Below are 228,276 nucleotides of genomic sequence, written 5' to 3'. Positions count from 1 at the left end.
ATGCACGAGGCACCATCTACCCTGATCCGTTAAGAGCGGCAACGTTGGCTGAGGAGGCGGGTGCAGATCTCATTACGTTACATCTGCGCGAAGATCGTCGCCATATTAAAGATGCCGATTTATTGGCACTTCGCCCACTCATCAAAACCCGTATGAATTTAGAGTGTGCGGTAACGCCTGAGATGATTGATATTGCGTGCCAAGTAAAGCCGCACGACGTCTGTTTAGTCCCAGAGAAACGTGAAGAAGTTACTACTGAAGGTGGTTTGGATGTCTTAGGGCATTTTGAGGCGGTGAGGGCTGCCACAAAAAAATTAGTTGATGCTGGTATTCGGGTATCTCTATTCATTGATCCAGAAGAAAAACAAATTCAAGCGGCCAAAGAAGTTGGTGCAACTGTAGTGGAATTACATACCGGTCGTTACGCGGATTTATCTGGAGCTGATCAGGCGGTAGAGCTTGAGCGTATTCGTAAGGCGGCGATATTTGGAAAAAGTATTGGCCTGAGAGTCAATGCGGGCCATGGTTTGCATGAGGGTAATGTCAAACCAGTAGCAGCCATTGTTGAATTATCCGAGCTCAATATTGGCCATGCCATTGTTGCTGAGGCTTTATTCAAAGGGTGGCAAAAAGCAATCATCGATATGAAAGCCTTGATGGATCAGGGCAGAGCCAGTGCTTAAGTATTAATAACGGCAAATAACAAAAAGCCATTACAGTAAATATGATCATCGGCATAGGCACAGACATTCTGCAGATTGAGCGCTTACAAGCGGCTTACGATCGCACTAATGGCCGCTTAGCTGAAAAAATTCTGGGGCCAGACGAGATGCTGGTATTTCAGCATCGCCTTGCCAGAAACCATAAGCGGGGCATTGCGTTCTTGGCCACACGCTTTGCAGCCAAGGAGGCCTTCTCAAAAGCGATTGGCTTGGGAATGAGAATGCCTATGACTTGGCGTTCACTCCAAACCCTAAATGAGCCTAGTGGCAAACCAATTACTTCTTACTTAGGAGCTTTGGCGCTATTTATGATAGAAAAAAATTGGGAAGCTCACGTTACTGTGAGTGATGAACAGGATATGGCAATTGCGCATGTCATCGTTACTCAAAAGTAAATAAAAAATACAGTTGAAATAGAGGAAGAAATGAGTAAGTCAACCATGGCCCCCGGCCCAGTCACTCTGGATGTAGTTGGTCTGGAATTAAATGCCGAGGATCGTCGACGCATCTTGCATCCCCTGACTGGTGGCGTTATTTTATTCGGTAGAAACTTTGCTAATCGTCAGCAGCTCATTAAATTAACTGCTGCCATTAAGAAGCTGCGCCCTGATGTGCTTATATCCATTGATCATGAGGGTGGTCGAGTGCAGCGTGCAAGAACAGACGGCTTTACCCACTTACCAGCTATGCGTAAATTGGGTGAATTGTGGAGTGCTAAAAATAAATCAACTCATGCTGCAGAATCTGCTGCTATCGCAATGGCTGCAGCAACAGCTTGTGGATATGTGCTTGCTACTGAACTGCGTGCTTGTGGAGTTGACTTCAGTTTTACTCCGGTGCTGGATTTAGATTTTGGCAGAAGCGGCGTGATTGGCGATCGATCTTTTAGTCGTGATCCACAAATAGTCTTTGCTTTGTCGAAAAGTTTGAACGAAGGTTTGCGTCTTGCTGGCATGGCCAACTGCGGCAAGCATTTCCCTGGGCATGGCTGGGCTGAGGCTGATTCACACGTGGCCATCCCAGTGGATGAGCGTCCTTTAAAAGAAATCTTGAATGATGATGCCAAGCCTTACGAGTGGTTAGATCTAAGTCTGGCATCAGTAATGCCTGCACATGTAATTTATCCAAAGGTAGATAAGAACCCAGCAGGATTTTCTAAGATTTGGCTTCACTCCATTCTGCGTCAAGAGTTGGGTTTTGAAGGCGTGATCTTCAGCGACGACCTATCCATGGAAGGTGCAAGCGTTGCAGGATCGGTAGTGAAGGGTGCAGAAATGGCGCTAGAGGCTGGTTGCGATGCGGTATTAATCTGCAATCGCCCAGACCTTGCAGATCAGCTATTAAGTAAGCTAAAGGTATCAAAAGCTAAGCAGGAAGAGTCAAAAGCGCGTTTAAATAAGTTAATGCCGACAGCGCTTGCATTGGGTTGGGATGAATTGCAGAACGAGGCTCAGTACCAGCACGCTAAAGGCCTGCTTGTGCAGTTAGGTTTGATTGCTGAGTAAGTTAAATTCATTTGTAGAAATAAAAAAGCCCGGCATGCCGGGCTTTTTAACATCTGTAGCCAGCTAATTAGTTAGCGCGGCTACGATATTCGCCGGTGCGAGTATCGATCTCGATCTTGTCACCAGTGTTGCAGAACAAAGGAACTTGCAATTCATAGCCAGTTGCTAATTTTGCGTTCTTCAATACCTTACCTGAGCTGGTATCACCTTTAACTGCTGGCTCTGTGTAAATGATTTCACGAACCAATGAGTTAGGCATTGCTACTGAGAGTGCTTTACCTTCGTAGAACACCACTTCGCATGGCATGCTTTCTTCAAGGTAGTTCAATGCATCACCCATGAACTCAGCTTCAACCTCGTACTGGTTGTATTCAGTATCCATAAACACATACATCGGATCTGCGAAATAAGAGTAAGTACATTCTTTCTTATCAAGAATCACAACATCAAACTTGTCATCCGCTTTGTAAACGCCTTCGTTCGGTGCACCAGTTAACAAATTCTTAAATTTCATTTTCACAACAGAGGAGTTGCGGCCAGAGCGGCTATATTCGGCCTTTAAAACGACCTGGGCATCGGTGCCGATCATCACTACGTTACCAACGCGGAGTTCTTGTGCTGTTTTCATCTTGCTATTCCTGGGGGCAGAGCTAATTTTCTGCGGTTTTTATCAAAAACAAGATTGTAACCGCCCGCAAGTCTTTATTGCTTGGGATTAGGCGACAAAGCGGATTAAACGCGCTGGCAAGCCGCCATCTGCTTGTTTTTCAAGTAAATGGGTGCGCCAGTGCTTGGCATGCGCATTCCAGCGGTTTAAGTCCCTAAACCATTCGCTGGGCATAGCCCAAGTCATGGCGGCAATCGTAGCTAGCCTCAATTCTTGGTTGGCCTCTCCCAGATAGAGATCCAGAAAAGCTGCTAATTTCACTTCATGGGCGCGGTCTTCTTGAGGGTAGATATGCCAAATAAATGGTTTGCCAGCAAGTTGAGCGCGTACAAAAGAGTCTTCCCCTCGAACAATGTTGATGTCGCATTGCGATAGCGCCCAGTCATATTCATCCTGAGATACAAATGGCATTGAGAGCAGTTGGAGATTGTTGGGTAGAGAGATGGGGTTCTCTCCATAAAGACTGAGTTGCTCAGCATGACCATGGGCAAGCAAGACATCAACATCTTCACCAAGACGGCCTAAGTCAGCTAGCCATTTTTTAAGTGGCGCACCTGGGTAGCAAAAGATGCTGATCCGTTTTGCACCAGGACGTAACTTGGACCATGTAGCCTTCAGATCGTCAGGAATATTTTTTGCCACAAGATGGCCTTCTGCTGGAATGGGGTCCAGCAATAGCCCACCCACCTCATCCTGAAAGCCGGGAAAGAAAAAATATTTCGGAATGCCGTGTGACTGAGGTGACGCTTTACCATGAAAATCAATTACCCAGGGCTCTGCGCTCAAGTATTCCAAGTTAATGATGATAGGTTTGACCGGGGCGATAAATAGGCCTGCCAAGTAACGTTCTGGTAATTCACAGCCAAAGGCCTCAATCACAACATCGGGTATTTGTACTGGGTGACGAGCATTAGCATGGCTAGCCTCCCATGGCTGCATATCAATTTTTTGCTTAATGGATGGGTCTACTCCAGATGCGAGTAAATTAAGGGTTGGCAGATCATCGCAAAAAATACGAACCTCTTGCCCATGAATGCTTGATAAGCTTCGGGCTAGACGCCAGCAAACACCGGCATCACCATAGTTATCGACGATTTGGCAGAAAATATCCCAACGCATGAGTAATTCGCTTTTTGAAACCCTTCAGCAGGATGTTAAACGGCTACCCGGATTACCGGGGGTATATCGCTTTTTTGATGAAGCGGGACATATTCTGTATGTAGGCAAAGCGCGCAACCTCAAAAAGCGTGTCTCTAGTTATTTCCAGCGCACCCAGTTATCACCGCGTATCGAGCTGATGGTGGGCAAAATTGCCCGCTATGAGACAACGGTAACACGGACTGAAACGGAAGCCCTCATTCTAGAGAATAATCTTATTAAAGAGTTGGCTCCCCCATTCAATATTCTCTTTCGTGATGACAAGTCTTACCCCTATGTGATGTTAACTGGGCATCAGTTCCCAAGGCTAGCCTCGTACCGAGGAAAAGTGGATAAGCGCAATCATTACTTTGGACCATTTCCGAATAGCTGGGCAGTGCGAAATAGCGTGCAGATTCTTCAAAAAGTATTCCGCTTAAGAACTTGCGAGGATTCTGTTTTCAAGAATCGCAGCCGTCCTTGCCTCTTGCATCAGATTCATCGCTGCAGTGCCCCATGCGTCGGTCGCCTTAGTGTTGAGCAGTATGGGCAAGATGTTGCTCAAGCTACCCGCTTTTTAGAGGGTGATCACAGCCGAGTGTTATCCGAGCTTGAAAAAGAAATGCACAAGCATAGCCAAGCAATGGAGTTTGAGATGGCTGCGGTGTTGCGAGATCGCATTGCTGACTTATCTAGTGTCTTGCAGCAACAGTCGATGGATACCGTTGCCGAAGGTGAGGGTGATGTGGATGTGATCGCTGTAGCACAAATGGAGGGTATGGTTTGTGTGAACTTAGCTATGATTCGTGGCGGCCGTCACTTGGGTGATAGAGCCTATTTCCCTAAAGGTTTGCGCTCCACTTCCGGCGAGTTGCCATCCCCAGCAGAAATACTAGAAGCCTTTATTACTCAGCATTATTTAGAAGAGCATGCCGATGAGACTGCTGCGAATTTAATTCCACCGGTTCTCGTTCTAAATCATGCCCTGCAATCAGCAAGTGATGATTTGACTCAACTCAATGAATCTCCCCCGGAAGATTTACACGAGTTATTAAATGCACAAGCTGGCAGAAAAATTACTTTCTTGCACCAACCTCAAGGTCAAAGACGTCACTGGCTTGGAATGGCAGAGGGAAACGCGAAGATTGCACTTACTAAACGCTTAGTTGAGACGGGTGGGCAGTTGGCTAGGGCACGTGCATTGGCTGATATCTTGAGCCTCGAATTGGAAAGTCTTGAGCAGCTGCGCATCGAATGTTTTGATATTAGCCACACCTCTGGTGAGGCAACCCAAGCATCTTGTGTGGTGTATGCCAAAAACGCAATGCAGTCGAGTGAGTATCGACGGTTCAATATTAATGACATCACACCAGGTGATGATTACGCAGCTATGCGCCAGGTCTTGCAGAGACGCTACGCTAATTTTCAAGAACTGCCTGTTGAAAAGATTCCTCAAGTGATTTTGATTGACGGCGGTAAAGGCCAGGTAGAAACGGCAAGACAAGTTCTTTCTGAATTTGGCATGGATGTTGGTTTGATTGTGGGCGTTGCTAAGGGTGAAGGCCGTAAGGTTGGACTGGAAACACTCATTTTTGTAGATGGACGTAAGGCGTTGGAGTTGGGTATAGATAGTGCGGCATTGCTATTAGTAGCTCAGATACGGGATGAGGCGCACCGCTTTGCGATTACTGGCATGCGAGCTAAACGCGCTAAGGCTAGGACAATCTCCCGTCTAGAGGAGATTGAGGGCATTGGTGCCAAGCGACGTCAAAAGTTGTTGGCTCGTTTTGGCGGCTTAAAGGGCGTCTCTAATGCCAGTATCGAAGAGATTGCCAGTGTTGAGGGTGTCTCCTTAACGCTCGCTGAACAGATATATCGTCAGCTTCACTAGGAGCATTGACCGTTCTTGGTTTATGCTTATCCAATGCCTTTTAATCTTCCGATCGCTCTAACCTGGTTGCGTGTTGCAGCGATTCCGCTGTTGGTAGCTATTTTTTATCTTCCCAATTCTTGGCTTACTCCGTTTGATAAGAATCTGATTGCAGCAATCATCTTTATCTCTGCTGCCATTACTGATTGGTTGGATGGTTTCTTGGCCCGCTGTTTAAAACAAGAGTCTGCATTTGGCCAATTTTTAGATCCGGTTGCAGACAAGCTGATTGTTGCAGCTGCACTATTGGTTTTATTGAATATGGATCGCGTTCAAGTTTGGGTTGCACTCATCATCATTGGTCGTGAAATCACGATCTCCGCCCTGAGAGAGTGGATGGCTTTATTGGGAGCCGGAAAAAGTGTGGCAGTTCATATGGTTGGTAAGCTCAAAACGACTGCTCAACTCGTAGCCATTCCCTTTTTATTGCTCAATGACACCTTATTTGGTTGGTTAAATTGTGCGCAAGTAGGTACCTGGTTAATTTGGATTGCCTCCTTTTTAACGCTTTGGTCGATGTTCTATTACATGAAAAAGGCCTTGCCTCAGCTCGCCGGAAAAATAGACTAAGTGTTGTAAAGCCCAGCCAGTTAAGCTTTTCAGGGGGATTGAATTCCCTTGGCTTTTAGGTTTTGCTGGGAATAATGCTTTCTTGCAGATTGTTTGTTAAACTACTGCCCTGTTATGCGGGAATAGCTCAGCTGGTAGAGCGATACCTTGCCAAGGTATAGGTCGGGAGTTCGAACCTCCTTTCCCGCTCCAAGTTCGATGGGAAGCCCTCAAAAGCTTCCCATTTTTGATTCAAGAGTATGGCGCGTTGGCCGAGTGGTTAGGCAGGAGCCTGCAAAGCTTCGTACGGGGGTTCGATTCCCTCACGCGCCTCCAGTAATTTGTCTTGACGAATTAGGCGCATCACCTAAAATACTTTTAACTATCGTAAGTAAAAAGTGTCAACCACCTTAATCAAGCACAACCCACATGATCACAATTCAAACTTTGAAAATCAGTGCCCTCGCATTATTTTTATCAGCACTCTTGGGTGCATGCGCTAGTTCGGGAGATTCTCCCACTGGTACAGCAGAAGAGATTCAAGAGGTGCAGTCCCAACTTTTGGGTGACATGCCTTTACCGCAAGGCGCACGACTGTCTGGTGGTGATTCCATCATTATTGGCCGTGGCAACGAATGGGTTGGTAGAGCGGTAGTCAATGCACTTCAAGGTGCAACTGATGTCTACGCATTTTTCCAATCAGAATATCCAAAGGGTGGCTGGACAATAGTGACTGCTGTGAAAGCAAAAACGAGTATTTTGGTTTTCACTAAAGGCGATAGAACTGCTACTGTTGAAATCGTGGATGGATCTCTTGGCGGTCCTAAGTCAGTCATCATCGTGACCTCTTCACCAAAGAACGCAAACGTAGTTGCTCCAACTCGTAAATGATTTGACTGAGTAACGTAGTAAATAAAAAAGGCCTCTAACCAAGAGGCCTTTTGCTTTAGGGGCTTGAGCTTAAAGCCCTTCAGCCCTTATCAAGCCAACTGCCTGGCCTTCAATGGCAAAGTTGGGCTGACGATCGTCAACCAAAATGTTTTTGAAGTCTGGGTTCTCTGCTTGCAATTCGATGACCATGCCGCTCGCAGTTTTCTTTTGTTGCCAACGCTTCACAGTCACTTCATCATCAAGGCGAGCAACAACAATGTCACCGTTGCGAACTTCGGTTGTCTTTCTTACGGCTAAATAATCGCCATCCAGAATGCCGGCATCGCGCATACTCATGCCTTTTACTTTTAATAAGTAATCAGCACCTTTGCTAAATAAATTTGGATCAACCGGAACATGCTTTTCAATATGTTCCACAGCCATGATTGGGGATCCAGCGGCAACACGACCAATTAATGGCAACGTGAGTTGTTGTAATGCGCCTGACGGTAAAGAAAGCTGGCGGTATTTATTGCTATTGTGCGATTGATTAAATCGTTGCGGAATCCGAATGCCGCGTGAAGTGCCGGGCGTTAATTCGATATAACCTTTTTTGGCAAGTGCGCGCAGATGTTCTTCGGCAGCATTGGCAGAGGCAAATCCGAGTTGGGTGGCTATCTCTGCACGGGTTGGCGGCAGACCACTTTCATCGATGGCCTTAGTAATCAACTCCAAAATCTCATTCTGACGTGGAGTGAGCTTGGGGAGGGCAGTCAGCCCCTCCGGAAAATCGACTGTGTTTATGTCCATACTGGGATTGTATACAGCAGTATTTGATAGATCAAGCTATTTAAGGGGGATAATGGGGTATGAGCTCTCAACAAAATACTCCTGAAACCTCACCCCACATTTTAGTGTTGGGTATGGGTGGCACGATCGCCGGCTTGGCACCGAGCCCGGCAGATAAACCTCTGCAATATGAAGCTGGCCAGGTCGAGGTTTCCTCTTTGCTTGCCCATATTCAATCTGCCGTTCCAGAAGGCATTAGCTTAGTTTCAAGGCAGGTTGCCAACATCAATAGTCGCAATCTGACAGAGCCCTTATTAACAATTTTGGGTGAAACTGTGATAGAGGCCCTTGCTAATACCTTGGTTAAAGGCATAGTGGTCACTCACGGAACTGACACGATTGAGGAGACGGGTGTCTTTTTGCAGCTGACTTGCGGTAAATATGCTCAAAATTTAGGCAAAAGAGTCATCTTGACTGGCGCCATGTTGCCGTCCAATGCACCTAAGGCGGATGGCCCATCCAACTTGCTAGACGCTATTCGTTGGGCATCTAGCCCATTAGATGATTGCCCAGGCGGCATATATGCCGTAATGGATGGCAGAGGTTGTTTGGCCATGGACCTAGCAAAACGCCACGGTAGCGCCCTCAATGCGCCCATCCAAGCTTCTCCTAGCAGCTCAGTTGGGTTGATTAATCCATCCTGGTTGTCGGGCGTGAAGGCAGTTCAGGCGCTTTGGAGTGAGGATTTGCCTATTCCTAAGGAGGGTGAATGGCCTTGGGTAGAGATATTGACGAGCCATGCAGGCGCTCGCTCAGAAACGATTACCCATTGGCTAAACTCCAAAGTAAAGGGCTTGGTCCTTGCGGGTTCGGGTATGGGGGGCTTTCATGATGCGTGGAGAGATCCCCTGGGGGCAGCAGTAAAGCATGGAATTGCCTTGGTGAGAACTACTAGAACGGGCGCGGGTGAAACCCTGTCCGATTTGCCTGAAAAGGACATTGGCGGGTGTTTGGCATCAGGCAGTCTTACTGCTCCTAGGGCCAGAATTGCACTCCAGCTAGCGTTGAATGCCGAAAAACAGGCTCAAATAGCTGGTAAATCCCTGACTTGGCAGGATTTTTTTGCTAGAATAGCGATCTTGCCTGTAATACGGTAAGTGCTGAAAAGCAGTTGTAAAAGTGTTGTTAGCAGTACCTACAATTTGTTACTACCTTGTCACACTGGCGCTGAGTTCACAACCATCAGAACTTAGCAAGACGCCCAGGTGACTCTATCCTTAAGGAGTGTTAGATGCGTCATTATGAAATCGTCTTTATCGTCCATCCGGACCAAAGCGAGCAAGTGCCAGCGATGATCGATCGTTACAAAGCTACATTAGCAGCTGCGGGCGGCAAAATTCATCGTATGGAAGATTGGGGTCGTCGTCAGATGGCTTACATGATCGACAAGCTTGCTAAAGCCCATTACGTTTGCATGAACATTGAGTGCGACCAGAAAACTCTGGAAGAGCTCGAGCATGCGTTCAAATTTAACGATGCTGTTTTGCGTCACCTCATCATCAAGACTAAGAAAGCTGAAACAGAGCCTTCCATCATGATGAAAGAAGTGCAACGTGAAGAAGCACGTAAATCTGCTCAAGCCGACGCTCCTGTAGCGACAGCCTAAGTTAGAAATTTGAAGAGGAATACACAGACTAGAAAACGTATCAGAGAAGCGGAGCGGCGTTGAATCATTTCACCCTCACTGCAATCTTGGTATCTAAAGACGCGATTCGATTTACACCAGCAGGAATACCGGTGATGCATTGCCAGCTAGAACATAGCGGCCAAGCAAACGAGGTAGGAGTGGCAAGGAAAATTCAGATGAACGTTGAAGCCATCACAATCGGTCCGATACAAAAGGACTTAGAGCGAATGGATTTAGGAACTGAGGCAGTGTTTGAGGGATTCTTAGCACCCAAGACTCTACGTAATCAAAGACTTGTTTTCCATATTACCCATATTCAATTGAAAAATTAAAGAGGAAATCATCATGGCGTTTGGAAAGAAACCCGATTTCAAAAAGAAACCAGCTCAGAACCCATTGTTCAAGCGTAAGCGTTATTGCCGTTTCACTGTTGCTGGCGTAGAACAGATTGACTACAAAGATGTAGATACATTGAAGGACTTCATTGGCGAAAACGCCAAGATCACTCCTGCTCGTTTGACAGGCACAAAAGCAAAGTATCAGCGTCAGTTAGACACTGCTATCAAGCGTGCTCGTTACTTGGCTTTATTGCCATTCTCCGATCAACATAAGAAATAATTGGGAGCCCTCAATGCAAATCATTCTTTTAGAAAAAGTAACTAACCTGGGCAACCTTGGCGACGTAGTTCGCGTTAAAGACGGTTTCGCTCGTAACTTTTTAATCCCACAACGTAAAGCCCGTCGTGCAACTGAAGCAGCAATTGCTGATTTTGCAGTTCGTCGTGCTGAGTTGGAAAAATTGGCTGCTGAGAAATTGGCTGCTGCTGAAGTAGTTGGCGCAAAGCTTAAGGACTTGGTTCTCGAAATTGGTCAAAAAGCGGGTGTTGACGGTCGTTTGTTTGGTTCTGTAACCAATCATGACATCGCTGATGCTTTGAAAGCTAAAGGCTTCACAATTGAGAAGTCTTCAGTACGCATGCCTACTGGCCCATTGAAAATGGTTGGTGATCACCCTGTAGCGGTTGCTGTTCATACCGACGTAGTTGCAGACATCACCATTCGTGTAGTTGGCGAGCAAGCTTAAGTCTTAGATCTGTAAACTAGCCACATGGCTGAATCCCGTTCACGTTCCGTTACGCTGAATCCCGGCATGATGGGTTCTGGGGATGCAGTCGTGCAGGCTTTAAAAGTTCCGCCGCATTCTGTAGAAGCCGAGCAATCACTGCTCGGCGGTCTACTGATCGATAACTCTTCTTGGGATAACCTGGGTGGAGTATTAAACGATAAAGATTTCTATCGCCCCGAACATGCTTTGATCTACAAGGCAATTGCTCGTTTGGTTGGCGACAATCATCCCGCTGACGTCATTACTGTTCATGATGCAATTAAATCTGAACAGGGTGGTGATTTGGTTGGTATTGATTACCTAAATTCATTGGCGCAAAACACTCCCAGTGCAGCGAACATTAAAGGCTATGCCGATATTGTTCGTGACCGCAGTATTTTGCGTCGCCTGATCGAAGTTTCTGACAGCATTGTTAATTCAGCATTTGTTCCTGAGGGACGTACTGTTAGAACGCTGTTGGATGAAGCTGAGTCACGCATTCTTCAGATTGGCGAAGAAGGTAGTCGCAAAGCCGACTATCTTGAGATTGAGCCTTTACTGAAAGCTGTTGTTGCCCGCATTGATGAGCTCTATAACCGCCAAGGTGGAAGCGACATCACCGGTATTGCAACTGGCTTCATAGATTTAGATAAGCAAACTAGCGGCCTGCAAAAAGGTGACTTAGTGATTGTTGCGGGTCGTCCTTCTATGGGTAAAGCTCAGCCTCTAGATGCAAAAGTGAAAACGGTTGATGGCTGGAAGTTGATGGGTGATTTGCGTTTTGGCGATCGCCTGGCTTCCGTTGATGGCCAGCATTCAATGGTTACCGGTATTTATCCGCAAGGTCTTAAGCAGATATACAAAGTTACATTTTCTGATGGTCGTCAAGCTGAGTGTTGTGATGAGCATCTCTGGCGGGTGATGTATCGCGATTGGTCCGAGCCACGCGTTGTCAATACCACCCGATTAATGGAAATGCTGCAATGTGTTCGATATAAAAATAGATTGTGGATTGATCCTGTTTCGGGTGACTTTGGCCACTCGAATGCATTGCCAATTCATCCATGGGTTTTAGGTGCGTTGCTAGGTGATGGCACTCTAGCCCTTTCTCATGGATCAGTTATGTTTTCAACTAAGTCACCTGAGCTTGTAGAACGCATGAATTTGCTTGCGAACTATGAGATGGAGTTGGTGCATGCTAATGCATATGACTGGAGAATAGTCTCTAAAGCTAGAATTGCAGCCAATGGTGCACGTCAAGCAGTTCCAACAAATTATTTCAGATCTGCATTGCAGGATATAGGTGTTCTTGGCTGCAGAAGTTTTGATAAATATATTCCTGCTACTTATCTAGAGGCGAACAAGACTTCTCGTCTCGCATTATTCCAGGGATTGATGGATACCGATGGGTGGATTGAGAAGTGGGGTTCTATTCGTTTCTGTACGGCGAGTAAGCAATTGTCTGAAGACGTTGCGGCTTTAGCCAGGTCTTTGGGTGGCTTTTGCTCAACAGCACAGAAAAAATCAAGCTACACCTACAAGGGTGAAAAGAAGCAAGGCCGCTTATATTATGTTTTAAATATGAGTTTTGGTCCCGGTTTTCAAGCTTTTACTCTGCCCGAAAAGACTGAAAGATTAAGAGCAAGCTGGGATCGCCAACGTAGACTTTCATTTCAAAGTATTGAGCCTTCCAGGATGTCTGAGGCGCAATGTATTTCAGTTAGTCACCCCCAAAGAACTTACGTAACGAATGATTATGTCGTTACTCACAACACTGCATTTGCATTAAATATCGCCGAGAACGTTGCGCTTGCTGAAGGCTTGCCTGTTGTGGTGTTTTCTATGGAGATGTCGGGTGAGCAATTGGCTGCCCGTTTGCTTGGATCAGTAGGGCGCGTAGACCAAGGTCGTATGCGTACTGGTAAGCTGCAAGACGATGAGTGGCCACGCGTCACAGATGCAATTGCTCGCTTAAGTAATACCCAAATTCTGATTGATGAGACTGGTTCTTTATCAAGCTTAGAGTTGCGTGCACGCGCACGTCGCATTGCCAGAAACTTTGGTGGCACCCTTGGTCTAGTAGTAATTGACTACTTGCAGTTGATGAGTGGCTCTGGTTCTGAAAACCGCGCAACCGAGATTTCAGAAATCTCCCGCTCACTCAAGTCACTCGCAAAAGAATTGCAGTGTCCTGTAGTGGCGCTCTCCCAGTTAAATCGTGGTCTTGAGCAACGTCCTAATAAGCGTCCAATCATGTCTGACTTACGTGAGTCAGGTGCTATCGAGCAAGATGCCGACTTAATTATGTTCATCTATCGTGATGAGGTTTATCACCCGGACACTACCACCGATAAAGGTATGGCTGAGATTATCATTGGTAAACAACGTAACGGTCCGATTGGAACTGTGCGCTTAAGCTGGCAAGGTCCGTATACCAAGTTTGATAACTTAGCGATGGGCTCTGTTGGTTACTCTTCTGGTGGATACGAGCCTTTTTAAATCCAAATAAGAAAACAAATTGCCCAAAGAAAAAGCCTCACACTGTGAGGCTTTTTTTATTCGGCAATTAAGCTGAATTGATAAAGCTTATTTACCGCCTTCACATTTCTTGATTGAAGCAGCTTTAGCTGCGCCATAAAGTGGTTTGCCATCTTTGCTAATTGCTTTAGCTTCACATTCATTTGCTTGAGCTCCGCCCATGCATTTTTTAATGGAAGCATCTTTAGCTGCGCCATAGAGGGGCTTACCTTCTTTGCTTACTGCTTTAGCTTCGCAAGCCGCTTGGTCAGCGAAAGCAGAAGTAGAGAGTGCAAAACTAAATGCAATACTTAAAGCGATGATGATTTTTTTCATGACATCTCCAATTGTGAGTATTTCAGTTCGTGGACTACTTAATAAAATACTGTAATCTAAATTAAGATATTAGGAAACATGGGGAAAGTGCTATTAACCCTAAAGAATGTCAATATCAGGGCACCATACGACGTGCTTCAGTAAATTTAGTTGCCCAATAGGGTGATGTGATGTAGTCTAATCGCACAGTGCCACCGGTACTAGGGGCATGAACAAACCTGCCTTGCCCAACATAGATTCCGGCATGGGAATATTTTTCACCGGTAGTGTTAAAGAACACTAAATCACCTGGTGCGGGAGGCTGCCCTTCAATGCTTCTACCTTTGGTGCTCATCAATTGAATCGTGCGCGGTAGTTTTACCCCAGCCGCTTTGTTATAGACATACACAATCAGACCGCTGCAATCAAAACCACCCTTTGGGGTATTGCCACCATAGCGATAGGGCACATCCACCAAGCCTACGGCTGCAATGGAGATATCTTCAGTGCCAACACTAGTATCTTGCTTAAATTGAGAAACTTTCGAAGAGGATCCCGATTTACTGCCGAATGTGCTGCATCCGCTTAGGATGAGTAAGCTGCAAATAAAAATGCCGCACCCTAAAAGAGTGCGGCATGAGAGGGATTGCTTAGAGTGCGTCAGCAGCATGATCCGCAAGACGTGAGCGCTCACCGCGAGCCAATGTCACATGACCACCGTGACGCCAGCCTTTGAAGCGGTCCACCACATAAGTTAAACCGGAAGAACCTTCTGTTAAGTAAGGCGTATCAATCTGGGCGATATTACCTAAGCAAATGATTTTGGTTCCAGGGCCTGCACGGGTTACCAAAGTCTTCATTTGTTTTGGGGTTAAGTTTTGCGCTTCATCGATGATCACAAATTTGCTCACAAAAGTTCTACCGCGCATAAAGTTCATGCTCTTTACTTTGATGCGGGAGCGAATTAACTCTTGAGTTGCAGCACGACCCCATTCACCAGCGCCGCCATCTTCGTTGCGCTGTAATACCTCGAGGTTATCGTCAAATGCACCCATCCAAGGTTGCATCTTTTCTTCTTCGGTACCTGGGAGGAAGCCGATATCTTCACCTACAGGGACAGTGGCACGTGTAATGATGATCTCGTTATAGCGTTTGCTGTCGAGGACCTGCTCGAGGCCGGCAGCCAGTGCTAGCAAGGTTTTACCAGTTCCCGCTTGACCCAATAAAGTCACAAAATCCACATCTGGGTTCATCAGTAGATTCATGGCAAAGTTTTGTTCGCGGTTACGCGCAGTCACACTCCAAACATTATTTTTCTGATGAGAGAAGTCTCTGAGTGTTTGCAAGAGAGCAGTCTTGCCATTAATTTCTCTAACCTGAGCATAGAAAGGCGTGGAACCATCAGGATTTTCTTGATAGACGAACTGATTGACCAACATGCTTTGTACGGAAGGTCCAGTCACTCGATAGAACATCGTGCCGGATTTAGAGTCAGCCCAGCTTTCCATATCCTTGCCATGTTTGGGCCAAAAGTCGGCATTTAGTTGCATGACTCCGGCATACATCAAGTCGCGATCTTCTAAAACTTGGTCATTGAAATAATCTTCAGCCGGTAAGCCAAGTGCGCGGGCTTTGATGCGCATATTGATATCTTTGGATACCAATACTACTTCTTGACCTTTGCGAGTTTTTTGCAGCTCACTCACTACCGCCAAAATCATATTGTCACCCTTACCTTCAGGTAAGCCTTCAGGTAATGCTTGTGTAGAGAATTTGGTTTGGAAGAAGAGGCGCCCAGTCACATCTTGGTTGCCCAGCTTATTTAGGGGGATGCCTTCATCCAGAGTGCCGCTAGTACCAGCAATCAGTTGATCCAGGGATCTGCTAACAGTACGAGCATTGCGGGCTACCTCAGTCATACCTTTCTTGTGATTGTCCAACTCTTCTAGAGTGGTCATCGGCAGGTATAGGTCGTGCTCAGAGAAGCGGAACAAGGAACTTGGATCATGCATCAATACGTTGGTATCGAGAACAAATAAGCTCGGCGGTCCAGTACGAATTACACGTTTAGGTTTTGCTGGTGTAGGCGCCTTGCTTTCGTTTCGCACATTAGAAGTGGGGCGATGATCTGCTTTGATCTTCTCGAGAGCTACTTCTGCAGCGGATAAATCTTCCTCTGCGTCGTTGGTCCAGTCAACGGCTTCCACTACCATCGGTTTTGCTTGAGCAGGGCGTTTCTTTAAGTCGGGAGTATCTTTGCGACTGAGTTTGACTTGATCAGCAATTTGAGTGGGGATTGGGGGCAGTGGCATGGACTCTCCTAAAAGAAAAAACCGCCAAGCGGATTGCAATGACGGTTTATTACGAAACTGGTTGTATTAAGGTCTGAAAAACGGAGGGGGTTGCTCCCCGTACCTGATCTGAGATATTCAGGTTTCTGATTCAAACGGATTGTCAGACTTTCCCGTCGTTTACGGTGCATATGAATCACTTTACCCCAAATTTGGGGGTTTGCAAGCACCTCAGATCAAATTATTGTAAAAATTATTTAGTGGCTTGAGCGGCTTGTAATACCTCTGTCACATGACCCGGAACCTTGAGGCCGCGCCACTCTTTTGCTAGCTTGCCGGATGAGTCAAATAGGAAGGTGCTGCGCTCGACGCCACGAACTTGCTTGCCGTACATATTCTTCATCTTCATAACGCCAAAGATCTGACAAAGCGTTTCTTCGGTATCGGCAACCAACTCAAATGGGAGTTCTAGTTTGCCGCGGAAATTGTCATGTGACTTGAGGCTATCTCGTGAAACGCCTACCACCAGAGTATTGGCTTTGGTGAATGCTTCAATATTGTCTCTAAATTCTCCGGACTCAGCTGTGCAGCCTGGAGTCATGTCTTTAGGGTAGAAGTAGAGGACCAGTTTTTTCCCTTTCGCGGAATCAGGCGAAAATGTTAATCCAGAGGTTGCTGGAATCGCACACTGCGGCATAGGTTGACCGATGGCTACTGTCATGATGATCCTTCGTTGGTTGTTATCTCTGAGTTCTAGTTATTTTGAATGATTAAATCACCGCTGCGATTGGGTATTTCTCCCCAGGTCAGCGGTAGTACAGCTATTTTATCGAGTTGCTTGGTGGCTTCCCAGGATTTGTGAAGCTCGCCCATGGTAACGAGCTCATGACCTTGATTTAGCCATCCAGCTAGCAGCTGCTCGAACGCAGGCAATAGCTTTTGCCCCTCTAGTTCAGCGTGCAGTGTGAAGACTTGGTCATTTGGATTGCTTTGGGTGATCTCTAATAACTTTTTGACTGCGCCAAATTCATCTGCGCCATCGATGCCAATAAGTTCATCAAAGGTCGGGAGTGTTGTTGGGTACTGAACATGCTTCGCTTTTCCTGAAGGCAGTGCAAGGCGATAAGGCATGAGATTGGGTTCAGCTCTACCATCAGAGGAGTAAGCAATGCCCCATTGATCGAGTTGCTCAAAGGCGGCATCGTTCATTTGCCAACCAGCAGCACCATAGGTTAACGGTGCATGACCGAAGATTTCTACAAAGCGATCCCAGCTTTTCTGCATCATCGCTTTTGTCCAAGACGCATCTTGGTCACGCACTGCATCTTGCCAAGCAACATGATCCCAAGTATGAATACCTGTCTCATGACCTGCTTTATCAATGGCACGCATTTCTGCAGCAGCTTTCTTGCCGATATCGGGGCCGGGAAGAAGTACACCGTATAAGAGCGTCTTAATACCGTAGTGCTCTACAACAGAAGTGCGGCTAACTTTTTTTAGAAAGCCAGGGCGGAAGACGCGCTTTAAGGCCCACCCTGTATGGTCAGGGCCAAGGCTAAATAGAAAGGTGGCTTTAAGGCCAAAACGCTCTAGAGTGCGAGCTAGATTGGGAACACCTTCTTTGGTTCCGCGTAAGGTATCAACATCAACCTTGAGAGCAATCTTAGCCATGTACCTTTGAATTTACTTTCGCTTATTCTTTATCAACTAAAGTGCGGGCTTTTTCTACGTCTTCACGATAGGCTTCAAAGATGTTCTTGAGCGCATCAGACATCGTAGTAGTTGGTTTCCAGCCTAGTTCACTCATCGTGTTATCTATTGCTGGAACACGATTTTGAACGTCTTGATAGCCTTCGCCGTAGTAAGCGCCAGAGGTAGTTTCTACAATCTTTACTTCATTCGCATTCTTTGCATACTCAGGAATACTGCGAGCAATTTCCAGCATCTGATTAGCGAGTTCGCGAATGGAGTGATTGTTCTTTGGATTGCCGATGTTGTAGATCTTGCCGTTAGCAACACCATCTTTGTTATCGATAATGCGCATCAAAGCATCGATACCATCATCAATATAAGTAAAGGCACGTTTCTGGGCACCACCGTCCACAACATTGATGGATTCGCCGCGAACGATGTGACCCAAGAACTGAGTCACAACACGGGAAGAGCCTTCCTTAGGTGTATAGATGCTATCTAAGCCAGGGCCAATCCAGTTAAATGGGCGGAAGAGAGTAAAGCGCAACCCTTCCATGCCATAACCCCAGATCACACGGTCCATTAATTGCTTAGAGCAAGCATAGATCCAGCGTGGCTTGTTAATTGGGCCATAAACCATATTGGATTTAGTAGGATCAAATTCACCATCCTCACACATTCCATACACTTCCGAAGTTGATGGGAATACCAAATGCTTTTTGTACTTAACAGCAGAGCGCACGATTGGGAGATTGGCTTCGAAGTCGAGCTCAAATACCTTGAGTGGTTGCTGAACATACGTAGCTGGCGTTGCAATCGCCACTAAAGGCAAGATGACATCGCATTTGCGAATGTGATATTCAACCCATTCTTTATTAATTGTGATGTCGCCTTCAAAGAAGTGCATGCGAGGATGATTAACTAAATCACCAAGACGATCGTTTTGCATATCCATGCCGTAGACATCCCAATCGGTTGTCTCAAGAATGCGCTTCGAAAGGTGGTGACCAATAAAACCATTAACACCAAGAATGAGTACTTTTTTCATCTCTACTGCCTCGTTTTAATCTAATTTGCTATTGCTGAATTTTCTGCTTATTTGCTTGCTGGAAACCATTCCAAAACTTCAACTGCTTGATGGTCGCCACAAATACCGAATACCCGATTATCAACCACTTGGATGCCGCAAACCCCAAGATTGAGCTTGTCTGGAAATGGCCCATTTAGGCTGGTGCGGGCCACAATCATGGTTTTCCCATCATGGTCGCAAAAGGCGCCTGGATAAGGGGGTGCGACAGCCCTAACCAAGTCGTGGACCTGTTTAGCAGTCTGATTCCAGTGAATTTGCCCGTCTGCAGGCTTTCTACCGCCAAAATAACTGCCTTTTTGGAGCTCATTTGCCTTGCGGGGAACAATTCCATTTAGAAGGCTAGGCAAGACCTGATCGATCACGCTCACGGCAGCCTGACTGACCTTAGCAAATACATCAGTAGCAGTTTCATCTGGGCCGATGCTGACGGCTGCTTGCCCAACAATATCTCCTGCATCCGGTTTCGCTTCCATGACGTGTAAAGTTGCGCCGGTCTCTGTTTCGCCATGCAGAATAGCCCAATTCACTGGCGCACGCCCACGATATTTTGGGAGTAGCGAGCCATGCATATTAAGTGCGGCAATTTTGGCGCAAGCCAAGATCTGCTCTGGAATCATGAAGCGATAGTAGAAAGAAAAAATATAGTCTGGCGCTAGCGCTTGAAACTTCGGAATTAAAGTTGCTAATTCATTCGCGTTCGGAGTGATGTAAGAAATATTTTTTTCTTCGCAGAGTTTTGCAACGCTTCCAAACCAAATATTCTCATTGGGATCATCTTGATGGGTAACGACTAGATCAACTTGCATACCCGCATTGAGAAGTGCCTTGAGGCAGTTGACGCCAACATCGTGATAAGCAAAGACGACTGCGTGCAATTATTTTTTCTCTAAAACGGTTTGCACTACATAACGAGGGCGCTTGCGGATTTGCTGATAGATGCGACCAATGTATTCACCTAAAAGTCCGAGCCCAAAGAGCATCACACCAATCAGGAAGAAGGTCAGGGCGAAGAGGGTGAATACCCCCTCAACCTCAGCACCTAGAAGGAAGCGGCGAACCAGTAGGTAGGCGAACAAGCTACCAGCAGCAAGGGATAGCAGCATGCCGAGTATTGAGAAAATCTGCAACGGCATGACAGAGAAGCCAGTGACTAAGTCAAAGTTCAGGCGAATCAATTGGTACAAGCTGTATTTGGATTCACCGGCAAAACGCTCTTCGTGTTTGATAGTAATTTCAACTGGATTTGCAGAGAATGTATATGCCAGTGCCGGGATAAAAGTATTGCTTTCATCGCATTGACGGACTAAGTCAACAATGCGACGGCTATATCCACGCAACATACAACCTTGATCAGTCATCGTGATGCGGGTAATGTTTTCGCGCAAGCGATTCATGGCGCGTGAAGCGAATTTTCTGAAGAAGCTATCCCGACGATCGGCGCGAATAGTGCCCACGTAGTCATGACCTTTTAATAACTGCTCAGTCAATGCATCAATTTCTTCGGGAGGATTTTGTAGGTCTGCATCCAAAGTAATGATGTGTTCGCCTTTGGCGTATTCAAAGCCAGCCATGATGGCCATATGTTGGCCAAAGTTGCTGTGAAATAAAACTGCACGGGTTACATCAGGGCGTAACTCCACTTGCCTGGAAAGGATGCCGGCGGAACGATCTTTACTACCGTCGTTAACAAATACGATCTCATAGGTGATCTTGCGTTTGGCAGCCAGGGTATCCAATGCTGGATAAAGGCGATCAAATAGAGCCTTTAATCCGTCCTCCTCGTTGTAAACGGGAATAACAATGCTGAGTGTTGGGTTGGCAACTAAATTTGCAGTCATGCTGCAATTTTGCCTGATTCTTTGGGTTTAACCCAAGAACGCTAGTTTTTGCGGTATTTCAGCAAAATTCCGACCAATCCACTGGCTATACGGTCAATATCTTCATCTGCCATTGCCGGAAATAAGGGGAGGGTGAGAATGGATCGACCAATGCGCTCAGCAATCGGAGTGTCTGAAATTTTGTAACCCTGGTTTTTATAAAGAGTGAACCCGGTAATGGCGGGGTAATGAACGCCAGTGCCAATGCCCATATCTTTTAATTCCGTCATCACTTGAGCGCGATCCGTATTGAGCTGCTCGAGTGGCAAAACAACTTGAAACATGTGCCAGTTACTATCCGTGAAATTTTCTACTGGAAGCTCTAAATGTAAGTCTTCCAATCCAGCCGATTTTAATTTGGCACGAAGCACATCAAAGTATTGGTGCGCGAGTTCAGCACGACGTGTTTGATAAGAGGGAAGTTGCTTAAGTTGTTCAAGACCGATAGCTGCATTCACATCGGTCAAGTTATCTTTGCCGCCCAATACATCCACATCCATACCATCCATGCCTTGACGAGTTAATCCTTGTAGACGGAATTTCTCAGCCAGTTTTGCTTCATCTAGATTATTGAGAACAAGGCAGCCTCCCTCAACAGTGGTGAGGTTCTTATTGGCCTGGAAGCTAAAGCTCACCAGGTCACCAAAGCTACCAATCTTCTTGCCTTGCCACTGTGAGCCAAAGGCCTGCGCTGCATCTTCAATTACACGAAGCTTGTGCTGTTTGGCTAGCGCATAGAGTTGATCCATATCAACAGGTAATCCAGCTAAATAGACCGGCATGATCGCACGTGTCTTTGGCGTGATTGCAGCAGCCACTTTATTTAGATCAATATTGCGTGTAATGGGATCGATATCCACAAATACTGGTTTGGCGCCAACACCCAAAATCACATTAGAAGTTGCCACCCAAGAAATTGGAGTGGTAATTACTTCATCGCCATCACCAATGCCGGCAACTTGCAGAGCGATCTTCATGGTTGCGGTGCCATTGGCAAAACAGCGTACCGGACGACCGCCAAAGTATTGGCTTAAAGCAGCTTCAAACTCGGCCAATTTCGGTCCAGATGTCACCCATCCTGAGCGCAATACCTCTGAAACAGCGTCAATGGTTTCTTGATTGAAGCTAGGGCGCGTGAAGGGGATGAAGTTTGACATGGTGTCCTATATTACTGCGAGATATCTGGATGCTTGACAATGACCCTGCGTGAATCACGATCGACTTCCTGCATTGGGAAGCCCTGAGTATTAAGCGCATCAAATTGCTCTGGAACCATCATGGCATAAGCTGTTTGATCTTCTTGCCAGCGGGTAATAAAGGCGTCTAATGTTGGCATCCAAAGTTCTGGCTCTTGATTAACCCCAAACTCAAGCTCATCGGGTGATTCAACCATGATCATCGTTCTGCCTAAATAGAAAGGCACGGTGTGATCCAAAAGACGCACTGAATAGAAGTTCACTTTTTCTGGAATAGAGGCTTTGACTCGCTCGACTAGGTCGATACCAGAAACTGCGCGGCCCAATGTCTCGTGACCTGTTCCTGTGATGATCGCGCAGAGAAGGAACCCACAAGCAAAGCTGACGATGCTTTGAATGCCATTGCGCTTGCTTTGCCATGCAGCGTAAGCGCTAAAACTGACAAGCGCTACTAATGCAGCAATCACCCAATAGGTATATTGTGCATAAGCTTCAATCTCATCAGGTCTTGCTTGTTTACCAATGGCATCTAAAAAGAAAAATCCAACACACCCCAAAATTGCAAAGCAAAGTGTCTGTAATTTCCATGGTAATGCCATGGTTTTGGTGTGACCAAGTAAGCGATCTAAACGATTGCCAATAATTAAAGCGAGCGCTGGGAAAACGGGGATGATGTAACCCGGAAGCTTAGAGTGCGATACGCTAAAGAATGCAAAGATCACAGCAAACCAGCAGACTAATAACCAGCCCGCTGAGAATTCGCGACGGCGCTCGCTCCATGCTTGTGCAAACGCCCCAGGGACCTGCAGAATCCAGGGGAGTAGGCCAATGAGGAGGAGTGGTACAAAGTAGTAAATCGGGCCAGTTCTACTGTGATCATCTTGTGTGAAGCGTTGTAGATGTTCATGAATAAAGAAGAACTCTAGAAACTCGGGATTGCGTTGCGCTACCAATACAAACCAAGGGGCAGTGATAGCTAAGAACAAAATAGTTCCACTAAATAAACGCAAGCGAGCCCAGATTTTCCAGTCCCATGTACTAATGGAGTAAGCAATAAACACCATTGCAGGAATCGCTACGCCAATAACACCTTTGGATAGTGTTGCTAGCGCCATAAAAATCCAGCAAGCCCACATCCAGTTGCGACAGTTATTTTTGTTATGCGAAGTTTGTGCAAGCAAGAGGCTACAAAGAGCCGCCACTAAAAATGAGGACAAGCCCATGTCGAGCGAATTGAAGTGACCACTGATAATCCACATCGGACTCGATGCCAATACAACAGCAGCCAACCATCCTGCTCTCGCGTTGAAGATGCGCGCACCAGTAAAGCCGACCAAAAGAATAGTTAGGAAACCCGTTAGCGCTGTCCAAAGGCGCGCTTGCCAATCGCCAATACCAAATGCCTGAAATGCGGCGGCAGTTGCCCAAGCTTGAAGAGGGGGTTTTTCAAAATACTTATAACCGTTGTAACGCGGAGTAATCCAATCACCGGTAACCAGCATTTCTCGTGCTATTTCTGCATAGCGGCCTTCGTCGGATGGGATAAGGTGGCGGTAATTGAGGGTGCCAAACCAAAGCAGGCCGTAAATAATGACCAGCAGCAAAATCTTGCCTGGGTGCAGGGCTGATGACTGCCGAATCTGGCCAAATTGCATTAAGTGGGTTCCACAATCAGGGCAAGCACGACCTGACGACCCTCACCGACTAGGATGTTGTAAGTGCGGCAGGCGGCTTGAGAATCCATGATTTCAAAGCCAATTTTGGCTTCAATCAAGGATTTAAGGAGTTCTGGCTTAGGAAAGCGCTGGCGGCTACCGGTCCCGATGAGGATTAATTCTGGTTTTAAATCAACCATTTGCGCGAAATGACTAGCTTCTAAGCTATCAAATGTTTGCGCAGACCAGTTAGAGATGGCGCCGTCCGAGCTGAGTAGGACCGCATGGTCGTAAGGGATCTTATTGATCTCTACGTAGCCATCGCCATAGCCAGTGATCGTATTCGCTCCGGAATGGGGGTCAGATTGAAGCTTCAAGTGGACTCTCTGTCATAATTATGTGGATTATAGCTAGCTGTTTTTTCTCATATTTCAAGAACTTACCCTTAAATTTATTGTGAAACCGATCCTAAAGTCCCAAAAGCTCGATAACGTCTGTTATGACATACGTGGGCCGGTGCTTGAGCTTGCTCAGCGCATGGAGGAAGAGGGCCACAAAATCATCAAATTAAACATCGGAAACGTAGGGGTTTTCGGTTTTGATCCGCCTGAAGAGATTCAGTTGGACATGATTCGCAATTTAAGCAATGCATCAGCTTATTCTGATTCCAAGGGAATCTTTGCTGCTCGCAAAGCCATCATGCAGTATTGCCAAGAAAAAGGCATTCAAGGCGTGACCTTGGATGATGTCTATACCGGCAATGGTGTTTCTGAGCTCATCGTTCTGTCGATGAATGCACTCTTAAATGATGGTGATGAGGTATTGGTCCCAACACCAGATTACCCGCTTTGGACTGCTGCAGTCAGTTTGTCGAGTGGCACACCAGTGCACTATCTTTGTGATGAATCCAAAGAGTGGGCGCCAGACTTAAACGATCTCCGTAAAAAAATTACACCGCGTACCAAAGCGATTGTGGTGATTAATCCAAACAATCCTACTGGTGCAATTTACTCCAAAGAAGTGCTGCTGGAGTTAACTCAAATTGCTCGTGAACATGGTTTGATTTTGTTTGCGGACGAGATTTACGACAAGATGTTGTACGACGGTGAGAGGCATCTCTCGTTAGCTTCTTTATCTACTGATGTAGTCATCATTACTTTCAATGGTCTTTCTAAGAATTACCGTTCCTGCGGCTACCGTGCCGGCTGGATGGTGGTTTCAGGCGATAAAGAGATGGTCCGAGACTATATCGAGGGGCTCAATATGTTGGCCTCAATGCGCTTGTGTGCGAACGTGCCAGGTCAATATGCGATTCAAACAGCATTGGGTGGTTATCAAAGCATTAATGATTTAGTGGGTGAGGGTGGCCGCCTTGCAAAGCAACGTGATCTTGCATGGAAGCTCATAACTGATATTCCAGGCGTGACTTGCGTGAAGCCAAAATCTGCTTTGTATTTATTTCCAAAGCTAGATCCTGAGGTTTATCCAATTGAAGATGATCAGCAATTTGTAGCTGATCTTTTAAAAGAAGAAAAAGTATTGTTAGTGCAGGGCTCTGGTTTCAACTGGGGCAAACCTGATCACTTCCGTGTAGTGTTCTTGCCTCACGAAGATGTTCTCAAGGAAGCTATAGGCCGCCTTGCTCGTTTTCTGGAGCGTTATCGTAATAAGCACAGCCGCAAGGCTTCTTCAACTGCAGCAAAGGCATCATGAAACCGATTCAAGTAGGTCTGTTAGGTATTGGCACTGTTGGTGGTGGCGTATTCACTGTTCTCGAGCGTAACCAAGATGAAATTACTCGTCGTGCTGGGCGCGGCATTCGTATTAATACGGTTGCTGATTTAAATGTAGAGCGTGCCAAAGAGTTGGTTAAAGACCGCGCGCAGGTGGTGAGTGATGCTCGTGCCGTGATCAATAACCCAGAGATCGACATCGTTGTTGAGCTTATTGGTGGTTATGGCATAGCTAAAGACTTGGTTCTTGAGGCAATTGCGGCAGGTAAGCACGTAGTTACAGCTAATAAAGCATTGATTGCTGTTCATGGTAACGAAATCTTTAAGGCTGCGCATGCTAAGGGCGTGATGGTTGCCTTTGAAGCTGCTGTTGCTGGTGGTATCCCCATTATTAAAGCGTTGCGTGAAGGCTTAACAGCGAACCGTATCGAATGGATTGCAGGCATCATTAATGGCACTACGAATTTCATCCTGTCAGAGATGCGCGACAAAGGTTTGGATTTCGCAACAGTGCTTAAAGAAGCGCAACGCCTAGGCTATGCAGAAGCAGATCCGACTTTTGACATCGAAGGTGTTGATGCTGCTCATAAAGCGACCATCATGAGTGCGATTGCATTTGGTATTCCAATGCAGTTTGAAAAAGCACACATCGAAGGCATCACTAAATTAGATGCAATTGATATTAAGTATGCAGAGCAATTAGGCTATCGCATTAAGTTGCTTGGCATTGCCAAGAAAACGTCAACTGGTGTCGAGTTGCGTGTCCATCCAACTCTCATTCCTTCCAAGCGTTTGATTGCAAACGTTGAGGGCGCCATGAATGCCGTGCAAGTATTTGGCGATGCCGTTGGAACAACTTTGTATTACGGCAAAGGTGCAGGCTCTGAGCCAACTGCTTCCGCAGTGATTGCTGACTTAGTAGATATCACTCGTTTGCTAAGCGCTGACGCTGAGCATCGTGTGCCTTACTTGGCCTTCCAGCCAGATGCTGTCCATGACACACCAGTGCTCCCTATTGGCGAAATCACTACTAGTTACTATCTGCGCTTGCGTGTAGCTGATCAAGCTGGCGTATTAGCTGACATCACTAAAATTTTGGCATCGCATGGTGTTTCTATTGACGCACTTTTGCAAAAAGAAGCTGATGAGGGTGAAAGTCAAACTGATTTGGTGGCTTTAACTCACGAGACTAAAGAAAAGAACATGCTTGCCGCGATTAAAGAGATTCAGAATCTCAAGACAGTTACTGGCGAAGTGGTGAAGATCCGTTTAGAAAATCTGTCTTAAGTAAAACTCAGCAAAATATATGCGTTACCAATCTACTCGTGGCAATAGTCCACAACAATCCTTCTTAGAAATTTTGTTGGGTGGATTGGCGCCTGATGGCGGGTTGTATTTACCTACTCAATACCCACAAGTCACTGCAGCGCAATTGGATTCTTGGCGCGGCTTGTCATACGCAGACCTCGCTTATGAAGTATTGAGTCTGTATTGCGACGATATTCCTGAGGCGGATTTGCGTGCAATCTTGCGTAAAACGTATACCGAGCAGGTCTATTGCAATGGCCGTGCACAAGATAACGCTAAAGACATCACGCCTTTGCATTGGTTGGGCGAAGAGCAGGGAACACGCATTGGGCTATTGAGTCTTTCAAATGGCCCAACCTTGGCTTTTAAAGACATGGCCATGCAATTGCTGGGCAATCTTTTTGAGTACACTCTCAAGAAAAAAGGTCAGCAGCTCAATATTTTGGGCGCTACATCTGGTGATACGGGTAGCGCAGCTGAATATGCGATGCGCGGTAAAGAGGGTGTGAAGGTATTTATGCTTTCTCCCCGCGGCAAGATGAGTGCCTTTCAGTCTGCACAGATGTATTCCTTGCAAGATCCTAATATTTTTAACTTAGCAGTAGCTGGTGTCTTCGATGACTGCCAGGATATTGTTAAGGCAGTCAGCAATGACCATGCTTTTAAAGCGAAGAACCAAATTGGTACCGTGAACTCCATTAATTGGGGTCGTGTAGTGGCTCAGGTGGTGTACTACTTTCAAGGTTATCTACTGGCCACTAAGTCCAGCTCCGAAAAAGTCTCATTCACCGTACCATCCGGTAACTTCGGTAATGTCTGCGCTGGTCATATCGCCCGCATGATGGGTTTGCCTATCGAGCATCTCATCGTTGCTACCAATGAAAACAATGTATTGGATGAATTCTTTTCCACAGGCATCTATCGTGCACGTAAGTCTGCTGAGACCTTGCATACTTCCAGCCCTTCGATGGACATCTCTAAAGCTAGTAATTTTGAGCGCTTCGTATTTGATTTTATGGGTCAAGATGGCAAAGCAACTGCAGCTATGTTCAAGCAGGTTGATGAAGTTGGTGGTTTTGATATCTCGAAAGATATAGTCTTTAAAGAGCTTGGTAAATATGGCTTTCAGTCTGGCCGCAGCACCCATGAGAATCGCCTAGAAACTATTCGTGACATTGATAAACGCTACGGCGTCATGATTGATACGCATACTGCTGATGGCATTAAGGTAGCTCGCGATCATCTGCAGGCCGGTATTCCGATGATTGTACTTGAGACAGCGCTCCCAATTAAGTTTGAAGAAACTATTGAAGTTGCTTTAGGTCGCCCTGCAGAATGTCCGCCTGCTTTCAAAGACATTAAGTCCAAGCCGCAGCGTGTAGAGAATATCGATGCAGATGTAAATCAAGTAAAAGATTTCATCACAACCCATCTCAATTAATACTCACCGAGCAATACAAACTGCTATGACTAAGCCACCGATGTTGACTGCGCAGCAGGCTTTAAATCATTTGCTTTCTCATGCTCAAGCAGTCATTGAGAATGAGAAGGTTGCTATGCAGGCCGCCCTAGGTCGTGTGCTCTCTGAAAACGTAAATAGCCTCGTTGATGTGCCGCCATTGGATAACACCTCGATGGATGGTTATGCCGTGCGCACTGCGGATACTCAAAATGCTGGAAGTATTCTCAAGATTGCTCAACGTATTCCAGCTGGCTCTATGGGCATGCAACTGGAGCCCGGTACTGTTGCCAGAATTTTTACTGGTGCTCCCGTTCCTCCTGGTTCTGATGCAGTGGTAATGCAAGAGGATTGCGCGACAGACAGTGAGACTAATCAAGTAACCATCAATATTGCGCCAACATCAGGTCAGTGGATTCGTCGCAGAGGCGAAGATTTAACAGCTGGCAAAACTTGTTTGACTGCTGGCACATTCTTGCGCCCACAGGAGTTAGGTGTTGCTGCTTCAGCCGGATTGACTCATTTAAACGTTAAGCGTCGGGTAAGGGTGGCAGCATTTTTCACTGGTGATGAGTTGGCACTTCCAGGTGAGCCCTTAAAACCAGGCGGCATATATAACTCTAATCGCGATACTTTATTGGCTTGTCTCAAGTCTTTAGGTTGTGACGCGACCGATTTAGGCATTGTTCCAGACCGCCTAGATGCAACACGCGCAGCATTGCGTAAGGCCAGTAAAGATCATGATTTGATCATCACTTCCGGCGGTGTTTCAGTTGGTGAAGAAGATCATATTAAGCCGGCAGTTACTGCTGAGGGTAGATTGGATCTGTGGCAGATCGCCATTAAGCCTGGTAAGCCGCTGGCCTTTGGTGCAGTTCGCAAATCAGATGAGCCCAAAGATGGTGAGGCCTGGTTTATTGGTTTGCCAGGTAATCCAGTTTCTAGCTTCGTTACCTTCCTATTGTTCGTGCGTCCTTTCATTTTGAAGTTGCAGGGGCGCGAAGCCAAGCTTCCGCAATCCTATTTCATGCGCGCTGATTTTGATTGGTTAAAAGCTGATCGTCGCAATGAGTTTTTACGTGTCAAGATTAATGATCAAGGCGGCTTAGATTTATTCCCCAATCAAAGCTCTGGCGTCCTCACAAGCGCCTCTTGGGGTGATGGTTTGTTAGATTGCCCACCAAACCAGCCAATTAAAACTGGTGATCTAGTGAAGTACATCCCTTTTGATGCGCTTCTCAAATAATCGGTTTACGATAAGCTCATGAAACTCGAATTACGATTCTTTGCCTCATTGCGTGAAGCCCTTGGTGTCTCGCAAGAGAGTATCACTATTCCCGCAACAATCAAAACCATTGCCGATCTTAGGTCGTATCTTATCGAGCGCGGTAGCCCTTGGGCTGAGGTCTTAGCAGAAGGTAAAGTATTGCGTTGCGCTTTGCATCAGCATATGGTTGATGCAAGCACCCCATTGCAAGATGGTGCTGAAGTGGCTTTCTTTCCTCCGGTAACTGGAGGCTGATATGCCGATCAAAATCCAAGAAAGTGATTTTGATGTCAGTGAAGAAATAGCCTCACTACGCAAAGGTGATCCACGTGTTGGTGCGGTAGTGACTTTCTTGGGTACCGTCCGCGATATGAATGACGGTAGACAAGTAAAAGGCATGACGCTTGAGCACTACCCCGGCATGACTGAGAAGGCTTTACAGGAAATTCTGGATCAAGCCAAGGCCCGCTGGGATATTTATCAAACCCTAGTAATTCATCGTGTTGGTCCTTTGTTGCCCGAAGATCAAATCGTGCTGGTAGCGGTCGCTAGTGCACATAGAGGTGAAGCTTTTGCTGCTTGTGAGTTCATTATGGATTACCTCAAAACAGCAGCGCCATTCTGGAAAAAAGAAGACACCCCTGATGGTGCTCGCTGGGTTGATGCCCGTGTAACTGACAATGTTGCAATGGCTCGTTGGAAGTTAAGCTGACTTCACTTTCCTTGATGTATTAAATCCTCATTCGAGGTTTTTATTGGTGCATCAAGCTGCATCAAAATGTGTGCTTCTGCACCATTTCAGGGAATATATTGGTGATTACCCGCAAATTTAGATCAAAATACAACAACAAAAGCAATTAAGAAATTTTGATTCAACAAAACCCTGGAGATTCTCATGACAGCAGCAGCATTGAGCACGGAAAGTGCTAGTAGTAACCCCTTAAAGTCGAAATGGGTGCAATTGGCTTTGGGTGTCATTTGTATGATGTCCATTTCTAGCCCGCAATATGTATGGGCTTTATTCACGAAGCCGATCATGGGTCAGCTTGGCGTTACTTTGACCGAATTACAAATAACATTTTCGATCTTGATTGTGTTGCAGACTTTTTTCTCACCATTCCAAGGTTATTTAGTAGATAAGTTTGGCCCCCGCCTTTTGTTATCTATTGGCACCATTCTGACGGGCGCAAGCTGGGTTCTTTCAGCTAACCTCACCACCGTATCTAATCTTTACCTCACCTACGGTGTATTAGGTGGCCTGGGCACCGGTATTGTTTATATCGGCGTTGTTGGCTTAATGGTTCGTTGGTTTCCAAATAATCGTGGCTTTGCAGTAGGTATGGTTGCTGCTGGTTACGGCATCGGTGCATTGCTGACGACTTTCCCAATCTCGACTAGTTTGACTGAGACAGGCATTCAGGGCACGTTGACATTCTTTGGATACATTATTGGTGCTGTTGGCTTATTGGCTGCACAAGGTATTCGCGTTCCTCACGCTGATCGCGTGCAAACAGCCGATCAAATGGCGGCTGCTGCATCTGGAGTTGCGCCAAAGGTAATGTTAAAGACACCAGTTTTTTGGCTCATGTTTTTGATGATGTCCATGATGTCTACATCCGGATTGATGGTGATCTCACAGATGGGCGCATTTGCAAAAGATTTTGGTATTACATCAGCCATGGTTTTTGGTATGGCCGCCTTGCCTCTGGCATTAACTATTGATCGTGTTACCAATGGTTTAACTCGACCAATATTTGGCTGGGTATCTGACCGCATTGGACGTGAATATACGATGACCATCGCTTTTGGTTTGGAAGCTGTTGCCATGTCTGCTTGGGTGATGACGCGCTCTGATCCTGTGATGTTCGTATTGCTCTCAGGTATTGTGTTCTTTGGTTGGGGTGAGATTTTCTCCTTGTTCCCATCTACTTTGACTGATACCTTTGGTCAAAAGCATGCCACCACAAACTACGGATTCTTATACATGGCTCAAGGCGTTGGTTCCATTATCGGCGCTCCAGTTGCAGCTTATATTCATGGTGTGACTGATAGTTGGCTACCAGTATTTGCCATCATGATCGTGTTGGATGCTACTGCAGCTCTCCTTGCGTTCTTCGTACTACGCCCAATGCGTGCTAAGTACATGAAGACACTGACTGCATAAGTTAAAAAATATTGCATAGAAAAAAGGCTACCAATTAGGTAGCCTTTTTTAATGTCACAAAATAATTGTTCAATACTAAAATGAGCTCACTGCGCCATCGCTTCTAGGGTCCCATCCGCCTTGCAATATTCCGGATGGGTTGCGAATAATGCAACCTGCATGACCAACGGTTTCATCAAAGGCGTCTAACATTTCAATTTCATGGCCTAAGGCATGAAGTTCTTTTGCGACTTCTGGACCAAAGCGTGATTCTAGTTTTAAGCTATCACTCGTTTGTCCCCAGGTGCGACCCAGTAACCAGCGTGGGCGACTAATAGCATCCTGTGGGTCAAGGCCATAAGTTGCTGTACGAGTAAATACTGCGCACTGGGTTTGTGGTTGACCATCACCACCCATCGTTCCATAAACCATTGAGCGACCATCTTTAAATAAAGCCATCGCTGGGTTAAGGGTGTGAAAAGGCTTGCGATACGGCTCAAGGTGATTGAGTGTGTTTGGATCGAGAGAAAAGCTGCAACCCCGGTTTTGCCAGTTGACACCTGAGGTAGGAAGCACAATGCCCGCCCCAAACTCATGATAGATGCTTTGAATGAAGGAAACGCAATTACCATCACCGTCAATAACACCCATCCAAATAGTATCTGCAGGACCTTTGCCTTGGCCCCACGGAAGCGCTTTATTGGGGTCAATATTCTTGGCTAACTTTTTTAGGAACGCAGGCGATAAGAAAGATTGCGCATTCTCTGTCATATACGCAGGATCTGTTACAAACTGATCGCGTATCTTAAATGCTTGCTTGGTGGCTTCAACGCAGTGGTGAACGTATTCTGGGCTATCCACCTTGAAGCGTTTTAAGTTCAGTTGATCCAAGATGCCGATGATCATCAATGAGACAACGCCTTGTGTAGGCGGCGTCATGTTGTAGACATTACCCATACTATGTTTTAGCTCAAGAGGATCTATGAGTTTTGCCTTGTGACGGTGCAAGTCATCTAATCTCAGTGGACTTCCTAACTCTGCGAGTTCTTTCGCTAATGATTCAGCCAGTTCACCGCGGTAATAGTCATCAGTTCCTTTTTTGGCAATCTGGTGCAAGGTTTTTGCGAGACGTTCTTGCTTAAAGATGCTGCCAACAGTCGGCGCTTTGCCATCCACCAAAAAAGTCTCTGCAAAGCCAGGAATAGGGCTGAGTTCCTTACGCTTCTTTTCGGTGAGGCTTGATTGGCTGAAGGTAACCGGTGTGCCAGCTTCTGCATAGTGAATCGCATCTGCCAGCAGACGGGACAGCGGTAGTTTGCCTCCTAACCCCTGTTTTGATAACTTGTGTGCTGCGCCCCAACCGGATATGGTTCCAGCAACCGTATTGGCCGCTACTGCACCACGAAAAGGGATTGCTTTTGTAATGCCGCGTTCTGCGTACCATTGCTTTGTCGCTAAACCAGCAGCTGCGCCACAGGCATCAATTCCACCCATTGCTTTGCCAGGAGAATGAATAACCCAGAAGGAGTCTCCGCCTATGGAGTTCATATGGGGGTAGACCACAGCAATAGTTGCTGCTGCAGCAATCATTGCTTCTAAGGCGTTCCCGCCTTCTCGTAAAACAGCTAAGGCTGATTCTGATGCCAGGGAGTGTGGCGCGACCGCCATTCCTCGAGTTCCCCATTTTGGTTGCATGATTAGTCTCCAGTTCAATAATTGGTTTTTTATGCCTATATTGTAGGGCTCATGCATACAGTTAACTTACTTGTCATGCACAAATTTGGTTAACCTCATATGGCCAATGAGTACTTCTAATTCTGAAAGAAAGTCAGCTTTTGGGATCGCGGCAAGCTCTTTAGGCGAAGCTCGGCTTTCGATGCCTCAGATCGATTAGGGTGCTCTTGAGTGGCTAAGAGTACAACTGGTCTGCGCGCTCTCGTATAGCGAGCGCCTTGCCCTGAGTTATGGGCTTCTAAGCGATGCTCCATACGATTGGTGATGCCGGCATAGTAGGTGCCGTCAGCGCATTCAAGAAGGTAAACAAGCCAGGTCAAAATAGGAAAAATTAGGGTTAAAAGTGGGGTAGATGCTTGAAATTATTAATATTGCCCTTATATTCTATAGATAGATATAGATGGAGTTGATTGGGTACAAAAAATGAGAATAGATAAATTAACAACCAAATTTCAAGAGGCCTTAAGTGAGGCCCAAAGTATTGCTTTAGCTAAAGACAATCAATACATCGAGCCAGCCCATCTGCTGTTGGCGATGTTGCGTGATTCTGATGGTAGCGCCAAGAGTCTATTAACTCGAGCAGGAGTTAATGTTCCCGGCCTAGAAAAAGGCGTTGAGAAGATTATTGGCAATTTCCCTGAGGTGCAGGGTACTGGTGGAGAAGTGCAGGTTGGCCGTGATTTAAGTAACTGGCTAAATCTTTGTGAAAAAGAAGCCAATAAGCGTAATGATCAATTTATTGCTGGCGAGTTGTTCTTGCTGGTAGTGGCCGATGACAAGGGTGAGCTCGGTAAAGTTGCCCGAGATAATGGATTAAATCGTAAATCGTTAGAAGCGGCTATTGATTTAGTGCGCGGAGGAGAATCAGTGAATAGTGCAGATGCTGAAGGCCAACGTGAAGCCTTAAAGAAATACACAGTAGATTTGACTGAGCGGGCTCGTATGGGCAAACTCGATCCAGTCATTGGTCGTGATGATGAGATTCGTCGCACCATTCAGATTTTGCAACGTCGCGGTAAGAATAACCCTGTACTCATTGGTGAGCCTGGTGTGGGTAAGACCGCGATCGTTGAAGGTTTAGCGCAGCGCATCGTTAATGGCGAAGTGCCTGAGACTCTGAAAAATAAGCGCGTCCTAGTCTTGGATATGGCCTTACTTCTAGCTGGCGCTAAGTACCGCGGTGAATTCGAAGAGCGCTTGAAAGCAGTTCTCAGTGATGTCGCTAAAGATGAAGGTCAAACCATTATCTTTATTGATGAGATTCATACGATGGTTGGTGCTGGTAAAGGTGATGGCGCAATGGATGCCGGCAATATGCTCAAACCCGCCTTGGCCCGTGGTGAATTGCATTGCATCGGGGCAACGACTTTGGATGAGTACCGCAAGTACATCGAAAAAGATCCTGCTTTGGAGCGTCGTTTTCAAAAAGTGATGGTGGAAGAGCCTACCGTTGAGGCAACTATTGCCATCTTACGTGGTCTTAAAGAGCGATATGAACTGCATCATGGTATCGAAATTACTGATCCAGCGATTGTTGCGGCTGCTGAGTTATCGCATCGCTACATTACGGATCGTTTCTTGCCAGATAAGGCGATTGATCTGATTGATGAAGCGGGTTCGCGCATTCGAATGGAGATCGACTCTAAGCCTGAAGTGATGGATAGGCTGGAGCGTCGCATGATTCAATTGAAGATTGAGCGTGAAGCGGTTAAGAAGGAAAAAGATGATGCTTCGCAAAAACGTCTAGGCCTCATTGAAGATGAAATTAAACGTCTGGGCGCTGAGTATGCTGATTTAGAGGAGGTTTGGAAGGCTGAGAAAGGGGCCGTGTTGGGCGCAGCTCAGCTGAAAGAGGAGATTGAAAAAGTAAGAGTAGATATTGCAAAGTTACAACGTGATGGCAAATTAGAGCAGGTTGCTGAGTTGCAATATGGCAAGTTACCTGAGCTCGAGGCTAAGTTAAAGTCTGCTGCTGCAGCAGAAGCCAAGGGCGATAAAGATGGCCTTGTGAAAAACAAATTACTACGCACTCAAGTTGGCGCAGAAGAAATTGCCGAAGTAGTTTCTCGTGCGACGGGTATTCCGGTATCCAAGATGATGCAGGGCGAACGCGATAAATTGCTCAAGATGGAAGAGTTATTGCATAAGCGCGTGGTTGGTCAAGAAGAGGCGATTCGTGCAGTATCTGATGCAATTCGTCGCTCCCGCGCTGGTTTGGCAGAAGAGAATCGTCCTTACGGCTCATTCTTATTCCTTGGGCCAACTGGTGTTGGTAAGACTGAGCTCTGCAAAGCATTGGCTGGCTTCTTGTTTGATAGCGAAGATCATTTGATTCGGATTGATATGAGTGAATTCATGGAGAAGCATAGCGTTGCGCGTTTAATCGGCGCGCCTCCTGGCTACGTAGGTTATGAAGAGGGCGGTTATTTAACTGAGCAAGTTCGTCGTCATCCTTATAGCGTGATTTTGTTCGATGAGATTGAGAAAGCGCATCCAGATGTATTTAACGTACTCTTGCAAGTGCTTGATGATGGCCGCTTAACCGATGGTCAAGGCCGTACTGTGGACTTTAAGAACACCGTCATTGTGATGACCAGTAATATTGGTTCGCATTTGATTCAGTCAATGGTAGATAAGAAGCAAGCAGAAATTAAAGAAGCGGTATTTGAAGAATTAAAAAATCACTTCCGTCCTGAGTTCTTGAACCGTATTGATGAAATCGTTGTATTCCATGGCTTGGACAAAGGCAACATTGCCAATATTGCAAAGATCCTGCTTAAAAACTTGTCAGATCGTTTGGCTAAGGTCGATATGCAGCTTGAGGTCAGTGACGCCGCTCTGAATAAGATTGCCGAGGTGGGCTTTGATCCAGTCTTTGGAGCAAGACCGCTTAAGCGGGCGATTCAGCAGCATATTGAAAACCCAGTCTCCAAGATGATTTTGGAGGGCAAGTTTGGGCCCATGGATGTAGTGCCTGTCGATGTCGATAAGGCAGGTGAGTTTAGCTTTAGCCGTCAGGTTCATTAAGTAGTCCTAAGTAGCAAATACGTAGTTCAGCAGGAATATTCCTGCCCTAGTAAACTCGGTACATGACTGTTGCGCTTAGTAGGCGTGCCAGTGATGTCCGGGTTATTGGTCTCATTAGCCTAGCTCACGGCAGCTCTCATTTCTTTCATTTAGTGCTACCTCCCATGTTCCCATGGTTGAAGGATGCTTTTGCATTGAGTTATGCCGAACTCGGTTTACTCATGTCAGTCTTTTTTGTCGTGTCTTGTATAGCTCAAGCTACATCTGGTTTTTTAGTGGACCGTATTGGGGCTAGACCAGTTCTCTTCGGTGGTGTTGGTTTGCTTGTACTTGCAGCGCTGGTATATTCACAAAGCAATGGTTACGCCATGCTGTTACTGGGCGCGGTCATTGCTGGTTGCGGTAATGGTATTTTTCATCCTGTTGATTACACGCTTATCAATCACAAAGTATCACCACCCAATCTTCCATACGCCTATTCAATGCATGGTGTCACCGGCTACTTGGGTTGGGCAGCTGCGCCAGCCTTCATGGTGGCGATTGCTCAATTAGCTGATTGGCGGATTGCATTCTTGTCTGCAGCCCTGCTAGAGGCTTGTGTCTTGGCGATTCTTTGGGTTAATAAAAATGACCTCTTAGATAATGTCAAAGAGCGTCATGAGAATACGCATGCGAGTGCACAGGCTGCCAATCCCGGCGTTACTCAGGAAAGTCCATTTGCGTTCTTGCGGTTGCCAGCAGTTTGGTTATGTTGGGTCTTCTTTTTCTTTAGCATGGCATCTACATCCAGCCTGCAATCTTTTGCACCAAGCGCGCTCTTTAGTATTTATGAGATTCCTTTGAATGTAGGCAGTTACTACATCACGCTTCTGGCCTTAGGGAGTGCTGGAGGGGTTTTATTTGGGGGTTACTTAGCGGCGAAGTTGCAGGCACCAGAAAGAATTGTCTCCACCTGTCTCTCAATTACGGTAGTAATGTGCTTATTGCTATCTACGGGATTTATTTCAATTGATCTCATTCCCCTCATTTTCTTTGCCCTGGGATTCGGATATGGAGTGGTGGCACCTTCCCGAGATCTATTGGTGAAAAAAGCAACCCCACAAGGGGTAGCTGGACGTGTTTACGGAATCGTCTATTCGGGGATTGATTTAGGCGCGGCAGTTGGCCCATTTATTTTTGGCTTCTTTATGGATGCTGGTTTACCCAAAGCCTTGTTCCTTGGAATCGTTGTATTCCAGCTCATGATTATTCCAACCGTTTTTCAGGTGAAATCAAAAAGCCGGCGAGCAGCCTAAAGCAATGCGTCTTTAATCTTTTTCGCAAATTCAACCGCATGCGGATTGTCGCCATGAATACACAGGGTATCGGCCTGGATTTTGATTTCACTGCCATCAATTGCAATCACTTTCCCATTCCTTGACATATCGATCGCTTGATTAAGCGCTTCGGATTCATCCTCAATGACAGCACCCGCCTGACTTCGCGGAACCAGAAAACCTTCTTCAGTGTATTTGCGATCTGCGAATACCTCTTGCCATACCGGCACATTCAATTCTTTTGCAGCATCGATCATGCAGCTTCCTGCTAAACCATACAAAATGACTTCGGGGCCTAAATCTTTTACGGCCCGTGCTATTCCTCTGGCAAGCTTCATATCCTTAGCCGCTTGGTTGTATAGGGCACCATGAGGTTTGACATGATGCAATGTAGTTCCGGCGGCCTTAACAAAAGCTTTTAAGGCGCCAGCCTGGTAGAGGACATAGTTGTATGCATCTTGCTCAGATATAGCCATCTCTCGCCTTCCAAATCCCTCGAGATCCGGAAAGCCAGGGTGCGCCCCAATATGCACACTCTTTTGGGTTGCCATTTCAACCAATTTCTTCATGCGGGCTGGATCACCAGCATGCCATCCACAGGCGATATTGGTGGATGTAATGTAGTTAAGTAATAAGGCATCGTTACCCATTTCCCAGGCACCAAAGCCTTCGCCCATATCGCTATTAATGTCCATCATGTATTTCCACTGGTTTGAATCATTGCTTGAATCGAGTTAATGGTTGATTGTTGTAACTTTAACGCTTCCGTATTCAAAAGATCTGCCTCCTGAATATCTATAGGAATAAATTGTATTTTTTCGCCTGGCCTTAATTGCGCTAGCTTCACCATATCGGAGCGAATAATTTCAGCTAAGCGTGGATATCCACCAGTGGTTTGGTGCTCTGCAAGCATCACAATAGGTTCATGTGACGGTGGGAACTGTAAAGTTCCAAACGTAATTGCTTGCGATGGGATGTTGGGTAAATCCTTTTTTACCTTGAACTCACCTTGAAGACGCAGGCCCATGCGGTTACTTTGATTGCTCACAGTCCAAATAGTGGACCAAAATAATTCTCGCTCTTTAATCGGGAGGAGGGATAAATGCGGGCCTGCTAAACAATGGACAGGGGTAACCGCTTTTAGAGGCACAAAAGGTGATCTCACATGCCATTTTGCATAGCATGGCAATTGATCTTCTTTGAATAGAGATTTTAATAAGGTGGATTTGAGTGGCGCATGAGGATTCGTGAGCGATAAAATTTGACCTTTTTCTATACGCTTTGGTCCGATATCTGCACTGATGTGTGATCCTGAGCGACCTAAAATCTCTGGTAACTGTAGCCCACCGCCGATCGCTAATACCGCACGGAATCCGGAGTTAAACGGCAAGAATTTAAGCGTACTTCCCTTTGCCAACCAAACGGGTCGATTCCCAGGGATGCGTTGACCATTCACAATGCCATCGCAATCTGCTCCAACCCAGGCGATACAAGTTGCTTGATGAAATAGAAGGGTTGGACCGCTAGACGTCATTTCTATAGCAGCCATTCCTATTGGATTGCCCACTAAAGCATTGGCAAGATGTAATGAGGATAAATCGCAAGCACCTCCAGGGCCCACTGCCCAATGTGAAAATCCCAATCTTGGCTCATCTTGAATGCTCGTAAAAGTTCCCGACTGTAATACTTCAATAGATCCTTCAGCATTGTTTTTATCTAGTGCGCGGATAACTTCCTGATGTGAATTTTTCTGATCTAATTTTTGAAACTCATCCAATGTAATTTCTTCAATCTGCATTTGGTCGCCCGCCATGAATAATCCTGGGGGATGATTTTGAATATCAAACATTTGATTAGGAGATCTACCAATCAGATTCCATCCCCCAGGTGTAGTTCGTGGATAAATTGCGGTTTGTAGCTCTGCAATTGCCACGCTACCTTTCGGGACTACTGGCCGGGGAGAGGGCAGGCGAGGTAAAAGCAACTTAGGGTTAAGGCCACTGAAGTACGCAAACCCAGGCATAAAACCTAGAATATCTGCCGTATAAAGATTGTTCTTATGAAGATTGACCGCCTCTTCAATGGATAGTTTGCAGGCCTTGGCGATGTCATGTAGATCTAATGCAACATCTGGGTGATAGCAAACTTGAATACGGTGAATTTTGGCCGGATAAGCTGAATACTTCTTTTGCTTTTCTCCTTGCTTGCTCATTTTTTCTAGGTCTGCGAAAGCTTGCTGGCGCGTTAAGCTCGGCTCCTTAATTCCACTCTGCAATTGAATAACCAATGAATCCAATCCGGGCACGATTTCAGCAGCCCATAAGGGTTTTTCGGCTAAGAGCAATTTGCTAAGCTCATGAATATCTTTTAAAGCTTGCTTTGATTTTGAGAAATCAATCGATATGCTGTGGTCGCCAATTAGTGTGCAGTGCATCATGATGGAGTGTTAAGGGTTTTCTCTAGTTTGCCCTGCAGCAGGAGTAATTGAGTTATAAAGATGGTACTCATTCATTAATTTAAAGCCTAAAAAATAAAGGAGACAAAATGAGTCAACAACCGGATACCAGTCTGACTGGTTTTTACAAAGTCATGAATCCCAAGGAGAAGAAAACCTTTTGGGGTTGCTTCTTAGGCTGGGCATTAGACGGCATGGACTTCATGATTTACCCTTTAGTAATTGGAACCATTATTGCAGTATGGCAGGTTGATCGGGGTATGGCCGGTCTTGCAGTAACCGGAACTCTTTTGGCCTCTGCTTTTGGTGGATGGTTTGCGGGTTATTTGGCCGATCGAATCGGTCGTGTTCGCACTCTTCAGTTCACGATTCTTTGGTTCTCTAGTTTTAGTTTGATTTGTGCATTCACACAAGACTTTAATCAGCTCATGATTGCTCGCGCACTCTTAGGTTTTGGTTTTGGTGGCGAGTGGGCGGCTGGTGCAGTATTGATGGGCGAGACTATTCGTGCTGAATATCGTGGTCGTGCTGTAGGTACTGTGCAATCTGCGTGGGCAGTAGGTTGGGGCGCTGCAGTTCTCTTGCAAGCCATTATGTTTAGTTTATTGCCGGCAGATATGGCCTGGCGCGCAATGTTTGTTGTGGGCTTCTTCCCAGCATTACTTTTGCTCTATATCCGTCGTAATGTAGAGGAGCCTGAGATTGCGAAGATTGCTCGTGAAAAAGTAGAGGCAGCCGGGAAATCACCATCTATTTTTGAAATCTTCAAGCCTGGTATTTTAAAAACAACTATTCTTGCTTCTTTGTTAACCATGGGTGCACAAGGTGGTTACTACGCCATTACTACTTGGGTGCCAACCTTCCTAAAGGCTGAGCGTAAATTGACAGTGGTTGGTTCCACTGGTTACTTGGCATTCTTAATTGTTGGTAGTTTTGTTGGTTATTTAGTTGGCGCTTGGATGGCTGATCGCTTTGGCCGCCGGAAACTCTTTATGACTTTCTCATTGGGTGCAATTGTTTTGGTGTTGGCTTATACCCAGTTAGAAATCACGAATGAAATGATGATGTGGCTTGGCTTTCCTTTAGGATTTTTTGCCAGCGGTTATTTCTCAGGTATGGGTGCATTTTTAACTGAGTTATTCCCAACACGTTTGCGTGGATCTGGTCAGGGCTTTTGCTACAACTTTGGTCGCGGTATCGGCGCCTTATTCCCTGCTTTAGTTGGTTACTTCTCAGCTCAATATGGATTGGCCATGGCGATTGCGATCTTTGCAGTCATTGCTTACGGCGTTTTCTTTATAGCCGCAGTAATTCTTCCCGAAACTAAAGGACGCGAATTGCAGGCTAACTAACGGTTTTTTGTGACAAAAAAAGATATTCCGTTTTGCCCAGGACCGCCCGATCATCAGGGCGGTCCTTTTCCTTTCAAGATGCCTGTAGGTGCCGTAGACACTCATGCACACGTCATTAGCGCTGCTAGTTTTGTGCCTGATCGTTCTTATACCTCTCCTGAGGCAACAGAGGAGCAATACATCCGAATGCTTGATGAGGTTGGGATGACCTATGGCGTGCTAATTCAAGTCAGTGTAAATGGTCAAGATAACGAGCCAATGCTGAAGGTGTTGAAAAATTATCCGCATCGCTTGCGTGGAGTCGCGGTACCGTTGCTTGGTCAAGCGGATTCTTATTACCAGCGAATGAAAGATGCCGGCGTAGTGGGTATTCGTATGAATCTGATGTTTTCCGGTGGCGGTTTAGATATCTCTAGGCTTGAAGAATGTGATGCGCTAGCAAGGGATTGGGGATGGCATATTCAATTTCTGCTAGATGCAAATGATCTTCCAGTGTTAATGCCGCGCATGCAAAAGTTAAAGTCCACGCTAGTGGTTGATCACATGGGCTACTTAAGAACTTCTGTTGGTCTGGATTCACCTGGTTTTAAAGCACTCGTTGATTTGGTGCGAGAGAGGGCATGGGTCAAGGTGTCAGGTGCATATCGATTAACTGATCAATCGCCCCCTTATCCAGATGTCGTCCCTTATGCAAAGGCATTAATTGATGCCGCGCCTGATCGTTGCGTCTGGGGTTCTGATTGGCCGCACGTGGCCAATTGGGGTGTTATGCCAACGGTGGCGCAGATGCTTGAAAGCCTCGCTTTGTATGCGCCAGATGAGTCCATGCGCAATCGTATCCTCTGCACCAATCCGCAGACGCTTTACTTTTCATAATGTGAAATTGCATTACGCTGCGTAAAATGCACTGCAGTAAGCTATCCCTTGTTTTATTCCAAGCAATGGATATGCATTCCGCATTGTAAAAATAAGAACATAAGTTATTGAATTTAAATAACTAAATATTTTCAAAAATATCTCAAATTTCTCTTGCGTGCTTTATCGAACTGTCTAAACTCTTATATAAGACATAAGACATAAGACTTGAATGGGTCTTAAAGATTTTCAAATTTTGAAGTACTTGTTTAACTTAGGGAGAAAAACATGGCAGATCGCAAAGCAGAAATCGCAGCACTACAAAAAGACTGGGATACCAATCCACGCTGGAAAGGTATTACTCGTGGCTATACGGCTGAGGACGTAGTGCGTCTTCGCGGTTCATTGAAAATTGAGCACACTTTAGCTAAGCATGGCGCTGAGCGTCTTTGGGAATTAGTAAATAACGAAGCTTACGTTAACTGTTTAGGTGCTTTGACTGGTGGTCAAGCAATGCAACAAGTTAAAGCTGGCGTACAAGCAATTTACTTATCTGGTTGGCAGGTTGCTGCTGACGGTAACTCATACGCAGCGATGTATCCAGACCAATCTTTGTATCCAGTAGATTCAGTTCCTAAAATGGTTGAGCGTATTAATAACTCATTCCAACGTGCTGATGAAATCCAAACAGCCAAAGGTATCAACAAAGGTGACGCTGGCTATATTGAATATTTTGCCCCTATCGTAGCTGACGCTGAAGCTGGTTTTGGTGGTGTGTTGAATGCATTTGAATTAAGCAAAGCATTGATCAAGCAAGGTGCTGCTGGCGTTCACTTCGAAGACCAATTGTCTTCTGTTAAGAAGTGTGGCCACTTGGGCGGCAAAGTATTGTTGCCTACTGCTGAGTCTGTTCAGAAATTGATCTCTGCACGTTTAGCTGCTGACGTTATGGGCGTTTCCACCATCATTTTGGCTCGTACTGATGCAGAAGCCGCCGATTTATTGACATCTGATTACGATGCAAACGATAAGCCATTCTTGACAGGTGAGCGCACACCAGAGGGCTTCTACAAAACACGTAAGGGCTTGGATCAAGCGATCTCACGTGGTTTAGCTTACGCTGCTTACGCTGATATGGTTTGGTGTGAAACTGGTACACCTGACCTTGAGTTTGCTCGTCAGTTTGCTGAGGCAATTCGCGCGAAGTTCCCAGGCAAGATGTTGGCTTACAACTGCTCACCATCTTTCAACTGGAAGAAAAACTTGGACGATGCAACGATTGCTAAATTCCAACGTGAATTAGGTGCAATGGGCTACAAGTATCAGTTCATCACATTGGCTGGTATCCACTCTATGTGGTACAACATGTTCGACTTGGCTCAAGACTACATGCAGCGCGGAATGACTGCATACATCGAGAAAGTACAAGAACCTGAATTCGCTGCTCGTGACCGTGGTTATACATTCGTTTCACATCAGCAAGAAGTAGGTACTGGTTACTTCGACGATGTAACTACCGTGATTCAAGGCGGTAAGTCTTCTGTAACAGCATTGACTGGTTCTACTGAAGAAGAGCAGTTCCATTAAGCCTTAATAGATCCCTAAGTGGTCAGTAGTAAGCAGTAATACACCAATACTGCCTCGGCACCTAAATGACCCCACAAGGGTGACTTAGGTGCCGTTTTCGTTTACATTCTTCTCATGACCAATTGCGTACTCTGTAAAGACGAGCTCAAACCCGAAGAAGGGCAGCTTATTTGGCGTGGAGATGACTGCCGTGTCATTCTGGTGAACGACCCTGATCTACCTGGTTTCTGTAGAGTGATTTGGAATCGACATGTAGCCGAAATGACCGATCTTGGCCATGGAGAGCGAGATCATCTGATGGCTTTGGTGTTTGCTGTGGAAGAAGCTATTCGCCACGTCATGCATCCGGATAAGGTCAATATCGCCGCTCTAGGCAATATGGTTCCTCATATTCATTGGCATATCATCCCTAGATTTAAAGATGATGCATTCTTCCCGGGTTCTGCTTGGTCTCAGAAAACCCAAGAAACACAACCGACTGTATTGGATGCTAGAAGAAGTAAAGCCCAAGAACTGCCTATAGCCATTAAGGCTGCAATTGCTAATCTATCTTAAAGATTTAATGCGTAAGTTATTTTTTGTTTCTTTAATACTTGTAACCAATGTATTGTCGGTTGGTTTTGTCCATGCAGATGAGATTCGGGTTATTACTTCAGGCGCATTTGCGGAAGCGTTGAAAGACTTGGTCCCTGAGTATGAAAAGCAATCGCCAAACAAGGTAATTATTTCGTATGGCTCATCCATGGGGGCTGCACCAGATTCCATTCCCTCTAGATTGGCCAAGGGTGAGCAATTTGATGTGCTTATTTTGGCTGCACCTGCCTTAGATGGGTTTATTAAAAACGGCGTAGTTCAATCAGGGACTAGGGTAGATCTGGTGGAATCGGTCATGGGTGCAGTAGTAAAGGCTGGCGCACCAAAGCCAGATATCAGCACTATGAGCGGGCTTAAAGCTGCCCTGTTAAACGCTAAATCAGTTGCCTATTCAGCAAGCGCTAGCGGCGTTTATTTATCGACAGAGCTTTTCCCAAAAATGGGTATTTCTGAGCAGATGGATAAAACTGCAAGAAAAATATATAGCGAAAGAGTTGCTTCAGTTGTAGCTAGAGGAGATGCAGACTTGGGCTTTCAGCAAGTAAGTGAGCTGCTTCCGATTCCTGGCGTAACCTTTATTGGTGAGCTGCCGCAAGAAGCGCAAAAGACAGTATTATTTTCTGCAGGCATTACGAGTAACACCCAAAATGTACATGCGTCAAAAGATTTAATTATGTTCTTAGCATCAACAAAGGCAGCGCCAACCATTCAAAAGGCAGGATTGAAGCCGGTATTGCCGACATTACCTTGGTAGGATAAATAGGAAAATAAAATGAAGTTTTTTTCGAGTGTTGTTCTGGTTGCCCTTCCCTTTTTAGGTCTTAACTCGGCATTTGCTGCTGATCCTTGGTCTAATCACCCAATTAAATTTGTTGTTGGGTTTGGTCCTGGTGGTGCTAACGATACGGTTGCAAGAGTGGTTGCTGAAGCGGCCTCAAAGCAATTGGGTCAACCCATCATTGTTGAGAATAAGCCAGGTGCTGGCTCTGTATTGGGTGCAGACTTTGTAGCAAAGAGCGCGCCAGATGGTTACACCTTCTTTGTTAGTGCCGGTGGAATCGTGACCAACCCAATGATTAAGTCATCCATGCCATACAAGGAAGGGGATTTAGTGCCCGTTGGAATGCTTGCTATAAGCCCATCCATTATTGTTGTCTCGGCAGATTCAAAAATTAATAATATGAAAGATCTGCTGGTGTTGGCAAAAGATCCAAAAGGCTTAAACTTTTCTACTGCCGGTACTGGAAGTACTCCACACTTTGTCGCCGAAATGTTGAAGGTGAAGGGCGGTGGCAAGTATGAAATCATTCCCTACAAGAGTGGTTCCGAAGGAATGGTAGCTGTTATCTCTAATCAAGTTGATGCAACCTCAGAGGCCAGCGTTGTAGTAATTCCGCAGATTCAGGGCGGCAAATTAAAAGCAATTGCCTCCACCTGGAATAAAAGAATTACTGCTCTACCTGATGTTCCAACAACGAAGGAGCAGGGATATCCTGAAGTTTTCATAGGCCACTGGGCCGGTGTTTTTGCCCCTAAAGGTACGCCAGATGCCATATTGGAGAAAATGAATCATGCAATCAATGCAGGGCTAAAAACTGCTGCAGTACAAAGTCGTTTGACTCCGCAGGGCATTGAGCCATCACCAGGAACAAGGGCTTCGTTTACTAAATTTTTGGCGGATGAAAAGACAAGGCTGGAGCCTATAGTGAAGCGCGCCAATATGAAAGAGGATTAAACCAATTTCTTGAGGGCTTCGAGATACTTCTCTGGATTGAGTGGTTGTCCCTCACGCTGTGCTTCCCACATAACTTGACCTAAGCATTCCATGATGACATGTTGTGCTTCATGCATTGAACCTAGTTTTTGTGACAGCTTGTCTGCAATCTCTTTAATGCCAGGAGGTTGATTAATAGAGATCTGCTCGCTGATCGACAAATGCATTGATAAATGTAGGAATGGATTAGTCTCGCCGCGCTCTGGTGTGTAGTCCTGTCCTAGAGCACCCTCTGGGTCCGCTAGTAGGTCGTGATATTCAGGATGCTCAACCATCCAATCGCTTGCGAGTGTCTCCATCTGATCAAGAATGTGATTCTCGGTCTTCTTTTTCCAGGTATCACAGAAAAAACGCCGCACTTCTTCACGAGTTGGATTAAATATCGCCACGAACTTTTCCTTTGCCAGTTTTTTGTTTAAATCCGCATAGTGGCTCTACTATGCATTGTGCGCAATCTGGATTACGTGCCTTGCAGGTATATCGACCATGCAGAATAAGCCAGTGATGAGCATCTAATAGATATTCTTTAGGTACACGCTTAAGTAATTGCTGCTCCACCTTGAGAACATCCTTGCCTGGCGCTAGGCCAGTTCGGTTAGAGACTCTAAAAATGTGAGTATCAACAGCCATGGCGATTTGTCCAAAGGCAGTATTCAGTATGACATTGGCTGTTTTCCTGCCAACACCTGGTAGAGCTTCTAATTCTTCGCGAGTCTGCGGTACTTCTCCACCATGTTTCTCAAGGAGTAGTCGACAGGTTTCCTGAATATGCTTACCTTTAGAGTTGAATAATCCAATATGCTGAATAAAAGGTCTAACACCTTCTTCACCAAGATCTAAAAGGGCTTGCGGGGTATTGGCAACCTCGTAGAGTTTGCGCGTTCCCTTATTGACTGAAATATCGGTTGCTTGTGCCGATAGTAATACTGCAATTAATAACTCAAATGGCGAGCTATATTCCAGCTCAGTTTCTGGTTTGGGATTATTGGCTTTAAGCTGCTCAAAAAAAGCACGACGCTTTTCTGGATTCATCATTTCTTTAGTTGGGCTCTTGCGATGGCTGCAGCAATAATGGCGCGTTTGCGTTCTTGCTCTTTTAATTCATCGGCAGAGGAAGAAATTTCTGCATTAACCATGGATAATTTTGCCGCAGCCTTTTTTGCCAAGCGATCATCATTATCTTTTTGCTCTCTATCAAGACGTTGTTCGCGATCGTGATAACGCTGACGAGAAGCATTAGCTAACTCCTGAGACCAAGCTTCCCAGCCGGTTTTACTTTCAGTGACATCAATCATGCTGATGCAATCTACTGGGCATGGCGGAATGCAGAGATCACAACCAGTACACCACTCAGTCAGCACCACGTGCATTTGTTTAGAGGCGCCAACAATCGCATCGACGGGACATGCCTGAATGCATAAGGTGCAGCCAATACACTTTTGTGGGTCGATAAAAGCAACTGGCCTGGGGCGTTCAACTCCACACTCTGGATCAATGGTGGGGTGAAGCTCAAAAGCATCTTGTGGGTAGATAGGCATTAGCACCTTGCTCAGACGCTCAATACCTTCAACCCCACCAGGTGGGCAGCGATTCGGCAAGACATCCCCACTAGCCATTGCTTCTGCATACCCCCTGCAGTCTGGGTATCCGCATTTAGTGCATTGCGTTTGTGGAAGAAGATCTTCTAGGCGATTAGTGAGTTCATTCGCCTGATTGATTTTCATTGAATTGCTAGTTCCTAAGTAAATGAGAGACGCTGTGGTCTCTCATTTTGTCGGGTTTATTTTGCGTTTAGTTTGGGTAAACGCGCTTTAGTCTTTCTTTGCGCGGGTTGGTGGTCGCGAATAAAGGATTTGATCTTTGGGTACACTTTCTCACGCCAACGACGACCAGCGAAGATGCCGTAGTGACCTGCGCCCATTACTTCGTAGTGATCTTTATCTTGCTTTGGAATGCCTGCGCATAAAGCATGTGCAGAGCGTGTTTGACCACTTCCAGAGATGTCATCTAACTCACCTTCAATAGTGAGGAGAGCGGTCTTTTTAATGTCTTGTGGTTTAACAAGTTCACCAGACACTTCCCAAGTGCCGTTTGGCAATGAATAGTCTTGGAAAACAGTCTTAATGGTATCTAAGTAGAACTTGGAATCCAAGTCTAGAACAGCGTTGTACTCATCGTAGAAGCGGATATGTGATTCGGCATCTTGTTCATCGCCGCGCACTAAGTTTTGGAAGTAATCCCAATGAGATTGCAAATGGTTTTGCGGGTTCATGGCAATAAAGCCAGTGTGCTGCAAGAAGCCTGGATATACACGACGACCTGCGCCTGGATAGTTAGGCGGCACGTTATAAATCACGTGACTCTCAAACCACTCAAAAGACTTTTGATCGGCTAGGTTATTTACTGCAGTCGGTGATTTGCGTGCATCAATGGGGCCACCCATCATGATCATGGAGGCTGGAGTGGCTTCACCAGCTGATGCCATCAATGAGATTGCACCTAATGTTGGAACGGTGGGTTGGCAAACTGAAATCACATGTAAATCTTTTGCGCCAATGGTGCGAATGAATTCTTGAACGTAATGAACATAGTCATCAAGACCAAATTCACCATCTTCTACCGGTACCAAACGCGCATCGATCCAATCGGTGATGTAAACCTTATGGTCTTGCAAGAGGGTGCGTACTGTGTCGCGAAGCAAAGTGGAGTGGTGTCCAGATAATGGAGCTACCACCAATACTGTTGGATCTTCTTTGAGTTTCTTGATAACTTCTACATCATCAGAGAAGCGCTTGAAGCGTACCAAGTTACAGAATGGCTTTGCAACTGCAGTTCTTTCATGAATGGCAACTTCTTTGCCATGGGCTTGTACTGAGCGAATACCAAACTCTGGCTTCTTGTAGTTTTTGCCTAAGCGATAGAGGAGTTCATAGCTAGCAGCCAATCGATCTGATCCCGGGACCTTAGAGGCTGGATTAGAAGCATTAATAAAAGCTTCTGAAGCAGCGCGTGCCCAAGAACTAACGGGTTGAAGTAAGGCTTTTTGAAACTCATGTAACTGATATAGCATGGTACCTCCGGTAATTCAGTGTATCCGCTTATTACGCCAATACGCGGGCGATTGCTTTAGCCACTTTATCAATATTTTTTGTATTAAGGGCTGCAACACAAATGCGTCCAGTAGAAAGGGCATAAATGCCGTCCTCTTTCTGTAAGCGATCAACTTGCTCAGCTGTTAAGCCTGAGTAAGAAAACATTCCACGTTGCTTCTCGATAAAAGCAAAGTCTTGCTTTACACCAGCAGCAGCGAGTTTTTCAACCAGACCATGACGCATTGCTTTAATGCGGTCACGCATTTCTGCCAACTCATCTTCCCAGAGCTTGCGTAATTCTGGTGAATTCAAAACAGCAGCAGCAATTGCAGCGCCGTGAGTTGGAGGGTTGGAATAGTTTGTACGAATAACACGCTTCAATTGTGAAAGGACGCGCGTGGATTCATCTTTGCTTTGTGTCACGATAGACAGGGCGCCAACACGCTCACCATAGAGCGAGAATGATTTTGAGAAAGAGCTTGATACAAAGAAAGACATGCCTGAGTCAGCAAAGAGGCGAACTGCAATACCGTCTTTCTCAATCCCATCAGCAAAGCCTTGGTAGGCCATATCCAAGAAGGGGATGAGACCTTTGTTCTTGCAGATATCAATCACTTGGCGCCATTGCGCTTCTGTAATATCTGCACCAGTAGGGTTGTGGCAGCAAGCGTGCAACAACACGGTCGTGTTCTTTGGGAAAGACTCTAAGGACTTCACCATACCGTCAAAATCTACGCCACGAGTTTTGCCGTCAAAGTAGGTGTACTCGACAACATCAAAACCAGCAGATTCAAAAATGCCGCGATGGTTTTCCCAAGTCGGGTTGCTAATCGCGCAAGGTGCATTGAGGTTCAGGCGCTTAATGAAATCCGCACCAACGCGCAATGCACCGGTTCCACCAAGGCATTCGGCTGTGACAACGCGACCGTCTTTAATGAGTGCGGAGTCAGCGCCAAACAATAAATTTTGCACTGCACTGTTATATGGGTTTGGTCCTTCGATTGGAATGTAGCTACGTGGCGAGTGCTTTGCAACAATCGCCTCTTCAGCTTTAATCACCGCCTTAAGAAGTGGAACTTTGCCTTCGTCGGTGTAATACACACCAACACCTAAATTCACCTTGTCAGCGCGTTGGTCTGCAACGTAGGCTTCTGTGAGGCCAAAAATAGGATCTTTAGGGGCTAGCTGGACTGAGGCAAACAGGGTCATTTGAGGTCGAAAGTGATGGTTAGAGGGTAATTGGGGGTGGTTTTATGTGTTGTTGACGTTAAATTCAGTTTAATTGTCGGTTTTTGAAGCCAGAATCAACTATTTCCTAAGAAAAACGGCAAAATCATTGTTTGTACAAAATTCGCTGTGAATAACTCTCACAGGTGAAATGATAGCCGAGATGCCCCCTAAGTTGCCCAAAACTGGTCTAAATGTTGAAGTAAAAGAAGTGCAAAAAACCCCTGTGGCAGATCCCTTGGGTGAGGCGGGTCACGACCTCGATCCGGCCAAGTTTGTAAGCTTCCCAGACTCCCCCTATCAGCTCTATCAGCCATTTCCGCCTGCTGGAGACCAGCCCCAGGCCATTGACGCCCTGGTTGAGGGTATTGAAGATGGTCTGACGTTTCAGACACTCTTGGGCGTTACAGGGTCCGGAAAGACCTTCACGATGGCGAATGTCATCGCCAGAACCGGCCGTCCTGCCATCATTTTTGCCCCGAATAAGACCCTAGCTGCCCAGCTTTACAGTGAATTTAGGGAGTTTTTCCCGAGAAACGCCGTTGAGTACTTCGTCAGCTATTACGACTACTACCAGCCAGAGGCTTATGTACCTCAACGCGACCTCTTTATTGAAAAAGATTCCTCTATTAACGAGCACATCGAACAGATGCGTTTGTCTGCAACCAAGAGTTTATTAGAGCGTCGAGACGTCATTATTGTTGCGACCGTATCTGCAATTTACGGCATTGGTAATCCTGGTGACTATCACAGTATGGTGATGACATTGCGTCCTGGCGACAAGATGAGTCAGCGTGATATTTTGATGCGCCTCATTGCGATGCAATACGACCGCAACGAAACGGATTTCAAGCGCGGTGTATTTCGAGTGCGTGGCGACACAATTGATATTTTCCCGGCTGAACATAATGAGTTAGCAGTAAGGGTGGAGTTGTTTGATGATGTCGTGGAGAGTTTGCAATTCTTTGATCCCCTCACTGGCAAGATTCGTCAAAAGATTCCACGCTTCACTGTTTACCCAAGTTCTCATTACGTTACACCTCGCGATACTGTTTTGAAAGCAATTGAAACTATCAAAACAGAGTTGCGCACGCGCTTAGATGAGTTTGTGAAGGATGGCAAACTGGTCGAGGCACAACGTCTCGAGCAACGTACTCGTTTTGATTTAGAGATGCTCAATGAGTTGGGTTTCTGTAAAGGTATTGAGAACTATTCTCGCCACCTGTCTGGTGCCGCTCCGGGCGATGCCCCGCCGACGCTAGTCGACTATTTGCCGAATGATGCCTTGATGTTCTTGGATGAAAGCCATGTCTTAATTGGGCAGCTTAATGCAATGTATAACGGAGATAAATCTCGTAAACATACTTTGGTGGAATTTGGTTTCCGTTTGCCTTCGGCGATGGATAACCGCCCACTCAAATTTACTGAGTTTGAAACCAAAATGCGTCAAACTATTTTCGTTTCTGCAACACCGGCTGATTATGAGAAAACGCATCAAGGACAAGTTGTCGAGCAAGTGGCTAGACCAACTGGTTTAGTCGATCCAGAAATTGAAGTGTTGCCAGCAAGTACACAGGTTGATGATTTGTTAGATCAAATTCATGCACGCGTCAAAGTGCATGAGCGAGTTCTAGTTACTGTATTGACTAAACGTATGGCTGAGCAATTAACGGACTATCTTTCTGATAATGGTGTAAAGGTGAGGTATGTTCACTCAGACATCGATACAGTTGAGCGAGTAGAAATTTTGCGTGACTTACGTTTGGGCGTCTTCGACGTACTGGTCGGTATTAATTTATTACGCGAAGGCTTGGATATTCCTGAGGTATCTCTTGTAGCCATTTTGGATGCCGATAAAGAAGGCTTCTTACGTTCAGAACGCAGCCTGATACAGACCATAGGCCGTGCTGCTCGTAACGTTCGTGGCAAAGCCATTTTGTACGCCGATCGGATTACCGACTCCATGAAACGCGCAATGGGCGAGACCGAAAGACGGCGAACCAAGCAAATTGCCTTCAATAAGCTTCATGGGATTGAGCCTAAGGGCGTCAAAAAGCGCATTAAGGACATTATTGATGGCGTCTATGACGTCAAAGAGAAGCGTCAGGAGATGCAGGTTGAGCAGGAGCGGGCTCATTATGAAGATATGGGTGAGAAGGACTTGGCGGCTGAAATTAAGCGCCTAGAGAAGCAAATGAACGCTGAAGCCAAGAATTTGGAGTTTGAAAAGGCTGCCAGCACCAGGGATAGACTCACTAAGGTTAAAGAAATGGCTTTTGGGGCCAGATCTAGGGACTCTGTCTAAAGATTCGGCGGCCAATTCCTGGCTTCCATTGAGGTTTTTTGGGATAATTCCCGAGCAATTTGATGGGGAATATGATAAAGTTGAGTGGAATGGTCGGGTATTACCCGCCCGACTGTTAGCTGTCCATAACAATCCATTACCAAGGTGACATATGAGACTTACAACCAAAGGTCGTTTTGCAGTAACCGCAATGATTGATTTAGCCCTGCGTGAAACGCATGGCCCCGTAACTTTGGCCGGAATTAGCCAAAGACAAAAGATATCCCTTTCTTACCTAGAGCAATTGTTCGGCAAATTACGCCGTTTCAATATCGTGGAGAGTACTCGTGGACCTGGCGGTGGATACACGCTGGCGCGACCATCCTCTGAGGTGAGTGTTGCCGACATCATTGTTGCAGTCGATGAGCCTCTCGATGCAACCCAATGTGGTGGCAAAGGCAATTGTCACACCGACGAAGAAAATCATGGCCGTTGTATGACCCATGATCTCTGGAGCAATCTCAATTCTAAAATGGTTGAGTACCTCAGTTCAGTGAGCTTGAAAGATTTGGTTCAGCAACAAGAAGGGCGCGGCATTGTGATTCAAGACATGCGCCAAAAGAAAATCAAAGTTAAAAGTACTAAGGCGGACAAACCTGCTCCAGCGCTTGCAGCTAAAAAAGAAGTAGTCCCGAAAGCGCCATTAATTAATTCAGTATTCAATTTAGCGCGACAAACTTAATAACCACATTACCTATAAATAAGTAAATCATGAACGCACCACAAGCATTACCGCAACAACCGGTTCCAATGTTTAGTCCTGAACACTTCCCGGTGTATATGGACTACTCATCTACTACGCCGATTGATCCTCGCGTGGTTGACAAAATGTTGCCTTACTTGCGTGAGCAGTTTGGTAATGCCGCTTCACGTAGCCATGCGTATGGCTGGGCCGCAGAAGAGGCGGTTGAGTGGGCGCGTTCTGAGGTTGCTCAATTAGTACATGCTGATCCAAGAGAGATCGTATTTACTAGTGGCGCTACTGAAAGTATTAACTTGGCCTTGAAAGGCGCGGCGCATTTTTACAAAGATCGCGGTAATCACATCATTACTGTTAAGACCGAGCACAAGGCAACTCTAGATACTTGTCGCGAGCTTGAGCGCGAAGGTTTTGAAGTGACTTATTTAGATGTATTGCCTAATGGCCTGATTGATTTTGCGCAGCTTGAAGCTGCCATGAAGCCGGGCACGATTTTAGCTTCAGTGATGTATGTCAATAATGAAATCGGTGTTGTGCAAGATATTCCTGCAATTGGTGAGTTGTGCCGTTCACGTGGAGTGATTTTTCATGTGGATGCAGCGCAAGCGACTGGCAAAGTAGATATTGATCTAGAAAAGATCAAAGTGGATTTGATGAGCTTTTCTGCGCACAAGACCTATGGCCCTAAAGGTATTGGCGCTTTGTTTGTGCGTCGTAAGCCCCGTATTCGTATTGAGGCGCAGATTCATGGCGGTGGTCATGAGCGCGGTATGCGTTCTGGAACTCTTGCAGTTCACCAGATCGTAGGCATGGGTGAGGCTTTCCGCATTGCTCGTGTTGAGATGATTGAAGAGAACAAGCGTATTCGTGGACTGCGTGACCGCTTACTCAATGGTTTGAAAGATATTGAAGAAGTCTATGTCAACGGCGACATGGATGATCGTGTTCCACATAACCTCAACATTAGCTTTAACTATGTTGAAGGCGAGTCTATGTTGATGGCGCTAAAAGATTTAGCGATCTCCTCTGGTTCAGCCTGTACCTCAGCATCTCTAGAGCCTTCTTATGTATTGCGTGCACTGGGTCGCAACGATGAGTTGGCGCATAGTTCGATTCGTTTTACCTTGGGTCGCTTTACGACTGAAGAAGAAGTGGACTTCACTATCAAGTTGGTAAAAGAAAAGATTGCCAAGTTGCGTGAGTTATCTCCGCTCTGGGAAATGTATAAAGACGGAATCGATATCAGCACGATTCAATGGGCTGCACACTAAAAGATATTTAAAGATAAAGAAATTAAAGAGGAAATACCATGGCATATAGCGAAAAGGTCATCGACCACTACGAAAATCCCCGCAACGTTGGCTCATTTGAAAAGGGCGACGAGAGTGTAGGTACTGGTATGGTTGGGGCTCCAGCCTGTGGCGACGTAATGAAATTACAGATTCGTGTGAACGATCAAGGCGTGATTGAAGATGCCAAGTTCAAGACTTATGGTTGCGGTTCAGCGATTGCTTCTTCTTCCCTAGTAACCGAATGGGTTAAGGGTAAGACTTTGGATCAAGCGCTAGAGATCAAGAATTCACTCATCGCTGAAGAGTTGGCTTTGCCCCCTGTAAAGATTCACTGCTCTATCTTGGCTGAAGATGCCATCAAGGCAGCAGTAGCGGATTACAAAGAGAAGCATCCAGCGAAATAAGAGCTTCAATAAGAACGAAAAATACGAAGTCAAAACTATGGCAATTACCTTAACCGACAAAGCAGCTGCACACGTAAACCGCAACCTAGAAAAGCGCGGTAAAGGTTGTGGTTTGCGCTTGGGTGTACGTACAACAGGTTGTTCTGGTTTAGCTTATCAGCTGGAGTATGTTGATGAGCCTGCAGCCGAAGACCAAGTCTTTGAGTCCAATGGCGTTAAGGTATTCATAGATCCAAAAAGTTTGGCCTACTTAGATGGTACGGAGCTAGACTTTGTGCGCGAGGGTTTGAACGAAGGGTTTAAGTTCCAAAATCCAAACGTAAAAGATGAGTGTGGTTGTGGCGAATCCTTCCGCGTCTGACGATTACTTTCGCTTCTTTGGATTAAATCAGCAATTCAATATCGATTTGCCTGCTCTAGAGCAGGCCTACCTTGCCATTCAAAAGGAAGTACACCCTGACCGCCATGCGCGCGGGAGCGACACTGAGCAACGCCTTGCTATGCAAATGGCAACCCTAGCTAATACTGCTTTGCAGACCTTGAAGAGCCCGATTCAGCGCGGTCTTTATATTTGCCAGCTACATGGCGTTGATGCCAAGCTAGAAACCAACACGGCGATGCCTGCTGCTTTTCTGATGAGGCAAATGGACTGGCGTGAAAGCTTGGATGAGCAAGCGGAAAATTTACCTGCATTAGATGCTTTGATGACTGAAGTGGAAGAATCCAAGCAGGAAACACTTGCAGAAATTGCTCAAGCCATTGATGGTGCCAAGAACTATGCGCGTGCTGCAGAGCTACTTCGCGGTTTACTGTTTATCGATAAGTTTGCCGTTGAGCTTGATGACACTATTGCAGCCTTAATCTAGCCCTCACTCAAGCTAAACTCATTACCTATGGCCTTATTACAAATCTCCGAACCCGGCAAATCACTTGCGCCCCATCAACGCCGCATTGCTGTTGGTATTGACCTGGGAACCACCAATTCTTTAGTAGCGATTGTGCGTGATGCGTTGCCAAAGGTCCTAGCAGATGCGCAAGGGCGCGAATTGCTTCCTTCAGTCATTCGCTATTTGCCAAATGGCAGAACGCAAGCCGGCTTTGAGGCACTTGGGAGTGCCGTGATTGACCCTAAGAACACCATTGTTTCCGTTAAGCGTTTCATGGGCCGCGGCTTGCTTGATGTTGAGAATATTGAAAGTGCCCCATACGACTTTGTTGACCAGCCTGGGATGTTGAAGCTAAGAACGGTTGCAGGCGATAAGAGTCCAATCGAAGTTTCAGCAGAAATCTTGGCGCGTTTACGTCAACTGGCTGAAGATTCTGTGTCTGAAGACATTGTTGGCGCTGTAATTACTGTCCCCGCATACTTTGATGACGCACAGCGTCAGGCAACGAAAGATGCTGCTAAGTTGGCCGGTATTGAAGTTTTACGTTTATTGAATGAGCCCACTGCTGCTGCAATTGCTTACGGATTGGATAACGCTACTGAAGGTATCTATGCAGTCTATGACTTAGGCGGCGGTACTTTTGATATCTCCATACTTCGTATGAGTCGCGGTGTCTTTGAAGTACTGTCTACTGGCGGTGATTCTGCGCTGGGCGGTGATGACTTTGACCATCGTTTGTATTGCTGGGTGATTGAGCAAGCTAAGCTTCCGCCGCTATCGATTCATGATCATCGAACACTCTTGCAGGCTTGTAAGCATGCCAAGGAGTTGTTAAGTCATAACCCTCTAGCACGAGTACATGAGACTCTTGCAGACGGTACGGTAGTGAATGTGGGAGTTAGTCAGGCGCAGCTCTTTGAGATTACTCAAAATCTAGTAACTAAGACCCTGCTGGCTTGTAAAAAAGCTTTGCGTGATGCCGGCCTAAAGGCTGAGGACGTTAAAGGCGTAGTGATGGTTGGTGGTTCAACTCGTATGCCGAATGTGCAACGTGCTGTAGGTGAATTATTTGGTACGCAACCATTGAATAATCTCAACCCCGATCAAGTAGTTGCATTGGGCGCAGCAATGCAGGCTGACTTATTAGCAGGCAATCAAAGTAAAGATGATGAGTGGCTCTTGCTGGACGTCATTCCTCTGTCGCTTGGTATTGAAATGATGGGTGGTTTGGTGGAAAAAATCATTCCGCGTAATACGCCGATTCCAGTGGCTAGAGCACAAGACTTCACAACCTTTAAGGATGGTCAGACTGCTCTGGCTATTCGGGTGGTACAGGGCGAGCGTGAGCTTGCACAAGACTGTCGCTCATTAGGTAAGTTTGAGTTACGTGGCATCCCAGCAATGGCTGCAGGTGCAGCGCGTATTCGGGTAACTTTCCAGGTGGATGCGGATGGCTTATTGTCTGTAAGTGCCGTAGAGCAAGGCTCTGGCGTAAAAGCATCTATTGATATCAAGCCTTCTTATGGCCTAACTGATGCGGAGATTACTCGCATGCTGCAAGACGGTTTTGCATCTGCTAAAGAGGATTTGCTCTCGAGGTCATTGCGTGAAGAGCAGGTGAATGCGCAGCGCTTACTAGATGCTGTGCAAACTGCCCTTGCAAGTGATCGCTCGTTGTTAAGCCTAGAAGAACAGAAAGAGGTTGATCAAGAAATGGCAACCCTGCAAAAAATCTTAAATGAAGAAACTGATAGTGCCATTGTTCGCAAGGCCGTTGATCATGCCGCCAAAGCGACTGATGACTTTGCGCAAAAACGCATGAACGCTAGTATTCAGAAAGCATTATCTGGCAAGAATGTTGCTGAAATTTAAGTAAATGAAATACAAACCGAATACCAATAGAAAAGAATCATGACTCAAATCGTTGTACTACCGCATAGTGAATACTGTCCTGAAGGTGCAGTTGTTGAGGTTGCCCCAGGCACTTCGATTTGTGAAGCCTTGTTAGAGAATGACATCCCCATTGAGCATGCTTGCGATATGGTGTGCGCGTGCACTACCTGCCATGTGGTTGTGAAGGAGGGTTTCAATAGCCTTAATCCTCCGGATGAGAATGAGGAAGACATGCTTGACCGTGCGTGGGGGTTAAACCCACAGTCCCGTTTATCTTGCCAGGCTATTGTTGCCAAACAGGATTTAGTCATTGAAATCCCTAAATATTCAATCAATCACGCCAAAGAGAACCATTAATGCACCAAATTAATGCATTAATGCCTACAATCATGCATCCCTAATACAGAGAGATTTCTGGCCGGACTAATATGAAGTTGTAGTTCATTCTTTAGGTAGTACCTCCAAAAAAATCTTTCAAGCTATCCTTCGGGGTGGCTTTTTCTTTTAGGGCTTAATTTTTTTTGTACCCAATAAAAATTGCTGCTTAATTAGTTGAGTAACATTTTGACGACTGTGTTTCTTCCGCTCAAGTAAGCCCACTTTTCTGTAGATAGCCTTGCCGGATAAATCTCTAATTGATAGTTGTCGATCATTTTCCCAGGCAATATTTGCAAGCTTTGGGACTATTGAGTAGCCAAGCCCTTGTCGCACTAATTCAATAATCGCTTCAACAGAGTTAAGCTCCATTCCCTCTTGAATGGATAGCTTATTGGCTTTAATGGTTTGATCTACAAGGTGGCCTGTCCAAGTATTTCTTTCGAAACGAATGAAGGGAAGCTTAGGCTCAAATTGCGCTAAGCTTGCATTGCGTTTTGATAGAGATGCTGGCGTAATCAAGATCATCGGCTCTTTGTATAGCTCGGTCCATTGGACGTTTTGCGGTAATGCATATGGAGACTCTGTGACAATTGCTGCATCCAAGCTGCCATCTAAAACCTGATCTAGGAAGTTGCTCGATAAACCAGCAATTAATTTCACTTCAAGGCTGGGGAAGCTCTGTTTTAGTTCATTTAAAGTTTTACCGAATGCGCCCATCAGGGTGGATACGAGTGCTCCCAAAACAATAGTGCCGCTAAGATCTGATTTTAGATCCGAGCCAAGAGTCTCGTAACGAGCCACAATTTCTTGGATAGGCTCAATTAAAGATCTGCCGTGCGCATTTAGTGTAAGAGACCGCTTAGTCCGATCAAATAGCTCAAGGCCAATTTCTTTTTCTAGTTGTTGTAATTGCTGGCCAGCGGCAGCAGCAGTAAGACCAATTTCCCTGGCTGCTGCAGCAACACTCTTATGACGAGTGATTGAAAGGAAGTTTTTGAGGGTTTTGATGCTAGACATAGTTTTTATTATAAATAAATACTTTATCTCAAAGAAAAATTAATTCGATTTATTTTTTACTATTCGTCAATATAATAGATTCATGTCAAATACTGATCTCAAAGTAAGGGTGTGGCGCGGCTCCCAGGAGGGCGAGTTTGTTGAATACCTCGTGCCTCGCAACCCAAATCAAACGGTTTTGGATGTGGTTACCTATATTCAGAGGAAGCTTGATTCCACCTTGAGTTATCGCTTTGCTTGTCGGGTAGGTATGTGCGGCTCCTGCGCTATGACTGTTAATGGTGTGGCTCGCTGGACTTGTCGTACGCACGTCTCTCAAATTCTTCAGGGTGATTCATTAGAGATCGCCCCCTTGAATAACTTGCCCGTCATTAAAGATCTTGCAACTGATATGCGAGAGTTTTTTAATAAGTGGAATGGTGCAGTTGGATTCTTTAAAGGCAATCAAACCCGCCATGATGATTTTGCTAAGGTCGAACCAAATTCTGTAGAGCGTCAGTTAGCTAATGCAGGAATTGAATGTATTGGTTGTGGTGTTTGTTATGCCTCTTGTGAGGTTATAGAGTCTAGGCCAAATTATCTGGGTCCGGCTGCATTAAATCGCGCCTGGACACTAACGAATGATGTAAGGGATGTTCAGCAAGTTGAGCGTATGCGTGCCGTAGCAGGCGATGCTGGCTGCCATGCATGCCATACACAAGGCTCTTGCACTGAGCGTTGTCCGAAGGCTATTGAGCCGACAGCAAGTATTGCCGGCCTGAAAAAGTTGGTGGCAAGGGCTGCTGTCCGCGGAAGTAGATGGGGCAAGTTATGAGTACGGGCATCCTGCAGGCAAAGCTTTGGTATGCACAAAGAATTAGTGCTATGGTGCTTGGACTTTGTGTAGCGATTCACTTACTGATCATTTTTTACGCCATTAGAGGTGGCTTAAGTGCTCAAGAGATATTAGGCCGCACTCAAGGCAACATCCTATTTGCCATTTTTTATGAAGTGTTTGTTATTGCCTGTTTTGTACATGCGCCAATCGGCGTTGCGAATATTCTGCAGGAAACTTTCCCTAAGAGTGGGTTAGCTAGGCCTCTATCTTGGATTCTGGCTTTGCTGATTTTGGTACTTGGTACTACAGCAGTTATTGGGGTATTTACAGGCGGTCAGTTATGAGCTCCAGACCAAAGTTAGATTACCGCGCTAAAAGTCACTTGTCTTATTTCGCATATATATGCCATCGCTTTTCTGGTCTGTTATTGGCATGCTTTATTCCACTACACTTTTTAATGCTCTCCCAATCCTTGCGAGGTGCACAGGGCTTTGAAAAATCTTTAGCTTTAACGGATTTCTGGGTATTTAAGTTTGGAGAGTGGGTTCTTGTGATTTTACTGGCTGTTCATTTAGCCGGTGGAATACGCCTGTTAATGATTGAGTTTGGGCCATGGAAGGGCTTGCGTAAGAGCTGGATACAGCTCTCCATCCTGTTCGCCATCGCTTGCGGACTCTTATTTTTATATTTTGCTAGTTGATTAGGCTGATATGCAATTACAAATGAATTTAGTGGAAGAGGCTTGTAAAGAGCTCTACATTCGCGCTCTGAAGATTTTGCCTGATGATATTAAGGCGGGTATTAATAGATTAGACAAGGCTGAGACAGATTCACGCGCTCAGGTAGTCTTGAAGACCATGATTACTAATATCACCGTAGCAGAGCGTGAGGATAATCTGCTTTGCCAAGATACCGGTCTACCGATCTATAACGTGAAGATTGGTAGCAATGTGCAATTTGATGGCATGGCATTAAAGGCGGCTATTCGCAAGGGTTGTGAGCGTGCCACTAAAGAGTATCCACTGAGATCCTCGGTGGTACATCCGATTACTCGTAAAAATAATCACACCTCTTGTGGCATTGATATGCCGGCCATTCATATTGATTTTTTTGATGAAGTAGAGTCAGTCGAAATTGAAATGGTGCCAAAGGGAAGCGGTTCAGAGAATAATTCCTTTTTAAAAATGGCGATCCCTGCAGATGGCATTAAGGGCGTCAAAGCATTTGTGATTGAGAGCGTTGTCTCTGCTGGCGGTAAGACTTGCCCGCCAACGATTGTGGGTGTTGGTATTGGCGGTACATCAGATCAATGTGTTGCGATGGCAAAACGAGCGGCAACCCGTGAGTTAGGTAGTGTATGTAGTGATGAAGAGGGTGCCAAGCTGGAGAAAGAGCTTAGTGCTGCTGTTAACCAACTTGGAATTGGTCCACAAGGGCTCGGCGGCGATGGAACTGCGTTTGCAGTGCAAGTTGAGCTAGCTCATACTCACATTACTTTGAATCCTGTTGCAGTCAATATGCAATGTCACTCAGCTCGTAGAGCACGCGCAACTTTTACGCCTGCTGGTGTAACCTACGGATTCTAGGAAGACGACGGATGCCACATTACAACCTATCAACACCCGTAAGTGAAGAAGATATTCGCAAACTTCGCATTAACGATACCGTGACTTTGCAAACTACTTTATTTGGCATTCGCGATGCGACTCAAATTCATATGTTTGATCATGATCGTAAAACACGTTTTGATTTGAATGGCCATGCAGTTATTCATACGGCGCCAAATGTTCGTAAAGTGCCTATCAGTGACGAGTTTCCTGCGGGTTATGAACCTATTTGTATTGGCACGACTACATCGGATCGTATGGAGCGCTTTACTCGACCCTTGATGACTCAAAACGGTGTACGCATGATTGTTGGTAAAGGCGGTATGCGAGAGGGTTCGGCAGAGGCTTTCAAGGAAATCGGTGGTGTTTACTTGGCTATTATTGGTGGTACTGCGGCTCTGGAAACAACTTGGATTGAACAGATTGAAGATGTGGATATGGATGATCTCAATCCAGAGTCTTTATGGCGCTTTAAGATTAAGGATTTTGGCCCATTGCTAGTTGCGATGGATAGTCATGGCGGGAGCATTTATCAAGAAGTGAAAGGTGATGTGGCCAGCAAAAAAGAAGCGGTGCTGAAAAGTCTGGGGATTACATCATGAATACGATCCCAATAATAGATACCGATATTTTGATTTTGGGGTCAGGAGGCGCAGGCCTCTTTGCAGCTCTACACGCACATCAGGCGGACCCTAACTTAAATATCACGATTGCAGTTAAAGGATTGTTAGGTAAGTGCGGCTGTACGCGGATGGTGCAGGGTGGTTACAACGTGGCCTTAGCGGAAGGAGATTCTGTTGAGCGCCATTTTATGGATACGATTGAAGGCGGTAAATGGCTCTCCGATCAAGATCTAGCTTGGACGCTAGTTATTAAAGCGGTTGAGCGGATACATGAGCTTGAAAATGAATTAGGTTGCTTTTTTGACCGCAATCCAGATGGCACAGTTCATCAAAAAGCATTTGCTGGTCAAACGTTTGACCGCACAGTTCACAAAGGCGACTTAACGGGTATTGAGATTATTAATCGTCTCGCCGAACAAGTTTGGTCTCGCGGAATTAATCGTCTTGAAGAGCATCGCGCGATTGAGTTGATTCATAGTCAAGATGGAAAATCACTTGCAGGTGTATTGATGCTTGATATGCAGACGGGTAAGTTTGTATTGGTGCGCGCTAAGGCTGTACTGCTTGCAACTGGGGGTGGTCCAACCATGTATAAGTACCACACACCGTCTGGCGATAAGAGTTGCGATGGTTTAGCCATGGCATTACGTGCCGGCCTAACATTGCGTGACATGGAGATGGTCCAGTTTCATCCTACCGGTTTATTGGCGGGGCCTGGCACCCGTATGACGGGTACTGTGCTAGAAGAAGGCTTGCGTGGCGCTGGTGGATACTTGTTGAACGGTAATCAAGAGCGCTTTATGGGTAATTACGATCCGCGTAATGAGCGCGCTACCAGAGATATTGTTTCTCGATCGATTAATTCAGAAATTCGTGCAGGGCGTGCTACGCCGAATGGTGGTGTTTACATTCAAATGAGCCATTTAGGCCCAGATAATGTACGCAAACAATTTAAAGGCATGGTTGAGCGTTGCGCTGATAGTGGATTTGATCTTGCCAATGATTTGGTAGAGGTTGTCCCAACTGCGCATTACATGATGGGCGGCTTAGTTTTCAAGAAAGATTGCAGCACCGATCTTCCGGGTTTATTTGCGGCGGGTGAAGATACGGGTGGCGTACATGGCGCCAATCGCTTGGGTGGTAATGGCGTTGCTAATTCAACAGTATTTGGCGGAATTGCAGGAGAGGCGATGGCCCACTGGGTTTCTTCACAGAAGCTAAGCGTGTGCAATATGGATGAGGTCGCGGCAAGCATTGAGGCGCATGAAGCGCCATTGAAAAAAGCGGCAGGTGATATTGAAGCAATCCGCGACGCACTTGCCGAATGCATGTGGGATGACGTTGGCATCTCGAGAACAAAAGATTGCCTCTTGCGCGCACGTCAAACCCTAAAGCAATTGGCTGACCAATTAAATCAAATAGGTGTGGGTGATATTCAGCGGGAATATAGCAATACTTGGCAAGATTGGATGAATTTACAAAATCTGATATTGGTGAGTCAGGCTGTCACTGAGGCAGCTATTGCTAGGGAGAATTCTAGAGGCGCTCATTATCGGGATGACTTCCCAGAGCCAGGATCGCTAGAAGATTCTTATTTCACTGCAGTCAATTTCAGCCGCCAAGAATTAAAGATTGAAAATCGTCCGGTTCAATTTACGATGATTAAGCCGGGTCGAACTATCTTAGTCGAGGCTTAATATTTTTGATCTGATTGACCCCATCCAGTTTGGAATAGCGATGCTAGTTATTTTTGTCGCATATTTCATTTTTGGCATCTCAGGATTCGGGTCATCAATCATTTCCGTACCACTGCTGGTTCAGATGTTTCCATTAAAAACAGTGGTACCAATGATGGTCATTATTGATATCTGCGCCTCTTTATATGTCGGCAAAAAATCATCTCAAGATGCTAATCTCAAGGAGCTTAAATGGCTGTTCCCATTTAGCCTAATTGGCATGCTTCTAGGAATTTATTTATTGGTCAAAGCGCCAAGTGAGCCACTATTAATCACATTAGGTTGCTTTGCTGCGATTAATGGTGCTCGGGTCCTGTGGCAGAGAAATTCAGAAATGCATGAGCCAATTAATAAATGGTGGGCGGCACCATTTGGATTTTTTGGGGGCACCTTTACAGCATTATTTGCCACGGGTGGACCGATTTATGTGTCTTATCTAGGATTGCGGATTAATGATCCTAAGGCATTACGCGCTACCATGGCGTTTGCAATTTTCATGTTGACATTTTTGCGCCTAACTTTAATGTTGGTGACCGGTCTAATTTTGAGTCTGCCTGTTATTGGGTTAGCAATTTGCCTCATGCCTGCTACATTTCTTGGTATTTGGTTGGGCACCCACGTCCATACCAAATTGAGTAATGCTGCTATGAGGGTGGCTTATGGATCAATTCTAATTTTTGCTGGAACGATGCTGTTGATTCGTCAGCTTTAAAAAAGCGAAGCTCTTAACTTCACTTTTTTGGGATGGGGAATATCTTATTGGGCGCTAATATTTCTACCCTTAATCACTTTCTCCCATGCCGCCGACTCTGCTTTCACTTGGGATTCAAATTCTTTCTGATTGTTAACTACTGCAGTGAGTCCGTTTAAATCTAAGCTAGTTCGTAATGCTTCAGAATTTATGGCTTTAACAGTGGCTGCATAAATCTTATCGGTGATTGCTTTCGGGGTGTTTGCTGGGGCAACCAATCCAAACCAGCCGGTAGATTCAAATCCGGGTATGGCTGACTCAGCAACAGTAGGAACATCAGGCAATTGTTTGGAGCGCTTTAAGCTGGTAACTGCTAAGGGCTTAATTTGACCCGCCTTCGCAAAACCTGCCGCTGCTGTTAGGTTGCCCACCATAAAGTCAATCTGACCAGCGACCAGATCATTCAGCGCTGCTGATTCCCCCTTATAAGGTACGTGCGTAGCAGGAATTCCTGCTGTGTAGGAAAAGTTTTCCTCTGCCATATGAACCTGGCTGCCAATACCTGCTGAGCCGAAGTTCAGATCCTTGGTTTTGGCATAAGCAATAAATTCAGCAACATTCTTTACTGGAATCTTATTGCTAACGGACAAGAGCATCGGTCCACTTGCTACATTGGTAATGTAGACAAAGTCCTTGGCATAGTTAACTGGCAATTTCTTGTAGAGCGATGGGTTTACGGTGAGCATACTCCCAGAAGCCAGCATGATCGTATAGCCATCTGCAGATGATTGCGCCACATACTCAGCCGCTATATTTCCGCCAGCGCCAGGCTTATTTTCAACAATCACATTTTGACCGAGATCTTTTGTCAGTTGCTGAGCTAGAAGGCGGCCGAGTATATCGGTGGTGCCTCCGGCAGCAAAAGGAATAATAAGTTTGATAGGTTTTGTTGGCCAGTTTTGTGCGCTGGCCAAAGGAGAGGTTAGGAGCGCTAATGAGCCTGCAATCAATAGAAATTTTCTTCCCAGCTTGCTGATATGTTGCTTAAACATGCTTACTATCTCCGATGGTAATTTGATCGAAATATCTTATCTGCATATGCATCTAAAAAATCATGCGATCTCTATTTGTTAGTTATAAGCTTATGTATTTCTAGTGTCTCCTCCAGCCATTGTCTGATGCAATCAAATTCATAATCACACTACACAATAATTGGGGTCTTGCAAGATATCTAAATCATCTATATGATTTAGATATGTCATCTATTTTGATCTCCGAGTTCATTACAAGTCAAGCCCTAGAAACCCTGCGTTCTAAACATGCAGTGGTTTACGAGCCAGAGCTTTATAAAGACCGTCCAGCCCTTATTGCTGCGCTGCAAAATATTGAGGGCTTGATTGTTCGCAACCTCACCCAAGTGAATGAAGAGATTTTGGCTGGCGCGCCATACTTGAAGGTAGTGGGTCGACTCGGTGTCGGTCTTGAAAATATTGAGTTACCCGCTTGCGCCAAGCGCAATATCAAAGTTATTCCCGCAACAGGTGCCAATGCTGAGTCTGTTGCTGAGTATGTCGTGGGTGCTGCAGTTGCATTAACCAGGGGATTCATTCCTGCAACGGTTTCAACCTTGAGGGGTGAGTGGCCTCGTCCACGTTTCTCTGGTTACCATGAGTTTTTAGGCAAGACCATTGGCATCGTTGGTTTTGGAAGTATTGGCAAGGTGGTGGCCAAAAAAGCACATGCATTTGGCTTGCAGTGCCTTGCTTATGACCCAATACTGTCAGGCGAATCTGTTGAGCTTGATGGGTTCACGGTACCTTTGCTCTCTTTAAAAGAGCTGCTTACAAAAAGTGATGCGGTCACTTTGCATCTTCCATTTCTGCCCGAAACAAAGAACTTATTTAATGCTTCCGTTCTCGATCAAATGAAGTCCGGTGCATGCCTTGTTAATACTGCGCGTGGCGGGATTGTTGATGAGAAGGCGCTGGCAGAGCGTTTACGCTCTGGGCATCTAGGTGGCGCAGCGATTGATGTGTTTGAGAGCGAGCCAGCTAAAGATTTAAGTCACTTTTCTGGAATTGAGAATCTCATTCTCACTCCGCACATTGCCGGCGTAACCCATGAAAGTAATGAGCGCGTTAGTCAAATGATTGCTGATGAAGTTAATCAGTTTTTAGGAGCATAAGATGAATTTATCCTATCAAGAGATGGTTGAGTTGGCTTCATCTGGATTACAGGCAGCAGGTATTGGAGAGAAGGCGGCCTACGAGACTGCGCAATTTTTAGCGCTGGCTGAGCTTGACGGATTAGCCTCTCATGGACTGGCGCGTGTCTCTCAATATGCTGGACACGCTAGAAATGGCCGAATTGAGTTATCGCCAAAATTGAAGGTACGACCATTTAAAGCATCTGCTGCATTGGTGGATGCATGTGATGGACTTGCATTTCCGGCGCTACGATTTGCTACTGACTTATCTGTGAATTTAGCCTCTAAGACTGGAGTGGGTCTTGTTGCAGTTACCAACAGCCATCACTTTGGGGTTGCTGGGCACTTTGCTGAAGCAGCAGCGCGGGCTGGTTATATCTCTTTACTGTTTGGCAATACGCCAGCGGCTATGCCAATGGTTGGTGGGAGCAAAGCGCTATTTGGCACGAATCCATTAGCCGCAGCATTTCCGGTTGCTAAGCGTGACCCATTAGTAATTGATATGTCGCTCTCGGCAGTGGCTCGGGGCAAATTGTTGGTTGCCGCTAAAAAAGGTGAATCTATTCCAGAGGGCTGGGCTTTAACTGCTGAAGGCAAACCAACGACCGATCCAAATGAGGGGCTCAAGGGATTGATGGTTCCTTTGGGCGGTGATAAAGGGGCCTTGCTCGCGTTAATTATTGAGTTGCTAGTGGTTGGTTTATCCGGAAGCCGTTTCTCCTATGAGGCAGATTCCTTTTTTGATGCCAAAGGTAATCGTCCACGCATCGGTCAACTATTGCTAACAATTGATCCAGGCTTGGCAGGCACTCAGGTATTTGCAAAGAAGATGCAGGAACTCTTAAAAACCATGGCATCCGATTCAGGTACCCGTGTTCCAGGACAAAGGCGTTTTAAGCAGCGTGCATCAGGCTTTAAAGAGGGTGTGAATGTTTCTGATGTAGTTGTAGAAGAAATTCGGACTGGCATCCGCCAGTCATGGAATTAGCAGTCAATCAATGGGATTAATGAGGAGAAGATAATGATCCATTTTGTCGTGCATGAGCCAGGAGATGGCGTAGGTGTAGTGGTTGTTGAAGGTGTAAAAGCTGGAGACGATTTAATTGGTTGGGTGATGGACGGAGATTTAACGCTCAATATGAAATCTGAGAGCGATATTCCAATCGGCCACAAAATTTCATTAAATGAATTTAAGTCAGGCGATACGGTGATGAAGTATGGCGTGGACATTGGCAAGGTTGTAGCTCCCATTAAAAAAGGCGAGCACCTTCATGTCCAAAACGTAAAAACTAAGCGCTGGTAATCCAGGCCCTTATTCACCCATTCATTTAGAAAGAAAACAAGATGATTAATTTGAAAGACGCGAGCTTCATGGGTTACCGCCGTGAAAATGGCCGCATGGGAATTCGTAATCACGTATTAATTTTGCCTTTAGATGATTTGTCCAATGCAGCTTGCGAAGCTGTGGCAAACAACATCAAGGGAACTCAGGCTATTCCTCACTCATATGGTCGCTTGCAGTTTGGCGCCGACTTGGATCTACACTTCCGCACCTTGATTGGTACGGGGTCTAATCCAAACGTAGCTGCTGTAGTGGTGATCGGTATTGAGCCACAATGGACAAAAATTGTAGTGGATGGCATTAAAGCTTCCGGCAAGCCAGTTGAAGGTTTCTGGATTGAAGGTAATGGCGATACGGCTACGATTGCTTCCGCTAGCAAAGCTGCATACCAAATGATGAAGCATGCCTCTAAGCAAAAGCGGGTTAAGGCACCTTTATCTGAATTATGGGTGTCTACCAAGTGCGGTGAATCTGATACAACATCTGGTTGCGGTGCTAACCCAACCGTTGGTGATGCATTTGACAAGCTCTATGGCATTGGTTCTACCTTGGTTTTCGGTGAGACTACTGAGTTAACTGGCGGTGAGCATTTGGTTGAAGCGCGTTGCCGTACTCCAGAAGTAAAGAAAAAGTTCCGCGAAATGTTTGATCGTTATCAAGATGTTATTGAGCGCCATAAGACAAGCGACTTATCTGACTCACAGCCAACTAAGGGCAATATTGCCGGTGGCTTGACTACGATTGAAGAAAAAGCCTTGGGCAATATTCAGAAGATCGGCAAGAAATGTATCGTTGATAGCGTCTTGGATAAGGGTGAGGAGCCTAAGATCCCTGGTTTGCATTTTATGGACTCCTCATCAGCTGCTGCTGAGATGGTGACCTTATGTGCTGCTGCTGGATTTGCTGCTCACTTCTTCCCAACAGGCCAAGGTAACGTGATTGGTAATGCAATTCTTCCTGTGATTAAGATTTGTGCCAATCCAAAAACAGTTCGCACGATGGGTGAGCACATTGACGTTGATGTCTCAGGACTTTTGCGTCGTGAAGAAAATATGGATGATGCTGGTAATAAGCTGTTAGAGTGCCTAGTTCGTACTGCTGATGGCGAATTAACTGCCTCCGAGATTCTCGGGCATCGTGAATTCGTGTTAACTCGTTTATACGAATCCGCTTAAGTCTTAAGGTATGAAGTCCCTGACCGCTTATCAAGAAGTAAAGCAAAAGATCACCGAGGATCTGGTCAGGGGTCGATATCCTATGGGGCAGGCCTTGCCTGCTGAAAAGGATCTAGCAAAAGAATTAGATGTATCTATAGGAACCCTGCGTAAAGCGGTGGACGAGTTAGTTGCTGAAGGCATTGTGGTTCGTCGCCAAGGCAGGGGTACCTATGTTGCTGAGCATGATCTCAAGCGTCTGTTGTATTACTTTTTCCACGTTGTAAAACATGATGCCGATAAAAAAGGTCACCCAAGGGTTGATCTTGTTTCTTTAACGAGCGCTGTTGCAAATAAAGAAGAGGCTAATAAGCTTGCAATTAAAGAAGGAGCGGCAGTATGGCGTCTAGTCAATTGCCTTTACTTAGAAAATAAATGTGTGATGATTGACCAGATCACACTAGATAAGAAACGCTTTCAGAAACTCACACGGGCTGATTACATCAATCGTGAGGGAAGTATCTATCAGCTGTATCAAATGAAATATGGACAGACCGTAGTTCGTAGTAGCGAACGTTTAAGAGCGGGGCTTGCAAGCAAGCAGCATGCTGAGTGGCTTGGCATAAAGTCCAACTCTCCTGTATTGGTGATCCGTAGAGTTGCGCTTGGTATCCAGGATGATCCTATTGAATGGCGAGTATCCACCCTGAATACTGATCAACATGAGTATTTCAGTGAGTTGATTGCATAGATACCACCTCAGTAATGTCATTTATTAAAAATATCCCAGGAATATTATTCGCAACCATAGTTGCCTTGGTGGCTATAGAAATGTCTAGTAGGTATCCTGCATTGGGAAGAAATGGCTTAAGTATTCTTACTTTAGCTATTTTGATTGGCATTGCAATTGGCAATATGCCAATTTATAAATTTTTGATTTCTTATTGCGGTTCTGGAATTAATTTTTCCAAGCAAAAAGTGCTGCGCTTAGGGATTATTTTGTATGGTTTCAGACTAACATTCCAAGATATTGGTGATGTCGGCATTAGCGGCATTGTGATTGATGCGGTCATGCTGACATCCACATTCATCTTGGCGGTATATCTGGGTGTGAAATATTTCAAACTAGACCGAGATACTTCGATTTTGATTGGTGCGGGCAGTTCAATTTGTGGTGCGGCCGCCATCTTAGCGACTGAACCTATTCTGAAGGCAAGCAATGAACGGGTTGCCGTTGCAATTTCTACCATTGTGATTTTTGGAACTATTTCTATTTTTATTTACCCAATAATTTATTCTTACACTTCACTTCATTATCCCGAGTGTTGCAGCCCAGAAAAATTTGGCATCTATATTGGCTCTACTATTCATGAGGTTGCTCAGGTAGTCGCAACAGCAGGTGCAATTGGTGATGATGTCACTAATACAGCTGTAATTGCCAAAATGGTGCGAGTCATGATGTTGGCACCATTTTTAATTGGCGTTTCAGCCTTTTTATCGTTTTCTGAAAAGACACGAAAAACCTCTGCGACTGGAAATGCGACCAGTGGCGATACAAAAAAGTCTATCGGTAAATTTTTCCCAGTATTTGCAATCTTCTTTTTGATTGCTATTGGGATTAATTCAACGGGCTACATCAGCCAAAATGTCCGTACTGGCCTTATCTATCTAGATAATTTTTTATTGGCATTAGCTATGGGTGCCCTTGGTTTGACAACCCATCTTTCCGCAATAGCCAAAGCAGGAACAAGGCCATTGAAGTTGGCGGCCATTCTATTCCTGTGGCTAGTGCTTGGTGGAGCGATAATTAATATTGCAGTCAGTAAGTACCTGTAAATCGATCGGTTTACTGAGGTGCTACCTCACGAATCATGCCTGCCGCGACTGTATGGTTAGTGGCCTCATCAATTAAGATAAAGGCTCCAGTACGCTGAGATTGATCAAATAGGTCCGCAACGATTGGCTTTTGCAAAATAAAATCAATGCGGCCAATCTCGTTGGTGGAAAGTGTTTGTACATCTCTTGCTTGAGACAATGTTTGCACGTCTAGAACCTGCTGAATGTTCTTAACTTTCGCACCAACAGTATTGGTGGTGTGACGTAAAGCGTATTTACGACTCAAGGAGAGTGGCTCGTTATCTAACCAGCATAAATCGGCAGAAAGTTGCTTGCTCAGTACTGGTGGGTGGCTATCTTCGGCGCTAACAAATAAAGAGCCGCGTGATACATCAATATCTTCAGATAATTGAATTGCTACTGCTTGACCAGTTTGGGCAAAATTCACGGCATTATTACCATTGGTATGTTTGCTGCTGGAGCGATTGCCTAGATAAATCTCTATAACAGTCGCTTCAGATCCGCTTGGCAGTACTTTAATCTTTTGGCCCTTGCGGATAGTGCCAGACTCGATTTCGCCAAGGTAGCCACGGAAGTCATCAGAAGCGCTGCCGTCTTGACGTGCAACGTATTGCACTGGGAAGCGGAGTGATAGCTTTTCAGACTCAGGGCTGGTATCCAAACTCTCAAGCCACTCTAAAAGAGTGGGGCCTTTGTACCAAGGTGTATTTTTGCTGGTAGTAACGACGTTGGCGCCAAGTAATGCGGAGATTGGAATTAAGGTCGGCTTTGGCAACCCAATTTTTTGAGTCAGATCTTCAATCGCAATCTTGATGGTGTTAAAGACTTTCTCATCAAACTCATATAAGTCCATCTTATTGACGGCAAATACCACATGACGTAGTCCCAATAAATGCACAATCGCTGCATGACGTTTAGTTTGTGCCAATAAAGTAGCTGGAATGGTATTGAGATCAACACGTGTTGCATCAACCAAAATGACGGCAACATCAGATTGAGATGCACCAGTCACTAAGTTGCGAGTGTATTGCTCGTGACCTGGAGCATCAGCAACAATGAATTTGCGTTTTGGAGTAGAGAAGTAGCGATAAGCCACATCAATAGTGATGCCTTGCTCACGCTCAGCCTCTAGGCCATCGGTGAGGAGGGCTAAATCAACGCCTGCATCAGAGGAGGTAACACGAGCATGCTTGGTTTTAGAGAGGGACTCTAGTTGATCCACCAAAATAGATTTAGTGTCATAGAGCAGGCGCCCAATCAAGGTGCTTTTTCCGTCATCTACGCTACCAGCGGTAATGAAGCGAACAACATTTTGATTTTGATTGGTAGTCATCAGAAGTAGCCTTCTTTCTTGCGGCGCTCCATGGAGGCCTCATTGGTTTGATCGTCCATACGGGTTGCGCCACGCTCAGTGACTTCAGTAATGGCGGTTTCGGCAATGATCTCCAGTGGAGTGGCTGCAGTGCTCAACACGGGGCAGGTGCAACTAATATCACCTACGGTGCGAAAACGTACATTTAGTATTTCGCCGATGTCACCGGCTGCTTTTGGCGTTACATCAGTTACCGGAACTAATAAATTATTTTTCTTCACCACTTCACGTTGGTGTGTGTAGTAGATGCTTGGAAGTTCTAATTTCTCGCGAGCAATGTATTGCCAGATATCGAGCTCAGTCCAGTTGGAGATTGGGAACACGCGCATGTTCTCGCCTTTGGCGATAAGGGCGTTATAGAGGTTCCAGAGTTCAGGGCGTTGTGCCTTAGGGTCCCATTGACCGAATTCATCGCGGAAGGAGAAGATGCGCTCCTTAGCACGTGCTTTTTCTTCATCACGGCGGGCGCCACCCATCAGGGCATCGAATTCATATTCAGCAATAGCTTCGAGCAGGGTTACGGCTTGCGCAGCATTACGTGAGTCAGTTTCTTTGCGCAGGCGAACAGTTCCTTTTTTGATGGAGTCTTCAACGTGACCCACAATCAGCTTCACACCAGTCTTTTCTACAACAGCATCACGATAGGATATGACTTCTGGGTAGTTATGGCCTGTATCAATATGCAAGATAGGGAAGGGCAGTTTCACAGGACGATCGCCAAACTGGAACGCCTTACGTGCTAAGTGAAACATCACGATGGAATCTTTTCCGCCAGAAAATAGCATAGCAGGATTGGCGCATTGCGCTACAACTTCACGGATGATATAAATCGACTCAGCTTCTAGCCAATCCAAGTGGTCATCAAGTAATTTTTGGTCTGACATTCTGTAATTTGTTTCTGCTAAGTATTAATGATTGATTATTTATTAACGTGTAAACCACACTCTTTGCTATCGCTTTGCAACCACCACCAGCGACCAGCACGGATGTCTTCACCCTTTTTGACCTGGCGTGTGCACGGCTCGCAGCCAATGCTGGGGTAGCCTTTGAGATGTAACGGATGTATCGGAACCTTCTCTTGTTTGATGTAGGCCCAGACATCGGCTTCAGTCCAATCAAACAAAGGATTGAACTTTGCAATGCCTCTTGCATCATCTAGTTCTTCAAAATTGAGTTCAGTGCGGGTGGTGGATTGCTCGCGACGTTGACCAGTCAACCAGGCATCAGCGCCAAATAATGCGGCATTTAGGGGTTTAATCTTGCGTGCAGCACAACACGCTTTCTTGGGCTCCTCGCCATCGTAAAAACCATTCATGCCATATTGCTCGATGAATGCTTGTACATCCTCATCTTTTGGATAAACCTTTTCAATCGATACGCCGTAGCGATCTTCAGTGGTCTTAACCATATCTACGGTTTCATGATGCAGGCGTCCAGTCGCTAAAGTAAATAGCTTGATCTTGGCCTGTGCTTTGTTAATTGCATCAGTTACCACCATGTCTTCTGCCGCCAAGCTAGTAGCAAACCGAACATCAGCAAAGCGTTTGGAAATATCCACCAGGCGCCACTTTAAAACAGCAGATTTTTCAGTAAGCTCAGCTGGTTGAAGGATGCCTGTTGGAATCGACCAAAATTCTGGTGTAATCATGAGCAAACTAATTTAATACCCACTAAAAAAAGTGTAGTTGCAAGTGTTGCCCTGGTAATTCGCTCTGACAAAATGCTAGAGAGTTTTGCTCCCAACCAAATTGCTGGGACAGACCCAATTAATAGCCCAAAGAGTAAGTCAAAATGCACGTTACCAAGCCACCAGTGACCAATGCCTGCCAAGGCCGTAAGGGGCACGGCGTATGCAATGTCGGTTCCTGCAACTTGTGAGGGCTTAAGGTGTGGGTAGAGCAAGAGGATGAGTGTTGCGCCAATAGCGCCAGCTCCAATAGAGGAGATAGTTACAAGTACTCCAATAACAGCGCCCACAATAATAGTAGCCAGTTTTAGACGTGACCCAGTCGGTAGGAGTGATGGATTATCTTGTACCCATTTCAAAAGCTTAGCTCTAAACAGAAGTGAAATAGCCGTTAAAAGAACTGAAATACCGATAGAAAGGCTGATGAAATGGTTGAAACTTTTTGAGACGGGCCCAATAAACTTCAATACAAGAATTGAAATTATCGCCGTAGAGATGCTTCCAATACAAAGGAGGCGAACAATATCCCAACGCACATTGCCATGAAGTCTATGTGCGGCGGTCCCAAAGCCTTTGGTAATTGCTGCAAATGCTAGATCGGTTCCAACCGCTGTTGTTGGCGCTACACCAAAGATAATGGTTAGCAATGGGGTCATTAGTGAGCCGCCACCAACGCCAGTCATGCCCACTAGTAATCCTACGAGCGCACCAGAAATAATAAAGTGAGAAGAGTCTAAGAAGAATTGCAGCATTATCTGTTTCCGTTCATCTTAAGCAAAGGACTGCTCAAACTCTTCGAGCTTGATGGCATTCATGAGGAATAGAATTTGACGCTGAAAGCTCTTACGCTCAGAGACCTTCTCGTGGGGGAGGCGGTCATGCTCACGCAATAATTGGGTAATTACAGGGTTGTAATGCTCTCGGACGGGTGACATCGCATTTCCTTGGTAAATATCTCGTTAGAGACAATGTACCAAGGGGTCTATATAACCACAAGGAATATATTGCAATATCTAAATAACTTCTAGATATATAGAGGTGAGTTTATTACTTCTCTACGAACGCACGTTCAAAGACGTAGTCACCCATCTGGCCAAGGCTTGGGGAAACTTTGAAGCCCTTGGCGGCCAACATTTCAGAGGTTTCTTTAAGCATAGAGGGGCTACCGCAAATCATGGCACGATCCACTGCTGGATCGAGCGGCGGAAGACCAATATCTTTGAAAAGTTGACCTGATTCAATTGCGGTAGTGAGGCGACCAGTGTGCTTGAATGCTTCGCGTGTCACTGTTGGATAGTAGATCAGTTTTTCACGAATGAGATCGCCCAAGAATTCATCTTGAGTGAGTTCGTCACGGATGTAATCGGCATAAGCTAATTCACTGACCAGACGAACACCATGAATGAGAACAACCTTCTCAAACTTTTCATAAGTTTCTGGATCGCGGATGATGCTCATAAATGGAGCCAACCCAGTGCCGGTACTAAATAGGTAGAGATGCTTGCCTGGGTTCAGGTCATCGAGCACCAATGTGCCAACCGACTTTTCGCTCACCAAGATTGGATCGCCCACTTGTATCTTCTGAAGGCGTGATGTCAACGGACCATCTTGCACTTTAATGCTCAAGAACTCGAGATGCTCTTCATAGTTCGGGCTAGCAACGCTGTAAGCACGCACCAAAGGTTTGCCCTCAACCTCAAGACCAATCATCAAGAAGTGGCCGCTACGAAAACGCAAGCCCTTATTACGAGTGGTGGTAAAGCTAAAAAGAGTGTCGTTCCAATGATGAACGGTTAAAACGGTTTCGGTATTGTATGCGGCCATAGAAAGCTTAATTAATTTTGCAAAACCTTGATTATCCTCAAAAATCACCCTATTTCTGGGGGATTGACGGATTAACTTTTTATATCCAACGCACTTTTAGTAATAAAGCCAAGATTTAGGGTTCCTAAGGCTGATGCCGCTATGATTGGGTAATGACTAGAGCCCAATATCTATTTCTTTCCTTCCTAAGCTTAGGCTTGGTAGCTTTTGCGGTGATATTGCAGCAAGTGGGCTATCAAGGAGTTAGTTTCTTGCCATGCCCTTTGTGTATTTTGCAAAGAGTGGGGTACCTAGGCATAGCCATTGCCTGCTTTTTGGCGGCCGGCATTCCAATGCTCAAGAAGCTATTTCATGGTTTGGCGATCTTGGCTGCTGGATATGGGGCGGCAATAGCTGGCCACCATGTTTGGCTGTTATCTCACCCGGGCGAATCCTGTGGAATAGATCCCTTAGAGATTTGGATTAGCCAGTTTCAACTAGTTAACAGTTTGCCTTGGCTCTTTAAAGCAGATGGTTTGTGCTCAGCGCAACTTCCTGCGATTCTAGGATTGCAAGTACCCGAATGGTCCTTGCTTTGGTTTGGGGTGATCTTGTTGGTCTTGGTAATCACTTTCTTCAAAAAGACCAAGTAATAGAAGTGATTTCAATCGGCATTTAGTCTAATCAACTTTTGCGCCAGAATCTTTTACCAACTTTGCCCATTTAGGTGTGGAAGTAGCAAGATATTCGCCCAGAACCTTTGGAGAGCTGGCAACTACCTCAAAGCCATCTGCGATTAATTTCTTTTTAATTTCGGGATCATTTAGGCTGGCAACGATTTCTTTGTTCAGTAAACGAATGATTTCATTTGGCGTCCCAGCGGGCGCTAAAAATCCTTGCCAGGAGTTCAAGTCGTATCCAGCAACCCCAGCTTCTGCAATAGTAGGTATTGTTGGTGCACCCGTCGATCTCTTTACAGAACTTACACCCAAAGCAGTCAGTCTTCCGGACTGAATGTGTGGCAGAGCTGCTGCTAAGGTAACCATTAATGCATCAACATGTCCCGCTAATAAATCAGCTACTGCTGGAGCGCCGCCTTTATAGGGAATATTGTTAAATTTAATCTCTGCTTTTGATTCAAGTAGTGCGGCTGCGAGATGGCCTGGGCTGCCATTTCCTGCATTCGCCATACTGAGACCATTGGGATCTCTTCTAGCAACTTCAATAAACGTCTTCAAATTTTTCACTGGGAGCTTGGGCCCAACGACCAATACTTGCGGTGCAGTAATGGCAAGTGAAATGGGTGAAAATTGATCTAATTTATATGGGAGCGAAGGATAAAGAGCTGGATTAATCGCAAGACTATCCCATCCTACTAGCAAGGTATAACCATCGGGTGCTGCTTTGGCAACATAACCAAATGCAATATTGCTACCACCGCCGGGCATATTTTCAACCATGACGGTCTGATTTAGTCTGGTTGTCAATTCTTTTGCAACTGTGCGCGCGAGAATATCAAGGCTTCCACCGGGTGGTGCGGGAACAACCAATTTGACAGGTCTATTTGGCCAAGGCGCACTTGCTTTTGCAATGAGCGGGGTAGCTGAAATTACCGCTATGGATAGCAGTGATTTGAGAAGGCGTCGTCGTGAGCTGTGCATTAAGTATTTGGCTTTAATTGATTTGTAACGTAATTGATTCTAATTCTTAAAAATGGCAGAAAAGGGGGTATTAATAGTGTTTTTAGTAATTAGCTTATGTGCATAGCTTGTTTTACAAAAATAGGGTCATGCCATAAGATATATGGACATTTCAGCTGGTTTCCCTTTTTTAGGAATTTCTATGACTTACTTTACCGATAACTCCCAAACCATTGGCAAGACTCCCTTGGTACGTTTAAATCGCGTAACTGATGGCGCTAAAGCAACTGTGCTTGCCAAGATTGAAGGCCGCAATCCAGCCTATTCAGTGAAGTGTCGTATTGGTGTGGCCATGATTAATGATGCGCAAGAACAAGGCATCTTGGGGCCAGGTAAGGAATTAGTGGAGCCCACAAGTGGCAATACTGGCATTGCTTTGGCTTTCGTGGCAGCAGCCCGCGGCATCCCACTTACGCTAACCATGCCGGAGACCATGAGTATTGAGCGCCGCAAGTTGCTCACCGCTTTGGGTGCGAAGATTGTTTTGACCGAAGGTCCTAAGGGTATGAATGGCGCAGTTGCTAAGGCTAAGGAGATTGCTGAGTCAGACTCTAAGTATGTCTTGCTGCAACAATTTAGCAACCCATCGAATCCGGCGATTCATGAAAAGACTACCGGCCCAGAAATCTGGGAAGACACTGATGGCAAGATCGATGTATTTGTAGCGGGCGTTGGTACTGGCGGAACAATTACGGGTGTCGCTCGTTACATCAAGAACACCAAGAAAAAGAATATTGAGGTAGTCGCTGTTGAGCCAACTTCAAGTCCAGTCATCACACAAAAATTGAATGGTGAAGAAATTAAACCGGCACCGCATAAGATTCAGGGTATTGGCGCCGGATTTATTCCGGACAATCTGGATTTATCAGTGGTCGATAAAGTTGAGCAAGTGAGCAATGAAGAGGCGATTGAGTTCGCGCGCCGCATTGCTAAAGAAGAGGGTATTTTGGTGGGCATCTCCTGTGGCGCAGCAGCTGCAGTTGCCGTTCGTCTTGCCAAGAAGCCTGAATACGCGGGTAAAACGATCGTGGTGGTTCTTCCAGATACGGCCGAGCGTTACTTGAGCTCAGCTTTATTTGAAGGCGTATTTGATGAAAAAGGTTTGCCAGCGTAACGCAGCACTCTCTGCTCGGCAATAAAAAAGGCACCCTAGGGTGCCTTTTGTTTATTTCAAGAATGATTACTCTTCTTCACGACGTAAGTGCGGGAATAGAATCACATCACGAATATTGGGCGCATCAGTAAGTAACATCACTAAACGATCGATACCAATGCCGCAGCCACCTGTTGGAGGCATACCGTACTCGAGAGCGCGGATGAAGTCATGGTCAAAGTACATGGCTTCCTCATCGCCCGCTTCTTTTTGCTCTACTTGCTTGCGGAAGCGATTGGCTTGATCTTCTGCATCGTTGAGTTCAGAGAAGCCGTTGGCAATTTCACGACCGGTGATGAAGAGTTCGAAGCGCTCAGTAATGCCTGGGCGAGTATCAGACTCTCTAGCCAGTGGGCTGACTTCAATTGGGTAATCAATGATGTAAGTTGGCTCCCAAAGATGTTCTTCGGCCACTAATTCAAATAAGGCTAATTGAAGTGCGCCAATCCCGGCATTCTTGAGGGTTGGGGCATCTGGGTTCTCGCCGCCCTTTTTCAGCTCAGTGCGGATGAAGTTGATGTCATCCAATTGAGCGGCTTCATAGCTCTTACCTGACTGGCCACAGTACTTGAGGATAGCTTCCGCAATCGTTAGACGTTGAAATGGCTTGCTCAGATCAAGTTCACGACCTTGGTGAGTTAATACAGCCGTTCCTTGTGCATCCATTGCCGCCGCACGAATTAAACCTTCTGTGAAATCCATCAGCCAACGGTAGTCCGTATAGGCTGCATAGAACTCCATCATTGTGAATTCTGGATTGTGACGTGGGCTTACGCCTTCGTTACGGAAGTTGCGATTGATTTCAAAGACACGCTCAAAACCGCCGACCACTAAACGCTTGAGGTAAAGCTCTGGAGCAATACGCAAGAACATTTGCATGTCGAGTGCGTTGTGGTGAGTAATGAAGGGCTTCGCTGCTGCGCCACCAGGGATAGGGTGGAGCATTGGTGTCTCTACTTCCATGAAGTCGGCATCTAACATATGGCGACGTAATGAAGCGATTGCATTGCTACGTGCTTTGAATGTATTACGACTTTCTGGATTAACAATTAAATCTACATAGCGCTGACGGTATTTAGTCTCTAGGTCTGATAGGCCATGGAACTTATCAGGTAGTGGACGCAGTGATTTGCTGAGTAAGCGTAAGTTACTGCACTCAACAGACAGCTCGCCTTTATTGGTTTTAAAGAGATTGCCTTCAGCAGAGATGAAGTCACCCATATCCCAGTGCTTGAAGGCGCCATGAACGTCGGCACCACTGAGCTCATCATTGATGTAGAACTGAATCTGCCCACTGCGGTCTTGTATGGTGGCAAAGCTGGCTTTACCCATAACGCGTTTGAGAATCATACGGCCGGCTACTTTGACGTGGATCTTTTTCTCAGCCAACTCTTCTTTTGTAAGGCTGTCATAGTGAGCATGCAAATCAGCCGCTAAATGAGTAGGAACAAAGTCATTCGGAAATGCAACACCGCCAGCACGAAGCTTGGCCAGTTTTTCACGGCGCTCCGCAATGATGTGATTCTCATCAACTACTTCGGTAGCTGGGGCAGTATCTGAATGGGTTTTATCGTTCATATCTATCGTGGTGCAGTAATGGGAGGTTGATTTTTACACGCCTTGTTTTAGGCTGGCTTCAATAAAGGCATCGAGATCACCATCTAATACTTTTTGAGTATTGGAGATTTCGACATTAGTGCGTAAGTCTTTAATACGGCTTTGGTCTAGAACGTAGGAGCGGATTTGATGTCCCCAGCCCACATCAGTTTTGCTGGCCTCTAATTTGTCTTGTTCAGCACGACGCTTTTGCATCTCATGTTCATAGAGGCGAGACTTGAGCATGCTCATCGCTTCAGCACGGTTACGGTGCTGACTGCGGTCGTTCTGACACTGCACCACAATCCCTGTTGGAATATGGGTTAAACGGACAGCCGAGTCGGTTTTATTAATGTGCTGACCACCCGCACCAGAAGCGCGGTAGGTATCGGTACGAATATCTGCAGGATTAACGTCAATCTCAATGGAGTCGTCAATCTCTGGATACACATAGATAGAAGCAAAGGATGTGTGGCGACCATTTGAAGAGTCAAAAGGGGATTTACGCACCAAGCGATGGACACCTGTTTCTGAGCGGAGGTGGCCGTAAGCATATTCACCATCGACTTTGATGGTAGCGCTCTTAATACCTGCAACATCGCCATCAGACTCTTCAAGAATTTCAGTTTTGTAACCCTTGCGTTCGCAATACTTGAGATATTGGCGATAGAGCATGCTGGCCCAGTCACAGGCTTCAGTACCACCTGCACCAGCTTGAATATCGATAAAACAATTACATGAATCCATCTCATTATGAAACATGCGACGGAATTCTAGGTCACCAATAATCTTGCTGTAGCTCTCAACATCTTTCTCAATAGCGCCGATTGTTTCAAAATCGCTTTCTTCTTTGGCCATATCAAACAGCTCAAGAGCGCTAGTAATGTTGGTATTGAGATCGGTAAGCGTGGCAACTACGCCATCGAGCAATTTCTTCTCTTTGCCCAGCGCTTGTGCTTTTTTTTGATCATCCCAAATGGTGGGATCCTCCAGAATGGAGTTAACTTCGGTAAGGCGACGTGACTTTACTTCGAAGTCAAAGATACCCCCGAAGAGCTTGCTCACGAGTGAGCAGATCAGACAAGGTATTCGAAATAGTGTTTAGTTGTTCAGCTTCCATCCCCTGATTATAAGGGGGTTATTGCCCTGGACCCTTAGGTGCTGGCTGCCTCGTCATGGGCCTCAATCATGAGCTGGATGCGGGCCTGTCCCTGATAGCGGTCGGTAACTAGGCGGTAGGCTAATTTAGCTTTAGCCGGCAGGCTTTGCGTGCGGTTGAACCATACGGCGGTAATTGGTTTATCAGTTGCCTTGATTTCAGAGCTTCCAATGGGGCGAACCATCAGTCGTAAATGCTTTTCTTTCATGAGGCTTTGCTGGGTAATCTCAAATTCTCCATAGAAAACCGGCTGAGGGAAGCCCTGGCCCCAAATCTCTTCAGCGAGCAAGTCGCCGATTTCGGGGGTAAATTCAGAAAGCTCCAATGCGCCATCGTGGGCATGGCGGCGCTCTAGTAACTCATCCGTTAATAGGCTACTTGCTACCTCCTGAAAGCAGGTGTCAAACTTTTCAAAATCACTTTTTCGAATCGTTAGGCCTGCGGCCATCGCATGACCACCAAACTTCAAAATGAGTCCAGGTTCTCTTTTGGAAACCAGGTCTAAGGCATCTCTCAAGTGAAAGCCTGTCAGTGAACGACCAGAGCCACGTAATTCTTCACCGGTGCTGCCATCGGCAGGGGCAAACACAATCGCTGGGCGATTAAAGCGTTCCTTCAGTCGTGAAGCCACAATACCAACAACACCCTGGTGCCATTCTGCGTTCCATAAACAAATACTGGTGCGCTCAGCCATAGTGCCGTCAAGTTGATCTTCGGCAAGATGAGAGAGGGCAGTTTCTTGCATCCCCGTTTCAATCACTCGGCGTTCACGATTAATACGATCGAGTTCATGTGCAAGATTGAGGGCTTCATCTGCATTGTCAGTGAGGAGCAAGCGAATGCCTAAAGTCATATCCGCTAGACGCCCTGCGGCATTGAGTCTGGGGCCGATGGCAAAGCCTAAATCAAAGGTATTAGCTTTGCGTGGATCTCGAGCCGCCGCCTGAAATAGCGCCTGAATGCCTGGTTGAGATATCCCGGCACGGATACGTTTTAAGCCATTAGAAACTAATACTCGATTATTACGATCGAGTTGCGCTACGTCAGCAACTGTTCCCAAGGCAACAAGGTCGAGGAGGTTTTCTACTTTAGGTTGAGTTTCATTGGAGAATTTTCCACGCTTACGAAGTTCAGCGCGCAATGCCACCAGCATATAAAACATCACACCAACACCAGCAAGAGCTTTGCTTGGAAAGCTACAACCTGGTTGGTTGGGATTAACGATTGCTAGCGCCTTCGGCAAGTTATCTCCAGGAAGGTGATGGTCAGTCACAATCACTTCCATACCCAGTTCACGAGCACGATCAACGCCAGCCTCACTAGCAATGCCGTTATCGACAGTGATCAGGTATTTCGGTTTAGGCGTTTGCTGTGCTGCCAACTCAACAACCTCAGGCGTGAGGCCATATCCCATCGTAAAGCGGTTCGGAACTAGAAACTGAATTGGGGTATCAGGGCCGCCGAGCATGCGTAGGCCGCGCAGACCGACGGCACAAGCGGTTGCCCCGTCACAGTCATAGTCTGCGACGATGAGCATGGGCTCTTTTTTCTCAAGGATATCAGCGAGTAAAGAGGCGGTGCTGATGCAATTCTTCAATTCAACTGGCGAAAGCAGTTGCTTTAAATCGAGCGAGAGTTCTTCTGGAGATTGCAGACCTCGAGCAGCATAGAGTCTAGCCAGTAGTGGGTGTAAGCCACTCTGCGCTAACCATGTGGCAGTGCGCTCTGAGAAGGGGCGTTGTGAAAATAAGCTCATATGAAACTCATGCGTAACTCATGGCTGACTAATTTCCTTCCAAGTCAGTGGCTCTGCTTTTTTCCAGAAGGCCCAAGATTTTTTATTGAGATCTTTAGCGGTGAAAATACGCTCACGTACCTTTCCCATCGGAAAGTCGATGATGACAACCTCATCTAGTTGTTTGCCATGCAGTGCTGCACTTAACTGGGGCCATGCTGCTTGTGGTTGATCTAGCCAGGCGAAGGCACCAAGTAAATTATTCTCATCCAGGGCGATTTCGTGTGGAAGGCTTAATAGCTTGGATAGGCCAGCCAGAATGGGGTGTGAGCCGATGAGACGCTGAGATTGTTTTAATAATGCAGGCGCTTGAACGTCATTGAGCTTACCGATGCCGCTAATCCAGATTGAGTTGATGCTGGGCATACCACGTTGTCCGCGCTCTTCATTAACGGGGCCAATATGCCAAAGCATTTGGATTTCATTTTGAAGTTTGCGCCAACGTTTCGCGATACCTTCTTCTGTGGTATCTCGCGGCATCCACCAATCAATATTTCGGCCGTGAGCTTGATCCACGCTGTAACTTGCTAAGCTGGAAAATGGGCCGGCAGGAATAAACCAATAATGCTGGTTATAAAAAAGTATAGAGCTCTGAAAATCTTCCTCAATAAAAGGTAGCGCTACTTGCAAAAGCTTAGCTGACTCTTCGGGGGTCAGATCAATCTGATTTTGCCCCATCAAAATAAGATGATCTCGAGTGGCATGCAGATGAACGGGCTGTAAGCAGGTAATGACTTCGTTTGGATTGACGGCTTGAGCGGATTGCCCAAGAAGTAAGACTGGGGCGAGAGGGAGCAATTCGCCGAGCAAAAAGCGCTCATGAGGCAGTCCCTTATGGGGGCTATTTCTACTTTCGAGCTCATCTAGTGCATCTTCCCCTGAAAGCATCAGGGTGAAGCGGCGTAGCGGGGCCTTAGGGGGGGTGGAATTTGCGGTCATTCCCCTGATTTTAGGTGGCATTTAAGTATTCCATCAGTTTGTCTGCGCGATTCACTAAACTGTGGCTATGTTAAGACTTCCTATTGAGCTAGAAATTGGCCTGCGCTACACCCGATCCAAGCGTCGTAAGACGGTGGGGAAGCGCGATGGTTTCCTATCCTTTATCTCCGGGATTTCTACTGCTGGTATCGCCTTAGGGGTTGCCGCGCTGATTGTGGTTCTTTCGGTGATGAACGGTTTCCAAAAGGAAGTGCGTGATCGTATGTTGTCGGTGCTATCTCATGTGGAGATTACCGCTCCTGATGGACTGGCAAACTGGGAGCCACTGGCGCTGAAGGTTGCAGCTCAACCACACGTTATTGGTGTGGCACCCATGGTGAGTTCTCAAGGTTTATTGACTCGCGAAGGGGTAATGCGTGGCGTTGCTATTCGTGGCATCTTGCCTAGCGAAGAAGGTAAGGTTTCGGATTTACCAAAACAATTTGTTAACGGCAATATTGATGATCTAAAGCCCGGTAGTTTTGGTGTCGCTTTAGGCGCACAACTTGCGGCCATTGTTGGTGCACATGTCGGCGATCGTATTAATTTAATTGTTCCAGAAAGTGATTTAACTCCAGCAGGTGCTATGCCGCGGATGCGCACTTTGCAGGTAGTCGGCATTGTTGACAGCGGCCATTATGAATACGACAGCTCTCTAGCTATCATGCATTGGAAGGACGCTGCTGCCCTGTTGCGCCTACATGATCCGTCAGGCCTGCGCGTCAAGGTAGATGATATGCAACGGGCCCCAGAAGTCGCTAATGAGTTAGCGGCGATTGTTCCTCAGGCGCTTTGGGTCACTGACTGGTCAAGATCAAACCGCAATTGGTTTGCAGCAGTTCAGACTGAAAGAAAGATGATGTTCATCATTCTGACTTTAATTATTGCCGTAGCCGCATTTAATTTGGTATCTACTCTGGTGATGACGGTTAATGAGAAACAGGCCGATATTGCTATTCTGAGAACTATGGGTGCAAGCCCTGGACTCATTCAAAGAATATTTTTAATTCAGGGATTGGCGATTGGTCTTTTGGGTTCCTTGGTTGGTGTTGCATTGGGTCTATTGATTGCGCTGAACATTGATGTCATCGTGCCGGTCATTGAAGCCATTTTCCGTGTGCAGTTTTTGCCGCGTGAGGTGTATTTCATTAGCGAATTGCCTTCTGATGTTAGGACTAGCGATGTACTGACTGTGGGATTAATGGCATTTGGTCTTTCTGTATTAGCGACGCTTTACCCAAGTCGTCGTGCTGCCAAGGTCCAACCTGCGGAGGCCCTGCGTTATGAGTAATTCAGCTATGAGTGATGTCAATAACTTAGTGCTGAAGGCCAGAGGCTTAGCCAAGACCTATGGTCAAGGACCCACTGGCGTAGAGGTATTAAAAGAGATTGATTTGGATATTTCTCCATCGGAGAAGGTGGCTATCGTCGGCTCTTCAGGTTCTGGCAAAAGCACCTTACTTCATTTATTGGGTGGTTTAGATACTCCAAGTGCTGGCTCCGTCATTTTGGCTGGTTCTAACTTGAATAACTTATCGGTGAAGAAGTTAGATCAACTACGTAACCATAATCTTGGGTTTATTTATCAATTCCATCATCTCTTAGATGAATTTAGTGCTGCAGAGAATGTGGCTTTGCCTTTGCGTATTCGTGGCCTTAGTAATGATGAGTCAATGGAGCGCGCTAGCAAGATGCTTAAGGCGGTTGGCTTAGCTGCACGTGAACTCCATACTCCAGGTGAATTATCTGGAGGAGAGCGTCAGCGTGTGGCAGTAGCTCGTGCCTTGGTTGGTAATCCCGCTTGCGTTCTGGCAGATGAGCCAACCGGCAATCTGGATACCGAGACTGCAGATGGCGTATTTGATTTGATGTTGGACATCGCTCGAGATCAGGGTACAGCCTTTGTGATCGTGACGCATGACCCGGTGCGAGCTAAGCGTTGTGATCGGACCTTGCATTTAGAGCGTGGAGTATTAAAACCATTTTCTGTGTGAGTGGGCATCCCATGTGGATTGATACCCATTGCCATCTAGATGCCCCTGAGTTTGCAACTTCATTGCCGACAATTATTCAGGCGGCTGCTGAAAAAAACGTTAAAGCAATACTATTGCCTGCTGTGAAGATGGCTGACTGTGCTCATATTAGAGAGTTAGCCCATCAATATAGTCAAGAAATCCCGGGTTTGGTTTATACCTTGGGAATACATCCGCTATATACCAATCAAGCCCAAGAGGGCGATATCGAAACACTTGAGAAAAGAATTGTTGAATCTATATCTGATCCTCGCTTTGTGGGTGTTGGTGAGATTGGCTTAGATTATTTCATTGAGGATTTAGATCCCCATAAGCAGGAGTTCTTTTTCAATGCGCAATTAGATTTGGCTCAGAAATATCAATTGCCTGTAATCTTGCATGTACGTCGTTCTCAGGATGCAATCTTAAAAGCCTTGCGTCGTCGAAGTATCCCCAGTGGAATTGCGCATGCTTTTAATGGCAGCTTTCAGCAGGCCGAGCAATTTATTGAGCTCGGATTTAAATTGGGATTTGGCGGTGCAGCGACTTATGAGCGCGCTTTGCAAATCCGTAGACTTTTAAAAGAATTGCCGCTTGACAGTATGGTGACTGAAACAGATTCTCCCGACATCCCACCAGCATGGCTCAGAGGGGAGGGTATTGCTTTTAATGAGCCTGCTTTTCTACCGCGGATTGCAAAAGAACTTGCCTTAGTTAGGGGTGTCAGTGATGCTGAATTTGCTTCGGCGATATGGGGTAATGCAATGCAAGTGTTGCCACGCTGGTCTGCCCTCTGCGCAGGTATTCCTCAGCTCTTAAGTCTCAACTTAGCCTCTTAATTTCTTGCGATTAGCTATTACGGCATTCATTGCCGGGGGGTTACTCCTTTTATTTTTGCCGCAATTGCCAGAATATTGGCTCATTTCCTGCATTACTTTTGGCGCAGTTTGTTTGCTGACAATCCTGCTTTCTAATCCAGAATCTCTTCTAAAGAAATTTGCACTGATTAGTTTGCTAGTTGTAGTAGGTTTTGCATGGAATGCTTTGTATGCTGAAAATCGCTTAAAGAATATTCTTGCAACAGAGTTGGAGGGTAAGGAGTTAACGCTCAAGGGAAGAGTTGCAGCATTGCCGCAAAGTAATTCATCGGGCGCCAAGTTTGCCTTTGAGGTTGACGAGGCCTTCTCTGGAAAAGAAGCCCTGAATTACTTTCCAGAGAAAATCTATTTGAGTTGGCAGCCTGCTTGGAGAAATCCTCAAGCGATTCCAGAGGTAATTCCTGGACAGCGCTGGAAGATCAGGGCAAAGCTAAAGCGACCTTATGGTTCCTTAAATCCACATACCTTTGATTTTGAGCGTTGGTCTTTTCATCAAGACTTTCGAGCTAGCGGATCTGTAAGGTCTGGCGAGTTATTGCTGGATAAAGATATCGCTTGGACAGAGTTTGAGTTACGCATGGAGCTTGCTAGATGGCATCTGCGAAAAAAGATTCAGTCTATGCTGCCGGATGATGCGAGGTATGTAGGTGTTTTGATTGCTTTGGTAATGGGGGATCAGAACGCCATCGATCAAGATGACTGGCAAGTATTTAATGCAACGGGTATTGGGCATCTCATCTCTATATCTGGACTCCATGTAACTATGTTGGCAGGAGTTGGCGCTTCATTTGCTGCATTTATATGGCGTCGACGCACATGGCCACTGATTTCTCCGGTCAGTAAGGTAGCGGCTGTAGCGGGATTTGTAACTGCGTTTATCTATGCCTGGTTGGCGGGCTTTCAGATTCCAGCGCAAAGAACGATGTATATGGTTGGGGTAGTGGCATTCGCTTTATGGACCGGCCGAAATCCACGTTCCTTTGATATCTGGTGGTGGGCTCTGGCATTCGTGTTGCTCATCGATCCTATGGCTCCCTACACGCCAGGCTTTTGGTTATCTTTCGGTGCTGTAGCTGCCATTCTGTATGCCATGGGGGATTCTTCTGGTCTATTGGGCATTCCCACGGGAAAAGAATTCGAAACGCATTGGATGCATCGTATGGGGCAAGCCCTTCGTGAGGCGTGCCGTGTCCAGGCTGTTGTCACACTGGCGCTGCTGCCATTGACTTTGTATTGGTTTTACCAAGTTTCAATTGTTTCACCACTGGCTAATGCATTTGCTATTCCGCTGGTCAGTTATATCGTGACTCCGCTGGCAATTGCCGGTGCCTTACTCCCAGAATTTATCGGCCGCTGGCTCTTATTGCCGGCGCATGCATCCATGGAATATCTTGCAGTCATCCTGGAATGGATGGCGAGTTGGAGTTGGTCTGTGGCTTGGTCAAAACAGCCTGAGTGGTGGATGCTGGTGATAGCTGGATGTGGAATTGTGTATGCAATTCGACCTGGTCCGATTGGTGAAACATGGAGAGGTCGATTGCTTGGCATCCTTTTATCTATCCCCTTATTTTTTTGGCCAAGCCAATTATTTGGAGATGTACATCTCGCTCAAGGAGAGTTTAGGGCGAGTGTTTTTGATATTGGTCAGGGCACTGCAGTTCTCATCGAAACCGCTAATAGAAAATTGCTATACGACACAGGGCCTATTCAAGGCAAGAAAGATGATGCAGGTCAGAGAATAATTCTTCCCTATTTGCGTGGCCAGGGGATCTATCACATTGATCGTATGGTCATTAGTCATAGCGATAGTGATCATATTGGTGGGGCTGCAACACTTCTGAAGAGTATTCAATTTGACTTGATGATGGGATCTTTGCCTAGCGCTAATCCATTACTTCAAAATTTACATAAAAGAAAGATTCCGGCCATTTCCTGTCGCTTTGGTCAGCGTTGGAAATGGGATGGTGTCGAATTTGTAATTTGGCATCCTCATGAAGAGATAGTATTTGCTGATCAATATCCTGGGAAGCCCAATGAAATGAGTTGCGTGCTTGAGGTACGCAATCAACAAAGTTCGCTTTGGTTAACGGGTGATGTTGAAAAGCAAGGTGAAGCAGAAGTTACTGAGCGCTTAGATGAGAAAATGTTGTATGAAATCGGCGACAGGGAATTGATTTTTATGGCACCACATCATGGCAGCAAAACTTCCTCTTCCTTGGCGCTTCTAAAAAGATTGGAACCTCATCAGGCTTTTGCACAGAATGGCTATCGCAATCGCTATGGGCATCCACATCCAGATATCACGGCACGCTATCAGAATTTAGGGATTCCTTTTCATCAAACGCCGAAAACAGGTGCCCAGGCTTGGCTATTTAAAAATAATTCAAAATCTTCGACACAGTTTTTGCGACATGATATAAAACGGATATGGCATCGATCGATGTGAAATTGAATAAAAGGATTCTGCAGATGAATAAGTTACTTGGCCTATGTTCTCTGGTGGTTGCTGTGACGGTTGGGTGTGCCGGTGCGAATGTTCGCCCCCTAGTGGATATGAAGGGCGTCAATGAGGCTGCATATGAGAGCGATTTAAAAGACTGTCAAAACTATGCTCAACAGCAATCAGGTATGGGTGAGACTGCGGCCAAAGGCGCTGGCGCTGGCGCTGTAGTTGGTGGCTTATTAGGACTTGTGACAGGCGGCAATAAAACGGGCATCGTACAGGCTGCTGGAGCTGGCGCGGTGATTGGTGGTGCAGGCGGTGCATTTACTGGTAATCAGGCTCAAGAGGCTGTTGTGAAGAGATGTTTGAGTGGTCGCGGGTACAAGGTTTTGAACTAAAGCCACCCTGAAATAGCTAAAAAGCCCGAGAAATTGGGCTTTTTTAATGCCCAGAAAAGCAAAAAGCCCTTAAAAATTAAGGGCTTAGTACGTAATTCTTGGTTGCGGGGGCAGGATTTGAACCTACGACCTTCGGGTTATGAGCCCGACGAGCTGCCAGACTGCTCCACCCCGCGTCTGAAGCTGAAATTCTACCATTTTTTGGGGGCCTCTGTCGAGGTATTCCTGTAAATAACGCATAAATGAGCAGTTTTATTAAGGAAAGTCTGGATTTGATGGGTATCGTTAAGGAGTAACATATCGCCACGCATTAAGTTGAACATTTGGCCTATAAAAGGATGATTCATGTCAGTTAGCAATCCCGAATTTTCGCACTCAGAGATATTGCGTCCGGTTGAAATCCAGGGTCAAGATCATCATCAAAAGGGTGGCCTAGCGACATTAGCGCTGGGCGCAATTGGTATTGTCTTTGGCGATATTGGCACTAGTCCACTTTATGCTTTAAAGGTTTGCTTTGATCCGCAAAATGGCATTCCGATGACCACTGAATCTATATTTGGCGTCATTTCTATGATTTTTTGGTCATTCATTTTGGTGGTATCGCTCAAGTATCTATTGTTTGTCATGCGAGCAAATAACCATGGTGAAGGCGGCATTCTGTCTTTGATGGCTCTTGCTTTGCGCACTGCTAAAACGAAATCTAAGCGTTCCATCGTTATTATGGTTGTGGGGGTTTTGGGTGCCTGTTTGTTTTATGGCGATGCTGTTATTACTCCTGCTATTTCAGTGCTCTCTGCCATCGAGGGCACTACAGTTGTGTCTGATAGCTTTATCCCGTACGTTATTCCAATTACGATTGGAATTTTGTTGTGCTTATTTTTGTTTGAGAAAAAAGGTACTTCAGTAGTTGGTGCACTCTTTGGACCTGTTATGTTGGTGTGGTTTGGATCTTTAGCTTTAATGGGCTTCAACCAAATTCAAGATGCACCGCAAATTATTGGCGCCTTGAATCCTATTCACGCCCTTCAATTTATGACTCAGGATGCGGGCATCGCATTTGCAGTGACAGGCTCCATCTTTTTGGTTCTTACTGGTGCCGAAGCTTTGTATGCAGATATGGGGCATTTTGGAATACGTCCGATTAAATACGCCTGGTTTTTATTGGTAATGCCTTGTTTATTGATTAATTATTTTGGGCAAGGAGCAATGCTCCTGGCTCATCCAGAAACGGTCTCAAACCCCTTCTTTTTGATGGTGCCTGAATCATATACATTTGCTTTAGTGGTATTGGCTACCCTGGCAACGGTAATCGCTTCTCAGGCTTGTATCTCCGGTGCTTACTCAATGACTAGCGAAGCTATTTTGCTCGGCTTTTTGCCCCGCATGAAAATCGCATTTACTTCGGCCAAGGAGAAAGGGCAGATCTATGTTCCTTTTATCAATTGGGTGCTTTGCTTTGTTGTGATTGGAATTGTTTTAGCTTTCAAGAAGTCTGAAAACTTAGCTAATGCATACGGTGTTGCTGTTTCAACCACAATGCTCTTAACAACTTTGTTGGCTGCAGTGGTGATGAGGGCTTTATGGAAGTGGAATTCTATTCTTGTAGCCATCATCATTAGCTGCTTCTTAGTTATTGATGTCGGCTTCTTCACCGCAAACCTGGTCAAGTTATTTGAAGGTGGTTGGTTCCCAGTAGTGATTGCTTCGATTTGCTTCTTGCTAATGATGACTTGGTACCAAGGTCGTCAAATTGTTCGCGAACGTGTTTTGAATGACGGAATTCGGCTAGATACTTTTATCACTTCTTTATTGCTAAACCCACCGCACAGAGTAGAAGGTACTGCTATCTTTCTCACTGCGCATGTAGATTACTTGCCTGTTTCTTTTTTGCATAACCTTAAACATAACCATATACTTCATGATCGTGTCTTTTTCTTAAAGTGCAGTATCTGGGATGTGCCCTATGTAAGTGATGACCAAAGACTTACTTTAAAAGAGCTTGGCCCCAATATTTATGTAGTGCGTGCAGTTTATGGATTCAAAGAGACTCCTGATACCAATCAAATTTTGGCTTTGCTTGAGAGTCAGTTTGATCTGAAATTTGATTTAATGAACACCTCATTCTTTCTCTCAAGGGATACTATTGTTCCCACTACATTGCCAGGTATGGCAATCTGGCGTGAACGTCTATTTGCTTGGATGTATCAAAATGCTGGACGTCAGTCAGACTTCTTTAAGATTCCTGCAAATCGCTTGGTTGAGTTGGGTGCAAAGGTCGAGATTTGAGAAAGAGTCTTTTGCTCCAATCAAAATTATTGACTTCAATATTTTTGTTGGCGTCTACGTTAGGTGGGGTTGTATTGGCAACTCCTGCAGAAGAGGCTGACCTTGATCAATTGAATAAGATTGAGCAAGACCTTGAGTTGCAGCGTGACTGGGCTAAATATCGCTGGGGTAAAGTATCCTCTGAGTGCTATCAGAATTACTGGGTCAACCCTTGCTTGAGAAGTGCTCGCGCAGATTATCGCAAGGAAATCGATCCGATACGCGAGCAAGAGGTGGCTTTGCATGAAGTGCAGCGTAAGCTTCGTGAAAGTTTAAAGACTCAAGAAGACGCTAAGCGTGCTGCTGAGAGGGCCTCGCCCGAAAAAGCGGCTGAACGAACAGCTAATCAACGCGAGTTTGAGCAAAAGCAAAAAGATGCTGCAGCAAGAGCTGCTGACTTAGAGCAACGTCGTAAAGATGCCCCTAAGCGTGCACAAGAAAATAAAGCGGGCACCCAGCTCGATTAATTTTTCCCTCAATTTACTTTTTATTGAATCAGGCAATCCTTGGCTAAAGTCAAAACGATTTACATTTGCCAATCTTGTGGCGGTACCTCTGCTAAGTGGCAGGGCCAGTGCCCATCTTGTCAGGCTTGGAATACCTTGGAAGAGGGTTTGCCTGAGACGACATCCAATGCACGCTTTCAGGGCTTGGCGCAATCACTGCCAAGACAAAAGTTATCCGCTATTAGCGCTGAAGACTTGCCAAGATTTAGCACAGGCGTTGAAGAGTTTGATCGTGTACTAGGTGGTGGCTTGGTTCCTGGTGGCGTGGTACTTTTGGGTGGCGATCCTGGTATTGGTAAATCTACCTTGCTACTCCAGGCATTAGCAGAGATGAGTTCTGCGGGCATGAATGTGCTTTATAGCAGTGGAGAAGAATCCGCTGCGCAGATTGCTCTGCGTGCAAAGCGTATTGCTTTAGATGCACCTCAGCTTGAAGTGTTAGCGGAGATTCAGCTGGAAAAACTGATATCGATTATGGATACCGTGAAGCCGCAAGTATTGGTAGTGGATTCGATTCAGACTTTGTATTCAGAGGTGTTAAGTTCGGCTCCTGGCTCTGTTGCACAGGTTCGTGAGTGTGCAGCGCAGCTCACTAGGGCCGCTAAATCAAGTGGTATCTGTGTGCTGATGGTCGGGCACGTTACCAAGGATGGTCATCTTGCTGGTCCTAGGGTCTTAGAGCACATTGTCGATACCGTTTTGTATTTTGAGGGTGATACCCATTCCTCTTTCCGCTTAGTGCGTTCGATCAAGAACCGTTTTGGTGCTGTCAATGAGTTGGGCGTATTTGCGATGACCGAAAAAGGTCTGCGCGGCGTAACGAATCCATCAGCCATTTTTCTGTCACAACATGAGCAAATGGTTCCGGGCGCTTGTGTATTGGTTACACAAGAGGGCAGTAGACCTTTATTGGTAGAGATTCAGGCTTTAGTAGATACAGCGCATGTGCCTAATCCCCGTCGTTTAGCCGTTGGCTTAGAGCAAGCGCGTTTGGCAATGCTTTTGGCGGTACTGCATCGTCATGCTGGCGTCGCTTGTTTTGATCAAGATGTATTCTTAAATGCAGTAGGCGGCGTCAAGATTTCTGAGCCGGCGGCTGACTTAGCCGTTCTTCTGGCGATTCAGTCATCTATTCGAAATCGCGCATTGCCAAAAGAGTTGATTGTTTTTGGTGAAGTAGGTTTGGCTGGTGAGATTCGTCCTTGTCCTCGTGGTCAAGAGCGCTTGAAAGAAGCTGCTAAATTAGGTTTTACTGTGGCCATTATTCCGAAGGCTAATATGCCCAAGACCAAAATTCCAGGATTGAAGGTAATTCCAGTGGAGCGAATTGACCAGGCTATTGCTGCTGCAGCCGAGCTCAGTTAATTCCCTAGCGCAAGTCTTCCGCTTGAATTAATAAGACTTGCTCTTCTCCTGCGGATACTTCCATCCAGATTGCTGGAATTTGCGGGAAAGCCTTTTTGAAATGCTCATACTCATTACCAATCTCGAGCAAAATAGCGCCGCGCTCAGATAGGTAATCGGGTGCTGAAGCAATAATGCGCCTGATGATATCCATGCCATCTTCTCCACCAGCTAAAGCCAACTCTGGCTCTGCGTGATATTCAGTAGGAAGCGCATTCATGGAGGCGGCATTCACGTATGGTGGATTACAGATGATCAGATCAAAGAGGTTATCTTCATTTGGTTCTGGCAAAGCATCCCAAAGATCGCCATCTAATAGCTCTACTTGAGAGCTGAGACTGTGACGATCTATGTTACGGGCAGCTACAGAAAGTGCAGGCATGCTGATATCACACGCGCTTACATGAATATCTGGGCATGACATAGCCAAGAGAATTGCCAGCGAGCCATTACCAGTGCAAAGATCAAGCGCTTTGCCATCAGCTGGCAACCAGGTCTCTAGCGAGCCATCAACTATGAGTTCTGCAATCCAGGAACGCGGAACAATACTTTGCTCGCTGCAGAAAAAAGGCACGCCCATGAGCCAGGCTTCACCCAAGATGTAGGCTAGTGGTTTGCGTGTCGAGATTCTGGTATCGGCAATAGCGGATGCTTTTTGCTGTTGCTCATCGGAGATTGCATCATCTAGGCGATCCAAAGCTTCTGCGGGGCTGAGATTAAGCTGTTTGCTCACAATCCACAAAGCTTCACTTTGGGCATCAATTGCCCCGTGGCCGTAATGTAAGTTTGCCGCTTCGAGTGTTTGTGTAACGTGATTGATGCACTGGTTTACTGTGAGGTGTTGCTGAGACTCAGGGTCCATGATGTGGAGTTCTTTAGAAGAAAAGTCGGGTGCGCAATTGATCGATCAAGCGATTAACTGTTCGAGGGTCTTGCGATAGATATTTTTGAGTGGCACAACATCGTCAACAATAACGCACTCATCAATTTTGTGACTAGTCGCATTCAGAGGGCCAAACTCTACAACCTCTTTACAAATCTTGGCGATAAAGCGGCCGTCACTAGTCCCGCCAGTAGTAGAGAGTTCGGTGTCAATATTAACTTCTGCTTTGATGGATTTACGTAATGCTCCAGCCAGGTCACCATCACCAGTGATGAATGGGCTACCACCCAATACCCAGGCAATCTCAAACTCTAAACCGGCATCCTTCAAAATCTTTTCTAGACGTTCACGTAGTTGCTCTGGCTTGCTCTCGGTGGAGAAGCGGAAGTTAAAGTCGATCACCAACTCACCAGGAATCACGTTATTAGCACCGGTGCCAGCATGCATGTTGGAGATCTGAAAACTGGTGGGTTGAAAGTATTCATTACCTTTGTCCCACTCGGTTTCTACTAATGCAGAAATTGCTGGTGCCGACAGATGAATTGGATTCTTGCCGAGGTGAGGGTAGGCAATGTGCGCCTGAATACCTTTCACCTTGAGCTTGCCTGACAAAGAGCCGCGACGACCATTCTTAATCATGTCGCCAAGCCGATCAACTGAAGTCGGTTCACCAATGACGCAGTAGTCCAAACGCTGACCTTGTTTTTGTAGGCGATCGCACATGATGACTGTGCCATCGTTAGCGGGACCTTCTTCATCGCTGGTGATTAAGAAAGCAATGGTGCCTTGATGATCTGGGTGTGTAGTGACAAACTCTTCTGTAGCAACCACAAAACCAGCGAGGGATGTTTTCATATCCGCTGCGCCACGACCATAGAGCATGCCGTCTCGAATGGTTGGGGTAAAGGGATTGTTTGTCCACTTCTCTAATGGGCCAGTAGGCACTACATCGGTATGGCCTGCAAATACCAAGACTTTGCCTTGATCGCCAGCTGTACCTTTTTTAATCGCCCACAAGTTGGTTACCTGGAAATTTTCAGGGCCGCTCACCACGCTCTCGGTATGAAAACCAATCGCTTGGAGACGTTTAGCAATTAAATCTTGGCAGCCACCATCGGCCGGGGTTACGGAATGGCAGGCGATGAGAGCTTCGGTGAGCTCAAGTGTGGCGCTCATGGATTTAACTTAGTCGCGGAGTAATTCGTTGATAGCTGTCTTTGCTCTGGTTTGAGCATCAACCTTCTTAACGATGATTGCGGCATACAAGCTGTACTTACCGCAAGCGGAAGGAAGGGAGCCCGGAACAACTACTGAGCCAGCTGGAACGCGACCGTAGTGCACTTCGCCAGTTTCGCGGTCATAAATCTTGGTGCTTTGGCCAATATAGACGCCCATGGATAAAACAGCGTTTTCTTCAATCACAACGCCTTCAACTACCTCAGAGCGGGCGCCAATAAAGCAGTTATCTTCAATAATCACTGGGCCAGCTTGGATTGGCTCCAAAACACCACCAATACCAACGCCGCCAGAAAGGTGAACGTTTTTGCCAATTTGAGCGCAAGAACCTACGGTTGCCCAGGTATCGACCATCGTGCCTTCACCGACATAGGCGCCAATATTGACGTAGGAAGGCATTAAAACAGCGTTTTTGCCGATAAATGAGCCGCGGCGGGCCATGGCAGGGGGAACCACGCGGAATCCACCAGCAGCAAAGTCGGCGGCAGTGTAGTTTTCAAACTTGCTAGGAACCTTGTCGTAGAACTGGGTAAACCCACCAGCACTCATAGGTTGATTGTCTTCGAGGCGGAAAGAAAGCAAAACGGCCTTCTTAACCCATTGATTTACTTCCCACTTACCGACGTCACGGCGCTCAGCCACGCGAATAGTACCGGCATTAAGGCCCTCTAATACGGCATTTACAGCATTACGGACATCCCCAGGGGCGCTATCTGGAGAGAGGTTTGCGCGGTTTTCCCAGGCTTGTTCAATGATGTTTTGTGGTGATTGGCTCATGCTTTTTAGTTAACTATCAGATTGTTAAGGGATTTTGTCCCGGGAGGTAGATTTATCATTATATAGATGGGGCAAAAACGCGTCCAAGCAGGCAAGAGCTTGCTATCATCTTCCCACTTTAGCTTTAATTTTTACCCCTTTATTTGAACCTCTTTTTTCCCTGCAAAGTACGCCGTGCAACTGAAATCCATCAAACTTTCCGGCTTTAAGTCTTTCGTAGACCCAACCCATTTTGAAATGCCTGGCCAACTCATTGGCGTTGTGGGTCCTAACGGTTGCGGAAAGTCGAACATTATTGACGCCGTCCGCTGGGTTTTGGGAGAATCCCGTGCCAGCGAATTGCGTGGCGAATCAATGCAGGACGTTATTTTTAATGGCTCTGGTTTACGTAAGCCATCTGGCCGCGCTAGTGTTGAACTCATTTTTGATAACACTGAAGGGCGCGCTCAAGGTCAGTGGAGTGCTTTTACAGAATTAGGTATCAAACGCGTTTTAACTCGCGATGGAAATTCTAGTTACTACGTGAATAACCAAGTAGTACGTCGCAAAGATATTCAAGATATTTTCTTGGGCACTGGTATGGGTCCAAGAGGTTACGCTATTATTGGTCAAGGCACGATCAACCGTATTTTGGAAGCAAAGCCAGAAGAGTTGCGTGTGTTCTTAGAAGAGGCTGCTGGTGTTTCTAAATATAAAGAGCGTCGCAAGGAAACGGCCTCACGTTTAGAAGACACTGTAGAAAATTTAACGCGTGTTGAAGATATCTTGCGAGAGCTTGATCAACAACTCACTCGCTTAGAAAAACAAGCGACTGTTGCTGAGCGTCATGCTGAGCTTTCTACACAGATGAAGTCTCAGCAACAACTGCTTTGGTTTGTGCGTCAGACCGAGGCTGGTAAAGAACAAGAGCGCCATGCGAATGGTATCCGCGATACGCAAGTTGGCTTGGAAGAGCAGACCGCTAAGCTACGCCACGTTGAGGCCGAGCTAGAAACCATGCGTACAGAACAGTACGCATTACAAGATAAAGTTTCTCAAGCGCAAGGTGATTTATATCAAACCAATTCTGACGTCAGTCAAGTTGAGGCGCAGATTCTTTATGTGCAAGAAGCGCGTCAACGTTTGCAGCAACAAACTCAGGATTTACAAGCGCAGTTACAGCGCTGGACTGTCCAAGAAACAGATGCGGCACAAGCGCAACGTACTACTGAGCATGAGTTGTCTTTAGCTGCTGAAAAAGAACAAACACTCTTAGCGGATTTAAATGGTTTGCAAGAGCAAATGCCAAGTCGTGAAGAGGCTTATCAAAACGCTTCACGTGAACTCAATAGCGCACGTGATTCAGTTGCCTCTATTGAGCAACGTTTAGCCAGTTTGGGTGAACGCCTGCGTTCAATGTCAGCTCAGTCAGATGAATTGAAGGGGCGCGAAACTCGCCTTGTTGGTGAATTCGATGGCTTACGTCGTCCTGATGCTGAAGCTTTACAAACAGCAATAGATCGTCAGGTTATGGCCGCCCGCAAAGTGGAAGAGGCTAAGCAGCGCGCTGTTGAAACCCAACAACGCGTTCCGGCTGCTGATGAAGCCCGTAATACTGCACAACAACAGATTCAAATAGCAAATCAAGATCTTGCTCAAACTGAAGCCAAGTTGACGGCATTGACTGCCTTGCAGGCAAGCGTGCAAGCTCAAGGGAAGATTGGGCCTTGGCTTGAAAGCAAGGGTCTCAAAGAGAGCAAGCGCCTCTGGCAAGAACTTAAAGTAGAGAGTGGCTGGGAAACTGCGCTGGAATCGGTACTGCGGGAGCGTTTAGCTGCTGTGACCGCAAAGAGTGTGCAGGAAACATTGGCCCTGGCTATTGATGCGCCTCCAAGCCGTTTAGCAATTTTGCTTACAGAAGAGATTGCGCCAGCACATACCTCTGCTCCTGCGGACTTCACACCATTATTGAGTCGTGTGCAAAGTGCAGGTGCCCCAAGACTCACATCTGTATTGCAAGAGTGGTTAGACAATATCTATATTGCTAGCAGCCTTGAGGATGCTTTGCATCGCCGTGAAAAATTACCAGCTGGTGGCGCATTTGTTACTCAGCAAGGTCATTTAGTGAGTCGTGTTGGCGTACAACTTTATGCAGCCGATTCTGAGCAAGCTGGTATGTTGGCGCGTGCTCAAGAGATGGAAAGTCTCGAGAAGCAATTGCGCGCACAACAACTCATGCAAAGTGAGCTCAAGGGTGAGTTGGATCAATGTGTTGCTAACTATCAAGCAGCACACCAAGCGGCAGAGCAAGCTCGTGAGAACGCAGAGCATGCCGTTCAAGAATCGCACGGCTTTGAAGTGGAAAGAATGCAGTTGACTCAAGCTGAAGAGCAATACAGTCAACGTGCAGCACAGATTCAGGGTGAATTAAGCGAGTTACGCCAACAAATGGAGCAAGTGAGTCAGACCCAAGAGCAGTCTGCTGCTGAATTGCTTGAATCTGAAGAATCTAAAGAAGGCTTGCAAGAAGCTTTGCAAGTAGCGCAAGAAAAATTAGAGCGCTCTACTGAAGAGCGCGATCGTTTGCGTGAGTCACTCCGTTCCGCTGAAATGGCGGCTCAAGAGGCGGCTTTTGCAACACGTTCATTGCAGCAACGCATCACTGATTTGCAACGTGATCAAAGTACTGCCCGAACTCAGATCATGGAAATTCAGGATAAGCATGATGCCGCCGCTCAAGAACTAGAAACTCTGAGCGACGAAGAGGCGCAAGATAAATTACAAGGTCTATTGCTAGCGCGCAGTGCACGTGAAGCTGCCTTAGCGAATGCTCGTACTGAGCAGGATGCTTTATTGCATCAATTGCGTGAAGCCGATGAGTCTCGTATGCAGGTTGAGCGCAGCCTGCAGCCAATGCGTGACAAGGTAGTGGATTTGCAATTGCGTGAACAGGCTGCCCGTTTGAACTTTGAGCAATTTGCCACATTGTTATCTGATGCAGAGGCTGACCTTACTGCACTTGAGGCAAATTTCAGTGCTGACTTGAAAGTTGGCGCCTTGCAGAGCGAGGTGAATCGCTTGAATACTGAAATTCAGTCTTTAGGCCCAGTGAATATGGCTGCTTTGGATGAGCTATCAAGCTCCCGTGAACGTAAGCAATTCTTGGATGCGCAGTCTGCTGACTTGAATGAAGCAATGCAGACTCTGACAGATGCAATCGCGAAAATCGATGCCGAGACACGTGATTTATTGCAGGGCACTTTTGATCAGGTCAATACCCACTTCGGCAAGCTCTTCCCTGAGTTGTTTGGTGGTGGTCATGCTGAATTGGTAATGACTGGTGATGAGATTTTGGATTCTGGCGTACAGGTCATGGCTCAGCCTCCTGGCAAGAAAAATAGCTCTATTTACCTCCTCTCTGGTGGTGAAAAGGCTTTGACTGCAATTGCCTTGGTGTTCTCACTGTTCCTTTTGAACCCGGCCCCATTTTGCTTGCTTGATGAGGTAGATGCTCCATTGGATGACGCAAATACCTTGCGTTATGCAAAGCTAGTTGCCAAAATGTCAGATAAGACACAGTTTTTGTTCATCTCACATAACAAGATCACTATGGAAATTGCACATCAATTGATTGGTGTCACGATGCAAGAGCAGGGTGTATCCCGCATTGTTGCAGTGGATATCTCATCAGCTGTTTCAATGGTAGAGGCTGCCTAAGTGTACGTAGAACAAATCATGACGATGTTGGGTTTGTCTGATTTGCAATTTGCGCTGGCAGTTATTGGGCTATTAATCCTGATAGCTGTAGCCATTCTGAATATTAAGTATGCTCGTGCACGCCGTAAGGCAAAAGAGCTCAGTGAGTATTCTTTAGATGATCGCTTTGGAAAAGAGCCTAGCTTTGGTCAAGGCTTTGCTGACAGCGATGTAGGGCGCACTGAGCCTAGCTTCGGCGAAGTGATCACAACCATTTCTGCCCCTGAAAAGTTTACGATTGATCCACGGATTGATTGTGTCATCACACTGCGCTTTGATGAGGCTATTAGCGGCTCAGAAATTCTAGAAGAAATTAATGCCTGGACGGATCTTGAGGCTCAATCGACTGCACGCTGGATGTGTGAGGGCTTAAATGCCAATCTAGATGTTGCTGAGGACTGGGAAGTGCTCCATCCTGACTCTAAGTATTCTGATTTACAGCTAGCCATTCAGCTAGCAAGCCGCAAAGGTGCTATCGGCGTTCTAGAGCTATCTGATTTTTGCTCTCGCACCCAAGCGCTTGCTGAAACTTTGGGCTCCCAAATCGATATGCCTAGCGTGAGCACAATGTTGGAAAGTGCGAATGAATTAGATGTCATGGCTGCTGAGAGCGATATTCAGTTGAGTATCAATGTGCTGTTTGATGAACCATGTCCATGGGGTAACTTTGATGCGCTCATGCGTCAACGGGGCTTTAAGCTATCTCGCAGTGGACGTCAGTATGAGTATCAAAGCAAAGGTATGGTGCTTTTTGCTAGCTCTGATTTTGATCCAAATAAATCGGTAACTCAGGTAACCCTATTGCTTGAAGTTCCCCTTGTCCTGCAAGAAGAGCGTGCATTTGAACGAATGCTCTCTGAAGGCGTGGAGATTGCACAAGCAGCTCATGGGCGCTTGGTAGATGACAATGGCATCAACTTGAGTGAGGCTGCGGTCATCAGCATTCGTCAGCACCTTGATGTTCTCTACGCCAATCTTGAGAAATCTGGCGTCCCTGCTGGATCTTCTACAGCTAGCAGATTATTTAGCTAGGAAATTACTTTGTCGTCTACTAGTCCGACAAATTTAGCGGAGCGTTACGCATTCTTGCAAGTAGAGCTTGCCCGTCTAGAGCATGCCTATTACGTTTTAGATAATCCGCTTCTTCCGGATATTGAATACGACCGCCTCTATAGAGAGTTAATTGATATTGAGACTGCTCATCCCGAGTGGATTACCCCAGAATCCTTGTCTCAGCGGGTAGGTGGAACAGCACTAAAAGAGTTTGATTCGGTTACCCATGCGGTACCAATGCTTTCTTTAAATAATGCATTTGAAGATAGCGAGCTGATTGCCTTTGATCGTCGTTGTCGTGAGGCTCTTCATGCTAATCATGTGACCTATGCAGGGGAATTGAAGTTTGATGGCTTGGCGATTTCTCTTCGCTATGAAAATGGTTCCCTGCTAACAGCAGCAACCCGAGGTGACGGTGCCAGCGGCGAGGATGTTACCGCTAATATCAAAACGATTCGCGCCATTCCTCTCAAGCTCACGGGCAAGAATATTCCGAAAGTTCTAGAAGTGCGTGGAGAAGTCTTTATGTACCTCAAAGACTTCGAGAAGATGAATCGACAAGCTGCAGAGTTGGGTGAGAAAGAATTCGCTAACCCTCGTAATGCGGCAGCAGGTAGCCTTCGTCAATTGGATTCGAAGATCACTGCTAAACGGCCACTCTCCTTCTTTGCTTATGGCTTGGGCGCCCTAGAGCCAGCCTCTTGGTTGCCTCAAACCCATGAAGAATTGCTTAATACTTACGCTGAACTGGGCTTGCCAGTGTGCGCTGAGCGCAAGGTTTTGCATTCGGTAGAGGAGATCTTGGCGTTCTATAACGAAGTGGGGGCCAAGAGGGATTCATTGCCGTATGACATTGATGGCGTGGTCTATAAGGTGAACTCATTTGCTGAGCAAGCTAAGTTGGGATTTGTTTCAAGAGCTCCTAGATTTGCGCTCGCCCATAAGTACCCAGCACAAGAAGCTCTGACTACTGTTTTAGGTATCGATGTGCAAGTAGGTCGAACAGGAGCAATTACTCCGGTGGCACGACTTGCTCCAGTAGAGGTTGGTGGTGTAACTGTTACCAATGCAACCTTGCACAATGAAGATGAGGTTAAGCGCAAAGATGTGCGTATTGGCGATACCGTATCAGTGCGTAGAGCAGGTGATGTCATTCCGGAAGTGGTTTCTGTGATTAAGGATCGACGTCCAGCCGATGCAAGAGAATTTGTGATGCCTACAAACTGTCCGGTATGTGATTCCCATATCGAGCGCTTAGCAGATGAAGCAGTTGCGCGTTGTAGTGGCGGATTATTCTGTGGCGCGCAGCGCAAGCAGGCCTTGATCCACTTTGCTCATAGAAGGGCGCTGGATATTGAAGGTCTAGGCGAGAAGATTGTCGATCAATTGGTGGATCACAACCTTGTTAGAACTCCGGCTGATCTCTACAGACTTGGTTTTACTGCGCTAGCTAACCTAGAGCGTATGGGTGAGAAGTCTGCAGACAATCTCATTCAGGCAATCAATCAATCTAGAAACACTACCTTAGCGAGATTTATCTTTGCATTGGGTATCCGTCATGTGGGTGAGACTACCGCCAAGGATTTAGCGAATCACTATCAATCGATGCATGCCTTAATGGATGCAAATCTTGAAGACCTTCTCACCGTTAAAGACGTAGGCCCTGTGGTTGCAGATTCCATCACCAGCTTTATGCAAGAAGCTCACAATCGTGAGGTAATTGAGCAACTCTTAGCTTCTGGAATGCAACTTTCCGTAGAGGCAAAAGTTATTAGTGCAGCTGTTGTAGGTAAGACCTTTGTCCTGACTGGTACATTTCCAACAATGACCCGTGATGAGGCTAAAGACCTGCTTGAAAAAGCAGGCGCAAAAGTGGCTGGATCAGTCTCCAAGAAAACAGACTATGTAGTTGCTGGTGCGGATGCTGGTAGCAAGCTAACTAAGGCCGAAGAACTGGGTGTGCCAGTGATTGATGAATCTACAATGCTGAATTTATTGAAGTAAAAGAAATTTAACGCACAAATTATTGTGCGTATGTCAGTAGTTTCTTACTCAAAAATCAGGTGGCAGTTTTTAGCAGCCCTCATTAAGATTTTCTGTTTGAAAGTCTTCCATGCAGAAATATCCTGGATTTTTTAGTTCAATTATTAGTCCAAATAGATACAGAAATGTAGATAGCGTGCTTGTAGTGATGCACGCAAATGTTGAATTTCTGAATTTCTTAACCGCATTAGCTGGAGTTGCTAGGATAGCTGGAGTTATACCTAAGGCAAGTTCCAAAAAATTTGCTAACTTAGATGCCTTGAAAAAACAATATCCCGTCTTTGATGTTGATCGAAGTGAGATACTGGCTAGCCCCGATCAATTTATTAATGCAATTGATCGTTTAATCAAGAATGAGCGATTCGCCATAATAGATATGGGCGGTTATTTTTCTCATGTCGCCTTAGACCTTACAAAAATATTCGATAAGCAAATTGTTGGTATTGTTGAAGACACTGAGAATGGTCATCAGAAATATGATGCTCTGATTAAGCAGAGGCGTTCTAATGAAAATCTGGTTCCCGTAATATCTGTAGCTCGTAGCCCCCTTAAAGAGCCTGAAGATTCATTGGTTGGGCAGGCAATTGTTTTTTCTGCCGAAGCGATTATGCGCACCCAGGGATTAATTCTCCTTGGGAAGCGCGTTGGCGTCATTGGATTTGGAAAGATTGGAAGATCCATTGCATTTTCACTCTTATCAAGAGGGGCCAGGGTTGATGTCTTTGATACAAACCCAATTCTGCTTGCTTCAGCCCTATCTCTTGGTTTCCATACGTCGCCTAGATCAGAATTTCTAAGATCAGCAGATGTTCTCTTCTGCGCTACTGGGAATAAATCATTATCAGTAGCCGATGAGGATTTATTTAAGAGTGGCCTTCACATATTTTGCGCAACGTCGTCCGATGATGAGCTCTCAACATGTCTTCGATACAAGATTGATGCAGCTTCCGCATCATTGAGGACGTATTCCTGCAAGATCGATCTAAAGGATAAGTATGTGTATATCCACAATAAAGGTAACTCGGTAAATTTCGTTCATGGTGCTGTTGTGGACAGCTTTATTGAGTTGGTACAGGGAGAAATTATTTACTCAATTGGAAGTCTATGTGACGCACCTCGAAACACAATTTCACATCTGCCAGAACCAGATAAAAGATTCATAGCCGAGAATTGGATATCACATCATCAGTACGCCTAGTGAGTCAGTTAATTGATGGTTGACTCTTTGCCAGTTTTGGCCTCGATTATCTCCACATTTAGTCGCGCTGGACTTAATGTAGTTGACCGTAGGCAATTTCAAAAAGAAAAAGCATGCCCTTTAGTAATTGGCTACTGGAACAATCTTTTGCCAGTATTTTTAATGCTTCCAATCATTCTTTTTACTCCAGCATTTGATAATTGCCTTAAGGATCTGCTGACTGTAGATCTGGTATTTATGTCGATCTTGATCCAGTGTGTAGCCTATTCTTTTTCTTTTGTGTTTAAGCGCCTGAGAGTGACAGATGTGGCTGTTTTATCAAAAGCTGCTGATGTTACGGTTCCAATAGCATTGGCATTTTTAGGTTTTTATTCAATCTCCTATATATCCTTTTTATTTTTGTCGACAATATTGGTTTTATTTATTTTCTCGACTGGGTTTGATGTTTTTAGAAAGACCTATAAATCTGCAGTCGTCTTAGTTTTAATGCTTACTACTCAAGGGGTTTGCGCATACTTTTTTGGGTTGAACACAACGCATGACAGGGAGTTTTGGAGCTTATTATCGGCAGCCTTCTCTGTTTTATTTTGGAGGTTTATTTTTTCTGGTGTTTTTCTGATTTATGGGCGAGGCCTTTCTTGGGTTTACTTCTTTCCAAAAGAGTTTCTCTCGCACGGTGGATTTTATTTTCGAGGTTCTCTAACTTTAGTGACGCAGGTTACGTTTGTTCTTGCAATTACAGCAAAGAATTTGATGATTGTTTGGCCAATACTAAATGCAACTGGTTTTTTAGGAGCAGTTTTTGCTTATTTATTTCTTGGGGAAAAATTAAGACCAAAAGATTTTTTGTTTATTTCTTTTTCTTTTTTAATTAGCGTTCTGATAGTTATCATCTTTAATAATGAATAATTTTAATTTAAATATCATCCAAAAACTTGAAGGTATTAAATCAATCTCTCCGTTTAAAGATCGGGTGAATGCGATTTTAAATTATGAATCTTCTTTTAGAAGAACCAATCGAATTGGGCATATCACCGCAAGTGGTTTAGTCATTAAAGCTGACAAGGTTCTGTTAATCTTTCATCCATATATCAAGCATTGGCTTCAGCCTGGAGGTCATATTGATGAAGGGGATTCACCAGTTGAAGCTGCCATTAGGGAGGTATATGAGGAAACTGGTTATATCTGCGAGCTAGATGCCAACAGTCAAGAGCCCATTGACATTGATATTCACGAGATTCCTGAGAATCCCAAAAAGGGTGAGAGTGCTCATTTGCACATAGATCTACTTTATAGGTTGCGAGCCCTACGACAAGAGCAATCTGCAGAAGATATTAAATGTAAGTGGTTTGCTTTTAGCGATATTGAAAGCATTCGCATCCAACGTGCTTTAGCTAAATTGCTTTAGGCCCCTAAGGCCTCAAGTAATTCTGTCTCAAGCTGTATCTGTAGCTTGGGATTCTTACCGAGGTTTGCTGCATCCAGTAATAGAACGTCTTCCACTCTTTCTCCCAGTGTATTAATTCTGGCGGTATGAATGGATACCTGATGCTTCGCCAATACTCTAGAGATTGTGTAAAGCAAGCCAGTACGGTCGCTCGCAGAGAGCGCAAGCGTGTAATAACGGCCACGATCATCTGGCACCATGTGCACACGTGGCTGAATTGGAAATGTGCGTGATTGTCTGGAGAGTCGCCCCATGCTTGGATTGGGGAGTGGCTCTGCATTGGTTAAAGCCTCAGTTAGCTCGAACTCTACCAACTGAATAATGTCGCGATAGCTACCACCTTCATCTACTAGGTTACTGCCTGAGATTTGGAAGGTGTCCAAAGCATAGCCGTGCCGTGTTGTATGAATGCGGGCATCCCAAATTGAGAAACCATGTCTTTCAAAGTAGGCACAAATTCTGGCAAACAGATCCTCTTGGTCTTTAACGTAGACGGCCACTTGCAAGCCTTCACCAATGGGGGATAGTCTTGCTCTCACAATCGGTTGGTCGCTATTCACCTTGTTGTATAGATGACGTGTGAGCCACGCAATGTCAGATGAGTCCTGTCTTAGGAAGAAGGCTACATCTAGTTGCTTCCATAAATCTTCATAAGATTCGTCATTAATGCCGTACAGACGTAATTTGGCTTTGGACTCTTCTTGGTGTTGTGCTAATTCTGATGAGGCATCTGTCTTGGCTCCACCGAGCACTCTTAAGGTCGCACGATATAGATCCTCAAGTAGCTTGCCTTTCCAGGCATTCCAAACCTTAGGACTGGTTCCGCGCACGTCAGCCACGGTTAACAAATAGAGCGCAGTAAGGTGACGCTCATCACCTACTTTTCTGGCAAATGCCTTCACGACATCTGGGTCGGTGATGTCTTGTTTCTGAGCGGTTTGACTCATGTTGAGGTGCTCGGCAACCAACCATACTAATAGCTCGGTATCTTTTTTATCTAAGCCATGATCCTTAGCAAACTTGCGCATATCAGCTCTGCCTAATTGCGAGTGATCACCACCACGTCCTTTGGCAATGTCATGGAAGAGTGCGGCAATAACCAGTAACCAAGGTTTTTCAAAGTGAGCAATGAGGCTGCTACAAAAGGGGAATTCATGGGTATGTTCCACAACCATGAAGCGGCGTACATTCCGCAGCACCATCAAGATGTGTTGATCAACGGTATACACATGAAATAAGTCATGCTGCATCTGCCCAACAATCTTGCGGAAGGCTGGAAGGTAGCGACCAAGAACGCTGCTGCGATTCATGAGGTGAAAGGCGCGACTGACGCCTTCAGGTTGCTTTAGCAACTCCATGAAGAGCGCTCTATTGACAGGGTCGGCTCGCCACTTGCCATCCATCTTGGTGCGAGCGTTATATAGAGCTCTAAAAATAGTTGCAGACAGGCTCTTTACATTTGAGGTTTGAGCAAATACCAAGAAGGTTCTTAGAATTTGTTCAGGATGCTTCTGAAAGAGTTGCGGGTCGGTAATATCCAATACCCCCTGACGCTCAATAAAGTGCTCATTACCTTCGCCCGGAATAGAGAGGATTGTCTTAGACTCTTGCGGAAAGAGTAGGGCTTCAATGTTTTGCAAGAGAACGTCATTAAGCTGTGTAACTGCTTTAGCTGCCCAGTAATAGCGACGCATAATGGCTTCGCTGGCTTGACGTGAGGATTCTTGTTTGATTCCCATCGATGCTGCTAATGCTGCTTGCAAATCAAATGCAAGAACGTCTTGCCTGCGTCCGGCTAACAAATGGAGGTTGGCGCGCAGGGTTTCCAAGAAGCGTTGATTGCGTTTGAGCTCAGTGAGTTCGCGCTGCGTCACCAGACCAGCTTCATTGAGGTCCTTGAAGGTATCGCCCAATAATGCAGCCTTACTAACCCAGGTGATGACCTGTAAGTCACGTAAGCCCCCAGGGCTCTCTTTGCAATTAGGCTCTAAGGAGTAAGGAGTGTTCTGGTATTTGTAATGACGCTGAATTTGTTCGGCTTGTTTGGCCTGAAAGAAGGCTTTGGGGTCCATTGCCGCTTCAAAAGCTTTGGCAAAGTCTTTAAAGAGCTGCTTCTTGCCACAAATGAGTCGCGCTTCTAAAAGTGAGGTGCGCACGGTAATGTCTTGCTCTGACTCAGAGATGCATTCAGCAACATTTCTGACTGAGGAGCCAATTTCCAATCCGGTATCCCAGCAGCTTGCAACAAATTGCTCAACTTGCTTTGAAAGAGCTCTAGCCTGTTCTTCATCAGCAGGCAGCAGAATCAGAATATCAATATCGGAGTAAGGAAATAGTGCGCCTCTACCGAATCCGCCAACTGCGACTAAGGTAGCTTCATTATTTAAGCCGCAGCTATTCCAGAGATGGGAGAGGAGTTGATCGCTTAACTTAGCAAGTTGCTTAGTTAATTTACCAACAGACTGTGTTTTTCTAAACTCGTCGTAAGCAATTTCGCGAGCGGCACGCAGGCTAGTTGCATCAATAACATTGCCAACTGCTTGCGACTGACTCATTCTATTAAGCGCTTACTAATGTCGGTCTAAATGAAAGGCCTTTAACGCAATCGGGAGGTGGGTTGCTACCTTCTGACCAAGTAAGCACCTCAACGCCTGTTGGAGTAACCAACAGCGTATGTTCCCATTGGGCTGACAGGCTGCGGTCTTTTGTCTTCACGGTCCACTGGTCAGGCATGGTGCGAATGTCTCGTTTGCCCGCGTTGATCATGGGTTCGATCGTAAAGGTCATGCCGACTTCTAGTTTTTCACCAGTGCCCGGTTTGCCGTAGTGAAGAATCTGTGGATCTTGGTGAAACACTTTGCCAATGCCATGACCGCAATACTCACGCACTACTGAGTAACCCGCTTTTTCTGCATGAGTCTGAATGACGTGACCAATATCGCCGAGTGATGCGCCTGGTTTCACTTGAGCAATTCCCAACCACATGCATTCAAAAGTAATTTGCGTAAGGCGTTTAGCCATGACGGAAACTTCACCCACCATGAACATACGGCTGGTGTCACCGTAGTAGCCATCAGGAGTAATGACAGTGATGTCGAGGTTCACAACATCACCAGTTTTGAGAACTTTGTCTCCTGGAATGCCGTGGCAGATCACATCATTCACGGAAGTGCAGATGGATGCTGGGAAGGGTGGGTACCCAGGTGGCTGATAATTTAATGGGGCTGGAATAGTCTTCTGGACATCGCGCATGTATTCATGGCAAATCCGGTCTAGCTCTCCAGTGGTAACCCCGGCCTTGACGTGAGGAGCCACATGATCCAAAACTTCGCTGGCTAAGCGGCCAGCTTCGCGCATCCCGAGGATGTCTTTTTCTGCAGTAAATACACTATTCATGCCTTGATTATCAACGACTTGGAGAGTTTTAGCTTGCCATTATTGCCTAAAATTTAGGCAAGTATCCCGTTTTTGGGGCTTCTGGGGATCATTTTGAGGGTAGCCCCCTTTTATTGCTTGGGGGAGAGGCTGGCTAGAGCATTGATATTTAAGCTATAATTTTGTCCTCAGGTCTATTTTGGACTTGAAATCGCGAGTTGAGCCTTCCAGGGTGGCGTTTTTTAGCGCAGCTAGGACTCAACTTTAGAAACAACCCTTAGGAGAAGTTATGTCAGTAACTATGCGTCAAATGCTGGAAGCCGGTTGCCATTTTGGTCACCAAACTCGCTTCTGGTCCCCAAAGATGGCCCCATTTATTTTCGGTCATCGCAACAAAATCCACATCATCAACTTGGAAAAAACATTGCCAATGTTTCAGGATGCCCTGAAATTTGCAAAGCAAATTGCTTCCAATCGTGGCACTATTTTATTTGTTGGTACTAAGCGTCAATCACGCGAGATCATTGCTGAAGAAGCTGCTCGTGCTGGTATGCCTTACATCGACAGCCGTTGGTTGGGTGGCACACTCACCAACTTCAAAACTGTTAAAGGTTCCCTCAAGCGTTTGAAAGACATGGCAGTTGCTAAAGAAGCTGGCGACTGGGAAAAGCTTTCAAAGAAAGAAGCTTTGACTAACGACCGTGATCTCGACAAATTGCAAAAAGCACTTGGCGGTATTCAAGATTTGAACGGTGTTCCTGATGCGATTTTTGTAGTGGACGTTGGCTACCACAAGATTGCTATTACTGAAGCAAACAAGCTTGGTATTCCAGTAATCGCTGTTGTGGATACCAACCACTCACCAGAAGGTGTTGATTACATCATCCCTGGTAACGATGACTCCAGCAAAGCGGTTCTCCTTTATGCACGTGGCATTGCTGACGCAATCCTCGAAGGCAAGGCTAACTCTGTTCAAGAAATTTTGACAGCTGTTAAAGAAGGCGAAGAAGAGTTTGTTGAAGAAGGGAAAGCTGAATAATGGCCGCTATTACCGCTGCAATGGTTGGCGAGTTACGCGCCAAAACTGATGCTCCGATGATGGAGTGCAAAAAGGCTTTGACTGAGGCTGATGGTGATATGGCTCGTGCAGAAGAAATTCTGCGTGTAAAGCTGGGTAGCAAAGCTGGTAAAGCAGCTTCTCGTGTAACAGCTGAAGGTATCGTTGCTACTTCTATCAATGGCACTACTGGTGCTTTGTTAGAAGTGAACTGCGAAACCGATTTCGTTTCTAAGAACGACGACTTCCTGGCATTTGTTAATGACTGCGTGAAGTTGGTTGCTGACCAGAATCCGGCTGATGTTGCTGCATTGTTAGCATTGCCATTGAACGGTCAAACTGTTGATGAAGTTCGTAGCGCATTGATCGGTAAGATCGGTGAGAACATCATGCCGCGTCGCTTCAAGCGTTTTGCTAGTAGCAACAAGTTGGTTTCTTACCTCCATGGCACCCGTATTGGTGTAATGGTTGAGTTCGAAGGTGACGAGACTGCTGCTAAAGATGTAGCAATGCATATTGCTGCAATGAAGCCAGTGGCCTTGTCGATGGCTGACGTTCCTGCTGAAGCAATTGCGGTTGAGCGTAGCGTTGCCGTTCAAAAGGCTGCTGAATCTGGCAAACCACCGGAAATCGTTGAAAAGATGGTTGAAGGTTCTATTCAGAAGTACCTCAAAGAGGTTTCTTTGTTGAACCAGACTTTCGTTAAAAACGACAAGCAATCTGTAGAGCAAATGCTCAAGGCTGCAAATACAACAATCAAGGGTTTCACCATGTTTGTTGTAGGTGAGGGCATTGAGAAGCGTCAAGATGACTTTGCGGCTGAAGTAGCTGCACAGGTAGCTGCTGCCTCTAAAGCAACAGCTTAATAGGCTAGTTTGGGGCTTTCCCCGCTGGTTAGTAATACCCAAAAGGGCATAGAAACCTTAGTTTCTGTGCCCTTTTCTTTGATCCCTCCCAAGCCCTTTATAATTTGGCGGAGATATTAAAAAGTGCTTAAAGATCAATAAGCTAAGTAAGTTAATTACTTAGCAAATTACGGAAAATAAAAAACATGCCAGCCTACAAACGAGTCCTCCTAAAACTATCTGGTGAAGCCCTTATGGGTGATGATGCTTTTGGCATCAATCCAGTCACTATTGATTCCATGGTTAAAGAAATCGCCGCTATTGTGAATATCGGAGTAGAGCTAGCGATTGTGATTGGCGGCGGAAACATTTTCCGTGGGGTTGCAGGTGGTGCTGCTGGTATGGATCGTGCAACTGCCGATTACATGGGCATGTTGGCAACCATGATGAATTCTTTAGCATTGCAAGATGCCTTGCGTCAAAAAGGTGTTGAGGCGCGCGTGCAATCCGCTCTTCGTATGGATCAAGTGGTTGAGCCCTACATTCGTCCACGTGCAATCCGCGCGATGGGTGAGGGTAAAGTCGTTATTTTCGCAGCAGGTACGGGCAATCCATTCTTTACTACTGATACTGCTGCCGCTCTGCGTGGGGCTGAGATGGGTGTTGAGATCATGCTCAAGGCAACCAAGGTAGACGGAATCTACAGCGCTGATCCAGTAAAAGATCCAACAGCAACTTTATATAAAACCATTACGTTTGATGAAGCATTAATCAAGAATCTACAGGTTATGGACGCAACTGCATTTGCATTGTGCCGTGATCGCAAATTACCAATCAAAGTATTTTCAATTCTCAAGCCAGGCGCATTAATGCGTGTAGTGCAAGGTGAACCTGAAGGTACTTTAGTACACGTTTAAGGTACATATTTAATAGGGGGCCTGATGTCTGCAGCAGAAATTAAAACCAATACCGATCAAAAGATGCAAAAGTCTCTTGAGGCTTTGAAGACCAATTTAGCCAAGATTCGTTCTGGCCGTGCCAACCCAGGAATTCTGGAGCACATTCAGGTGGATTATTACGGTAACCCAACGCCATTAAGTCAGGTTGCTAGCCTAGGCTTAGCAGATGCGCGCACCATCAACGTTCAACCATTTGAAAAAACGATGGTTGCGGTGATTGAAAAAGCGATTCGTGATTCTGATCTTGGCTTAAACCCAGCATCTCAGGGTACTGTAATCCGCGTGCCAATGCCTGCTTTGACTGAAGAGCGCCGCCGCGACCTCACTAAGGTTGTTAAGAATGAGGGTGAAGAAACTAAGATTGCTGTTCGTAATTTGCGTCGCGATGCAAATGAGCATTTAAAGCGTCTTACCAAAGACAAGGAAATTTCCGAGGATGAAGAGCGCCGCGCTACTGATGAAATTCAGAAGATGACGGATAAAGCAGTGATTGATGTCGATAAGATCGTTTCTGAAAAAGAAAAAGAGATCATGACGGTTTAAAGCCGCCTTGAATTTTTAGCCTCTCATGACTCAACACTCTAGTTCAACTCTAGCCATCCCGGAGGTAAGTGCTATACCTCGCCATGTGGCGATCATCATGGATGGCAATGGGCGTTGGGCTAGCAAGCGCATGATGCCTCGTGTAGCTGGGCACTCAGAAGGTTTGAGTGCTGTGCGAAAAATCGTTGAAGAGTGCCGCAAGCTTGGTGTTGAATATCTCACTGTATTTGCCTTTAGCTCAGAGAACTGGCGTCGCCCACCAGAAGAAGTAGGCTTCTTGATGAAGTTATTTCTGAAATCACTCAAGGGTGAAGTGTCTCGTCTGGCAGAAAACGATATTGCTTTGCGTTTAATTGGCGACCTGAGCCGTTTTGATTCTGCCATCCAGGAGATGGTGCAATTCTCTGAACAAAAGACTGCTGGGTGCAAAGGATTAACTTTTACGATCGCCGCTAACTATGGTGGTCGCTGGGATATCTTGCAGGCAATGCGCCAATGCCTTTCTGCTAACCCCAATTTGAGGCCAGAACAGGTTACTGAAGAATTGCTTCAACCTCATCTTTCAATGGCTTACGCACCAGAGCCAGATTTGTTTATCCGCACTGGTGGCGAGCAGCGCGTGAGTAATTTCTTGTTATGGCAACTGGCATATACCGAGTTGTACTTCACAGATGTTTTGTGGCCTGACTTTGATGAGAAAGAATTGCACAAGGCATTTGACTGGTTTAGCCAGCGCGAGCGCCGTTTTGGTCGTACCAGTGCTCAGCTTGCATCTCAAGCAATGAGTGATGCAGTTTGACGCTGCTAATTACTGAACTTAATTCTCCATGTTAAAAACCCGAGTCATTACCGCCCTTGTTCTATTGGCGGTATTGCTACCCATTCTGTTTTTGCTCCCGGCAATGTATGTTGATGCATTCTTCTTGGTGGCTTTGTTGGCCGCCGCTTGGGAATGGAGTCGCTTACTAGCACCTGAGGTAGGGCGTGCAGCCTGGCTATACGCATTATTTTGCTTGGCCATTATTTTGTTTTTGCTGGGCATGCAAAACGCCTCATGGCAATTTGCCTTATTACTTCTAGCCGTCATTTTCTGGTTCTTTGTTGCACCATTTATATTGGCCAAAGGCATCAATCTTTCGCTAGAAAAGCTGCGACCCTTTTATGTGGTTCTCGGTTTAATTTTATTGCCAGCCACCTGGTTTGCATTGGTGTTCTTGCGTGAGTTAGGCCTGATCTTTTTGCTTAGTAGTATGGCTCTAGTGTGGATTGCTGATATTGGGGCTTACTTTGTAGGTAAGGCGTTTGGTAAACACAAGCTTGCTGTGCAAATTAGTCCAGGTAAATCGATTGAAGGTGCTATCGGCGGTTTAATACTTTGTTATGTTTATGCATTCTTATGCGTTTACTTCTTGCCTTTTGAATCGACTTTGTTTGGTGCATGGGCCATTCGCTTTGGTTGGGTTCCCATGTTCCTGATGGTGACGGTATTAACTGCCTTCAGTATTTTTGGGGACTTATTTGAGTCTCAGTTAAAGCGTTTAGCTGGCGTCAAAGACTCCAGTCATTTATTGCCAGGACATGGCGGCGTATTAGATCGGGTGGATGCTTTGATTCCGGCAATGCCAATCGCAGCGCTCTTGGCAGGATTTGTGTAATGCCAGTCAAGCAGGTCGCCATCCTAGGTTCTACTGGCTCCATCGGCGTTAATACGCTCGATGTGATTCGTGCTCATCCAGATCGTTTTAAGGTAGTCGCACTTACCGCAGCTAAGCAGGTAGATTTGCTGGCAGAGCAATGCGCTGAATTTAGACCCAATATTGCGGTAGTGGCGGATGCTGACGGCGCTGCTCGCTTAAGCAAGATTTTGCTCGAGAAAAAAATCAATACTCAAGTCTTGTATGGACCGCAAGCTTTAGTTAGCGCTGTTACTGAATCGCATTGCGATACCGTTATGGCTGCGATTGTAGGTGCCGCAGGATTGGTGTCTGCCTTGGCTGCTGCAAAAGCTGGCAAAAGAGTGTTGCTCGCAAATAAAGAAGCCTTGGTGATGTCTGGCGATTTGTTTATGCAGGCGATGAAGTTAGGGGGCGGAGAATTACTGCCAATCGATAGTGAGCACAATGCCATCTTTCAATGTCTGCCTAATCAATTTTCTAAAACCCCTAATCCGAGCTTAGGGGTTGAAGAACTGTGGTTGACCGCCTCCGGTGGACCATTCAGAAATACGCCCCTTGATCAATTGGCCGGCATTACTCCCGAGCAAGCTTGCGCACACCCCAACTGGGTGATGGGTAGAAAAATTTCAGTTGATTCTGCGACGATGATGAACAAGGGTCTTGAAGTGATCGAGGCGTTTTGGTTATTTGGTTTGCCTTTAGAGAAAATTAAAGTATTAATCCATCCGCAAAGCGTTGTGCATTCAATGGTTCGTTATCGTGATGGTTCTGTGCTAGCTCAACTGGGTCAGCCCGATATGCGAACCCCTATTGCTTACGGCCTGGCGTGGCCGGAGCGTATTGAAGCAGGTGTAGCCCCGCTCAGTTTGACTCAGTTAGCAAATTTAAGTTTTACCGATCCAGAGCTAGAGCGCTTTCCTTGCCTGTCATTGGCGTTTGCTGCCGCTAAAGCTGGTGGTACTGCGCCAGCAGTTCTGAACGCTGCTAATGAAGTTGCAGTAGCAGCGTTCTTAGATGAAGGCCTGCCGTATTTGCAAATTTCCTGCGTGGTGGACAGCGTGTTGAACACTATTTCTTCCGTGAATGCTGACTCGCTAGAGTTAATTTTGGATGTGGATGCTCGCGCTCGTCAAGCGGCGCAAGTAGTGGTGAAGGAAATTCTTTGCAGGCATTGATTACTCTCGCGGCTTTTTTGTTAACCCTGGGTGTCTTGGTTAGCTTTCATGAGTTTGGGCATTTCTTTGCTGCTCGTTGTTGTGGTGTTCGAGTCCTTCGCTTCGCAATTGGCTTTGGTAAACCGCTATTCACTTACCATGCAAAAAATAATACAGAGTGGGTATTAGCTTCAATTCCATTGGGCGGCTATGTGAAATTGCTTGATGGTCGAGATCGTCAGCAAGTGATTACTTCGGCCGATGAATCTGAAGCGTTTGATAAAAAGCCGCTATGGCAGAGATCATTGATTGTGGCTGCTGGCCCATTGGCCAATTTCTTTTTAGCGATTGTCTTTTTTGCCCTGATCTATATTTCCGGCGCCCCACAATTACCAGCCGTTCTGCAAAATCCCCCTGAACATTCTATTGCTGCCAAGCTGGGAGTAATAGCGGGTGATCGGGTAGTTGGTTGGCAGAATTTGGGCTCTGAGGAGAGTGGTGCGCCCCTTTTGGGGGATTTTGACCCCGTACCGAGCTGGAATGCCTTGCGCTGGAACTTGATGGATGCGCTTACGGGGGAGGACGGATTTGCTCTAGAGCTAGCAACACCTACTGGCGGAAGCTCAATAAAGTCCTTTTATGCCAAGGATTTGCCCAAAATCAGTCCTCATCAGGATCCGATGTTGGCTCTAGGCATTCTGCCTGCATTGACACCGTTGGCGCAGTGGCAGGACTTGAAATTAGGGCCAGTAGATGCCCTCATTTTTGCTTCAAAGAGGGTGTGGGTAATTACCAAGGTTTCTGCAAGGCTAATGGCAGGATTATTTACCGGAAATACCTCCTTAAAACAGCTGGGCGGACCCCTCAGTATTGCGGACATGGCGGGGAAATCAGCCCAGGTAGGGTGGCAGCCATTTTTAGCCTTTTTGGCGCTTATGAGTATTAGCATTGGTTTGCTGAATTTGCTCCCTTTTCCAATGCTTGATGGGGGTCAGCTACTGTATGATGCATGGGAGTTGGTCGCCGGTAAGCGGATTTCGACATCAATGCAGGAGCAGCTCCAAAAAGTGGGCTTTATTTTGCTGATTTCTATGTCATTACTGGCCTTGTTTAACGATTTACAACGCTATATTTCGCCTTGAATCCTCTGACACATTCTTTTCGTATTTTTGCCCGCTTCATCACCCATATATTGGTATTCTCTGCGATTGGGTTGAGTCTGAATGCCTCTGCGGCCGAGTCATTTGTGGTGAAGGATATTCGTGTTGAAGGTTTGCAGCGCGTAGAACCCGGAACGGTATTTAGTTATTTGCCGGTTCAGGTGGGCGATACCTTTAACGAAGAAAAAGGTGCTGAATCGATCAAGGCTTTGTATAGCACTGGATTTTTTAGAGACGTGCAAATTCAAGAGCAGGGCAACGTTCTAATTGTGATCGTGGAAGAGCGCCCAACCATTTCTCGTATTGAATTTACCGGGATGAAAGAGTTTGATTCCGAGATCGTTCGTAAGTCTTTAAAAACAGTTGGTGTTGCTGAGGCGCGTTTTTATGACAAAGCACTCATTGATAAAGCAGAGCAAGAATTAAAGCGCCAATACGTTGGTAAAGGGATGTATGCGGCTGAGGTTATTGCTACAGTTACCCCAGTTGAGCGCAATCAAGTGGCCGTCTATTTCAATATTGATGAGGGTCCTGTTGCCAAAATTCAAGAGATTAATTTCATTGGTAACGAAGTGTTCAGTGAAGGCACTTTAAAAAGTGAGATGCAGTTAAAAACTGGCGGTTGGTTATCTTGGTATAGTAAAGACAATCTTTATTCTAAGCAAAAGTTAACCGCTGACTTGGAGTCCATTCGATCTTATTACCTTAATCGTGGTTATCTCGAGTTTGTGATTGAGTCCACTCAGGTGTCGATTACCCCGGATAAAAAGGGTATCTACCTCACCATTAGTATTCGTGAGGGTAAAAAGTTTACCGTTAAGGATGTGCGCTTAGCAGGAGAAACTTTAGGCAAAGAAGCAGAGTTGATGCAGTTGGTTGTTTTGAAGCCCGGGGATACTTTCTCGTCAGCTAAATTAACCGAGAGCACCAAGGCAATTGCTGAAATCTTGGGTTCTTATGGTTATGCATTTGCAACTATCAATCCGCAACCAGATATTCGTCGCGACGTAGCTGAGGTAGATTTGACCTTGGTGGTGGATCCTGGTCGTCGTATCTATGTGCGCCAAGTGGCAATTTCTGGAAACGCCAAAACTCGCGATATAGTGATTCGTCGCGAAATGCGTCAGTTCGAAAGCTCTTGGTTTGATAGTGACAAGATCGATTTATCTAAAAAGCGTTTAGGTCGCTTGGGTTACTTTACTGAGACTGACATCACTACAGAAGATGTCCCTGGATCTCCTGACCAGGTTGATGTCAATGTCAAAGTAGCTGAGAAGCCAACAGGAGCAATTACCGTTGGTGCAGGTTTCTCCTCAACCGAGAAGTTGATTTTGTCTGCAGGTATTAATCAAGATAATGCCTTTGGTACCGGCACTTCTGTTGGCTTAAATGCTTCCCTCGGTAAGATTACTCAAAATTTAACTCTCTCTAATTACGACCCATACTTCACCGAAGATGGCATCAGTCGTTATACCGATCTTTACTATCGCTCATCCAAGCCTTTGTATTACGCTGGTGATCCTGATTATCAGATTAAATCCGTTGGCTCGAACATTAAATTTGGCGTGCCGTATACCGAAGTAGACAGAGTATTTTTTGGAACCGGTTTGGAAGTTTTCCAAATTAATACTTCGTCCAATACGCCGGTACCGTACTTGAACTATGCAATGAGTTACGGCGTGCCATCGCCGGGCTATCCTGGTACCGTGACAACTTATAACGTGCCTGTAACAGTGGGTTGGGCGCGCGATGGTCGTGACAGCACATTGATTCCTTCGGAAGGCTCCTTGCAGCAGTTATCTGGTGAAGTTGGCACGCCGGTTGGCGATCTCACCTTTTATCGCATCTATGGTCAGTACCAGAAATATCACTCATTTTCAAAGGGTAATATCTTGTCCTTTAACGGCGAGGTTGGCTATGGTGAGGCATATGGCAGCAAGCCCTTCCCAATTACTAAAAACTACTACGTTGGTGGTATTGGGTCGGTTCGCGGCTATGCCCCTGGATCCTTGGGGCCTCAGTACTACAACACCATTATTGGCGCTTATCAGCCAACAGGTGGTCAATCTAAGATTGTTTCCAACGTGGAATATACCTTCCCCGTTCCAGGATCTGGCGTTGATAAGACCTTGCGCCTATTCACATTCGTAGATGGCGGTAATGCCTTTGGGGAAAACATCAATCTGGTTCTGCGATATTCCTACGGATTGGGTTTATCATGGATATCACCACTGGGACCACTGAAATTCAGCTACGGTATTCCGTATAAGTCACAACCAACGGACAATATCCAGCGTTTGCAGTTCCAGGTGGGTACAGCGTTTTAATTGTTTAAGGAAAGTTTTATGAAGCTTTATCAATCTTCTAAATGGATTCAAGTTGGCTTGATTGCTGCTATGACAGTGGTCGCAACCTCTCAAGTTTTTGCTCAAGATGCAGGAACGCGCGTTGCAGTTGTGAACTCTGAGAAAGTCTTCAATGAGTCCAATCTAGCTAAAGCAATGCAAACTCGCTTGCAGAACGAATTTACTAAGCGCCAGAACGATTTGCGCGATAGCGCTCAAAAAATTAAATCTGCTGCTGAAAAGTTAGATCGTGATGGTGCCGTGATGAATGAAGCTGAGCGCGTTCGTCGCCAACGTGAGTTGGCCGATCAGGATCGTGAGCTGCAACGTAAGCAACGCGAATTTACTGAAGATCTCAATCAGCGTACTTTCGAAGAGCGCGCCAAGATTGCAGAAAAAGCAAATGCGGTATTGAAACAAATTGCAGAACAAAGAAAAATTGATGTCATTGTTCAAGAAGCTGCTTATGTCAGCCCTAAGGCTGATGTAACCGATGACGTTATCAAGGCTTTAAATAGCCAGAAGTAAGCTTTATGCCGACCGCCATTGAGCTGGCCGAACAGTTTCAAGCAAGCTTGGTGGGGGAGGCTTTCCACGGATTTACTGGTCTCGCTCCTTTGGAGCGAGCGCAGGCAGATCAGATATCCTTCCTTTCTAATCCCCTTTACAGACAGCAGGCGAGTGATAGCGCTGCTGGCGCCTTGATTGTTGGCAAGTCTGATTTAGAGTTTTTACAGTCAAATCCTAGCGCGCATTCTGCAAAGCGGGTGTACTTTGTTTCTAAAAATCCATACGCTACATTCGCTAGAATGGCGCAGCACTTTGCAAAAGTGATTAGCCCAATCTACGCTCCCGGAATACATCCTAGTGCAGTTATTGATCCCACTGCGAGCGTTCCATCTTCCTGCCACATTGGACCATTTGTTCAGATTGGCGCAGGCGTAAAGTTAGGCGAACGTGTTTCAATTCTGGGAAATTCCAACATTGCCAGGGATAGCATTATTGCAAGCGATACGCTGATTTATCCATCGGTTTCTATTTATTACAACACTCAGATTGGTGAGCGTTGCATTATTCATAGTGGCGCAGTCATTGGTGCCGATGGCTTTGGTTTTGCCCCAGACTTTTCTGCCACAGGTGGGGAGTGGGTCAAGATTCCTCAGACGGGGCGAGTGGTTATTGGCAATGATGTGGAGATTGGGGCCTCAACCACGATTGATCGTGGCGCGATGAGTGATACGGTTGTAGGTGCAGGAACCAAAATTGATAATCAGGTGCAAATAGCGCATAACGTAGTGATCGGTAATTGCTGCGTTGTTGCTGGATGTGCTGCCATCTCTGGCAGCACCAAAATTGGTAATTACTGCATCATTGGCGGCGCAGCAAACTTTGCGGGCCATCTCACGATTGCCGATAGAACAACGGTTTCTGGTAACACTTCCATTATTCGCTCTATTACAGAGCCTGGGCAGCATTTCACAGGCGTTTATCCATCAATGCTCCACGGCGCTTGGGAGAAAAACGCTGCTATCTTGCGTGGGCTAGATAAAATACGTCAGCGCTTGCGCTTGTTAGATAAAAACAAATCTACAGAGTCTTGAGATTCTGTAGAACCAAAATTAATATTTACTTTTCAGCGGGTCATTTATGAGCACACCAATCGCAATCGACATCAATAAGATTCTTCAATTGCTACCGCATCGCTACCCATTCCTATTGGTAGACCGCGTATTAGAAATTACCCCGCGTGAAAGCATCACCGCATTAAAAAACGTCACCATGAATGAGCCTTTCTTTCAGGGCCATTTCCCAGATTTCCCAGTCATGCCTGGTGTCTTAATTATTGAGGCTTTAGCTCAAACTGCTGCTTTGCTAACATTCTCTGAAGAACGCGCGGAAGATGCAATCTATTACTTTGCCGGTATTGATGGCGCGCGCTTTAAAAAGCCTGTGTTACCTGGTGATCAGTTAATTATGACTGCCACATTAGAGCGCGGTCGCGCTGGTATTTATAAGTTTGCTGTTAAGGCAACTGTGGATGGTGAGATTGCTGCAGAGGCTAATATCACTTGTGCGGTTCGTACGAAAGGCGCGTAATGACTCGGATTCATGCAACTGCTGTAGTAGACAGTAAGGCTGAGCTAGCTGGCGATGTTGAGGTTGGCCCGTATTCCGTCATTGGTCCTAACGTGAAGATTGGCGCTGGAACTAAAGTGGGCTCTCATACAGTGATTGAGGGTTACACCACAATCGGTGCGCAAAATAGCTTTGCCCATTTTGCGGCCATTGGCGGCCCTCCGCAGGATATGAAATACCGTGGCGAGCCAACCCAGTTGATTATTGGCGATCGCAATACTGTGCGTGAGTTCACTACGATTCATACGGGAACGTCACAAGACGAAGGCATTACTCGCATCGGTAACGATAACTGGATCATGGCTTATGTACACATTGCTCACGATTGCCAGGTTGGCAATCACACGATTTTTTCAAGCAATGCGCAAATAGCTGGCCATGTTCAGGTCGAAGATTGGGCCATCATGGGCGGTATGTCTGGCGTACATCAATTTGTTCGTATTGGTCAACATGCGATGTTGGGTGGTGCTTCTGCACTAGTACAAGATATCCCGCCATTCGTGATTGCTGCGGGTGATAAGGCTTCTCCTCATGGTATTAACGTTGAGGGTTTAAAGCGCCGAGGTTTCTCAAGTGAAACAATCTCTGCCTTACGTCAAGCCTATAAAGTACTTTATAAGGATGGCCTGAGTTTTGAAGATGCGAAAGTAGAGATTCAGAAGCTGGTTGTTGCTTCAGCGGCAGATGCAGTTACTGCTGAGAAGCTCGCGCAGTTCCATGACTTTATTGCCGCATCAACGCGCGGCATTATTCGGTAACGGAATTACTTTGCCAAAGTTAGCTTGTGTAGCTGGCGAACCTTCTGGCGATCTATTAGCAGCGCCAGTTCTTAGTGCGCTAAATCAAATTCCGGATATGGCCGGCCTTGAAGTTTATGGCATTGGTGGCCCACGCATGCAAGCCGAGGGCATGCGCTCTGATTGGCCCATGGAAACCTTAAGTGTGCGAGGTTATGTAGAGGCTATTAAGCAGCTTCCAGCCATTCTGAAACTTCGTAAAGATCTGATTCAAAACCTCCTCAACGAAGGTCGCCCGGATGTTTATCTGGGAATTGATGCGCCTGACTTTAATTTGGGTGTTGAGTTGCAATTACGTAAAGCAGGTATTCCGACCTTGCATTTGGTTTCCCCTTCTATTTGGGCTTGGCGAGCAGGGCGCATTAAGAAGATCTCCCAAGCAGTAGAGCGCATGCTTTGCATCTTCCCCTTTGAGACTGAAATTTATGACAAAGCTGGTGTGGCATCGACTTATGTGGGTCATCCATTGGCAAGTGAAATTCCACTTGAGCCTAATATTGAGCAAGCGCGAGAAAAATTAAGTAAACACCTTAAAATTCCCACTACTTCACTTGAAGGATTGGTAATTGCCGTCTTACCTGGAAGCCGTGGATCAGAGATTGAGCTCATAGCCCCCGTCTTTTTTGAAACAATGCAGTTATTAGCTAATAGATTAAAAGGGCAGAAGCTGAACTTTTTAATTCCGGTAGCAACACCGCGATTACGTGAGCCTCTTGAGCGGCTTTTACTTAAGACAAATAACACTAATCCAGATATCCAGATTCATTTGTTAGATGGCATGGCTGATGAGGTGCTTGAAGCATCCGATGTAGTCTTAATTGCAAGTGGTACAGCCACTCTGCAGGCAGCTTTATGGAAAAAGCCGATGGTGATTTCTTATAAAGTGCCTTGGTTAACAGCGCAGATCATGAAACGCCAAGGCTACATGCCTTATGTAGGTCTGCCAAATATCTTGTGCGGCGAATTTGTTGTTCCTGAGCTTCTACAAGATGATGCCACTCCAGAAAAACTAGCTCATGCCGTACAAGTCTGGTTAGAGCATCCAGCTAAAGTTGCCAAACTCAAAGAACGCTTTTCGCAGATGCATGAAACTTTGCGTCGTCCTACGGGTTTATTAGTTGCGCAAGCGATAGCTCAGACAATCGCCAATAATCGCAAGAAACAAGTAAGCGTATGAGTCTCATTTGGGTTTGCGGAGTAGATGAAGCAGGGCGTGGACCGTTGGTTGGTGCAGTGGTTGCTGGTGCCGTAGTGCTTGATCCTAATAATCCAATTGAAGGTTTAAAAGATTCTAAGAAGTTAACTGCTGTTCGTCGCGAATATCTCTACGAGCAGATTATGGAAAAGGCAAAAGCCTGGGGCGTTGGCGAAGCCAGTCCAGCTGAGATCGATGAGATTAATATTTTGCAGGCCACGATGCTGGCGATGCGTAGGGCAATTGAAGATCTGACTACTCGCTTAGGTACTTGGCCTGATAAAGCATTGATTGATGGCAATCGTTGTCCAGAGTTGCCAATTGCTGCAGAAGCGATTGTGAAGGGTGATGCTAAGGAACCTGCAATTTCAGCGGCATCGATTGTGGCCAAAGTCACGCGTGATCGCCAGATGCAAATATTGCATGAGCGTCATCCAGAATATGGGTTTGCACAACATATGGGCTATCCAACTGAAGCCCACTTTGCGGCCCTTAAACAATACGGCGCATGCGATGAACACAGAAGAAGCTTTTCACCAGTGCGAAAAGTGCTGGAATCAATAGCAAACTAAGTTATGAACTTTGATCTCATCACCTCCAAAGAGAATCCGCTATTTAAAGAGATTCGCAACCTACAGGCTACCGGCTCAAAAGGGCAGAAGGCTAGGCTCGCCAGCGGACAAGCATTGCTAGAAGGTATTCATCTAGTACAGACTTGGGTGGGTGATCCCGCCTTAAAAACTTTGCTCACTTCGGAGCTCGGCTTAAAGAATGCAGAAATCTTCCAAGCTGTTTATGAGCACCTAGAAATTTGTCCTCAGACTAAGGTATTTCATTTGGATAGCGCGCTTTGGGATTTGCTCTCTGATTTAGTGAATGCGCCGCATATTGCAGGCTTGCTTGATCTTCCACAATCCACGCTCGCAACACCACAATCCATTTCAACCTTAGAGGGTGATGTGGTGATATTGGATCGCGTACAAGATGCTGGTAACGTCGGCTCTATTCTGCGCACTGCAGCAGCCGCAGGCTTTACCCAAGTCATCGCTTTATCAGGCTGTGCCCATCTGTGGTCTACAAAAGTATTGCGCGCAGGTATGGGCGCACACAAACTTCTAGATTTATATGAGGGCTGGTCCAATCATCAAGTTTTGAGCGCAGTCACTGCGCAGCTATTAGCAACCACGGCAGACGCAGAGCAAGATCTTTACTCTCTGAAAAAAGACCTGCTATATCCAGTCGCCTGGGTAATGGGTAGCGAAGGGCAAGGTGTATCAGACGATTTGATTGCTCAAGCCAAAGGTGTGTCAATCCGAATTGATCCAAGAGTGGAGTCGCTCAACGTTTCAACTGCAGCGGCAGTTTGTCTATTTGAGACTGTAAGGGTTAGACGTAGTTAAGCAGTGGCCAATTCATTGCGCCTAATGGGTCTGATGATTGCTATAGGCTTAAGTGAACACCCCCGTCGATGAATCCGACGCATTCTTAATGCCTACTCGACATTCCTGGAGTAAATCACTTTGCCATTTTTGATAGTGTTGACCACCTTAATATCTTTGATTGCATCTGGATCAATCGTTAAAGGATTTTGATCCAACTCCACTAAATCTGCCAACATGCCAGGCAGGATCTTACCCTTCGTATTCTCCTCGCGATACACATAGGCAGCATTGCTTGTGAATGCCTGCAATGCTAGGTAAGGGTCCATCTTTTCCTTAGTACCCAATGTTTTTCCAGACATTGTTTTGCGATTGACTGCACTCCAAATTGTAAATAAGCAGTCCGGCCCAGAAGAGGGAACGTCATTATGGATTCCTACTACTATCCCTTTGTTATGCGCCGTCACCATGGGGCAAAAATAATCGGCGCGTTCCTCGCCAACGATATCTAAATAGATATCTCCATACAACCATATATGATTAGATAAAGTAATGGCAATAATATGATTGGCTTTGTAGTCATCAAGCTGATCTTCTCTTGCAAAAAACGAATGGGAGATGGTCGAGCGGCGATCTTCCGTAATCCCAGTTTCAGCAATTGCTTTTTTAATGGCGGCTAAAGCCATATCAATGCCTGCATCACCATTGCTGTAGCAAAAGAATGGGATATTTTTTTCATAGGCCAGCTTAGCGTAGTGATCAACCTGATCTTGAGTATAGTAAGCCATACCCCGCCAGCCATCCGGAAAGCCAGTGGTATCGTTGTAGGGTTTAGAGAGATAGGCCAGCTTGAGCTGCGGCCCTCCATCTGTTGACATCAATATGCCTGCAACCTTAAAGCCTCGATCAACGTTGCTGTAGACACCAAAGGAATAGTTGGGATTCCCTTGTAGTAGGGTGTCAACCGTATCGCTCATTGGGAGGGCAATTAAATCAATTGAAATAACACCGCTATCAGATGCGAGACGCATCAATTGAATGTCTTCAGGACTGGCTTGATAGTGCTGGGCAGTCGTAGTGCCATATGAGGCATAAATTTTCTCTGCGCTTTGATAAGTCTTAAAAGTGAGATCCTGAGAAAATTGGCCATAAGCCGCAGCAACTGCGTTCAGATAGGGTAGCCCAATAATGATGCCCGTCATTTGATGAGTAGTGGGATCAACTACGATCGCACCAGACTCAACTTTAGTATCTGCAGTAATGCCTAGTTTTTTTAGGCCCGCTGTATTAAATAAGCCCGCTAGTGTGGAAATGTTTTGAACAAGTACTGGCGTATCTGGAAAAGCAGCATCTAAATCAGCAATAGTTAATGGTCCGTCTTTCATCAAGCCATCCATGTACTCGGCTGCGATCAACCATCCATTAAGAAGCTTGCCGTCTTTTTTCAGTTGTGCAATTAACTCAGATCTACTGCGCGGAGGATTGTCAGCGAAGTAACCAACATTCAAACTTAATGTTTGCTGGGCAAACAAACCAAAGTGTCCCCAAGTGTCAATAAATCCTGGAGTTAGGGTATGTCCTTGTAGGTCATGCCTTTTGACATCTGGATTCGCCAAAGCATTTGCCTCTTGTTTACTGCCGGTGAAAGCAATTTTTCCATCTTTCACCAATACTGCTTCAACATATTCAGGTTGATCGCCGGCCATGGTCAAAATATTACCGTTGAAGTAAAGGGTTTGATTTGATGTCATAAGTTAACTTTATAAGGTATTAATGTGAAAAAGCATAGGTAAGCCCGATCCGCCCACCCCAACCTTGCGCGCCACCTAGGTTGGTGTTGACAGTGTAATAACGAGCACCGATTGTAAAAAGCAGGGGGAGGTCACCCACTTCAATCAATTTGCTGCCCATTAAATTGATTGGATAGGCATGAGCGCCGGTATCAAGATTCGTGACCGATTCGCAATCAAGAGTAATGTTCCCATATCTTTTGGTGATGTAGGTGATAAAAGGTTGAAATCCAACATTATTGGCGCTAGGACCATTGATCGGCATTGCTCCAAGGCCAAACGATTGGTATGCATAAGCACCCACAATCCAATCCTCGCTTCGATGAATGGCACCCATGCTGTATCCCACAGCATTTTGTGAGCTCCCATACATGGCCGGCATATTGGTGCCGATCTGTACCATTGGACCAAAACCAAATGAGTTTTTTAGTCTAGTCTCATTGGATTCGGTAAAAAAACTTTCAATAATGACTGGTTTAAATCCCGAGCTGGAGTAACCATCGAAATTATTGAAGGATTGATAGGTGATCTGGGGATGCACTACATAGCTGTAGTCAGAGTTAATGCGATAAGGAAGCCAGGGCTCTATTTGGGTATATTTAGTTGAGCCTTGATGTCCTAGACCTACTTTTTGGTCAAAGTTGAAATAGATTGGTACAGAGGCGACATTATCTTGAGCTTGTAATTGCCGTTCACTAGAAATGAGTCTTTCTTTTCCTGGGGTTAGTGCTTCGAAGAATGAATCTGTATCTTGAGCGAGCGCAAGTTTGAGGCTACACAACATCAGGATAGTCAGTAGCGCTTTAAATAGATGCATCTGTATGGTTTTTAAGGTGTGGCTTGATAGGCTCGAAGAATCAAGATGATTATAATAATAAGGTAATATTTAGAGAATCATTTACAGTAGATTCAGCGCTGCAATTCCCTGTTTTGAACGGATTTTATATGAAATTTAGCTTTTTAGGACACATGAAGGAAATGTTAAGGGAGCTGCCAATAGTAGCTACCTACCTATCACTCTGGTTTTGTGCGATTACTTTTTACAATCAAGCTGCTGTTCATATGCCAGAAAAAGGAATTGAGTCCTATGGGATTGCGGTGATTCAGGCCTTGGTGATGTCCAAAATCATGCTTACCGCGGAAATGATTGTTCCTGTTGGGGTGATATTCAAGCCTAATGTGAAATTCACAATTTATTTAGCAATTTTAGTTCGCACAACCCTTGCATCCATCGTTGCTCTAATGCTGCGTTATTCTGCTGCGGGAACAGAAGGCTTTTTTAAGCATCAGGGATTTATTGAATCCATGCGAAATTTTTGCGATGGGGACATCGCTCATATTTTGGCGCTTACGTGTTTATATTGGCTAATTGTCTTGCCCTATATTGCCTATCGCTTTCTTTTACATCTTGCAGGCAATAATGACTTGGCATCTTATTTGTTGGAAAAAAGGCCTCAGAATTAATATCTTAAAGATCATTGAAGCTCCTTAGCGATATTTATGAGCGTCCCGTAACGCAACACCATTTAGTGTCGGTTCGACCGACTCCACATCTGCGGATGTCACATCGAAACTATTGAATTCCACTCAATCCCATTACTCTCGGTGCGCGCTGAAGACCTTATCTTGTAAGGCTTAAAGCATAGTCTGGGTTCGCTTTAACTCATTTTTCCAGGCTCTAAGGTGTAGGTCGCATGTTTGAATACTTCTAGCGGAGGTATTTCCGCCAAGGCCAGGTGGGTCGAAAGTAGATATTGAAAAATACTTTTTTACCCCAGTATTGTTTTATCTGACTTAATTGCTTGCAGGACCGTAGTAGCAATCTCTTCAATAGATTTGCTGGTAGTCAGTACCCACGGAATGGATTGTTTTTTCATCATCGCTGTCGCTTCGTTAATTTCGTAGCGGCAGTTTTCTAGCTTGGCGTAATTGCTACCTGGCCTGCGTTCATTGCGAATCTCTGAGAGTCGCTCCGCATCTATCATCAGGCCAAAGATTTTTTGGCGATATGGGACTAAATCCTTCGGAAGTTGTCCTCGTTCGAAATCTTCCGGTATCAGGGGGTAGTTGGCTGCCTTGAGTCCATATTGCATTGCCAGATAAAGACTGGTTGGCGTCTTACCAACCCTGGAGATTCCAATTAGAATGACATCGGCTTCGGCAAGGTTTTGATTGGACTGGCCGTCATCATGGGCCAGGGAATAGTTGATGGCCTCAATCCGGTTCTTGTAGGCCTCGGTATCGGCATTGTGGTGAAGGCGGTTCATGGCATGGGTGGATTTCATGCCTAAAGCTTCTTCTAGAGGGGCTACAAAGGTCTGGAACATGTCCAAAATCAGGCCATTTGCCTTAGCCACGATTGCATTGAGCTCAGAGTTCACCAAAGTGGTGAAAACGATGGGTTGCACCCCATATTTAGCAGCTGCCTGGTTGACGCTGCTAACAGCATCGTGGGCCTTATCCACGCTGTCCACAAAAGGCACCCGAATATGCTTAAAAGTGGCCTCAAATTGGGCCAAAATCGACTGGCTGAAGTTCTCGGCAGTAATGCCGGTGCCGTCAGAGACAATAAAAACAATGCGGGTTTCGTTAGACATGGATTTGGCTTAAAAGTCAGGGTCAGCACTACAATAGAATCATATTAAAGCATGCCCCCTTTAGGGTGGCCGCTACACCAGTTTCCTTATCTTTTGAGAGTATTTTATGTCCAATCAACAGCAACAAAATAGCAGTATGGCTGATGCCTATGTTTTGCCTTTTGAACAACTCCGCATGACTGATGTTGAATCAGTTGGCGGTAAGAATGCATCATTAGGAGAGATGATTTCTCAGTTAGCGTCTACTGGGGTTCGTGTTCCTACAGGTTTTGCAACGACTTCGTTAGCATTCCGCGACTTTCTAAAGCACAACAATTTGACTGAGCGCATTCAACACCGTTTGGAAGGCTTGAATATTGATGATGTGCGTGCATTGGCGCAAGCTGGGGCAGAAATTCGTGGCTGGATCGAAACTGCGCCATTTCAGCCAAAGTTGGATGAAGAAATTCGTAAAGCATTTGCAGTATTGGATGATTCTGGTAAAGGCTCATTTGCAGTACGTTCATCAGCGACTGCTGAAGACTTGCCAGATGCTTCCTTTGCAGGTCAGCAAGAAACTTTCTTGAACGTCGAAGGCATTGATGATGTTCTCAAGAAGATTCGTGAAGTATTTGCTTCTTTGTATAACGATCGCGCGATCTCCTACCGTGTTCACAAGGGCTTCGCCCATGCTGAAGTAGCCTTATCTGCTGGTATTCAGCGCATGGTGCGTTCTGACTTGGGTGCTGCTGGCGTAATGTTTACTCTGGATACCGAGTCTGGATTTGAGGATGTGGTTTTCATTACCTCTAGCTATGGCTTGGGCGAGACTGTTGTCCAGGGCGCAGTGAACCCGGACGAGTTTTATGTATTTAAAACCACTTTGGCTCAAGATAAGAAGGCGATCATTCGCCGCTCCTTGGGTTCAAAGTTAATTCAAATGCAATTTGCCCCAAAAGGCTCCGCAGAAAAAGTACAAACTGTTGATGTCACCCCAGAAAAGCGTAACCGCTTCTCTTTGGAGGATGCGGATATCACTGAGTTGGCTAAATATGCAGTGATCATTGAAAAGCACTACGGCCGTCCAATGGACATCGAGTGGGGTAAAGATGGTCAAGATGGTCGTATCTATATCTTGCAGGCGCGCCCTGAGACTGTAAAGAGTCAGGCTGCCGGTCAAGTAGAAATGCGCTACAAGTTGAAGGGCAGCTCAAAGGTATTGGCAAAAGGTCGCGCAATCGGTCAAAAGATTGGCGCTGGTCCTGTACGCATTATTCGTGACCCAAGCGAAATGGATCGTGTTCAGCCAGGTGATGTCTTGGTTGCCGATATGACTGACCCGAACTGGGAACCAGTCATGAAGCGTGCTTCAGCGATTGTGACTAATCGTGGTGGACGCACATGCCACGCAGCAATCATTGCCCGTGAATTAGGTGTGCCTGCAGTAGTTGGTTGCGGTGATGCCACTGAGCATTTGCAAGACGGCATGATGGTGACGGTTTCTTGCGCTGAAGGTGATGAAGGTCATATTTATGATGGCTTGATCGAAACTGAAGTCACTGAAGTATCCCGCGGTGTGTTGCCAGAGATTCCTGTGAAGATCACGATGAATATCGGTAATCCTCAGTTGGCATTTGATTTCTGTCAGATTCCGAATGCTGGTGTTGGCTTAGCTCGTCTTGAGTTCATCATCAATAACTACATTGGTGTTCACCCACGTGCTGTATTGGAATATCCAAATATTGATCCTGACCTCAAGCGTGCAGTTGAAAGCGTTGCTCGTGGCTACGCTAGCCCGCGTCAGTTCTATGAAGATAAGTTGGTTGAAGGTGTAGCAACGATTGCTGCTGCTTTCTATCCAAAGCCAGTGATTGTTCGTTTGTCAGACTTCAAATCCAATGAATATAAGAAACTCATTGGTGGATCACGTTACGAGCCGGATGAAGAGAATCCAATGTTGGGATTCCGCGGTGCATCACGTTATGTGTCTGAAGATTTCGGCGAGGCTTTTGCTCTTGAGTGCGCTGCAATGAAGCGTGTTCGTGAAGATATGGGCCTGGACAACGTAGAAATCATGGTCCCGTTTGTACGTACTATCAATCTGGCTAAGCGCGTGATCGACATGATGGAGAAGTTTGGTCTCAAGCGTGGCGTAAATGGTTTGCGTCTCATCATGATGTGCGAGATCCCATCTAATGCGATTTTGGCTGATCAGTTCCTTGAGTACTTTGATGGTTTCTCAATCGGCTCAAACGACATGACTCAATTAACTTTGGGCCTAGATCGTGACTCCGGAATGGAATTGTTGGCTATCGACTTTGATGAGCGTGATCCAGCGGTAGAGTTCATGATTGCTCGTTCAATTGATGCTTGCCGTAAGCAAAATAAATATGTTGGTATTTGCGGTCAAGGCCCCTCAGATCACCCAGACTTTGCTCGTTGGTTGGTTGAGAAGGGAATCACTTCAATCTCATTAAATCCAGATAGCGTAGTGGCTACCTGGGAGATGTTAGGTAAGAACTTAAAAGCCTAAATCAAAGCGGATAGCATTAAAGCAAAAGGCCTAGATTTTTTCTAGGCCTTTTTGTTTATCAATGCATCTAACGCTTCACTATTAGAGACTTACTTTTTCTTTGCAGTCACCTTCTTTAGAACCACTTTCTTTGTCGCCTTCTTTACGGGGGTGACCTTAGTATTTCTTGTGGCCTTTTGAGCCCCTGCTTTAGATGGCGGATGATTGATAGGAACAATCCCCATTTTTTTAGCAGGAGTGGAAATATCGCTCGATTTATGAGCGCCGCTCCAACTAGGTTCCGCTATGGAATTAAACGCCTCGCGTAGTTTCTCGCCCCACGCTTGATGAATCATTGCAAAATAGGGGTTTGCATCATCTAGAGTAAAGAGCTTCGTGGCTTTCAGAGAATTTTTTTCGTAAACCAACATATCCAGAGGTAGTCCAACCGAAATATTACTTTTCAAGGTGGAGTCCATTGAGATGAGTGCGCACTTGGTTGCCAGATTAAGTGGTGTATTGAAATTGAGCACTCGGTCCAAGATGGGCTTACCGTACTTGGATTCGCCAATCTGGAAATAGCAAGTCTCGGGCGTAGCCTCAATAAAGTTTCCTGCCGAATAAATATTAAATAGGCGCGGTTTCTCGCCTTTTACTTGACCACCAAAAATCATATTGCAGTTAAATTCAAGACCCGCTTTTTCAAGTGCGGCATGATCACGTTCATGCACTTGTTTAATGGCATCGCCCACAACGACGGCAGCTTCATATGAGTTTTTGGCTGTCCAGAGGTTCTTGCCCTTAAAAAGCTGTCCTTGCAGCAGGATTTCTTTAACGGATTGGGTAATGGCAAGATTGCCGGCACTCATCAAGGTAAAGAAGCGATCCTTGTTTTGAAACAAGGTCATCTTTCTAAAGGTGCCGATTTGGTCTACGCCAGCATTTGTTCGGGTATCAGATAAGAAAACAAGACCATCTTTAAGGCAAAGACCAACGCAATACGTCATACACGGACCCTCTTCATTATTTCCTGGAATTATCTCTTAAATATCCCAGAGGGTTGCTATGGCAACTGTTGAATCGAAATGTTGGCGCTGAGTTCTTCTCCGCCGCCGCCAGAGCGAACCCCCTTAACAGGAGCGGCGGAATAATAATCTCTGCCAATGGCAAGGCGAATATGACGTGAGTCAACTAAGCATGCATGGGTGATATCTACACTGGTCCAGATGCCTTTATCGATATCGCTACAAAAGTCGATCCAAGCATGGCTAGCAAGATTTGGGGATTCTTCTGCAAAGAAATAACCACTGACATATCGCGCTGGAATTCCAGAGGCGCGACAGAGACTCAACATAATATGGGCATGATCTTGGCAAACGCCAGATTTCATGGCGAAGGATTGAGCTGCAGTCGTGGCAAAGTTCGTTTGGCCAGGAGAGTACACAATCAAGCCTTGAACTGCCTCAGCGAGTTTTAGTACTTGATCAACTGAATTTTTCTTTGGAATGCCATAAGAGAAATACTCCAACATTTCATCTGTAGGCTCAGTCAGATTGGTTTGCTGCAGTAAGTAGTAGGGCGAAACTGCTTTAGCATCATCGACAAACTCAAATGCATCTTGTGTATGTACTTCACCTTCAGCCTCAATCATCATTGAGGTGTAAGGGCTTTCCTGCACAAATACACTGCAAAGATTACCAAAAGTATCTATAGAGCTAGATGCTTTTATTGGAGTGCTAATTCTCCATTTATCGACTTGTTGGCCAGCTAGAGTGGGAGGTGTCAAGCGCAATTCTTGTATGGAATAATGCACCGGTGTTTCATACCGATATTCCGTGCGATGGCGAATTTTAAGATGCATATAGTCTTTGTGATTTCTTAGGCAACAGCCAGTGGAATGAGATAAGCATTGCTAAACTCATCGGCTATGTGGTTAATGCGCTCTAAGAAAGCCTCAATAAATTCTTCCAGGCCTTGCTCAAATACCTCATCAATATCGGAATAATCCAAGCTAGCCTTGAGCTTTCCGAGCAGACGTTCAATTTCTTTGGATTGCTGATTCTTCACTTCAGAAATGAGGGGGATTAATTCATTGACGCAGGACACCAAGGATCGTGGCATCTGTTTATTGAAGATAAGTAGTTGTGCGACTTGTTTTGGAGTGACTTGATCGGAATAAATTTGACGATAGATCTCAAAGGCGGAGACGGAGCGCAGTAAGGCTGCCCAGTGATAGAAGTCAAAGAATTCACCATCAGTGCCATCTTCCGAGGATTTCTTAGCGCCAAGAACCCGCAGGGCTGCTGGGTCCTCATACTTAGTTTCCAGAATACGTGCGGTGTTATCAGCGCGTTCTAGCAGTGTTCCCACGTTAATAAAGTAAAAAGCCTCATTTTTCAGCATCGTGCCGTATAGAACACCCCTAAAGAGGTGGCAGCGGTGCTTGACCCACTCCAAAAGGCGGCTGGGATCCGATTGATGTCTTGCTTCTAGAATGCGTTGTAGCTCAAGCCAAGTAGTGTTTTGGGTTTCCCAAACTTCGGAAGTAATCTTGCCGCGGATAACGCGGGCATTCTCACGCGCAGCAAACAGGCAGGAAACGATGCTGGAAGGATTGCTGGTTTCATAAATCATGAAGTCCAAAACATTCTCACGATTAACGACATCATATTTGCTGAGGAAGGCTTCTTCCAACTTAGAAATCGTGAGTAACTTTTTCCAACTCTGCTCTAAAAACTCTGCAGGCTGAGGAAGTAGAGAGGTTTGATGGTTTACATCGAGCATGCGGGCAGTATTCTCTGCGCGCTCGGTGTAACGGGCCATCCAATAAAGACAATCAGCTGTACGACTCAACATATTTTCTTATTCCCCATACTCTTCACTCACTCTTCCAATACCCAGGTATCTTTAGTGCCGCCACCTTGGGAGGAGTTCACCACTAAAGAACCCTCTTTGAGTGCAACCCTAGTCAATCCGCCTGGAACCATCCTGATAGTCTTGCCTGAGAGAACAAAGGGTCTTAAGTCGATATGCCTTGGTGCAACGCCTGACTCAACAAAGGTAGGGCAGGTGGATAGCGCCAATGTAGGTTGCGCAATATATTTATCTGGATTGGCGATAAGGTGAGTTCTAAATTCTTCAATCTCCGCTTTGGTTGATGCTGGACCAACTAACATGCCATAACCACCAGCACCATGAGTCAGTTTCACAACCAGCTTATCCAGATTAGCTAAGGTATAGGCTAAGTCATCTGCCTTACGACATTGGAATGTAGGTACGTTATTAAGAATCGGTTTCTCACCAAGATAAAACTCAATCATCTCTGGAACGTATGGATAAATAGATTTGTCATCAGCAATACCGGTGCCAATCGCATTTGCCAGTGTTACGTTACCAGCGCGGTGTGCTGATAAGAGCCCCGCAACGCCTAAAGTGGAATCAGAGCGGAATGCCAATGGATCCAAGAAGTCATCATCAACACGACGATAGATAACATCAACTCGCTCAGGCCCTTGAGTGGTTCGCATAAAGACTTGCTCATTTTTCACAAATAAGTCTTTACCTTCCACTAACTCAACACCCATCTGCTGCGCGAGGTAGCTGTGCTCAAAGTAAGCAGAGTTATACATACCTGGAGTTAGTACAACGACGTTTGGTTTTTTAACGTCATCTGGTTTAACTGACTTGAGACATTCCAATAAAAGATCGGGGTAATGCTCTACAGGGGCAATGCGATATTTTTGAAAGAGGTCAGGGAAGAGTCGCATCATCATCTTGCGGTCTTCAACCATGTAAGACACGCCAGAAGGAACACGCAGGTTATCTTCTAAAACGTAGAACTCACCTTCACCGGCGCGAACGATATCAATCCCAGCAATTTGTGCGTAGATGTCGCGCGGTATGCTGACGTTGCGCATCTCAGGGCGATATTGCGCATTGTTATAAATCTGTTCGGCTGGAACAATGCCCGCCTTAATAATGTCCTCATCGTGATACACGTCGTAGACAAAGCGATTAAGTGCTTTGACTCGTTGACGTAATCCCGCCTCAAGTTGCTCCCATTCCTTGGCAGTAAAGATGCGTGGCACTTGATCGAAAGGAATGGTTCTTTCCGACCCCAGGTCATCTCCGTAGACGGCAAAGGTAATGCCCACTCTTCTAAAGATCAGGTCTGCTTCAGCGCGTTTGAGACCCATGAGGGTGTCACTTTGCTGTTTCAGCCAATTGTGAAAGATTTGGTAGTGGGGACGCGCTTTGCCTGCGGTGTCGAGCATTTCGTCAAAAGGCAATTTCATAGTTACCAAACTAATGCCTTTATAAAAGCTGGAATGAATGATTTGAAGCGGCTTGGTGCTGAATTGCACCATAAAAGTGCATATATGCTCAAATATTCGCCCTAAGGGCAGTCTACCCCAGTTTTTATGGGCTTAGGCAAGAAATTAAGCGTTTAGATCGCCTCTAGCGATACGGCCTTTTTGGACTTCCCATTCACGTTCTTTGGTGGCTGCGCGTTTGTCATGTTGCTTTTTGCCTCTGGCCAGGCCAATCTCACACTTCACATTGCCTTTAGAGAAGTGCAGGTTTAGGGGTACCAGGGTATAGCCCTTTTGCTCTACTTTGCCGATGAGTTTTTTAATTTCGATGGCATTGAGCAGGAGCTTTCTAGTGCGGGTGCTATCGGGCACGATATGGGTGGAAGCTGAGAGCAGGGGGGTGATATGGCAGCCGATTAAAAACAGCTCCGCCTTGCGAATGACGACATACGCTTCTTTGACGTGCACGCGACCTGCGCGGATGGCTTTTACTTCCCAGCCTTCCAGTACAAGCCCTGCCTCAAAGCGCTCCTCGATAAAATAATCAAAGAAGGCTTTTTTGTTATCGACGATACTCATATTTATTTAGCTCTCAAGAACGATTATGGCAGACGTCTACAAGACCGTTTTAATTAGCCAATCAGCCGACCGTATGTACGGCTTGGTGACCGATGTCGCCCGCTATCCTGAGTTCTTGCCTTGGTGTGGCGGAGTGGAAATTTTTGAGCAGACTGAGACCGTGCTCGACGCCAAAATTAATATTCATTTCAAGGGAATTACCCAATATTTTCATACTCGGAATGTGAATCACCGCCCTGAAACAATTGACATGGTCTTTGTAGACGGCCCGTTTAAGCACTTTTCTGGGCAATGGAACTTTATCCCTTTGCGGGAAGATGCTTGTAAGGTGGAGTTCAAGTTGCACTGGGAGTTCAAAAGCGTCATTTTGGACAAGATTATTGGCCCAGTATTTGGTCATATAGCCGGCACCTTTGTTGACTGCTTTGTAAAGCGTGCCGAGGACCTCTATGGCTGAGCGCTCGCTTGACCTCATTCTCTGTGATGCCAGGCAGGGTGAGCCAGAGCTTAAGGCGTTCAAGCTCATCCTGTCAGCGGGCGAGTTGCCTACTGTTGGTCTGGCTCTTATTAGGGCCGGGATTGCAGTTGGTCCAGAAGACCCTGTTTTAGCTAGAAAAGGCTGCTTCGGGGTCTTTGGTAAGCGCAAGGACTGGGATAGCCCCATTTATGCTGGAGATCGCCTAGAGCTCTATTCCCCGCTATTAATTGACCCTAAAACGGTTCGGCGTAAGAAGGCTAATCAGAACCAAGATGCCAAATTCCAGGCTGCCGCAGCTAAAAGAAAGGCTAGGAGGCTATAATCTGTTTTTGCGACTAGGGGTTTTGCATGCGACTCATTCAAAAAGCACTCACTTTTGACGATGTGCTCCTCGTGCCGGCTTATTCATCGGTACTCCCTCGAGATGCCAGCTTGGCAAGTAAGTTAACTCGAGATATTTCACTTAATACACCATTGGTGTCCGCAGCTATGGATACCGTCACTGAAGGTCGTTTGGCAATTGCCATGGCTAGTGAGGGTGGCATTGGCATCGTTCATAAAAACTTAAAGCCTGCTGAGCAAGCGCGTGAAGTAGCTAAAGTAAAGCGATATGAATCTGGTGTTCTGCGTGATCCAATCACGATAAGCCCAGAGGTCACTCTGCGTCAGGTGATCCAACTTTCTCGTGAGCATGGTTTCTCAGGATTCCCAGTGCTCGTTGGCAAAGAGGTTGTTGGCATTATTACGAACCGAGATTTGCGTTTCGAAGAAGACTTAGATGCTCCAGTAAAAACAAAGATGACTCCACGTGAGCGTTTGATTACCGTGAAAGAAGGTTGCTCACTGGATGAAGCAAAGCGCTTAATGAGTCATCATCGTTTAGAGCGCGTATTGGTTGTCAATGACAAGTTTGAACTGCGTGGCCTCATTACCGTTAAAGACATTCTCAAGGCAACTGAACATCCCAATGCTTGTAAAGACAGCGAAGGTAAATTACGCGTTGGCGCCGCAGTAGGCGTTGGCCCTGATAACGATGAGCGTATTGAGTTATTGGTGCGTGCTGGTGTTGATGTGATTGTGGTTGACACAGCTCATGGCCATAGCCAAGGCGTATTGGATCGCGTGAAGTGGGTTAAGAAAAATTATCCTCATGTGCAAGTGATTGGCGGCAATATTGCTACTGGTGATGCTGCTAAGGCATTAGCTGATCATGGTGCTGATGGTGTCAAGGTGGGTATTGGTCCTGGCTCAATCTGTACAACACGTATTGTTGCTGGCGTTGGTGTTCCACAAATCACTGCCATAGTGAATGTGGCAACTGCACTTAAGGGTACCGGTATTCCATTAATTGCTGATGGTGGCATACGTTACTCCGGTGACGTTGCAAAAGCATTAGCTGCTGGCGCTAGTTCGGTCATGATGGGTGGCATGTTTGCTGGCACTGAAGAAGCTCCTGGTGAAGTGTTCCTGTATCAAGGACGCTCATATAAGAGCTATCGCGGTATGGGTTCTTTGGGCGCGATGGCGGATGGTTCTGCTGATCGTTACTTCCAAAGCGATATTGTTGCGAATGCAGAAAAGTTAGTGCCAGAAGGCATTGAAGGTCAAGTGCCATACAAAGGTAGCGTGTTGGCAATCTTGCATCAGCTGACTGGTGGTATTCGTTCTTCTATGGGCTATCTCGGTTGCAAGACCATTGATGAGCTCCATGAAAAAGCTAATTTCGTTGAAATCACATCAGCTGGCGTGCGTGAGTCGCACGTTCATGACGTGAAAATCACTAAAGAAGCGCCAAATTACCATATTGATTAACAACTATAAAAAGCTGAAATAAAGGCTGATCTTTTCGTGCACGACAAAATACTGATTCTCGACTTTGGTTCACAAGTAACTCAACTCATTGCTCGGCGTGTACGTGATGGACGCGTATATTCAGAGATCCATCCCTACGATTGCGACCCTGAATTCATTCGTAAGTTTGTTCAGGAGCAAGGTGGCAAAGGCATCATTCTCTCTGGCGGCCCTAGTTCGGTAACTGAAGATGGTAGTCCCCGTGCGCCTCAAATCGTTTTTGAGCTTGGCGTTCCTGTTTTAGGAATTTGCTACGGTATGCAAACCATGGCTACTCAGTTGGGTGGTGCAGTTGCCTCTGCAGAGTCTTTGGGTAAAGCACGTGAGTTTGGTTACTCCGAAGTGCGCGCTCATGGGCACACAAATTTGCTTAAAGGCATTCAGGACTTCTCCACCAGCGAAGGTCATGGGATTTTGAAGGTGTGGATGAGTCATGGCGACTCAGTCACCTCAATGCCGCCTGCGTTTAAGTTGATGGCCTCTACTGAGTCTTGCCCAATTGCTGGCATGGCGGATGAAGAGCGTCGCTTCTATGCATTTCAGTTTCATCCAGAAGTAACCCATACCATTCAAGGCACTGCAATCATTGAGCGCTTTGTCCATGAAATTTGCCAATGCAAACCTGACTGGGTAATGGGCGACTACATTGCAGAAGCAGTTGAGAATATTCGCAAGCAAGTTGGAAATGAAGAAGTCATTCTGGGCTTGTCTGGCGGTGTCGACTCCAGTGTTGCAGCGGCCTTAATTCATCGTGCGATTGGCGATCAATTGACTTGTGTATTTGTTGATCATGGCCTGCTTCGCTTGAATGAAGGTGATATGGTGATGGAAATGTTTGCACGCAATTTGGGTGTGAAGGTTATCCGCGTTGATGCTAAAGAGAAATTCATGGGTGAGTTGGCTGGTGTTGCTGATCCAGAAGCCAAGCGCAAGATCATCGGTAAAGAATTTGTTGAAATTTTCCAGACTGAGTCTGGGAAGATTCAGAATGCTAAGTGGCTTGCCCAGGGAACGATCTACCCTGACGTTATCGAGTCTGCAGGTAAGGGTAAGAAGGGTGCGCACACGATCAAGAGTCACCATAACGTAGGTGGCTTACCTGAAGACATGCATCTCAAATTGCTTGAGCCCTTACGTGAACTCTTTAAGGATGAGGTCCGCGAACTTGGGGTGGCCTTAGGTCTTCCTCGTGAGATGGTGTATCGCCATCCATTTCCAGGGCCAGGTCTTGGCGTGCGTATTTTGGGTGAGGTCAAAGCAGAGTTTGCGAGCTTACTGCAACGTGCTGATGCCATTTTCATTGAAGAGTTGCGCAATACGATTGATGACGCAAGTCAAAAATCTTGGTATGACCTTACGAGTCAGGCATTTGCCGTTTTCTTGCCAGTGAAGTCTGTTGGCGTAATGGGTGATGGCAGAACTTATGAATATGTTGTTGCCCTTAGAGCAGTCCAAACCCAAGACTTTATGACAGCGCATTGGGCCCACTTGCCACATGAGTTGTTAGGTAAGGTTTCAAACCGCATCATCAATGAAGTGCGCGGTATTAACCGTGTTGTATACGATATCAGTGGAAAACCACCCGCAACGATCGAGTGGGAATAAGGGGTAGGCGATTTAAGCCTGCCAATATTCATGCTTGAGTTACGCGAAGCTTCACTCGCAATCCTGGCAAGGGCTGATGCACAAAACAAAGTAAGTCAGTTACTCAGTTTGTTTGATGGTTATCACAAACAACAAATCACCCTGGATGTTGCTCGTAAGATTGATGCTCAAGGCCTTTCTCTACCTGGGCGTCCGCTAAAGCCGGAATTGGTACTTCCTAAGCTGGTTCCCAAAAGAAGAATGGATACCTCCGAGGGTAGGGCGGGCTTATTGCACTCACTCGCCCATATTGAATTTAATGCAATGAACCTTGCGCTAGATGCCATCTGGCGTTTCCCAGATATGCCCAAGGAATACTATGAGGACTGGTTGAAGGTTGCCAAAGAAGAGGCCTATCATTTCAGTTTAGTAAATGAGTATTTGCATGCGCTGGGGTTTTCTTATGGAGATTTCCCTGCCCACAATAGTTTGTGGGAGATGGTTGAAAGAACAACGGATTCTGTAATTGCAAGAATGGCTTTGGTGCCCAGAACAATGGAAGCAAGAGGCTTAGATGCGGTGCCAGCGATTCAAGATCGCTTCAAGCAAATTAAAGAAGTGCGTGCAGTGGAGATATTGGAAATTATTCTCAATGATGAAATCGGCCATGTATTGATTGGCAATCGCTGGTTTAATTTCTTGTGCGTGAAAGATAATCTTTCTCCAATCACTGCTTATCGAGAGTTAGCCGCCAAATATCGTGCGCCTGTTTTAAAGCCCCCATTCAATATGGAGGCCCGCAAGCAGGCTGGCTTTACAAGCGAAGAGCTATCTCTTCTTGGTGCATAGTAAATAATGATGAAGGTATTAAGCCTCATTCCACCCATGACCCAGCTGAACACGCCGTATCCCTCTACGGCGTATCTCACGGGATTCTTGAGGTCTCGTGGAGTTGACGCCGTTCAAGAGGATCTCGCCTTAGCTTTAGTGCTCAGTTTCTTTACTCCAGAGGGTATGTCTGAGATTCGTGCTCAAGCGCTCACGGTGCCTGAAGAGAGTCGCAGTGCCAGCGTTAATTTCTTTCTGGATTACTTTGATGCCTATCAATCAACCATTGCCCCAACGATTAGCTTCTTACAGGGGCGCGATAGCACTTTAAGTCATCGCATCAATACCCGTGATTTTCTACCTGAGGGACCACGATTTACTTCTCTTGATGCATTTGATGAAGAGGAGGCGGGTGATCCTTTATCTTGGGCCTTTGGCGCTTTAGGGTCTCAAGACAGGGCGCGTCATTTAGCCACCCTTTATCTCAATGATTTATCCGATGTATTGCGTGATGCTGTTGATGACCGCTTTGAATTCGTGCGTTATGCAGAATCCTTGGCAAGTAGTCAGCCTACCTTTACGCCTTTGGCTGATGCGCTCCAGGCTAAACCAACGCTCATGGACCTGCATTTACAAGAGTTAGCCAGTAAAGCGATTGAGCGTCACCAGCCGAATGTAGTACTCCTATCCGTACCCTTCCCGGGGGCCATGTATGCAGCCTTGCGTATAGCTCAGGTGATTAAAAAATCACATCCAGAAATCAAGATTGCTTTGGGTGGTGGTTATGTCAATACTGAGCTTCGAGAGTTATCCGACGCTCGGATCTTTGATTATGTGGATTTCATTACGCTAGATTCTGGCGAGAGACCGCTGCTTGCTTTACTCGAGCACATCGGCGGCAAACGCTCCACCGAAAGATTGGTGCGAACCTTTATGCGGAATTCTAGTAATCAAGTGCAATACCTCAATTGGCAAGAGCTTGATGTGCCTTTTGAAGAGGTTGGTACTGCCACTTGGGATGGGTTACCGCTGGATTCTTATTTATCTCTTTTGGATATGCTTAATCCGATGCATCGCTTATGGAGTGACGGCCGCTGGAACAAGCTGACTGTTGCGCATGGCTGTTATTGGAAAAAGTGCAGCTTCTGCGATGTATCTCTTGATTACATCTCTCGTTATGAAACTGCGTCAGCCAGTTTATTGGTAGATCGTATTGAGCAAATTGTTCAGGAAACTGGGCAGACAGGATTTCATTTTGTGGATGAAGCTGCGCCACCTAAGATATTAAAAGCGCTGGCTGAGGAGCTCATTCGCCGCAAGGTGCTCATTTCTTGGTGGGGCAATATTCGCTTTGAGAAAACCTTCACGCCTGAATTGGCGGAGCTGTTAGCTAAAAGTGGATGTATTGCGATGTCTGGAGGTCTCGAAGTGGCCTCTGATCGCCTACTCAATCTCATGAAAAAAGGCGTATCGGTTGAACAGGTTGCTCAGGTTACAAAGGGTTTCTCTGATGCCGGAATCTTGGTTCACGCTTATTTAATGTATGGCTTTCCAACACAAACCGTCCAAGAGACGGTGGATGCATTGGAATATGTGAGACAGCTTTTTGAGCATGGCTGTATTCAAAGCGGCTTCTTTCATCGTTTTACTTGCACCGTACATTCTCCGGTGGGTCAAAATCCGCAAGAGTATGGAATTGAACTCATTCCTTTGCCAGAAACCACCTTTGCCAAGAATGATGTTGCCTTTATTGATTCCACTGGGGTTGATCATGGAGTCCTTGGTCAGGGGCTAAAAAAGGCCATTTATAACTATATGCACGGCGTAGGATTTGAGATCAAAACTCAGTCTTGGTTTGATGGTTTGGGCATCTCCATACCCAAGACAACTGTCCCTAAAAATTTCATTCAAAACGCCTTGTATCGCTAGCTCACCTCTATAAATCAGACTTACAATTATTTTGTAAAGTTCTCAATTAACGTAGGAGATATCAATGAATTTATCACGCCGTACTTTTATTGCATCAGCCGCATTAGCTCCCGTCGCTTGTGGCGTTCCTCTCTCATATGAGCGTGGGACACCAGTTGCCCAGCCAAAACCTTTGCCAGCAGTGCGCGCCCCTCAAGTAGGTCAGGAGTGGTCTTATATCAAGCGCAATGTATTTGATGGGAAAAACCTAGGAATCATTACTGAGCGTGTTGCTAGTGTTGGCTCGACCATTGTGATTGAACGCACGGATGAGAGCGGCGGCAAGCTGCCGAATGAAGTGCAAGGCCCATGGGGTGTTGTGCAGACCGATCCACAGTGGTCGCGTACGATTAGCTTTAATCCGGCTATCCCGTTATGGCCATCAGAGCTATCTTCCAGTTGGAATAAGCAGCTCAATACCAAATACAAATTAGCAGGCTATCCAGATTCCGCCTATAGCTGGCAGGAGTTTATGGGTGCACATGGCTGGGAACAAATTACTGTGCCTGCCGGAACATTCTTAACTTTGCGTTATCAAAACCTCATTAACTATGAAAGCAATGATGACAATAAGGTCAATTGCATTCGCAAAGAAACGATTTGGTTTGCGCCAAGTATTGGGCGCTGGGTTGCGAGGGAATCTTCTGGCTCTTACATGATTCAAGGCCAACTAGGCATGCCTAATTTAGAAGATAGTTTTCAATGGCAACTGACTTCTTACAAGTAAGCGCTTTGCGTCGCCTTGTCTTATTGATGCTGCCAGTCTTACTGGCGGCATGCATCTCATCTCAACCCTACCCTGGGGGTATTCTTGAGCCTCAGCCCATACCAGCTCCAGTGGTAAGGGCGCCCAAGGTAGGTCAAGAGTGGGTTTATCAAGTTCGCAATGTATTTAATCAAGAGATCGTAGATACGGTCACCGAAAAAGTAGTTTCTGTTGGCAATGAAGTACGCATTGCTCGCACGAGTCTTAAGGCGGGACCACTTCCTGATGAAGTTCAATCGCCCTGGGGTTTTGTTGTGCAAGATGCCCATTGGAGTCCAACTCAGAAGTTCACAAAGCCCATTCCGATGTGGCCGCTACAATTACAGGCAGGCTGGAGTGGGTTCTTTACCACCCAATATCAAGTGCCCGGATACCCCGATGGCAGTTATTACTGGGGTCTCGGTATGACTGCATCGCAATGGGAGCGCATTCAGACCCCTGCGGGGCAATTTTTGGTATTACAGATTCATAATGAAATCCCGAATTTTGTCAGTAATGACCTATTTAGAGTTGGCAATGAGCGGCAAGAGGACTTGTGGTTTGCACCAGAAATCGGACGATGGGTTATTCGGCGTAGTTCAGGACGCTATATCACTACTGGCATCTATTGGGCTAATGCCTACTGGGAAGACTATCTGGAGTGGGAGTTAATCTCCTGGAAATAAGCAAAGCGCTTAAAATAGACGCATTGCTATGTATACCGTTAAAGAACTATTCCCCACACTTCAAGGCGAAGGCACCCACACTGGTAGGGCTGCCGTATTTTGTCGTTTTGCTGGATGCAATCTTTGGAGTGGGCGTGAAGAAGATCGCGCCTCAGCGATTTGCCAGTTTTGCGACACCGATTTTGTAGGTAGCGATGGTGCTGGCGGTGGCAAGTTTGAAACTGCTGCCTCACTTGCTGATGCAATCGAGACTTCATGGCGTAGTACTTCAGCTGGTCCGCAGCAGCGTTATGTAGTTTTCACTGGTGGGGAGCCGCTCTTGCAATTGGATGAAGAGTTGATCGCTGCACTTCATCAAAAAGGTTTTGAAGTGGCGATTGAAACGAACGGCACCATTAAAGTTCCCAAAGGAGTTGATTGGGTTTGTGTAAGTCCTAAAGCTGGCTCTGATCTGATTGTTCTTCAAGCGGATGAGTTAAAGCTAGTCATCCCACAAAATGACCACCAAGCATTAGAAAAACTCATGGCCCGCTTTGAGGGAATGGATTATCGCAATCGTTTCTTGCAACCCATGGATGGGAAAAACCTTAAAAGTAATACTGAGTTAGCAGTAAGCTTATGTCAAAAGCGTCCCTTATGGAGATTGAGCCTGCAATCTCATAAACTGATTGGGATTCGATAGTTGACTAAGCTCAAATAGGATTAATTAAGCACTGAATGACAAATAAACAACCTGCCATCTCCATTACGCGCCGCCTTGAGTTTGACTCCGGGCATCGTATTCCCAATCATGATGGTCAATGTCGGCATCTGCATGGACATCGCTATGCAATAGAAGTCACGCTGACTGGTGAAGTGGCTGATCATCCTGGCAAAGCAGATGATGGCATGGTGCTCGACTTTGGCGATATCAAACGCTTAACAAACCAATACGTAGTAGATCTTTGGGATCATGCATTTTTGGTGGCTAAAGAGGATGAAGGGCTGGTTGCATTCTTGTCAACCTTACCTGATCACAAGACGGTCATCATGGAGCATGTCCCAACTGTTGAGAACTTAGCTAACGCGGCCTTTGTAATATTGAAACCCGTTTTCAGTAAAGCTTTTAGTGGCCGCTTAGAGCTCTCTTCTATTCGTCTTTATGAGACGCCCAATTGCTGGGCTGACGTGCATGTTGTGTAAATGACGCAAACAGAGCTTGACCAGCAATATATGCGTATGGCAATTGAGCAAGCTCAGTTGGCAGCGCAATCAGGTGAGGTTCCTGTAGGCGCAGTGCTAGTTCGGGATGGCCAAGTCATATCGAGGGCATTTAACAAGCCGATTGCAAACCATGATCCTAGTGCTCATGCTGAAATGCTGGCCTTGCGAGAAGCAGCGCTAGCCGAAGAGAATTACCGTATCCCTGGCAGCACCTTATATGTCACTCTTGAGCCGTGTGCGATGTGCTCCGGTGCTATGCTCCATGCTAGGATTGATCGAGTGGTTTATGGGGCGCAAGACCCCAAAACAGGCTCTGCTGGTAGCGTGCTAGATATATTTTCTTCAAAACAGATTAATCACCAGACCAGTGTTGAAGGTGGCATCATGAGTGAAGAGTGCGGTCAATTGCTGCGTGATTTTTTTAAGGGGCGACGTTGAAATCCATTCACCTCATTGCTCCTTCTGGAGCAAGCTTAGATAGTAAAAGCCCATTGGCTGGTATTGACTGGTTTGGACATCAAGGTATTACTATCTATAACGTAGATTGCGTACATCGTGGCCATGAACGCTTCGCTGGCAATGATGATGAGCGTCTTACTGAGTTAAATGCCATATCCAAATTAGAACCTCAGACTGTAGTGATGTCTATGCGCGGCGGCTACGGTCTCCATCGCTTGCTACCCGGTATTGAGTGGCAAGCAATTGCAAAGGCTATTCAAAACGGCTTGCAAGTATGTGGTCATAGTGATTTCACTGTCTTTCAGTTGGGATTGCTAGCAAAAACTGGTGCCATTTCTTTGGCTGGTCCGATGCTGAACTATGACTTTGGAAGGTTAGGTGATGATGGTTCACCGGTAGTGCCGGATGAGTTTATGTGGAAGCATTTCCAGGCCGCAGCTCAAGACCGAAGACTAGATTGCCAAGTGTCGACCCCACAATCTTTCTTGGGTAATAAAGACGCGCACTCAATCACAGGTTTATTGTGGGGCGGTAATTTAACGGTTCTGGCTGGTTTAGTTGGCACACCATATCTTCCAAGCGCTCAGCAAACGCAAGGCGGGATCTTATTTTTGGAAGATGTGAATGAGCATCCTTATCGAATTGAAAGAATGTTGATGCAACTTTTAGATGCAGGCATTCTTGCAAATCAATTAGCCATATTGTTGGGTGGATTTTCTGCCTATCGTCTTTACGACAACGATAAGGGGTATTCGCTCGAGCGCGCTATTGAGGCGATACGCAAACGTTTGCCGGAAGCGATTCCAATTTTGACCGGGCTGCCATTCGGACATCAGGCCAATAAATTAACTTTGCCTGTTGGTGCGCAAGCCGATTTACATTTCAATTCAAATGGATTTGAACTTAAAGCACAGTGGTAATGTTTACTGAGACCAGTGTGGGAAACTCTTTTTTTAAAAGTCTTTTAGTTTTCATTGCACTCACCTTTACTGGAGCAGTCATGGCAACCGAAGAGCCAAAATATGCTGTTCTCGAAAAAGAACCACCCTTTGAAATCCGCTCTTATGCACCCATGATTGTTGCTGAGGTACAAGTTGAGGGTGATTTAGATGAGGCCTCGAGCCAAGGGTTTCGCTTGATTGCTGCTTATATTTTTGGCCAGAATCAAGTGAGCGAAAAAATTGCAATGACTGCGCCAGTGACAGTCGAAGATCAAGCGGTGAAGAGCGCAAAGATTGCAATGACTGCACCGGTAGGAATTGAGTCTAAAGCCGGCAAATGGACAGTGTCGTTCGTGATGCCTGCTGAATATACGATGGAATCGATACCCAAGCCCATGAGTCCGCAAGTGCAATTGCGCCAAATTCCCGCAGTAAAAAGGGCAGTCATTAGTTTTAGTGGTTTTTATAATAGCCAGAAAGTGGCCGAGAAAACGCTAGAGCTGGAGCAGTGGATGAAGTCTCGTAATTTGCAAAGTGCCGGCACTCCTAATTTCGCACGTTATAACCCGCCTTGGACTTTGCCCTTCATGCGTCGCAATGAAGTCATGATCACCTTACGTGACTAGTTCTTAGCTTCGAAGCTCTTCAATAAAAATTGGCCGCCGCCATTGATGCCTAAAGCCTTCGTTAAGGTCGGTAGTGCCTGGGCCAGATGTTTTTCTAGAGTCCAGGGTGGATTGATAATAAACATCCCGCTAGCTTGCAAACGGCGCTCACCTGGCGCATTTTCAACTCGTAACTCTGTATGTAACCACGAGCGTTTATGTGCGGTAGCAATTTTTTTCAGACGGTCAGGTAGAGCTGCCGATTCTCTTCTAGAAAGTACCGGGTACCAAATTGCATAGCAGCCTGTGGCGAAGCGTTGCAGCGCCTCTTCCATGGCGAGCTCAAGATAACGATAGTCTTGCTTGTCTTCGTAAGAAGGGTCAATTAATACGAGGCCGCGTCGACTAGGAGGGGGCAGTAGTCCCTTGAGTCTGGCAAAGCTATCCTCAGCATAAATATCAATCTGTTTAGACTGTTTTAGTTCGCCAATATTGTGGCGCAGAATATCGATCTCTTTGGGGTGCAGCTCAAAGAGCTTGAGTCGATCTTGTGGACGCAGCAGACGTGCCAGAATAAAGGGGGAGCCAGGATAGGTATTTAGATGGCCCTCAATGTTCTCAGCATCAATGCACTTCAAGTACTCTTGGATGCTCTCGGGGATTGGGGTGTTTGCGTGATGGCAAGTTTCTACATATTGCTTGAGGCGAAAGATTCCGCCATCAGCTTCTTTACTCACTGTAGAAAAGCCATCTTGCAAACTATAGATGCCAGCACCTGCATGGGTATCAACAAAGGTAATGGCAACAGGCTTCTCTTGAAGGTATTGAACCAAGTGAATTAAGGTAAGGTGCTTCAGGATGTCTGCGTGACTTCCCGCATGAAATGCATGTCGATAGCTAAACATCTTGAATTATTCTGCCTTGCGAGGCGCTTGAGTAAATTGCGCCTTGACATAAAAGACTAGGGTGAAGGCCACTATGGCAATGGAGAGATACTGCAATGGCAGATTTAAGTCCAGATCCATGATTTGCGTAAGGTGGGCGTACATTGCGATAACGCCGCCAAGCGCAATCAGATGCGACCAGATTTTTCTTGGCCCAAGTTGATTTTCCGGAAATTGATTAGCCGCTAGGGCCCCGAGCATTCCACACCAAATACCAACACCTGCGCCACCTAAAACGTCGGTGAGCCAATGGGCGCCTACAGCGCTACGTGATAAGCCCACTAAAGTGGCAAGCAAAAACAGCAGCATCAATGAATCACGTTTAACTTTACCTACGGAAAAATACAAGGCGCTTGCAATAGCAAATGCAGTGAGCGTATGACCAGATGGGAAGGCTTTATGGAGTAACGCTTCACCAATGCGATAAAAGCTGCCATCGGTTAGGACGCCTGCAGGTCTTGGCAGGTCGAAGAGGCCTTTTAAGACTGTGCTTGCTAATGCGGCTATCCCGCCAGCAAAAATTCCAGCAGTCAGCATCCTTGGCGCAAGTAACAGTAATGGAAAGGCAAGTGCAAACACTCCCCAACCATTACCAAAAAAAGTAAGCCAAGCCCAAAGGGTGTCTGGCAGTAATTGCGTAAAGCGGTTAATGAATAAAAAAGTACTGCTTTGAAACTCACCAAAGTAAATTACGCAAGCGAGCGCAATTGGAGCTAATGGAATGAACCAAGAAAATGTGGGAATTGCCTTTTTGCTCATCCAGCTTAGCGAGCCTTTGCCTTGTCAGCATCTTGCAATTGCTTGATTACTTTATCCAGGACTTGTGGAACGGTGATGGCCTGCATGCACACGTTGTCTTGACAAGGGGTTTTACGGTGATTGGCAGCACTTACGCAGGGCGAGCAAGCTAGATTGGCAGTGATCGCAATGGAATTGCCAACAGAACCATAAAGGGCTGGAGTCTCCGGTCCAAAGAGAACGACTGTTCTCAATGGCGTCACGGCTGAAAAGTGACCAGGACCAGAGTCGTTGGTAACCATGACATCTGATAGCGTGTACAACGGTGGCAGCTCAGCAAAGCCGACCTGTCCAGCAAAATTTAATGCATTTTTAACATTGGCAACAGCACGAACTTTTTCTACGTAGACAAACTCAGTAGGTGAGCCGGTAATTAAGATGAGATCGTTGGGATATTGCTGATGGATTGCTTGAATCAATTCAGAAAAACGCTGTTGTGCCCAGCGGCGTTGTGGAAGAAGATCGCTTGCATTCGGATTGATCAGAATGAGACGATCCTTCCCCGAGATGTAATTGATGCGGGCCTCTTTAGCCATTTTTTCAATACGCTCGCGCACCTTTTCGAGGGCGCTTGGATTGATGACGGCTTGCTCGAGGCGTACTTCAGAGTCCGGAATCTCAATCTTGCTAAATGGAACTTCAATTTTTTGGGCAAACGCCGCATGAATTAAAGATAGAAAATTCTTAGTAATGTGAATATGCGGGTTGTAATGCACCTTGCGAGTGAGCATGAAGCCGCGCCACAATCCTTCACCATGAAAAATGTGATACCCCACGCGACGACGAGCGCCACACATGCCAGTCAGTAGGGCAGTAAATCGAGAGAACAACTCTAGGTCAATAACGGTATCAATACGGTGCTTGCGAGCAAGTATCAGAAAGCGCAGCGTATCTTTAATTAAGCCACCTAAGCTAGATGAGTCAATTGTGAAGATATTTTCTGGTTTAACGGTATTGAGTAAAGTCAGGCTGGCGCGATTGCTTTTGAAGATCAAGAAAAACAATTCTGCTCCACGAGCTTTTGCATTGCGCATTGCAGGATCTACCAGAATGGCGCTTCCCATTTCCGAGAGTTCAATAAAGAGTAATTTTTTTGGAGTCTCTGGGCCGTGATTGAATATATTTTTTATGCGATCAATCAAAGCGATAAATGGGCTAACGATTGCACAAAGAGGCACACCGACCCAATGATCAATCGCGCGCATAGTGTTGACACTAATAGTCATATTTTGGCTCTAAAAAATTATTTTCGTTTTAATAAAAAATAGGCGCCTGGCAACACCGATAAAACAGTAATTGCTCCGTAGCTAATGGAGGCTAATACTGTTAGCGAGGGGTTAACACCCCATAAGGCCAGGACCGATGAAAGGGTGGCTTCACGCAAGCCCCATCCCGAAATGCTAATTGGCAACATGAGCAACAGGCTGAGCGCAGGTAAGCCAATCATTAAGCCTTCAATAGGTGCATCTACACCGTAAGCCTTAAGACAAAAGAGTAGCGTCAAAATAGTGAGGAAATGAATGCCAATCGCCAGGCATGCTTGAGCAATATTGTTAGGCCACGCAAACGCTAGCTGGATACCAGGCATGGCTTTGTTCATATTGAAACGTTCTAAGAGTTTTTGCAGGAGTTGCTTGCTCGGCCCCCAGGCAAGGATAAGGGCGATTGCTACGCCAGCAAGCAGCATTACCGCCATGACTGCGTAGCCCAAATCTTGACCCCAGGCTGCGAGGGTGGCGCCACCCAATATCAAGCCAATCCCGCCTAGTAAATTGTTACCCGCTAAACCAAGAAGGCGATCTACCAACACCATCGAAAAACTTAAACGCAATTTAGGTGTGGCGTGCTCAAGGTCTACTGAGTGATGAAGTTCATCATCCAACTCTTTGGTTTCCGAGAGATTGCCGGTGCTGGTCAAATGCGTTGCAGTAATGGCGCGATAACTATCGCCACCCAAGGTGCTAGGCAGGCCTTGGTTTATGAGACCGCTGGCAAAGTAGAGGCCAATGTAAGAGCGAATACGGCGGGGAAATCCCACTCTTTGCATAAACAAGCCCCAGCGATATCCGCCACAAATAAATGCCAACATCATGCTTACTAGAGCCGCCAAGAACCATAGAGGCTGCATCTGAATATGGGTATCAAATAGTGAGCGCCAATCAATTCCACTCGTTGCTTTCCAAAGCAGAGCAACGGAGAGTAGAACGCGAATAGTAGGCCAAGCCTTCTTGAGAATGGATTTCCACCCCGATTGGGTCTTTGGGGTGGGTTGGGCTGGTGAACTCATAAGCGTAAGGATAATGCCTCGGGCGCCTAAGGTCTTGAATTTGGGGGAATTACTCCGCTTGGCCAGGGCCTTGCCAATGACTGCAGAGGCTAAAGTCAAATTTAGATAGAACTTGACCAAATCGGACGATTTCTAGGCTATCCAAGGGCTCGCAGGCTTGAAAGGCTGCTTTCTTACCCACCGGTATAGGGTATGGCATGCCAGACCAGCTAATCAGAAGTACATTTGCCCCCTTTGGCACATCCCCAAACCAGAGATCAAACTGATCCTGTCTCTGGTCTAAAACATAAACTGGTATAGGTGAAGCATACCAAGCAGCTCGACTTCCTAAGGTCCAGTTTTGAACAGCAATGCCATCGGCTTTAGTGGCCTTAGCAAGGCCTGCTGCCTTTTGACCCGCCACTTTCCAGCCATACAAATCCGCAATTGGATTGGACTTGACTGAGGCCGAACTAATACCGCCTGACAATACGTATCCAAAGCCGATGCAACATAAAGCAATTTGAACAAAAAATAAAATACGAATCCAGTAACGATGTTGTGTAGCCCAAACTTTTGCTAAGCCAATTCCGGCAAATGGTGCGAGACAGAACCAAGCAGGCGAAGTCCAGTGAGGAAGTCCACCTCCGCCAGAGAGGCTGACAAAAATTGCAAATGGAATCAAAAAGAATCCGAAGAGCGCAAGCAATGACAGTTTTGTAGCGTGCATGCAGTCTTTTAAAAACACAACAGATCCCAAGATGAAAAGAGGACCAAAGACTAGTATTTGAATGCCGATATAAGCGCCTAGCCTGCGCCAGAGCCATTCTCCACCGCCACCATGGGCAAGTTGATATTTGAATGAAATCCAATCGTTAGCCCAATTCCAATACACGACGGGGGTGATCAGGAGTAGAGCGCTTAGTGTGGCAATCCAAAAACCTACTTTGGTGATCCATGGTTTTCTTGGCGTACTCAAAAATACCAACAGCAACGCAAGCGCAGTAAAAGCGGCCGTGTATTTACTTAAGCCAGCTAGGCCTAACAAAACGCCAGTAATAATCCAATCGCCAATGCTAAATTGGTCTTTACTTAACCACCGTAAAGCCATCCACATCAGACCAAGACTTAATGGCGCAAGTAAAGTATCCGGTAGTAAACCGATCGCCAGAATGTGCAACATGGGTGCAGCGATAACTGTCAAGACTGCCATTAGTCCACATAAGTTTGTTGATGGCAGTGCACTGGTGAGATAGCCAGCGTTGCGCCCACGAATAAAGTGATGCACCTCAACCGTAACTTCATAAACTAAGTAACAAGAGAGAATCCACAACAACTCTGGAATGAGACGAATAATGCCTTCTGAAGAGGTGAGCGTCACTAAGGGCCACTGAATCCAACCCACCAACGGTGGGTGATCAAAATAACTCCAGGCTAAATGTTGGGCATATAGCGCATAGTGGGCCTCATCAACTGAAAACTCTATTGAAAAGCCCAGAGCCAGGTGCACTACCGCGGCAATAAGGACGCAGATTGCAGCCCAGCTGGAAGGTGATTGTTGGCGCATTCGATAATTTTAGTCTCACAAAGACCATTCTTTGGGACAATTAAGACATGCTCAAGCAAGTCCTTTCACTTTTAATCCTTGGTGCAGTCGTATTTTTGACTAGCTGTGCTGGGCTGGGCGGAGAATCTGTGCAAAACGAGGCAGGACAGGCATTTAATGTGGATCAATTGCCGGCGCAAGAAGAGCTACCCAAATTCTCTGCTGAAACTGCGCGTGCTGGCATGCCCAATGGTTGGAACTTTTACCGCATAGCACCCTTTAAAAAGAATACGGTATATCGCCTGGAAAACTATCAAGGCAGAACAGTCTTGAGCGCAAATTCCAAAACATCTGCCTCCGGATTGGCTGTGAAGTTACGCCCCCGTAAGGCAAATAATTTATGGCTGCAGTGGGAATGGAAAGCCATCAACCCAATTGCGAATGCTGATAATGCGGATGCTTACGCAGATGATGCTCCGCTACGTATCTTGGTTGCATTCGATGGCAATAAGTCAAAGTTACCCTTAAAAGAAAAAATGACTTTTGAAATGGCCAATCTGATTAGTGGCCAAGAAATGCCGTATGCCACACTGATGTACATCTGGTCCGGAAAGTCCCCTGTGGATGCCATCATTCCAAATGCGCATACCTCTCGCATCAAAATGATTGTGGTGGATTCTGGTTGGGATGGTTTGGATCAGTGGCATAAGCATCAGCGTGATTTAGCGGCCGACTATAAGCGTGCCTACGGTGAGAGCCCTGGTCAGGTCATTGGTATCGCCTTACTCACCGATACAGACAATACCAAATCAGAAGCGCGTGCGTATTATGGTGATATTGAACTTATTCGCAAGAATCAAAAATAAATTACTTCCAAATAAGTGACAATATGCAAGTAAGCAATGCTTCTTATTTGTTAATGCGCAGGACGCCAGCGCTTGAGTAGTAAGGCGTTGCTAAGAACACAGAAGCTCGATAAGGCCATGGCACTGCCAGCTAGCATGGGTGACAGATAACCGAGCGCTGCCAATGGAATCCCGGTAGCATTAAAGATAAAAGCCCAGAATAAATTTTGCTGAATCTTTTTCCAGGTCCGCCTGGAGATATCGATAGCATTCGCAACCAGAGTGGGATCACCTCGCATTAAGGTAATCCCGGCAGCTTGCATGGCCACATCAGTGCCCGTAGACATTGCCATACCCACATCTGCAGTTGCCAAAGCAGGGGCATCATTCACGCCATCTCCTACCATTGCAACAAATTGACGTTCACCATCTTTCGATTGGAGTTGGCGAATAATTTCTGCTTTATTGCTTGGCATAATTTTTGCAAACACTTCTTGAATGCCAATCGTTTTGGCAACACGATTGGCTGCAGCTAGATTGTCACCAGAAAGCATTACTGCGCGAATATGCAACTTATGTAGTGAAGTAACCGCCTCTTGAGCGTTATCTTTGAGTTCATCTCCAAAGGCAATGATCGCAATGGGTGAGGAAGGATTTTCTTGATTCATTAATGCGGAGATGGTTTGACCGGCATCAAAACAGGCTTGTGCCTTTGCAAGTATTGCGGAGTAGTGTGGATTGCCTTCTAACGATGCAATGCTTTGTAGGTTCAGACTAAGGCCCAGAAAAACGCCAGCGCTTGGCCTGCCGCTGATACCAATGCCGGGCAGGGCTTTGCTGTCTGTTGGCGTGATGGGATTTAAGCCCCTTTGTTTAGCGGCATCTAACAGTGCTTTTGCAAGAGGGTGCTCACTACCAAGCTGTAAACCTGCTGCACTCGCGAGAATGTCATCAACCGCATATGAATCACCAAAAGGAATAATCTCTAGCAGTCTTGGTTTGCCAATAGTGAGGGTGCCTGTTTTATCGAAGGCCACTATGTTTAAGCGATGCGCTAACTCTAATACCTGTGGATCTTTGATGAGGATTCCAAAACGTGCTGCCACGCCAGTCCCTGCCATGATGGCTGCAGGTGTTGCAAGACCCAGGGCACATGGACATGCAATAACGAGAACTGAGACTGCGCGCAATATGGCGACAGATGCAGAGTCCAAATAAAACCAGTTCGCTAATCCAGTAATGATTGCAATCCCAATAACGCTAGGAACAAAAATTGCACTTACTTGATCGACTAATTTTTGTATAGGTGCTTTTTGGGTTTGCGCATCCTCTACTAAAGAAATAATTTTTGAGAGAACGCTCTCAACGCCTACCGCCTGGGCCTCGATCACTAACAGGCCTTCCCCATTGAGTGAGCCGCCAATGACCTTTTCACCAAGATGTTTTTTGACGGGGTCGCTTTCTCCAGTGAGGAGGGATTCATCAACATGGCTGTTGCCAAGTAAGATGATTCCATCCACCGGTATACGTTCACCTGGCAACACTAAGACGCGATCTTTAGGGAATACCTGATCTAGAGGAAGATCTCGAAATTGGTCTAATGCAGAGTTCTCGCTGATAACAATATTTCGCTCGATGACTTTGGCATGCTCAGGCCATAGCTTTTGCAAGGCGCGTATTGCTTCACTAGTTTGTTGCTTGGCTCTTGCTTCCAGCCATTTACCAAGCATGACCATGCATATAATGACAGCCGATCCTTCAAAATAGAGTCCATGACTTGCATGGGGTGATGCAATCATTTGATACACACTTAATCCGTAGGCTGCACTTGTGCCGAGCGCGACTAATAAATCCATATTGCCAACACCCGACATCAGAGATTTGAAGCCTGCTTTATAAAAGCGCCATCCTAAAAAGAATTGCACTGGAGTTGCAAGTAATAGTTGCCATGTCGGTGACAGTGACCAATGAATGCCAAAAGGCATGAGGAACATGGGTAGAAAGAGTGGAGCTGAAAGGCTAAAGCCTAGAATGACGCGACCCAGACCATCAGTCCCCCAGAACAATTTAGAGGGGGCTAACTCAGGAATGCCGTGGGGCGCACTGATTTTGGCTGAATAACCTGTTTTTTGTACTAAAGCGATGATGTCATCGATTTTGACCCCGGAATCAGCGTTTACGCGAATTTTGGCTTGTTCAGTTGCCAAATTCACGCTGGCCGCTTCCACGCCGGGAATCTTGTCTAGAGCCTTTTCAACCCTGCCAACACAAGAGGCGCAGGTCATCCCGCCGATATCTAGAGTAAATAGCTCTGAATTAGTGTCTTTTTGGGGATCCATATAAAAGATAATCTACTCTATACAAGCTATTTTCACAGCAAAAGGCCCTATATGTTGAGTTTAAAAGTTTCCGGAATGACCTGTGGGGGCTGCATTAATGCCGTCACTCGGGCAGTGCAGGCTCAGGACCCTCAGGCTAAAGTTCAGGCGGATTTGGCAGGTCAGACCGTCACTCTTGAAACTACTCTATCTGCTGCGCAGGCGAGTCAGCTCATCACAGATGCCGGCTTTCCAGTCATTCAATAGTAATTGTTTAGAATGTCGGCAAACATAACAAAACCCGTAGTTTTTGTTCCTAAAGGATCGTGATTTATGTTCTTCAGTAAGTTAATGCCTCACGATGGTAATTTCTTCGAGCTATTTAATGAGCACGCTAGCAATATCGTTTCCGCCTCCGAATCTTTTTTGAAGTTCGTTGAGTATTACAGTGATGAAACCTTGCGCGCTAAGTACACCCAAGAGGTAGATAAAGCTGAGCATGCTTGTGATGATGTTGTGAAAGAGGTGCATCGTCGTTTGCATAAGACCTTCATCACACCTATAGACCGCGACCAAATTTTTTCACTCATCAATACGATGGATGACGTAGCTGATTTATTGCAAAACGGCACTGAAGCAATGCACTTGTATGACGTGAAGCAAATGACGCCAGAGATGTTGCAAATGGCGGAGCTTTGCAATCAGTGCTGCATCAGCATGAAGAATGCTGTTGCTACATTAAAAGACATTTCTGATCCAGAAGTAGCTAAAGCAGCGTTAAAGACTTGTGATGAAATTGATCACCTGGAGTCTGGGGCTGATCGCCTACTATCTACTGCTATTACTAGGTTGTTCCGTGAAGACATCGAGGTGCGTGAGCTGATTAAGTGCCAGCGTATTTATGAGTTGCTCGAGGAAGTTACCGATAAATGTGAAGACGTTGCCAACTTGGTTGAAGGCATTGTTCTTGAAAACTCTTAAGGCGAATTAAGTTGCCAGCGACAGAAGTAGCCTTTTGGGTTGTAGCGCTATTAGTAGTGCTAGCTCTTGCATTTGATTTCATGAACGGCTTTCATGATGCTGCTAACTCTATTGCGACGGTGGTTTCTACTGGCGTTTTAAAGCCGCAACAGGCAGTGGTGTTCGCTGCCTTCTTTAACTTTCTTGCAATATTCATTTTCCATTTAAGTGTTGCTGCTACTGTGGGCAAGGGAATTGTGCTTCCTGCCGCGGTGGATCTCCACGTGATCTTTGGCGCATTGGTTGGCGCCATCATCTGGAACTTGGTGACTTGGTTCTATGGCATTCCATCAAGCTCTTCTCATGCTTTGATTGGTGGGTTGCTAGGAGCGGCGCTGCCTAAGGCGGGACTTGCCGGCTTAGTTTGGGCAGGTATTATCAAAACCGTTGCTTTTATCTTCATCTCCCCATTGGTTGGATTTCTTTTAGGCTCCTTGATGATGTTGCTGGTGTCATGGGTTTGCCGAAATGTCACACTCTCTAAAACCGATCGCTGGTTCCGCCGTCTGCAATTGGTTTCTGCTGGCGCATATAGCCTTGGACACGGCGGTAATGACTCACAAAAAACGATTGGCATTATTTGGCTGTTACTCATCATTACTGGCTATACAGATGCCAGCGCAAGTATGCCGCCAATATGGACAATTGTTTGCTGCTATATCGCTATTGCGATGGGCACAATGTTTGGTGGTTGGCGGATTGTTAAAACCATGGGTCAAAAGCTGACAAAACTCAAACCAGTAGGAGGCTTCTGTGCTGAAACTGGTGGCGCCATTACTTTGTTTGCGGCAACAGCCTTGGGTGTTCCTGTTTCGACTACCCACACAATTACTGGGGCTATTGTCGGCGTTGGTTCAACTCAGAGAGCCAGCGCGGTCCGCTGGGGTGTCGCTGGAAACATCGTTTGGGCCTGGATCTTCACCATCCCAGCCACGGCTTTGATGTCGATGGCAGTCTATTACCTGAGTTTGCTGATTTTCTAATGCGATAGACGGAAGGTGCTCAAGGGCGCTTTCAGCAAATATTGGCGGCTACGAGTAAGCTAGCGCTAATTAAGAAAATACTAAAAAACCTAGAAGTCCATTCTAGATTTATCCATATTAGGAGAATGTAGTGTCGGTTACACCAGAGTTGATACAAGCAGCGCTAAAAAACTTAGTTGATCCCAATACGAAAATTGATTTTGTTACGGCAAGGAATATTAAAAATCTCCGCGTAGAGGGCGGCGATATTTCTTTAGATATTGTGCTGGGATATCCCGCTAAAAGCCAGTTCGACTCGATTCGTAAATCGGTAATCAATGCCTTGCGTGAATTATCAGGCGTCAAAAATGTGAGCGTCAATATCTCTAGTCAAATCGTTGCGCATGCAGTGCAGCGTGGAGTGAAGTTATTGCCCGGCGTAAAAAATATTATTGCAGTGGCTAGCGGTAAGGGTGGAGTAGGGAAGTCCACAACAGCCGTGAATCTCGCCCTAGCTCTTGCTGCGGAGGGTGCGCAGGTCGGTATTTTGGATGCGGATATTTATGGCCCAAGTCAGCCAATGATGTTGGGTATTACCGGTAGGCCAGACTCTATTGAAGAAAATACGATTGAGCCAATGGAAGCCTATGGTTTGCAGGCAAGTTCGATCGGTTTCTTGATTGATGACGATGCACCCATGGTGTGGCGTGGACCGATGGTGACTTCAGCCCTTGAGCAGTTGCTTCGCCAAACCCGTTGGCGTGATCTTGACTACCTGATCGTAGATATGCCGCCTGGTACGGGAGATATTCAATTGACTTTGGCGCAAAAGGTTCCCGTTACAGGATCAGTCATTGTTACCACGCCTCAAGATATTGCTTTGCTAGATGCTCGTAAAGGCCTCAAGATGTTTGAGAAGGTGGGTGTACCCATCATTGGCATTATTGAAAATATGAGCACTTACGTTTGCACTCAATGTGGACACGAAGAGCACGTATTCGGTACTGGCGGCGGTGAAAAAATGTGTAAAGAGTACGCTGTAGATTTCTTGGGCTCCTTGCCCTTGAATCTTTCGATTCGTGAGCAGGCTGATGCTGGGCGCCCAACAGTAGTGGCTGATCCAGATGGCGCTATTAGTGCTATCTATAAAGGTATTGCTAGACAGGTAGCCATTCGTGTTGCTACTCTATCTAAAGACATGAGCAGTAAATTTCCGAACATTGTGGTTCAAAACACCTGAGGCTCTGAACATTTATGCGCTTTGCAGTGCTAATGCGTAAACAGAATATTGATAACCCATGGGTCTCGTTCCGCTGGGTGCCTCAGGAAGTATTGCCTGATTTTGGGCAATTTAATAGTCAACAAAGTAAATCCATTGTGGGTCAGTTTCTTGGGCGCGATGCTGATGGTGAATCCTGGCTATTCACAGGCTATGAACTTGATCTCTTTCCGGATGAGGCTGAGGGCTACTATCTCAATGTTTCTGCTACTACGCCCGCATGGTTTGTCATGTGGCGCTTGGAAGAAGATATTGAGCGTTATATCGACGAGCAATCGCTTTCCTTGGCAAAATCTGAAGATTCCTTTGCAGTACCCCATCGCATTTGTGTCAGTTATAACGAAGCCGCTCGCTTACTCGATGGTGGTGAGTCGGTTGATACGATACCGCTGAGTGAGCAGCATGCATCGTGGTTGCAAGAGTATGTCAATGACAACTATCGGCCGGAACCCAAAAAACGCCATAAGCCAGCTTCATTCAAGGGCGCGCAACGCCCTATGGAGGAATAATGGCTGATGGATTTCTGGGACGTTGGTCTAAGCGTAAAGCGGGTAAAGAAGATGTCTCGCCAGAAAAAAAAGTAGAGGTTCCTAAAGAGGCTGATCAGGCTCAACTCGTTGAGGGCGCTCAAGAGGCTGCACCTCCGCCAGCTACCCTAGAGGATGTAGTCAAGATCGATCGTTTCGATCCAGACTTTTCTGCTTTTATGAAGCCGGATGTAGATCCCGCTGTTCAGCAGGCTGCTCTAAAGAAAATGTTTACCGATCCCCATTTCAACATCATGGATGGATTAGATATTTATATTGATGACTACAGTAAGCCGGATCCACTGCCACCTGGAATGCTGGAGAGAATGGTGCAGAGCGATATGCTCAACCTTTTCCGCAAATCGAGCGAAGAGCTTGGTCCAGAATCCCAGCAAAGCGTAAACCTAGCACCTGACCCGCGTCTTGAGGGCCGCACATTGGCAGCCGAACAGCAAACTGATTTAACATCCACACAACAAAAACCTACAGATCAGTTGGAAGAAGTGCCCAATAAGGTATCAATAGAGTCTGAACAGAAAAAAACCTAAGAAGATAGCGCATGAGTCAAAAATTAGTCTGCAACTGTAATGGCACCATGCCTTTGGATGCAAAAGCTATCGGGGTTCCGATTCATCAATCCTTGTGCAGGCAGGAGGTCGGCTCTTTTTTAAAAGCGCTAGATGGTTCTGATTCTCTGGTGATAGCGTGTACACAAGAGGGTGCACTTTTTAGTGAGCTCGCTGACCAAGCTGAAAAGCCATTAGTTGCGCCACTGCGTTTTGTCAATATACGTGAAGTAGCTGGTTGGACTCAAGAGGCTAAAACATCCGGACCTAAAATTGCTGCGTTGTTAGCTTTAGCTGACATGCCTGAGGCTGAACCTGTTCCTGTTGTGAATTATGAAAGCCAGGGAAGATTATTAATTATCGGCGCTGGGTCACAAGCCATTCCTTGGGCTGAAAAATTAAGCCCATCATTAGATGTTTCTGTCTTATGCACGCAGCCCGGTGACTTGCCGCTGACCCGTAGCTACCCAATCTTTACTGGCGCAGTAACCAAGTTGGATGGTTACCTAGGAAACTTTTCAGTAAATTGGGATTTGCAAAATCCGATTGACCCAGAGATGTGTACTCGCTGTGGGGCCTGTGTTGAAGCGTGTCCTGAAAGTGCCATTGATCTTTCCTTCCAGATTGATTTAGGTAAATGTAAATCCCATCGTGACTGCGTTACTGCATGTGCCAGCATTGGCGCCATTTCTTTTGATCGCAAAGAGCGTGAACGTAATTCAGAATTCGATTTAATTTTGGACCTACGTGTAGATCCCAAGATGCGCATGAGTCAAACGCCGCAGGGGTACTTCGCTCCCGGTGTTGATCCCCTTGAGCAGGCGCTGGCAGTTAATCAACTCTCCGAGATGGTGGGGGAGTTTGAAAAGCCTAAATATTTTGCCTATAACGAAAAAATTTGTGCTCATGGCCGTAATGGCAAAGTAGGTTGCAGCGCTTGTATTGATGTTTGTTCAACAGGCGCTATTGGTTCAATCTTTAAAAATGGCCAAGGTTCTGTAGAGGTCAATCCAAATCTTTGTATGGGTTGCGGAGCTTGTGTAACTGCATGCCCTTCCGGGGCAATGCGTTACAACTACCCAAGCGTTGCTCATCAGGGCAAAGAACTCAAAACGGTAGCGAGCGTCTTTACCGCCGAAGCTAAAAAGATTAATCAAGCGATGGCCCCCAGCTTGCTTTTACATACCCTAAAAGCGGGTACGCAAATGATTGATGGCTTGGGCAGATCAGCGCATGTTATGCCAAAGCAATACGAAGGCCTCCCTGCATTTGTGATTCCTTATGGCATTGAGCATATTGCCTCTACTGGTTTGGACTTATGGCTGGGCGCACTGACGTATGGTTTTGCGGAAGTGACTTTGTTGTTAAGTGGAGACGAGGATCCTGCCTATTGTGCAGTACTTGAAGAGCAGGTAGTTTTAGCAAATAGCATTCTGAATGCGTTTGGCTTTGACGATCGCATTCATCTGATCTTGGCTAGTTCTGCTGAAGATATGGCGACGGTGTCTAAAGCAATGGGCGTATTACGTCAGCGAGGAGCACTCAGTCCGATCTGCACTCCTGCAAGTATTGGCTTATCGAATCAGAAACGCGAAACGCTTGAGGCAGTCTTAGAGCATTTGCAAAAACATGCGAAGACTCCGTTGCCAGAGATGGGCGCTGCACTTCCAAAGTCTTCCTTGTTAGGGGGCCTGACAATGAATAAAGATGCTTGCACCTTGTGCATGTCTTGTGTGAGTGGCTGCCCTGAAGGCGCGCTTTTAGATAATCCCGATGAACCCATTCTTTCTTTTATTGAGAAGCAGTGTGTTCAGTGCGGCATCTGCGTGCAAACCTGTCCCGAGAAGGCTTTAACTCTTGCACCTCGTTTGCAAACAGTTGAGCAGCGCAAGCAACGGACTACCCTGAATGAAACCCAGGCATTCCATTGCATCAGCTGCGGCAAGCCTTTTGGAACACTTAAGATGGTTGATTTGATGCTCAGCAAGCTTGGTGCGCATGGTGCTTTTGCTGGAGCTGCAATGGATCGATTGAAGATGTGTAGTGATTGTCGAGTGGTAGATATGGTGAAAAAAGAAACATGAGCGAAATTGCGAAAGAAGCAGCAAAAGAGAATCTATCCGCCGAAGTAGGCGATGTAGGCTTGCCTGAGGATTTGGCTAGGGCCGATTTATATGGCTTGATCGCCCGCTTTTTTCAGATGCCGCCCGATCAAGAGCTTTTAGATCAAATTGCCGCTACCGCCGATCAACAAGATGCTGCCGATGAGGCACCCTTGGCTAAGGTTTGGATGGACGTAGTGGAGGTCGCTAAAAATAATCCCGCTAAAGCTTGGCATGATGAGTTTGATTTGAATTTCATCAGCGTTGGTAAGCCGAATGTCGTTTTGAATGGCTCCTTTTACATGGCGGGCCATCTAAATGAAAAGCCCTTAGTGAATATTCGCAAGGCTTTAGAGGGTTTTGGGCTTGAGGCCGCAGAAGAGGTGACTGAAACTGAAGACCACATCTCAGCCCTCAGTGAGGTCATGCGTTATCTCATCGCGGGGGATGACGTGGAGATCTCAAACCTTACAAATCAAAGGGTTTTTTTCAATGAGCATATTCGTCCCTGGTATGACGAATTTTGCGATGCCATAGAGAGTATTCCGGAGATGCATTTGTATCACCCAATCGCAGCCCTAACCAGGGAATTTCTAGCAATCGAGGGGCAAGGCTTTGACATGATTTGATGTTGCATCGCAATATAAATATTGCCTTAATAACTAATGGTTACACCAATATGTCAAAAATGCGATTTCCTATTACACTTGATGCAAATCAAGAATAATCCGATAGGAGCATGCAATGACCACTAAATCCAAGGTTGCTTTAAGCGAAGAAAACAAGCCGTCGCGCCGTAAGTTCTTTATTGGTGCAAGCGCTGCAGTTGGAGCTGTCGCTGTAGTGAGCCAAACTCCAGTTGGCAAAGCAGTTATCCAAGAAATTACTGGCGCTAAAGCGGTGCAAGATGTTGGTCAAACGATGACTGCTCACATGCGCAAGTACTACGAATCTACTTTGATTTAACCATCTTCGCTTCACTATCGCTTTCACTGTTTCTAAATAAATAAAAAAACTTTCTCAGGGACATCATATGAGTCTGACTCGTAAATCCAATACCCCACAAAGCAGTCGTTCCACATCGCGCCTGATCGGTAGTCTGTCACGCGGCTTAAAAGCTGCTGTTCCAACGATGGATCGCCGCACATTCCTCAAGCGGTCGGGCGTAGGGGTTGGCGCTGGTATCGCTGCTAGTCAATTAAGTTTTGTTCAAAAAGCATCTGCTGAGCAAAGCAAGGCAATGCTAGATGGCAAGGGAAAGATTGAGGTTAAGAGATCTATTTGTACCCACTGTTCTGTGGGCTGCGCAGTAGATGCCACCGTTGAGAATGGCGTATGGGTCCGTCAAAACCCAGTATTTGATTCCCCAATTAATATGGGTGCTCACTGTGCTAAAGGCGCTGCCTTGCGTGAGCACGGACATGGTGATTACCGTTTGCGTTACCCAATGAAGTTGGTTGATGGAAAGTACCAACGCATTTCTTGGGATCAAGCCTTAACTGAAATTACCGCTCAGATGAAGGATATTCGCCAGAAATATTCTCCGGATGCAATGTTCTTCATCGGCTCCTCCAAACACAATAATGAACAGTCCTACTTACTCCGTAAGTGGGTCTCTTTCTTTGGCACAAACAATACAGACCATCAAGCTCGTATTTGTCACTCCACAACAGTAGCGGGTGTTGCAAACACCTGGGGCTATGGTGCGATGACCAATAGCTACAACGACATGATGAATGCCAAGGCTGCTTTGTACATTGGTTCAAATGCGGCTGAAGCGCACCCAGTTTCGATGTTGATGTTATTGCACGCAAAAGAAAACGGTTGCAAAGTGATCGTTGTAGATCCACGTTACACCCGTACTGCTGCTAAGTCAGACCAGTACATCCGCATTCGTTCTGGTACTGATATTCCTTTCTTATTCGGTATGCTGTATCACATCTTTAAAAATGGCTGGGAAGATAAGAAGTACATCAACGACCGTGTTTATGGCATGGAAGAGATTCGTAAAGAAGTGATGGAGAAGTGGGCGCCTGCTGCAGTTGAGGAGGCTTGTGGTGTGCCTGAGGCTCAGGTTTACCAAGCTGCTAAAACTATGGCAATGAATCGTCCTAGTACCGTTGTTTGGTGTATGGGTCAAACCCAGCACACTATCGGTAATGCGATTGTGCGCGCCTCTTGTATTTTGCAATTGGCTTTAGGTAACATAGGTAAGTCTGGTGGTGGTACTAATATTTTCCGCGGTCACGATAACGTTCAGGGTGCAACTGACGTTGGCCCTAACCCAGATTCATTGCCGGGTTACTATGGTTTGGCTGCTGGCTCATGGAAGCACTTCTCAACAGTTTGGGGTGTTGACTATGAGTGGATTAAAGGTCGTTATGCGCCTGACATGATGGAGAAATCCGGCACTACTGTGTCTCGTTGGGTTGATGCTGTTCTCGAGAAGAATGACATGATCGACCAGCAGACTAACGTAAAAGGCTTGTTCTTCTGGGGTCATGCACCTAACTCACAAACGCGTGGCCTCGACATGAAGCGTGCGATGGATAAGTTGGATCTCTTGGTAGTGGTTGATCCATATCCAAGTGCTACTGCTGCAATGGCAGCAATGCCTGCTGCAGAAGGACAAGCGGTTAATAAGAATCGCAATGTGTACTTATTGCCTGCAGCAACGCAGTTTGAAACTTGCGGTTCAGCGACAGCTTCCAATCGTTCATTACAGTGGCGTGAGAAAGTAATTGATCCATTGTTTGAATCTGTTCCTGACCACGTGATCATGCAGGCTTTTGCTGATCGCTTAGGCTTCGGAGAAGAGTTGTCTAAGAATTACAAAATGCTTAGTTCCAAATTTGCCGGTAAGCAATGGAAAGAGCCGCAAATTGAAGACATCCTGCGCGAGATTAATCGCTCTTGCTGGACCATTGGATACACAGGTCAAACTCCTGAGCGCCTCAAGGCTCACATGAGAATGGTGGCAACCTTTGATCCGAAGACCTTGAAGTCTCGTGGTGCTGTTGATCCAGTTACTGGCTATGACACTACTGGCGACTACTATGGCTTGCCTTGGCCTTGCTACGGTACAGCAGCTATTAAGCATCCTGGCTCACCAAATCTGTATGACACAAGTAAGAGCGTGATGGAGGGCGGTGGTAACTTCCGCGCTAACTTCGGTGTTGAGCGTGATGGCGTCAGCTTGCTTGCTGCCGATGGATCCCACTCTAAGGGTGCTGCAATTACTACCGGCTACCCAGAGTTTGATCACGTGTTTATGAAGAAATTAGGTTGGTGGGATCAGTTAACTGAAGACGAGAAAAAACTCGCTGAAGGTAAAAACTGGAAGACTGACTTATCTGGCGGTATTCAGCGCGTGGTAATGAAGAATGGCTGTCATCCGTTTGGTAACGCCAAGGCGCGTGCGGTGGTTTGGAACTTCCCAGACCCAGTTCCAATTCACCGTGAAGCGCTCTACAGTACAAACGCTCCAATGATGCGCAAGTACCCAACAGCTGCCGATAAGAAAAACTTCTGGCGCTTGCCAACCCTCTATAAAACTGTTCAAGATCAAAACTTGAATCAGAAGTTATATGAGAAGTTCCCAATCATTCTGACTTCAGGTCGTTTGGTTGAGTACGAGGGTGGTGGTGATGAGACTCGTTCCAACCCATGGTTAGCAGAACTCCAACAAGAAAACTTTGTGGAGATTAATCCTAAGGCTGCAGCAGATCGTGGCATTGAGAACTGGGATTATGTTTGGGTGAAATCACCAACAGGTGCCAAGATCAAAGTACGCGCATTAGTGACTGAGCGTGTTGACCAAGGAACCGCGTTTGTACCATTCCACTTTGCTGGCTGGTGGCAGGGCGAAAATATTCGCAAGTACTACCCAGAGGGTGCTGCGCCGATAGTTCAGGGTGAAGCGGTTAATACTGCAACTACTTATGGTTATGACATGGTGACGATGATGCAAGAAACGAAAACCACAATGTGTCAAATCGAGAAATTTGCCTAAGTCAAAAAATAAGGTCAGGAGAACACAATGGCAAGAATGAAATTTATTTGCGACACGGAGCGATGCATTGAGTGCAACGGTTGTGTCACAGCCTGTAAGAATGAAAACGAAGTACCTTGGGGTGTTAATCGTCGTCGCGTTGTAACGGTGAATGACGGCATCATTGGTCAAGAAAAATCAGTTTCAGTTGCTTGCATGCACTGTAGCGATGCTCCTTGTATGGCCGTATGCCCAGTAGATTGTTTCTACCGCACGGATGAGGGTGTTGTGCTGCACGATAAAGATATCTGTATCGGTTGCGGTTACTGCTCTTTTGCCTGTCCATTTGGCGCACCACAGTTCCTCAGCAAGGGTGCCTTCGGCTCCCGCAGCAAAATGGATAAGTGCACATTCTGTAGTGGCGGCCCAGAAGAAAACGGCAGCGTTGCAGAGTTTGAAAAGTATGGCCGCAATCGTTTGGCAGAAGGCAAGTTACCACTTTGCGCTGAAATGTGCTCTACCAAGGCATTGATTGGCGGCGATAGTGATGTCATTAGTGGCATCTTTAATAATCGCGTTGCTACCCGTGAGAAGAATGGCAAGTACCCAGGATCCAAAGCCTTTGGTTGGAATACTGCTTACGGTGGACCGGATGCGCCAGCACCTACACCAACGCCTGCTGCAAAAATTCCAGGAGCTCAATAATGAAAGTAAATTTCAAAACTCTCGGTTTGTGTTTTGCAGCAGCAGCTTTGTTGGGGGCTTGCTCTGAGCCTCCAGAAATTGCTGCTAAAGCTGCTAAGCGTCCAGATGTTGCTCCTTATATGGGCGCCAATAATGGATTTATGACTAAGAATTGGACGCCAGGCAACCAGGCCAGTTGGACCGAGTCGATTGATAAGCGCAATCAGAATCAAAACGAATACAGTCGCGTTAAGTGATCAACTCAATAACAATAAATAAAACGAAAACGTTTAAGGACATGTGTATGAAACGATCATTTTCTAAAGTTCTACGCACTTTGGTAGTGGCTGCAGGTTTGTCACTGACTCTTGCGAGTGGTATGAGCTTGGCTGAGCGTGCACCGATGGCGCCTTTGCCTTCCCCTAGTGGAGTAGACGTGCCTCCTGCATCTGTGCCGGCAAATCCAAACGCTTTGGCCAATGGCACTCAAGCGCAGGCTCAGCCAGCAAATCCATCCATTTTCATGGCGCCAAACAGCGATCCACAAAATTACGTCAGCATTCCTGATAAGCAAGCAGGTGTTTTGATCCAGCGTGCCGGTCAAGAATGGCGCGTGATTCGTAACGGCATCATTACCGTTTATGGAGGCTGGTTATTGGCGATTGCTTTCTTTGGAATTATTGCTGTCTACACCCTCAAAGGCTCAATCAAACTGCATGAGCCATTGTCGGGCATTAAAGTGAAGCGTTTTAGCGCATTTGACCGTATCACTCACTGGGTGATGGCTTTTAGCTTCCTGGCCTTAGCGTTTACTGGTTTGATGATTTTGTATGGCAAATATTTTGCAATGCCATTGATGGGCGGTGTCGCATATGGATCCTTCTTGTTTGTTTGCAAGAATATTCATAATTTTTCCGGCCCATTATTTACTCTTAGCATTGTGATTTTCTTTTTGCTCTTTGCCGGCAAGAATATTCCAGAAAAAGGCGATCTCAATTGGTTGTTAACTTTCGGTGGAATGTTTAGCGGCAAGCATGTGCCTGCTGGCTTCTTCAATATGGGTGAGAAATTTTGGTTCTGGTTTGGTATGACTTTCTTAGGCTTAGTAATTTCTGCCTCAGGATTTGTGCTCGACATGATCGTGCCGTTTATGCAGATAGAGTACCTGCGTGGCACGATGCAAATCGCCAACATCATTCATAGTAGTGCTGCAATCTTGATGACTACTATGGCGATGGGCCACATTTATATCGGTACTATTGGCATGCAAGGCTCAATCGATGGCATGAAGACCGGCTATGTAGATGCTACTTGGGCTAAAGAGCACCATGAGCTCTGGTATGACAAACTGAATAAATAAGGATAAGGCCATGAAAAGAATCATTGCTCTTACGTTTTGCGTATTTGCTGCCTCCTCGGTAATGGCGACGTTGCCACCATTGAGCCCAGAGGCACAAGAGGCTGCTAATTTGGCTAAAGCTAAAGCCGCTTATGGCGATAAGGTGGGTGCGTACCAATTGTGTCAATCCATGAATAGAGTTGCTGATCGTTTTAGAGTCTCTGGAACTCCTGCGCCGACTGCCTGTGTTGCCCCTCCGCCGTTTGTACCTCCTGTTGCATCGGCACCCGCTGCCAAGTAATTAATCGGCGATCAACTCTTGTTGTAAGTAGCGCTTAGCTGCTGGTGTTTGGGGATTATTAAAGAAGGGGCCTACGGGTCCCTTTTCTTTTATCTCACCTTGATCAATAAAAATAATATGCTCAGCTAGTCTTTGTACCTGGGCAAGCTGGTGAGATGAAAAAATCACATCTACTCCCTGACGATCAAATTGACGAATCAGTTCTTCAACCTGTTCGGTAGTCTTGGGGTCGAGATTGGCGGTAGGCTCATCTAGTAAAACCAAATTGGGTTTTTGAAGAATGGCTCTTCCAAGACAAACCTTTTGTCTTTCGCCTGCAGATAATTTATGCGCTGGGCTGTTAGCTAGCTCGTTTAAACCTACTTGCTCAATTACGCGGTCTACATCAGCATTTTCAATGGATCCATCCGCGTCACAAACCATTGCAATATTGGTTTTAGCTGAGGCTTTGATCATCGGCGTGTGATGTAAAACCAAAGCCGTTTTTGTTTTAAACGAGTAACTCACTGTTCCGCTATCTGGCTTAACGAGCCCATCTAGAAGCTTAAGAAGAGTAGTTTTGCCAGCGCCATTGGGGCCAATACAGGCAGTAATTCTGTCTGCTGGAATAAGGGCGTGCGGGATGCTTAGAATAGTTCTGCCATTACTTTTGACGATGATGTCTTTGAGCTCAATGAACTTTTCAAAAGTTTCCATTGCATTAACCATAGCGGTGCTCCGCAATTTGGCGAACTGCAAAGGTAAATAAATTGGCCATAAGAACAATGGTGAGCAAGACTATGCCAAGGGCGAGGGCTAAAGGTAGATCGCCTTTGCTGGTCTCTAGCGCTATCGCAGTTGTCATCGTTCTGGTGGAATGATCAATATTGCCACCAACAATCATGACTGCTCCAACCTCGGATATGGCTCTAGCTAGACCGGCAAGCACGGCAATAGTCAGCGAGAAGCGGGAATCCCATATCAGCCATTTAAAGCGGGGGAGGGGTGGCAATTTGAGGCTCAGAAAGGAATCGCGATGTATTTTCCAAGAGTCCTCCAGTATCTGGCGACTAAGGGCGGCAATTAAGGGGGTTGTGAGCAATGTTTGAGCCACAATCATCCCCTTCACTGTAAATAGCCAGCCCCACATGCCAAGGGGCCCTGTACGTGACAGCAGGAGGTATACCAGCACCCCAACTATGACTGTAGGCACACCCATGAGGGTGTTCAGGGTAACAATGATGGTCCTTTTGCCTGCAAAACGTTCGGTGGCCAGAAGGGCGCCAATCGGAAGGCCCAAAAGCGTTCCAACCAGAAGGGCTGTAAGGCTGACTTGTAGAGAAACCCAGACTATCCCCATTACGCCGCCATCTAAGTGGGCGAGCAAGGAGAGGGCGTCTTGAAAAGCTTTTAACATGCGCTTGATTCTATCAAGGCAATGGCAAAATGACTGTAATGAGATTGATTTCCCTATTTTTGACCTATGGCTGAAGTGGTTTGCCTCTGTAATGAGGTTCTCGACGTGGATTTACGCGAATATTTAGATGCTCACCCGATAGACTCGATTGACGAGTTACGGGAGCAGGCATCTATTTGCAATAAATGCATGCAGTGTCAAGAGTTGGTCGAAGGTGAAATTTACTTAGCGCGCGCTCGACGCCAACGTGCTGCAGGTCAGTTTTGATGAGCGCCATTAAAACTGCTCGTTTCACAGTATTAAGTATGAATGTCCATAAAGGGTTATCTCCTTTGCATAGACATTCCACGATTTACCAGCTGCGTGAAAAAATGCGCAGTCACCATCCAGACCTGCTTTTCTTGCAGGAGTTGCAACAGGAGCATCGTGGTAGGGTGCGTCGTTTTACTCAATGGCCTTTAGCAGAGTTGACTCACTTCCTTTCGGAGGGATTTTGGCGCGATTGGCATTATGGAAAAAATGTTGAGTATCTCGATGGACATCATGGCAATGCCATCCTCTCTAAGCACCCTCAGCAAAAAGGAAATAACTACGATATTTCAGCATACCGCTTTGAGAGTCGCGGTCTTCTACATAGCGTTACTACTTTGGATGGTATGGATCAACCCATTCATTGTTTCTGTGTACATTTGGCGCTTTTCGAAGGAGGTAGAGAGCGACAGCTGGAGGCCATCATTGGACATATTCAGGATCTCACCCAAAATGGACCTACGATCGTGGCGGGAGACTTCAATGATTGGCGCAATCGGGTAAGCGCCCCCATGAAGGCTGCTGGCTTCGATGAGGTGTTTGAATTACTGACCGGCTCCCCGGCAAAAACATTTCCTAGTGTGAAGCCGTTGCTTGCAATGGATAGAATTTATGTTCGAGGAATAAAAGTACATTCAGCAGAAATTTTGCATGAATGGTTAACGTTATCAGATCACCTAGGTATTACTGCTGAATTGGAACTTGAATGAATGATTTATTAGGCATTTTTATTAATACACAATCTCCTTTTAATTTGAGATTGATTTTATTAATCCATTTCTTATTGGTAACGTATTTTATTCTCCTTATTATTTCTGTAAGAAGGCCTGTTGGCGTAGCTTTTGCATGGATATTTATTGTGATGACGTTCCCGCTGCTGGGAATAGGTTTGTATATTTTGATTGGTGAGCGCCCGGTTGGAAGAGCCTTGACTCGAAAAATTATTCGCATGAATCGTGAATACCAGGAAACCACTGAGCTAATGAGGAAGCAATTTATTGGCGATAGAGAGGAATTACCCCTGGAAGGAAAGGCCTTGAGTCTGCTTGCTGAATCTAAGAACGGTTCACCCGTGGTTGCTGGCAATAAGATTAAATTGCACACGGAATCTTTAAAAATTCTACAAAATTTTATTGATGAAATTAACTCAGCAAAGAAAAGTCTCCATCTGGAGTTTTATATCTGGGCATTGGGCGGTGATGCCGATCGGGTTTGTGAAGCCTTGATAACCGCAGCCAAGCGTGGGGTTGCATGCCGCGTTTTGTTAGACTCGCTCGGAAGTAAAGATTGGTTTAAGTCTGCTTGGCCCAAACGTTTTAAAACGGCTGGCATTCAGGTCACTGAGGCATTGCCGATTCAGATTGGCCGTTTCCAGTTCCGCCGTGCAGATTTACGCTTGCATCGAAAAATATTTGTGGTGGACGGTTCTGTGGTGTGGACTGGCAGCATGAATATGGTTGACCCTCGTACTTTTAAGCAGGACTCTGGAGTGGGAGAGTGGGTTGATGCCATGGTGCGCATCGAGGGCCCAGTTGCATCTCAGTTTGAACTTACGTTTTCCTTAGACTGGAGTATTGATAACCCTAAAATTACCCACTTCAATGATCGTGAGCCACCAGTATCGCCACATGAAGGTGGTGTTTTAGCTCAGGAGTTTTCATCTGGCCCGGTATACCGAGACGATATTCTTTATCAAGTACTCTTGTCGGCCATTATGGATGCTAGACAGGAGTTAACCATTACTACGCCATACTTTGGCCCAGATGATGGTTTACTTCAGGCATTGATGGCGGCTGCGGCCCGTGGAGTAAACGTTACGCTGATCGTTCCCAAATTGAATGATTCCAAATTGGTTGCCTGGAGTAGTAGAAGTTTCTATGGCGATTTAATGAATGCAGGCGTCAAAATCGCAGAGTTCCATGGGGGGCTCTTACATACCAAGAGTTTGCTGATCGATAAACGGATTGCAATCTTTGGTTCAGTGAATTTTGATCAACGTAGTTTGCGACTCAACTTTGAAATTAGCTTGATTGTGTATGACGATGACTTCTGCGCCAATCTAGAAAGGCTGATTCAGTCCTACTTAGCGCAATCAGATTACGTTGATCCTAAGGCCTGGGCGAAGCGCCCGCGCTGGCATCGCTATCTTGAAAATGCAGCGCATCTTACTTCGCCGCTGCTTTAAATCGCGCCACTTGCCCTCATGCTGGCAATATCAGTCTCGTCCAGCCCTAATTCTTTAAGGATGGAGTCGGTATGATCTCCAACCGCTGGGATGGGATCCATACGATAGTCATAGCTACTATTTAAGCCGGGGGGCAGTAGGGCTGCAATCGCACCGTTGGGGGTATCTACCTCAGTCCAGCGATTACGCGCTTTAAGCTGCTTATGCTTCCAAAGACCCTCCATATCATTGAGGTGGGCATTTGCAATCTGTGCCTTTTCTAGTCTTGTAATTAATTGCTCGGAAGTAAGCTTGCTAAAGCAAGCGTCAATAATTTCTAAAAGTTCAGTGCGCTTTTCATTGCGCTTAAAGTTACGATCAAAGCGTTCATCTTGGGCAAGCGCAGGGTTTTCTAAGACGGTTTCGCAAAATTGCACCCACTCACGTTCATTCTGTAAGCCCAGCATGACCGTCTTACCATCACCCGCCTTAAAGGGGCCATATGGATAGATGGTGGCATGGGAGGCGCCATTGCGTGGTGGCGGCTCTGCGCCTTTGTAGGCGTAGTACAGAGGAAAACTCATCCATTCAGTGAGCGACTCGAGCATAGAGATATCGATGACAGATCCTTTACCTGTTTTTCCTCTTTGCAAGAGGGCCGCCAAGATATTGGTATAGGCATACATGCCGGCTGCAATATCAGCAATCGAGTTTCCCGCTTTGCTAGGGGTTTCAGGTGTACCCGTGACCGATAAGAATCCGGCCTCACTCTGAATAAGTAAGTCGTAAGCTTTTTTATCTCGATAGGGGCCGTTATTGCCGTAGCCCGAGATATCACACAGAATGAGTTTTGGATTGTCTTTCTGCAAAATCTCGGCTGTGAGTCCCATACGTGCAGCAGCACCTGGGGCAAGGTTTTGTACTAAGACATCTGCCGTCTTTAGTAATGTCTTAAGCGCTGCAATTGCTGATGGCTGCTTAAGATCTAGCGTCAAACTTTCCTTAGAGCGATTGACCCAAACGAAGTGAGAGCATAGCCCATCTACCTGCGTGTCATACCCTCTAGCAAAGTCACCTCCACCAGGCCTCTCAACCTTAATGACTCTTGCCCCTAAGTCTGCTAATTGGCGTGTGCAGAAAGGTGCTGCTATAGCATGCTCTAGAGAAACAACGGTAATGCCATCCAATGGACGAATGCTCATATTAATGTCTTCTTAGAAAGATCTTGGAAGACCAAGAACATGTTCGGCAATATAGGAATAAATTAAATTCGTTGAAATAGGTGCCACTTGATAAAGGCGAGTTTCTCTAAATTTACGCTCAACATCGTATTCATTGGCAAAGCCGAAGCCACCATGGGTTTGTAAGCAGACGTTTGCTGCTTCCCAAGATGCTTTGGCCGCTAGGTATTTGGCCATATTAGCCTCTGGACCACAGGGTTGGTGATTGTCAAATAACTCGCATGCTTTAAAGCGCATGAGATTTGCGGCTTCGGTTTCAATATAGCTATCCGCAATCGGAAATTGAATCCCTTGGTTTTTACCAATTGGGCGATCAAAAACGACTCGGTCATTAGCATAGCGGCGGGCGCGATCAATAAACCAGTAGGCGTCACCAATACATTCAGCAGCGATCAAGACTCGCTCGGCATTCAAGCCATCCAAAATATATTTAAATCCTTGACCTTCGGTGCCAATGAGATTCTCTGCAGGGATTTCTAGGTTATCGAAGAACACTTCGTTAGTTTCGTGGTTCACCATATTAGCGATGGGTCGCACTTCCATGCCTTTGCCAATGGCGTCAGCGAGATTAACGATAAAGATCGACATGCCTTCTGACTTGCGTTGTACTTCACTAAGTGGAGTAGTGCGCGCCAGCAAAATCATTAAGTCAGAGTGCTGAATTCTGGAGATCCATACCTTTTGACCATTCACTACGTACTTGTCACCTTTTTTAACGGCAGTTGTTTTTAGTTTGGTGGTATCTGTTCCTGTGGTGGGCTCTGTGACTGCCATGCTTTGAAGACGTAATTCACCCGAAGCAATTTTGGGAAGATACATTTTTTTCTGAGCATCTGAGCCATGGCGAAGTAGGGTGCCCATGTTGTACATCTGTCCGTGACATGAACCTGAGTTACCCCCAGAAAAATTAATCTCTTCCATGATTACGGAGGCTTCCGCTAAGCCTAAACCAGAGCCAGCATATTCTTCTGGAATTAAGGCAGCCAGCCAGCCGGCCTTAGTCATCGCATCCACAAAAGCCTCTGGATAACCTCGTTCGTGATCAATCTTTTGCCAATAGGCGGAATCAAAAGAGCCGCAGAGATCACGCAATGCTTCACGGATTTCTTGATATTGGTCTGGCTTGGGAATAGGGTGATTCATGAAAGTCTCAATTTATAGGTTTTATGGTGTATTTACCGTTTCAAGCATTAGTTTAAGCAAGATTTGAAATTCCTGGAGATTGGCCAAAACAAGGCAAAATAGACTGATTGGGGTTAATGAATCCCTAGAAGGCATTACATAAGGGGTATGCGTTTTATGGAGCACGCACTTTCACATTTTTTTAGCTGGTTTGGAATGCCTTCAGTTGGCTTACCTGCGGTGTTTATCAGCGCTTTTGTTTCAGCAACTTTATTACCGGTTGGTTCGGAGCCAATTCTGTTTGGTTACACCGCCTTGAATCCAGATTTATATTGGGTTGCAATTTTTGTGGCCACTGTTGGAAATACCTTGGGGGGCATGTTCGACTGGTGGCTTGGTCTCATTGCCCGTAGAAGTATGAAGTCTGTTGGTGAGCCAAAAAATGAACGCCTCAAAGATTGGCTAGAAGCTTGGGGTCCAAAAATTCTGTTACTTTCATGGCTGCCTGGGCTTGGTGATCCCCTATGCCTTGCCGCTGGATGGTTGAAACTTGCTTGGCAACCTTGCATAATTTATATGTTCATTGGCAAGTTGCTGCGCTATCTGACCCTAACCTGGTTGCTGACTTTGGTGCCAGATAGTTTTTGGCACCAGTTGGGTCACTGGCTACATCTCATCTAAACGGCGCAATACTTCTGCTGAACCTCATCATTGTTCAAGAGGTTCTGTGCAGTGTCATGAAAAACAATCTCACCCTGATCGAGAATATAGGCCCGGTCAGAAATTTTCAGAGCTTGTTGAACGTTTTGCTCAACCAGGAGAATGGTTAGACCTTCTTGCTTTAGTTTGGCAAAAAGCTCAAACATCTCTTCAACCAAGACTGGCATGATGCCTTCTGAAGGCTCATCAAGCAGAATGACTTTAGGTTTGCCAATCATTGCTCTGGCAATGGCAAGCATTTGTTGCTCACCTCCGGACATCGATGTGCCGTCTTGATGTAAACGCTCTTTCAGTCTGGGGAAGGTTTCGGCAATCTCATCAACTAATGCACTCATGTCGCCTGAATTCTTCTTGGCGATCACCCCAAGCTCTAAGTTTTCTTTGACGGTCAGCCCAGGAACAATGCGACGATCCTCTGGAACATATGCCAGGCCTAGATGAAAGCGCTCATGAGCGGGTAAATCTAAAAATGAAGTGCCATCAATGGATGCTTTACCTTGGCGTTTAGATAGCAGGCCCATTAGAGAGCGTAGGGTGGTGGTTTTGCCAGCGCCATTACGACCCATCAAAGTAACGATCTCTCCTTTATTTACTTCCAGTGAGACGCCTTGCAATACGTGACTACGGTCATACCAAGCGTTTAAGTTTTCAACACGCAACATAGTTTGCTTTCTGTTTAACCTTGACCTAGGTACACACGACGTACCTCTGAATTATTTTGGATTTCTTCTGGGGTGCCTTCTGCCAAAAACTCACCATGGTGCAGCACGATGATGCGCTTGCAAAGACCCATGATGAGTTTCATCTTGTGCTCAACCAAAATCACTGTCCGCTCGCTAGCGAGTGTGCGAATCAATTCCATCATCACTAATGTTTCTTCTGGAGACATGCCAGCAGTGGGCTCATCTAGCAAAAGTAGGCTCGGGTTGCAGGCCAATGCCATCGCAATTTCAAGAGCGCGCTGCTGACCATGCGCTAAGTCACCTGTTTTCTTATTCCGTAAGTGCTCCAGATTGACTCGATGCAGCAATTCATCGGCAATCTCAATTGGCTTTGGATAGCTTTGCGCATTCCGGAGGAAGTTGTAACGTGCTGTTTCCATCTGTGCAGCCACCCGGACATTCTCATGAACGCTGAGTTGCTTAAACACATTGGTGATCTGAAAGCTTTTAGAAATTCCGATGCGAGCAAATTCATGCTGCTGCATGCCGGTGATATCTTTGCCATTAAATAGAATTTGACCGCTCGATGGTGGAAACGCGCCACTCAAGACATTAAAGAAGGTGCTTTTACCTGCACCATTCGGGCCAATAATTGCCGTAAGTGTTCCAGGCATAAAGCTAGTGGATACGTCCTGTAATGCCTTGAACTTACCAAAGCTCTTGCTGACATGACGCGCTTCAAGAATAGGGGTTGTAGTTGCGCTATTCATTATTTCGAATCCTGATTAATTTGTAGCTTGCTCAGAATGGTTCCCCAGATACCTTTAGGGAAGAACAGCACAAAGAACATGAACACTAAACCAACGACAGCCATCCAATGCTTAGTGAAGGTGGTGACGACGTCTTCCAAGTAGAGCATGACTGCTGCGCCGATGAATGGGCCAAAGAAGGTGCCCATTCCACCAAGAATGCTCATCATGACCGCCTGACCAGACTGTAGGTAGTGCAGAGAATCAATCGGCACGATGGAGAGGTGCAGCGCGCGCAATGAGCCCGCTAAGCCACAAATTGCCGCTGACAATACAAAAACCAATAGTTTGGTACGGGCTACGTCAAATCCACAAGCTGCTGCGCGCTTCTCATTCTCGCGAATCGCCTCCATTACGGCACCTAAAGGTGAGCTTAGGATGCGGGAAATAAGCCAAATGGCAATCACCACAAAGAAAAGAATGATGTAGTACTTCACTAATGGATTTAAGAAGTCAACTGGGATGCCTAAGATGTTGAATTCATCTACGCGGACACCTCGTAAACCATTCTCACCACCAGTAAGGCTCTCTGCCTTATAGAAGATGTAGTACACAATTTGGCCAAGCGCTAAGGTCACCATGGAGAAGTAGATGCCACGAGTACGAATTGCAAGGAAGCCCATGATGAGGCCGCCAATAGCGGCGCCAATAACGCCCACCAGAATGGCAGCGCCCCAAGGTAGGCCATAGTGAACAATGGCTATGCCGGTGATGTAGCTACCAATGCCTAGGAAGGCTGCATGACCAAAGGATAGTAGTCCCATGTAACCAAACAGTAAGTTAAAGCCCATGGCGAATAAACCAAAGATCAAAATATTGATCGCCAGAGCTTCATACGGCATGATGAATGGGAAGATTGCTAAGAACAGCGTGCTAGCTAGTACGCGATGACGTGCAATAAGTTGGAAAAATGAATTCATAAATATTCGGAGCCTTAGCCCATCGCTCCTGCTTTACCAAATAAACCCTGTGGGCGAATTAACAGCACTACGGCCATCAGTACAAAAATGGAAAGCTCTGCTAAGTCGGGGAAGAAGAGGGAAGTCATGCTGTAGACCACGCCCACTAACAAGCCGGCTACCACTGCGCCAACTGGTGAGCCCATGCCGCCAACAACAGTCACTACAAATGATTCCGCCAGAATGGGAATGCCCATCTCTGGATTGACAGAGCGTGTTGGTGAGGCAAGAATTCCGGAAAGGCCGGCGATTGCGCAACCCAATCCAAAAACCAAAAGCCACACCTTGGCGATATCGACACCCAAGACCTTCACAATTTCTTGGTCGGCAGCACCGGCTTTAATGATGAGGCCGTAACGTGTCTTTTGAATGAAGAACCAAACGCCTAAAATAACGACCGCAGTTGCTGCAATAAGGAAGAGGCGGTATTTAGGGAAGTAACCAATGCCTACATTCACTGTTCCACCAAGACCTTCCGGGGTGATTGAGGGTAAGCCTTCGATTCCAAAGGTAACGCGCATTACTTCAATCAGGACGTATGACAGTCCGAAGGTGAGTAGTAAAGGGTAATCTAGCCCGCGTCCATAGAGTGGTCTGACCAAAAAACGCTCAGTGACAAGCCCTATGCCGCCTGTAAGCAATGGCGTTAGTACTAGGCTGAACCAAAAGCTTCCAGTGATGCCTAAGAAGTACGCGCCTAAAAATGCGCCCACCATAAAGAAGGCGCCATGTGCAAAGTTCACCACGTTCAGCATGCCAAAAATGAGGCAAAGGCCAAGGGCTAAAAGTGCATAAATACTCCCTAAGGCGATGCCTGTAAGCAGTTGCATGCAAAGAAGTTCAAATGAAAGACCGGTCATAAATGTACTCAGAAAAAACTCCCCTTTACCAAATGGTGCGGGGGAGTGGATCAAGGTGAATGGGTCATCCACCTTGAAATTTTAAGATTAGGCTTTGTGACCTAGCTCCGCGCATGAACGCATATTTTTCTCGGTAGTAGGTTCGATTGTCAGAATATTAAAGACGTCATACTTATCTTTCATATTCTTAGATTTGGACTCTACGATGATGACGGTTTGCACGGCCTGATGGTCGCACTTACGATAGTACTCAGGACCTTTGTACCAGTCATACTTGAGGTTTTCCATTGCGGAAACTACTTTCAAAGTTTCTGTAGACTTGGCGATCTTAATAGAAGCCAATACACTCTTAACGCCTGCATAACCTAATGCACCATAGTCAGACGGTACTGAGCCGTTATACATTTTGCGGAAAGCATCGTTAAATGTTTTTGCAGTTGGGATGCGATCTTCTAGACCCCAGTAATAAGATGTGCCACCAATAATGCCTTCAAAGGCTTCTGGCCCACCTGCAAGGCGTGAGGTATAGAGGAGTACTGGCGTAACAATCTTCATGCTGGATTTAAGGCCAAAGTCAGTACATTGTTTTGCTGCATTGACCAAGTCGCGACCAAAGTTACAGAGCACCAAAATATCTGGATTCAAAGCTTTGATACGTGGCAAGAAGGCGGAGTAATCGGATGCGCCTAATGGGTGACGGATGTCAGCCAGGGTAGTGGCACCCATTTCTTTGCCAGCACGCTCAAACGCACGCACCATTTCATGGCCGTATGCATAGTCAGCCGTTAAGAACACAATTTTTTTACCAAAACGTGGGATGGAGTAACGCGCTACAGCGCCAGCAGTCATCGTTGGGTTCAGGGCCTCGTGGAATGTATAGACGCTCCAGTCTTTCGCTTCGTTAATCGCATCGGATTGGCTGATGGAATTAAAGAGAACCTTACGCTCCTTACAAACGGCATTGATCGAGAGTTGGGTTGCTGCAGAAAGTGAGCCAACTACAAAGTTCACCTTGTCTTTTTCAATTAACTCCAATGTACGTGTTGCTGCTTCGCCAGGATTGAGTTTGTCGTCACGCACTAAGAGTTCTGCTTTGCGTCCATTAAAGCCGCCTGCATCGTTAAATTCTTTAATGGCTAATTCAGCAGCTTTCACCTGATCTTGAGCTTCTGCTGAGAAGGGCCCTGTCAACGGCGTCGGAAAGCCGATCTTGATAGTGTCAGCCTGAGCATTTGCTACGTTTAACCAAAGTGGGGTGCTTGCTGCTGCGGCTCCACCAATCAACATCTTGCGTCTCGTTTGATTCGTTACTTTTTGTTTCATGGTTGTCTCCTCCATATAAAACTTTGTTAAATAAGAATATTTTTTATTTTTTAAATCTTAACTGAATGCGCCATTTAGTGCGCAGATTCAGGCACTGCTTTCCCTTGAGCTAATAGATCGCTGATATCAATCGCAGTTTCCGCCATCACAGTATCGGCATTTCTTTTCAACTTCTCGTTATCCCTATTACCCTTGCTTCCTTGGGCTTGCATATAGCGACCCAAATACTGGGCTCTAGCCACTACTTGTTGACCTAGCTTTAAGCGCTCTTCGCTATATGCATTGAGTGCTGCTGGAGTAGCGCCATGGGCGGCAACATGCTTGGCTATCACAATAGCTTCATCACCAGCCTTAGTGACACCCATTCCTACGTGCGGTCTACCAACAAAAGCAGCATCACCCATGAGTGCGATTCTGCCAAAGACAATTTGTTCGGAGCGCACGTCATAAATGGCTTGTAAAAATGGTGCAGTTGTTTTTTCTAATATTTCTGAGTACTGTGGCGCCAAGATCTCCTGTGCGACTTTACGCATGTGGGCAATATGCTTCCAAGACACCTTGAGGGGCGGGATACCAGTGGGGTAATAATGACCATCATCGTCTGTCAGAAGGCTTATTAAGTCTTCATGCTCTGAAGCTGGGCGATACCAAACAAAGTTATAGCGACGCTTTCCAGGGCGCGTGTCATTGCCAGAGCCAGCAACTGGGTAACCCAGCATTTGCTCGCCATTAGGCAAACAAAAGCCAAAGCGATTAAATAGAGTGTCTAAGGTGTTCCTTGATAGGCAGGCTTCGTCACATACGCCACGCCAAGCTATATAGCCGGCATATTCAGGTTGAATCTGTGGTGCGACTTGCGCTCGCACTGCAGAGCGTATGCCATCGGATGCAATGAGCAATTCAGCATCATATTGGCTGCCGTCTTCACAAAGCACCTGTACAGCGTGCATATCTTGGGTGGCCGACTTTACTGTCTTACCTTGAAGATAGCGCTCGCTTGGAAAGCTTTCTTTGAGCATGTGATACAGGCGACTCCAAGAGGTTAATACTTGAGGTAATTCCATTTCGCCCAAGCTTTGACCGTCAGCACCCAAAGTGACGCGCTTAGTCACAGGTACGCCGAGTGTTTCGTCAACAGTCACTCCAGCAGCGCGTAGCGCTTCAGCCAAAGCATCATGGGTCACAATGCCAGCGCCACGACCGTCTAAGGATCCAATAGTCTTTTCTAGCAAAGTAACGTCATGCCCTTGGCGCAGCAAAATATTTGCCACAAACAAACCGCCAAGAGAGCCGCCTACAACTAGAATTTTTGCCATCAATAGCCCCTATGCTGCTTTCGTATCCAGAGCAGCCTTTTCTTCAGCCGGGTAGTTGAGTTCAATAACCACACCATTAGGATCGTCCAAAAATATTTGGTGGAGCTTCAGGACGGGTACAGTGCGCTCGCGATAAGAAACATTGAGTTTCTTTAGGAGAGCAATTTTTTCTTCTAGTCCGGTTGCAAAAAAAGCAATGTGATCTACTGCACCAGACCCATGGAGTGTGCTGGGGTCGCGTTCACCTAAATATTTTTTCAGTCCGTTCGGATCATTTTTGTCGATAGCAATGAGATGCAGGACCGCATTAGCCCAACTACTCTCATCACCGTTGTATAGCCAAACACCTGGGAAAGGGAACTCAGGTCTTGGACCAACAGTTAAGCCAAGGAGCTTGCTAAAAAATTCAGTCGTTTTTTCAATCTCTAGACTGCGGATGGAGAAGTGATTCAGGCTTAAGTTAGACATGGATACCTTTTGAATTAAGCAAACAGTGATTTAGCGGAATGGAGATAAGACTGCACTCGGTCGCGAATAATTTCTTGTTCTGTGTTGGGGCTTTCGGCGGCATATATGGCTTGTCCATAGATCCAGCGCCTCATGCCAATGTAGAAGACGCCACCATGCAATCCCATGAGGAATTCAAGCTCACGCTGGGTAGGCTTTGATGTATCAGACCTGCCGCAATACTTGCGAGTTTCGCGAATGAGTCTTGGTAATAAGCGCGTGCGCAAAAGCTCGAAGAAGCGATCGCTAATAGAGTGATCACTTAAGCCAGAAAAAATCAAAATGCGCACAAAGTTATAAGTTAAGACTGTGTTGGAGTAGTCCAAATAGAATGTATTGAATTTTTCTTCGGGAGTGAGGGAGTCATCATCCAGCAGCTCTTCCCACTCTGGCTTCCAGCGAGATTCAAAGACCTCTTTATAAACTTCTTGAATCAGCGCATCCTTAGTGGGGAAGTAGTGATAAAGCAGGGTATGGGTGATGCCTAGTTCTTTAGATAAATTTCTTAATTGACCATCGATACCATTTCTAGCAAAGAACTGAATAGCGCTATCCAATATTTGGCGTTTACGCTCGGCTGTACCCATTCTTTTTCGGATGGGCGCCAAAGGGCCTTCTGAACTTTCAGTAGTATTTGGGCTGGAAACGCTATCTTCAGTAAAACGCATGGATTCTCAGGGTTTATCCGAATTTGGACTTATTGACCAAAAGTTAAATAATGGTACATTGTTGAACAATTGGTAGATAAGACTCTATTCGTACAAACCCCAAGGAGATCAAATGGAATTAAATGGCGAGCAACTCATATCCGCTCCAATCCCTGAAGTATGGAAGGGTTTGAACGATATTGACGTGTTGGCCAAGTCCATTCCTGGCTGCGAGGAGATCAGTCGCATCTCCCCAGAAGAGATTCATGCCAAGGTGATGTTCAAAATTGGGCCCGTTAGAGCCCGTTTTGCAGGGAAATTGCTCCTAAGTGACATCATCCCGGACCAATCTTGCTCTATGGCCTTTGAAGGGTCTGGTGGGGCGGCAGGGTTTGCCAAAGGTAAGTCACGAGTGGAGCTAAAGCAAGCCGAAGGAGGTACTTTGGTCTCTTATACGACGGAAGCCTCGATTGGTGGCAAGTTAGGTCAAATTGGCGGTCGCTTAATTAGCGCATCGGCAAAAAAGATTGCAGATGATTTTTTTCAGAAATTTGCAAAAGAATTAGGCGGGGAGACGGTGGCGTTGGAGTCAGACGCTGGTGGTAAATAAAAAAGCGGTAATAAAAAAGTAGCGCAAAAAATAAAAAGCTAGAAAAGCTTAATACATTGGTGGTGGAGGAGACTTAATGAAATCTGCAGCATTCGATTATGTAAAGCCCAAGGCCTTACAAGAGGCCTTGTCTTTGCTTGAGCAGGGCGGTGATGATGCTCAATTAATTGCGGGTGGGCAAACTTTATTAGCCACTTTGAATATGCGTTTGTCTGAGCCCGCAGTGTTAATCGATATCACTGATATCGCTGAGCTCAAAGGTATTTCAGTTGTTGGTGATAGTTTGCGTATTGGCGCGTTAGTGACCCATACTGAAATTGAAGATTCAGAATTAGTCGCAAAACATGCCCCACTTTTAAAAGCAGCAGCCCCACATATTGCCCATCGCGCCATTCGTAATCTAGGAACCTGGGGAGGCTCACTGGCATATGGTGACCCAGCGGCTGAATGGCCCGCTTGCAGCTTAACTTTACGGACGACGATGATTATTCATGGACCAGCAGGCGAGCGCCGAATTTCTGCAAACGATTTTTTCATTGACCTGTATACGACCTCATTAGAGCCCGATGAAATTCTCGTGGCGACTGAGATTCCATTGGCAAGCAAGCAAGAAGTTTTCTATTTTCATGAGCTGGCTAGACGTCATGGCGACTATGCGGTTGCTGGTTTAGCTGCAGTTGCACAGAAGCAAGGTGATGTTTTGACTCGCTGTGCCTTTACATTCTTCTCTGTTGGCGCTACGCCAGTAATGGCAACTAAAGCGCAGGATTTAATCAATGGCCAAAAACTCAACGATGAGTTGATTGCTAGGGCTGTAGCAGAAGCGCGTGATGAAATCGAAGCAATTGCAGACATAACTAATAGCGCAGAAGCGAAACAACATTTAATTGGTGTATTGCTCGAGCGTGGACTCAAGCACATGATTGCTTAATACTCAAATAGTAAGTATTGGCAAAAGAATTCGGAGATCAAAATGAGTTTGAAGAAAAAAATTTCAATGACCGTGAATGGTCGACTCGTCAACGCAGAGATTGAACCGCGCAGACACCTAGTGGATTTTTTACGCGAAGATTTGCATTTAAAAGGCCCTCACTTGGGTTGTGAGCAGGGCGCGTGCGGGGCTTGTACCGTCAAGGTGGATGGGCAAATCATTCGCGGATGCCTATTTCTGGCAGTACAGGCGGATGGTAGTGTGGTTGAAACGGTCGAAGGTCTCACCAAAAATGGTGTTTTGACAGATCTACAAGAATCTTTTATGCGCCACAACGCTATGCAGTGCGGCTTCTGCTCCTCTGGCATGTTGTTAGCTGCAGCAGAGTTGATTGAGAAGCAACCAAAAGCAACGCGTGAACAAGTGCGCGAATGGATCTCAGGTAATTACTGTCGTTGCACTGGCTACCACTCTATTGTCGATGCAATCATCGATGTATTAGATGCTCGTGCCAAGGGCCAAAAAATTAAACCTGTCCTTGCTAACGCTTAAGGTATTGAGGAAAACGCATTATGAATAAGCCAAGTGATTTAAAGGGAATGGTACTGGATCCCGTAACAAATGATCAGCGATATATAGGTCATAGCGAACCACGACATGGAGCTCGTCGTCTGCTTGAAGGTCAGGGCACTTACATTGACGATATTCAATTGCCTCGTATGGCGCATGTGGTGTTCTGGCGCTCCCCAGTAGCACACATGAAAATCGGCAAAATTCATATAGAGCATGCTAGTAATATGCCCGGTGTTCTTGCGGTTGTAGATGGCGTGCAAATGGCGAAAATTTGTAAGCCTTGGGTAGCCACTTTAGGTCACCTAGCTGGTATGAAGTCTGCTCCTCAACACGCCTTAGCAATCGATCGCGCTTGTTGGCAGGGTGAGCCGGTGGTGGCGGTGGTTGCAGAAACTAGAGCGCAGGCGGAAGACGCTCTGCAGCATATCGATGTTGAGTGGGAAGAGTTGCCGGCAGTCGTTTCCATGGAAACTGCGCTTGATGCAGATACTCCGGTTATTCATCCCGACCTTGGTGATAATTTATGTTTTACCCGTAGCCTCGATGTTGGTAATGTGGATGAAGTATTTGCAACTGCTGACGTGGTAGCAGAAGCTACTTTTGGATTTGGGCGCCATACCGGTGTAACGCTTGAGCCGCGCTGTCAGATTGCAGATTACAACCCAGGCGATCGTCGTCTCACTGTGTACCATTCGCAACAAGCGCCACACATGATGCAAGATCTGTATTGCCGTCAGTTTGGTCTTTCAGAATCAGATGTGCATGTCATTTGCAAGGATGTGGGTGGGTCTTTTGGAATTAAGGTTCATGCCTATCCAGATGACTTCGCTACCGTAGGGCTTGCCATGATGCTTGAGCGCCCCGTGAAGTTTGTAGCAGACCGTCTTGAATCATTCACTAGTGATATTCATGCGCGTGAGCATCGCATTAAAGGACGTATAGCCGCCAATAAGGCAGGTGATATCTTAGCCTTTGAGATCGATGATCTGACTGCAATTGGCCCATACTCCATGTTCCCTAGAACTAGTGCTATTGAAGGCAATCAAGTCGTGAACTTGGTCGGTGGTCCTTATAAGCATCAAAACTATCGCGCTAAGCTCAATGTTGTTTTTCAGAATAAAACACCAACTTGTCAGTATCGTGGCGTAGGCCATCCGATTGCTTGCGCTGTGACCGAAGGCTTAGTAGATTTGGCTGCGGAAAAATTGCAAATGGATCCACTTGAGTTCCGTAAGCGTAACGTGATTCCGGATGACGCTTATCCTTGCTCCGGAATTTCTGGAATTAAGTTAGAAGTTCTCTCGCATGAACAATGTTTGCGAACCATTGAAAAAATGATGGACTATTCCACCCTGCGTAAAGAGCAGGCTGAGTTGCGCAAAAAAGGAATCTATCGCGGCATTGGATTTGCAACTTTGATTGAGTTAACCAATCCAAGTCCCGCTTTTTATGGTGTGGGTGGCGCACGTATTGCGTCGCAGGATGGCGCTACTGTTCGTATGGATCCTAGCGGTGTGGTTTCGGTATTGATTGGTGTTGGGGAACAAGGTCAAGGCACTGAAGGTATCTATACCCAGATTGCCGCTGATGCTGTTGGCGTTCCAATCGATCAAGTACGTGTTATTACTGGTGATACCGATGTCACTCCTTACGGGGGTGGTACCTGGGCATCACGTGGAGCCGGTGTTGGCGGTGAAGCAGTTCTCTTGGCTTCTCAAGCACTGCAAGAAAACATCATTAAACTTGCGGGTGCTATTTTGAATCGACCTGTTGCTGAATTAACTGCGCGTCGTGGACATATCCTTGATAAAGCGACTGGTGAGCAATTATTGCCCTTTAGTGAAGTGGGTAGAGTGGGTTATTTCCGCACCGATACTTTACCGGCTGGATTTTCTGCTGATCTCATGGTGACGCGTCACTACACACAAAAAGAATATCCATTCATCTTTACTAATGGAGTGCAAGCGTCTTACGTTGAGGTTGACCCAGACACAGGCTTTGTGAAGCTATTGAAACATTGGGCGGTAGAAGACTGTGGTCGCGTTATCAATCCAATGTTGGTCAATGAACAAGTGCGCGGCGCAATCGTACAGGGTATTGGTGGCGTTCTGTTCGAAGAGTGTCTCTATGATGAAAGTGGTTTGTTGCGCAATGGCAGCATGGCGGATTACTTAGTGCCGATGGCTAATGAGATGCCGGATATTGAGGTTGCTCACGTTGAGACGCCTACCCAATCTTCCAAATTGGGTGCTAAAGGAGCAGGTGAGGCTGGTACAGCCGGAGCGCCAGGTGCAGTTCAAAACGCTATTAATGATGCCTTGGCACCATTAAATGCATCCGTCTTTGATCAGCCCATCACCTGTGAAAAGATCCTGCGGGCTCTTAAGAAAATCTAATATTTATAGGTTCTGACCACCCTGGTGCATCACCTCCGGGGGTGGTTCAGCACATCCTGTAACATCCAGTTTTGGGGCCCATAAAGCGTTTTGCAGCCCTTTTAATTAACTTGATACGGTAAATGATATGTCCACATTAAAAGGTAAAACAGCTTTAGTTACTGGCTCCACTAGCGGTATTGGCTTAGGAATGGCTATTGCACTGGCTAAACAAGGCGTCAACATCATGGTCAATGGTTTTGGCGAGAAAGATGAAGCCATTGCTCAAATTAAAGCCTGTGGTGTAGAGGTTGATTACCATGGTGCTGATATGAGCAAGCCCGCTGAGATTGAAGACCTGATCAAGCAAACAGAGAAGCGTTTTGGTTCGCTTGATATCTTAATTAATAATGCGGGTATTCAGTACACCGCGAACATTGAAGAGTTTCCAACAGATAAGTGGGATGCCATCATTGCTATTAATTTAAGTTCGGCATTTCACACAACACACCATGCCTTACCCGGTATGAAAAAACGCAACTGGGGCCGCATTATTAATATCGCCTCAGTACATGGCTTAGTAGCTTCTACTCAGAAGGCTGCCTATGTTGCTGCTAAGCATGGCATTGTCGGATTAACTAAAGTGACGGCTTTGGAAAATGCGCGCACTGGCATTACTTGCAATGCAATTTGCCCGGGTTGGGTATTAACCCCTTTAGTTCAGAAGCAGGTAGACGCTCGCGCAGAACGCGAAGGCATTTCTAATGAGGCCGCCAAGAATGCCCTGGTATCCGAAAAGCAGCCCTCTGGAGAGTTTGTGAGTCCAGAGCAATTGGCAGCCTTGGCGGTTTTCCTTTGTGGGCCAGACGCCTCTGAAGTTCGTGGAGTGGCTTGGAACATGGATGGCGGCTGGACCGCTCAATAAACCTTTATAAACAGAGTTGAAGTTAATGCCGGCAGGCTGCTTTGCCGGCATTTTTCTTGGATCAAACAAAAACCCCAGAATAGTCTATAGTTATCCAAAATTAATCTAACTTTGGCGCAATGTAATTAAAAGGAATATAAATGGAACATACCTTACCTCAGTTGCCATATGCACTCGATGCTTTGGCTCCATATATCTCCAAGGAAACTTTGGAGTACCACTATGGTAAACATCACCAGGCTTATGTCACTAATTTAAATAATTTGATTAAAGGGACTGAGTTTGAAAATTCATCTCTTGAAGATATCATTAAGAAATCTACAGGTGGTGTATTTAATAACGCCGCACAAGTTTGGAACCATACCTTTTATTGGTCAAGCATGAAGCCAAATGGTGGTGGCGCTCCTAGCGGCCCATTGGCTGATGCTATCAATACCAAGTGGGGCTCGTTTGATAAATTCAAAGAAGAGTTTACAAAGTGTGCTGTAGGAACTTTTGGTTCAGGTTGGGCATGGCTGGTTAAAAAAGCAGATGGCAGCCTTGATCTTGCTTCTACCAGTAATGCTGCAACTCCTATCACCACAGATGCTAAGCCGCTGATGACATGTGATGTTTGGGAGCATGCTTACTATATTGATACACGCAATGCGCGACCAAAATATGTAGAAAATTTTTGGAATGTAGTGAATTGGGATTTTGCTAGCCAAAATTTTGCTTAATTTAATTTATCTTATTTAGGAAAATCTAATGACATCAATCTTGACCTCTTTAGGACGCACCGTTTTTGCGGGTTTTGTCCTCCTCGCCCTCATTATTTTGGCTTTAGGCGGCAACTTTAGTTCTGCCGAGCTCCCATTTATTTTCCGTTGGTTGCATGTGATGTTTGGTGTGATGTGGATTGGTTTGCTCTGGTACTTTAACTTTGTGCAAATTCCTTCAATGCCAAAGATTCCTGATGAGCAAAAGCCAGCAATTGGAAAAGTGATTGCTCCAGCAGCCTTGTTCTGGTTCCGTTACGCAGCTTTGTTTACTGTACTAACCGGTTTGATTGTTGCCGCTTTAAATGGTTACCTACACCAAGCATTTACATTGCAAGCCCCATTCCGCGCAATTGGTTTAGGTATGTGGATTGCTTTGGTAATGGCCTTTAATGTTTGGTTCATTATTTGGCCAAATCAAAAGCGCGCTCTTGGCATCGTTGCCGTTGAAGCTGACGTTAAGGCAAAATCTGCTCGCGTTGCGATGTTAGTATCCCGTTTAAACACATTGTTATCCGTACCAATGTTGTTCTTGATGGTTGCTCAATCACACAACACTACATGGTTTGTGATCGTTTCTTAATTATTACCAGCTGCATAAATAAAAGGCCCGCATCGCGGGCCTTTTTGTTTGATCAATCAAATAAATTTCAGAGGATTTAAGTCAAAATAGCTGGCAGCTCCTTGGTGAGTGCGCCACGTTGTGCGGTAGCGGTACCCATCAATACAAAGCCCAACAACTTGCCGTTAGTGGATTCAAAGCGAGACTCCATACCACCCTCAATAGGTGATGTGGTCCATTTACCTTCGGCACCATTAGCTGGCGGAGAAACTATGGTAGCCAAAGCGGGGGTTTTGACCATTACCGGCATCGCTGGATAGGTAAGTGCGGTAGTTTGTCCGATTAAGGTGGGTGCTAATGCTCTTGCTGCTTGCATGATGGGCATCACGTAAGGCAGAACTAAGCCGTCCACCTCTGCACAATCTCCAATAGCAAAGATGTTTTTAATATTGGTTTCGAGTTCGCGGTTTACCTGAATGCCGGTCCCCGTACTAATGCCGCATGCTTTAGCTAATTCAATTCTGGGCTTCAGACCAACAGCCGATAAAAATACGTCACAAGAGATTATGTTGCCATTAGCTAGCGTGACCTGCAAAGAGCCTCCGTGACGATCAATTACTTGCACGGTTGTAGATAGGTGCCAACGCACGCCAGCTGCACTGAGTTTCTCCTGTAGCTCTAGAGCTGCAGCTTCAGGCAAGAGGCGACCCAGGGCCTGTGGAGCCAAGTCAATCACATCTACTTCATAGCCGCCCAGCACAAGATCGTTGGCAAATTCACAACCAATCAGGCCCGCACCCAGAATAGCAACTTTCTTTTTTCCATTGATTGCATTGCGAAAGCGTGCATAGTCCTCCAGATCATTTACTGTGATGACTTCGTTCGCGGCGCTCCCTTGAAGTGGGAGGCGAATTTGATCGGCACCCAAAGCCATTACCAGTTTTCCATAAGGCACTTCACCTTTGCTGGTATGGATAGTTTGTGAGCTAGGATTGATTGAGCTTACGTCACACTCACCCAAGACAGTCATCTCTAGTTGCGTTGCCATGCCATCTGCTGGCGTGGAGATTAATTGCGCTGCTTCTTTCTTGCTCGCAAGAGCGGTGGAAAGCATAGGCTTTGAATAAAAATATCCAGGCTCACGCGTTACTAGCGTTATCGGAACTGCTTTATCCAGTTTACGAATTTCCCGAATGACAGTGTAGCCAGCCAATCCACTGCCAATGATGACAATTGCGGATTGGGATTGAGGGGTAGTTTGATCCAAAGCTGGGCTCTCCAAGTGACGAATAGGTAAACAGGGTAAAGGGATGTTGAAGCGGTCTTACCTTACCTGAACCATTTCGAAGTCTGCTTTTGCTACACCGCAATCAGGGCATTCCCAATCTTCTGGTACATCAGCCCAGAGTGTGCCGGCTGGAATGCCATCTTCTGGGATTCCTTTGGCTTCGTCATAAATATAGCCGCACACGATACATTGGTAAGTTTTCATTTTGATTCCTTAAATAGTCTGTTGATTTTAAATTTAATTTCTAATTCTTTCTGGGCTCATCTTATTGGGCTGCAAAAACCTTAGCCTTTTCCAAAGCTTGCTTGTAATGGTTCGCATGACGCTCTTCAACGTTTGCTAACGCTGCGAAGCGTTTTGCTGCTTTGGCCAATACCGCCTGAAATTGCTCAGCATGCTCTTTAGATTCCGCAATTTGCTCATCGATTTCTTGTATGGCCGCAGCATTGCCTTCTTCAACTGCCGTTTTCCGAAAGGATGGATACATTTCTGTGTATTCATAGGTTTCGCCTTCAATGGCAATCTCTAAGGCTCTTGCTGGAGTAATTGTGCCGGCAGGGTAGAGTAAGTCTAAGTGGCCAAAGGCATGCATCACTTCTTGGTCAGCGGTTGCTTCAAAGATTTTTGCGGTTTCTTCGTCGCCAGCCGCGCGAGCCAATTTAGCAAAGTAACGATACTTAATATGAGCCATGGATTCACCGGCAAAGGCGGACTCTAAGTTTTGGATGGTTTTGATTTCTGGGCGTGTCATTTTGATTCCTTTATTAAGACATACGGTTTGTTGAGTATTCTTTGCTGCTTTTTCAACCATGAATGCAGTGTGCGCCTTATTTATTGATCAGTCTAATGAATCATTATGATAGTATTTATCTAATTATTCGATAATGGAGGGAAAAATGGCTTATTTGCCGTCTTTAAGGCAACTGGGGTATTTCGTTGCATTGGCGAAAGAGCTCAATTTCACGCGCGCGGCTCAAGCCTGTTTTGTTGGTCAGTCGACTTTAAGTGCTGGCCTTAAGGAGTTGGAGGATGCATTGGGGATCCGCTTGGTGGAACGTGATCGACAGAATGTATCTATCACTCCAATAGGTTTGGAGGTTCTTGAGCGTGCCAAGCTAATCTTGGCGGCATCTGAAGATTTAGTGGAGTATGCAGGCGCCACTGGTAAACCCATGACTGCCACAATTCGTTTGGGCGTCATACCAACTATTGCACCATTTCTATTGCCAACGTTGCTTCCGGAAATTCGCAGTCGTTTTCCAGAACTTAAAATTACACTCAGAGAAGATCTCACTGCTAATCTGCTCTCTAGATTAGCTGAGCATAAATTGGATTTTGCTTTGATAGCGCTTCCATATGATGTTGAGGGTCTTCTCGTTCAGGAATTATTTGACGACCATTTTTGGTTGGTTGCCAAGGAGGGGGATCCCGCCTTGAAGGGAAAGGAAGTGACCTTGCCTGCCAAGATGGCCGAGCGCCTCTTGCTACTCGAAGAAGGGCATTGTCTACGAGAGCATAGTTTGCAAGCGTGTAAGCGCACTGACATTCGTAAGGCTGAGGGGATGGAAGCTACTAGCTTGTTGACCTTGTTGCAAATGGTGGAGTCTGGACTTGGTATTGCCTTGCTTCCTGGAATGGCGGTCAAAAGTAGTCTATTAAATAACTCTGAGTTAGTCGCAAAAGAGTTGGCCTCACCAGCACCCAAAAGAGTGATTGCTTTAGTTGCGCGACCCTCTACGGCACATACTCAAGAATTTAACGCGCTAGCAGATTGCATACGCGAACAATTTGGCGTCGCTTAATCACATGTTCAGCAAAATTTACCAATCCTTGTTACAGTCAACCCTCTTTTTACTTATTTAAAAGGCAGCAAATGTCAGGCAAAGAAATCATGTTCACTCCGGTAAATCTGGGGGCACTTCATTTAAAAAATCGTTTAGTAATGGCACCACTCACACGAATGCGTGCGATTGATGGTGATGTTCCTAATCCGTTAGCGAAAACCTATTACGCACAACGTGCGAGTGCCGGACTCATTATTACTGAGGCAACACAGATTTCTCCACTGGGTAAGGGTTACCCAGCGACGCCTGGAATCTATTCGGCGGAACAAACCGCTGCATGGAAAGAGATTGTTGAGGCAGTTCATGCCAAGGGTGGTGCGATTGTTGCGCAGCTGTGGCACGTAGGCCGCATCTCGCATTCTTCCTTGCATCCAGAGCAGGGTGTACCTGAGGCGCCCTCTGCAATTGCTGCGGCTGGTCAAACGTATGGCGCAGATTGGAAGTTGCATGATTATGAGACTCCAACGGCAATGAGTTTGGAAGATATTGCTCGCTTGCTCAAAGAGTTTGAGGCGGCAGCACAGAATGCAAAAGCTGCAGGCTTTGATGGTATTGAAATTCACTCGGCCAATGGCTACTTGTTAGATCAGTTCTTGCAAGATAAAACTAATCAACGTATGGATGAATATGGCGGCTCGATTGATAATCGCCTGCGCCTATTGGGTCAAGTGATCGAGGCTGTAAGCAAAGTATTCCCGAGCGATAAAGTGGGCGTTCGCCTTTCACCATACGGCACTTTCAACGATATGGGTGATAGTGATCCGGTAGCATTATTTACTGCCGCAATTAAGAAGCTTAATGGCTATAACTTAGCTTACGTGCATATGATTGAGCCTCGCTCAACCAGTGCCGGCGGCGGCGATCAAGTCTTTGAAGATGCTCCTATTACCTCAGAGATGTTCCGTGCTGCTTATCAAGGCAAATTTATCACCGCTGGTGGGTATGACCAAGCTATGGGTGAAAAAGTATTAGAAGAAGGTCTGGCTGATGCAGTAGCTTATGGACGACTCTATATTTCTAATCCAGATTTAGCGGAGAGATTTCAGCAGGGTGCCGCTCTGAATGCTTATAACCGCGCTACTTTTTATGGTGGCGAAGAGGCGGGTTATACGGACTATCCGGCCCTCTAATGGAGCCCCAGAATCTTGGGGCACCTAACAATTAATCCCGCCCAAACCGGCGGGATTATTTTTTGTCTTCTGGGTCTTTAAGAAGGTCGTAATGATTGGCTACGAGCAACATGGCAAGAGATGCGAAACCCATGGCAAAAAATTGCCATTGATGCAGCATCGCGGTGCCCGCTACAGTCATTAAGACTGTCCAGCCTATTGCCATCTTGGCTTTTTTAGAGAGAGGTTTCATTTTAGGCATCAACTTTATTCAGCATACGACGAAGTGTATCGTCCTTTACGACGTAATGTTGCCACAAGCCTGCTAAAGCATGAATGCCAATCAAAAAATAGAGTGAGTTTCCTAGGAATTCATGGATCCCTTCAACTACTTTTTTCATTTCTGGATTGGGGGTGACTAGCTGAGGCCATACCAAGCCAAAGAAGTGGATTTCTTTGCCGCCATACTGAAAATACAGGACCCCAAAGATGGGCGATATTAAGAGTAGGGCATATAGCAGCCAATGCATTGCCTTGGCCAATGAGATGAACCAAGTCTTTGGGTTTGTGGGTTCGGGAACGCTATAAGTCAAACGGATGATGAGGCGAAGAGCCATAGCTATAAAAATGAGCTGTCCGATAACGCCATGAATTGATTTGCATAGTTCACGAGGCTCGCTGCCTTTGGGAAACTGTCCTTTGAGCTCAATCACTGCAAAAGCAGCGACAACTAGGAAGAAAACAAGCCAATGAAAGAAGATAGAGGCGGGGTGGTATTTGATTTTCGGCATTGCATATAGATGTTAAGTGAATTCATCACAAATGATAATGAATCTCATTCACATTATTAATGCCAGGGACTTTACCCTTTAAGGCGGAAATTCAGGTTTAGTTATTAAGCCTAACCTTGGCGCTGAGCTCATTTACTAAGCCACGCTTGTCTATTTGGGAGAGCCTAAGAGCCTCAACTTCAAAATCTAGCTGTCCAGGATGAAATTCCTCGTCATTCTGAAGATGGATGACATAGGTCCACACCAGTTCGCGCCCCCGGTTTTTAAAAACATCGACTACTCGTTTCATCTGGGCCGCCTTTAAGGTGAAGCTTATTGATTGCCGATAGATGGACTGGCAATTTTCATCTGTTGGCTTAGGTTATTTTTTAGTGCCACTAAGTTTCTAGCTTCAATCCGAATGACTCCACCCCTTGGACTATCAATATCGGCAATCAAAAAGAAAGATACCGCGATAACAAAAGGGAAGATCATGAATAGGCCGATATTCTTCTCAAAATTCCGCGCGCCAAACCCAACCAATAGATTGGCGCAAATAGCGATTGCTGACATCAGCGCCCAGGCCGTAAGGGGGATGCGATTCCACCAAGCTGCTTGTACATAGCCTTGAGAATTCAAAACATCATTCATACCAGCAGCAACCAATGCAATAGAAGCAGTGTGTTGCGTGCGAACGGTTGGAAGAATCTCATTCCAGAGGGCAGTTTGCAATTGATCTGTTTTACTACGAATCTCTTCAATCTTTTCGGGGCTCTGTTTTGAGTAAAACAGAATGCGTTGATCTGTATATTGAAGTAAGAGGTCCTTGGTAGCCGCTGCAGCCTTTGGGAGCAGCAGATCAGCTCTTAAGAATTCGGTACCAATGGCATTTGCCTCGCCTTCCTCAAAGAGCTCTCGCTGATCATGGCGATTGATAGCCATTGAGAAGGTAAAGCCAATAATTAAGGCTAGCAAGGTTAAGGTGGCGGTCTGAATAATGCCAAGATCTGCAGATGTCTCAGTATCTTTTGTACGGTAGCGACTCAGTGCGGCATATCCAAACCAAACAGAGAAGGCAAATACTGTAAGTGAGACGCCAAAGACAGCAAGAGGGTGGTTGAGGATGGGAAAAATTTAAAAGGTTCCTGGATACAAAATATCTTTAGTCACATTCTGAATATCGCGATGACCTGTGAATGCCATAGTGATATCCAACTCATTGTGAATTAACTCTAAACACTTGGTGACACCAGCCTCACCCATGGCGCCTAAGCCATATAGGAAAGGGCGACCAATCATCGTGCCGCGCGCACCCAAAGCCCATGCTTTTAAAACATCTTGACCTGAGCGAATGCCGCCATCCATCCATACTTCAATATCTTTGCCAACAGCATCCACAATTCCAGGTAAAGCCTGAATGCTAGAAATCGCGCCATCTAATTGACGGCCGCCATGGTTGGAGACAATTAAAGCATCGGCGCCCGAGTTTGCTGCCAAGCGCGCATCACCTTCATCTAAGATACCTTTGATAATGAGCTTTCCACCCCAGAGTTTTTTAATCCATTCCACATCACCCCAATTGAGGCCCGGATCAAATTGCTCTGCAGTCCAAGAAGACAGTGAAGACATATTGCCGACACCAGTAGCGTGACCAACAATATTGCGAAAGGTTCTGCGTGGCGTCATAGCCATACCCAAGCACCAGCGTGGCTTAGTCGCCATATTGATCATATTGGCAATCGTCAGCTTAGGAGGGGCGGAGAGGCCATTCTTAAGATCTTTATGACGCTGACCTAGGATTTGCAAATCCAGAGTCAGAACTAGTGCGGAACATTTGGCTGCTTTAGCGCGCTCAATTAAGCGCTCAATAAAGCCGCGATCTTTCATGACGTAAAGTTGGAACCAAAATGGTTTTGTAGTGTGCTCCGCCACATCTTCAATTGAGCAAATACTCATAGTAGATAAGCAAAATGGCACACCAAACTTTTCAGCAGCCTTGGCTGCCAAAATTTCACCATCGGCATGTTGCATGCCAGTAAGACCTGTAGGTGCCAGCGCCACTGGCATTGCAACCTCTTGGCCAATCATGGTTGTCTTGGTGGTGCGGTTAGTCATATTGACCGCTACACGCTGACGCAATTTAATCTTTTGAAAATCGGATTCATTGGCACGGTATGTTGACTCAGTCCACGATCCCGAGTCTGCATAGTCGTAGAACATCTTAGGGGTGCGCTTTTGATGGAGGACCCGCAAGTCTTCTATATTGGTAATGATTGCCACAATGTATCCTTCTTTTTGATGCTATTTTGTAGAAGCAAAAGCTTAATTTAAGCTCTATCTTAGCAATACCGGGGATTTGTTTCTACAATGCTAGGGTATCCCTTGCTTGGAGACCTCAAATAACTACTTCCCCATTAAGCCCCTCTGTATGTACCAACTGAATTTCGCCACCATTGCCTACTTGCTCACAGCTACCGCTTTATGGGCAGGTAATGCAATCGCTGGGCGAGTATTGGTTGGAAGCATCTCCCCAATTACCTTAAGCGCAGTCCGCTGGGGATTGGCTGCCTTACTGTTACTTCCTTTGGGTTGGCGTGTACTGATGCCGGGAAGTGCTTTATGGCAAAACAAGAAACGTTTCCTCCTCTTGGGTTTATTCGGGGTAGGTAGCTATAACGTACTGTTATATCTCGCCCTTCAAACATCTACCGCTATTAACGTCACCTTGATCGGCGCTAGCATGCCCATCTGGATGCTATTCATTGGCGCTGTGTTTTATCAAGTAAAGCCCGGCATCTTGCAGATGATTGGCGCAGTAGTGAGCTTGCTCGGTGTTGGCATTGTGCTTACTCGTGGAGACCTGTCGGCCTTACTGTCTATGCAAATGGTAGTAGGCGATCTTTTAATAATGTTAGCCACTATCTTGTGGGCCTTTTATAGTTGGATGTTAAGTCGTCCAGGCACCAGCACAGAACGCCAATGGCCATGGGCTGAATTTTTAATGGCGCAAGTAACAGTGGGTCTGTTGTGGACGGGATTTTTTGATGGTTTTGAAATTGCAGCTGGGCATGCTTTTCTGCATCTCAATTGGTGGACCGCCTCTTTAATTGTCTTTGTAGCAATTGGCCCCTCCTTAATTGCTTATCGCTTCTGGGGTCTGGGCGTGAATGGAGCAGGACCTACGGTTGCCGCTTTTTTTGCTAATTTCATACCCTTATTTACTGCGCTTTTATCGGCTGCCATGCTGGGTGAGCCTCCCCAACTATTTCATGGGCTCGCCTTTGGTCTGATTGTGGCGGGTATTGTTATCTCCTCGAAAAGAGGAGGGTAAAACTGCCAAAACTGGCAAAAACGCCCTTTTAAGCAGGGTTTTGGGGTCTAGGCCACAAGAAAGCCTTAAATCGGTATCATTTAGGGCTAATCACTGAAATCCCTAGGAAATTACTATGCCAGGCTTACTCCCCAATGTTGATCCAGATGGATTATTGGAGTTCTCGGTTGTTTATACCGACCGCTCCTTAAATCACATGTCTGAAGAGTTCAAGCGCGTGATGGTTGATATTTCGAGTGTCCTTAAAGATGCTTATAACGCTAGCTCTGCAGTCATTGTTCCCGGTAGCGGAACTTTTGGCATGGAAGCAGTAGCCCGCCAATTTGCTAATAATAAGAAATCCCTAGTGTTGCGCAATGGCTGGTTTAGTTATCGCTGGACACAAATTTTTGATTTGGATAGCTCTTTCAAAGATGTCTCTATTTTAAAAGGCCGACAACTAGATAACTCTGCACAAGGCGCTTTTGCACCTGCTCCGATTGAAGAGGTAGTGGCATTTATCAAGAAAGAAAAGCCTGCGGTTGTTTTTGCGCCGCACGTTGAAACATCAGCTGGCATCATCCTTCCGGATGATTACATTAAAGCCGTTGGTGAAGCAGTGCGCTCAGTGGATGGTATTTTTGTATTGGACTGCATTGCCTCTGGCGCAATGTGGGTTGATATGAAGGCATGTAATGTTGATGTGTTGATTTCAGCGCCACAAAAAGGCTGGAGCAGTTCACCATGTTGTGCCTTGATTGCGCTCGGTGAAAGAGGTCGTGAACGCATTGACTCAACTCAAAGTACTAGCTTCTCGATGGACTTGAAAAAATGGTTACAGATTATGGAGGCCTATGAAAAAGGTGGTCACGTATATCACACCACTATGCCTACTGATGCTTTAAAGATTTTGCGCAGTGTAATGAAGGAAACTCAGTCACTTGGTTTTGCAGCATTAAAAGCCAAGCAAATTGAATTGGGTACCAAGGTCCGCGATCTATTGGTGTCTAAGGGTTACCCTTCGGTGGCGGCTAAAGGGTATCAATCCCCAGGCGTAATAGTGAGCTTCACCAAAGATCCTGATATTCAATCTGGTAAGAAATTCATTGCTCTGGGCTTACAAACTGCAGCGGGTGTACCGTTGCAATGTGACGAGCGTCCAGATTTCCGGACCTTCCGCCTTGGTTTGTTTGGCCTGGAAAAATTAACGCATGTTGACCGCACAGTTGGACATCTCGCAACTGCGTTAGAAAAAATTACCGAGGCTGAAGCGCAGCCTGCGTGATCAACTTAAGTGGTTCAGCATTAAGAAATAAAGGCCATCATCTGATGGCCTTTATTGCATTCTAGGGTGATACTGCTTTTATCTAGCCAGGGGATTAGGAGTGGCTTCACCGATCTTATGCAGGGTGTTGTTATCAACGTGATGAAATAACTCTGCTTGATCTTTAATCTTCATCACGGTGTCTTGTTCATAAGACCAAGTACCATCATCGTTAATTGAAACCTGAATGCGAAACTCAATCGTTCTAAAGGCGTAATCCAAAAATGGATTGGATGATATGCCTGCGCAGCGATCATCTTCCTTTGCATGCAGTTCAAATTGCCTTGCATTTGCAGCAGCGTTACCAGAAGCCATCGTAATCATGCCTCGAGGAATACTCAGTGTATGAATGATGTTGCCAGTTGCGGGCTCCCATAACCAATACCCTACTTGGTCATGATAGGTCTTTACTTGATCGGGTTTAGTGATGTGGGTATGGTATCTCAAGCCATAAAAAAGCTGAGGGCCATTGGTTTGGGGGTCAATTGGTTGGAGCTCAATTCGCTCCACATAAGCTTGCTTCTTAGGGCCTTCGGCTTTGGGCTTTACGTCCAAACCACGAACACCTTCCCAAATCCCAGCCATGCCAGTCAAGGGTCCGAGCTGTTCTAGGGTATTGACGGAGTAGCCTTGGGGCTCAGTAAAAATGTCGTTCGGAAAACCACTCATAAGCAACCTTTAAAAAATGAAGCATTTTTCTCAAATTTTTGAGTATTATTAAATTATCCACAAACTATCTTGGAGAATTACATGATTTCTCGTATCGCGCGCTTGAGCCTGGCAACCCTTATTTCTGCTGCTATCAGCATTGCCCCCATCTCTGTGATGGCTGCTGATCCAGCTCCTGCACCTGCACCAGTGGCCGCACCTGCTGCCGCTCCAGTAGCTGCACCTGCCGCCACTCCGGCTGAGAAGTCAGCTGAGAAAAAAGCAAAGAAAAAAGCAAAGAAAGAAAAGAAGGCTGAGAAAAAAGCAAAAAAGAAATCCAAAAAGAAAGCTAAGGCAGCAGCTGAGGCTGCAGCTCAGTAATACGCTTAAATGAGTCGCCTTTAGTTGAGGGGCTCTGCACCATCGAAGTCATCAGATCTTTTGGGGTTTGGTGACTTTTTTCTTTGGGGTTCATTGCGCACTAACAACCACATTGCAGCCATCACCAAAGTCATACCACTAATTTGCGTCCAAGTGATTGGCTCCGCCAGAATGAGATATCCCATAAAGATGGTGGAGACTGGGCCAAGTATTCCAGCTTGAGCTACAAGTGGAGATCCGATGCGGTTGATGGCAATCATAATCAGCAGCATTGGAATGACCGTGCATAAGCTGGCATTCAGAAGGCTAAACCAATAAATGGGTAGAGGCTGTTCAAATATAGCCATTGGGTTATGGATGGTTGATTGCGCTATGCTCAAAAATGCCGAGGCTGAACTGGCATAGACCACTAAGCGCACGCTACCAATACGCTTCACCATTTCTCCAGCACCAATCATGTAGGCCGCATAGGAGCAGGCACTGCCAAACACAAGAGCCATGCCTAACCAGGCATTAATGCCGGTGGAGCTCGCATCTTGAATAAAGACGATAAACACTCCAATGTAGCCAACGATGAGCGATATCCACTGTAGTTGAGATACGGGTTTCTTTAAAACAAAATAAGAGATTATTAAAACAATGGTTGGCGTGAGGTAAAGAACAATTCTCTCAAGGCCAACCGAGATGTATTGAAGTCCCAAGAAATCAATATAGCTTGATAAAAAGTAACCTAAAAATCCAAGGAAGAATAATTTTGCGCGATCAAGCCAAGTGATGGGGTTCATTGCCTTACGGCGAGACTCCCACCAGAATATTCCCCAGAACAGAGGAAGCGCCATGAGCATACGTAAGGCAAGAAGAGTCTCCGCATTTGCACCATAACCAAAGGCGAGTTTTACCAAAATCGCTTTGCCGGAAAATAGCATAGAACCTACTCCGGCCATCAAGATGCCATAGAGGTAACGTCGGTGATGATGTGCTGCGCTTGCTGAATGCATAAGGGTTTATAACAGCTTATTGAGTAGCGCTCGCATTTCTAAAATGGTCTCGGAGGGCGTTAGGCCTATCGGACCAATCCCATTACTCACTAAGCTATCTGCAGCACTGGCATGCAGCTCAACTGCAATCCCAGTAGCTTGCCATAGATCTAGTTGATGCCGAATTCCTTGGGCAGCAATGGCAGCAATGCTTCCCGTCAGAATATCCCCCATGCCTCCAGTACCCATTCCAGGATTTCCGGCAAGACATTGAACTAGAGGGTGCTGTGGTGAGGCAATCAGGGTATGTTGTCCTTTGAGGACAACAATCGATTGGGTTAATTCAACCAACTTTTGAATAGCGCCCACGCGATCTGATTGCACTTCTTCGGTTGTGATCTTCAAAAGTTTGGCTGCTTCACCAGGGTGAGGCGTGAGAACAGTCAATTCTGGAAGAGTGTGATTGCGTGCTTGTAGTTGTTCAAGCAACACAGTGGATTCGCTGATTAAATTGAGGGCATCAGCATCAACCACCAATGGTATGTTTGGGTATAAGAGTGACGCACGCAGGCATTCAATCGCTAAAGCGGATTTTCCAAGACCTGGTCCAATAGCAATAACATCGGGCTGAGTGGTATTCAGAGTCTCATAAATATTATTTGTAGCCTGACGAATCATGAGCTCGGGGTGATCGACATTTGCACGTGCTGAAGCAGGATCTAAGATTTCTAGGATAGTCCAGCCTGCGCCTAGATGAAGGCAGGCATTGCCCGCCAAAATCAGGGCGCCCGCCATTCCTGGAGCGCCGCCAATTAAAACGACTTTGCCTGCATTGCCTTTATGCTCTGCAGGCTCTCGTTTTAGGTGTACCACAAGAGGAAGGGTATTCAGTTGAGCGGGAAAATTCATGAGTACAGTATCGTACTAAATTGCATGCATACACGTTAATCTACACCAACCCAATTAGCTTTATTGGTCAGCTACTTTTGCGCCTTGGATATTGTGACGTTTCATAGCGTCTGCCACAAACCCAGACTGCTTGAGTTCTGCGATGACATTGCTTAAATAGGCGCTTGTACTTTCATAATTGGCTCTAGCCTTCGGAATGCCAATCGCCTGATTAATCACCATGAATCGACCAGGTAGCATGCGCAATCCCGGATAGCGCTTGGCATCACTTTCTAGCTGCTGTTTTACACCTGCCGCAACATTGCCCGTTCCAGACATGAAGTCATCAATCACTGTCTGTGAGCTTGCAGCTCTTAGAAGAGCGGCATTCTTAATTTCGCGCGTAAGGTAAAGATCATAGGCGCTACCTTTGCCAACGACAATTTCATTGCCGGCAGCATCTACTTCATCGTTAGTCTTTAATGGAGAAGAGACTTTTACCATATAAGCACCTTCAATTTGTATATAGGCTGGGGTATAGCTGATGTCTGCGCCCCGGACTGGATCAATCGCTACAAAGACTAAGTCAATTTCTCTAGTCTTCACTGCATCTACTGTTGCACCTGCCGACTTAAAGGGGATTAATTGCACGGGCAATGAAATGCGTTTTCCAATCTCATTGGCAATATCAATGGTTACCCCATATAGGTTTTTTGAGATCGGATCTTCATTAGCAAGAACCGGATTTCCCAAATTAATGCCAACACGCAAAACACCGGTTGGGGCAAAAGAAGATAAGGTGGGCTGATCAATGGTTTTCATGGGCTTGGATGATTGACTAATAGCAAGTTGCGATACACATAAAAGTGTAAGAGACAGGAGTGACGAAAATATCAGCTTCATTAAAATATGGAGATAAAAAAACCGCGGCGGGCCGCGGTTTTATCGGCAAAAGAAGAAATTACTTCTTAGCATCAGCCGCTGGAGCAGCAGCAGGTGCTGTTGGAGCGGCGGCAGGAGCATCTTTCTTAGCTTCTTCCATATGAGCAGCTTCTGCACCATGCTTTTCGCCGCCCATATCAACGTTGCCATCGCCTTTGAGGAGTAAGTAGGCAGTAGCACCAATTAAGACTAGTACCATGATGATGATTGAACGGTTACTCATTGCTTTTCCTTCGATTTAGTTGAAATTCTGGCAATATTAACTCGCCTTTACTACCAGGTAAATCCCAATAATCCCTAGAAGCCATATTCTTCGAGAGAACTAGGTATTAACACTAAGTTAATACGCGGGTTAAGATTGATCTATACATGCCCTCAAAGGTTGCAACATGAGTCCAAAACTCCCGATTAATAACTCACAGACTATTACTGAGTTTTTAAATCTTCACAAGAGCCAAATAGCAGAAGAAGATTCTGAGGATTCTTATAAGTTTGCTTTTGGTGATGAAGCCTTTTTAGCTCGAAGAGAGACTATGGGTATTCGTTTTGAGTTGGAGTTACTCAAGCCCGATGTACTGCTTAAAGAGCACGGTATCGAGCATACGATTAGTGTCTTTGGTTCAACTCGATTTATCAGTCATACTGAAGCATTAGCTCTGAAGAAAAAAGCAAAGACTCCAGAGGAAATTGCAGCTGCTAACAAATCGCTTCTGCACAGCAAGTGCTACGAATCAGCCCGAGAGTTTGGGTCATTAGTGGCTCATTACAACGCTACCCAAGAGAATAACTTTAATAAACTTCATATTTGCACAGGCGGTGGCCCTGGAATTATGGAGGCCGCCAATCGAGGTGCATTTGAGGCGGGCGATAAAACTATCGGCTTTAATATCAGTCTACCTAGAGAGCAGCAGCCCAATCTATATGTCAGCCCGGGCTTAAGTTTTCGCTTTCATTACTTCGCGCTACGCAAGATGCACTTTATGTTGCGCGCTAGAGCAATCGTAGCTTTCCCCGGGGGGTTCGGTTCCATTGATGAGTTATTCGAGGTGTTGACACTGATCCAGACTAAAAAAGTTGTTCCTATTCCGGTGATATTGGTGGGCAAGGACTACTGGAATGAAATGATTCGTTTTAAGCAGATGGTGGAATTTGGCGTCATTGATGAGGAGGATATGCAAACTATTCACTTTTCAGAGACTGCCCAGGAGGCTTGGCAGGTGATTCAGGATTGGTATCAATTGGGTTAACAAGCGCTCGCCTGTAAAATCACCACCATGAATCTATCTCAAACTAGCATCGCTACATCACTAGATCTTCCTGGCTATCTTTTGGGTGCCTCCATGCTCCTGTTGATCATGGTTTTTCATGGGGTAGCGTTACTGCAGATTGCCAAGCGCTATGAAGTGAAAACTTTTCTGTATTTGGCTGAGAAAAAATACTCTGCTGTGGCTCTCTGTTTTTACGTGAGCGTCTTCTGTTTGTTCTTAACCCATATCGCTGAAATACTGATTTGGGGTATTGCTTTGTACGCATTCAAGTTACTACCCGCTCTGGGGCAAAGTATTTTATTTAGCGGCAGTACCTATACGGCAATGGGATTTATGGAGGACATTCTTCCCGATGGCTGGAAGATGCTGGCAGTGATCATCGCTTTTTCTGGAATGTTTTCCTTTGCATGGACTGCATCAGTCATGATTTCCATGACCAAGAACTTCCGCCAAGCCTATACCAAGCTCCATATGAGAAAACTTAACATCTCATCTGACATCATTGATCGTTTTGAGTAATCGATGAGTAAAACTTGGGATGCCATCATTATCGGTGGCGGGGCAGCTGGCCTATTTTGCGCAGGAATTGCTGGTCAGTTAGGAAAAAAAGTACTTGTGCTGGATCACGCAGAGGTTTTGGGCGAAAAGATTCGTATTAGCGGTGGTGGACGTTGCAACTTCACCAATCTCCATAGTAGCCCAGCTAACTTCTTATCTCTCAATCAGCATTTTGTAAAAAGTGCACTCGCTAGATACCCCTCAACAGAATTTATCAAGCTAGTTACATCTCATGGCATTAATTATCATGAGAAACACCAAGGCCAATTATTTTGCGATGATTCTGCCAAACAAATCATTGAGCTATTGTTTGCAGAGTGCGCCAAAGGAAATGTGACCATACGTCATCCAGTCTCCGTGCAATCAATTGAGCAAGAGGATGATCGATGGCTCATCCAAACGAATGCTGGCACCGAAAAAACCAAGTCAGTAGTCATGGCAACGGGTGGTTTACCAGTGCCCGCCATTGGAGCCACTGCTTATTCCTTGGATGTTGCAAAGCAGTTTGGATTAAATGTGGTTGATCCTAGGCCTGCTTTAGTGCCACTCTCATTTACTGCAGATAACTTCGGTGATCTCGGTGAGTTGGCCGGTCTAGCTGTACCAGTCAGAATTGCCTCCGGTTCAAAGGGCCATCGATATGGCGCCTGTAGATTCAATGAGGATTTGCTTCTGACTCACAAAGGATTATCAGGGCCTGCCGTTCTTCAGGCTAGCAGTTATTGGGAAGAAGGCGAACCTATTCACATCGATTGGCTTGGTGCAATTGAGCGTCCTGGAGGATTTAATTGTGATGAACTCTTTAATAACGAAGAGAATCGCTTAAAGCTTACCGAAACGATTTTGGCTTCTGTGCTTCCTCAGCGCTTAGCTAAAGCATTTGCAGAGCAGCGCAATCTAATGGGCCGCAAATGGGCCGAAGTCTCTAAAAAAGACCGTCAAGCTCTTAAGGAGCTGCTCACGAACTGGTCTGTAAAGCCTGCGGGTACCTTAGGTTGGAAAAAGGCAGAGGTGATGTTGGGCGGGGTAGATACCAAAGAGCTCGACGGGCAAACGATGATGTCGCGTAAGCATCCGGGATTATTCTTCATTGGTGAGTGCGTGGATGTCACCGGTCATTTAGGCGGACATAATTTCCAATGGGCATGGGCTAGCGGTTTTGCTTGCGCCCAATCCCTATAAATTTCTTGTCAAATCAAGGCTTACCTCGACTGTTTTTTCTTTTCACGTGAGCGGATATTTAAAAGCTCAACCGATAAAGAAAATGCCATAGCAACATAGACATAACCTTTAGGAATATGAACGCCCATTCCTTCTGCGATCAGTACTACGCCTACAACGGTCAGAAACGATAAGGCCAATACTTTGATAGAAGGATGGCGCTGAACAAAATCCCCGATAGGTTTAGCGGCGATGAGCATGATGAGGACTGAAGCGAGAACCGCTGCGATCATCACGCTAATTTGATCAACCATGCCCACTGCCGTAATGACGCTATCCAGAGAAAAAATAATATCTAGTAAGCCAATTTGTAAAACAGAGCTAATAAATAAAGAGACCATTGACTTGGCGCGGTCTTTCCCCTGAGAGTCAATTTGTTCATCGCCATGCTCACCCACCTCTACTTCAATATAAATTTCTTTGGAGGCCTTCCAGATTAGGAAGAAGCCGCCAAGCAATAAGATTGAATCTCTGCCACTAATCAGGTGGTCGGAGATGCTGAAGAGGGGTGTTGTGAGACCCATTACCCACGATAGACTTAGCAATAAAAGAATGCGAGTGACAAGCGCAAACAAAAGACCGAAGCGGCGAACCCTCTCCCGAATTTCAGAAGGGAGTCTGTTGGCGATAACGCTAATAAAAATGATGTTATCAATGCCGAGAATAATCTCAAGGGCAGAGAGCGTTAGAAAGGCAATCCAAGCATTGGGATCGCTCAGGAGCTGCATCGTGCTTTCAATCATTTTTTACTTTGCGAATGGAGCTATTAATTAGAGTTTAGCGAATAACACCAAACCACTATTCCCGCTTAATGACCACATCATTAGTTGGGTTGATTTCTCATCCAATCCGCAGTGTTCAGAAAAGACTCTTCAAGTTGTTTCGCGGCATCACCAGTTATTCCGCAATCTTTCATAGCCTTATACATACAAGCTAACCATTGATCTCGTTCTTTTAAACCAATTTTGAATGGCAGATGTCGAGCCCTAAGCATGGGGTGGCCGTACTTCGGGGAGTAGATATCAGGACCTCCCATCCAGCCGGTGAGGAAGAACTTGAGTTTTTCCCTAGAGCCGGAAAGGTCCTGAGGGTGCATGGACCGTAGATCCTCAAAATGGGGTTCTAGGGCCATTAAATCGTAAAAACGGTCTACTAATGCGTCAATTTGATCTATGCCGCCTATAGACTCATAAATGGATATTTTTTCACTCATCTTGTCATTTTAATGCGGTAAATTCGGGGAATTGGCAGTTCGTCTATTTCGGTATAGAGTTAAATGCCAAAGCTTTATTAACCCTTGTTTATAGGAGCGTAAAAATGGATGCAAAAGAACTTCAAAAATGGCAGCGTGAAAAAGCAAAGGAATTGTTTGATTATTCACATACTTTGCTTGAGGCAGCAAAAAAATTAAGTGAGCATCATATGGCGGAGATTGAGTGGGGTATGAAAAATGCCCTCGATAGCGCCAAGTCAGCCGCTAAGAACGATTTAGCTAAATTAAAAGACTTGCAGGAAGAAGCTGCAAAAGAAACTGCGAAACGTGCAGCTGCATATCAAAAGAAGGTAAAAGCAGTTTTAAAAGATCTCGGCGAAGGTGCTGCTGATGAAACTGAGAAGCATCTTGAAAAGGTTCGTAGCTCTTTGGTAACTTGGCTTGAGGACGCTGAAAATAAAATCCCAGCGCATGCTGAAAAGCTATCTAAGGTAGTTCATGAAATGTCAACGACTGGTCAGAATATGTTTAAAGAAGGGCGTCGCATTGTGAACCAAGTGGCCGAGACTGCCGAAAAGAATATCGATGACCTGGTTAAAAAATCTGGTGGTAAGAAGAAGTCTGATGAATAGCTCTGATTAAACCAAACAAAAAAACCGCCTCATGACTGGGGCGGTTTTTTATTTCCAGCCTTGTAGCCATAGCTCGCTATTGGTGAGATCACGCCATGCAATTTGCGTAGTTTGCTTCGAGTAGACCGCCTCAATTTCGACGAACTCAATTTTCTCGTTTGGTGGTTCTGGCAGAATTACTTTACTCACCAAGAAATGCTTTTGCTTGGCAATCGGTTTAACTGCGGTCCATTTGGTGAGGAGTAATTTCTTAGGGCTGAGTCGATTCATCGGTAATGCATTCCTATTCTTTTTATAAGGCGGTGCACTGGAATTCTTGACCATTGATCAAAAGCAATCCTGAGGAGGGAGAAAATATGGTCTTCGATTGATTGGTTTGACCTGAGCATTTCTCATCAAAGTAGCTTTGGGTACCCAAACTACCGCAATAATCCAGTGCCGCCCCCTTAAATTCCATTTGGGCCTTTCGGAGCACCATGGTAATTTTAGACTCGGGAGGGGAGCTACAACTCCAAGTGGTGTATGTCTCTCGACCGCAGGCACTGAGCCCGAGAAGGATCGCAAGGTAGAAGGCTAGGCGAATTTGGGGAGGGATTCTCAAGGATTGCACCCCTAGAGGATAGCGATATTTCCAATATTTCGCCTAAGAAACAGGTTTGGTATTAATATTTACAGCAGATTGTTTAATAAACAACAAATAAGTCTTGATAAGACATTTAAAACAAAATATTGAAGGAGACGCTGTGGATACAAATCGGAGAGATGCGCTTAAATTGGGTGCATCTGCTGCTATTAGCGGTATGTTTATTTCTAATGCAATTGCTGCTACTGATGGTCAGCCGCCGATTGTGGTGGAGCCATTGACTGGTAAAGCAGGCCTTAGAATTGCAAACTATCTGCCTAAAATGGGTGCCACCTCAAGATTAGGTTTGGTTACCAATGACGGTATGGTGGTTGATATCCCTGCAGAAGCGGCTCGTCAAAAAGTACAGCTCTCATTTGATCCTACTTCAATGATTTCATTGGCTGCCTCTGGCAACAAAGGCTTGCTGGAGTTGGCTACATTATTTAAAGGTCGCGGAAGTAATTTGGCGAATGTGAATAATGTGATCTTGCTATCACCTATTCCTAAGCCACAAAGCAATATTTATTGTGTGGGCTGGAATTACCTAGACCATTTTGAAGAGGGCCTCAAGCATCGTGCCGATACTGCTGTGAAGGAGTATCCAAAGGTTCCTGTGCTCTTTACTAAAGGCACGCAAACCATGAATGGCCCGTTTGATAACATTCCTTATGATGCTGGCATCTCCACCATGATTGACTGGGAGGCTGAGCTAGCAGTGGTGATTGGTAAAAAGGGTAAGAATATTTCTGAAGAGAATGCAATGGACTACGTCTTTGGCTATTCTGCCTTCAACGATACTACGGCGCGTGATATTCAGCAAAAGCGTCAGTCCGGCCAATGGTTTAAAGGCAAGAGCTTGGATGGTCACGGCCCAATGGGTCCATGGGTTGTTACTGCAGGTGGCGTCAATTTGGATGACACTCGCATTATTTGCCGTGTGAATGGTGTTGAAAAGCAAAACGCTAGTTACAAGCAAATGTATTTCAAGATCCCAGCAATTATTGCTGAGCTATCGCGTGGCTTAACATTACTGCCAGGCGACATCATTGCGACCGGTACTCCTTCTGGGGTTGGCGCAGGCAGAACGCCTCAGGAGTTTATGAAGCCAGGTGATGTTATGGAAACAAACATCACTGGCATCGGTATCATCCGCAACAAGATTGTTTAACTGATCAACTTAGTAAGCTTTTAGAACAACAGCAAGGACTTAGAGAACCCAGAAGTGATGGGTTCCGTCCTTGTCCAGTTGTTCCACTAAACCAAACTCCCAATCAAGATATGCCTGCATCGCTGCAGGATCTACGCTAGTGCCTTCATAGGGGCGCTTATAGCGATCCAGAGGAGGCGAGGCTAAATGACTCGGACCTTTCTCCAGCTCAAATCCTGCTTTTACCCAGGCAGTATTGCCGCCCTCTAAAACGAGTACCTCGGCTTCAGTCAATGCTTGTACTTCCTGAGCAGCAAAGAGGCTTAATTCAGCTGGTGTACTGGTAATGACATAGCGATCTACCTGAGGAATTTTTTTCATTGCTTCTGCCATTTGTGATCGAAGGGCATACCAACTTCCAGGGACGTGTCCTTTAACATAGTTAGCATGGGTGCTGAAATCAATTGCAATCGTATTGCTATCACTCTTAAGCCAATTGGAAACGGTTGCGGCATCTACGCTTTCAATGGTTGGAAGAGCGGGTAGGGGCGCCTTCCAAATACCTTTTTCTGTGAGATCGGAGGCATTGACTCCATCAAGAACATAGATATCCCAAGCCATTTGCGCTAACCAAGATGCGGGCATATTGGCGCGTACTCCGCCGCCACTGGGGTCTACCAACACTACCCGTGCGCCACGAACTGGAGAAACCATCTCCGTTTCTTGTACAAGCTGTCCACCAGGTACCGATCTAAAGCCAGGAAGATGACCTGCTTCATATTCTTCTGGAGTGCGCGTATCAAAGAAATAAGTCGTTCGATCAGATTGCGTTTTCCATGTCTGCAAATCGCTGAGGCTAGCGCGCTTTACCCCTGCACGATCAGCAACGCTACGAGCGCGAATTGCCGCCCCATTTCTTGTGTCGTCACTCACTTCTTGAAACTTTCTGCTTTGCCCTTTATCCAATTCTTGACCAGCAAGCGTCCAGCCAATCGTGCCATTACGTAGCGCATTGACTTCGTTTGGAATGCCGGCATTAATTAGCGACTGCGTGCCAATAATGCTGCGAGTTCTACCGGCGCAGTTCACAATCACTTTTGTCTTTGGGTTAGGCGCTAATTCTGGGAGACGCAAAACTAGCTCTGCGCCTGGAACGCTAATGCCGGTTGGAATACTCATGGTGTTGTATTCATCAAAGCGGCGTACATCAACAACAACGACATCTTCCTTGTTATCGATTAATTTTTTTACTTCTTGCGCTGATAAAGAGGGGGTATGGACCTTGGATTCTACAAACTCACCAAATGATTTACTGGGAACATTCACATCTTTAAATACTTCACCACCAGCTGCTTTCCAGTCTTGCACACCTCCCTCAAAAACCGATACATCGGTGTACCCAAGATTGATTAAGCGTTGCGCAGCTAGCTGAGCAAAACCTTCACCATCATCAAGGGTGACGATAGGTACGTTTTTCTTTGGTAGCTTTGCGTAAGCATCAATCTCTACTCTGGAAAGAGGTAGATTTGCGGCAAACAGGGGATGCTCTTGCGCATGAGGATCTTCCTCGCGGACATCTAAAAATGCAATTTCTTCTTTATTAAGAAGTTTGTTGCGAACGAATGAATGATTTTTAGTTTGAATGGTCATACCGTCTCTAGGATCTTTTATGGAGTCATTATCTTTTAATCTGACTCTTCATTGAATTATTGGAGGTCAGAATGCCTTTACCAAAGACTGTCCATGGAGAGCCGCAGGCCAGTTAAAAGAGCGGCCAAGCGCTCATTTTGGGGTAAGCGGACAGCCCAATAAGGCGGCAAATAGGCGACAAAGGCGATTTTCTGGGGATTTTTAACCTTTTTAGGTAATTTTGGTTCAATAAGGCTATTTTGAATTAACGCGCAAATATAAGAGTTATCCCTGATTTAGGGGGCGATTTTCTATGGTTTTTATGGGGATATACTGACGGGGCTGTCAGTATAAATATTCATTTGTTAATAGGAGACGAGATGTCACAACACGATACATTGTTGGCTGCTTTTGAAGCTTACAAAGCTGAAAACGAAAAATTTATTGAAAAAGGTATTAAGGCATCTGCTGCTCGCGCACGTAAAGCCTTGCAAGAAATTGCCGGTGCCTGCAAGGAGCGCCGCAAAGAAATCACTGCTGCTAAAGAGGCGATGGAAGCCAAGAAGTAATTCTCACTCCAGACTGATTGATAAGCCTGGCTTTTACGAGCTAGGCTTTTTTATTGGGGGCTTGTACTTTCAGTGCTGCGCTTAGATAGCAATGCTAAACAAAGTGAGTTTCATTGCCTGGCTGCGAATAGTTGCTAGCGCTTCGATCCATTAGCTCCATCAGCCCAATGACTTTCACCATCATGACTTTTTATATAAATGACCTCATGCTAAGAGAGTATATCCACGCTATAGTTAGACCATGAATACAGAGCAATTTCAACGGTTACTTGAGCAGGAAGGATTTCCTGAGCCGGTAGAGGTTCAGCAAGTTCCCAATGGTCGACTTGGTAATCACGAGCATCCATTTGAAGTGAGGGCGCTAGTAATTGAAGGCAGTATCGATATCGTCATACATGGGGAGAGCGGGACCTACAAAGCTGGTGATGTATTTGAGCTGGGATTGAAAGAAGTGCATTCCGAGTCCTATGGGCCTGAGGGCGTCAAATATCTCGCTTCTAGAAAACAATAAACAATATTAAGAAATTGGGATCGATATGAAAATCGGATTTATTGGACTTGGCAATATGGGCTTGCCGATGGCCCTGAACTTATTAAAAGCAGGACATCAAGTTACAGGCTTCGATTTGGTAAACAGTCAGCTTGATGTTTTTGCAGCTGCAGGAGGTAGCGTTGCAGCAAATGCAAACGACACCGCAAAAGATGTCGATGTTTTGATCAGCATGCTGCCCGCCTCTCGTCATGTGGAGGGTTTGTATATTGGTGATGCCGGTTTGTTGGCAAGCGCGAACCCTAAAACGTTGCTTATTGATTGCTCAACGATTTCACCAAAGGCAGCACAAACCGTTGCTGCTGCCGCTAAGGCAAAAGGGTTTGCCATGGTTGATGCGCCAGTCTCGGGTGGAACTGCAGGCGCGCAATCGGGCACTTTAACGTTTATGGTCGGCGGGGAAACGAGTGCTGTTGAGTGCGCGCGTCCTTTGTTGGAGGCGATGGGCAAGAACATCTTTCACGCTGGAGGCAATGGAGCGGGGCAGACTGTCAAAGTCTGCAACAACATGCTTTTAGGTATTCAGATGCTGGGGACGAGTGAGGCGCTGCGATTAGGTATTGCTAATGGCCTGGACCCCAAAGTTCTTTCTGACATCATGTCTAAGAGTTCGGGTCGCAACTGGGCTTTGGAGTTATATAACCCTTGTCCAGGCGTCATGGAAAACGTGCCCTCTTCAAAAGGTTACGCTGGTGGTTTTGGCGTGGATCTCATGCTCAAAGACATGGGGCTGGCAGTTGAGAATGCAGAAGATCTAGATGCTAGTGTTCCTCTTGGGAAATTAGCGCAACAGCTTTATGAGAGTCATAGCAAAGCAGGTAATGGCCAGCTAGATTTCTCAAGCGTATTTAATTTAAAAAATTAAATTAAGAGTTGTCCTAAGAAACAACCAGGGGCTTTCCTTGAAGCTTGCTCATTTGGCCAATGATGCGGGCGCCAAGGAACTGATGTTGATTGAAGATATCCAACACCTCTTTAACGCTCTCAGGGCTGCAAGATACCAATAAGCCGCCACTGGTTTGGGGATCGGTCAATAAAGCACGTTGAGCTAGTGTGAAATCTGCAGGAATGCCTACTTCATCGCCGTAGCTAAGCCAGTTACGATCTGATGCGCCGGTAATAATGCCATCATCAGCCAGCTTTTGTACATTAGATAGCAGGGGCACTTGGCTCCAATCAATATGCGCTGTGCAGTTGGAGCCTCGTGCGAGTTCTAAAGTATGGCCAGCCAATCCAAAGCCAGTCACATCTGTTAATGCATGTACGCCAGCTAGTTTGGCTAAATCAGGGCCGGCAGAATTCAGCTTAGTAGTATTGGAGATCATCTCTCGATAGCCATCTGGCCCCAAAAGATCTTTTTTCAGCGCGGCAGATAAAACACCGACACCTAGAGGTTTGCCGAGAATCAGTACGTCTCCCGGTTTGGCGCTAGCATTACTTTTCACGCGCTTAGGATCCACAATACCAATGGCTACCAGTCCGTATATAGGCTCTACAGAGTCAATCGTATGACCACCAGCAATAGGAATGCCGGCGCTACGACAAGCTTCAGCGCCACCCTCTAAAATTCGGGCAATGGTTTTATTGGATAAGACCTTAATCGGCATGCCGACTAATGCAAGTGCGAATAGGGGTGTGCCACCCATTGCATAGATATCGCTGATCGCATTCGTAGCGGCAATTTTTCCGAAATCAAACGGATCATCCACAATCGGCATGAAAAAATCCGTTGTGGCTACGATTGCTTGAGACTCATTAATCTGATAAACAGCGGCATCATCAGAGGTTTCAATGCCAATGAGTAACTCTTTTGGAAAGGGCAGTTGAGGTACGTTCTGAAGGATTTCAGAAAGAACGCCGGGAGCAATTTTGCAGCCGCAGCCCCCACCGTGAGAAAGGGAGGTAAGACGCGGTTCGGTAGGGAAATTTTCTGTGTTCACGGTATTCATATAGTGAGAGTATCAGATGCAGAACGGAGTCTGTTTATTGGCGTAGCAGAGATTCTATTCTCCCCTTGACCTCGTTGCTATCAACATTCTCGATAGCACCAATCCAAACTCCTTCAATTTTGCCGCTTTTGCTAACAAGAAAAGTGGTTGGTAATCCACGGGCTTTCCAGGACTTGTAGGCGGTGCTATTGCGATCAAGTAGGATTTCAAGACTGTTTTCAGGGAGACCATTACCTTTTAAAAACTGCATGACACGCGGCTTCATTTCAGCAAGATTCACTGCCAAAACTATAAGTCCTTTGGAGCTGTAGTTTTCCTGTAGCTGAATAAGCTCTTCAAATTCTTCGCGGCAAGGTTCGCACCAGCTAGCCCAAAAGTTCACCACAACAACCTTACCCTTGAGGCTGGATAGATCTACTGATTTACCAGAGAGATTATTTAGCTGTAGAGATGGGGCTGTTGATAACAGACCCAACTGAGCTGGCGCACGCCACTCTGCTCTAGCTGAAAGGCTAAATAAGGTCAGAAAAGAAAATGCCAGCACAAGAGAAAATTCTCGGGCTGGCTTATACATAAATAACTTCATCAAATTTCTTAATGAAACGTTAGGCAATACGTCTGCTGGTAATTTTGTACTTAAAGTTATCCGGGTCAAGAGAATCAAAGCGACCTTCGTTATTTTCAGCTTGTGGATACATTAAGAATGGAATATCAGCTTTACTGCCGAGCTTGGAGCCTGGCAATGTGATGTCATGGTCATAGTTATAGGCCATCCAGTTCATTTCCCAATTACCAAAGAGATAATCACGAATGGCGATCACTTTTGGATCAGTCACAGCTAGACCACCAGTTTCCTCAAGGATTACCTTGCGAACGTCGGCTGGATCAACCGGCACCCAACCATAACCTGATGCATAAAACTCAGCACGGCAATGTTGTGCTTTAGTAATATCACCTGACTTACCTAAGCTCTTGTAGCCGCGCGCAGAATCGGCAATGCGAATGCCATAGACATCACGCGCTGGTAAACCGGCTGAACGCGCTAGCGCTACAAAAACGGCGTTGATATCAGCGCATTTGCCGCCAAGGTTATTGGTTTCGAGCATGAGCTTGACATCGCCTTGACCGCAACCACGTGTTTTTGGGTCACGATGGGTGTTATCCACCACCCAGTTATAGATTGCTTTGGCTTTATCAACATCACTAGCGTTGGCTGGCAATTTGGCAAGCGCCTCTTGCGCTTTAGTTTTCACAATGCCATCGGTAGGGAGGTATTTAGTAGGGCGAGTCCAAAAGCGTTGGTCAGCTTTGGAGAGCTTGAGTGCTGGATCTGGCGCTGAGAGTTCTAGGTTGCGATTACGAGTGCTTACCAAGATAGAAACTTTGACGCTATGAGTGGTTGCTGCAGCGTCCCATTTAGTCCAAACCATGCGCGCTTGCTTATCCGGCGTCTCATACATTTGGGTTGTCGCTTTAGGATCGCTCGCTTCTGAGCGGATGGCGATAGTGCGGAAATAATCCGTATCCAAAATGAGGGGTAATGGAACCCAACTCTGTGCGATGCCCTTAGGTGACTCTAAATTGACTTCAGTCACGATCTCGTATGTAGTCCACTCGAGTGAAGATTGAGCAAATACAGAAGCAATTGGGCTGAGGGTTGGTAATGCTAATGCGCCAACAATGGTTTTGATGGCTGAGCGGCGTGATGTAGTCATATTAGATTAGTGGGGTAGTTATAAAAAATAAGCTTAGTATTTTAAAGAATTAATTAACGATTAAAACTTCTTTTAGGTGAGCTACTGCGCTTGGCAGGAGCCTTCCTTGCTGGAGCTCCAGTTGTCCCAGCGGGCCTTGGCTTGCGAGATTGCTGGTGTTGCTGACTGCGCAGCTGAATCGGTTGCGCCACGGCATTTGGATCTGGTTCAAAGCCGGCAATCACCTCTTGTGGTAACTTTTGTTTAATGAGTTTTTCAATATCCCTGAGCATTTGATGTTCATCAACGCACACTAGGGAAACTGCTACGCCATTTGATCCTGCGCGACCGGTACGTCCAATGCGATGTACGTAATCTTCAGAAACATTTGGAAGGTCGTAGTTCACTACATGAGGGAGCTGGTCAATATCGATGCCACGTGCAGCAATATCGGTAGCAACCAATGCGGTTAACTTACCTGCCTTGAAATCAGCCAATGCTTTGGTACGAGCGCTTTGGCTTTTATTGCCATGAATGGCCATACTCGTAATGCCATCTTTTTCTAATTGGGTTACTAACTTATTCGCACCATGCTTAGTACGGGTAAAAACCAGTACCTGCTTCCAATCGTTACTCTTGATGAGGTGCGCCAATAAAGGGTGCTTATTTGTTCTATCAACCGGATGAATCAACTGGGCAATTGCTTCGTTGGTGCTATTACTACGAGCCACCTCAATCAACTCAGGCGAATTGAGCAAGCCGTCTGCTAATTGTTTAATTTCGGTAGAGAAGGTTGCCGAGAACAAAAGATTCTGACGCTTCTTAGGTAAGGCGGCCAAGATCTTTTTAATATCTCGTAAGAAGCCCATATCGAGCATGCGATCAGCTTCATCTAAAACCAAAATCTCAATGTCGTTTAGTGATGCGCAATTTTGTGACATGAGGTCAAGTAGTCGACCTGGCGTAGCTACCAATATATCGAGACCGCCAGCAATGGCTTTGATTTGCGGATTAGCGCCAACTCCGCCAAAAATCACAGTGGATTTTAAGCCAGTATATTTTCCATAAGTGACAACAGACTCTTGGACTTGAGCAGCTAACTCACGAGTAGGGGTCAAGATCAAAACTCGTAATAATCTTTTGCCACTAGATTTAGGGGTGCTGCTTAAATGTTGCAGAATTGGAAGCGTGAAGCCAGCCGTTTTTCCTGTGCCGGTTTGTGCGGCAGCTAAAAGATCGCCGCCTTTTAAAACGGCAGGAATCGATTTTGCTTGAATTGGGGTAGGGCTGGTGTAGCCTTCTTCAGCAATAGCACGAAGAATGGGTTCTGATAAACCAAGATCTGTAAATAACATAGGGACCAATAAAGTATTGACCCGTATTCAATTAAACGACTATCCCGGCCAATGGGGTGAGCTGCCACGCTAGAGCGTTTGCAGTAAGAGCCTCTATTTTAAGTCATCAACCCCAAAAGCCAGGTAATTAGAGAATTACGCTGGATTCCAGAGGTTTGGTACGACCCTATTCACATAACCGGATACAAATGACTTTTCTGCACCAGTTGCAGGATCAAATACCGAGCGATGAATGCGGCCGATATTGCCACCATACACGTGAATGCTGATTGAGGTTTTGTCGCTCAAACTATTCTCGACCACATGAATGTCATGCGTATCGGGTGATACGGTATCAACGTTCCCAGGCAGGCTGACACATGCATTGCCTGCCTTGAAACTGGAATCTGCTTGGCGATAGTAGGGGGTGCCCGTTTCTTCACCACGTAATTGACCAATCATTCCCCAAACGGTGTGATTGTGTAGTGGTGTTTTTTGCCCCGGACCCCACACGAAACTCACCACAGAGAATCGATCCAATGGGTCTGCATAGAGAAGATATTGCTGGTAGTGCTGCGGGTGCGGTTTAGTGAACTCTTCTGGCAGCCAATCATCTACTGCAATCAGTTTCTCTAGTATTTTCTTGCCTTCAGTAAAGACGATCTCTTCACTTGGCTTTTGTTCAAGCAGCAAGCTAAGCTCTTTAACGAAGGTCAGTAATTTACCATCAGACATTTTTTGCTCCATTACTTGCATTACTCGTCTTGGAATACACAATCAGGCCATGCCTTAGGCTTAAGTGTGTTGGTATCAACGCAAACGATATGTAGCACGGCGCTTGCAATAACTTGGAATTCTTCGCTATCAGGGAGCTTTCTTTGCGCAGTCTGTTTAACACTCACCTGAGTGCGTCCGCGATGTTCAATCACTTGATCTATGTAAAGCAAGTCATCTAGACGCCCTGGTTTATAGAAGTTCATTGTGAGTTCGCGCAACGGCATCACCATATTAAATTCATTCTCGAGTTTGGTAGGGCTTAAGCCTTTTTGGGCAAGCCATTCTGCGCGACTACGTTCAAAAATCTCGAGATAACGTCCGTGATAGACAAAACCTGCTGCATCTGTATCTGAGTAGCAGACTCGATGGGTATAAGTAAATACGGCAGGGTTTGGATTGTGGATAGTTGTCATCGATTGGTAAGCTAGTTTGGCAATATAAGAATCATATTACGGTGGGGCATACCTGCCTCATCATATATGGGGCCTTCTGGTTTAAAGCCTAGCTTTTCATAGAAGGGGATGGCAACCACTTGGGAGTGCAACACAATCGATTTTGCCCCTTGGCTTTTTGCTAAGTCAGTCAATTTCTCTAGAATTTGCAGCCCTATGCCCTGATTTCTGAATTGGGCCAAGATGGCCATGCGTCCAATTTGAGATATCCCACCGCCTAGATCTACCAGTCTTCCAGTGCCAATACAACATGCTTCTAGATAGGCTAGGGCATGTGCTGCAAAGGGGTCAAATTCGTCCAATTCGAGCTCGGCTGGGACCTTTTGCTCCCTTACGAATACCTCCTGGCGCACCAAAAAGGCCTCTACTTCAGCCTCTTTCCAGGGTTTTATTAATATTTCCAAGATTCCAAATGCCTCCAAGCGCTAATTCCCACCCAATTTACCAAATAAACGTGAATATAAGCATGGTTCGAAACCGTACAAAAAGCGCCCCATTCCATGGTTACAATGAATTGTGGCTCTGTATTGGGCCCATCCGTAACCTTTTACTCAACTAGGAGTTATCTTGAAGAAATCTTTATTAGCCGGTTTGTTTGCCGTAGTAGGTGTGACCTTTGCAAGCTCTGTTTTTGCACAGCTTCCTGCAAAGATGTTGCCTTTAGCTGCTGATGTTGTCGTTTTGAGCGCAACCGTTGATTCAGTAGATGCAAAGAAGCGTATCGTTGTATTGAAAGATGCTAACGGCAATTTGGCGCAGATGAACGTCGCTAAGTCAGTAAATGATTTAGATAAAGTTAAAAAGGGCGACGTGTTCTTGGTTGAGCATGCGCAGGCAGTTGCTGTTGGCTTAACTGCTGTTGGTAAAGATCAAAAACCAGGTGTTTCAGGCGTTCGCTCTGTAGTGATCGCTGGCAAAGGCGCTACTAAGCCATTTGAAGAGACAACTGAAACTGTTTATGCAACTGTAAAGATCTCAACCATTGATCAAAAGACACGTATTGTGAGCTTCACATTGCCAAGTGGCGAGAAGCAAAAAGTAAAAGTAGATCCATCTGTTCTTGGTCTTGAGAAGTTCAAAGCTGGTGATGACGTGATGGTTGAGTTTGTTGACGACACAGCTATTGGTTTCGTAACACCTAAGAAGTAAGTATGAATAAGCAGTAAATAACTAGGCTGTACGCTAGTTGTAAAAAAGCCCGCATCTGCGGGCTTTTTGCTTGATGGGACTAGATTATTTTTTAGCGTTTGGAAAGAAGAGCTGCTCGCCATCAATCTTGTAGCTAGCAATGACGTCCTGCCCATTTTTAGAGATGAGCCAATCAATAAATTCTTGACCCTGTACTTTTTTCACATGAGGGAACTTGGCTGGATTAACTAACATCACACCGTATTGGTTAAATAGCTTTGGATCGCCTTGCACAAGGATGACTAGATCGCCACGATTCTTAAAGCTGAGCCAGGTGCCACGGTCAGCCAATATATAGCCATTCATAGCGGAGGCGGTATTGAGGGCAGGGCCCATACCTGAGCCTGTTTCTTTGTACCAAGACTGACTGGAAGAAGGGGTGATGCCCGCACCTTTCCAGTAACGAAGTTCTGCAGCATGTGTACCGCTTTTATCTGCACGTGACACAAAGGGAGCTTGCGCAATAGCAATTTTTTGGAGTGCCACTTGAATATCCTTACCACCAGCAATTTTTGCTGGATCTGCTTTAGGTCCAATGAGCACGAAATCGTTGTACATCACTTCGTAACGCTTAGTAGAAAAACCTTCTTCCACAAACTTCTCTTCAGCAGGTTTGTCATGAACAAACACCAGATCTGCATCACCGCGGCGGCCAATATCTAATGCTTGACCGGTTCCAACAGCCACAACCTTAACCTCAATACCAGTCTTCATCTTAAAGATGGGGAGCATGTAATTGAACAGGCCAGATTGCTCAGTGGAGGTAGTGGAGGAGACCACAATGCTTTTTTCTTGAGCAGATGCTATGGAGCCCTGCAAACAGGCAGAAAATAAGATGCTAATGGCTAAGGAGTTCAGTAATTTTCTCATACACTTCGAAATAGATTTGGTTAATTTGCATCATCGCATATAGGCATTTTAATTGCTCAATCACATTTGCTTCCGCTAGAATGGATTTCATGAGCACCATGCGCCTACTGGCTTTAGTTTCGGCATTCTTATTTTCCATTGGTACTGCCTTTGCGCAGATATCCACTATTGCCGTGGCTGCCAATATGAAAGATGCATTTAACGAGATTGCGATTGCCTTTAAGGCTGGTGGTAAGCCAGAGATAAAGGTGGTCTATGGCTCATCGGGTAACTTCGCCACACAAATTATGAATGGGGCGCCATTCAATTTATTCATTGCTGCTGATGAGCAATTTCCGCTCGAGCTTTTTAGAAATGGCAAAACAACGGATGATGGAGAAATTTATGCCATTGGTAAGTTAGCCATCATCACTAAAAATTCATCTGGCATTCGTTTGCTTGATAGCAAAGTAGATATAGCTAAGGCTATTGGTAAGGCGAATAAGGTAGCGATCGCAAAGCCTGAGCTTGCACCCTACGGTAGAGCCGCGGTTCAGTATTTAAAGGCAGAGGGGCTTTGGGATCTCGCTAAAGATAAGCTTGTTTATGCGGACAATATTGGGGCCGCTACAACTTATGTAGTGAGTGGCGCTGCGGATATTGGTTTTACTGCACTTTCTTTGGCGAAGTCGCCTGAGGTGATGAAACAAACGAGCTTCTTATTGGTTGATGCAAAATTATATGAACCCATTAAACAGCGCATGGTATTAATCAAGGGTGCACCTCAAGAGTCGGTGGATTTGTATCGCTTTATGCAGGGGCCTCAGGCCAAATCCATTCTGCAAAAATATGGATACACCACGCCTTAGTAGCTAATTACTTGGGTGCTCTCATGTACTTCAGCATCTCTTGTAAAGCTTCTTGCGGCGACTTCGCTAGTTGCTCTACTACTGCTTCATAGTCTTCGGCCGGCCGGTTCTGGCTTAGCTTGAATTTACCAACCAAGCTACTGATCTCAATCTCGATACCAATAATGGCCTTGAGCATCATTTGTACGTACTCTTCTGGAGCATCGTCTAACTTCCAGTTAGATTGATAGGTTGGTTCGTGAATATTGGTCATTTGTGATACATGACTTCTTAGCCACTGTGCATCCTCAATCAACTTAATGCTACCTTCTGCATGAACCGCAGCATAGTTCCACGTAGGCACCACTTTTCCACTCTCTTGTTTTGATGGATACCAAGATGGGGTCACATATGCATTTGGCCCATTAAAGATTGCTGTAACAGATGTCTTGTTACTGCTCGCAACTTTAACGAGTGGATTCATTCTGGCGACATGTCCGTAAAGCTTGGTTTTGTCGGCGCTCAACATGAGTGGTAGGTGGTTGATTTCAAAATGGCCATCCAGATTCGCAACAATAGTCGCCAAAGGATATTCAGAAATAAGCTGGGCTAATACCGCTTGATCTTCAACTAAAAAATGTTTTGGTAGGTACATAAGAGACTAAGCGGAGTGGGTAAAAGGTTGTATTTAGTAAGAACATAGCAGAGATTGAGCTCATGTTCTTAAAATTCGTACTCCACCTGCATTCTGATGGTGTTTTTTGGTGATGCCGTGGTAGTTCCCCAAAGGTAGGCTACGTTGTATTTCAAGGCTTCCTTGCGGCCCAGTTTAGTTTTTCCAAAAATGGCTGGCCCCGCACTAGATTGTTGTTGTTCATTGGTGTTCCAGCTATTGACCTGTCCTAGCCAAGAGTAAATCTGAGCTCCAAGCTCCAGCTCTGGTTGAAGGCGGTACTTCACCTGGCCCTGGTAGCCGAAATAGGTCCCCTGATTTTCGGTGCCCGTGTAATGTCCTTGCATCAAGACGTTGAGATTGGCGACCCACTTTTTCCATTCGCTTTGAAATAAGAAGCCGTACTTGGCTTCATAGCCTTCATTACGATTTTGAGGACGCTCCAACTCAAGCAAGAAGCCGATGTCCACTGGGTATTTTCCAGTCTCCGTTAGTTGAAATTTGTTCTCCCATTCCACTGCATCAAATTGAGAGTTGGTGCCATCCCAAATAGCTTTTCCATAAATCTCAGTGAACCACCAGGAGTTCACGCCATACCCGAAACCAATAGAAGCGCCTGATTGTCTATTGTCTTCACCGCTTCTGGGAGTCTGGGTTCCAAACTTCGTGTCTATCTCTCTTTCACCTTCTTCCACTCTTGGGGTGTAGATGTAATCTGCTGGCCCGCTTAAGTATTCACCAGCATGAACCAAGGGGCTTGCAGAGAGAAGGGCCAGGCAACACAAGCCTTGCATTAAATTGTTTCTCATCATCATTTAACCCTCACCACACCTTGAGCAGTTTCCGGACTAAATTCGCCTTCAAATTTATAGACACCAGGACTTAAGGGTCCGATGTAGAAAGAGGCTTTGCTTTTGGCTTTGATTAATACCTCTCTGTTGAGGTCGTAGCTTTCAAATTCCTCTGGAGTGTCATCCAGGTTTTCAATCGTGAGTTTTACTTTGGTATCGGCGGGGATATCAATCTCTGATGGTAAAAATCGCCCATTTTTAATTGAAATCTGGATATCGTTGCTTGCTCCATAGGCAATATTTGTCAAATTTAACAACAAGAAAATGCTGATAAGTAACTGTTTTGTATAAGTATTTTTCATAAATGAGTGTATATATAAATGAGAACCATTCTCAAGTATAAGGTATATAATGAGAATCGTTCCTATTTATTGATAAAAGTGACAATCCTCCATGCATTTGGACCAGGTTGATTTGGAAGTTCTTTACCGAGTGAGCGCGGTTAACGCGCCTAAGGGTGCCCCTCAAATTAAAGGGCAGCTAGAAGATATTGGATTTTTACCTGGTGAACAGGTGACTCTTCTGCGCAAAGGTTTGCTTGGTAAAGGTCCATATATGGTTCGCGTCGGAGCTTCCACATTCGCATTGCGTCAAGCCGAAGCCCGCATGATCACGGTCGATGCTATTTCACATGCCTGAATCTAAAGTTCACTTTTTCTCGAGTGAGCCACTCGTAGCTTTATTGGGTAATCCCAATTGTGGAAAAACGGCATTATTCAATTTGCTGACTGGCAGTCGTCAAAAGGTGGCGAACTATTCAGGCGTTACTGTTGAGCGCAAAGAAGGGCGCCTATCGCTCGAGTCCGGAAAAAATATTCGCATACTGGATTTGCCTGGCGCTTATAGCTTGTATCCAAGATCCTTAGATGAGCGTGTGACCTGCAACGTATTGCTTGGTCGAGCTGAAGGTGAAAAACGTCCTGACCTGGTGATTTGCGTATTGAGCGCCATGAATTTGCGTCGTAACTTGCGTTTAGTACTTGCTGCAAAGCGCTTGGGGCTGCCTTGTATCGTAGTACTCAATATGCTTGATATTGCTAAGCGTCAAGGCCTGCATATAGACACTGCCGCACTTTCAAGTGAATTGGGTTTGCCGGTGCTCACTAGTATTGGCATTCAGTCTGATGGCGCTGATGAAATCAAGCAGTTCTTATCGAATCTGGACTGGCGTAATCTCAATGGATTGCGCACAGGTACTAGTGATGCGACCCTAGAGAATGTTGCCTCTCATATTGCCCATACTGAATCTGACAATATTCAAGTTCAACGAATTCTGCAAAACCTCAAGCTAGATCAAATCATTCCCGATCAATTGAGCGATCGTTTAGATGCGGTATTACTCCATCCAGTTTTTGGCCCCATCATTTTGGTGGCCTTACTCTTTTGTATTTTTCAGGCTGTGTTCAGTTGGGCTACGGTACCCATGGACCTGATTAAATCCGCAGTAGACTTTCTGGGTGATCAGATCGTCGAAGTATTGCCCAATGGATGGATACGTAGTCTATTGATCAATGGAATTTTGGCAGGTTTAGGTGGCGTGGTGATTTTCTTGCCGCAAATTCTGATTTTGTTCTTCTTTATTCTTTTGCTAGAAGAGTCGGGCTATCTTCCAAGGGCTGCTTATTTGCTAGATAGAGTGATGGGTTCTGTCGGCTTATCAGGCAGATCATTCATTCCACTTCTCTCCAGTTTTGCCTGTGCCATCCCCGGAATTATGGCCACCAGAAGCATCTCTAATGCGCGTGATCGCATGGTGACGATTCTGATTGCACCCATGATGACTTGTTCTGCACGTCTACCGGTATATGCCTTATTGATATCAGCATTCATTCCAGAGCAAAAGCTATGGGCGGGCATTGATTTACAAGGCCTAGTTTTATTCTTGCTTTATCTCGCTGGAATTTTGGGGGCGATGGCAGTGGCCTGGATTCTGAAGCGCTTTACGAGTGAGCAATTTAGGATGAACGCGCTCATGATGGAGTTGCCAAGCTATCACTTGCCTCGCTTAGGCAATCTAGCTATTAGCTTGTGGCAAAGAGCAGAAATCTTTTTGCGCCATGTTGGCGGAATTATTTTGCTGATGACTATTGGTTTGTGGGTGTTATCTAGCTTTCCATTCCCGCCCGAGGGCGCAACAGGATCACCGATTCAATACAGCTTTGCTGGAATGATGGGGCAGGCCTTAGCGCATGTGTTTTCACCAATTGGATTTAACTGGCAGATCAGTATTGCTCTAGTGCCAGGTATGGCAGCCCGTGAAGTTGTGGTTAGCTCACTGGCAACGGTTTATGCGCTATCTAGCTCGAGTGTCGACGCAGCTGATGCGCTGATTCCCTTAATCTCCAATGGCTGGTCCTTAGCCACAGCTTTATCTCTATTGGCCTGGTTTGTATTTGCCCCTCAATGTTTGTCCACCATTGCTGCAGTAAAGCGCGAGACGGGTGGCTGGAAGATTCCGATCATCATGCTGAGCTACTTATTTGCCTTGGCCTATATCGCCTCCTTTATTACCTATCACTTAGCTATTTATCTAGGTCTAGGTTAAGCCTGCTGACATCTATATTTGCTGCGGCACCGCATAAAAGGGTGCGGTAGTATTCTTGTTGTAGTTAAAAAATAGATAACAAAACAAGGAGATATAGATGAGTTCACGTCGCCAATTTATGAAGACTGCTTCAGCTGCTGGGGCCGGTTTAGTAGCTGCCTCTACTATGGGTGTAATGAAAGAGGCTTCAGCACATCCCACCTCAGTATGGGGAGGGGAGGTTTACACCGGTCCACGTGAAATGGTCAAAAACAGCAAAATTCTCTCGATCCAAAATGCGGATGGAACAGAAACCTTGGGTGTAGTTACCCCAAAAGGTGTTATCGATATTCGTGCCGTAGCTAAAAAAATGAAGATTGCAGCACCGACTACCTTGGATCAATTATTGCAAGAGGGTAATGCTGCGGGATTTAATAAGGTAGTAGCAAGCGCTGATAAATCTGGCGTGCCTTATTTAAAAGAATCGGACATTACTTTCGGGCGCCTGTTTAAAAACCCTGGAAAGATTGTTTGCGTTGGCTTAAATTACCGTGCGCATGCGGATGAGGTTGGTATGGCTCGCCCACGAGTACCGCCGCTATTCAATAAGTACAACAATAGTCTTACGGCTCACAACTGTTTATTGCAAATTCCACCGCCATCGGTTTCTTATAAACTAGATTATGAAACTGAGTTGTTGATTGTTGTCGGCAAGCAGATGCGCAATGTTCCCGAATCGGCTGCTTTGGATTATGTGGCAGGTTATTGCACCTCAAATGATTTCTCATCACGTGATTTGCAACTGGAATTGCCAAGTGGGCAATGGATGATTGGTAAGACCTTGGACCAATACGCACCAATTGGACCTTACTTTGTTACTTCTGACTTAGTGGGTGACCCTAATAAGCTTGACGTAAAGACTTGGGTGAATGGTGAGTTGCGTCAGAACTCAAATACTTCCGACTTTATTCACAATACCCAAAAAATGTTGTCTTACATCAGCACTTACTGGACATTAGAGCCGGGAGATATTGTTTTCACTGGTACACCGCAAGGCGTTATTGCTGGTATGCCAAAGGACAAGCAGGTATGGCTGAAGAAGGGTGATACGATCGTAAGTTCAGTAGAAAAACTTGGAGATTTAAAGTTCACGTTGGCTTGATCACTCTAGAGTTTGTTTATCAAAAGAAAAGCCACCCTAG

Annotated in this window: 233 protein-coding genes, 3 tRNA genes and 1 pseudogene (1 of these 237 only partly in view); 141 read left to right on the top strand and 96 right to left on the bottom strand. The window is 45.9% G+C overall.

What is annotated here, in order from left to right:
• The 3 genes in view from pdxJ to nagZ are tightly spaced (at most 41 nt apart) and all read left to right on the top strand, a layout consistent with a single transcriptional unit that may run on beyond the window.
• On the top strand, window positions 1–683 hold the 3' portion of the coding sequence (gene pdxJ, locus AOC28_RS06425) for a pyridoxine 5'-phosphate synthase (RefSeq protein WP_072583131.1). The gene continues 61 nt to the left of window position 1, outside the view; only the last 683 of its 744 coding nucleotides appear in the window; its start codon lies off the left edge, out of view; it ends in the stop codon at window positions 681–683.
• A gap of 41 nt (window positions 684–724) precedes the next feature.
• Window positions 725–1,117 (top strand): holo-ACP synthase, encoded by a 393-nt coding sequence (acpS, locus tag AOC28_RS06420; protein WP_072583130.1) that lies wholly within the window; start codon window positions 725–727, stop codon window positions 1,115–1,117.
• A 30-nt stretch (window positions 1,118–1,147) separates the two neighbouring features.
• Complete coding sequence (nagZ, locus tag AOC28_RS06415; protein ID WP_072583129.1) at window positions 1,148–2,227, top strand: beta-N-acetylhexosaminidase; 1,080 nt, start codon at window positions 1,148–1,150, stop codon at window positions 2,225–2,227.
• 67 nt (window positions 2,228–2,294) lie between these two features.
• On the opposite strand, the gene efp is transcribed toward nagZ, so the two are convergent.
• Entirely contained in the window at window positions 2,295–2,855 is a 561-nt protein-coding gene (gene efp / locus AOC28_RS06410) for an elongation factor P (protein WP_072583128.1), read from the bottom strand.
• Window positions 2,856–2,942: 87 nt separating this feature from the next.
• Window positions 2,943–4,013: an elongation factor P maturation arginine rhamnosyltransferase EarP gene (earP, locus tag AOC28_RS06405; RefSeq protein WP_072583127.1), complete on the bottom strand. Its 1,071-nt coding sequence runs from the start codon at window positions 4,011–4,013 to the stop codon at window positions 2,943–2,945.
• Between earP and uvrC the strand changes: the two genes are divergently transcribed.
• The 5 genes from uvrC to AOC28_RS06380 all read left to right on the top strand — a co-directional run bounded on the left by uvrC (window position 4,012) and on the right by AOC28_RS06380 (window position 7,401).
• The gene (gene uvrC, locus AOC28_RS06400) at window positions 4,012–5,922 is read left to right on the top strand and encodes an excinuclease ABC subunit UvrC (RefSeq protein ID WP_072583126.1); all 1,911 of its coding nucleotides are present in this window, start codon (window positions 4,012–4,014) and stop codon (window positions 5,920–5,922) included. The genes earP and uvrC overlap by 2 nt on opposite strands.
• Window positions 5,923–5,955: 33 nt before the next feature.
• Complete coding sequence (gene pgsA / locus AOC28_RS06395; protein ID WP_072583125.1) at window positions 5,956–6,531, top strand: CDP-diacylglycerol--glycerol-3-phosphate 3-phosphatidyltransferase; 576 nt, start codon at window positions 5,956–5,958, stop codon at window positions 6,529–6,531.
• A 116-nt stretch (window positions 6,532–6,647) separates the two neighbouring features.
• Window positions 6,648–6,723 (top strand) — tRNA-Gly (locus tag AOC28_RS06390).
• Window positions 6,724–6,772: 49 nt separating this feature from the next.
• Window positions 6,773–6,846, top strand: a tRNA-Cys gene (locus tag AOC28_RS06385).
• 93 nt (window positions 6,847–6,939) lie between these two features.
• Window positions 6,940–7,401 carry a hypothetical protein gene (locus AOC28_RS06380; protein WP_072583124.1) on the top strand — a complete coding sequence of 154 codons (462 nt, stop codon included), beginning with the start codon at window positions 6,940–6,942 and terminating at the stop codon, window positions 7,399–7,401.
• A gap of 69 nt (window positions 7,402–7,470) precedes the next feature.
• Here AOC28_RS06380 and lexA read toward each other — a convergent pair whose 3' ends face one another.
• On the bottom strand, window positions 7,471–8,190 hold the full coding sequence (lexA, locus tag AOC28_RS06375) for a transcriptional repressor LexA (protein WP_072583123.1): 720 nt from the start codon (window positions 8,188–8,190) through the stop codon (window positions 7,471–7,473).
• Between the two features lie 59 nt (window positions 8,191–8,249).
• Here lexA and AOC28_RS06370 point away from each other — a divergent pair, with 59 nt between their 5' ends.
• The 6 genes from AOC28_RS06370 to dnaB all read left to right on the top strand — a co-directional run bounded on the left by AOC28_RS06370 (window position 8,250) and on the right by dnaB (window position 13,460).
• Window positions 8,250–9,326, top strand: a complete 1,077-nt coding sequence (locus AOC28_RS06370) for an asparaginase (protein WP_072583122.1) — start codon at window positions 8,250–8,252, stop codon at window positions 9,324–9,326.
• 134 nt (window positions 9,327–9,460) lie between these two features.
• Window positions 9,461–9,835, top strand: a complete 375-nt coding sequence (rpsF, locus tag AOC28_RS06365) for a 30S ribosomal protein S6 (protein ID WP_072583121.1) — start codon at window positions 9,461–9,463, stop codon at window positions 9,833–9,835.
• 59 nt (window positions 9,836–9,894) lie between these two features.
• Complete coding sequence (gene priB, locus AOC28_RS06360; protein ID WP_072583120.1) at window positions 9,895–10,188, top strand: primosomal replication protein N; 294 nt, start codon at window positions 9,895–9,897, stop codon at window positions 10,186–10,188.
• 13 nt (window positions 10,189–10,201) lie between these two features.
• Complete coding sequence (rpsR, locus tag AOC28_RS06355; protein ID WP_011902267.1) at window positions 10,202–10,474, top strand: 30S ribosomal protein S18; 273 nt, start codon at window positions 10,202–10,204, stop codon at window positions 10,472–10,474.
• A gap of 13 nt (window positions 10,475–10,487) precedes the next feature.
• A complete protein-coding gene (gene rplI / locus AOC28_RS06350) occupies window positions 10,488–10,940 on the top strand; it encodes a 50S ribosomal protein L9 (RefSeq protein ID WP_072583119.1) in 453 nt (150 codons plus the stop codon).
• A gap of 24 nt (window positions 10,941–10,964) precedes the next feature.
• Window positions 10,965–13,460 (top strand): replicative DNA helicase, encoded by a 2,496-nt coding sequence (gene dnaB / locus AOC28_RS06345; RefSeq protein ID WP_072583118.1) that lies wholly within the window; start codon window positions 10,965–10,967, stop codon window positions 13,458–13,460.
• 87 nt (window positions 13,461–13,547) lie between these two features.
• On the opposite strand, the gene AOC28_RS06340 is transcribed toward dnaB, so the two are convergent.
• The 11 genes and pseudogenes from AOC28_RS06340 to AOC28_RS06290 all read right to left on the bottom strand — a co-directional run bounded on the left by AOC28_RS06340 (window position 13,548) and on the right by AOC28_RS06290 (window position 23,971).
• A complete protein-coding gene (locus AOC28_RS06340) occupies window positions 13,548–13,814 on the bottom strand; it encodes a hypothetical protein (protein ID WP_072583117.1) in 267 nt (88 codons plus the stop codon).
• 115 nt (window positions 13,815–13,929) lie between these two features.
• A pseudogene (locus tag AOC28_RS06335) lies at window positions 13,930–14,316 on the bottom strand (C40 family peptidase); the annotation flags it as partial.
• 127 nt (window positions 14,317–14,443) lie between these two features.
• Window positions 14,444–16,105, bottom strand: a complete 1,662-nt coding sequence (locus AOC28_RS06330; protein WP_072583115.1) for a PhoH family protein — start codon at window positions 16,103–16,105, stop codon at window positions 14,444–14,446.
• A gap of 232 nt (window positions 16,106–16,337) precedes the next feature.
• The gene (locus AOC28_RS06325; RefSeq protein ID WP_072583114.1) at window positions 16,338–16,805 is read right to left on the bottom strand and encodes a peroxiredoxin; all 468 of its coding nucleotides are present in this window, start codon (window positions 16,803–16,805) and stop codon (window positions 16,338–16,340) included.
• 32 nt (window positions 16,806–16,837) lie between these two features.
• The gene (locus AOC28_RS06320; RefSeq protein ID WP_072583113.1) at window positions 16,838–17,755 is read right to left on the bottom strand and encodes a polysaccharide deacetylase family protein; all 918 of its coding nucleotides are present in this window, start codon (window positions 17,753–17,755) and stop codon (window positions 16,838–16,840) included.
• Between the two features lie 22 nt (window positions 17,756–17,777).
• Window positions 17,778–18,824, bottom strand: coding sequence for a bifunctional UDP-4-keto-pentose/UDP-xylose synthase (locus AOC28_RS06315; RefSeq protein ID WP_072583112.1), 1,047 nt, complete (start codon window positions 18,822–18,824; stop codon window positions 17,778–17,780).
• A gap of 47 nt (window positions 18,825–18,871) precedes the next feature.
• A complete protein-coding gene (locus tag AOC28_RS06310) occupies window positions 18,872–19,741 on the bottom strand; it encodes a formyltransferase (RefSeq protein ID WP_072583111.1) in 870 nt (289 codons plus the stop codon).
• Complete coding sequence (locus AOC28_RS06305) at window positions 19,742–20,704, bottom strand: glycosyltransferase (protein ID WP_072583110.1); 963 nt, start codon at window positions 20,702–20,704, stop codon at window positions 19,742–19,744.
• 41 nt (window positions 20,705–20,745) lie between these two features.
• Window positions 20,746–21,900 carry a DegT/DnrJ/EryC1/StrS aminotransferase family protein gene (locus AOC28_RS06300; RefSeq protein ID WP_072583109.1) on the bottom strand — a complete coding sequence of 385 codons (1,155 nt, stop codon included), beginning with the start codon at window positions 21,898–21,900 and terminating at the stop codon, window positions 20,746–20,748.
• Window positions 21,901–21,911: 11 nt separating this feature from the next.
• Complete coding sequence (locus AOC28_RS06295) at window positions 21,912–23,594, bottom strand: glycosyltransferase family 39 protein (RefSeq protein WP_072583108.1); 1,683 nt, start codon at window positions 23,592–23,594, stop codon at window positions 21,912–21,914.
• Window positions 23,594–23,971, bottom strand: coding sequence for an Mth938-like domain-containing protein (locus AOC28_RS06290; protein WP_072583107.1), 378 nt, complete (start codon window positions 23,969–23,971; stop codon window positions 23,594–23,596). Before AOC28_RS06290 ends, AOC28_RS06295 begins: the two co-directional genes overlap by 1 nt.
• Before the next feature lie 79 nt (window positions 23,972–24,050).
• Between AOC28_RS06290 and AOC28_RS06285 the strand changes: the two genes are divergently transcribed.
• The 7 genes from AOC28_RS06285 (at window position 24,051) to oxlT (ending at window position 31,525) form a co-directional block, all read left to right on the top strand.
• Window positions 24,051–25,307, top strand: a complete 1,257-nt coding sequence (locus AOC28_RS06285; protein ID WP_072583106.1) for a pyridoxal phosphate-dependent aminotransferase — start codon at window positions 24,051–24,053, stop codon at window positions 25,305–25,307.
• Complete coding sequence (locus AOC28_RS06280; protein ID WP_072583105.1) at window positions 25,304–26,614, top strand: homoserine dehydrogenase; 1,311 nt, start codon at window positions 25,304–25,306, stop codon at window positions 26,612–26,614. Before AOC28_RS06285 ends, AOC28_RS06280 begins: the two co-directional genes overlap by 4 nt.
• Window positions 26,615–26,633: 19 nt before the next feature.
• Window positions 26,634–28,076, top strand: a complete 1,443-nt coding sequence (gene thrC, locus AOC28_RS06275) for a threonine synthase (RefSeq protein ID WP_072583104.1) — start codon at window positions 26,634–26,636, stop codon at window positions 28,074–28,076.
• A gap of 25 nt (window positions 28,077–28,101) precedes the next feature.
• Window positions 28,102–29,340, top strand: coding sequence for a gephyrin-like molybdotransferase Glp (glp, locus tag AOC28_RS06270; protein ID WP_348534721.1), 1,239 nt, complete (start codon window positions 28,102–28,104; stop codon window positions 29,338–29,340).
• Window positions 29,341–29,358: 18 nt separating this feature from the next.
• Window positions 29,359–29,616 (top strand): molybdopterin converting factor subunit 1, encoded by a 258-nt coding sequence (moaD, locus tag AOC28_RS06265; RefSeq protein WP_072583102.1) that lies wholly within the window; start codon window positions 29,359–29,361, stop codon window positions 29,614–29,616.
• Window position 29,617: 1 nt separating this feature from the next.
• Window positions 29,618–30,073, top strand: a complete 456-nt coding sequence (gene moaE / locus AOC28_RS06260) for a molybdopterin synthase catalytic subunit MoaE (protein ID WP_072583101.1) — start codon at window positions 29,618–29,620, stop codon at window positions 30,071–30,073.
• Window positions 30,074–30,256: 183 nt separating this feature from the next.
• Window positions 30,257–31,525, top strand: a complete 1,269-nt coding sequence (oxlT, locus tag AOC28_RS06255; RefSeq protein WP_072583100.1) for an oxalate/formate MFS antiporter — start codon at window positions 30,257–30,259, stop codon at window positions 31,523–31,525.
• A 75-nt stretch (window positions 31,526–31,600) separates the two neighbouring features.
• On the opposite strand, the gene ggt is transcribed toward oxlT, so the two are convergent.
• Together ggt and AOC28_RS06245 are read right to left on the bottom strand one after the other, a co-directional pair.
• Window positions 31,601–33,199: a gamma-glutamyltransferase gene (gene ggt, locus AOC28_RS06250; protein ID WP_143143891.1), complete on the bottom strand. Its 1,599-nt coding sequence runs from the start codon at window positions 33,197–33,199 to the stop codon at window positions 31,601–31,603.
• Window positions 33,200–33,315: 116 nt separating this feature from the next.
• Window positions 33,316–33,558, bottom strand: coding sequence for a GIY-YIG nuclease family protein (locus AOC28_RS06245; protein WP_083564245.1), 243 nt, complete (start codon window positions 33,556–33,558; stop codon window positions 33,316–33,318).
• A gap of 103 nt (window positions 33,559–33,661) precedes the next feature.
• Here AOC28_RS06245 and clpB point away from each other — a divergent pair, with 103 nt between their 5' ends.
• Complete coding sequence (gene clpB, locus AOC28_RS06240) at window positions 33,662–36,265, top strand: ATP-dependent chaperone ClpB (RefSeq protein ID WP_072583098.1); 2,604 nt, start codon at window positions 33,662–33,664, stop codon at window positions 36,263–36,265.
• Between the two features lie 62 nt (window positions 36,266–36,327).
• A complete protein-coding gene (locus tag AOC28_RS06235) occupies window positions 36,328–37,560 on the top strand; it encodes an MFS transporter (RefSeq protein ID WP_072583097.1) in 1,233 nt (410 codons plus the stop codon).
• Here AOC28_RS06235 and AOC28_RS06230 read toward each other — a convergent pair.
• Window positions 37,557–38,279 (bottom strand): 5-oxoprolinase subunit PxpA, encoded by a 723-nt coding sequence (locus AOC28_RS06230; protein ID WP_072583096.1) that lies wholly within the window; start codon window positions 38,277–38,279, stop codon window positions 37,557–37,559. The genes AOC28_RS06235 and AOC28_RS06230 overlap by 4 nt on opposite strands.
• Window positions 38,276–40,018, bottom strand: coding sequence for an urea amidolyase family protein (locus tag AOC28_RS06225; RefSeq protein WP_072583095.1), 1,743 nt, complete (start codon window positions 40,016–40,018; stop codon window positions 38,276–38,278). Before AOC28_RS06225 ends, AOC28_RS06230 begins: the two co-directional genes overlap by 4 nt.
• Before the next feature lie 107 nt (window positions 40,019–40,125).
• Here AOC28_RS06225 and AOC28_RS06220 point away from each other — a divergent pair, with 107 nt between their 5' ends.
• From AOC28_RS06220 to AOC28_RS06195, 6 genes are all read left to right on the top strand, one after another.
• Window positions 40,126–41,388, top strand: coding sequence for an MFS transporter (locus AOC28_RS06220; RefSeq protein WP_072583094.1), 1,263 nt, complete (start codon window positions 40,126–40,128; stop codon window positions 41,386–41,388).
• A 9-nt stretch (window positions 41,389–41,397) separates the two neighbouring features.
• Window positions 41,398–42,264: an amidohydrolase family protein gene (locus AOC28_RS06215; protein WP_072583093.1), complete on the top strand. Its 867-nt coding sequence runs from the start codon at window positions 41,398–41,400 to the stop codon at window positions 42,262–42,264.
• Between the two features lie 267 nt (window positions 42,265–42,531).
• Complete coding sequence (gene aceA / locus AOC28_RS06210; RefSeq protein ID WP_072583092.1) at window positions 42,532–43,830, top strand: isocitrate lyase; 1,299 nt, start codon at window positions 42,532–42,534, stop codon at window positions 43,828–43,830.
• 114 nt (window positions 43,831–43,944) lie between these two features.
• Complete coding sequence (locus tag AOC28_RS06205; protein ID WP_072583091.1) at window positions 43,945–44,385, top strand: HIT family protein; 441 nt, start codon at window positions 43,945–43,947, stop codon at window positions 44,383–44,385.
• A gap of 7 nt (window positions 44,386–44,392) precedes the next feature.
• On the top strand, window positions 44,393–45,178 hold the full coding sequence (locus tag AOC28_RS06200) for a substrate-binding domain-containing protein (protein ID WP_072583196.1): 786 nt from the start codon (window positions 44,393–44,395) through the stop codon (window positions 45,176–45,178).
• 18 nt (window positions 45,179–45,196) lie between these two features.
• Entirely contained in the window at window positions 45,197–46,159 is a 963-nt protein-coding gene (locus tag AOC28_RS06195; RefSeq protein ID WP_072583090.1) for a tripartite tricarboxylate transporter substrate binding protein, read from the top strand.
• Here AOC28_RS06195 and AOC28_RS06190 read toward each other — a convergent pair.
• Genes AOC28_RS06190 through AOC28_RS06170 form a run of 5 tightly spaced genes read right to left on the bottom strand, consistent with a single transcriptional unit; the run spans window position 46,156 to window position 50,499 of the window.
• The gene (locus AOC28_RS06190) at window positions 46,156–46,587 is read right to left on the bottom strand and encodes a DUF1841 family protein (RefSeq protein WP_192846860.1); all 432 of its coding nucleotides are present in this window, start codon (window positions 46,585–46,587) and stop codon (window positions 46,156–46,158) included. The two genes, AOC28_RS06195 and AOC28_RS06190, sit on opposite strands and share 4 nt — an antisense overlap.
• Window positions 46,574–47,230: an endonuclease III gene (gene nth, locus AOC28_RS06185; protein WP_072583089.1), complete on the bottom strand. Its 657-nt coding sequence runs from the start codon at window positions 47,228–47,230 to the stop codon at window positions 46,574–46,576. Before nth ends, AOC28_RS06190 begins: the two co-directional genes overlap by 14 nt.
• On the bottom strand, window positions 47,230–47,946 hold the full coding sequence (gene rsxB, locus AOC28_RS06180) for an electron transport complex subunit RsxB (RefSeq protein ID WP_255407130.1): 717 nt from the start codon (window positions 47,944–47,946) through the stop codon (window positions 47,230–47,232). Before rsxB ends, nth begins: the two co-directional genes overlap by 1 nt.
• Before the next feature lie 32 nt (window positions 47,947–47,978).
• A complete protein-coding gene (phaZ, locus tag AOC28_RS06175) occupies window positions 47,979–49,268 on the bottom strand; it encodes a polyhydroxyalkanoate depolymerase (RefSeq protein WP_072583087.1) in 1,290 nt (429 codons plus the stop codon).
• A 31-nt stretch (window positions 49,269–49,299) separates the two neighbouring features.
• Window positions 49,300–50,499 carry an amino acid aminotransferase gene (locus AOC28_RS06170; protein WP_072583086.1) on the bottom strand — a complete coding sequence of 400 codons (1,200 nt, stop codon included), beginning with the start codon at window positions 50,497–50,499 and terminating at the stop codon, window positions 49,300–49,302.
• Between the two features lie 181 nt (window positions 50,500–50,680).
• Between AOC28_RS06170 and uvrB the strand changes: the two genes are divergently transcribed.
• The 8 genes from uvrB (at window position 50,681) to fdx (ending at window position 58,394) form a co-directional block, all read left to right on the top strand.
• Window positions 50,681–52,822 (top strand): excinuclease ABC subunit UvrB, encoded by a 2,142-nt coding sequence (gene uvrB / locus AOC28_RS06165; protein ID WP_237767756.1) that lies wholly within the window; start codon window positions 50,681–50,683, stop codon window positions 52,820–52,822.
• 151 nt (window positions 52,823–52,973) lie between these two features.
• The gene (locus AOC28_RS06160) at window positions 52,974–53,543 is read left to right on the top strand and encodes a Fe-S cluster assembly transcription factor (protein ID WP_072583085.1); all 570 of its coding nucleotides are present in this window, start codon (window positions 52,974–52,976) and stop codon (window positions 53,541–53,543) included.
• Between the two features lie 68 nt (window positions 53,544–53,611).
• Complete coding sequence (locus tag AOC28_RS06155) at window positions 53,612–54,832, top strand: IscS subfamily cysteine desulfurase (RefSeq protein ID WP_202816835.1); 1,221 nt, start codon at window positions 53,612–53,614, stop codon at window positions 54,830–54,832.
• A 38-nt stretch (window positions 54,833–54,870) separates the two neighbouring features.
• The gene (iscU, locus tag AOC28_RS06150) at window positions 54,871–55,257 is read left to right on the top strand and encodes a Fe-S cluster assembly scaffold IscU (protein ID WP_072583083.1); all 387 of its coding nucleotides are present in this window, start codon (window positions 54,871–54,873) and stop codon (window positions 55,255–55,257) included.
• A gap of 37 nt (window positions 55,258–55,294) precedes the next feature.
• Entirely contained in the window at window positions 55,295–55,618 is a 324-nt protein-coding gene (iscA, locus tag AOC28_RS06145; RefSeq protein WP_072583082.1) for an iron-sulfur cluster assembly protein IscA, read from the top strand.
• A complete protein-coding gene (gene hscB, locus AOC28_RS06140; RefSeq protein WP_072583081.1) occupies window positions 55,584–56,123 on the top strand; it encodes a Fe-S protein assembly co-chaperone HscB in 540 nt (179 codons plus the stop codon). The genes iscA and hscB overlap by 35 nt, the downstream gene beginning before the upstream one ends.
• 27 nt (window positions 56,124–56,150) lie before the next feature.
• Entirely contained in the window at window positions 56,151–58,016 is a 1,866-nt protein-coding gene (gene hscA / locus AOC28_RS06135) for a Fe-S protein assembly chaperone HscA (RefSeq protein ID WP_072583080.1), read from the top strand.
• Window positions 58,017–58,055: 39 nt separating this feature from the next.
• On the top strand, window positions 58,056–58,394 hold the full coding sequence (fdx, locus tag AOC28_RS06130) for an ISC system 2Fe-2S type ferredoxin (RefSeq protein ID WP_072583079.1): 339 nt from the start codon (window positions 58,056–58,058) through the stop codon (window positions 58,392–58,394).
• A gap of 147 nt (window positions 58,395–58,541) precedes the next feature.
• On the opposite strand, the gene AOC28_RS06125 is transcribed toward fdx, so the two are convergent.
• Window positions 58,542–59,432 (bottom strand): LysR family transcriptional regulator, encoded by an 891-nt coding sequence (locus AOC28_RS06125; RefSeq protein WP_072583078.1) that lies wholly within the window; start codon window positions 59,430–59,432, stop codon window positions 58,542–58,544.
• Between the two features lie 82 nt (window positions 59,433–59,514).
• On the opposite strand from AOC28_RS06125, the gene AOC28_RS06120 reads away from it, so the two are divergent.
• The 7 genes from AOC28_RS06120 to AOC28_RS06090 are packed head-to-tail and all read left to right on the top strand — an operon-like array spanning window position 59,515 to window position 64,927.
• Window positions 59,515–60,246, top strand: a complete 732-nt coding sequence (locus tag AOC28_RS06120; RefSeq protein ID WP_072583077.1) for a 2Fe-2S iron-sulfur cluster-binding protein — start codon at window positions 59,515–59,517, stop codon at window positions 60,244–60,246.
• Window positions 60,243–60,593 (top strand): succinate dehydrogenase, encoded by a 351-nt coding sequence (locus tag AOC28_RS06115; RefSeq protein ID WP_072583076.1) that lies wholly within the window; start codon window positions 60,243–60,245, stop codon window positions 60,591–60,593. The genes AOC28_RS06120 and AOC28_RS06115 overlap by 4 nt, the downstream gene beginning before the upstream one ends.
• The gene (sdhC, locus tag AOC28_RS06110; protein ID WP_072583075.1) at window positions 60,590–60,949 is read left to right on the top strand and encodes a succinate dehydrogenase, cytochrome b556 subunit; all 360 of its coding nucleotides are present in this window, start codon (window positions 60,590–60,592) and stop codon (window positions 60,947–60,949) included. The genes AOC28_RS06115 and sdhC overlap by 4 nt, the downstream gene beginning before the upstream one ends.
• Window positions 60,950–60,959: 10 nt before the next feature.
• The gene (locus AOC28_RS06105; protein ID WP_072583074.1) at window positions 60,960–61,835 is read left to right on the top strand and encodes a fumarate hydratase; all 876 of its coding nucleotides are present in this window, start codon (window positions 60,960–60,962) and stop codon (window positions 61,833–61,835) included.
• An 11-nt stretch (window positions 61,836–61,846) separates the two neighbouring features.
• Complete coding sequence (locus AOC28_RS06100) at window positions 61,847–62,458, top strand: fumarate hydratase C-terminal domain-containing protein (protein ID WP_072583073.1); 612 nt, start codon at window positions 61,847–61,849, stop codon at window positions 62,456–62,458.
• Window positions 62,455–64,176 carry an FAD-binding protein gene (locus tag AOC28_RS06095; RefSeq protein WP_072583072.1) on the top strand — a complete coding sequence of 574 codons (1,722 nt, stop codon included), beginning with the start codon at window positions 62,455–62,457 and terminating at the stop codon, window positions 64,174–64,176. Before AOC28_RS06100 ends, AOC28_RS06095 begins: the two co-directional genes overlap by 4 nt.
• Before the next feature lie 40 nt (window positions 64,177–64,216).
• Window positions 64,217–64,927 carry a sulfite exporter TauE/SafE family protein gene (locus AOC28_RS06090; protein WP_072583071.1) on the top strand — a complete coding sequence of 237 codons (711 nt, stop codon included), beginning with the start codon at window positions 64,217–64,219 and terminating at the stop codon, window positions 64,925–64,927.
• Window positions 64,928–64,971: 44 nt separating this feature from the next.
• Here the strand turns inward: AOC28_RS06090 and AOC28_RS06085 are convergent, their stop codons facing one another.
• A complete protein-coding gene (locus AOC28_RS06085) occupies window positions 64,972–65,958 on the bottom strand; it encodes a tripartite tricarboxylate transporter substrate binding protein (protein ID WP_072583070.1) in 987 nt (328 codons plus the stop codon).
• Between the two features lie 203 nt (window positions 65,959–66,161).
• On the opposite strand from AOC28_RS06085, the gene AOC28_RS06080 reads away from it, so the two are divergent.
• The 6 genes from AOC28_RS06080 to AOC28_RS06055 are packed head-to-tail and all read left to right on the top strand — an operon-like array spanning window position 66,162 to window position 71,444.
• On the top strand, window positions 66,162–67,091 hold the full coding sequence (locus AOC28_RS06080; RefSeq protein ID WP_072583069.1) for a hydroxyacid dehydrogenase: 930 nt from the start codon (window positions 66,162–66,164) through the stop codon (window positions 67,089–67,091).
• A 1-nt stretch (window position 67,092) separates the two neighbouring features.
• Window positions 67,093–68,100 (top strand): Ldh family oxidoreductase, encoded by a 1,008-nt coding sequence (locus tag AOC28_RS06075; RefSeq protein WP_072583068.1) that lies wholly within the window; start codon window positions 67,093–67,095, stop codon window positions 68,098–68,100.
• Window positions 68,101–68,133: 33 nt separating this feature from the next.
• Complete coding sequence (locus AOC28_RS06070; RefSeq protein WP_215321663.1) at window positions 68,134–68,415, top strand: flagellar biosynthesis protein FlgA; 282 nt, start codon at window positions 68,134–68,136, stop codon at window positions 68,413–68,415.
• A 41-nt stretch (window positions 68,416–68,456) separates the two neighbouring features.
• A complete protein-coding gene (locus AOC28_RS06065; protein ID WP_072583066.1) occupies window positions 68,457–69,629 on the top strand; it encodes a UxaA family hydrolase in 1,173 nt (390 codons plus the stop codon).
• A gap of 10 nt (window positions 69,630–69,639) precedes the next feature.
• Complete coding sequence (locus AOC28_RS06060; RefSeq protein WP_072583065.1) at window positions 69,640–70,359, top strand: GntR family transcriptional regulator; 720 nt, start codon at window positions 69,640–69,642, stop codon at window positions 70,357–70,359.
• A 14-nt stretch (window positions 70,360–70,373) separates the two neighbouring features.
• The gene (locus tag AOC28_RS06055) at window positions 70,374–71,444 is read left to right on the top strand and encodes a YeiH family protein (RefSeq protein ID WP_072583064.1); all 1,071 of its coding nucleotides are present in this window, start codon (window positions 70,374–70,376) and stop codon (window positions 71,442–71,444) included.
• Window positions 71,445–71,454: 10 nt separating this feature from the next.
• On the opposite strand, the gene AOC28_RS06050 is transcribed toward AOC28_RS06055, so the two are convergent.
• The 6 genes from AOC28_RS06050 to AOC28_RS06030 all read right to left on the bottom strand — a co-directional run bounded on the left by AOC28_RS06050 (window position 71,455) and on the right by AOC28_RS06030 (window position 76,348).
• Window positions 71,455–72,798: a GTP-binding protein gene (locus tag AOC28_RS06050; RefSeq protein ID WP_192846859.1), complete on the bottom strand. Its 1,344-nt coding sequence runs from the start codon at window positions 72,796–72,798 to the stop codon at window positions 71,455–71,457.
• Window positions 72,798–73,721 carry a sulfate adenylyltransferase subunit CysD gene (gene cysD / locus AOC28_RS06045; protein ID WP_072583062.1) on the bottom strand — a complete coding sequence of 308 codons (924 nt, stop codon included), beginning with the start codon at window positions 73,719–73,721 and terminating at the stop codon, window positions 72,798–72,800. Before cysD ends, AOC28_RS06050 begins: the two co-directional genes overlap by 1 nt.
• A 35-nt stretch (window positions 73,722–73,756) precedes the next feature.
• The gene (locus AOC28_RS06040; RefSeq protein ID WP_072583061.1) at window positions 73,757–74,485 is read right to left on the bottom strand and encodes a phosphoadenylyl-sulfate reductase; all 729 of its coding nucleotides are present in this window, start codon (window positions 74,483–74,485) and stop codon (window positions 73,757–73,759) included.
• Window positions 74,482–75,276: a sulfite exporter TauE/SafE family protein gene (locus tag AOC28_RS06035; protein WP_072583060.1), complete on the bottom strand. Its 795-nt coding sequence runs from the start codon at window positions 75,274–75,276 to the stop codon at window positions 74,482–74,484. Before AOC28_RS06035 ends, AOC28_RS06040 begins: the two co-directional genes overlap by 4 nt.
• 18 nt (window positions 75,277–75,294) lie before the next feature.
• Window positions 75,295–75,459: a hypothetical protein gene (locus AOC28_RS11465; protein ID WP_192846858.1), complete on the bottom strand. Its 165-nt coding sequence runs from the start codon at window positions 75,457–75,459 to the stop codon at window positions 75,295–75,297.
• Between the two features lie 112 nt (window positions 75,460–75,571).
• Window positions 75,572–76,348 (bottom strand): ferredoxin--NADP reductase, encoded by a 777-nt coding sequence (locus AOC28_RS06030; protein WP_072583193.1) that lies wholly within the window; start codon window positions 76,346–76,348, stop codon window positions 75,572–75,574.
• Between the two features lie 152 nt (window positions 76,349–76,500).
• Between AOC28_RS06030 and AOC28_RS06025 the strand changes: the two genes are divergently transcribed.
• Window positions 76,501–76,980 (top strand): disulfide bond formation protein B, encoded by a 480-nt coding sequence (locus AOC28_RS06025; protein ID WP_072583059.1) that lies wholly within the window; start codon window positions 76,501–76,503, stop codon window positions 76,978–76,980.
• A 27-nt stretch (window positions 76,981–77,007) separates the two neighbouring features.
• Here AOC28_RS06025 and AOC28_RS06020 read toward each other — a convergent pair whose 3' ends face one another.
• Window positions 77,008–77,988: a tripartite tricarboxylate transporter substrate binding protein gene (locus tag AOC28_RS06020; RefSeq protein WP_072583058.1), complete on the bottom strand. Its 981-nt coding sequence runs from the start codon at window positions 77,986–77,988 to the stop codon at window positions 77,008–77,010.
• 181 nt (window positions 77,989–78,169) lie between these two features.
• Between AOC28_RS06020 and cysK the strand changes: the two genes are divergently transcribed.
• Complete coding sequence (gene cysK, locus AOC28_RS06015; RefSeq protein ID WP_072583192.1) at window positions 78,170–79,141, top strand: cysteine synthase A; 972 nt, start codon at window positions 78,170–78,172, stop codon at window positions 79,139–79,141.
• Between the two features lie 66 nt (window positions 79,142–79,207).
• On the opposite strand, the gene lysS is transcribed toward cysK, so the two are convergent.
• The 4 genes from lysS to AOC28_RS05995 all read right to left on the bottom strand — a co-directional run bounded on the left by lysS (window position 79,208) and on the right by AOC28_RS05995 (window position 84,669).
• A complete protein-coding gene (gene lysS, locus AOC28_RS06010; RefSeq protein WP_072583057.1) occupies window positions 79,208–80,758 on the bottom strand; it encodes a lysine--tRNA ligase in 1,551 nt (516 codons plus the stop codon).
• A 33-nt stretch (window positions 80,759–80,791) separates the two neighbouring features.
• A protein-coding gene (prfB, locus tag AOC28_RS06005; RefSeq protein WP_192846857.1) for a peptide chain release factor 2 occupies window positions 80,792–81,896 on the bottom strand; the annotation gives its coding sequence in 2 pieces (ribosomal slippage) (window positions 80,792–81,823 and window positions 81,825–81,896; 1,104 coding nt in all).
• Between the two features lie 34 nt (window positions 81,897–81,930).
• Window positions 81,931–83,691 (bottom strand): single-stranded-DNA-specific exonuclease RecJ, encoded by a 1,761-nt coding sequence (gene recJ, locus AOC28_RS06000; RefSeq protein ID WP_072583055.1) that lies wholly within the window; start codon window positions 83,689–83,691, stop codon window positions 81,931–81,933.
• Between the two features lie 18 nt (window positions 83,692–83,709).
• Window positions 83,710–84,669: a hypothetical protein gene (locus tag AOC28_RS05995; protein ID WP_237767754.1), complete on the bottom strand. Its 960-nt coding sequence runs from the start codon at window positions 84,667–84,669 to the stop codon at window positions 83,710–83,712.
• 67 nt (window positions 84,670–84,736) lie between these two features.
• Here AOC28_RS05995 and AOC28_RS05990 point away from each other — a divergent pair, with 67 nt between their 5' ends.
• From AOC28_RS05990 to AOC28_RS05970, 5 genes are read left to right on the top strand one after another with little or no spacing between them, the layout of a single operon-like run.
• Window positions 84,737–85,999 carry a lipoprotein-releasing ABC transporter permease subunit gene (locus AOC28_RS05990; protein ID WP_072583053.1) on the top strand — a complete coding sequence of 421 codons (1,263 nt, stop codon included), beginning with the start codon at window positions 84,737–84,739 and terminating at the stop codon, window positions 85,997–85,999.
• A gap of 7 nt (window positions 86,000–86,006) precedes the next feature.
• Window positions 86,007–86,702, top strand: a complete 696-nt coding sequence (locus tag AOC28_RS05985) for an ABC transporter ATP-binding protein (protein WP_072583052.1) — start codon at window positions 86,007–86,009, stop codon at window positions 86,700–86,702.
• Complete coding sequence (locus tag AOC28_RS05980) at window positions 86,699–87,559, top strand: TatD family hydrolase (RefSeq protein WP_237767753.1); 861 nt, start codon at window positions 86,699–86,701, stop codon at window positions 87,557–87,559. Before AOC28_RS05985 ends, AOC28_RS05980 begins: the two co-directional genes overlap by 4 nt.
• Window positions 87,560–87,563: 4 nt before the next feature.
• On the top strand, window positions 87,564–90,044 hold the full coding sequence (locus AOC28_RS05975) for a DNA internalization-related competence protein ComEC/Rec2 (protein ID WP_237767752.1): 2,481 nt from the start codon (window positions 87,564–87,566) through the stop codon (window positions 90,042–90,044).
• Between the two features lie 23 nt (window positions 90,045–90,067).
• Window positions 90,068–90,439 (top strand): glycine zipper family protein, encoded by a 372-nt coding sequence (locus AOC28_RS05970; protein WP_072583189.1) that lies wholly within the window; start codon window positions 90,068–90,070, stop codon window positions 90,437–90,439.
• 99 nt (window positions 90,440–90,538) lie between these two features.
• Here AOC28_RS05970 and AOC28_RS05965 read toward each other — a convergent pair.
• Window positions 90,539–90,615: transfer RNA gene (locus AOC28_RS05965), tRNA-Met, on the bottom strand.
• A 169-nt stretch (window positions 90,616–90,784) separates the two neighbouring features.
• Here AOC28_RS05965 and AOC28_RS05960 point away from each other — a divergent pair.
• Genes AOC28_RS05960 through radA form a run of 3 tightly spaced genes read left to right on the top strand, consistent with a single transcriptional unit; the run spans window position 90,785 to window position 94,635 of the window.
• Window positions 90,785–92,725 (top strand): potassium transporter Kup, encoded by a 1,941-nt coding sequence (locus tag AOC28_RS05960; protein ID WP_083564243.1) that lies wholly within the window; start codon window positions 90,785–90,787, stop codon window positions 92,723–92,725.
• 47 nt (window positions 92,726–92,772) lie between these two features.
• Window positions 92,773–93,231 (top strand): hypothetical protein, encoded by a 459-nt coding sequence (locus tag AOC28_RS05955; protein WP_237767751.1) that lies wholly within the window; start codon window positions 92,773–92,775, stop codon window positions 93,229–93,231.
• 39 nt (window positions 93,232–93,270) lie between these two features.
• The gene (gene radA, locus AOC28_RS05950; protein ID WP_072583050.1) at window positions 93,271–94,635 is read left to right on the top strand and encodes a DNA repair protein RadA; all 1,365 of its coding nucleotides are present in this window, start codon (window positions 93,271–93,273) and stop codon (window positions 94,633–94,635) included.
• Window positions 94,636–94,639: 4 nt separating this feature from the next.
• On the opposite strand, the gene prmB is transcribed toward radA, so the two are convergent.
• The 3 genes from prmB to dapD are packed head-to-tail and all read right to left on the bottom strand — an operon-like array spanning window position 94,640 to window position 97,570.
• A complete protein-coding gene (prmB, locus tag AOC28_RS05945; RefSeq protein ID WP_072583049.1) occupies window positions 94,640–95,536 on the bottom strand; it encodes a 50S ribosomal protein L3 N(5)-glutamine methyltransferase in 897 nt (298 codons plus the stop codon).
• Window positions 95,537–95,581: 45 nt separating this feature from the next.
• Window positions 95,582–96,733 carry a succinyl-diaminopimelate desuccinylase gene (dapE, locus tag AOC28_RS05940; RefSeq protein ID WP_072583048.1) on the bottom strand — a complete coding sequence of 384 codons (1,152 nt, stop codon included), beginning with the start codon at window positions 96,731–96,733 and terminating at the stop codon, window positions 95,582–95,584.
• Between the two features lie 9 nt (window positions 96,734–96,742).
• Complete coding sequence (gene dapD / locus AOC28_RS05935; RefSeq protein ID WP_072583047.1) at window positions 96,743–97,570, bottom strand: 2,3,4,5-tetrahydropyridine-2,6-dicarboxylate N-succinyltransferase; 828 nt, start codon at window positions 97,568–97,570, stop codon at window positions 96,743–96,745.
• Between the two features lie 174 nt (window positions 97,571–97,744).
• Here dapD and smc point away from each other — a divergent pair, with 174 nt between their 5' ends.
• The 6 genes from smc (at window position 97,745) to AOC28_RS05905 (ending at window position 107,007) form a co-directional block, all read left to right on the top strand.
• The gene (gene smc, locus AOC28_RS05930; protein ID WP_072583046.1) at window positions 97,745–101,266 is read left to right on the top strand and encodes a chromosome segregation protein SMC; all 3,522 of its coding nucleotides are present in this window, start codon (window positions 97,745–97,747) and stop codon (window positions 101,264–101,266) included.
• Complete coding sequence (locus AOC28_RS05925) at window positions 101,267–102,337, top strand: cell division protein ZipA C-terminal FtsZ-binding domain-containing protein (RefSeq protein WP_237767750.1); 1,071 nt, start codon at window positions 101,267–101,269, stop codon at window positions 102,335–102,337.
• 9 nt (window positions 102,338–102,346) lie between these two features.
• Window positions 102,347–104,362 carry an NAD-dependent DNA ligase LigA gene (ligA, locus tag AOC28_RS05920; RefSeq protein WP_072583044.1) on the top strand — a complete coding sequence of 672 codons (2,016 nt, stop codon included), beginning with the start codon at window positions 102,347–102,349 and terminating at the stop codon, window positions 104,360–104,362.
• Between the two features lie 109 nt (window positions 104,363–104,471).
• Window positions 104,472–105,599, top strand: coding sequence for an NAD(P)-dependent oxidoreductase (locus tag AOC28_RS05915; protein ID WP_072583043.1), 1,128 nt, complete (start codon window positions 104,472–104,474; stop codon window positions 105,597–105,599).
• A gap of 15 nt (window positions 105,600–105,614) precedes the next feature.
• Window positions 105,615–106,508: a hypothetical protein gene (locus AOC28_RS05910; RefSeq protein WP_143143888.1), complete on the top strand. Its 894-nt coding sequence runs from the start codon at window positions 105,615–105,617 to the stop codon at window positions 106,506–106,508.
• Window positions 106,501–107,007 carry an NUDIX domain-containing protein gene (locus AOC28_RS05905; protein WP_072583041.1) on the top strand — a complete coding sequence of 169 codons (507 nt, stop codon included), beginning with the start codon at window positions 106,501–106,503 and terminating at the stop codon, window positions 107,005–107,007. Before AOC28_RS05910 ends, AOC28_RS05905 begins: the two co-directional genes overlap by 8 nt.
• Here the strand turns inward: AOC28_RS05905 and AOC28_RS05900 are convergent.
• Window positions 107,004–109,601 carry a [protein-PII] uridylyltransferase gene (locus AOC28_RS05900; RefSeq protein ID WP_072583040.1) on the bottom strand — a complete coding sequence of 866 codons (2,598 nt, stop codon included), beginning with the start codon at window positions 109,599–109,601 and terminating at the stop codon, window positions 107,004–107,006. The two genes, AOC28_RS05905 and AOC28_RS05900, sit on opposite strands and share 4 nt — an antisense overlap.
• Window positions 109,602–109,605: 4 nt before the next feature.
• On the bottom strand, window positions 109,606–110,442 hold the full coding sequence (gene map, locus AOC28_RS05895; RefSeq protein WP_072583039.1) for a type I methionyl aminopeptidase: 837 nt from the start codon (window positions 110,440–110,442) through the stop codon (window positions 109,606–109,608).
• Window positions 110,443–110,710: 268 nt separating this feature from the next.
• Between map and rpsB the strand changes: the two genes are divergently transcribed.
• From rpsB to AOC28_RS05815, 16 genes are all read left to right on the top strand, one after another.
• On the top strand, window positions 110,711–111,460 hold the full coding sequence (gene rpsB / locus AOC28_RS05890; RefSeq protein WP_072583038.1) for a 30S ribosomal protein S2: 750 nt from the start codon (window positions 110,711–110,713) through the stop codon (window positions 111,458–111,460).
• Window positions 111,460–112,344 (top strand): translation elongation factor Ts, encoded by an 885-nt coding sequence (tsf, locus tag AOC28_RS05885; RefSeq protein ID WP_072583037.1) that lies wholly within the window; start codon window positions 111,460–111,462, stop codon window positions 112,342–112,344. Before rpsB ends, tsf begins: the two co-directional genes overlap by 1 nt.
• A 185-nt stretch (window positions 112,345–112,529) precedes the next feature.
• Window positions 112,530–113,240 (top strand): UMP kinase, encoded by a 711-nt coding sequence (gene pyrH, locus AOC28_RS05880; protein WP_072583036.1) that lies wholly within the window; start codon window positions 112,530–112,532, stop codon window positions 113,238–113,240.
• A 24-nt stretch (window positions 113,241–113,264) separates the two neighbouring features.
• Window positions 113,265–113,825, top strand: coding sequence for a ribosome recycling factor (frr, locus tag AOC28_RS05875; RefSeq protein WP_072583035.1), 561 nt, complete (start codon window positions 113,265–113,267; stop codon window positions 113,823–113,825).
• Window positions 113,826–113,850: 25 nt separating this feature from the next.
• Window positions 113,851–114,624, top strand: a complete 774-nt coding sequence (locus tag AOC28_RS05870; RefSeq protein ID WP_072583034.1) for an isoprenyl transferase — start codon at window positions 113,851–113,853, stop codon at window positions 114,622–114,624.
• Between the two features lie 28 nt (window positions 114,625–114,652).
• The gene (locus AOC28_RS05865; RefSeq protein WP_072583033.1) at window positions 114,653–115,480 is read left to right on the top strand and encodes a phosphatidate cytidylyltransferase; all 828 of its coding nucleotides are present in this window, start codon (window positions 114,653–114,655) and stop codon (window positions 115,478–115,480) included.
• Entirely contained in the window at window positions 115,480–116,676 is a 1,197-nt protein-coding gene (gene ispC, locus AOC28_RS05860; protein WP_072583032.1) for a 1-deoxy-D-xylulose-5-phosphate reductoisomerase, read from the top strand. The genes AOC28_RS05865 and ispC overlap by 1 nt, the downstream gene beginning before the upstream one ends.
• Window positions 116,664–117,797 (top strand): site-2 protease family protein, encoded by a 1,134-nt coding sequence (locus tag AOC28_RS05855; protein ID WP_072583031.1) that lies wholly within the window; start codon window positions 116,664–116,666, stop codon window positions 117,795–117,797. The genes ispC and AOC28_RS05855 overlap by 13 nt, the downstream gene beginning before the upstream one ends.
• A 47-nt stretch (window positions 117,798–117,844) precedes the next feature.
• A complete protein-coding gene (gene bamA / locus AOC28_RS05850) occupies window positions 117,845–120,142 on the top strand; it encodes an outer membrane protein assembly factor BamA (protein ID WP_143143895.1) in 2,298 nt (765 codons plus the stop codon).
• Window positions 120,143–120,160: 18 nt separating this feature from the next.
• Window positions 120,161–120,688, top strand: a complete 528-nt coding sequence (locus AOC28_RS05845; RefSeq protein ID WP_072583030.1) for an OmpH family outer membrane protein — start codon at window positions 120,161–120,163, stop codon at window positions 120,686–120,688.
• A 5-nt stretch (window positions 120,689–120,693) separates the two neighbouring features.
• Window positions 120,694–121,761 carry a UDP-3-O-(3-hydroxymyristoyl)glucosamine N-acyltransferase gene (lpxD, locus tag AOC28_RS05840; RefSeq protein ID WP_072583029.1) on the top strand — a complete coding sequence of 356 codons (1,068 nt, stop codon included), beginning with the start codon at window positions 120,694–120,696 and terminating at the stop codon, window positions 121,759–121,761.
• A 46-nt stretch (window positions 121,762–121,807) separates the two neighbouring features.
• Window positions 121,808–122,257, top strand: a complete 450-nt coding sequence (gene fabZ, locus AOC28_RS05835; protein WP_072583028.1) for a 3-hydroxyacyl-ACP dehydratase FabZ — start codon at window positions 121,808–121,810, stop codon at window positions 122,255–122,257.
• Window positions 122,257–123,054, top strand: a complete 798-nt coding sequence (gene lpxA, locus AOC28_RS05830; protein WP_072583027.1) for an acyl-ACP--UDP-N-acetylglucosamine O-acyltransferase — start codon at window positions 122,257–122,259, stop codon at window positions 123,052–123,054. Before fabZ ends, lpxA begins: the two co-directional genes overlap by 1 nt.
• Window positions 123,014–124,270 (top strand): lipid-A-disaccharide synthase, encoded by a 1,257-nt coding sequence (gene lpxB, locus AOC28_RS05825; RefSeq protein WP_072583026.1) that lies wholly within the window; start codon window positions 123,014–123,016, stop codon window positions 124,268–124,270. Before lpxA ends, lpxB begins: the two co-directional genes overlap by 41 nt.
• Window positions 124,267–124,860, top strand: coding sequence for a ribonuclease HII (rnhB, locus tag AOC28_RS05820; RefSeq protein ID WP_083564242.1), 594 nt, complete (start codon window positions 124,267–124,269; stop codon window positions 124,858–124,860). The genes lpxB and rnhB overlap by 4 nt, the downstream gene beginning before the upstream one ends.
• A 3-nt stretch (window positions 124,861–124,863) precedes the next feature.
• Complete coding sequence (locus tag AOC28_RS05815) at window positions 124,864–125,688, top strand: RNA methyltransferase (protein WP_072583025.1); 825 nt, start codon at window positions 124,864–124,866, stop codon at window positions 125,686–125,688.
• A 92-nt stretch (window positions 125,689–125,780) separates the two neighbouring features.
• Here the strand turns inward: AOC28_RS05815 and AOC28_RS05810 are convergent, their stop codons facing one another.
• Together AOC28_RS05810 and AOC28_RS05805 are read right to left on the bottom strand one after the other, a co-directional pair.
• Window positions 125,781–127,418 carry an amidohydrolase gene (locus AOC28_RS05810; protein WP_072583024.1) on the bottom strand — a complete coding sequence of 546 codons (1,638 nt, stop codon included), beginning with the start codon at window positions 127,416–127,418 and terminating at the stop codon, window positions 125,781–125,783.
• A gap of 19 nt (window positions 127,419–127,437) precedes the next feature.
• Complete coding sequence (locus tag AOC28_RS05805; protein WP_143143887.1) at window positions 127,438–128,274, bottom strand: hypothetical protein; 837 nt, start codon at window positions 128,272–128,274, stop codon at window positions 127,438–127,440.
• Window positions 128,275–128,402: 128 nt separating this feature from the next.
• Here AOC28_RS05805 and AOC28_RS05800 point away from each other — a divergent pair, with 128 nt between their 5' ends.
• Window positions 128,403–128,921, top strand: a complete 519-nt coding sequence (locus AOC28_RS05800; RefSeq protein WP_143143886.1) for a hypothetical protein — start codon at window positions 128,403–128,405, stop codon at window positions 128,919–128,921.
• A 305-nt stretch (window positions 128,922–129,226) separates the two neighbouring features.
• Here the strand turns inward: AOC28_RS05800 and AOC28_RS05795 are convergent, their stop codons facing one another.
• Window positions 129,227–130,054, bottom strand: a complete 828-nt coding sequence (locus AOC28_RS05795; RefSeq protein ID WP_072583021.1) for a pyruvate, water dikinase regulatory protein — start codon at window positions 130,052–130,054, stop codon at window positions 129,227–129,229.
• A gap of 106 nt (window positions 130,055–130,160) precedes the next feature.
• On the opposite strand from AOC28_RS05795, the gene ppsA reads away from it, so the two are divergent.
• A complete protein-coding gene (gene ppsA, locus AOC28_RS05790; RefSeq protein WP_072583020.1) occupies window positions 130,161–132,566 on the top strand; it encodes a phosphoenolpyruvate synthase in 2,406 nt (801 codons plus the stop codon).
• A gap of 89 nt (window positions 132,567–132,655) precedes the next feature.
• Here ppsA and AOC28_RS05785 read toward each other — a convergent pair whose 3' ends face one another.
• The 5 genes from AOC28_RS05785 to smpB all read right to left on the bottom strand — a co-directional run bounded on the left by AOC28_RS05785 (window position 132,656) and on the right by smpB (window position 137,437).
• A complete protein-coding gene (locus AOC28_RS05785) occupies window positions 132,656–133,552 on the bottom strand; it encodes a peptidase (RefSeq protein WP_202816829.1) in 897 nt (298 codons plus the stop codon).
• A gap of 56 nt (window positions 133,553–133,608) precedes the next feature.
• Window positions 133,609–134,406 (bottom strand): transglutaminase family protein, encoded by a 798-nt coding sequence (locus AOC28_RS05780; protein ID WP_072583019.1) that lies wholly within the window; start codon window positions 134,404–134,406, stop codon window positions 133,609–133,611.
• Between the two features lie 17 nt (window positions 134,407–134,423).
• On the bottom strand, window positions 134,424–135,401 hold the full coding sequence (locus AOC28_RS05775; protein WP_072583018.1) for an alpha-E domain-containing protein: 978 nt from the start codon (window positions 135,399–135,401) through the stop codon (window positions 134,424–134,426).
• A gap of 26 nt (window positions 135,402–135,427) precedes the next feature.
• Window positions 135,428–136,840 carry a circularly permuted type 2 ATP-grasp protein gene (locus AOC28_RS05770; RefSeq protein WP_072583185.1) on the bottom strand — a complete coding sequence of 471 codons (1,413 nt, stop codon included), beginning with the start codon at window positions 136,838–136,840 and terminating at the stop codon, window positions 135,428–135,430.
• A gap of 144 nt (window positions 136,841–136,984) precedes the next feature.
• Complete coding sequence (gene smpB, locus AOC28_RS05765; protein WP_072583017.1) at window positions 136,985–137,437, bottom strand: SsrA-binding protein SmpB; 453 nt, start codon at window positions 137,435–137,437, stop codon at window positions 136,985–136,987.
• Window positions 137,438–137,462: 25 nt separating this feature from the next.
• Here smpB and AOC28_RS05760 point away from each other — a divergent pair, with 25 nt between their 5' ends.
• From AOC28_RS05760 to AOC28_RS05700, 13 genes are all read left to right on the top strand, one after another.
• Complete coding sequence (locus AOC28_RS05760) at window positions 137,463–137,894, top strand: type II toxin-antitoxin system RatA family toxin (RefSeq protein ID WP_072583016.1); 432 nt, start codon at window positions 137,463–137,465, stop codon at window positions 137,892–137,894.
• A complete protein-coding gene (locus AOC28_RS05755) occupies window positions 137,887–138,237 on the top strand; it encodes an RnfH family protein (RefSeq protein WP_072583015.1) in 351 nt (116 codons plus the stop codon). Before AOC28_RS05760 ends, AOC28_RS05755 begins: the two co-directional genes overlap by 8 nt.
• Before the next feature lie 26 nt (window positions 138,238–138,263).
• Entirely contained in the window at window positions 138,264–139,727 is a 1,464-nt protein-coding gene (gene guaB, locus AOC28_RS05750) for an IMP dehydrogenase (protein WP_072583014.1), read from the top strand.
• A gap of 36 nt (window positions 139,728–139,763) precedes the next feature.
• The gene (guaA, locus tag AOC28_RS05745; RefSeq protein ID WP_072583013.1) at window positions 139,764–141,371 is read left to right on the top strand and encodes a glutamine-hydrolyzing GMP synthase; all 1,608 of its coding nucleotides are present in this window, start codon (window positions 139,764–139,766) and stop codon (window positions 141,369–141,371) included.
• Window positions 141,372–141,401: 30 nt separating this feature from the next.
• Window positions 141,402–142,199, top strand: a complete 798-nt coding sequence (locus tag AOC28_RS05740; RefSeq protein WP_083564241.1) for a ferritin-like domain-containing protein — start codon at window positions 141,402–141,404, stop codon at window positions 142,197–142,199.
• A 9-nt stretch (window positions 142,200–142,208) separates the two neighbouring features.
• Entirely contained in the window at window positions 142,209–144,107 is a 1,899-nt protein-coding gene (locus tag AOC28_RS05735) for a radical SAM protein (protein ID WP_143143893.1), read from the top strand.
• 64 nt (window positions 144,108–144,171) lie between these two features.
• Complete coding sequence (locus tag AOC28_RS05730; protein ID WP_072583010.1) at window positions 144,172–144,873, top strand: hypothetical protein; 702 nt, start codon at window positions 144,172–144,174, stop codon at window positions 144,871–144,873.
• A complete protein-coding gene (locus tag AOC28_RS05725; protein WP_072583009.1) occupies window positions 144,849–145,577 on the top strand; it encodes a hypothetical protein in 729 nt (242 codons plus the stop codon). Before AOC28_RS05730 ends, AOC28_RS05725 begins: the two co-directional genes overlap by 25 nt.
• Window positions 145,578–145,605: 28 nt before the next feature.
• Window positions 145,606–146,259: a 7-carboxy-7-deazaguanine synthase gene (queE, locus tag AOC28_RS05720; RefSeq protein WP_072583008.1), complete on the top strand. Its 654-nt coding sequence runs from the start codon at window positions 145,606–145,608 to the stop codon at window positions 146,257–146,259.
• A gap of 35 nt (window positions 146,260–146,294) precedes the next feature.
• Entirely contained in the window at window positions 146,295–146,759 is a 465-nt protein-coding gene (gene queD / locus AOC28_RS05715; RefSeq protein ID WP_072583007.1) for a 6-carboxytetrahydropterin synthase QueD, read from the top strand.
• On the top strand, window positions 146,760–147,218 hold the full coding sequence (gene tadA, locus AOC28_RS05710) for a tRNA adenosine(34) deaminase TadA (RefSeq protein WP_072583006.1): 459 nt from the start codon (window positions 146,760–146,762) through the stop codon (window positions 147,216–147,218).
• Window positions 147,215–148,159: an LD-carboxypeptidase gene (locus AOC28_RS05705; protein WP_072583005.1), complete on the top strand. Its 945-nt coding sequence runs from the start codon at window positions 147,215–147,217 to the stop codon at window positions 148,157–148,159. Before tadA ends, AOC28_RS05705 begins: the two co-directional genes overlap by 4 nt.
• A complete protein-coding gene (locus AOC28_RS05700; protein ID WP_237767749.1) occupies window positions 148,159–148,806 on the top strand; it encodes a heme-binding protein in 648 nt (215 codons plus the stop codon). The genes AOC28_RS05705 and AOC28_RS05700 overlap by 1 nt, the downstream gene beginning before the upstream one ends.
• On the opposite strand, the gene rlmJ is transcribed toward AOC28_RS05700, so the two are convergent.
• The 5 genes from rlmJ to AOC28_RS05675 are packed head-to-tail and all read right to left on the bottom strand — an operon-like array spanning window position 148,803 to window position 154,360.
• Window positions 148,803–149,690 (bottom strand): 23S rRNA (adenine(2030)-N(6))-methyltransferase RlmJ, encoded by an 888-nt coding sequence (gene rlmJ / locus AOC28_RS05695; RefSeq protein ID WP_072583004.1) that lies wholly within the window; start codon window positions 149,688–149,690, stop codon window positions 148,803–148,805. The two genes, AOC28_RS05700 and rlmJ, sit on opposite strands and share 4 nt — an antisense overlap.
• Before the next feature lie 6 nt (window positions 149,691–149,696).
• A complete protein-coding gene (locus tag AOC28_RS05690) occupies window positions 149,697–150,488 on the bottom strand; it encodes a phosphatase PAP2 family protein (protein WP_072583003.1) in 792 nt (263 codons plus the stop codon).
• Window positions 150,489–150,493: 5 nt separating this feature from the next.
• Entirely contained in the window at window positions 150,494–151,753 is a 1,260-nt protein-coding gene (locus tag AOC28_RS05685) for a glycosyltransferase family 9 protein (RefSeq protein WP_083564240.1), read from the bottom strand.
• Window positions 151,754–151,770: 17 nt separating this feature from the next.
• On the bottom strand, window positions 151,771–152,814 hold the full coding sequence (locus tag AOC28_RS05680) for a lysylphosphatidylglycerol synthase transmembrane domain-containing protein (protein WP_072583002.1): 1,044 nt from the start codon (window positions 152,812–152,814) through the stop codon (window positions 151,771–151,773).
• Window positions 152,815–152,863: 49 nt separating this feature from the next.
• Complete coding sequence (locus tag AOC28_RS05675) at window positions 152,864–154,360, bottom strand: glycosyltransferase family 39 protein (protein ID WP_072583001.1); 1,497 nt, start codon at window positions 154,358–154,360, stop codon at window positions 152,864–152,866.
• A 47-nt stretch (window positions 154,361–154,407) separates the two neighbouring features.
• Between AOC28_RS05675 and AOC28_RS05670 the strand changes: the two genes are divergently transcribed.
• Window positions 154,408–155,205 carry a DUF3047 domain-containing protein gene (locus AOC28_RS05670; protein WP_072583000.1) on the top strand — a complete coding sequence of 266 codons (798 nt, stop codon included), beginning with the start codon at window positions 154,408–154,410 and terminating at the stop codon, window positions 155,203–155,205.
• Window positions 155,206–155,255: 50 nt separating this feature from the next.
• On the opposite strand, the gene AOC28_RS05665 is transcribed toward AOC28_RS05670, so the two are convergent.
• A complete protein-coding gene (locus tag AOC28_RS05665; RefSeq protein ID WP_072582999.1) occupies window positions 155,256–157,523 on the bottom strand; it encodes a heavy metal translocating P-type ATPase in 2,268 nt (755 codons plus the stop codon).
• A 51-nt stretch (window positions 157,524–157,574) separates the two neighbouring features.
• Between AOC28_RS05665 and AOC28_RS05660 the strand changes: the two genes are divergently transcribed.
• From AOC28_RS05660 to AOC28_RS05595, 14 genes are all read left to right on the top strand, one after another.
• Entirely contained in the window at window positions 157,575–157,769 is a 195-nt protein-coding gene (locus AOC28_RS05660; protein WP_072582998.1) for a heavy-metal-associated domain-containing protein, read from the top strand.
• A gap of 66 nt (window positions 157,770–157,835) precedes the next feature.
• Complete coding sequence (locus tag AOC28_RS05655) at window positions 157,836–158,483, top strand: DUF47 family protein (protein ID WP_072582997.1); 648 nt, start codon at window positions 157,836–157,838, stop codon at window positions 158,481–158,483.
• A gap of 11 nt (window positions 158,484–158,494) precedes the next feature.
• Complete coding sequence (locus AOC28_RS05650; protein ID WP_072582996.1) at window positions 158,495–159,505, top strand: inorganic phosphate transporter; 1,011 nt, start codon at window positions 158,495–158,497, stop codon at window positions 159,503–159,505.
• Window positions 159,506–159,635: 130 nt separating this feature from the next.
• On the top strand, window positions 159,636–160,724 hold the full coding sequence (apbC, locus tag AOC28_RS05645; protein WP_072582995.1) for an iron-sulfur cluster carrier protein ApbC: 1,089 nt from the start codon (window positions 159,636–159,638) through the stop codon (window positions 160,722–160,724).
• Window positions 160,725–160,756: 32 nt separating this feature from the next.
• A complete protein-coding gene (locus AOC28_RS05640; protein WP_237767748.1) occupies window positions 160,757–161,272 on the top strand; it encodes a DUF3305 domain-containing protein in 516 nt (171 codons plus the stop codon).
• Complete coding sequence (locus AOC28_RS05635) at window positions 161,272–161,838, top strand: DUF3306 domain-containing protein (protein WP_072582993.1); 567 nt, start codon at window positions 161,272–161,274, stop codon at window positions 161,836–161,838. Before AOC28_RS05640 ends, AOC28_RS05635 begins: the two co-directional genes overlap by 1 nt.
• Window positions 161,839–161,849: 11 nt before the next feature.
• Window positions 161,850–163,940, top strand: coding sequence for a 4Fe-4S dicluster domain-containing protein (locus AOC28_RS11610; RefSeq protein ID WP_072582992.1), 2,091 nt, complete (start codon window positions 161,850–161,852; stop codon window positions 163,938–163,940).
• Window positions 163,937–164,587 carry a molecular chaperone TorD family protein gene (locus AOC28_RS05625; RefSeq protein ID WP_072582991.1) on the top strand — a complete coding sequence of 217 codons (651 nt, stop codon included), beginning with the start codon at window positions 163,937–163,939 and terminating at the stop codon, window positions 164,585–164,587. The genes AOC28_RS11610 and AOC28_RS05625 overlap by 4 nt, the downstream gene beginning before the upstream one ends.
• Before the next feature lie 115 nt (window positions 164,588–164,702).
• Window positions 164,703–164,924, top strand: a complete 222-nt coding sequence (locus AOC28_RS05620; RefSeq protein WP_072582990.1) for a hypothetical protein — start codon at window positions 164,703–164,705, stop codon at window positions 164,922–164,924.
• A gap of 67 nt (window positions 164,925–164,991) precedes the next feature.
• Window positions 164,992–167,970 carry a formate dehydrogenase subunit alpha gene (locus tag AOC28_RS05615; RefSeq protein ID WP_072582989.1) on the top strand — a complete coding sequence of 993 codons (2,979 nt, stop codon included), beginning with the start codon at window positions 164,992–164,994 and terminating at the stop codon, window positions 167,968–167,970.
• Window positions 167,971–167,997: 27 nt separating this feature from the next.
• On the top strand, window positions 167,998–168,654 hold the full coding sequence (gene fdh3B, locus AOC28_RS05610) for a formate dehydrogenase FDH3 subunit beta (RefSeq protein WP_072582988.1): 657 nt from the start codon (window positions 167,998–168,000) through the stop codon (window positions 168,652–168,654).
• On the top strand, window positions 168,654–168,890 hold the full coding sequence (locus AOC28_RS05605; RefSeq protein ID WP_072582987.1) for a hypothetical protein: 237 nt from the start codon (window positions 168,654–168,656) through the stop codon (window positions 168,888–168,890). The genes fdh3B and AOC28_RS05605 overlap by 1 nt, the downstream gene beginning before the upstream one ends.
• Window positions 168,891–168,937: 47 nt before the next feature.
• Complete coding sequence (locus AOC28_RS05600) at window positions 168,938–169,993, top strand: formate dehydrogenase subunit gamma (protein WP_072582986.1); 1,056 nt, start codon at window positions 168,938–168,940, stop codon at window positions 169,991–169,993.
• Window positions 169,994–170,003: 10 nt separating this feature from the next.
• Window positions 170,004–170,273: a hypothetical protein gene (locus AOC28_RS05595; RefSeq protein WP_072582985.1), complete on the top strand. Its 270-nt coding sequence runs from the start codon at window positions 170,004–170,006 to the stop codon at window positions 170,271–170,273.
• Here AOC28_RS05595 and AOC28_RS05590 read toward each other — a convergent pair whose 3' ends face one another.
• The gene (locus AOC28_RS05590) at window positions 170,274–170,981 is read right to left on the bottom strand and encodes an ATP-binding cassette domain-containing protein (protein ID WP_072582984.1); all 708 of its coding nucleotides are present in this window, start codon (window positions 170,979–170,981) and stop codon (window positions 170,274–170,276) included.
• Window positions 170,974–171,669, bottom strand: coding sequence for an ABC transporter permease (locus AOC28_RS05585; protein ID WP_072582983.1), 696 nt, complete (start codon window positions 171,667–171,669; stop codon window positions 170,974–170,976). The genes AOC28_RS05590 and AOC28_RS05585 overlap by 8 nt, the downstream gene beginning before the upstream one ends.
• A 66-nt stretch (window positions 171,670–171,735) precedes the next feature.
• Between AOC28_RS05585 and AOC28_RS05580 the strand changes: the two genes are divergently transcribed.
• From AOC28_RS05580 to cls, 3 genes are read left to right on the top strand one after another with little or no spacing between them, the layout of a single operon-like run.
• The gene (locus AOC28_RS05580; protein ID WP_072582982.1) at window positions 171,736–171,936 is read left to right on the top strand and encodes a (2Fe-2S)-binding protein; all 201 of its coding nucleotides are present in this window, start codon (window positions 171,736–171,738) and stop codon (window positions 171,934–171,936) included.
• Window positions 171,936–172,688, top strand: coding sequence for an endonuclease/exonuclease/phosphatase family protein (locus tag AOC28_RS05575; protein ID WP_072583182.1), 753 nt, complete (start codon window positions 171,936–171,938; stop codon window positions 172,686–172,688). The genes AOC28_RS05580 and AOC28_RS05575 overlap by 1 nt, the downstream gene beginning before the upstream one ends.
• Entirely contained in the window at window positions 172,685–174,163 is a 1,479-nt protein-coding gene (gene cls / locus AOC28_RS05570; RefSeq protein WP_072582981.1) for a cardiolipin synthase, read from the top strand. The genes AOC28_RS05575 and cls overlap by 4 nt, the downstream gene beginning before the upstream one ends.
• Here cls and AOC28_RS05565 read toward each other — a convergent pair.
• Both AOC28_RS05565 and AOC28_RS05560 read right to left on the bottom strand, forming a co-directional pair.
• A complete protein-coding gene (locus AOC28_RS05565; protein WP_072582980.1) occupies window positions 174,160–175,344 on the bottom strand; it encodes a CaiB/BaiF CoA-transferase family protein in 1,185 nt (394 codons plus the stop codon). The genes cls and AOC28_RS05565 overlap by 4 nt on opposite strands.
• A 12-nt stretch (window positions 175,345–175,356) precedes the next feature.
• The gene (locus AOC28_RS05560; RefSeq protein ID WP_072582979.1) at window positions 175,357–176,526 is read right to left on the bottom strand and encodes an acyl-CoA dehydrogenase family protein; all 1,170 of its coding nucleotides are present in this window, start codon (window positions 176,524–176,526) and stop codon (window positions 175,357–175,359) included.
• 156 nt (window positions 176,527–176,682) lie between these two features.
• Here AOC28_RS05560 and AOC28_RS05555 point away from each other — a divergent pair, with 156 nt between their 5' ends.
• Window positions 176,683–177,186: a YqaA family protein gene (locus AOC28_RS05555; protein WP_072583181.1), complete on the top strand. Its 504-nt coding sequence runs from the start codon at window positions 176,683–176,685 to the stop codon at window positions 177,184–177,186.
• Here AOC28_RS05555 and AOC28_RS05550 read toward each other — a convergent pair.
• From AOC28_RS05550 to AOC28_RS05515, 8 genes are all read right to left on the bottom strand, one after another.
• Complete coding sequence (locus AOC28_RS05550; RefSeq protein WP_072582978.1) at window positions 177,183–177,887, bottom strand: ABC transporter ATP-binding protein; 705 nt, start codon at window positions 177,885–177,887, stop codon at window positions 177,183–177,185. The genes AOC28_RS05555 and AOC28_RS05550 overlap by 4 nt on opposite strands.
• A gap of 14 nt (window positions 177,888–177,901) precedes the next feature.
• Window positions 177,902–178,657, bottom strand: a complete 756-nt coding sequence (locus tag AOC28_RS05545; RefSeq protein WP_072582977.1) for an ABC transporter ATP-binding protein — start codon at window positions 178,655–178,657, stop codon at window positions 177,902–177,904.
• A complete protein-coding gene (locus AOC28_RS05540) occupies window positions 178,657–179,616 on the bottom strand; it encodes a branched-chain amino acid ABC transporter permease (protein WP_072582976.1) in 960 nt (319 codons plus the stop codon). The genes AOC28_RS05545 and AOC28_RS05540 overlap by 1 nt, the downstream gene beginning before the upstream one ends.
• 14 nt (window positions 179,617–179,630) lie before the next feature.
• Complete coding sequence (locus tag AOC28_RS05535) at window positions 179,631–180,485, bottom strand: branched-chain amino acid ABC transporter permease (RefSeq protein WP_237767747.1); 855 nt, start codon at window positions 180,483–180,485, stop codon at window positions 179,631–179,633.
• Between the two features lie 117 nt (window positions 180,486–180,602).
• Window positions 180,603–181,838 carry an ABC transporter substrate-binding protein gene (locus AOC28_RS05530; RefSeq protein WP_072582974.1) on the bottom strand — a complete coding sequence of 412 codons (1,236 nt, stop codon included), beginning with the start codon at window positions 181,836–181,838 and terminating at the stop codon, window positions 180,603–180,605.
• 74 nt (window positions 181,839–181,912) lie between these two features.
• Window positions 181,913–183,154 (bottom strand): FAD binding domain-containing protein, encoded by a 1,242-nt coding sequence (locus AOC28_RS05525; RefSeq protein WP_072582973.1) that lies wholly within the window; start codon window positions 183,152–183,154, stop codon window positions 181,913–181,915.
• Window positions 183,155–183,163: 9 nt separating this feature from the next.
• Entirely contained in the window at window positions 183,164–183,622 is a 459-nt protein-coding gene (locus tag AOC28_RS05520) for a glyoxalase (RefSeq protein ID WP_072582972.1), read from the bottom strand.
• A 14-nt stretch (window positions 183,623–183,636) separates the two neighbouring features.
• Window positions 183,637–184,329, bottom strand: a complete 693-nt coding sequence (locus AOC28_RS05515) for a TetR/AcrR family transcriptional regulator (RefSeq protein ID WP_072582971.1) — start codon at window positions 184,327–184,329, stop codon at window positions 183,637–183,639.
• A gap of 112 nt (window positions 184,330–184,441) precedes the next feature.
• Here AOC28_RS05515 and AOC28_RS05510 point away from each other — a divergent pair, with 112 nt between their 5' ends.
• From AOC28_RS05510 to AOC28_RS05480, 7 genes are all read left to right on the top strand, one after another.
• On the top strand, window positions 184,442–184,918 hold the full coding sequence (locus tag AOC28_RS05510; protein WP_072582970.1) for a carbon monoxide dehydrogenase subunit G: 477 nt from the start codon (window positions 184,442–184,444) through the stop codon (window positions 184,916–184,918).
• Window positions 184,919–184,994: 76 nt separating this feature from the next.
• Complete coding sequence (locus AOC28_RS05505) at window positions 184,995–185,849, top strand: xanthine dehydrogenase family protein subunit M (protein ID WP_072582969.1); 855 nt, start codon at window positions 184,995–184,997, stop codon at window positions 185,847–185,849.
• 42 nt (window positions 185,850–185,891) lie between these two features.
• On the top strand, window positions 185,892–186,401 hold the full coding sequence (locus AOC28_RS05500; protein WP_072582968.1) for a (2Fe-2S)-binding protein: 510 nt from the start codon (window positions 185,892–185,894) through the stop codon (window positions 186,399–186,401).
• A 20-nt stretch (window positions 186,402–186,421) separates the two neighbouring features.
• Window positions 186,422–188,818 (top strand): xanthine dehydrogenase family protein molybdopterin-binding subunit, encoded by a 2,397-nt coding sequence (locus AOC28_RS05495; RefSeq protein ID WP_072582967.1) that lies wholly within the window; start codon window positions 186,422–186,424, stop codon window positions 188,816–188,818.
• 127 nt (window positions 188,819–188,945) lie between these two features.
• A complete protein-coding gene (locus tag AOC28_RS05490) occupies window positions 188,946–189,722 on the top strand; it encodes a 3-hydroxybutyrate dehydrogenase (RefSeq protein WP_072582966.1) in 777 nt (258 codons plus the stop codon).
• 140 nt (window positions 189,723–189,862) lie between these two features.
• Entirely contained in the window at window positions 189,863–190,441 is a 579-nt protein-coding gene (locus tag AOC28_RS05485; protein ID WP_072582965.1) for a Fe-Mn family superoxide dismutase, read from the top strand.
• Between the two features lie 28 nt (window positions 190,442–190,469).
• On the top strand, window positions 190,470–191,063 hold the full coding sequence (locus AOC28_RS05480) for a urate hydroxylase PuuD (RefSeq protein ID WP_072582964.1): 594 nt from the start codon (window positions 190,470–190,472) through the stop codon (window positions 191,061–191,063).
• 76 nt (window positions 191,064–191,139) lie between these two features.
• Here the strand turns inward: AOC28_RS05480 and AOC28_RS05475 are convergent, their stop codons facing one another.
• The 3 genes from AOC28_RS05475 to AOC28_RS05465 form a co-directional block, all read right to left on the bottom strand.
• Window positions 191,140–192,309, bottom strand: coding sequence for an FAD-dependent oxidoreductase (locus AOC28_RS05475; RefSeq protein ID WP_072582963.1), 1,170 nt, complete (start codon window positions 192,307–192,309; stop codon window positions 191,140–191,142).
• A gap of 57 nt (window positions 192,310–192,366) precedes the next feature.
• Entirely contained in the window at window positions 192,367–192,534 is a 168-nt protein-coding gene (locus AOC28_RS05470) for a rubredoxin (protein WP_072582962.1), read from the bottom strand.
• 61 nt (window positions 192,535–192,595) lie between these two features.
• Complete coding sequence (locus tag AOC28_RS05465; RefSeq protein ID WP_072583180.1) at window positions 192,596–193,081, bottom strand: rubrerythrin family protein; 486 nt, start codon at window positions 193,079–193,081, stop codon at window positions 192,596–192,598.
• Between the two features lie 145 nt (window positions 193,082–193,226).
• Between AOC28_RS05465 and AOC28_RS05460 the strand changes: the two genes are divergently transcribed.
• Window positions 193,227–194,132 carry a hydrogen peroxide-inducible genes activator gene (locus AOC28_RS05460; RefSeq protein ID WP_072582961.1) on the top strand — a complete coding sequence of 302 codons (906 nt, stop codon included), beginning with the start codon at window positions 193,227–193,229 and terminating at the stop codon, window positions 194,130–194,132.
• Window positions 194,133–194,203: 71 nt separating this feature from the next.
• Window positions 194,204–195,304, top strand: a complete 1,101-nt coding sequence (locus tag AOC28_RS05455; protein ID WP_072582960.1) for an alkene reductase — start codon at window positions 194,204–194,206, stop codon at window positions 195,302–195,304.
• Between the two features lie 55 nt (window positions 195,305–195,359).
• Here AOC28_RS05455 and AOC28_RS11375 read toward each other — a convergent pair whose 3' ends face one another.
• The 5 genes from AOC28_RS11375 to AOC28_RS05430 form a co-directional block, all read right to left on the bottom strand.
• A complete protein-coding gene (locus AOC28_RS11375) occupies window positions 195,360–195,545 on the bottom strand; it encodes a hypothetical protein (protein ID WP_072582959.1) in 186 nt (61 codons plus the stop codon).
• On the bottom strand, window positions 195,538–196,074 hold the full coding sequence (locus AOC28_RS05445) for a cytochrome b (RefSeq protein WP_072582958.1): 537 nt from the start codon (window positions 196,072–196,074) through the stop codon (window positions 195,538–195,540). Before AOC28_RS05445 ends, AOC28_RS11375 begins: the two co-directional genes overlap by 8 nt.
• 97 nt (window positions 196,075–196,171) lie before the next feature.
• Window positions 196,172–196,363: a hypothetical protein gene (locus AOC28_RS05440; protein WP_072582957.1), complete on the bottom strand. Its 192-nt coding sequence runs from the start codon at window positions 196,361–196,363 to the stop codon at window positions 196,172–196,174.
• Window positions 196,364–196,386: 23 nt separating this feature from the next.
• Window positions 196,387–196,995 (bottom strand): hypothetical protein, encoded by a 609-nt coding sequence (locus AOC28_RS05435; RefSeq protein WP_237767746.1) that lies wholly within the window; start codon window positions 196,993–196,995, stop codon window positions 196,387–196,389.
• Between the two features lie 192 nt (window positions 196,996–197,187).
• The gene (locus AOC28_RS05430) at window positions 197,188–198,333 is read right to left on the bottom strand and encodes an alpha-hydroxy acid oxidase (RefSeq protein WP_072582955.1); all 1,146 of its coding nucleotides are present in this window, start codon (window positions 198,331–198,333) and stop codon (window positions 197,188–197,190) included.
• Window positions 198,334–198,481: 148 nt separating this feature from the next.
• Here AOC28_RS05430 and AOC28_RS05425 point away from each other — a divergent pair, with 148 nt between their 5' ends.
• Together AOC28_RS05425 and AOC28_RS05420 are read left to right on the top strand one after the other, a co-directional pair.
• Window positions 198,482–199,384, top strand: a complete 903-nt coding sequence (locus tag AOC28_RS05425; protein WP_072582954.1) for a DMT family transporter — start codon at window positions 198,482–198,484, stop codon at window positions 199,382–199,384.
• Window positions 199,385–199,499: 115 nt separating this feature from the next.
• Window positions 199,500–200,648: an aminotransferase class V-fold PLP-dependent enzyme gene (locus AOC28_RS05420; protein ID WP_072582953.1), complete on the top strand. Its 1,149-nt coding sequence runs from the start codon at window positions 199,500–199,502 to the stop codon at window positions 200,646–200,648.
• 78 nt (window positions 200,649–200,726) lie between these two features.
• Here AOC28_RS05420 and AOC28_RS05415 read toward each other — a convergent pair whose 3' ends face one another.
• Window positions 200,727–201,356, bottom strand: coding sequence for a heme-binding beta-barrel domain-containing protein (locus AOC28_RS05415; RefSeq protein WP_072582952.1), 630 nt, complete (start codon window positions 201,354–201,356; stop codon window positions 200,727–200,729).
• Between the two features lie 81 nt (window positions 201,357–201,437).
• Between AOC28_RS05415 and AOC28_RS05410 the strand changes: the two genes are divergently transcribed.
• A complete protein-coding gene (locus AOC28_RS05410; RefSeq protein WP_072582951.1) occupies window positions 201,438–201,716 on the top strand; it encodes a protein tyrosine phosphatase in 279 nt (92 codons plus the stop codon).
• Between the two features lie 20 nt (window positions 201,717–201,736).
• Here AOC28_RS05410 and AOC28_RS05405 read toward each other — a convergent pair whose 3' ends face one another.
• From AOC28_RS05405 to AOC28_RS05390, 4 genes are all read right to left on the bottom strand, one after another.
• Entirely contained in the window at window positions 201,737–202,714 is a 978-nt protein-coding gene (locus AOC28_RS05405; RefSeq protein WP_072582950.1) for a DMT family transporter, read from the bottom strand.
• A 6-nt stretch (window positions 202,715–202,720) separates the two neighbouring features.
• Window positions 202,721–203,602 carry an NAD(P)H-hydrate dehydratase gene (locus AOC28_RS05400; protein WP_072582949.1) on the bottom strand — a complete coding sequence of 294 codons (882 nt, stop codon included), beginning with the start codon at window positions 203,600–203,602 and terminating at the stop codon, window positions 202,721–202,723.
• Between the two features lie 60 nt (window positions 203,603–203,662).
• Window positions 203,663–204,403: an ABC transporter substrate-binding protein gene (locus AOC28_RS05395; protein ID WP_072582948.1), complete on the bottom strand. Its 741-nt coding sequence runs from the start codon at window positions 204,401–204,403 to the stop codon at window positions 203,663–203,665.
• A gap of 139 nt (window positions 204,404–204,542) precedes the next feature.
• A complete protein-coding gene (locus AOC28_RS05390; protein ID WP_072582947.1) occupies window positions 204,543–204,746 on the bottom strand; it encodes a hypothetical protein in 204 nt (67 codons plus the stop codon).
• Window positions 204,747–204,912: 166 nt separating this feature from the next.
• Between AOC28_RS05390 and AOC28_RS05385 the strand changes: the two genes are divergently transcribed.
• The 3 genes from AOC28_RS05385 to AOC28_RS05375 are packed head-to-tail and all read left to right on the top strand — an operon-like array spanning window position 204,913 to window position 207,531.
• Entirely contained in the window at window positions 204,913–205,770 is an 858-nt protein-coding gene (locus tag AOC28_RS05385) for an LOG family protein (RefSeq protein ID WP_072582946.1), read from the top strand.
• Window positions 205,771–205,797: 27 nt separating this feature from the next.
• The gene (locus tag AOC28_RS05380; RefSeq protein ID WP_072582945.1) at window positions 205,798–206,310 is read left to right on the top strand and encodes a hypothetical protein; all 513 of its coding nucleotides are present in this window, start codon (window positions 205,798–205,800) and stop codon (window positions 206,308–206,310) included.
• A gap of 3 nt (window positions 206,311–206,313) precedes the next feature.
• Entirely contained in the window at window positions 206,314–207,531 is a 1,218-nt protein-coding gene (locus tag AOC28_RS05375) for an aminoacetone oxidase family FAD-binding enzyme (RefSeq protein ID WP_072582944.1), read from the top strand.
• Between the two features lie 20 nt (window positions 207,532–207,551).
• On the opposite strand, the gene AOC28_RS05370 is transcribed toward AOC28_RS05375, so the two are convergent.
• A complete protein-coding gene (locus tag AOC28_RS05370) occupies window positions 207,552–208,313 on the bottom strand; it encodes a TerC family protein (RefSeq protein ID WP_202816828.1) in 762 nt (253 codons plus the stop codon).
• A gap of 80 nt (window positions 208,314–208,393) precedes the next feature.
• The gene (locus tag AOC28_RS05365) at window positions 208,394–208,783 is read right to left on the bottom strand and encodes a group II truncated hemoglobin (RefSeq protein WP_072582943.1); all 390 of its coding nucleotides are present in this window, start codon (window positions 208,781–208,783) and stop codon (window positions 208,394–208,396) included.
• 104 nt (window positions 208,784–208,887) lie between these two features.
• On the opposite strand from AOC28_RS05365, the gene AOC28_RS05360 reads away from it, so the two are divergent.
• Window positions 208,888–209,415, top strand: coding sequence for a phasin family protein (locus AOC28_RS05360; RefSeq protein ID WP_072582942.1), 528 nt, complete (start codon window positions 208,888–208,890; stop codon window positions 209,413–209,415).
• 48 nt (window positions 209,416–209,463) lie between these two features.
• On the opposite strand, the gene AOC28_RS05355 is transcribed toward AOC28_RS05360, so the two are convergent.
• On the bottom strand, window positions 209,464–209,685 hold the full coding sequence (locus AOC28_RS05355) for a TIGR02450 family Trp-rich protein (protein ID WP_072582941.1): 222 nt from the start codon (window positions 209,683–209,685) through the stop codon (window positions 209,464–209,466).
• A gap of 473 nt (window positions 209,686–210,158) precedes the next feature.
• Between AOC28_RS05355 and AOC28_RS05345 the strand changes: the two genes are divergently transcribed.
• Entirely contained in the window at window positions 210,159–211,208 is a 1,050-nt protein-coding gene (locus AOC28_RS05345; protein WP_072582939.1) for a fumarylacetoacetate hydrolase family protein, read from the top strand.
• Between the two features lie 39 nt (window positions 211,209–211,247).
• On the opposite strand, the gene AOC28_RS05340 is transcribed toward AOC28_RS05345, so the two are convergent.
• Window positions 211,248–212,837, bottom strand: coding sequence for a rhodanese homology domain-containing protein (locus AOC28_RS05340; RefSeq protein ID WP_072582938.1), 1,590 nt, complete (start codon window positions 212,835–212,837; stop codon window positions 211,248–211,250).
• Between the two features lie 359 nt (window positions 212,838–213,196).
• Between AOC28_RS05340 and AOC28_RS05335 the strand changes: the two genes are divergently transcribed.
• From AOC28_RS05335 to mmsB, 3 genes are all read left to right on the top strand, one after another.
• Window positions 213,197–213,385: a hypothetical protein gene (locus tag AOC28_RS05335; RefSeq protein ID WP_072582937.1), complete on the top strand. Its 189-nt coding sequence runs from the start codon at window positions 213,197–213,199 to the stop codon at window positions 213,383–213,385.
• A gap of 241 nt (window positions 213,386–213,626) precedes the next feature.
• Window positions 213,627–213,896, top strand: a complete 270-nt coding sequence (locus AOC28_RS05330) for a cupin (protein ID WP_072582936.1) — start codon at window positions 213,627–213,629, stop codon at window positions 213,894–213,896.
• Between the two features lie 25 nt (window positions 213,897–213,921).
• Window positions 213,922–214,800: a 3-hydroxyisobutyrate dehydrogenase gene (mmsB, locus tag AOC28_RS05325; RefSeq protein WP_072582935.1), complete on the top strand. Its 879-nt coding sequence runs from the start codon at window positions 213,922–213,924 to the stop codon at window positions 214,798–214,800.
• Window positions 214,801–214,813: 13 nt separating this feature from the next.
• Here mmsB and selD read toward each other — a convergent pair whose 3' ends face one another.
• The 7 genes from selD to AOC28_RS05290 form a co-directional block, all read right to left on the bottom strand.
• On the bottom strand, window positions 214,814–215,884 hold the full coding sequence (gene selD, locus AOC28_RS05320) for a selenide, water dikinase SelD (RefSeq protein WP_072582934.1): 1,071 nt from the start codon (window positions 215,882–215,884) through the stop codon (window positions 214,814–214,816).
• A 34-nt stretch (window positions 215,885–215,918) separates the two neighbouring features.
• Window positions 215,919–216,470 carry a TlpA disulfide reductase family protein gene (locus AOC28_RS05315; RefSeq protein WP_083564239.1) on the bottom strand — a complete coding sequence of 184 codons (552 nt, stop codon included), beginning with the start codon at window positions 216,468–216,470 and terminating at the stop codon, window positions 215,919–215,921.
• 19 nt (window positions 216,471–216,489) lie between these two features.
• Entirely contained in the window at window positions 216,490–217,599 is a 1,110-nt protein-coding gene (locus AOC28_RS05310; RefSeq protein ID WP_072582933.1) for a transglutaminase-like domain-containing protein, read from the bottom strand.
• 53 nt (window positions 217,600–217,652) lie between these two features.
• Window positions 217,653–218,933, bottom strand: coding sequence for a DEAD/DEAH box helicase (locus AOC28_RS05305; protein WP_072582932.1), 1,281 nt, complete (start codon window positions 218,931–218,933; stop codon window positions 217,653–217,655).
• Between the two features lie 135 nt (window positions 218,934–219,068).
• Window positions 219,069–219,647 (bottom strand): hypothetical protein, encoded by a 579-nt coding sequence (locus tag AOC28_RS05300; protein WP_072583177.1) that lies wholly within the window; start codon window positions 219,645–219,647, stop codon window positions 219,069–219,071.
• A 20-nt stretch (window positions 219,648–219,667) separates the two neighbouring features.
• On the bottom strand, window positions 219,668–220,102 hold the full coding sequence (locus AOC28_RS05295; RefSeq protein ID WP_072582931.1) for a YbgC/FadM family acyl-CoA thioesterase: 435 nt from the start codon (window positions 220,100–220,102) through the stop codon (window positions 219,668–219,670).
• An 11-nt stretch (window positions 220,103–220,113) separates the two neighbouring features.
• Window positions 220,114–220,545, bottom strand: coding sequence for a GNAT family N-acetyltransferase (locus tag AOC28_RS05290; protein ID WP_237767745.1), 432 nt, complete (start codon window positions 220,543–220,545; stop codon window positions 220,114–220,116).
• Window positions 220,546–220,708: 163 nt separating this feature from the next.
• Between AOC28_RS05290 and AOC28_RS05285 the strand changes: the two genes are divergently transcribed.
• Complete coding sequence (locus AOC28_RS05285) at window positions 220,709–221,290, top strand: hypothetical protein (RefSeq protein ID WP_072582930.1); 582 nt, start codon at window positions 220,709–220,711, stop codon at window positions 221,288–221,290.
• Between the two features lie 84 nt (window positions 221,291–221,374).
• Here AOC28_RS05285 and AOC28_RS05280 read toward each other — a convergent pair whose 3' ends face one another.
• Window positions 221,375–222,199, bottom strand: coding sequence for a substrate-binding domain-containing protein (locus tag AOC28_RS05280; protein WP_072582929.1), 825 nt, complete (start codon window positions 222,197–222,199; stop codon window positions 221,375–221,377).
• 89 nt (window positions 222,200–222,288) lie between these two features.
• Here AOC28_RS05280 and modA point away from each other — a divergent pair, with 89 nt between their 5' ends.
• The gene (modA, locus tag AOC28_RS05275; RefSeq protein WP_072583175.1) at window positions 222,289–223,047 is read left to right on the top strand and encodes a molybdate ABC transporter substrate-binding protein; all 759 of its coding nucleotides are present in this window, start codon (window positions 222,289–222,291) and stop codon (window positions 223,045–223,047) included.
• 7 nt (window positions 223,048–223,054) lie between these two features.
• Here the strand turns inward: modA and AOC28_RS05270 are convergent, their stop codons facing one another.
• The 3 genes from AOC28_RS05270 to AOC28_RS05260 all read right to left on the bottom strand — a co-directional run bounded on the left by AOC28_RS05270 (window position 223,055) and on the right by AOC28_RS05260 (window position 224,852).
• A complete protein-coding gene (locus tag AOC28_RS05270) occupies window positions 223,055–223,681 on the bottom strand; it encodes an FMN-binding negative transcriptional regulator (protein WP_072582928.1) in 627 nt (208 codons plus the stop codon).
• Window positions 223,682–223,749: 68 nt separating this feature from the next.
• Window positions 223,750–224,514, bottom strand: coding sequence for a hypothetical protein (locus tag AOC28_RS05265; RefSeq protein WP_202816827.1), 765 nt, complete (start codon window positions 224,512–224,514; stop codon window positions 223,750–223,752).
• Entirely contained in the window at window positions 224,511–224,852 is a 342-nt protein-coding gene (locus AOC28_RS05260) for a cupredoxin domain-containing protein (RefSeq protein WP_072582927.1), read from the bottom strand. Before AOC28_RS05260 ends, AOC28_RS05265 begins: the two co-directional genes overlap by 4 nt.
• 91 nt (window positions 224,853–224,943) lie before the next feature.
• Between AOC28_RS05260 and AOC28_RS05255 the strand changes: the two genes are divergently transcribed.
• The 3 genes from AOC28_RS05255 (at window position 224,944) to AOC28_RS05245 (ending at window position 228,236) form a co-directional block, all read left to right on the top strand.
• The gene (locus AOC28_RS05255; protein WP_072582926.1) at window positions 224,944–225,189 is read left to right on the top strand and encodes a FeoA family protein; all 246 of its coding nucleotides are present in this window, start codon (window positions 224,944–224,946) and stop codon (window positions 225,187–225,189) included.
• Window positions 225,182–227,095 carry a ferrous iron transporter B gene (locus AOC28_RS05250; RefSeq protein ID WP_072582925.1) on the top strand — a complete coding sequence of 638 codons (1,914 nt, stop codon included), beginning with the start codon at window positions 225,182–225,184 and terminating at the stop codon, window positions 227,093–227,095. Before AOC28_RS05255 ends, AOC28_RS05250 begins: the two co-directional genes overlap by 8 nt.
• 97 nt (window positions 227,096–227,192) lie before the next feature.
• Entirely contained in the window at window positions 227,193–228,236 is a 1,044-nt protein-coding gene (locus tag AOC28_RS05245; RefSeq protein WP_072582924.1) for a fumarylacetoacetate hydrolase family protein, read from the top strand.
• Window positions 228,237–228,276: the final 40 nt, after the last annotated feature.

It is taken from the genome of Polynucleobacter sp. MWH-Adler-W8, assembly GCF_001889925.1.
Taxonomy (GTDB): domain Bacteria; phylum Pseudomonadota; class Gammaproteobacteria; order Burkholderiales; family Burkholderiaceae; genus Polynucleobacter.
The sequence above is the reverse complement of the archived record's forward strand: the minus strand, read 5'-3'. Positions and strand labels throughout refer to the sequence as shown.

Excerpts from the sequence above, each read along its gene's own strand:
- acpS (WP_072583130.1), top strand. The coding sequence starts at position 725 with ATGATCATCGGCATAGGCACAGACATTCTGCAGATTGAGCGCTTACAA.
- nagZ (WP_072583129.1), top strand. The coding sequence starts at position 1,148 with ATGAGTAAGTCAACCATGGCCCCCGGCCCAGTCACTCTGGATGTAGTT.
- efp (WP_072583128.1), bottom strand. The coding sequence starts at position 2,855 with ATGAAAACAGCACAAGAACTCCGCGTTGGTAACGTAGTGATGATCGGC.
- uvrC (WP_072583126.1), top strand. The coding sequence starts at position 4,012 with ATGAGTAATTCGCTTTTTGAAACCCTTCAGCAGGATGTTAAACGGCTA.
- earP (WP_072583127.1), bottom strand. The coding sequence starts at position 4,013 with ATGCGTTGGGATATTTTCTGCCAAATCGTCGATAACTATGGTGATGCC.
- pgsA (WP_072583125.1), top strand. The coding sequence starts at position 5,956 with ATGCCTTTTAATCTTCCGATCGCTCTAACCTGGTTGCGTGTTGCAGCG.
- AOC28_RS06380 (WP_072583124.1), top strand. The coding sequence starts at position 6,940 with ATGATCACAATTCAAACTTTGAAAATCAGTGCCCTCGCATTATTTTTA.
- lexA (WP_072583123.1), bottom strand. The coding sequence starts at position 8,190 with ATGGACATAAACACAGTCGATTTTCCGGAGGGGCTGACTGCCCTCCCC.
- AOC28_RS06370 (WP_072583122.1), top strand. The coding sequence starts at position 8,250 with ATGAGCTCTCAACAAAATACTCCTGAAACCTCACCCCACATTTTAGTG.
- rpsF (WP_072583121.1), top strand. The coding sequence starts at position 9,461 with ATGCGTCATTATGAAATCGTCTTTATCGTCCATCCGGACCAAAGCGAG.
- rpsR (WP_011902267.1), top strand. The coding sequence starts at position 10,202 with ATGGCGTTTGGAAAGAAACCCGATTTCAAAAAGAAACCAGCTCAGAAC.
- rplI (WP_072583119.1), top strand. The coding sequence starts at position 10,488 with ATGCAAATCATTCTTTTAGAAAAAGTAACTAACCTGGGCAACCTTGGC.
- dnaB (WP_072583118.1), top strand. The coding sequence starts at position 10,965 with ATGGCTGAATCCCGTTCACGTTCCGTTACGCTGAATCCCGGCATGATG.
- AOC28_RS06340 (WP_072583117.1), bottom strand. The coding sequence starts at position 13,814 with ATGAAAAAAATCATCATCGCTTTAAGTATTGCATTTAGTTTTGCACTC.
- AOC28_RS06330 (WP_072583115.1), bottom strand. The coding sequence starts at position 16,105 with ATGCCACTGCCCCCAATCCCCACTCAAATTGCTGATCAAGTCAAACTC.
- AOC28_RS06325 (WP_072583114.1), bottom strand. The coding sequence starts at position 16,805 with ATGACAGTAGCCATCGGTCAACCTATGCCGCAGTGTGCGATTCCAGCA.
- AOC28_RS06320 (WP_072583113.1), bottom strand. The coding sequence starts at position 17,755 with ATGGCTAAGATTGCTCTCAAGGTTGATGTTGATACCTTACGCGGAACC.
- AOC28_RS06315 (WP_072583112.1), bottom strand. The coding sequence starts at position 18,824 with ATGAAAAAAGTACTCATTCTTGGTGTTAATGGTTTTATTGGTCACCAC.
- AOC28_RS06305 (WP_072583110.1), bottom strand. The coding sequence starts at position 20,704 with ATGACTGCAAATTTAGTTGCCAACCCAACACTCAGCATTGTTATTCCC.
- AOC28_RS06300 (WP_072583109.1), bottom strand. The coding sequence starts at position 21,900 with ATGTCAAACTTCATCCCCTTCACGCGCCCTAGCTTCAATCAAGAAACC.
- AOC28_RS06295 (WP_072583108.1), bottom strand. The coding sequence starts at position 23,594 with ATGCAATTTGGCCAGATTCGGCAGTCATCAGCCCTGCACCCAGGCAAG.
- AOC28_RS06280 (WP_072583105.1), top strand. The coding sequence starts at position 25,304 with ATGAAACCGATTCAAGTAGGTCTGTTAGGTATTGGCACTGTTGGTGGT.
- thrC (WP_072583104.1), top strand. The coding sequence starts at position 26,634 with ATGCGTTACCAATCTACTCGTGGCAATAGTCCACAACAATCCTTCTTA.
- glp (WP_348534721.1), top strand. The coding sequence starts at position 28,102 with ATGACTAAGCCACCGATGTTGACTGCGCAGCAGGCTTTAAATCATTTG.
- moaD (WP_072583102.1), top strand. The coding sequence starts at position 29,359 with ATGAAACTCGAATTACGATTCTTTGCCTCATTGCGTGAAGCCCTTGGT.
- moaE (WP_072583101.1), top strand. The coding sequence starts at position 29,618 with ATGCCGATCAAAATCCAAGAAAGTGATTTTGATGTCAGTGAAGAAATA.
- oxlT (WP_072583100.1), top strand. The coding sequence starts at position 30,257 with ATGACAGCAGCAGCATTGAGCACGGAAAGTGCTAGTAGTAACCCCTTA.
- ggt (WP_143143891.1), bottom strand. The coding sequence starts at position 33,199 with ATGCAACCAAAATGGGGAACTCGAGGAATGGCGGTCGCGCCACACTCC.
- clpB (WP_072583098.1), top strand. The coding sequence starts at position 33,662 with ATGAGAATAGATAAATTAACAACCAAATTTCAAGAGGCCTTAAGTGAG.
- AOC28_RS06235 (WP_072583097.1), top strand. The coding sequence starts at position 36,328 with ATGACTGTTGCGCTTAGTAGGCGTGCCAGTGATGTCCGGGTTATTGGT.
- AOC28_RS06230 (WP_072583096.1), bottom strand. The coding sequence starts at position 38,279 with ATGATGGACATTAATAGCGATATGGGCGAAGGCTTTGGTGCCTGGGAA.
- AOC28_RS06225 (WP_072583095.1), bottom strand. The coding sequence starts at position 40,018 with ATGATGCACTGCACACTAATTGGCGACCACAGCATATCGATTGATTTC.
- AOC28_RS06220 (WP_072583094.1), top strand. The coding sequence starts at position 40,126 with ATGAGTCAACAACCGGATACCAGTCTGACTGGTTTTTACAAAGTCATG.
- aceA (WP_072583092.1), top strand. The coding sequence starts at position 42,532 with ATGGCAGATCGCAAAGCAGAAATCGCAGCACTACAAAAAGACTGGGAT.
- AOC28_RS06205 (WP_072583091.1), top strand. The coding sequence starts at position 43,945 with ATGACCAATTGCGTACTCTGTAAAGACGAGCTCAAACCCGAAGAAGGG.
- AOC28_RS06200 (WP_072583196.1), top strand. The coding sequence starts at position 44,393 with ATGCGTAAGTTATTTTTTGTTTCTTTAATACTTGTAACCAATGTATTG.
- AOC28_RS06195 (WP_072583090.1), top strand. The coding sequence starts at position 45,197 with ATGAAGTTTTTTTCGAGTGTTGTTCTGGTTGCCCTTCCCTTTTTAGGT.
- nth (WP_072583089.1), bottom strand. The coding sequence starts at position 47,230 with ATGAATCCAGAAAAGCGTCGTGCTTTTTTTGAGCAGCTTAAAGCCAAT.
- phaZ (WP_072583087.1), bottom strand. The coding sequence starts at position 49,268 with ATGCTATATCAGTTACATGAGTTTCAAAAAGCCTTACTTCAACCCGTT.
- AOC28_RS06170 (WP_072583086.1), bottom strand. The coding sequence starts at position 50,499 with ATGACCCTGTTTGCCTCAGTCCAGCTAGCCCCTAAAGATCCTATTTTT.
- uvrB (WP_237767756.1), top strand. The coding sequence starts at position 50,681 with ATGCCCCCTAAGTTGCCCAAAACTGGTCTAAATGTTGAAGTAAAAGAA.
- AOC28_RS06160 (WP_072583085.1), top strand. The coding sequence starts at position 52,974 with ATGAGACTTACAACCAAAGGTCGTTTTGCAGTAACCGCAATGATTGAT.
- AOC28_RS06155 (WP_202816835.1), top strand. The coding sequence starts at position 53,612 with ATGTTTAGTCCTGAACACTTCCCGGTGTATATGGACTACTCATCTACT.
- iscU (WP_072583083.1), top strand. The coding sequence starts at position 54,871 with ATGGCATATAGCGAAAAGGTCATCGACCACTACGAAAATCCCCGCAAC.
- iscA (WP_072583082.1), top strand. The coding sequence starts at position 55,295 with ATGGCAATTACCTTAACCGACAAAGCAGCTGCACACGTAAACCGCAAC.
- hscB (WP_072583081.1), top strand. The coding sequence starts at position 55,584 with ATGAGTGTGGTTGTGGCGAATCCTTCCGCGTCTGACGATTACTTTCGC.
- hscA (WP_072583080.1), top strand. The coding sequence starts at position 56,151 with ATGGCCTTATTACAAATCTCCGAACCCGGCAAATCACTTGCGCCCCAT.
- fdx (WP_072583079.1), top strand. The coding sequence starts at position 58,056 with ATGACTCAAATCGTTGTACTACCGCATAGTGAATACTGTCCTGAAGGT.
- AOC28_RS06125 (WP_072583078.1), bottom strand. The coding sequence starts at position 59,432 with ATGTCTAGCATCAAAACCCTCAAAAACTTCCTTTCAATCACTCGTCAT.
- AOC28_RS06120 (WP_072583077.1), top strand. The coding sequence starts at position 59,515 with ATGTCAAATACTGATCTCAAAGTAAGGGTGTGGCGCGGCTCCCAGGAG.
- AOC28_RS06115 (WP_072583076.1), top strand. The coding sequence starts at position 60,243 with ATGAGTACGGGCATCCTGCAGGCAAAGCTTTGGTATGCACAAAGAATT.
- sdhC (WP_072583075.1), top strand. The coding sequence starts at position 60,590 with ATGAGCTCCAGACCAAAGTTAGATTACCGCGCTAAAAGTCACTTGTCT.
- AOC28_RS06105 (WP_072583074.1), top strand. The coding sequence starts at position 60,960 with ATGCAATTACAAATGAATTTAGTGGAAGAGGCTTGTAAAGAGCTCTAC.
- AOC28_RS06100 (WP_072583073.1), top strand. The coding sequence starts at position 61,847 with ATGCCACATTACAACCTATCAACACCCGTAAGTGAAGAAGATATTCGC.
- AOC28_RS06095 (WP_072583072.1), top strand. The coding sequence starts at position 62,455 with ATGAATACGATCCCAATAATAGATACCGATATTTTGATTTTGGGGTCA.
- AOC28_RS06090 (WP_072583071.1), top strand. The coding sequence starts at position 64,217 with ATGCTAGTTATTTTTGTCGCATATTTCATTTTTGGCATCTCAGGATTC.
- AOC28_RS06085 (WP_072583070.1), bottom strand. The coding sequence starts at position 65,958 with ATGTTTAAGCAACATATCAGCAAGCTGGGAAGAAAATTTCTATTGATT.
- AOC28_RS06080 (WP_072583069.1), top strand. The coding sequence starts at position 66,162 with ATGTCATCTATTTTGATCTCCGAGTTCATTACAAGTCAAGCCCTAGAA.
- AOC28_RS06075 (WP_072583068.1), top strand. The coding sequence starts at position 67,093 with ATGAATTTATCCTATCAAGAGATGGTTGAGTTGGCTTCATCTGGATTA.
- AOC28_RS06070 (WP_215321663.1), top strand. The coding sequence starts at position 68,134 with ATGATCCATTTTGTCGTGCATGAGCCAGGAGATGGCGTAGGTGTAGTG.
- AOC28_RS06065 (WP_072583066.1), top strand. The coding sequence starts at position 68,457 with ATGATTAATTTGAAAGACGCGAGCTTCATGGGTTACCGCCGTGAAAAT.
- AOC28_RS06060 (WP_072583065.1), top strand. The coding sequence starts at position 69,640 with ATGAAGTCCCTGACCGCTTATCAAGAAGTAAAGCAAAAGATCACCGAG.
- AOC28_RS06055 (WP_072583064.1), top strand. The coding sequence starts at position 70,374 with ATGTCATTTATTAAAAATATCCCAGGAATATTATTCGCAACCATAGTT.
- AOC28_RS06050 (WP_192846859.1), bottom strand. The coding sequence starts at position 72,798 with ATGACTACCAATCAAAATCAAAATGTTGTTCGCTTCATTACCGCTGGT.
- cysD (WP_072583062.1), bottom strand. The coding sequence starts at position 73,721 with ATGTCAGACCAAAAATTACTTGATGACCACTTGGATTGGCTAGAAGCT.
- AOC28_RS06040 (WP_072583061.1), bottom strand. The coding sequence starts at position 74,485 with ATGATTACACCAGAATTTTGGTCGATTCCAACAGGCATCCTTCAACCA.
- AOC28_RS06035 (WP_072583060.1), bottom strand. The coding sequence starts at position 75,276 with ATGCTGCAATTCTTCTTAGACTCTTCTCACTTTATTATTTCTGGTGCG.
- AOC28_RS11465 (WP_192846858.1), bottom strand. The coding sequence starts at position 75,459 with ATGTCACCCGTCCGAGAGCATTACAACCCTGTAATTACCCAATTATTG.
- AOC28_RS06030 (WP_072583193.1), bottom strand. The coding sequence starts at position 76,348 with ATGGCCGCATACAATACCGAAACCGTTTTAACCGTTCATCATTGGAAC.
- AOC28_RS06025 (WP_072583059.1), top strand. The coding sequence starts at position 76,501 with ATGACTAGAGCCCAATATCTATTTCTTTCCTTCCTAAGCTTAGGCTTG.
- AOC28_RS06020 (WP_072583058.1), bottom strand. The coding sequence starts at position 77,988 with ATGCACAGCTCACGACGACGCCTTCTCAAATCACTGCTATCCATAGCG.
- cysK (WP_072583192.1), top strand. The coding sequence starts at position 78,170 with ATGACTTACTTTACCGATAACTCCCAAACCATTGGCAAGACTCCCTTG.
- lysS (WP_072583057.1), bottom strand. The coding sequence starts at position 80,758 with ATGAACGATAAAACCCATTCAGATACTGCCCCAGCTACCGAAGTAGTT.
- recJ (WP_072583055.1), bottom strand. The coding sequence starts at position 83,691 with ATGAGCTTATTTTCACAACGCCCCTTCTCAGAGCGCACTGCCACATGG.
- AOC28_RS05995 (WP_237767754.1), bottom strand. The coding sequence starts at position 84,669 with ATGACCGCAAATTCCACCCCCCCTAAGGCCCCGCTACGCCGCTTCACC.
- AOC28_RS05990 (WP_072583053.1), top strand. The coding sequence starts at position 84,737 with ATGTTAAGACTTCCTATTGAGCTAGAAATTGGCCTGCGCTACACCCGA.
- AOC28_RS05985 (WP_072583052.1), top strand. The coding sequence starts at position 86,007 with ATGAGTGATGTCAATAACTTAGTGCTGAAGGCCAGAGGCTTAGCCAAG.
- AOC28_RS05970 (WP_072583189.1), top strand. The coding sequence starts at position 90,068 with ATGAATAAGTTACTTGGCCTATGTTCTCTGGTGGTTGCTGTGACGGTT.
- AOC28_RS05960 (WP_083564243.1), top strand. The coding sequence starts at position 90,785 with ATGTCAGTTAGCAATCCCGAATTTTCGCACTCAGAGATATTGCGTCCG.
- prmB (WP_072583049.1), bottom strand. The coding sequence starts at position 95,536 with ATGGACCCTGAGTCTCAGCAACACCTCACAGTAAACCAGTGCATCAAT.
- dapE (WP_072583048.1), bottom strand. The coding sequence starts at position 96,733 with ATGAGCGCCACACTTGAGCTCACCGAAGCTCTCATCGCCTGCCATTCC.
- dapD (WP_072583047.1), bottom strand. The coding sequence starts at position 97,570 with ATGAGCCAATCACCACAAAACATCATTGAACAAGCCTGGGAAAACCGC.
- AOC28_RS05915 (WP_072583043.1), top strand. The coding sequence starts at position 104,472 with ATGCAGAAATATCCTGGATTTTTTAGTTCAATTATTAGTCCAAATAGA.
- AOC28_RS05910 (WP_143143888.1), top strand. The coding sequence starts at position 105,615 with ATGGTTGACTCTTTGCCAGTTTTGGCCTCGATTATCTCCACATTTAGT.
- AOC28_RS05905 (WP_072583041.1), top strand. The coding sequence starts at position 106,501 with ATGAATAATTTTAATTTAAATATCATCCAAAAACTTGAAGGTATTAAA.
- AOC28_RS05900 (WP_072583040.1), bottom strand. The coding sequence starts at position 109,601 with ATGAGTCAGTCGCAAGCAGTTGGCAATGTTATTGATGCAACTAGCCTG.
- map (WP_072583039.1), bottom strand. The coding sequence starts at position 110,442 with ATGAATAGTGTATTTACTGCAGAAAAAGACATCCTCGGGATGCGCGAA.
- rpsB (WP_072583038.1), top strand. The coding sequence starts at position 110,711 with ATGTCAGTAACTATGCGTCAAATGCTGGAAGCCGGTTGCCATTTTGGT.
- tsf (WP_072583037.1), top strand. The coding sequence starts at position 111,460 with ATGGCCGCTATTACCGCTGCAATGGTTGGCGAGTTACGCGCCAAAACT.
- pyrH (WP_072583036.1), top strand. The coding sequence starts at position 112,530 with ATGCCAGCCTACAAACGAGTCCTCCTAAAACTATCTGGTGAAGCCCTT.
- frr (WP_072583035.1), top strand. The coding sequence starts at position 113,265 with ATGTCTGCAGCAGAAATTAAAACCAATACCGATCAAAAGATGCAAAAG.
- AOC28_RS05870 (WP_072583034.1), top strand. The coding sequence starts at position 113,851 with ATGACTCAACACTCTAGTTCAACTCTAGCCATCCCGGAGGTAAGTGCT.
- AOC28_RS05865 (WP_072583033.1), top strand. The coding sequence starts at position 114,653 with ATGTTAAAAACCCGAGTCATTACCGCCCTTGTTCTATTGGCGGTATTG.
- ispC (WP_072583032.1), top strand. The coding sequence starts at position 115,480 with ATGCCAGTCAAGCAGGTCGCCATCCTAGGTTCTACTGGCTCCATCGGC.
- AOC28_RS05845 (WP_072583030.1), top strand. The coding sequence starts at position 120,161 with ATGAAGCTTTATCAATCTTCTAAATGGATTCAAGTTGGCTTGATTGCT.
- lpxD (WP_072583029.1), top strand. The coding sequence starts at position 120,694 with ATGCCGACCGCCATTGAGCTGGCCGAACAGTTTCAAGCAAGCTTGGTG.
- fabZ (WP_072583028.1), top strand. The coding sequence starts at position 121,808 with ATGAGCACACCAATCGCAATCGACATCAATAAGATTCTTCAATTGCTA.
- lpxA (WP_072583027.1), top strand. The coding sequence starts at position 122,257 with ATGACTCGGATTCATGCAACTGCTGTAGTAGACAGTAAGGCTGAGCTA.
- lpxB (WP_072583026.1), top strand. The coding sequence starts at position 123,014 with ATGACTTTATTGCCGCATCAACGCGCGGCATTATTCGGTAACGGAATT.
- rnhB (WP_083564242.1), top strand. The coding sequence starts at position 124,267 with ATGAGTCTCATTTGGGTTTGCGGAGTAGATGAAGCAGGGCGTGGACCG.
- AOC28_RS05815 (WP_072583025.1), top strand. The coding sequence starts at position 124,864 with ATGAACTTTGATCTCATCACCTCCAAAGAGAATCCGCTATTTAAAGAG.
- AOC28_RS05810 (WP_072583024.1), bottom strand. The coding sequence starts at position 127,418 with ATGACATCAAATCAAACCCTTTACTTCAACGGTAATATTTTGACCATG.
- AOC28_RS05805 (WP_143143887.1), bottom strand. The coding sequence starts at position 128,274 with ATGCATCTATTTAAAGCGCTACTGACTATCCTGATGTTGTGTAGCCTC.
- AOC28_RS05800 (WP_143143886.1), top strand. The coding sequence starts at position 128,403 with ATGAAATTTAGCTTTTTAGGACACATGAAGGAAATGTTAAGGGAGCTG.
- AOC28_RS05795 (WP_072583021.1), bottom strand. The coding sequence starts at position 130,054 with ATGTCTAACGAAACCCGCATTGTTTTTATTGTCTCTGACGGCACCGGC.
- ppsA (WP_072583020.1), top strand. The coding sequence starts at position 130,161 with ATGTCCAATCAACAGCAACAAAATAGCAGTATGGCTGATGCCTATGTT.
- AOC28_RS05785 (WP_202816829.1), bottom strand. The coding sequence starts at position 133,552 with ATGACGTATTGCGTTGGTCTTTGCCTTAAAGATGGTCTTGTTTTCTTA.
- AOC28_RS05780 (WP_072583019.1), bottom strand. The coding sequence starts at position 134,406 with ATGCATCTTAAAATTCGCCATCGCACGGAATATCGGTATGAAACACCG.
- AOC28_RS05775 (WP_072583018.1), bottom strand. The coding sequence starts at position 135,401 with ATGTTGAGTCGTACAGCTGATTGTCTTTATTGGATGGCCCGTTACACC.
- AOC28_RS05770 (WP_072583185.1), bottom strand. The coding sequence starts at position 136,840 with ATGAAATTGCCTTTTGACGAAATGCTCGACACCGCAGGCAAAGCGCGT.
- smpB (WP_072583017.1), bottom strand. The coding sequence starts at position 137,437 with ATGAGTATCGTCGATAACAAAAAAGCCTTCTTTGATTATTTTATCGAG.
- AOC28_RS05760 (WP_072583016.1), top strand. The coding sequence starts at position 137,463 with ATGGCAGACGTCTACAAGACCGTTTTAATTAGCCAATCAGCCGACCGT.
- AOC28_RS05755 (WP_072583015.1), top strand. The coding sequence starts at position 137,887 with ATGGCTGAGCGCTCGCTTGACCTCATTCTCTGTGATGCCAGGCAGGGT.
- guaB (WP_072583014.1), top strand. The coding sequence starts at position 138,264 with ATGCGACTCATTCAAAAAGCACTCACTTTTGACGATGTGCTCCTCGTG.
- AOC28_RS05740 (WP_083564241.1), top strand. The coding sequence starts at position 141,402 with ATGCTTGAGTTACGCGAAGCTTCACTCGCAATCCTGGCAAGGGCTGAT.
- AOC28_RS05735 (WP_143143893.1), top strand. The coding sequence starts at position 142,209 with ATGAAGGTATTAAGCCTCATTCCACCCATGACCCAGCTGAACACGCCG.
- AOC28_RS05730 (WP_072583010.1), top strand. The coding sequence starts at position 144,172 with ATGAATTTATCACGCCGTACTTTTATTGCATCAGCCGCATTAGCTCCC.
- AOC28_RS05725 (WP_072583009.1), top strand. The coding sequence starts at position 144,849 with ATGGCAACTGACTTCTTACAAGTAAGCGCTTTGCGTCGCCTTGTCTTA.
- queE (WP_072583008.1), top strand. The coding sequence starts at position 145,606 with ATGTATACCGTTAAAGAACTATTCCCCACACTTCAAGGCGAAGGCACC.
- queD (WP_072583007.1), top strand. The coding sequence starts at position 146,295 with ATGACAAATAAACAACCTGCCATCTCCATTACGCGCCGCCTTGAGTTT.
- tadA (WP_072583006.1), top strand. The coding sequence starts at position 146,760 with ATGACGCAAACAGAGCTTGACCAGCAATATATGCGTATGGCAATTGAG.
- AOC28_RS05700 (WP_237767749.1), top strand. The coding sequence starts at position 148,159 with ATGTTTACTGAGACCAGTGTGGGAAACTCTTTTTTTAAAAGTCTTTTA.
- rlmJ (WP_072583004.1), bottom strand. The coding sequence starts at position 149,690 with ATGTTTAGCTATCGACATGCATTTCATGCGGGAAGTCACGCAGACATC.
- AOC28_RS05690 (WP_072583003.1), bottom strand. The coding sequence starts at position 150,488 with ATGAGCAAAAAGGCAATTCCCACATTTTCTTGGTTCATTCCATTAGCT.
- AOC28_RS05685 (WP_083564240.1), bottom strand. The coding sequence starts at position 151,753 with ATGACTATTAGTGTCAACACTATGCGCGCGATTGATCATTGGGTCGGT.
- AOC28_RS05680 (WP_072583002.1), bottom strand. The coding sequence starts at position 152,814 with ATGAGTTCACCAGCCCAACCCACCCCAAAGACCCAATCGGGGTGGAAA.
- AOC28_RS05675 (WP_072583001.1), bottom strand. The coding sequence starts at position 154,360 with ATGCGCCAACAATCACCTTCCAGCTGGGCTGCAATCTGCGTCCTTATT.
- AOC28_RS05670 (WP_072583000.1), top strand. The coding sequence starts at position 154,408 with ATGCTCAAGCAAGTCCTTTCACTTTTAATCCTTGGTGCAGTCGTATTT.
- AOC28_RS05665 (WP_072582999.1), bottom strand. The coding sequence starts at position 157,523 with ATGGATCCCCAAAAAGACACTAATTCAGAGCTATTTACTCTAGATATC.
- AOC28_RS05660 (WP_072582998.1), top strand. The coding sequence starts at position 157,575 with ATGTTGAGTTTAAAAGTTTCCGGAATGACCTGTGGGGGCTGCATTAAT.
- AOC28_RS05655 (WP_072582997.1), top strand. The coding sequence starts at position 157,836 with ATGTTCTTCAGTAAGTTAATGCCTCACGATGGTAATTTCTTCGAGCTA.
- AOC28_RS05640 (WP_237767748.1), top strand. The coding sequence starts at position 160,757 with ATGCGTAAACAGAATATTGATAACCCATGGGTCTCGTTCCGCTGGGTG.
- AOC28_RS05635 (WP_072582993.1), top strand. The coding sequence starts at position 161,272 with ATGGCTGATGGATTTCTGGGACGTTGGTCTAAGCGTAAAGCGGGTAAA.
- AOC28_RS11610 (WP_072582992.1), top strand. The coding sequence starts at position 161,850 with ATGAGTCAAAAATTAGTCTGCAACTGTAATGGCACCATGCCTTTGGAT.
- AOC28_RS05625 (WP_072582991.1), top strand. The coding sequence starts at position 163,937 with ATGAGCGAAATTGCGAAAGAAGCAGCAAAAGAGAATCTATCCGCCGAA.
- AOC28_RS05620 (WP_072582990.1), top strand. The coding sequence starts at position 164,703 with ATGACCACTAAATCCAAGGTTGCTTTAAGCGAAGAAAACAAGCCGTCG.
- AOC28_RS05615 (WP_072582989.1), top strand. The coding sequence starts at position 164,992 with ATGAGTCTGACTCGTAAATCCAATACCCCACAAAGCAGTCGTTCCACA.
- fdh3B (WP_072582988.1), top strand. The coding sequence starts at position 167,998 with ATGGCAAGAATGAAATTTATTTGCGACACGGAGCGATGCATTGAGTGC.
- AOC28_RS05605 (WP_072582987.1), top strand. The coding sequence starts at position 168,654 with ATGAAAGTAAATTTCAAAACTCTCGGTTTGTGTTTTGCAGCAGCAGCT.
- AOC28_RS05600 (WP_072582986.1), top strand. The coding sequence starts at position 168,938 with ATGAAACGATCATTTTCTAAAGTTCTACGCACTTTGGTAGTGGCTGCA.
- AOC28_RS05595 (WP_072582985.1), top strand. The coding sequence starts at position 170,004 with ATGAAAAGAATCATTGCTCTTACGTTTTGCGTATTTGCTGCCTCCTCG.
- AOC28_RS05590 (WP_072582984.1), bottom strand. The coding sequence starts at position 170,981 with ATGGTTAATGCAATGGAAACTTTTGAAAAGTTCATTGAGCTCAAAGAC.
- AOC28_RS05585 (WP_072582983.1), bottom strand. The coding sequence starts at position 171,669 with ATGTTAAAAGCTTTTCAAGACGCCCTCTCCTTGCTCGCCCACTTAGAT.
- AOC28_RS05580 (WP_072582982.1), top strand. The coding sequence starts at position 171,736 with ATGGCTGAAGTGGTTTGCCTCTGTAATGAGGTTCTCGACGTGGATTTA.
- AOC28_RS05575 (WP_072583182.1), top strand. The coding sequence starts at position 171,936 with ATGAGCGCCATTAAAACTGCTCGTTTCACAGTATTAAGTATGAATGTC.
- cls (WP_072582981.1), top strand. The coding sequence starts at position 172,685 with ATGAATGATTTATTAGGCATTTTTATTAATACACAATCTCCTTTTAAT.
- AOC28_RS05565 (WP_072582980.1), bottom strand. The coding sequence starts at position 175,344 with ATGAGCATTCGTCCATTGGATGGCATTACCGTTGTTTCTCTAGAGCAT.
- AOC28_RS05560 (WP_072582979.1), bottom strand. The coding sequence starts at position 176,526 with ATGAATCACCCTATTCCCAAGCCAGACCAATATCAAGAAATCCGTGAA.
- AOC28_RS05555 (WP_072583181.1), top strand. The coding sequence starts at position 176,683 with ATGGAGCACGCACTTTCACATTTTTTTAGCTGGTTTGGAATGCCTTCA.
- AOC28_RS05550 (WP_072582978.1), bottom strand. The coding sequence starts at position 177,887 with ATGTTGCGTGTTGAAAACTTAAACGCTTGGTATGACCGTAGTCACGTA.
- AOC28_RS05545 (WP_072582977.1), bottom strand. The coding sequence starts at position 178,657 with ATGAATAGCGCAACTACAACCCCTATTCTTGAAGCGCGTCATGTCAGC.
- AOC28_RS05540 (WP_072582976.1), bottom strand. The coding sequence starts at position 179,616 with ATGAATTCATTTTTCCAACTTATTGCACGTCATCGCGTACTAGCTAGC.
- AOC28_RS05535 (WP_237767747.1), bottom strand. The coding sequence starts at position 180,485 with ATGCAACTGCTTACAGGCATCGCCTTAGGGAGTATTTATGCACTTTTA.
- AOC28_RS05530 (WP_072582974.1), bottom strand. The coding sequence starts at position 181,838 with ATGAAACAAAAAGTAACGAATCAAACGAGACGCAAGATGTTGATTGGT.
- AOC28_RS05525 (WP_072582973.1), bottom strand. The coding sequence starts at position 183,154 with ATGGCAAAAATTCTAGTTGTAGGCGGCTCTCTTGGCGGTTTGTTTGTG.
- AOC28_RS05520 (WP_072582972.1), bottom strand. The coding sequence starts at position 183,622 with ATGTCTAACTTAAGCCTGAATCACTTCTCCATCCGCAGTCTAGAGATT.
- AOC28_RS05515 (WP_072582971.1), bottom strand. The coding sequence starts at position 184,329 with ATGCGTTTTACTGAAGATAGCGTTTCCAGCCCAAATACTACTGAAAGT.
- AOC28_RS05510 (WP_072582970.1), top strand. The coding sequence starts at position 184,442 with ATGGAATTAAATGGCGAGCAACTCATATCCGCTCCAATCCCTGAAGTA.
- AOC28_RS05505 (WP_072582969.1), top strand. The coding sequence starts at position 184,995 with ATGAAATCTGCAGCATTCGATTATGTAAAGCCCAAGGCCTTACAAGAG.
- AOC28_RS05500 (WP_072582968.1), top strand. The coding sequence starts at position 185,892 with ATGAGTTTGAAGAAAAAAATTTCAATGACCGTGAATGGTCGACTCGTC.
- AOC28_RS05495 (WP_072582967.1), top strand. The coding sequence starts at position 186,422 with ATGAATAAGCCAAGTGATTTAAAGGGAATGGTACTGGATCCCGTAACA.
- AOC28_RS05490 (WP_072582966.1), top strand. The coding sequence starts at position 188,946 with ATGTCCACATTAAAAGGTAAAACAGCTTTAGTTACTGGCTCCACTAGC.
- AOC28_RS05485 (WP_072582965.1), top strand. The coding sequence starts at position 189,863 with ATGGAACATACCTTACCTCAGTTGCCATATGCACTCGATGCTTTGGCT.
- AOC28_RS05480 (WP_072582964.1), top strand. The coding sequence starts at position 190,470 with ATGACATCAATCTTGACCTCTTTAGGACGCACCGTTTTTGCGGGTTTT.
- AOC28_RS05470 (WP_072582962.1), bottom strand. The coding sequence starts at position 192,534 with ATGAAAACTTACCAATGTATCGTGTGCGGCTATATTTATGACGAAGCC.
- AOC28_RS05465 (WP_072583180.1), bottom strand. The coding sequence starts at position 193,081 with ATGACACGCCCAGAAATCAAAACCATCCAAAACTTAGAGTCCGCCTTT.
- AOC28_RS05460 (WP_072582961.1), top strand. The coding sequence starts at position 193,227 with ATGGCTTATTTGCCGTCTTTAAGGCAACTGGGGTATTTCGTTGCATTG.
- AOC28_RS05455 (WP_072582960.1), top strand. The coding sequence starts at position 194,204 with ATGTCAGGCAAAGAAATCATGTTCACTCCGGTAAATCTGGGGGCACTT.
- AOC28_RS11375 (WP_072582959.1), bottom strand. The coding sequence starts at position 195,545 with ATGCCTAAAATGAAACCTCTCTCTAAAAAAGCCAAGATGGCAATAGGC.
- AOC28_RS05445 (WP_072582958.1), bottom strand. The coding sequence starts at position 196,074 with ATGCCGAAAATCAAATACCACCCCGCCTCTATCTTCTTTCATTGGCTT.
- AOC28_RS05440 (WP_072582957.1), bottom strand. The coding sequence starts at position 196,363 with ATGAAACGAGTAGTCGATGTTTTTAAAAACCGGGGGCGCGAACTGGTG.
- AOC28_RS05435 (WP_237767746.1), bottom strand. The coding sequence starts at position 196,995 with ATGGCTATCAATCGCCATGATCAGCGAGAGCTCTTTGAGGAAGGCGAG.
- AOC28_RS05425 (WP_072582954.1), top strand. The coding sequence starts at position 198,482 with ATGTACCAACTGAATTTCGCCACCATTGCCTACTTGCTCACAGCTACC.
- AOC28_RS05420 (WP_072582953.1), top strand. The coding sequence starts at position 199,500 with ATGCCAGGCTTACTCCCCAATGTTGATCCAGATGGATTATTGGAGTTC.
- AOC28_RS05415 (WP_072582952.1), bottom strand. The coding sequence starts at position 201,356 with ATGAGTGGTTTTCCGAACGACATTTTTACTGAGCCCCAAGGCTACTCC.
- AOC28_RS05410 (WP_072582951.1), top strand. The coding sequence starts at position 201,438 with ATGATTTCTCGTATCGCGCGCTTGAGCCTGGCAACCCTTATTTCTGCT.
- AOC28_RS05405 (WP_072582950.1), bottom strand. The coding sequence starts at position 202,714 with ATGCATTCAGCAAGCGCAGCACATCATCACCGACGTTACCTCTATGGC.
- AOC28_RS05400 (WP_072582949.1), bottom strand. The coding sequence starts at position 203,602 with ATGAATTTTCCCGCTCAACTGAATACCCTTCCTCTTGTGGTACACCTA.
- AOC28_RS05395 (WP_072582948.1), bottom strand. The coding sequence starts at position 204,403 with ATGAAAACCATTGATCAGCCCACCTTATCTTCTTTTGCCCCAACCGGT.
- AOC28_RS05390 (WP_072582947.1), bottom strand. The coding sequence starts at position 204,746 with ATGAGTAACCGTTCAATCATCATCATGGTACTAGTCTTAATTGGTGCT.
- AOC28_RS05385 (WP_072582946.1), top strand. The coding sequence starts at position 204,913 with ATGAGTCCAAAACTCCCGATTAATAACTCACAGACTATTACTGAGTTT.
- AOC28_RS05380 (WP_072582945.1), top strand. The coding sequence starts at position 205,798 with ATGAATCTATCTCAAACTAGCATCGCTACATCACTAGATCTTCCTGGC.
- AOC28_RS05375 (WP_072582944.1), top strand. The coding sequence starts at position 206,314 with ATGAGTAAAACTTGGGATGCCATCATTATCGGTGGCGGGGCAGCTGGC.
- AOC28_RS05370 (WP_202816828.1), bottom strand. The coding sequence starts at position 208,313 with ATGATTGAAAGCACGATGCAGCTCCTGAGCGATCCCAATGCTTGGATT.
- AOC28_RS05365 (WP_072582943.1), bottom strand. The coding sequence starts at position 208,783 with ATGAGTGAAAAAATATCCATTTATGAGTCTATAGGCGGCATAGATCAA.
- AOC28_RS05360 (WP_072582942.1), top strand. The coding sequence starts at position 208,888 with ATGGATGCAAAAGAACTTCAAAAATGGCAGCGTGAAAAAGCAAAGGAA.
- AOC28_RS05355 (WP_072582941.1), bottom strand. The coding sequence starts at position 209,685 with ATGAATCGACTCAGCCCTAAGAAATTACTCCTCACCAAATGGACCGCA.
- AOC28_RS05340 (WP_072582938.1), bottom strand. The coding sequence starts at position 212,837 with ATGACCATTCAAACTAAAAATCATTCATTCGTTCGCAACAAACTTCTT.
- AOC28_RS05335 (WP_072582937.1), top strand. The coding sequence starts at position 213,197 with ATGTCACAACACGATACATTGTTGGCTGCTTTTGAAGCTTACAAAGCT.
- AOC28_RS05330 (WP_072582936.1), top strand. The coding sequence starts at position 213,627 with ATGAATACAGAGCAATTTCAACGGTTACTTGAGCAGGAAGGATTTCCT.
- mmsB (WP_072582935.1), top strand. The coding sequence starts at position 213,922 with ATGAAAATCGGATTTATTGGACTTGGCAATATGGGCTTGCCGATGGCC.
- selD (WP_072582934.1), bottom strand. The coding sequence starts at position 215,884 with ATGAATACCGTGAACACAGAAAATTTCCCTACCGAACCGCGTCTTACC.
- AOC28_RS05315 (WP_083564239.1), bottom strand. The coding sequence starts at position 216,470 with ATGAAGTTATTTATGTATAAGCCAGCCCGAGAATTTTCTCTTGTGCTG.
- AOC28_RS05310 (WP_072582933.1), bottom strand. The coding sequence starts at position 217,599 with ATGACTACATCACGCCGCTCAGCCATCAAAACCATTGTTGGCGCATTA.
- AOC28_RS05305 (WP_072582932.1), bottom strand. The coding sequence starts at position 218,933 with ATGTTATTTACAGATCTTGGTTTATCAGAACCCATTCTTCGTGCTATT.
- AOC28_RS05300 (WP_072583177.1), bottom strand. The coding sequence starts at position 219,647 with ATGTCTGATGGTAAATTACTGACCTTCGTTAAAGAGCTTAGCTTGCTG.
- AOC28_RS05295 (WP_072582931.1), bottom strand. The coding sequence starts at position 220,102 with ATGACAACTATCCACAATCCAAACCCTGCCGTATTTACTTATACCCAT.
- AOC28_RS05280 (WP_072582929.1), bottom strand. The coding sequence starts at position 222,199 with ATGAGAAAATTACTGAACTCCTTAGCCATTAGCATCTTATTTTCTGCC.
- modA (WP_072583175.1), top strand. The coding sequence starts at position 222,289 with ATGAGCACCATGCGCCTACTGGCTTTAGTTTCGGCATTCTTATTTTCC.
- AOC28_RS05270 (WP_072582928.1), bottom strand. The coding sequence starts at position 223,681 with ATGTACCTACCAAAACATTTTTTAGTTGAAGATCAAGCGGTATTAGCC.
- AOC28_RS05265 (WP_202816827.1), bottom strand. The coding sequence starts at position 224,514 with ATGATGATGAGAAACAATTTAATGCAAGGCTTGTGTTGCCTGGCCCTT.
- AOC28_RS05260 (WP_072582927.1), bottom strand. The coding sequence starts at position 224,852 with ATGAAAAATACTTATACAAAACAGTTACTTATCAGCATTTTCTTGTTG.
- AOC28_RS05255 (WP_072582926.1), top strand. The coding sequence starts at position 224,944 with ATGCATTTGGACCAGGTTGATTTGGAAGTTCTTTACCGAGTGAGCGCG.
- AOC28_RS05250 (WP_072582925.1), top strand. The coding sequence starts at position 225,182 with ATGCCTGAATCTAAAGTTCACTTTTTCTCGAGTGAGCCACTCGTAGCT.
- AOC28_RS05245 (WP_072582924.1), top strand. The coding sequence starts at position 227,193 with ATGAGTTCACGTCGCCAATTTATGAAGACTGCTTCAGCTGCTGGGGCC.